General features: G+C 35.7%; 192 protein-coding genes, 16 tRNA genes, 3 rRNA genes and 5 pseudogenes (2 of these 216 running past the window's edge). 54 read left to right on the top strand and 162 right to left on the bottom strand.

The window, feature by feature from the left end; genetic code table 11:
- Positions 1 to 1151: the 5' portion of an NCS2 family permease gene (locus NSQ08_RS02055; protein WP_002029772.1), read on the bottom strand. 142 nt of this gene lie to the left of the window's left edge; only the first 1151 of its 1293 coding nucleotides appear in the window; the start codon lies at positions 1149 to 1151; its stop codon lies off the left edge, out of view.
- Between the two features lie 265 nt (positions 1152 to 1416).
- Here NSQ08_RS02055 and NSQ08_RS02050 point away from each other — a divergent pair, with 265 nt between their 5' ends.
- Together NSQ08_RS02050 and NSQ08_RS02045 are read left to right on the top strand one after the other, a co-directional pair.
- Positions 1417 to 2808, top strand: coding sequence for an amino acid permease (locus tag NSQ08_RS02050; RefSeq protein WP_078176737.1), 1392 nt, complete (start codon positions 1417 to 1419; stop codon positions 2806 to 2808).
- A gap of 173 nt (positions 2809 to 2981) precedes the next feature.
- Positions 2982 to 4529 (top strand): DNA-binding protein, encoded by a 1548-nt coding sequence (locus NSQ08_RS02045; protein ID WP_340770966.1) that lies wholly within the window; start codon positions 2982 to 2984, stop codon positions 4527 to 4529.
- Between the two features lie 40 nt (positions 4530 to 4569).
- Here NSQ08_RS02045 and NSQ08_RS02040 read toward each other — a convergent pair whose 3' ends face one another.
- Both NSQ08_RS02040 and brnQ1 read right to left on the bottom strand, forming a co-directional pair.
- Positions 4570 to 6291, bottom strand: a complete 1722-nt coding sequence (locus NSQ08_RS02040; protein WP_340770962.1) for a DUF2339 domain-containing protein — start codon at positions 6289 to 6291, stop codon at positions 4570 to 4572.
- 133 nt (positions 6292 to 6424) lie between these two features.
- Positions 6425 to 7726 (bottom strand): branched-chain amino acid transport system II carrier protein BrnQ1, encoded by a 1302-nt coding sequence (gene brnQ1, locus NSQ08_RS02035; protein WP_445685348.1) that lies wholly within the window; start codon positions 7724 to 7726, stop codon positions 6425 to 6427.
- Positions 7727 to 7979: 253 nt separating this feature from the next.
- Here brnQ1 and NSQ08_RS02030 point away from each other — a divergent pair, with 253 nt between their 5' ends.
- On the top strand, positions 7980 to 9365 hold the full coding sequence (locus tag NSQ08_RS02030) for a peptide MFS transporter (RefSeq protein ID WP_002029777.1): 1386 nt from the start codon (positions 7980 to 7982) through the stop codon (positions 9363 to 9365).
- Between the two features lie 30 nt (positions 9366 to 9395).
- Here the strand turns inward: NSQ08_RS02030 and NSQ08_RS02025 are convergent, their stop codons facing one another.
- From NSQ08_RS02025 to NSQ08_RS02005, 5 genes are all read right to left on the bottom strand, one after another.
- A complete protein-coding gene (locus tag NSQ08_RS02025) occupies positions 9396 to 10517 on the bottom strand; it encodes a YHYH domain-containing protein (RefSeq protein WP_012260322.1) in 1122 nt (373 codons plus the stop codon).
- 145 nt (positions 10518 to 10662) lie between these two features.
- Entirely contained in the window at positions 10663 to 11295 is a 633-nt protein-coding gene (locus tag NSQ08_RS02020; protein WP_002029779.1) for a class A sortase, read from the bottom strand.
- Between the two features lie 116 nt (positions 11296 to 11411).
- Positions 11412 to 11885: a DUF2178 domain-containing protein gene (locus tag NSQ08_RS02015; RefSeq protein ID WP_002134421.1), complete on the bottom strand. Its 474-nt coding sequence runs from the start codon at positions 11883 to 11885 to the stop codon at positions 11412 to 11414.
- Positions 11878 to 12105 carry a helix-turn-helix transcriptional regulator gene (locus NSQ08_RS02010; RefSeq protein WP_078185072.1) on the bottom strand — a complete coding sequence of 76 codons (228 nt, stop codon included), beginning with the start codon at positions 12103 to 12105 and terminating at the stop codon, positions 11878 to 11880. The genes NSQ08_RS02015 and NSQ08_RS02010 overlap by 8 nt, the downstream gene beginning before the upstream one ends.
- Positions 12106 to 12208: 103 nt before the next feature.
- On the bottom strand, positions 12209 to 13498 hold the full coding sequence (locus NSQ08_RS02005; protein ID WP_340770941.1) for a 3D domain-containing protein: 1290 nt from the start codon (positions 13496 to 13498) through the stop codon (positions 12209 to 12211).
- A gap of 661 nt (positions 13499 to 14159) precedes the next feature.
- Here NSQ08_RS02005 and NSQ08_RS29865 point away from each other — a divergent pair.
- Together NSQ08_RS29865 and NSQ08_RS01995 are read left to right on the top strand one after the other, a co-directional pair.
- A pseudogene (locus NSQ08_RS29865) lies at positions 14160 to 14663 on the top strand (methyl-accepting chemotaxis protein); the annotation flags it as partial.
- A 132-nt stretch (positions 14664 to 14795) separates the two neighbouring features.
- Complete coding sequence (locus tag NSQ08_RS01995) at positions 14796 to 15608, top strand: undecaprenyl-diphosphate phosphatase (protein WP_002010553.1); 813 nt, start codon at positions 14796 to 14798, stop codon at positions 15606 to 15608.
- A gap of 148 nt (positions 15609 to 15756) precedes the next feature.
- On the opposite strand, the gene NSQ08_RS01990 is transcribed toward NSQ08_RS01995, so the two are convergent.
- Complete coding sequence (locus NSQ08_RS01990; protein ID WP_340770932.1) at positions 15757 to 15960, bottom strand: hypothetical protein; 204 nt, start codon at positions 15958 to 15960, stop codon at positions 15757 to 15759.
- 171 nt (positions 15961 to 16131) lie between these two features.
- On the opposite strand from NSQ08_RS01990, the gene NSQ08_RS01985 reads away from it, so the two are divergent.
- Positions 16132 to 17286, top strand: a complete 1155-nt coding sequence (locus NSQ08_RS01985) for a VanZ family protein (protein WP_012260320.1) — start codon at positions 16132 to 16134, stop codon at positions 17284 to 17286.
- A 4-nt stretch (positions 17287 to 17290) separates the two neighbouring features.
- On the opposite strand, the gene NSQ08_RS01980 is transcribed toward NSQ08_RS01985, so the two are convergent.
- The 6 genes from NSQ08_RS01980 to bdhA form a co-directional block, all read right to left on the bottom strand.
- The gene (locus NSQ08_RS01980; protein ID WP_033708787.1) at positions 17291 to 18604 is read right to left on the bottom strand and encodes a D-arabinono-1,4-lactone oxidase; all 1314 of its coding nucleotides are present in this window, start codon (positions 18602 to 18604) and stop codon (positions 17291 to 17293) included.
- On the bottom strand, positions 18592 to 19764 hold the full coding sequence (locus NSQ08_RS01975; protein WP_002029787.1) for an amino acid deaminase/aldolase: 1173 nt from the start codon (positions 19762 to 19764) through the stop codon (positions 18592 to 18594). The genes NSQ08_RS01980 and NSQ08_RS01975 overlap by 13 nt, the downstream gene beginning before the upstream one ends.
- 113 nt (positions 19765 to 19877) lie before the next feature.
- Positions 19878 to 20879 (bottom strand): sphingomyelin phosphodiesterase, encoded by a 1002-nt coding sequence (sph, locus tag NSQ08_RS01970; RefSeq protein ID WP_012260317.1) that lies wholly within the window; start codon positions 20877 to 20879, stop codon positions 19878 to 19880.
- Between the two features lie 76 nt (positions 20880 to 20955).
- A complete protein-coding gene (gene cerA, locus NSQ08_RS01965; protein WP_002029789.1) occupies positions 20956 to 21807 on the bottom strand; it encodes a phospholipase CerA in 852 nt (283 codons plus the stop codon).
- Positions 21808 to 22071: 264 nt separating this feature from the next.
- A complete protein-coding gene (locus tag NSQ08_RS01960) occupies positions 22072 to 22416 on the bottom strand; it encodes a potassium channel family protein (RefSeq protein WP_000948238.1) in 345 nt (114 codons plus the stop codon).
- Between the two features lie 118 nt (positions 22417 to 22534).
- Entirely contained in the window at positions 22535 to 23587 is a 1053-nt protein-coding gene (gene bdhA / locus NSQ08_RS01955) for a (R,R)-butanediol dehydrogenase (protein ID WP_340770918.1), read from the bottom strand.
- A gap of 226 nt (positions 23588 to 23813) precedes the next feature.
- Between bdhA and NSQ08_RS01950 the strand changes: the two genes are divergently transcribed.
- Complete coding sequence (locus tag NSQ08_RS01950) at positions 23814 to 24968, top strand: MFS transporter (protein WP_002140391.1); 1155 nt, start codon at positions 23814 to 23816, stop codon at positions 24966 to 24968.
- A 17-nt stretch (positions 24969 to 24985) separates the two neighbouring features.
- Here NSQ08_RS01950 and NSQ08_RS01945 read toward each other — a convergent pair whose 3' ends face one another.
- The 12 genes from NSQ08_RS01945 to NSQ08_RS01890 all read right to left on the bottom strand — a co-directional run bounded on the left by NSQ08_RS01945 (position 24986) and on the right by NSQ08_RS01890 (position 37314).
- The gene (locus NSQ08_RS01945; protein WP_012260316.1) at positions 24986 to 25315 is read right to left on the bottom strand and encodes a hypothetical protein; all 330 of its coding nucleotides are present in this window, start codon (positions 25313 to 25315) and stop codon (positions 24986 to 24988) included.
- Between the two features lie 49 nt (positions 25316 to 25364).
- Positions 25365 to 25706: a hypothetical protein gene (locus NSQ08_RS01940; protein WP_002029794.1), complete on the bottom strand. Its 342-nt coding sequence runs from the start codon at positions 25704 to 25706 to the stop codon at positions 25365 to 25367.
- A gap of 322 nt (positions 25707 to 26028) precedes the next feature.
- Positions 26029 to 28419, bottom strand: a complete 2391-nt coding sequence (inhA2, locus tag NSQ08_RS01935) for a M6 family metalloprotease immune inhibitor InhA2 (RefSeq protein ID WP_012260315.1) — start codon at positions 28417 to 28419, stop codon at positions 26029 to 26031.
- Between the two features lie 298 nt (positions 28420 to 28717).
- Positions 28718 to 29365 (bottom strand): fructose-6-phosphate aldolase, encoded by a 648-nt coding sequence (gene fsa / locus NSQ08_RS01930; protein WP_000667669.1) that lies wholly within the window; start codon positions 29363 to 29365, stop codon positions 28718 to 28720.
- Positions 29366 to 29403: 38 nt separating this feature from the next.
- Positions 29404 to 30327 carry a ribose ABC transporter substrate-binding protein RbsB gene (rbsB, locus tag NSQ08_RS01925; RefSeq protein WP_340770903.1) on the bottom strand — a complete coding sequence of 308 codons (924 nt, stop codon included), beginning with the start codon at positions 30325 to 30327 and terminating at the stop codon, positions 29404 to 29406.
- 14 nt (positions 30328 to 30341) lie between these two features.
- Positions 30342 to 31277, bottom strand: coding sequence for an ABC transporter permease subunit (locus NSQ08_RS01920; protein WP_340770900.1), 936 nt, complete (start codon positions 31275 to 31277; stop codon positions 30342 to 30344).
- A 3-nt stretch (positions 31278 to 31280) separates the two neighbouring features.
- Positions 31281 to 32765, bottom strand: coding sequence for a ribose ABC transporter ATP-binding protein RbsA (rbsA, locus tag NSQ08_RS01915; protein ID WP_002029800.1), 1485 nt, complete (start codon positions 32763 to 32765; stop codon positions 31281 to 31283).
- A gap of 18 nt (positions 32766 to 32783) precedes the next feature.
- On the bottom strand, positions 32784 to 33179 hold the full coding sequence (gene rbsD, locus NSQ08_RS01910; protein WP_002125248.1) for a D-ribose pyranase: 396 nt from the start codon (positions 33177 to 33179) through the stop codon (positions 32784 to 32786).
- Positions 33176 to 34072, bottom strand: a complete 897-nt coding sequence (gene rbsK, locus NSQ08_RS01905) for a ribokinase (protein ID WP_002140386.1) — start codon at positions 34070 to 34072, stop codon at positions 33176 to 33178. The genes rbsD and rbsK overlap by 4 nt, the downstream gene beginning before the upstream one ends.
- Positions 34073 to 34085: 13 nt before the next feature.
- Complete coding sequence (rbsR, locus tag NSQ08_RS01900; protein WP_002029805.1) at positions 34086 to 35057, bottom strand: ribose operon transcriptional repressor RbsR; 972 nt, start codon at positions 35055 to 35057, stop codon at positions 34086 to 34088.
- A gap of 138 nt (positions 35058 to 35195) precedes the next feature.
- On the bottom strand, positions 35196 to 36809 hold the full coding sequence (locus NSQ08_RS01895) for an MDR family MFS transporter (protein ID WP_002029806.1): 1614 nt from the start codon (positions 36807 to 36809) through the stop codon (positions 35196 to 35198).
- A gap of 19 nt (positions 36810 to 36828) precedes the next feature.
- Positions 36829 to 37314, bottom strand: a complete 486-nt coding sequence (locus NSQ08_RS01890) for a MarR family winged helix-turn-helix transcriptional regulator (protein WP_002090933.1) — start codon at positions 37312 to 37314, stop codon at positions 36829 to 36831.
- Between the two features lie 271 nt (positions 37315 to 37585).
- Here NSQ08_RS01890 and glpT point away from each other — a divergent pair, with 271 nt between their 5' ends.
- The 6 genes from glpT to opp4A all read left to right on the top strand — a co-directional run bounded on the left by glpT (position 37586) and on the right by opp4A (position 44833).
- Positions 37586 to 38935: a glycerol-3-phosphate transporter gene (gene glpT, locus NSQ08_RS01885; RefSeq protein ID WP_002029809.1), complete on the top strand. Its 1350-nt coding sequence runs from the start codon at positions 37586 to 37588 to the stop codon at positions 38933 to 38935.
- Between the two features lie 274 nt (positions 38936 to 39209).
- Positions 39210 to 40229, top strand: coding sequence for an ABC transporter ATP-binding protein (locus NSQ08_RS01880; protein WP_002029810.1), 1020 nt, complete (start codon positions 39210 to 39212; stop codon positions 40227 to 40229).
- Positions 40216 to 41142 carry an ABC transporter ATP-binding protein gene (locus tag NSQ08_RS01875; RefSeq protein WP_033708790.1) on the top strand — a complete coding sequence of 309 codons (927 nt, stop codon included), beginning with the start codon at positions 40216 to 40218 and terminating at the stop codon, positions 41140 to 41142. The genes NSQ08_RS01880 and NSQ08_RS01875 overlap by 14 nt, the downstream gene beginning before the upstream one ends.
- 14 nt (positions 41143 to 41156) lie before the next feature.
- Positions 41157 to 42122: an oligopeptide ABC transporter permease gene (gene opp4B / locus NSQ08_RS01870; RefSeq protein ID WP_033655978.1), complete on the top strand. Its 966-nt coding sequence runs from the start codon at positions 41157 to 41159 to the stop codon at positions 42120 to 42122.
- Between the two features lie 17 nt (positions 42123 to 42139).
- Positions 42140 to 43045, top strand: a complete 906-nt coding sequence (locus NSQ08_RS01865) for an ABC transporter permease (protein ID WP_078176720.1) — start codon at positions 42140 to 42142, stop codon at positions 43043 to 43045.
- Positions 43046 to 43057: 12 nt separating this feature from the next.
- On the top strand, positions 43058 to 44833 hold the full coding sequence (gene opp4A / locus NSQ08_RS01860) for an oligopeptide ABC transporter substrate-binding protein (protein WP_033708792.1): 1776 nt from the start codon (positions 43058 to 43060) through the stop codon (positions 44831 to 44833).
- A gap of 100 nt (positions 44834 to 44933) precedes the next feature.
- On the opposite strand, the gene NSQ08_RS01855 is transcribed toward opp4A, so the two are convergent.
- From NSQ08_RS01855 to NSQ08_RS01840, 4 genes are all read right to left on the bottom strand, one after another.
- A complete protein-coding gene (locus tag NSQ08_RS01855) occupies positions 44934 to 45059 on the bottom strand; it encodes a DUF4027 family protein (protein WP_002029815.1) in 126 nt (41 codons plus the stop codon).
- Between the two features lie 316 nt (positions 45060 to 45375).
- Positions 45376 to 45798, bottom strand: coding sequence for a universal stress protein (locus NSQ08_RS01850; protein ID WP_002010593.1), 423 nt, complete (start codon positions 45796 to 45798; stop codon positions 45376 to 45378).
- Between the two features lie 65 nt (positions 45799 to 45863).
- Positions 45864 to 47315: a SulP family inorganic anion transporter gene (locus NSQ08_RS01845; RefSeq protein ID WP_002188312.1), complete on the bottom strand. Its 1452-nt coding sequence runs from the start codon at positions 47313 to 47315 to the stop codon at positions 45864 to 45866.
- Between the two features lie 156 nt (positions 47316 to 47471).
- Entirely contained in the window at positions 47472 to 48719 is a 1248-nt protein-coding gene (locus tag NSQ08_RS01840) for a cell wall-binding repeat-containing protein (RefSeq protein WP_033708793.1), read from the bottom strand.
- 174 nt (positions 48720 to 48893) lie between these two features.
- On the opposite strand from NSQ08_RS01840, the gene NSQ08_RS01835 reads away from it, so the two are divergent.
- Both NSQ08_RS01835 and NSQ08_RS01830 read left to right on the top strand, forming a co-directional pair.
- A complete protein-coding gene (locus NSQ08_RS01835; protein WP_002029819.1) occupies positions 48894 to 49571 on the top strand; it encodes a response regulator transcription factor in 678 nt (225 codons plus the stop codon).
- Positions 49572 to 49582: 11 nt separating this feature from the next.
- Positions 49583 to 50953 carry a sensor histidine kinase gene (locus tag NSQ08_RS01830; RefSeq protein ID WP_002167094.1) on the top strand — a complete coding sequence of 457 codons (1371 nt, stop codon included), beginning with the start codon at positions 49583 to 49585 and terminating at the stop codon, positions 50951 to 50953.
- Positions 50954 to 50991: 38 nt separating this feature from the next.
- On the opposite strand, the gene NSQ08_RS01825 is transcribed toward NSQ08_RS01830, so the two are convergent.
- The gene (locus NSQ08_RS01825; RefSeq protein ID WP_002029821.1) at positions 50992 to 51516 is read right to left on the bottom strand and encodes a dihydrofolate reductase family protein; all 525 of its coding nucleotides are present in this window, start codon (positions 51514 to 51516) and stop codon (positions 50992 to 50994) included.
- A 65-nt stretch (positions 51517 to 51581) separates the two neighbouring features.
- Here NSQ08_RS01825 and NSQ08_RS01820 point away from each other — a divergent pair, with 65 nt between their 5' ends.
- A complete protein-coding gene (locus NSQ08_RS01820) occupies positions 51582 to 52577 on the top strand; it encodes a helix-turn-helix transcriptional regulator (RefSeq protein ID WP_240380826.1) in 996 nt (331 codons plus the stop codon).
- A 41-nt stretch (positions 52578 to 52618) separates the two neighbouring features.
- Here the strand turns inward: NSQ08_RS01820 and NSQ08_RS01815 are convergent, their stop codons facing one another.
- From NSQ08_RS01815 to NSQ08_RS01735, 17 genes and pseudogenes are all read right to left on the bottom strand, one after another.
- A complete protein-coding gene (locus NSQ08_RS01815; protein WP_002140371.1) occupies positions 52619 to 54043 on the bottom strand; it encodes a DUF4367 domain-containing protein in 1425 nt (474 codons plus the stop codon).
- On the bottom strand, positions 54009 to 54566 hold the full coding sequence (locus NSQ08_RS01810) for an RNA polymerase sigma factor (protein ID WP_002140369.1): 558 nt from the start codon (positions 54564 to 54566) through the stop codon (positions 54009 to 54011). The genes NSQ08_RS01815 and NSQ08_RS01810 overlap by 35 nt, the downstream gene beginning before the upstream one ends.
- Positions 54567 to 54745: 179 nt before the next feature.
- Positions 54746 to 54931 (bottom strand): annotated as a pseudogene (locus NSQ08_RS01805) (HIT family protein); the annotation flags it as partial.
- A gap of 153 nt (positions 54932 to 55084) precedes the next feature.
- A pseudogene (locus NSQ08_RS01800) lies at positions 55085 to 55333 on the bottom strand (HIT family protein); the annotation flags it as partial.
- 62 nt (positions 55334 to 55395) lie between these two features.
- Positions 55396 to 55773: an OsmC family protein gene (locus tag NSQ08_RS01795; protein WP_033708782.1), complete on the bottom strand. Its 378-nt coding sequence runs from the start codon at positions 55771 to 55773 to the stop codon at positions 55396 to 55398.
- Positions 55757 to 57175, bottom strand: coding sequence for an amino acid permease (locus NSQ08_RS01790; protein WP_002029755.1), 1419 nt, complete (start codon positions 57173 to 57175; stop codon positions 55757 to 55759). The genes NSQ08_RS01795 and NSQ08_RS01790 overlap by 17 nt, the downstream gene beginning before the upstream one ends.
- Before the next feature lie 204 nt (positions 57176 to 57379).
- On the bottom strand, positions 57380 to 58024 hold the full coding sequence (locus NSQ08_RS01785) for an amino acid ABC transporter permease (protein WP_002029756.1): 645 nt from the start codon (positions 58022 to 58024) through the stop codon (positions 57380 to 57382).
- Positions 58025 to 58681, bottom strand: coding sequence for an amino acid ABC transporter permease (locus NSQ08_RS01780; protein ID WP_002029758.1), 657 nt, complete (start codon positions 58679 to 58681; stop codon positions 58025 to 58027).
- Positions 58682 to 58768: 87 nt separating this feature from the next.
- Complete coding sequence (glnH, locus tag NSQ08_RS01775) at positions 58769 to 59599, bottom strand: glutamine ABC transporter substrate-binding protein GlnH (protein ID WP_002029759.1); 831 nt, start codon at positions 59597 to 59599, stop codon at positions 58769 to 58771.
- Positions 59600 to 59611: 12 nt separating this feature from the next.
- The gene (locus tag NSQ08_RS01770) at positions 59612 to 60466 is read right to left on the bottom strand and encodes an amino acid ABC transporter ATP-binding protein (protein WP_306302663.1); all 855 of its coding nucleotides are present in this window, start codon (positions 60464 to 60466) and stop codon (positions 59612 to 59614) included.
- Between the two features lie 10 nt (positions 60467 to 60476).
- The gene (locus NSQ08_RS01765; protein ID WP_002029764.1) at positions 60477 to 61937 is read right to left on the bottom strand and encodes an alanine/glycine:cation symporter family protein; all 1461 of its coding nucleotides are present in this window, start codon (positions 61935 to 61937) and stop codon (positions 60477 to 60479) included.
- Between the two features lie 159 nt (positions 61938 to 62096).
- Positions 62097 to 63068, bottom strand: a complete 972-nt coding sequence (locus NSQ08_RS01760) for a phosphotransferase enzyme family protein (RefSeq protein ID WP_002029766.1) — start codon at positions 63066 to 63068, stop codon at positions 62097 to 62099.
- A gap of 23 nt (positions 63069 to 63091) precedes the next feature.
- A complete protein-coding gene (locus NSQ08_RS01755; RefSeq protein WP_340770836.1) occupies positions 63092 to 63778 on the bottom strand; it encodes a CPBP family intramembrane glutamic endopeptidase in 687 nt (228 codons plus the stop codon).
- Positions 63779 to 63978: 200 nt separating this feature from the next.
- Positions 63979 to 64578, bottom strand: a complete 600-nt coding sequence (locus NSQ08_RS01750) for a TasA family protein (protein WP_000023369.1) — start codon at positions 64576 to 64578, stop codon at positions 63979 to 63981.
- A gap of 258 nt (positions 64579 to 64836) precedes the next feature.
- Complete coding sequence (locus NSQ08_RS01745) at positions 64837 to 69078, bottom strand: S8 family serine peptidase (RefSeq protein ID WP_340770834.1); 4242 nt, start codon at positions 69076 to 69078, stop codon at positions 64837 to 64839.
- Between the two features lie 389 nt (positions 69079 to 69467).
- Complete coding sequence (locus tag NSQ08_RS01740) at positions 69468 to 70109, bottom strand: response regulator (RefSeq protein ID WP_002035350.1); 642 nt, start codon at positions 70107 to 70109, stop codon at positions 69468 to 69470.
- A 1-nt stretch (position 70110) separates the two neighbouring features.
- The gene (locus NSQ08_RS01735) at positions 70111 to 71943 is read right to left on the bottom strand and encodes a GAF domain-containing sensor histidine kinase (protein ID WP_340770827.1); all 1833 of its coding nucleotides are present in this window, start codon (positions 71941 to 71943) and stop codon (positions 70111 to 70113) included.
- A gap of 403 nt (positions 71944 to 72346) precedes the next feature.
- Here NSQ08_RS01735 and gerKA point away from each other — a divergent pair, with 403 nt between their 5' ends.
- The 3 genes from gerKA to NSQ08_RS01720 are packed head-to-tail and all read left to right on the top strand — an operon-like array spanning position 72347 to position 76041.
- Complete coding sequence (gene gerKA, locus NSQ08_RS01730; protein WP_002029749.1) at positions 72347 to 73849, top strand: spore germination protein GerKA; 1503 nt, start codon at positions 72347 to 72349, stop codon at positions 73847 to 73849.
- Entirely contained in the window at positions 73830 to 74936 is a 1107-nt protein-coding gene (locus tag NSQ08_RS01725) for a GerAB/ArcD/ProY family transporter (RefSeq protein WP_012260304.1), read from the top strand. The genes gerKA and NSQ08_RS01725 overlap by 20 nt, the downstream gene beginning before the upstream one ends.
- The gene (locus tag NSQ08_RS01720) at positions 74917 to 76041 is read left to right on the top strand and encodes a Ger(x)C family spore germination protein (protein ID WP_012260303.1); all 1125 of its coding nucleotides are present in this window, start codon (positions 74917 to 74919) and stop codon (positions 76039 to 76041) included. Before NSQ08_RS01725 ends, NSQ08_RS01720 begins: the two co-directional genes overlap by 20 nt.
- Positions 76042 to 76074: 33 nt before the next feature.
- Here NSQ08_RS01720 and treC read toward each other — a convergent pair whose 3' ends face one another.
- The 3 genes from treC to treR form a co-directional block, all read right to left on the bottom strand.
- Positions 76075 to 77736, bottom strand: coding sequence for an alpha,alpha-phosphotrehalase (treC, locus tag NSQ08_RS01715; RefSeq protein ID WP_340770817.1), 1662 nt, complete (start codon positions 77734 to 77736; stop codon positions 76075 to 76077).
- A gap of 13 nt (positions 77737 to 77749) precedes the next feature.
- Positions 77750 to 79177 (bottom strand): PTS system trehalose-specific EIIBC component, encoded by a 1428-nt coding sequence (gene treP / locus NSQ08_RS01710; protein ID WP_002010521.1) that lies wholly within the window; start codon positions 79175 to 79177, stop codon positions 77750 to 77752.
- Positions 79178 to 79472: 295 nt separating this feature from the next.
- Positions 79473 to 80183 carry a trehalose operon repressor gene (treR, locus tag NSQ08_RS01705; RefSeq protein WP_002029746.1) on the bottom strand — a complete coding sequence of 237 codons (711 nt, stop codon included), beginning with the start codon at positions 80181 to 80183 and terminating at the stop codon, positions 79473 to 79475.
- Between the two features lie 438 nt (positions 80184 to 80621).
- Between treR and NSQ08_RS01700 the strand changes: the two genes are divergently transcribed.
- A complete protein-coding gene (locus NSQ08_RS01700) occupies positions 80622 to 82019 on the top strand; it encodes an amino acid permease (protein WP_002010500.1) in 1398 nt (465 codons plus the stop codon).
- 31 nt (positions 82020 to 82050) lie between these two features.
- Here the strand turns inward: NSQ08_RS01700 and NSQ08_RS01695 are convergent, their stop codons facing one another.
- Both NSQ08_RS01695 and NSQ08_RS01690 read right to left on the bottom strand, forming a co-directional pair.
- On the bottom strand, positions 82051 to 83754 hold the full coding sequence (locus NSQ08_RS01695) for a putative bifunctional diguanylate cyclase/phosphodiesterase (protein WP_002010499.1): 1704 nt from the start codon (positions 83752 to 83754) through the stop codon (positions 82051 to 82053).
- Positions 83755 to 84579: 825 nt separating this feature from the next.
- The gene (locus NSQ08_RS01690; RefSeq protein WP_016101834.1) at positions 84580 to 84888 is read right to left on the bottom strand and encodes a hypothetical protein; all 309 of its coding nucleotides are present in this window, start codon (positions 84886 to 84888) and stop codon (positions 84580 to 84582) included.
- A 380-nt stretch (positions 84889 to 85268) separates the two neighbouring features.
- Between NSQ08_RS01690 and NSQ08_RS01685 the strand changes: the two genes are divergently transcribed.
- The 3 genes from NSQ08_RS01685 (at position 85269) to NSQ08_RS01675 (ending at position 89706) form a co-directional block, all read left to right on the top strand.
- Complete coding sequence (locus NSQ08_RS01685; protein WP_002010479.1) at positions 85269 to 86798, top strand: cardiolipin synthase; 1530 nt, start codon at positions 85269 to 85271, stop codon at positions 86796 to 86798.
- Positions 86799 to 86925: 127 nt separating this feature from the next.
- Positions 86926 to 87819, top strand: coding sequence for an ATP-binding protein (locus NSQ08_RS01680; RefSeq protein ID WP_000892986.1), 894 nt, complete (start codon positions 86926 to 86928; stop codon positions 87817 to 87819).
- Positions 87820 to 87822: 3 nt separating this feature from the next.
- Entirely contained in the window at positions 87823 to 89706 is a 1884-nt protein-coding gene (locus NSQ08_RS01675; protein ID WP_002029726.1) for a vWA domain-containing protein, read from the top strand.
- Between the two features lie 40 nt (positions 89707 to 89746).
- On the opposite strand, the gene NSQ08_RS01670 is transcribed toward NSQ08_RS01675, so the two are convergent.
- Genes NSQ08_RS01670 through NSQ08_RS01660 form a run of 3 tightly spaced genes read right to left on the bottom strand, consistent with a single transcriptional unit; the run spans position 89747 to position 92430 of the window.
- Complete coding sequence (locus NSQ08_RS01670) at positions 89747 to 90169, bottom strand: NUDIX hydrolase (RefSeq protein WP_002029727.1); 423 nt, start codon at positions 90167 to 90169, stop codon at positions 89747 to 89749.
- A 60-nt stretch (positions 90170 to 90229) separates the two neighbouring features.
- Entirely contained in the window at positions 90230 to 91195 is a 966-nt protein-coding gene (locus NSQ08_RS01665; RefSeq protein ID WP_033708778.1) for an L-threonine 3-dehydrogenase, read from the bottom strand.
- Positions 91196 to 91239: 44 nt separating this feature from the next.
- Positions 91240 to 92430, bottom strand: coding sequence for a glycine C-acetyltransferase (locus NSQ08_RS01660; RefSeq protein ID WP_000095918.1), 1191 nt, complete (start codon positions 92428 to 92430; stop codon positions 91240 to 91242).
- A gap of 212 nt (positions 92431 to 92642) precedes the next feature.
- Here NSQ08_RS01660 and NSQ08_RS01655 point away from each other — a divergent pair, with 212 nt between their 5' ends.
- Positions 92643 to 93374, top strand: coding sequence for a class I SAM-dependent methyltransferase (locus NSQ08_RS01655; protein WP_002029730.1), 732 nt, complete (start codon positions 92643 to 92645; stop codon positions 93372 to 93374).
- Positions 93375 to 93406: 32 nt separating this feature from the next.
- Here NSQ08_RS01655 and NSQ08_RS01650 read toward each other — a convergent pair whose 3' ends face one another.
- The 3 genes from NSQ08_RS01650 to NSQ08_RS01640 are packed head-to-tail and all read right to left on the bottom strand — an operon-like array spanning position 93407 to position 96300.
- Positions 93407 to 94228 carry an ABC transporter ATP-binding protein gene (locus tag NSQ08_RS01650; RefSeq protein ID WP_002188271.1) on the bottom strand — a complete coding sequence of 274 codons (822 nt, stop codon included), beginning with the start codon at positions 94226 to 94228 and terminating at the stop codon, positions 93407 to 93409.
- A gap of 12 nt (positions 94229 to 94240) precedes the next feature.
- Complete coding sequence (locus NSQ08_RS01645; RefSeq protein WP_002125167.1) at positions 94241 to 95299, bottom strand: FecCD family ABC transporter permease; 1059 nt, start codon at positions 95297 to 95299, stop codon at positions 94241 to 94243.
- Entirely contained in the window at positions 95296 to 96300 is a 1005-nt protein-coding gene (locus NSQ08_RS01640) for a FecCD family ABC transporter permease (protein WP_002029732.1), read from the bottom strand. The genes NSQ08_RS01645 and NSQ08_RS01640 overlap by 4 nt, the downstream gene beginning before the upstream one ends.
- A 172-nt stretch (positions 96301 to 96472) precedes the next feature.
- Between NSQ08_RS01640 and NSQ08_RS01635 the strand changes: the two genes are divergently transcribed.
- Positions 96473 to 97441, top strand: a complete 969-nt coding sequence (locus NSQ08_RS01635) for an ABC transporter substrate-binding protein (protein WP_002125165.1) — start codon at positions 96473 to 96475, stop codon at positions 97439 to 97441.
- A gap of 379 nt (positions 97442 to 97820) precedes the next feature.
- A complete protein-coding gene (locus tag NSQ08_RS01630; protein ID WP_002029737.1) occupies positions 97821 to 99170 on the top strand; it encodes a peptide MFS transporter in 1350 nt (449 codons plus the stop codon).
- Positions 99171 to 99212: 42 nt separating this feature from the next.
- Here NSQ08_RS01630 and NSQ08_RS01625 read toward each other — a convergent pair whose 3' ends face one another.
- Together NSQ08_RS01625 and NSQ08_RS01620 are read right to left on the bottom strand one after the other, a co-directional pair.
- Positions 99213 to 99392: an acid-soluble spore protein H gene (locus NSQ08_RS01625; protein WP_002010492.1), complete on the bottom strand. Its 180-nt coding sequence runs from the start codon at positions 99390 to 99392 to the stop codon at positions 99213 to 99215.
- 207 nt (positions 99393 to 99599) lie between these two features.
- The gene (locus tag NSQ08_RS01620; RefSeq protein WP_001075217.1) at positions 99600 to 99887 is read right to left on the bottom strand and encodes an ArsR/SmtB family transcription factor; all 288 of its coding nucleotides are present in this window, start codon (positions 99885 to 99887) and stop codon (positions 99600 to 99602) included.
- A gap of 387 nt (positions 99888 to 100274) precedes the next feature.
- On the opposite strand from NSQ08_RS01620, the gene NSQ08_RS01615 reads away from it, so the two are divergent.
- Both NSQ08_RS01615 and NSQ08_RS01610 read left to right on the top strand, forming a co-directional pair.
- Entirely contained in the window at positions 100275 to 100814 is a 540-nt protein-coding gene (locus NSQ08_RS01615) for a redoxin domain-containing protein (protein ID WP_309145079.1), read from the top strand.
- Positions 100815 to 101017: 203 nt separating this feature from the next.
- Complete coding sequence (locus NSQ08_RS01610; protein ID WP_340770786.1) at positions 101018 to 102637, top strand: lactate permease LctP family transporter; 1620 nt, start codon at positions 101018 to 101020, stop codon at positions 102635 to 102637.
- A 38-nt stretch (positions 102638 to 102675) separates the two neighbouring features.
- Here the strand turns inward: NSQ08_RS01610 and aspA are convergent, their stop codons facing one another.
- The 3 genes from aspA to gloA2 all read right to left on the bottom strand — a co-directional run bounded on the left by aspA (position 102676) and on the right by gloA2 (position 106083).
- Positions 102676 to 104109, bottom strand: a complete 1434-nt coding sequence (gene aspA / locus NSQ08_RS01605; protein ID WP_240380847.1) for an aspartate ammonia-lyase — start codon at positions 104107 to 104109, stop codon at positions 102676 to 102678.
- A gap of 181 nt (positions 104110 to 104290) precedes the next feature.
- On the bottom strand, positions 104291 to 105589 hold the full coding sequence (locus tag NSQ08_RS01600) for a hemolysin family protein (protein ID WP_016093357.1): 1299 nt from the start codon (positions 105587 to 105589) through the stop codon (positions 104291 to 104293).
- Positions 105590 to 105696: 107 nt separating this feature from the next.
- Complete coding sequence (gloA2, locus tag NSQ08_RS01595; protein ID WP_001017670.1) at positions 105697 to 106083, bottom strand: SMU1112c/YaeR family gloxylase I-like metalloprotein; 387 nt, start codon at positions 106081 to 106083, stop codon at positions 105697 to 105699.
- 91 nt (positions 106084 to 106174) lie between these two features.
- Here gloA2 and NSQ08_RS01590 point away from each other — a divergent pair, with 91 nt between their 5' ends.
- The 3 genes from NSQ08_RS01590 to NSQ08_RS01580 all read left to right on the top strand — a co-directional run bounded on the left by NSQ08_RS01590 (position 106175) and on the right by NSQ08_RS01580 (position 110198).
- Positions 106175 to 107353 (top strand): NupC/NupG family nucleoside CNT transporter, encoded by a 1179-nt coding sequence (locus NSQ08_RS01590; protein ID WP_088038426.1) that lies wholly within the window; start codon positions 106175 to 106177, stop codon positions 107351 to 107353.
- Between the two features lie 331 nt (positions 107354 to 107684).
- Positions 107685 to 108701, top strand: a complete 1017-nt coding sequence (locus NSQ08_RS01585; protein ID WP_002029713.1) for an LCP family glycopolymer transferase — start codon at positions 107685 to 107687, stop codon at positions 108699 to 108701.
- A 234-nt stretch (positions 108702 to 108935) separates the two neighbouring features.
- Positions 108936 to 110198 carry a VanW family protein gene (locus NSQ08_RS01580; protein WP_002010475.1) on the top strand — a complete coding sequence of 421 codons (1263 nt, stop codon included), beginning with the start codon at positions 108936 to 108938 and terminating at the stop codon, positions 110196 to 110198.
- A 54-nt stretch (positions 110199 to 110252) separates the two neighbouring features.
- Here NSQ08_RS01580 and NSQ08_RS01575 read toward each other — a convergent pair whose 3' ends face one another.
- Positions 110253 to 110525 (bottom strand): hypothetical protein, encoded by a 273-nt coding sequence (locus NSQ08_RS01575; protein ID WP_016101844.1) that lies wholly within the window; start codon positions 110523 to 110525, stop codon positions 110253 to 110255.
- 14 nt (positions 110526 to 110539) lie between these two features.
- Complete coding sequence (locus NSQ08_RS01570; RefSeq protein ID WP_002125157.1) at positions 110540 to 111058, bottom strand: RNase A-like domain-containing lipoprotein; 519 nt, start codon at positions 111056 to 111058, stop codon at positions 110540 to 110542.
- A gap of 398 nt (positions 111059 to 111456) precedes the next feature.
- Here NSQ08_RS01570 and NSQ08_RS01565 point away from each other — a divergent pair, with 398 nt between their 5' ends.
- Positions 111457 to 112005 (top strand): TVP38/TMEM64 family protein, encoded by a 549-nt coding sequence (locus tag NSQ08_RS01565; protein ID WP_002029716.1) that lies wholly within the window; start codon positions 111457 to 111459, stop codon positions 112003 to 112005.
- Positions 112006 to 112068: 63 nt separating this feature from the next.
- Here NSQ08_RS01565 and NSQ08_RS01560 read toward each other — a convergent pair whose 3' ends face one another.
- The 3 genes from NSQ08_RS01560 to NSQ08_RS01550 all read right to left on the bottom strand — a co-directional run bounded on the left by NSQ08_RS01560 (position 112069) and on the right by NSQ08_RS01550 (position 115342).
- Positions 112069 to 113769, bottom strand: a complete 1701-nt coding sequence (locus NSQ08_RS01560) for a M4 family metallopeptidase (protein ID WP_012260292.1) — start codon at positions 113767 to 113769, stop codon at positions 112069 to 112071.
- Positions 113770 to 113943: 174 nt separating this feature from the next.
- On the bottom strand, positions 113944 to 114069 hold the full coding sequence (locus NSQ08_RS01555; RefSeq protein ID WP_002029719.1) for an NprX family peptide pheromone: 126 nt from the start codon (positions 114067 to 114069) through the stop codon (positions 113944 to 113946).
- Between the two features lies 1 nt (position 114070).
- Positions 114071 to 115342, bottom strand: a complete 1272-nt coding sequence (locus NSQ08_RS01550) for a tetratricopeptide repeat protein (RefSeq protein WP_002029721.1) — start codon at positions 115340 to 115342, stop codon at positions 114071 to 114073.
- A 199-nt stretch (positions 115343 to 115541) separates the two neighbouring features.
- Between NSQ08_RS01550 and NSQ08_RS01545 the strand changes: the two genes are divergently transcribed.
- On the top strand, positions 115542 to 117005 hold the full coding sequence (locus NSQ08_RS01545; protein WP_002169184.1) for a nicotinate phosphoribosyltransferase: 1464 nt from the start codon (positions 115542 to 115544) through the stop codon (positions 117003 to 117005).
- A 224-nt stretch (positions 117006 to 117229) separates the two neighbouring features.
- Here NSQ08_RS01545 and NSQ08_RS01540 read toward each other — a convergent pair whose 3' ends face one another.
- The 8 genes from NSQ08_RS01540 to fdhF form a co-directional block, all read right to left on the bottom strand.
- Positions 117230 to 119590, bottom strand: coding sequence for a heavy metal translocating P-type ATPase (locus NSQ08_RS01540; RefSeq protein WP_340770753.1), 2361 nt, complete (start codon positions 119588 to 119590; stop codon positions 117230 to 117232).
- A gap of 20 nt (positions 119591 to 119610) precedes the next feature.
- Entirely contained in the window at positions 119611 to 119988 is a 378-nt protein-coding gene (locus NSQ08_RS01535) for an ArsR/SmtB family transcription factor (protein ID WP_002010461.1), read from the bottom strand.
- A 350-nt stretch (positions 119989 to 120338) separates the two neighbouring features.
- Positions 120339 to 120899: a class I SAM-dependent methyltransferase gene (locus NSQ08_RS01530; protein ID WP_038626977.1), complete on the bottom strand. Its 561-nt coding sequence runs from the start codon at positions 120897 to 120899 to the stop codon at positions 120339 to 120341.
- Positions 120900 to 121027: 128 nt separating this feature from the next.
- The gene (locus tag NSQ08_RS01525) at positions 121028 to 122443 is read right to left on the bottom strand and encodes an amino acid permease (RefSeq protein ID WP_002029712.1); all 1416 of its coding nucleotides are present in this window, start codon (positions 122441 to 122443) and stop codon (positions 121028 to 121030) included.
- A gap of 103 nt (positions 122444 to 122546) precedes the next feature.
- A complete protein-coding gene (gene ald, locus NSQ08_RS01520; protein ID WP_002010453.1) occupies positions 122547 to 123680 on the bottom strand; it encodes an alanine dehydrogenase in 1134 nt (377 codons plus the stop codon).
- Between the two features lie 370 nt (positions 123681 to 124050).
- Positions 124051 to 125922 (bottom strand): glycerophosphoryl diester phosphodiesterase membrane domain-containing protein, encoded by a 1872-nt coding sequence (locus NSQ08_RS01515; RefSeq protein WP_012260288.1) that lies wholly within the window; start codon positions 125920 to 125922, stop codon positions 124051 to 124053.
- Positions 125923 to 126076: 154 nt separating this feature from the next.
- The gene (locus NSQ08_RS01510; protein WP_002140332.1) at positions 126077 to 126559 is read right to left on the bottom strand and encodes a DUF1641 domain-containing protein; all 483 of its coding nucleotides are present in this window, start codon (positions 126557 to 126559) and stop codon (positions 126077 to 126079) included.
- A 12-nt stretch (positions 126560 to 126571) separates the two neighbouring features.
- Complete coding sequence (gene fdhF, locus NSQ08_RS01505; RefSeq protein WP_002029706.1) at positions 126572 to 129514, bottom strand: formate dehydrogenase subunit alpha; 2943 nt, start codon at positions 129512 to 129514, stop codon at positions 126572 to 126574.
- A 295-nt stretch (positions 129515 to 129809) separates the two neighbouring features.
- Between fdhF and fdhD the strand changes: the two genes are divergently transcribed.
- Together fdhD and NSQ08_RS01495 are read left to right on the top strand one after the other, a co-directional pair.
- Entirely contained in the window at positions 129810 to 130616 is an 807-nt protein-coding gene (fdhD, locus tag NSQ08_RS01500) for a formate dehydrogenase accessory sulfurtransferase FdhD (RefSeq protein WP_002125147.1), read from the top strand.
- Between the two features lie 501 nt (positions 130617 to 131117).
- Positions 131118 to 131624, top strand: a complete 507-nt coding sequence (locus NSQ08_RS01495) for a GNAT family N-acetyltransferase (RefSeq protein WP_002010444.1) — start codon at positions 131118 to 131120, stop codon at positions 131622 to 131624.
- A 362-nt stretch (positions 131625 to 131986) separates the two neighbouring features.
- On the opposite strand, the gene NSQ08_RS01490 is transcribed toward NSQ08_RS01495, so the two are convergent.
- Positions 131987 to 132109 carry a hypothetical protein gene (locus tag NSQ08_RS01490; protein WP_002029704.1) on the bottom strand — a complete coding sequence of 41 codons (123 nt, stop codon included), beginning with the start codon at positions 132107 to 132109 and terminating at the stop codon, positions 131987 to 131989.
- 333 nt (positions 132110 to 132442) lie between these two features.
- Here NSQ08_RS01490 and NSQ08_RS01485 point away from each other — a divergent pair, with 333 nt between their 5' ends.
- The 3 genes from NSQ08_RS01485 to NSQ08_RS01475 all read left to right on the top strand — a co-directional run bounded on the left by NSQ08_RS01485 (position 132443) and on the right by NSQ08_RS01475 (position 135314).
- Positions 132443 to 133114, top strand: a complete 672-nt coding sequence (locus NSQ08_RS01485; protein WP_002010439.1) for a response regulator transcription factor — start codon at positions 132443 to 132445, stop codon at positions 133112 to 133114.
- Positions 133115 to 133191: 77 nt separating this feature from the next.
- Positions 133192 to 134655 carry a sensor histidine kinase gene (locus NSQ08_RS01480; RefSeq protein WP_002188251.1) on the top strand — a complete coding sequence of 488 codons (1464 nt, stop codon included), beginning with the start codon at positions 133192 to 133194 and terminating at the stop codon, positions 134653 to 134655.
- Positions 134656 to 134801: 146 nt separating this feature from the next.
- Complete coding sequence (locus NSQ08_RS01475) at positions 134802 to 135314, top strand: GNAT family N-acetyltransferase (RefSeq protein ID WP_002029700.1); 513 nt, start codon at positions 134802 to 134804, stop codon at positions 135312 to 135314.
- 34 nt (positions 135315 to 135348) lie between these two features.
- On the opposite strand, the gene pdxR is transcribed toward NSQ08_RS01475, so the two are convergent.
- Entirely contained in the window at positions 135349 to 136749 is a 1401-nt protein-coding gene (pdxR, locus tag NSQ08_RS01470) for a MocR-like pyridoxine biosynthesis transcription factor PdxR (protein ID WP_340770724.1), read from the bottom strand.
- 120 nt (positions 136750 to 136869) lie between these two features.
- On the opposite strand from pdxR, the gene NSQ08_RS01465 reads away from it, so the two are divergent.
- Both NSQ08_RS01465 and NSQ08_RS01460 read left to right on the top strand, forming a co-directional pair.
- Complete coding sequence (locus tag NSQ08_RS01465; RefSeq protein ID WP_002140321.1) at positions 136870 to 137796, top strand: DMT family transporter; 927 nt, start codon at positions 136870 to 136872, stop codon at positions 137794 to 137796.
- 181 nt (positions 137797 to 137977) lie between these two features.
- Positions 137978 to 138502, top strand: coding sequence for a DUF4871 domain-containing protein (locus tag NSQ08_RS01460; RefSeq protein WP_002029695.1), 525 nt, complete (start codon positions 137978 to 137980; stop codon positions 138500 to 138502).
- Between the two features lie 286 nt (positions 138503 to 138788).
- On the opposite strand, the gene NSQ08_RS01455 is transcribed toward NSQ08_RS01460, so the two are convergent.
- The 20 genes and pseudogenes from NSQ08_RS01455 to NSQ08_RS01365 form a co-directional block, all read right to left on the bottom strand.
- Positions 138789 to 139991, bottom strand: a complete 1203-nt coding sequence (locus NSQ08_RS01455; protein WP_002029693.1) for an NAD(P)-dependent malic enzyme — start codon at positions 139989 to 139991, stop codon at positions 138789 to 138791.
- 59 nt (positions 139992 to 140050) lie between these two features.
- Positions 140051 to 141397 carry a 2-hydroxycarboxylate transporter family protein gene (locus NSQ08_RS01450; protein WP_340770716.1) on the bottom strand — a complete coding sequence of 449 codons (1347 nt, stop codon included), beginning with the start codon at positions 141395 to 141397 and terminating at the stop codon, positions 140051 to 140053.
- A gap of 122 nt (positions 141398 to 141519) precedes the next feature.
- Positions 141520 to 142227 carry a response regulator gene (locus NSQ08_RS01445; protein WP_033708776.1) on the bottom strand — a complete coding sequence of 236 codons (708 nt, stop codon included), beginning with the start codon at positions 142225 to 142227 and terminating at the stop codon, positions 141520 to 141522.
- A gap of 1 nt (position 142228) precedes the next feature.
- Positions 142229 to 143827 (bottom strand): sensor histidine kinase, encoded by a 1599-nt coding sequence (locus NSQ08_RS01440; RefSeq protein WP_002029689.1) that lies wholly within the window; start codon positions 143825 to 143827, stop codon positions 142229 to 142231.
- Between the two features lie 78 nt (positions 143828 to 143905).
- The gene (locus NSQ08_RS29860) at positions 143906 to 144853 is read right to left on the bottom strand and encodes a methyl-accepting chemotaxis protein (protein ID WP_445686580.1); all 948 of its coding nucleotides are present in this window, start codon (positions 144851 to 144853) and stop codon (positions 143906 to 143908) included.
- Positions 144845 to 145858, bottom strand: a pseudogene (locus tag NSQ08_RS29855) (HAMP domain-containing protein); the annotation flags it as partial. The gene NSQ08_RS29860 and the pseudogene NSQ08_RS29855, both read right to left, overlap by 9 nt.
- 323 nt (positions 145859 to 146181) lie before the next feature.
- Positions 146182 to 146910: a C39 family peptidase gene (locus tag NSQ08_RS01430; protein ID WP_002125127.1), complete on the bottom strand. Its 729-nt coding sequence runs from the start codon at positions 146908 to 146910 to the stop codon at positions 146182 to 146184.
- Between the two features lie 43 nt (positions 146911 to 146953).
- Complete coding sequence (locus NSQ08_RS01425) at positions 146954 to 147775, bottom strand: hypothetical protein (RefSeq protein ID WP_002140315.1); 822 nt, start codon at positions 147773 to 147775, stop codon at positions 146954 to 146956.
- A gap of 233 nt (positions 147776 to 148008) precedes the next feature.
- Positions 148009 to 149247: a sensor histidine kinase gene (locus NSQ08_RS01420; RefSeq protein WP_033708775.1), complete on the bottom strand. Its 1239-nt coding sequence runs from the start codon at positions 149245 to 149247 to the stop codon at positions 148009 to 148011.
- 11 nt (positions 149248 to 149258) lie between these two features.
- Positions 149259 to 149930 (bottom strand): response regulator transcription factor, encoded by a 672-nt coding sequence (locus tag NSQ08_RS01415; RefSeq protein ID WP_002091066.1) that lies wholly within the window; start codon positions 149928 to 149930, stop codon positions 149259 to 149261.
- A gap of 212 nt (positions 149931 to 150142) precedes the next feature.
- Positions 150143 to 150847, bottom strand: coding sequence for a metallophosphoesterase family protein (locus NSQ08_RS01410; protein WP_060750505.1), 705 nt, complete (start codon positions 150845 to 150847; stop codon positions 150143 to 150145).
- A gap of 407 nt (positions 150848 to 151254) precedes the next feature.
- Entirely contained in the window at positions 151255 to 152631 is a 1377-nt protein-coding gene (locus NSQ08_RS01405; protein WP_340770689.1) for an ABC transporter substrate-binding protein, read from the bottom strand.
- Positions 152632 to 152658: 27 nt separating this feature from the next.
- Positions 152659 to 153480 carry a carbohydrate ABC transporter permease gene (locus NSQ08_RS01400; protein WP_340770686.1) on the bottom strand — a complete coding sequence of 274 codons (822 nt, stop codon included), beginning with the start codon at positions 153478 to 153480 and terminating at the stop codon, positions 152659 to 152661.
- Positions 153477 to 154409, bottom strand: coding sequence for a carbohydrate ABC transporter permease (locus tag NSQ08_RS01395; protein WP_000573576.1), 933 nt, complete (start codon positions 154407 to 154409; stop codon positions 153477 to 153479). Before NSQ08_RS01395 ends, NSQ08_RS01400 begins: the two co-directional genes overlap by 4 nt.
- Positions 154409 to 155506, bottom strand: a complete 1098-nt coding sequence (locus tag NSQ08_RS01390) for an ABC transporter ATP-binding protein (protein WP_340770682.1) — start codon at positions 155504 to 155506, stop codon at positions 154409 to 154411. Before NSQ08_RS01390 ends, NSQ08_RS01395 begins: the two co-directional genes overlap by 1 nt.
- Entirely contained in the window at positions 155503 to 156069 is a 567-nt protein-coding gene (locus tag NSQ08_RS01385) for a glycerol-3-phosphate responsive antiterminator (protein WP_002010401.1), read from the bottom strand. Before NSQ08_RS01385 ends, NSQ08_RS01390 begins: the two co-directional genes overlap by 4 nt.
- Before the next feature lie 307 nt (positions 156070 to 156376).
- Positions 156377 to 157057: a GNAT family N-acetyltransferase gene (locus NSQ08_RS01380; RefSeq protein WP_340770675.1), complete on the bottom strand. Its 681-nt coding sequence runs from the start codon at positions 157055 to 157057 to the stop codon at positions 156377 to 156379.
- Positions 157058 to 157227: 170 nt separating this feature from the next.
- A complete protein-coding gene (locus NSQ08_RS01375) occupies positions 157228 to 158100 on the bottom strand; it encodes an ankyrin repeat domain-containing protein (protein WP_002029673.1) in 873 nt (290 codons plus the stop codon).
- A 289-nt stretch (positions 158101 to 158389) separates the two neighbouring features.
- The gene (locus NSQ08_RS01370) at positions 158390 to 158893 is read right to left on the bottom strand and encodes a nitrous oxide reductase accessory protein NosL (protein WP_002140312.1); all 504 of its coding nucleotides are present in this window, start codon (positions 158891 to 158893) and stop codon (positions 158390 to 158392) included.
- Between the two features lie 136 nt (positions 158894 to 159029).
- Complete coding sequence (locus tag NSQ08_RS01365; RefSeq protein WP_002029671.1) at positions 159030 to 159284, bottom strand: hypothetical protein; 255 nt, start codon at positions 159282 to 159284, stop codon at positions 159030 to 159032.
- Positions 159285 to 159539: 255 nt separating this feature from the next.
- On the opposite strand from NSQ08_RS01365, the gene NSQ08_RS01360 reads away from it, so the two are divergent.
- Entirely contained in the window at positions 159540 to 160844 is a 1305-nt protein-coding gene (locus NSQ08_RS01360) for a CitMHS family transporter (protein ID WP_002140311.1), read from the top strand.
- A gap of 69 nt (positions 160845 to 160913) precedes the next feature.
- On the opposite strand, the gene NSQ08_RS01355 is transcribed toward NSQ08_RS01360, so the two are convergent.
- From NSQ08_RS01355 to NSQ08_RS01270, 19 genes and pseudogenes are all read right to left on the bottom strand, one after another.
- Entirely contained in the window at positions 160914 to 161606 is a 693-nt protein-coding gene (locus NSQ08_RS01355) for a response regulator (RefSeq protein WP_215587227.1), read from the bottom strand.
- Positions 161606 to 163216, bottom strand: coding sequence for a sensor histidine kinase (locus NSQ08_RS01350; RefSeq protein ID WP_340770660.1), 1611 nt, complete (start codon positions 163214 to 163216; stop codon positions 161606 to 161608). The genes NSQ08_RS01355 and NSQ08_RS01350 overlap by 1 nt, the downstream gene beginning before the upstream one ends.
- A 308-nt stretch (positions 163217 to 163524) precedes the next feature.
- Complete coding sequence (locus tag NSQ08_RS29850; protein WP_370671442.1) at positions 163525 to 164343, bottom strand: methyl-accepting chemotaxis protein; 819 nt, start codon at positions 164341 to 164343, stop codon at positions 163525 to 163527.
- 120 nt (positions 164344 to 164463) lie between these two features.
- Positions 164464 to 165501: pseudogene (locus NSQ08_RS29845) on the bottom strand (HAMP domain-containing protein); the annotation flags it as partial.
- A gap of 262 nt (positions 165502 to 165763) precedes the next feature.
- Positions 165764 to 167338, bottom strand: coding sequence for a flotillin family protein (locus tag NSQ08_RS01340; protein ID WP_002029662.1), 1575 nt, complete (start codon positions 167336 to 167338; stop codon positions 165764 to 165766).
- A 12-nt stretch (positions 167339 to 167350) separates the two neighbouring features.
- On the bottom strand, positions 167351 to 167899 hold the full coding sequence (locus NSQ08_RS01335) for an NfeD family protein (RefSeq protein WP_002091085.1): 549 nt from the start codon (positions 167897 to 167899) through the stop codon (positions 167351 to 167353).
- 247 nt (positions 167900 to 168146) lie between these two features.
- Positions 168147 to 171044 (bottom strand): collagenase ColA, encoded by a 2898-nt coding sequence (colA, locus tag NSQ08_RS01330; protein WP_340770646.1) that lies wholly within the window; start codon positions 171042 to 171044, stop codon positions 168147 to 168149.
- A 302-nt stretch (positions 171045 to 171346) separates the two neighbouring features.
- Entirely contained in the window at positions 171347 to 174112 is a 2766-nt protein-coding gene (locus NSQ08_RS01325) for a leucine-rich repeat domain-containing protein (protein ID WP_340770643.1), read from the bottom strand.
- A gap of 128 nt (positions 174113 to 174240) precedes the next feature.
- Positions 174241 to 175416: a sporulation protein YhbH gene (yhbH, locus tag NSQ08_RS01320; protein ID WP_061689356.1), complete on the bottom strand. Its 1176-nt coding sequence runs from the start codon at positions 175414 to 175416 to the stop codon at positions 174241 to 174243.
- Positions 175417 to 175865: 449 nt separating this feature from the next.
- Positions 175866 to 177761 carry a PrkA family serine protein kinase gene (locus NSQ08_RS01315; RefSeq protein WP_002029658.1) on the bottom strand — a complete coding sequence of 632 codons (1896 nt, stop codon included), beginning with the start codon at positions 177759 to 177761 and terminating at the stop codon, positions 175866 to 175868.
- A gap of 403 nt (positions 177762 to 178164) precedes the next feature.
- Positions 178165 to 180234 carry a sensor domain-containing protein gene (locus tag NSQ08_RS01310; protein ID WP_002140299.1) on the bottom strand — a complete coding sequence of 690 codons (2070 nt, stop codon included), beginning with the start codon at positions 180232 to 180234 and terminating at the stop codon, positions 178165 to 178167.
- Between the two features lie 124 nt (positions 180235 to 180358).
- A complete protein-coding gene (trmL, locus tag NSQ08_RS01305) occupies positions 180359 to 180847 on the bottom strand; it encodes a tRNA (uridine(34)/cytosine(34)/5-carboxymethylaminomethyluridine(34)-2'-O)-methyltransferase TrmL (protein ID WP_002029656.1) in 489 nt (162 codons plus the stop codon).
- Positions 180848 to 180905: 58 nt separating this feature from the next.
- Positions 180906 to 181793, bottom strand: a complete 888-nt coding sequence (locus tag NSQ08_RS01300) for an amidase domain-containing protein (RefSeq protein WP_002029655.1) — start codon at positions 181791 to 181793, stop codon at positions 180906 to 180908.
- Positions 181794 to 181837: 44 nt separating this feature from the next.
- Positions 181838 to 182980 (bottom strand): tRNA epoxyqueuosine(34) reductase QueG, encoded by a 1143-nt coding sequence (queG, locus tag NSQ08_RS01295; protein WP_340770632.1) that lies wholly within the window; start codon positions 182978 to 182980, stop codon positions 181838 to 181840.
- A gap of 200 nt (positions 182981 to 183180) precedes the next feature.
- Positions 183181 to 183254: transfer RNA gene (locus tag NSQ08_RS01290), tRNA-Gly, on the bottom strand.
- 115 nt (positions 183255 to 183369) lie between these two features.
- Positions 183370 to 184023: a DsbA family protein gene (locus tag NSQ08_RS01285; protein WP_002091101.1), complete on the bottom strand. Its 654-nt coding sequence runs from the start codon at positions 184021 to 184023 to the stop codon at positions 183370 to 183372.
- Between the two features lie 186 nt (positions 184024 to 184209).
- A complete protein-coding gene (locus tag NSQ08_RS01280; RefSeq protein WP_002029649.1) occupies positions 184210 to 184986 on the bottom strand; it encodes a transglycosylase domain-containing protein in 777 nt (258 codons plus the stop codon).
- A gap of 529 nt (positions 184987 to 185515) precedes the next feature.
- Entirely contained in the window at positions 185516 to 185977 is a 462-nt protein-coding gene (locus NSQ08_RS01275; RefSeq protein WP_201038658.1) for an NUDIX hydrolase, read from the bottom strand.
- Between the two features lie 150 nt (positions 185978 to 186127).
- On the bottom strand, positions 186128 to 186847 hold the full coding sequence (locus NSQ08_RS01270) for a YebC/PmpR family DNA-binding transcriptional regulator (RefSeq protein ID WP_002113875.1): 720 nt from the start codon (positions 186845 to 186847) through the stop codon (positions 186128 to 186130).
- A gap of 660 nt (positions 186848 to 187507) precedes the next feature.
- On the opposite strand from NSQ08_RS01270, the gene NSQ08_RS01265 reads away from it, so the two are divergent.
- Entirely contained in the window at positions 187508 to 187828 is a 321-nt protein-coding gene (locus tag NSQ08_RS01265) for a DUF3884 family protein (RefSeq protein ID WP_002140297.1), read from the top strand.
- Between the two features lie 209 nt (positions 187829 to 188037).
- Here NSQ08_RS01265 and NSQ08_RS01260 read toward each other — a convergent pair.
- From NSQ08_RS01260 to NSQ08_RS01175, 18 genes are all read right to left on the bottom strand, one after another.
- Positions 188038 to 188119 (bottom strand) — tRNA-Leu (locus NSQ08_RS01260).
- Between the two features lie 9 nt (positions 188120 to 188128).
- Positions 188129 to 188199 (bottom strand) — tRNA-Cys (locus tag NSQ08_RS01255).
- 14 nt (positions 188200 to 188213) lie between these two features.
- Positions 188214 to 188288, bottom strand: a tRNA-Gly gene (locus NSQ08_RS01250).
- A gap of 5 nt (positions 188289 to 188293) precedes the next feature.
- Positions 188294 to 188368: transfer RNA gene (locus NSQ08_RS01245), tRNA-Gln, on the bottom strand.
- A 65-nt stretch (positions 188369 to 188433) separates the two neighbouring features.
- Positions 188434 to 188509, bottom strand: a tRNA-His gene (locus NSQ08_RS01240).
- 19 nt (positions 188510 to 188528) lie between these two features.
- A tRNA-Trp gene (locus NSQ08_RS01235) sits at positions 188529 to 188602 on the bottom strand.
- Between the two features lie 8 nt (positions 188603 to 188610).
- Positions 188611 to 188694: transfer RNA gene (locus tag NSQ08_RS01230), tRNA-Tyr, on the bottom strand.
- A 10-nt stretch (positions 188695 to 188704) separates the two neighbouring features.
- Positions 188705 to 188780 (bottom strand) — tRNA-Thr (locus NSQ08_RS01225).
- Between the two features lie 14 nt (positions 188781 to 188794).
- Positions 188795 to 188870 (bottom strand) — tRNA-Phe (locus NSQ08_RS01220).
- Positions 188871 to 188879: 9 nt separating this feature from the next.
- Positions 188880 to 188955, bottom strand: a tRNA-Asp gene (locus NSQ08_RS01215).
- 3 nt (positions 188956 to 188958) lie between these two features.
- Positions 188959 to 189035, bottom strand: a tRNA-Met gene (locus NSQ08_RS01210).
- A gap of 24 nt (positions 189036 to 189059) precedes the next feature.
- A tRNA-Val gene (locus NSQ08_RS01205) sits at positions 189060 to 189135 on the bottom strand.
- A 5-nt stretch (positions 189136 to 189140) separates the two neighbouring features.
- Positions 189141 to 189215 (bottom strand) — tRNA-Glu (locus NSQ08_RS01200).
- 19 nt (positions 189216 to 189234) lie between these two features.
- Positions 189235 to 189326, bottom strand: a tRNA-Ser gene (locus NSQ08_RS01195).
- Between the two features lie 2 nt (positions 189327 to 189328).
- A tRNA-Asn gene (locus tag NSQ08_RS01190) sits at positions 189329 to 189403 on the bottom strand.
- 8 nt (positions 189404 to 189411) lie between these two features.
- Positions 189412 to 189527, bottom strand: a 5S ribosomal RNA gene (rrf, locus tag NSQ08_RS01185).
- Between the two features lie 100 nt (positions 189528 to 189627).
- Positions 189628 to 192548 (bottom strand): 23S ribosomal RNA (locus NSQ08_RS01180).
- A gap of 146 nt (positions 192549 to 192694) precedes the next feature.
- Positions 192695 to 194246: ribosomal RNA gene (locus NSQ08_RS01175) — 16S ribosomal RNA — on the bottom strand.
- The 16S, 23S and 5S rRNA genes sit together here with 15 tRNA genes alongside, the layout of an rRNA operon.
- Positions 194247 to 194693: 447 nt before the next feature.
- Here NSQ08_RS01175 and NSQ08_RS01170 point away from each other — a divergent pair.
- Positions 194694 to 195050 (top strand): YgzB family protein, encoded by a 357-nt coding sequence (locus tag NSQ08_RS01170; RefSeq protein ID WP_002125074.1) that lies wholly within the window; start codon positions 194694 to 194696, stop codon positions 195048 to 195050.
- A gap of 201 nt (positions 195051 to 195251) precedes the next feature.
- On the opposite strand, the gene perR is transcribed toward NSQ08_RS01170, so the two are convergent.
- The 6 genes from perR to NSQ08_RS01140 form a co-directional block, all read right to left on the bottom strand.
- A complete protein-coding gene (perR, locus tag NSQ08_RS01165) occupies positions 195252 to 195680 on the bottom strand; it encodes a peroxide-responsive transcriptional repressor PerR (RefSeq protein ID WP_000237831.1) in 429 nt (142 codons plus the stop codon).
- Positions 195681 to 195981: 301 nt separating this feature from the next.
- On the bottom strand, positions 195982 to 196437 hold the full coding sequence (gene bcp / locus NSQ08_RS01160; protein ID WP_340770608.1) for a thioredoxin-dependent thiol peroxidase: 456 nt from the start codon (positions 196435 to 196437) through the stop codon (positions 195982 to 195984).
- Between the two features lie 44 nt (positions 196438 to 196481).
- Positions 196482 to 196886 carry a potassium channel family protein gene (locus tag NSQ08_RS01155; protein ID WP_002125072.1) on the bottom strand — a complete coding sequence of 135 codons (405 nt, stop codon included), beginning with the start codon at positions 196884 to 196886 and terminating at the stop codon, positions 196482 to 196484.
- Positions 196887 to 196958: 72 nt separating this feature from the next.
- Entirely contained in the window at positions 196959 to 197744 is a 786-nt protein-coding gene (locus tag NSQ08_RS01150; RefSeq protein ID WP_002125070.1) for an ABC transporter permease, read from the bottom strand.
- A gap of 4 nt (positions 197745 to 197748) precedes the next feature.
- Positions 197749 to 198540: an ABC transporter permease gene (locus NSQ08_RS01145; protein WP_002140292.1), complete on the bottom strand. Its 792-nt coding sequence runs from the start codon at positions 198538 to 198540 to the stop codon at positions 197749 to 197751.
- A complete protein-coding gene (locus NSQ08_RS01140; protein ID WP_002029644.1) occupies positions 198533 to 199546 on the bottom strand; it encodes an ABC transporter ATP-binding protein in 1014 nt (337 codons plus the stop codon). Before NSQ08_RS01140 ends, NSQ08_RS01145 begins: the two co-directional genes overlap by 8 nt.
- Before the next feature lie 127 nt (positions 199547 to 199673).
- Between NSQ08_RS01140 and hemL the strand changes: the two genes are divergently transcribed.
- From hemL to NSQ08_RS01125, 3 genes are all read left to right on the top strand, one after another.
- Positions 199674 to 200972: a glutamate-1-semialdehyde-2,1-aminomutase gene (gene hemL / locus NSQ08_RS01135; RefSeq protein ID WP_113710097.1), complete on the top strand. Its 1299-nt coding sequence runs from the start codon at positions 199674 to 199676 to the stop codon at positions 200970 to 200972.
- Positions 200973 to 201175: 203 nt separating this feature from the next.
- Positions 201176 to 205612, top strand: a complete 4437-nt coding sequence (locus tag NSQ08_RS01130; RefSeq protein WP_340770594.1) for a glutamate synthase-related protein — start codon at positions 201176 to 201178, stop codon at positions 205610 to 205612.
- 269 nt (positions 205613 to 205881) lie between these two features.
- Positions 205882 to 206970, top strand: a complete 1089-nt coding sequence (locus NSQ08_RS01125) for an aromatic acid exporter family protein (RefSeq protein WP_002063696.1) — start codon at positions 205882 to 205884, stop codon at positions 206968 to 206970.
- Positions 206971 to 206983: 13 nt separating this feature from the next.
- Here the strand turns inward: NSQ08_RS01125 and NSQ08_RS01120 are convergent, their stop codons facing one another.
- From NSQ08_RS01120 to NSQ08_RS01105, 4 genes are all read right to left on the bottom strand, one after another.
- A complete protein-coding gene (locus NSQ08_RS01120) occupies positions 206984 to 208744 on the bottom strand; it encodes an ABC transporter ATP-binding protein (protein WP_002191857.1) in 1761 nt (586 codons plus the stop codon).
- A 54-nt stretch (positions 208745 to 208798) separates the two neighbouring features.
- Positions 208799 to 209329, bottom strand: a complete 531-nt coding sequence (gene ntdP, locus NSQ08_RS01115) for a nucleoside tri-diphosphate phosphatase (protein WP_000506630.1) — start codon at positions 209327 to 209329, stop codon at positions 208799 to 208801.
- 319 nt (positions 209330 to 209648) lie between these two features.
- Positions 209649 to 209903: a YgaB family protein gene (locus tag NSQ08_RS01110; protein ID WP_002010338.1), complete on the bottom strand. Its 255-nt coding sequence runs from the start codon at positions 209901 to 209903 to the stop codon at positions 209649 to 209651.
- A 188-nt stretch (positions 209904 to 210091) separates the two neighbouring features.
- Positions 210092 to 210373, bottom strand: coding sequence for a gamma-type small acid-soluble spore protein (locus tag NSQ08_RS01105; protein ID WP_002125062.1), 282 nt, complete (start codon positions 210371 to 210373; stop codon positions 210092 to 210094).
- Positions 210374 to 210498: 125 nt separating this feature from the next.
- On the opposite strand from NSQ08_RS01105, the gene NSQ08_RS01100 reads away from it, so the two are divergent.
- Positions 210499 to 210675: a hypothetical protein gene (locus NSQ08_RS01100; RefSeq protein ID WP_002091123.1), complete on the top strand. Its 177-nt coding sequence runs from the start codon at positions 210499 to 210501 to the stop codon at positions 210673 to 210675.
- A gap of 240 nt (positions 210676 to 210915) precedes the next feature.
- On the opposite strand, the gene mutY is transcribed toward NSQ08_RS01100, so the two are convergent.
- Positions 210916 to 212013: an A/G-specific adenine glycosylase gene (gene mutY, locus NSQ08_RS01095; protein ID WP_002091125.1), complete on the bottom strand. Its 1098-nt coding sequence runs from the start codon at positions 212011 to 212013 to the stop codon at positions 210916 to 210918.
- A gap of 149 nt (positions 212014 to 212162) precedes the next feature.
- Between mutY and NSQ08_RS01090 the strand changes: the two genes are divergently transcribed.
- Positions 212163 to 213143, top strand: a complete 981-nt coding sequence (locus NSQ08_RS01090; protein WP_002029634.1) for a metal-dependent hydrolase — start codon at positions 212163 to 212165, stop codon at positions 213141 to 213143.
- Between the two features lie 24 nt (positions 213144 to 213167).
- Here NSQ08_RS01090 and NSQ08_RS01085 read toward each other — a convergent pair whose 3' ends face one another.
- Positions 213168 to 213434, bottom strand: coding sequence for a YfhJ family protein (locus tag NSQ08_RS01085; protein ID WP_002010328.1), 267 nt, complete (start codon positions 213432 to 213434; stop codon positions 213168 to 213170).
- 122 nt (positions 213435 to 213556) lie between these two features.
- Here NSQ08_RS01085 and NSQ08_RS01080 point away from each other — a divergent pair, with 122 nt between their 5' ends.
- Positions 213557 to 213715 carry a small, acid-soluble spore protein K gene (locus tag NSQ08_RS01080; RefSeq protein ID WP_002010326.1) on the top strand — a complete coding sequence of 53 codons (159 nt, stop codon included), beginning with the start codon at positions 213557 to 213559 and terminating at the stop codon, positions 213713 to 213715.
- 32 nt (positions 213716 to 213747) lie between these two features.
- The gene (locus NSQ08_RS01075) at positions 213748 to 213900 is read left to right on the top strand and encodes a YpzG family protein (RefSeq protein ID WP_002010325.1); all 153 of its coding nucleotides are present in this window, start codon (positions 213748 to 213750) and stop codon (positions 213898 to 213900) included.
- A 64-nt stretch (positions 213901 to 213964) separates the two neighbouring features.
- Here the strand turns inward: NSQ08_RS01075 and NSQ08_RS01070 are convergent, their stop codons facing one another.
- Positions 213965 to 214282, bottom strand: coding sequence for a YfhH family protein (locus tag NSQ08_RS01070; protein ID WP_002029631.1), 318 nt, complete (start codon positions 214280 to 214282; stop codon positions 213965 to 213967).
- Between the two features lie 9 nt (positions 214283 to 214291).
- Positions 214292 to 215104 carry a recombination regulator RecX gene (gene recX / locus NSQ08_RS01065; RefSeq protein ID WP_002029629.1) on the bottom strand — a complete coding sequence of 271 codons (813 nt, stop codon included), beginning with the start codon at positions 215102 to 215104 and terminating at the stop codon, positions 214292 to 214294.
- 81 nt (positions 215105 to 215185) lie between these two features.
- On the opposite strand from recX, the gene NSQ08_RS01060 reads away from it, so the two are divergent.
- The 4 genes from NSQ08_RS01060 to NSQ08_RS01045 all read left to right on the top strand — a co-directional run bounded on the left by NSQ08_RS01060 (position 215186) and on the right by NSQ08_RS01045 (position 218397).
- Positions 215186 to 216091 carry a TIGR01777 family oxidoreductase gene (locus tag NSQ08_RS01060; RefSeq protein ID WP_002140287.1) on the top strand — a complete coding sequence of 302 codons (906 nt, stop codon included), beginning with the start codon at positions 215186 to 215188 and terminating at the stop codon, positions 216089 to 216091.
- 147 nt (positions 216092 to 216238) lie between these two features.
- Positions 216239 to 217369 carry an amidohydrolase gene (locus NSQ08_RS01055; RefSeq protein ID WP_002010318.1) on the top strand — a complete coding sequence of 377 codons (1131 nt, stop codon included), beginning with the start codon at positions 216239 to 216241 and terminating at the stop codon, positions 217367 to 217369.
- Between the two features lie 240 nt (positions 217370 to 217609).
- The gene (locus tag NSQ08_RS01050; RefSeq protein ID WP_002091129.1) at positions 217610 to 218167 is read left to right on the top strand and encodes a GNAT family N-acetyltransferase; all 558 of its coding nucleotides are present in this window, start codon (positions 217610 to 217612) and stop codon (positions 218165 to 218167) included.
- A gap of 110 nt (positions 218168 to 218277) precedes the next feature.
- Entirely contained in the window at positions 218278 to 218397 is a 120-nt protein-coding gene (locus NSQ08_RS01045; protein ID WP_002029627.1) for a YfhE family protein, read from the top strand.
- A 450-nt stretch (positions 218398 to 218847) separates the two neighbouring features.
- Here NSQ08_RS01045 and NSQ08_RS01040 read toward each other — a convergent pair whose 3' ends face one another.
- The 11 genes from NSQ08_RS01040 to NSQ08_RS00990 all read right to left on the bottom strand — a co-directional run.
- A complete protein-coding gene (locus NSQ08_RS01040) occupies positions 218848 to 220014 on the bottom strand; it encodes a diglucosyl diacylglycerol synthase (RefSeq protein ID WP_340770554.1) in 1167 nt (388 codons plus the stop codon).
- Between the two features lie 411 nt (positions 220015 to 220425).
- Positions 220426 to 221166: a pyruvate formate-lyase-activating protein gene (gene pflA / locus NSQ08_RS01035; protein WP_340770552.1), complete on the bottom strand. Its 741-nt coding sequence runs from the start codon at positions 221164 to 221166 to the stop codon at positions 220426 to 220428.
- Positions 221167 to 221235: 69 nt separating this feature from the next.
- A complete protein-coding gene (gene pflB, locus NSQ08_RS01030) occupies positions 221236 to 223485 on the bottom strand; it encodes a formate C-acetyltransferase (protein WP_002029623.1) in 2250 nt (749 codons plus the stop codon).
- A gap of 152 nt (positions 223486 to 223637) precedes the next feature.
- On the bottom strand, positions 223638 to 223856 hold the full coding sequence (locus NSQ08_RS01025) for a hypothetical protein (protein WP_033708765.1): 219 nt from the start codon (positions 223854 to 223856) through the stop codon (positions 223638 to 223640).
- Entirely contained in the window at positions 223828 to 225372 is a 1545-nt protein-coding gene (locus NSQ08_RS01020) for a glycosyltransferase family 2 protein (protein WP_033708764.1), read from the bottom strand. Before NSQ08_RS01020 ends, NSQ08_RS01025 begins: the two co-directional genes overlap by 29 nt.
- Positions 225365 to 226330 carry an NAD-dependent epimerase/dehydratase family protein gene (locus tag NSQ08_RS01015; RefSeq protein WP_340770540.1) on the bottom strand — a complete coding sequence of 322 codons (966 nt, stop codon included), beginning with the start codon at positions 226328 to 226330 and terminating at the stop codon, positions 225365 to 225367. The genes NSQ08_RS01020 and NSQ08_RS01015 overlap by 8 nt, the downstream gene beginning before the upstream one ends.
- On the bottom strand, positions 226327 to 227571 hold the full coding sequence (locus NSQ08_RS01010) for a nucleotide sugar dehydrogenase (protein WP_340770538.1): 1245 nt from the start codon (positions 227569 to 227571) through the stop codon (positions 226327 to 226329). The genes NSQ08_RS01015 and NSQ08_RS01010 overlap by 4 nt, the downstream gene beginning before the upstream one ends.
- The gene (locus tag NSQ08_RS01005) at positions 227561 to 229108 is read right to left on the bottom strand and encodes a glycosyltransferase family 2 protein (protein ID WP_033713705.1); all 1548 of its coding nucleotides are present in this window, start codon (positions 229106 to 229108) and stop codon (positions 227561 to 227563) included. Before NSQ08_RS01005 ends, NSQ08_RS01010 begins: the two co-directional genes overlap by 11 nt.
- 13 nt (positions 229109 to 229121) lie before the next feature.
- Entirely contained in the window at positions 229122 to 229316 is a 195-nt protein-coding gene (locus tag NSQ08_RS01000) for a hypothetical protein (RefSeq protein WP_002029614.1), read from the bottom strand.
- Positions 229317 to 229332: 16 nt separating this feature from the next.
- Entirely contained in the window at positions 229333 to 229734 is a 402-nt protein-coding gene (locus NSQ08_RS00995) for a hypothetical protein (RefSeq protein WP_002125041.1), read from the bottom strand.
- Positions 229735 to 230074: 340 nt separating this feature from the next.
- Positions 230075 to 230686, bottom strand: the 3' end of a protein-coding gene (locus NSQ08_RS00990; protein ID WP_340770521.1) for a serine hydrolase domain-containing protein. 639 nt of this gene lie beyond the right edge of the window; only the last 612 of its 1251 coding nucleotides appear in the window; its start codon lies off the right edge, out of view; the stop codon is at positions 230075 to 230077.

Here is a 230686-nt window from a genome sequence, read left to right as displayed (position 1 = left end):
GGAATACCAACGAAAATTAAAAATGCTGGTAATGCATCTTCAAATTCATTCCAATTAATATCACGAATGCTTTGTGCCATTAAACTACCTACAATAATTAATGAAGGAGCTGTAATAGCAGCTACACTTGATAAAGACGCGATAACAGGGCTGAAAAATGCCGTTATAATCGTTAGACCAACAACTACAATACCTGTTAATCCAGTTTTACCACCTGCAGCAATACCAGCTGACGATTCAATCGTTGCTGCTGTTGGGCTTGTTCCGAAGATAGAACCTGTCGTTCCGCCAATCGCATCTGCAATAAACGCTTTGCCAAAACGTTTCTCTGTATTATCTGTAATTAAACCAGCTTGTTTAATTAAACCGAGTAATGCACCTGTCGTATCAAATAAAAGTACAAGTAAAAATGAAAATACAACACCATATAATCCATACTGAATTACATCTGAAAAAGCATTGATTGGATTTGAAACGATAATACCCTCTGGTAAATGAGGCATCGCTACAATTTTATCCTCAAACTTCAGTTGCCCCGTAAAGAAGGCGATAATTCCTGTCACAATCATACTAATAAATAATGCACCACTCACACGTAATACCATTAATACTGCCGCTAAAATTAAACCAATTAAAGTTAAAATAACGGCTGGAGAATGAAAATCACCAATCGTAACTAAGTTAGATGGATGATCCACGATAATTCCAGATAGACGTAATCCAATAAAAGCAATAAATAGTCCAATTCCACCTGCAATTGCATGTTTTAAACTGTCAGGAATTGCGATAATTAACTTTTGCCTAAATGAAGTGAAAGATAATAAAAGAAAAATGATACCTGTTACAAATACTGCTGAAAACGCAATGACATATGTAATCCCCTCTGCCTGTTGAACAACAGAGTAAGCAAAATATGCATTCATCCCCATAGCTGGAGCAATAACAATTGGATAGTTAGCTAAAAACGCCATACATAGCGTCCCAATAACTGTCGCAATAATAGTTGCCGTAAACGCTTGATCAAATGGTACACCTGCATCAGATAATATTTTCGGATTGATGACAAGAATATACGCAAATGTAAAAAAAGTTGTGATGCCCGCTAAAAGCTCTTGCTTCACAGAAGTATTATATTTTTGTAATTGAAACATGGCTATGTACCCTTCCTACACCTGAATTATTATCACACATTCTTTTCTTACTAGTATGTGAGAAAATATAATACTTAATCTTAACAATCAATAAAAAGAAGAGTCAATATATTCTCTAATAGTGAGAATTTTAAGTTTAAGTCTGACAAGTTCAGATGTAGTACAGTTCATTTTGATTATTTTTGTAGCATAACAGATAGAAATGTTTTATAATTTGAAATAGTTAAATATTTAGGTAGCTCATTCTACAAGGGGGATTCTTCTTATGCAGCACACAAACAAATCTGGAACTTTAAATCGAGGTTTAAAAGAACGACATATTACTTTAATGTCACTCGGTTCGGCTATTGGCGTTGGGCTATTTTTAGGATCTGCTTCTGCTATTAAACTAGCTGGTCCTTCCATCTTACTAGGTTATATGATCGCTGGACTCGTTATTTTTTTCATTATGCGAGCGCTCGGAGAAATGGCAATTGAACAACCGGTTGCCGGCTCTTTTAGTAAATATGCTAATGATTATATCGGCCCACTTGCTGGCTATATTACTGGTTGGAACTACTGGTTCTTATGGGTTGTTACTTGTATGGCTGAAATTACGGCGGCTGGAATTTACATGCAGTACTGGTTCCCAGATATCCCGCGCTGGACTTGGGCACTACTCGCTCTATTATTAATGAGCGCTTTCAACTTCTTATCAGTAAAAGTATTTGGAGAACTTGAGTTTTGGTTTGCTCTCATTAAAATTGTCACAATTATCTGTATGATAGTGATTGGCTTTGGTATTATTCTATTCGGATTTGGAAATGGCGGCGTTGCAACTGGTATTTCAAATCTTTGGGAACATGGGGGCTGGTTCCCAAATGGCTTCTCTGGATTATTGCTTTCCTTACAAATGGTATTATTCGCTTATTTAGGCGTTGAACTAATTGGTGTTACAGCTGGTGAAGCTCAAAACCCGAAGAAAACACTCGCAAAAGCTATCGATAACGTATTTTGGAGAATCCTAATCTTTTACGTCGGGGCATTATTCGTTATGATGGCAATTTATCCATGGAACGAACTTGGCGAGAAAGGAAGTCCATTCGTATTAACATTCCAACAAATCGGCATTGCAAAAGCAGCAGGTATTATTAACTTTGTTGTATTAACAGCTGCACTTTCTTCTTGTAACGGTGGTTTATTTAGTACAGGGCGTATGCTATTTACACTAGCACAACAAAAGAAAGCACCTGAACGATTTGGACGTTTAAATAAAAATGGCATTCCAAGTCAAGGTATTATAGCAACTGCGATTGTTTTACTCGTTGGCGTTATATTAAACTATCTCGTTCCTGCAAAAGTGTTTACATGGCTAACTAGTATTTCAACTTTCGGGGCAATTTGGACTTGGGGTATAATATTAGTCGCTCAAATTAAATTCCGTAAAGGATTATCAACTGAGAAAAAAGACAAGCTAACGTATAAAATGCCTTTACATCCATTAAGCTCTTACTTCTCACTTGGCTTCCTCGCACTTGTACTAGGTATTATGGCTTATTCAGAAGATACACGAATTGCATTAATCATTGGCCCAATTTGGCTTATCGGCTTAGCTATCGTGTATTACATGAAAGGGTTTCATAAGATCGATGAAACACCTAATTCAAAAATTAGTTAAACCTATGGTCTCTTCCTAATTTACTAGGGAGAGATTTTTTCATTATTCACACAAATATTTCTCAATCGAATTAACGTTATCTTTACACTATTTAATATTTTCTATCTTTATTTTTACAGAAAAATAAATTACATTATTAAAGCACATATATTTATTATTAGGGGGATTCTTCTATGAAGAATAAAAAATGGATTCAATTTTCTTTAGCAACAGCAATTACAATCAGTTTAGGAAGTGCTTATGTTCCATCTACTTATGCCGAAAGCTCTGTAGATCCAGCTCCTGAAATTGCTGCAAAAATTGTAAATCAAAACAATGGGAAGAAAGTATTATTCGATAATACGCACGGTCAAACTGCAGGGACAGCTGACTGGGTTATTGATGGCGGCTTTTCTGATTTCGGAAATGGCATTGCCCAAAACGGATATCATGTAAAAGAACTTCGTAAATCAGCACCTATTACATACGAAGATTTAAAAAACTACAATGTGTTTATCGTTCCAGAGGCAAATATTCCTTACAAAAAATCTGAACAAGACGCAATGTTACAATACGTAAAAAATGGCGGCAGTATTTTCTTCATTGCCGATCATTATAATGCAGATCGTAATAAAAACCGCTGGGACTCCTCAGAAGTGTTCAATGGATATAGACGCGGGGCATGGGATAATCCAGCAAAGGGAATGTCTAATGAAGAAACAACTTCACAAGCTATGCAAGGAGTAGAAAGCTCTGATTGGCTATCCGATAATTTCGGTATTCGCTTCCGTTACAATGCACTTGGTGATGTTTCAGCTAAAAATATTGTCTCACCTGCGCAATCATTCGGAATTACAACTGGCGTTTCATCTGTAGCAATGCATGCCGGCTCTACCCTTGCGATTACAAATCCAAAACTAGCGAAAGGCCTTGTATATCTTCCAGAAAATCCATCAAAATGGAATAACGCTGTTGATAGCGGCGTTTATAACGGTGGTGGCGTTGCCGAGGGGCCTTATGCTGCTATTTCGAAAGTTGGTCTTGGAAAAGCTGCCTTTATTGGTGATTCTTCTCCTGTTGAAGATGCTACGCCAAAATATGTTCGCGAAGACTCAGGTCAAACAAAGAAAACTTATGATGGTTATAAAGAAGAAAACGATGCTGTTCTATTAGAAAACATCGTGAATTGGTTAGCGAAACAAGAAACATTTACAAGCTTAGATCAAGTGAGTGGTTTACAGCTTGATGCCCCTACAGCTCTACAAACATTTGAACAACCAAGTTTATCAACAGAACCACAACCAGAACCTTGGAGCGCACCAACTCAAGGTTACCAGTGGTTCAATACAAATACTTTCAAACCAGGTTCATACGGCTATAACGGTGCAGTGACAACGAGTGATTACGTAATTACGCACCCTAGCATTCTACCAAACAATGAAGTGTTCCAAATGAAGATTCAAGTAAATAACTTATTACCAAATACAACATACAATAATTATTCTTTAGGTATCTTCACAACTGGCGGAACACAGGTGGCAAAAGTTCAAAATACAAATGGCACTTGGCCATCTTCTTTCGGATATAGCAGTACATTCTCTTTCATAACAAATAGCCAAGGATCTGCTGAAAAAATTGTGAACGTACAACTTAATCCAAATACAACTGGACAAGCAACACTTCGCCTAAGACAAAACACAACAGCTAAATATAATGAGGCTGTAACGATTGGTAAGAAGTAAAGTAAAAGAAAAGGCAATCCGTAAAGGGATTGCCTTTTTCTCACTTCTCTTCTTTTGAGAAAAACATTCTTGAAATAACGATACCTATACTACCTACGATTAAGAATAACACCGCTCTAATCATCATCGACACCTCTGGTAGGTCGAGAAGGAATAACTTCCCTACTGTTACTACTAATACGACTAATCCAGCATATAATATTTCGTTCATCTGTCTATAACGGCCAAACCAAACTGCAAATAAAGCATATACCATCCATAATAATGATACAGATACGCTAATTATACTTCCATCTGTAGAAAGAACTTCACCGATCCTAGTAATTGTAATAAATACAATAACCATTAACGAGTAGAGCGCTATAGAATAAACATATTTACCTAAACTCGCTAACACTTCTTTCGCTTGTCTCATGCAATAATAGAACGTTCCTATTAAAATAATATGAGCGACAAATCCTGCTGAAATGAACTCATCAAACGGGCTAAAAATCGTCTGTACCATTCCAATCGCATAAATCGTTGCACCTACATACAACTTAATATTTTGCTTTACTTTAATAGCAGTAACCATACCGAGGAAACCTTGTAACAATAATACGATCGCTGCATTCACCAAACTATACTCGTATAAAATCGCTAAACTAAATGATCCCATTGCAAAGCCAAATATTAGATTTGAAAATACAGAATGTTTATTCTTCCTATATTCAAGTACAAACATAACAGCATGCACAAATGCACTTATAACTAATCCCCACGTTGTAAATTCAGGAATTTGAGAAATGGCTAAAATAAAGAAAACTGCATTCGCACTAAATATCGCCAATCGTGCTTCTTGTATAAAACTTCTCTCCGAAAACATATGCCAGAATAATAGTAAATGAATTGCACCGTATACAACTGTTAACTGTACTTGCACATTCTCTACTAATATTGACATAACAACAAAGAAGACAAATAGGACAATTGCCGCAACAACATAAGAAATCATATACAAGTACTTATAAAGGTTTCTCAATGCATACCATAATAGGCTAATTGTTAATATCGTCTCATAACTAAAGAAAATATACGTATTAGGAGTCGTACTATTTAACAAGAAAGGAACAAAAAATGCTCCCACCGCCACGAAAATAGCGAGATATTCCGATCTATATCTTTTCGCTAAATAAATCCCTAAAATAACCCATACAATATTACAGATAAACGCAATACTTGCAGGAATAAACTCATATAAATAATGTGCCGCAAACGTTGTTAAAACAATTCCCGTAATACTTCCTCCAGCTAATACTAACCCTAACGCTTGCCGCTCTCTTTTAATTTGTATATCTCCTACGTAATACAAACCGGCAGATAGTACTATACCAAACACAACCCGTATCGCTGGTGTCAATAATCCGGCATCTACCCCTGCTTTGAATAACCAAATAACGCCAAGTAGCATAATACCGACAAATATGCGTGGTAACCACGTTTGACAAAACCTTATAATATTAAATGGTTCTGGTTTAAATGCAGATATATCTACTTGTTTCACCTCTGGCTCTTGCATGGACTTCCTCGTCTTAACTACATCTTCTTGTAACTTTTCATTACTTACCGCTTCAATATATTCTTTCTTTTCCTTATTAACATTTTGTTGAACTTTATCTACTTCTATTTTTCTTTGTTTCGCTTTCAATTCATAAAGTGCCTCTTGCATCGTTTCAATTGCCGTTTCGAGTGCTTCTATTTTCTTATTCAAATCCTCCTTCATACGCTCCCCCCTCATCATTCATGTAAAACCTATATATTACCAATTACCTTTATCATACTCTTAGTCTATTCATTTTCAATACTATTTTTCCAAAAAAGAAAGGTGTTTTCCGAAATAGGAAAACACCTCTTACTTATTTATTCTTATTTATAGCAATACTAACAATTACACCGAGGCAGACACCTACAAATGCCGGAACGATCCAACCTACACCTTCTGAATAAAACGGAAGCATTTTTAGTAGTGGTGTCCATTTATTCATCAGTACACTTTTGTTTAAAATATCAATCGCACTAAATACCGCTACGAGTCCAATCGTTACCGAATATACGTATACATACTTTCCAATATACTTATGGAATAACCCTAAAATAATAAGCGTTAGTGCAACTGGATAAATAAATCCAAGAATCGGTACCGATACTTTTAAAATTTGCGTTAATCCTAAATTAGCTAAAACCATACTAACAAAACTTAATATAAATGCCCAAACTTTATAAGATACTTTCGGAAATACACTTGTGAAAAATTGACTACAAGACGTAACAAGTCCGATGGAAACGCATAGACAAGCGACAGTAAAAATAAGACCTAATAAAACTAACCCACCTTGTCCGAATAATGTCGTCATAACTTGTGCTAACACTTTCGCACCGTTATCAAATGTACCCAATGAACCACTAATTGAGCCAACATATCCAAGAATGACATAAATAATAGATAATAAAAGCCCTGCTCCAATACCAGCAATACTCATATATTTCGCTAAACCTTTATCATCCGCTACACCCTTTGCACGCAGAGCATTTGCAATAACAATCCCAAATATTAAAGCTGCTAACGCATCCATCGTTAAATATCCATCTAAAAATCCTTGGAACATAGGAGCTTGTCCATAATTTCCTGCAGGCTCTTTCACACTGCCTACTGATGTAAACATACTTTTTATAAATATAATAGCAATCATACATAATAATAAAGGCGTTAACACCTTTCCAAACAAGCCCATTAATTTAGACGGTGATAAACTTAACCAGTAAACAATACTAAAAAAAATAGCCGTGTACAATAACAAAACTACGCTACCCGCTTCTGGGAACAACTGGCCTGGCCCCATTTCAAAAGCTAAACTTCCTGCACGTGGTATACCAAGACCTGGTCCAATAAATAAGTACACAATACACGGAAAAATAATTGCAAATGAAGAATGAACCCTGCCCGCTAACGTTTGAAAACTCCCTGCTTTCGCAATAGCGATAACACCTAATATAGGAAGCCCTGTTGCTGATATAATAAAACCTAACAATGCAATCCATACATGTTCTCCTGCTTCATATCCAAGGAAAGGTGGAAATATAAGATTTCCGGCCCCAAAGAACATAGAGAATAACATAAGACTAATAAGCAAAATTTCTTTTTTCTGTAACAATTTCATTTCTTTCTCCTTCTTCAATTTCACCTTACATGAAATCAATTCCACAAATAAAAAAATGCGGTAATCCGCTTCCTTACAAAGAAAACATAGTCCATAGTCTATCACAAAAGAAACACCCATTCTATAGCTATTTCCCTTTTCAAATTTCTTCTGAAAAATCAACCTTTATTGACTTATAATAGTTAATAAGGTAAAATATTAATCATACAATACTATTAACTTTGTTTTTTGCTTGTGTCAGGAGGAAAATATTATGGAATCAGCGATACAACTAGAAAGAGAACAACAAAGAAAAAAGAAACATCCTCCAGGTTTATACTTACTCTTCTTTACAGAAATGTGGGAAAGATTTAGTTACTATGGATTACGAGGATTATTAACATTATATTTAACAACAGCTTTAGTAAGTGGTGGTCTTGGGTTTAGTCCCGCTTGGGCACTCTCTATTTACGGATTTTATACTGGTGCTTGTTATTTCACACCATTGATCGGTGGATACTTAACGGACCGTTTTCTAGGCAAACGAAAAGCCATCACAATTGGTGGTATAACAATGGCAATCGGTAACCTTACACTATTCGCCTTGCAAAACCAAGTCGGTCTATACCTCGGATTAGCGCTTATTATTATCGGTAATGGATTCTTCAAACCGAATATCTCTACACTTGTTGGAGAATTATACGAAGAAAATGATCCAAAACGTGATAGTGCATTTACAATTTTCTATATGGGTATTAACGTCGGTTCATTTTTAGCTCCACTCGTTTGCGGGTTTTTATCAGAAAATTTATTCAAAACAACAATAGATGGCGTTGCTCATTTCGGATTCCGTTACGGTTTCTTAGCCGCTTCAATCGGAATGATCATTGGACAAATTTTATTTACAACACTATCAAATCGCTTCCTTGGTGATATCGGTAAAAAACCAACTCGCGATTTGCAAACGGATGCTGGACAACAAACAATAGGAAATACACCGTTAACAAAAAAAGAAAAACAACGTACAACAGTTATCGTCATTTTAACATGCTTTGTTGTCTTCTTCTGGGCTGGATTTGAACAAGCTGGTAGTTCGTTAACATTATATACAAACAAATTTGTAGACCGCTCTGTGTTCGGATGGGAAGTTCCAACATCTTGGTTCCAATCGGTCAATCCGTTATTTATTATTTTACTTGCACCAGCTATTTCAGCATTATGGGCGAAACTGGCAACTAGGAAAAATGGTGACATGAAAATCCCAACAAAAATGGGACTTGGTATGATCTTACTCGGTATCGGTTATATTGTTCTTGTTATCGCTACATTAAAAACAGGCAGTGACGAACATAACATTACAGAAAAAGCAAACTTACTATTTATCGTCTTTACGTATCTTTTCCATACGTTAGGTGAGCTATTCTTATCACCTGTCGGGCTATCAATGGTTAGTGCTCTCGCTCCAGTAAAACTAGCCTCTTTATTAATGGGCGTATGGTTAGCAAGCTCAGGTATTGCTAATATTTTAGGCGGACAGCTTGCAAGCTTCACAACTTCACTTGGATATGCTGAAGTATTCACAGTTATTGGCGCTGTGGCGATTGTTTTAGGTTGTGTTTTATTATCAATTTCTAAGAAATTAGTGAAATGGATGGATTAAAAAAAGATGAGGAAAATTCCTCATCTTTTTTTACGCTTTCTTTCCCTTTTCTATTGCTTGTTCATACAAGCCTTTATGTTCTTTATATTCACTTGGCACGAAACTCTTATAGAAGAACGAAAGCCAGCTGTCTCCTTTTTTATATCCTTCTTCTCGAATTTCCGCTGCCTTTTTATTTGATTTAAATCCTTCAGTAAACCATTTCTTTAATGTTTCATTCTTTTCATACTTAGCAGGAACTTTTAAGTCGTAGTTTTCAAATGCATATGTATATCCAGCTTTTTCCGCTGCCTTTTTAGCAGCCTTATATCCCTTTTCATACGCGGTTTCATATACTTTCACATATGTATCCTTTTCAGTATTTCCAGGTTTCTTTTCAGCTAATTCTTTACCAGCCTTTTCACCAAGTTCCGCTTGTTCTTTTTCAATCTTTTCGGTTCTCTCTTTATTACCTACTTGGAAACCTTCTGCAAAGTTCACCTTAAACTCAGGAGTAATTTGACTATCGTCCATTGCTTCTTGTGTTAACCCTTGCTCTTTACCTTTTTCAAAATGTGCTTTTTTCTGTTCTTCTAAAGACCATGCCGCAGCATACGCAGTTGTAAATGCTTGTTTATATGCGTCTGACTTTCCAGCTACATGTCCTTCTGCATTATTCTTTCCTGCTTTAAAATCTGTCTCTCCACTTTTTTGACCTTCAAGCTGCCCTTTTTCCATGTCAGCTTGACGCTGGGCTTCCTCTTGCTTACGTGCCTCTTCTGCTTTTCTTTGCTCTTCGGCTACACGTTGTCTCTCTTCTTCAGCTTTGCGTTGTTCTTCTGCAGCACGCTGTCTCTCTTCCTCTGCTTTACGCTGTGCTTCTGCAGCACGTTGTTTTTCAGCCTCAGCATTGCGCTGCGCTTCTGCTTGTCTTTCAGCTTCTACAGCACCATTATTATTTTGACTAGGCGCAGGGCTTGTTGTTCCGCCGCTAGAAGCTGGTTTATTGTGATAATGATATTCCCCGTACTGCAATCCCCATTTTTCACAATTTGTACGACACGTATGTCCACCATTAGCATCTGTACGTCCTGGATGTGCATAAGCAGAAATTGGCGCTACCAATAACGCTACACTTGTTGTTAAAAGAAGTCTTTTTACTTGCTGTTTCACTTTTGTTCCTCCCAAAATCTAGAATCATTACTTTATTATATAAAAATAGAAAAATATTTAAATACCAACTAAAATATTCTTTTATTTCTCAACATTGGATAAAAAAAGAAGGTTCACTCTTTAAAGAGTGAACCTTCTTTTTTCTTTATTTCTTAGCCTTTGTTCCTACTAAATCACCCGTAATAACAAAACGCTTAGAATTATCCTTAACAGATACACATGTAATAAGTGTTATCTCATCTTTCCCATGATCCTCTACAACTTCCCATTTATCAGGGGTCACTTCAGATACACCGGTAACAGTATACTCATACTCATTTGCATTGTCATACAAATAAATTTTATCGTTCTTCTTTAAAGTTGATACATCACTAAATAAAACACCTTTTTTTGACATATTATGCCCTGCAAGTGCATAATTCCCTTGTCCCATTACTTGATTTTCTCTTACAGTTGCCGCACCCGATAATAAATTCTTTTCAGTCGACGCTTTTAAAACAGGAAGTTCTAATGAGATGCCCGGAATTGAAATACGACCGATTACTTGTTTTTTATCTAACGATGCACTCGCTACTTCTGCCAAGTCTGGTTGATTAATTTTTGAAGCATCTACAAATTCTGTATCATGCTTTTCATATTCCATCTTTTGAACAGCTTGTACATTCGCTGTCTGCTTCTTCTCTGCATTATATCCATCATAAAATGGCTTTCCGATTAATACACCACCTACAACAAATAGAAGGATTGCTACTATACTATAAATTCTTTGCTTATTCATATACAATTCCTTTCCGTTACAAAATCTTACTCTATATAAAATGATAAGACAATATTGCTATATGTACAAGTGTAAGCTAAAAAAGAAACCTTCTTGCATCAGCAAGAAGGTTTTTTTTAGACTAATTTATTTCTGTACAGGGATACGTAAAAGACTGTCATTTGAATAAAAAGCATGAAAAATAAAATATATAATGGATATCCAGGAATATATAAATTAGCTACAGGAGAAAGTGTTAAAAATCCAATAGCAATAACTATTCCATACCAAAATGAAATAAATGTTGTCCGGCATGCCTTTTGTGTAATTGCTTTTTCCCGCTCGTCTTCTTGTGGAAATAATAACGGGTACATCCAATAAGAAAGAGCTTTATGTTTCTTCTTTTGAACTTTATAAAAAATCGTCGTTATAATAGCTACAATTGTTAACAATCCTAATGGCATCATGTTGATTGTTACTTCAAACGGTAATTTCTCAGTTTCAATAATATTTGCCAGCTCTATCCAAGCATAATAGAGCTCAATAAACGCCCAAAAAGCTATCACAAATCTCAGCACATTTAAGATATAAGAAACCCCAATTCTATTCATCCTCTTCCCCCTCCTTATTTAAAACAAATACATCTTCCATCTTTAACTCGAATACATCACAAATCGTCAATGCTAGTAATAATGAAGGAACGTAATCCCCTTTTTCAATTGCAGCGATCGTTTGTCTCGTCACCCCAACCTTTTCTGCTAATACACTTTGCGTAAAATTAAAGCGAGCTCTTAATTCCTTCACCTTATTGCAAATGGTCAAATTTACCACCTCTTACCATCATTGTATGCTGTCCTTAACAAAATGTAAACTCAACTTAACATTATTTTTACAAAAAAATCCAACTTTACGTTTTGTAAAGTTGGATTACGTTTTAGTTTAAAATTGTAACTTTAACATTTTTTCTGCCCCAATTACTAGACGAGGCTTTATCCGGCATTAAAACATCGATTTTGTGACCTTTAATCGCGCCACCAGTATCTGCTGCAATTGCAATTCCATAGCCTTCAACATTTACAGTAGATCCTAATGGAATAACAGATGGATCCACCGCAATTAATTTCATTCCTGGGTTTGCAGTTAAGTTATAAGGCTTACCACCCGGTCCCCATGCAGAATATACTTGTTGACCTGCTGCATAACCATTTTCAGATGGATCTGCTGTATAAGCTGTTGCGTGTACATACATTTCTTTTCCGCCAGCAGTTACTTTAGGCTGTTCAGGCTCTACTTTCGAACTATTATTAGCAACTGGTTCAGCTGGTTTATTAGCAACTGGTTCAGCTGGTTTATTAGCTTTTTCTTGCTTTTCAGCAAATTCCGCTTGCGCTTTCGCTAAAGCTTCTTGCTCAGCCTTTGCAGCTGCTTCAGCTTTTGCGCGCTCTTCTGCTGCAATTCTTGCTGCTTCTTGTTCACGAGCAATTGTTTCTTGTACTGCTTTCATATTTGCTTCAACTTTTGCTTTCTCTTCCGCTGCTAAATTAAGTTGGCTTGCAACCTGATTATATTTAGCTTGAACTGTTTGTAAGTTATCTTGACGTTTTTTCAAGTTATCTTGCAAATCAGCTTGTGCTTTTGCTAATTTTTGTTTATCTACTACTAAAGATGCTTCTTTTTCATCAATCTCTTTTTTATCTTCTTCAATTTGACGAAGATCTTGTTCTTGTAGACGTAAAATTTCTTTATCTGCTTCTAGAATAGTCGTAACTGCGTTCATACGTTGTATGAAATCTGCAAAGTTTTTTGATTCTACAACAACTTCTACTACTAAACTCGTATTTGAGCTATTTTGAACAGAAACCATACGTTTTTTCATAATATCCTTACGAGCAAGGACTTTATCTTCTAAAACGACAATTTCGTTCTTTTTTTGTTCAATCTGCTTATGTGTTTCATCGATTTTACGTTGAATAGCAGCTTGATCCTCTTTATTTTTTGCAATTGTATTATTTAAATTATGTAGTTCATTTTCGATACCTTGAATTTCTTTACTAACAGCTTGCTTCTCTTGCTCTTTCTTCTGCATATCTGCATCGTTTTGCTGCAATTGCTGTTGCATGTTGTTAAGTTTCTCGTCGTTTGACTCTGCTTTTACAGCGACTGTACTAGAAAGAACGATAATTCCTGCTAATACTAGACTACTGATTCGCTTAAAATAGTTCATAATCCGACTCCCTTCTTATACAGTTATACATGATTTATTTTACAGTTTGTTTACAGAACCATTAAATACAGTTTATTTTTCATGACAAAAAAAGAGAATTGTGAACAAAATGTAATAGATTCTTAAATATTTAACAATTCCTATATTTAAAAATTATAAAAGATGCTAAAATCCAAATATAGAGAAATTAAAAATCCTAAAGGCGGTTGAATTAAATAAAATGTTTACTCAAAAGAAATCACTCCAACATAAAATTGATCAACTAGAAACTCATATACATGAACTAGAAGCAGAATTAAAACAAAAAGATGTGGAAAAACAAGAAATTATATCTTCTATCCATAATCGTGTAAAAAGCGTTATGCAAGAGCACGAACTTGTAAATAGCCAACATCATACACTCCAAAACTTAATTCAACAATTGAACGCATGCTTTGAAAATGTTTCTACGCGTACTACACATTCCAACGAATTAAATAACGAAATGCTACAAAAAGAGCAAAACTTAATTCAATCTATTGAAGAAATTATCGATTGCTCTAATGAAGGAAAAGAATCCGTTCATCGCTTACTCATTGTAATTAATAGATTAGGTGAACAATCTCAACGTACTTCTAATAGTATGAATCATTTAAGCGAACGCTCTAAAGAAATTGAACAAATTGTAGAAGTGATTCAAAACATTGCAGCACAAACAAATTTACTAGCGTTGAATGCAAGTATTGAAGCTGCACGTGCTGGAGAACACGGTAAAGGATTTGCTGTTGTTGCTAATGAAGTAAGAAAACTAGCTGAAAGTACAGCTGAAAGTACAAAAAACATCGGTAACTTAACGAAAAAAATTCAAGAGGAAATTGAAAAAGCGTACGAAAATACAAAAGATAATTTACATTTAGTTGATGAAGGTGTAGAAATGAGCGCCGATACTAACGCTAGAATTGAAAATATTTTAATAATGATTCAAACATTACAAAGTGGCGCTACAAATGTTATTAAAGCTATCGAAAACCAAAAATCTTGTAATGATGATATATTACGAGAATTTGCAAATACACAGCAAATGTTCCAAAAATTAAATACTACTATTATGAATCATATTCATGATGCTGAAAAAGTCGATGTTCAATTATCAAAAAGTCTTCAAGAAACAGTAGCTTCTCATTAATAATAAAAATCCCTTATATCGCTATAAGGGATTTTTATTATATTTCGAATATTTATTTCTTCTCAATATTCATCCTCTCTTTTGCTATAATGGAAAAGTTGTTTCTTTCGACTAATAAACAAGGAGGTTATTATGGAACAATTTTACTACATTTTAAAATATTTAATTCTTGGTCTGTTCCAAGGGCTAACAGAGCCAATTCCGATTTCTTCAAGCGGTCACCTCGTTTTAGCACAGCATTTGCTAGGACTAAAAATAGAAGGGTTTAGCTTTGAGCTACTTGTTAATTCAGCTTCATTATTAGCTGTATTACTTATTTATAGAAATGATTTAATTCGTCTAACAAAGAATGGTCTATCTTATATATTCACAAGAGCAGAAGATGCAAAATCAGATTTCTTCTTTATTATTTACCTTGTTATTGCAACCATTCCAGCAGGTGTAATTGGAGTTTTATTTAAAGATTATATCGACCACTATTTAAAAGGTGTTAAAATGGTTGGGATTTCCCTTCTTATTACTGCTATCGGCCTTTGGATTATTCGAAACTTGCGTGGACGTAAAAATGATGGCGACCTTTCTATGAAAGATGCAATCATTATTGGTCTAGCACAAGCTTGCGCACTAATTCCTGGTATAAGCAGATCAGGTGCTACAATCGTGGCAGCAATGTTACTTGGTATGAAGCAAGAAACAGCTCTTCGCTTCTCATTCTTACTATACATTCCTGTTAGCTTAGGTGGTTTATTGTTAAGTATTACAGACATTGCAAACGATCCAAATTTAGATACATTATTTGTACCTTATATTGTTGCTTTCATCGCAACATTTGTCATGACATATATTTCATTAAAATGGTTTATGAACATTATGGCAAAAGGAAATTTAAAATACTTCTCTTTCTACTGTATTATCGTAGGTGTGCTAACTATCATTTTCTTATAAAATGAAACTTTAATCAGTGAGGGTTTTGTTCATCCCCCCTGCTGCCTAACTTCTTTGCTCCACCTGAATTTTGAGGTGGGAGTTTTACTGCCCACAAATAGCGTGATAAAAACCCACTTACTGCCCTCATACAGTAAGTGGGTTTTCCTTATGCATAAACTTTCTTTTCCTGACAATACAAGCGAATAACATGTGTATTTTTTTGAAATAAATCATGTGTTAAGCGAATAATAATAAAATTTCGTTTTGTATTATCATCTTGAACAAAAATCTGTTCCCCCTCTTGAAAACGCCATGTGCTTTCAAAAGTTGTAATATGATCCCCGCTTACCGAAAAAAGCTCATATTGCATATCATGTACCCTCTTTCAACTTGTATAATCATAATATCTTTATATTAAACTTATTATAACTTAATCTATTTTAAATTTGTAATTTTTTCTATTTCGAGCTATTTCAACTTTGTTTTACATTCTTTTAAGCGCTATAATGATAAACGAAATTTCATTGAAAGGAGCTTCATTTTGACTGCATATTTATTTCCAGTAAAAACAGCTTTTATTTTATTTCCTATTTTAGCAATGTTTCTATTAATTCCTTTTTTAATATTTAATTATCGAAAATACGGTTATTTAAATAAATGGCGCTCATTTATTTTATACTCATTATTACTTTACTTATTAAATGCCTATTTTCTTGTTATTTTGCCGTTACCACAAACGTATGATACTTGTAGCCTACAACCCGCTAATACACAGCATATGCAACTCTCACCATTTTATTTCATACAAGAGATTAGTAATCATACATCGGCAATTTTAACGAAACCTACTACTTATTTCTTGTTATTAAAAGAATCTGCATTTTTACAAGTTGCTTTTAACGTTCTATTAACCGTTCCATTCGGTATTTACTTACGTTATTATTTCCGACGTAGTTTCTTCCAAACAGTGTGCATTTCTTTTTGCCTTTCACTGTTCTTTGAATTAACACAAGTAACTGGATTATATGGTATTTATAATTGTGCATATCGCTTATTCGATATCGACGATCTGTTTTTAAACACACTAGGCGGCGTAATCGGTTTTATCATTGCACCAATATTTACGTACTTCCTGCCAAAAACAAGCGAATTAGATAGTCATATTGATTTGGAAACGAAACCAGTCGGATTCGTTCGTCGTCTCATCGCTATGCAAATTGATTGGATCTTCTTATCTATCGTTGTACCTTTCATTAAAAACAAAGGAAACTCACTATTTATTTCTAACATCCAATCTTATACAAATGTATACGAACTCCTTTTCATCGCATGTTCAATCTTAATTTACTTTATTATCATCCCATACTTTACAAATGGAAGAACAATAGGGAAAGCGTTGCTTCGTATTTACATTAAAGGACAAGCAGAGCGTATTACACTAAAAGAATTATTCATTCGTTACGGTATATTCTATTTCATTTTAGGTGGAATCAATTACATTCTTTCTAGTAGCTCTATTTTAAATCATACAGAGCCTTTAGTATTACTAGTTATACTGTTATTCCAATTTGTAATTAACGGGCTATTTATTATTCATGTTTTATTACATTTATTTAGTAGTGATAAATTACTATTTTACGAGCGTATTAGTCATACAAGAAATGCAATTACACTTAAAAAAGCTGACAAATACTAATTTGTCAGCTTTTTTTCATAATCGTAAATAACTTTTCTGTATAAGGGCTTAAAAATATTCCTGTTTCATCTAGTGACTTCCTCACTTTTAGAAACGAATGCAATTCTGGATATATATTTTGCAATTTTTCGTACGTTAACGTATGCATTTTCCCCCAATGTGGGCGCCCTTCATACTTTAGAAAAATTTTCTCCACTTCACCAAAATAAGCGGCATACTTCATACCTTTATACATATGAACAGCTATATACGCTGAATCTCTTCCATATGCTGGACTGAGCCATATATCATCACCTCTCACGTAGCGGCATTCAATCGGGAAGTGCACCTTATACTTTTTCTTTTCAATAAGATTTGAAATTTCTTCTACAACAGCCCTCATATACTTTGAAGGGACACTGTACTCCATTTCATAAAATGGAACTGTACGTGATGTAGCGAATACTTCATAGCTTGATCCAATTATTTTCGTGTTCGGTACAGCCTTAGCTGATAATCGGCTTACTCCTTTACTTATAGAAGGAAACCATTTACACCCTTTAGATAATAAAGAGAACATCCTATTTTCAAGTAACTCCACCTTTAGTTTATGCCATTTCAAATCACTTTCTTTACTCGTTGTTTCGTTTGTAAATTTCACTTGCACTTCATCTGAATAAGGAAAAACGAAAAATTCAAAATGACGATTCTTCTTATATTCTTCTAGTTTGTTCATTACAGTAGACAATGATTGTTTTTCACTTTCATAAACAAGCGAATACGCTGGGATAACCTTCAATTTTATCTTTACAATGATACCTAGCATTCCAAGTGACAACTGAAATGCTTTCCAATATTCGGCGTTCTCGGCTTCTGAACAAACTATACTCTCACCTGTTGATAAAACTGCCGTGATCTCTATAACTTGTGTTGATAAACTCCCAAATGTAACACCCGTCCCATGAGTCCCCGTACTAATCGCTCCTGCAATAGATTGTGAATCAATATCCCCTAAATTTTCTTGCGCATAACCTTTTTCCTGAAGTAACTTCCCTAAATCATGTAACTTTGTTCCCGCCCATACTTCGGCAACCATCTTCTCTGCATCAATATTCACAATGCCCTTCAATTCATCTAAAGAAACTAAAATTTCTTCCGTTTGCACAAGAGGTGTAAACGAATGACCTGAACCGACAACACGAATTTTCTTTCCTTTTTTTCGTGCAAGCCCCACAACTTCTACTACATCTTGTATACTTTTTGGATACATCGTATAATGCGGCGTTCCTTCTACATTCCCTGTCCAATTTCTCCATTTTTGTCCCTTTATAGAAAGCATTGTCCATCCCCCCGATATGTTGAATACTCTCCAACAATTTCCCCTTGTTTAATGCGATACAAAATAGGAAAACGCTCACATAACTCCCCAGCTTTACTATGGCGAAACAAGATAGAATCTCCTATATCCACTCGTTCCTCGCCGTTATAAAAAATTGGTGTTTGCACTTCACCAGCACCTTCTAAAGCTAATAGTTTTGCACCATGCGGCATCCAAACCTCAGGCTCTTTATCTTTACCAACTGCACCTGAGGCAATATATCCGCCACCTAGGCAAGTATAAATAAAAGGATCCGGTTTACGTACAACTGGTAAAGCAAATCCGGCAGCTGGCTGAAATTTTACTTCTTTATAATAGTCAAACAGTTTAGGAGAGTAAAAGGCGGATCCTACAGTAATCTCTGAAACTGAGTTATCTTGCTCAGTTGTTTTTATACTTCCTGTTCCTCCCCCATTTACAAATCTTAGTTCAATACCAAGGTTTTGTATTTCTTTTACGATACGTTCTCTTCTTTCTTTAACCTCTAACACTGATTTCTTCTTTAAATACGAAACAGCTTTACTTTTCATCCATTGATTCGGTATATGATCCCCCACCCCGGCAATTTGAGCTTCATATCCCATTACACCATCTAGTATTAAATATGATGAGCCCTTCACCTTTTCTACTATTTTCAAAGCGCTCTGCACATCTTTTACCGGGGATCTTTTTACACCAAAATGAAATTTCAAAAAACGACTACTCATATCAATATCCAAACAAACGCGAAAACACCCTTTAGACTTCTCAGCAATCTTTTCTAAATAAGTAATATGGTCTTCACAATCTACCATACAAGTTATAATGTGCCCTTGCTTTGTTAGCAAACTAATTTCATGTAAAGCTCTTTCATCATAAACAGGATATCCGAGCAATAAATCATTAAACCCTTGTTCAATTAAAAACAAAGCTTCTCTAGGAGAAAAACACATAATACCTTGAAACCGATTATTTGCAGCTAAAATCTTTTTCATAATTGGAACAGAGCGTAATGATTTACTCGCTATACGAATTTTCTTATCTCCACTTAACTCTATAATCGATTGAATATTCCTCTCTAAAGCCACTTCATCTAAAAATGCACACGGTAATGGAACTTCCTTAAAAATTCCTCTATCCACATTTTTCTCTCCTCTTCTATATATGTCTTATACATATTGGAAAGAAAAAATGATTTTCCTGTTTTCAAATAAAAAAAGTTTCTTCTTCACGAAGAAACTTTTTTAAGACTACTCTACTTCATAGAAATAGTCGCCTCTACTGGATAATGATCAGAATAATCATCATACGTATATTTTTTGAACCATGATGTAACAGACCACTTTGGAGATTTCACTTGTAATACGTTATTCTCTACGAATGATGGATTCGCATGATCTTTACTCGCAATAATATAATCTAAATGTTCAGCAGGTGCATCTGGATAATTGTATTTCGCAATACTGTTTGTCGTCGCATCCCAAGTTGCTGTATGTCCTGTATAAGATGGAACAGACGCATGTAATGTTTTAAACATCGATGCATACTCTGAATTGCTATTATTCTCAGCATTTATTTTATTTACATTCATATCACCACCAATTAACACATACTCGTTATTTGGTATATTTTTATTTTTAATAAACTCTTGAATTTCTTGTAGCTGTTTTGTACGTACAGATGCTGGCGAAGTATTTCCACACATACTATCTTCAGCTTGTAAATGAGTCCCAATCACATGTACAAAACGATCATTTTTCTTAACTTTTGTGTATACAAATCCTTTATTTGATAAGTTATCTGGTCCACAGCCTTTTTCGAATACATATTGAATCTTTTCAACAATTGGCCATTTACTCACAATCGCTACACCTCCATCTTCAGGAGTCGAAGATGAATAGTTTCCTAACGTCTTATCCCACTCGCTTCCACTACTACGACCTAATACTGCCGTTTGATTTGGATATTCTTTCTTCAAATTTCCTAATAAGCGATTTGAAGCACTATTATCAAACACTTCATTTAATATAACAACATCTTGATTCTTTATATAATCTGCTGCTCCAATTAAATCAGCACGCTCATTTTGTCCCCAGTTGGGATATAGGTTTGTTGATAGCATGTATACATTATGCGTCATAACTTTTAACGTATCATTTTGATTTGTGGACATTTCTGCTTGAACGGAAGATCCGCTATATAAAGCTGCTAGACCAATCCCAAAGCTTAGTACACCTTTTAGCAATTTACCTTTCACGTTTCATACCTCCATGTACTGTGTAGTGATAAAAAGGCCAAATACTCTATTCTGAGATTTGACCTTTTTCAAATATTTAACGATTTCCGTACGTATCAAACCAAAGCTGGATGTACCCAGCAGTAACACGTTGTGCATCCATTAATCGCGTACCTGTCATTGGTGTAACTTCAGCGCGCCATTTATCTGCATATTCTTGTGATACAGCTGCTTTCACGAACCAATCTTTCGTATTATCATTTACAATGCCAGAATAATCTTGTTTCGCAGCTACTGCCGCTCCATGAATCCAATCTTCTGGATTTGTACCTTTCCAGTTCCAATATCCATTTCCATCCGTTACTTTATAATTATCTTTTATCGTATCTACAAAGTTTTCATATTTAGAATGGAACCCTTGTGGATAAGAAAGATTTGTAAAGTTTGCCGCATGCATCGGTTGATTTACATCCCCTAAATAATGAAGAGATAACCCCAAATAGAAGAATGCTTGTTTCATATCTTTATTTTTGTATGACTCACCTGCTAATTTAAAATATTTAGCTCCAGTTTCCTTTGCCTGCTTTGCAAATGGAATATAAGTTTTTCCATTGTCAGGGTCATAGAAGTGTGAAGCAAATGTGCTATTATCATAATAAGGATTTTCATAGTCAGCAGCATAAATACCGTTCTCTAACTCCGTACGCCATTCATTTAATAGTGCAACCTGATCTTGTTTTACAAGTGTTGTATTACGAGACATAATATCCATTGCACGGTTTACAATCCATAAATGAGAGTTTACGCCTTCTTTATGCTTATCTTCAGCAGACCAGCGGTGAACTATATTTATTCTACTTCCCCCATCATTTTCATGAGCAAATGCAACACTTTGTAACGGAGCTACTAATGTAATAGCCGCTGCTAAAGCAAGTACTTTCTTTTTCATATAAAATCCTCCATTTTTTAATTGAATTATTGTAAACTTTTTGTTAGGATCCTATGATATCGTCTGGTTAACCTATGACTAGAATATCCCACCTTTCATGAAATTTCTATCAATAAATTAAAATATGCAAATGTTCATATCATTATAACTTTATACATAGTGAATATAATGAATGAATACACTTACATTGTAATAAAGTATTGTTAAGCTACTGCAAATGATTGTCTAAACTAATGTAAAAAAAGAGTAAAGCATCCACATGCTTTACTCTTTTTTTCTTTTCGATAATATACTTGGCAGCTGTACATTAACTGCCAACTTATGAATAAATCCAAACACTAATCCAATCCCGATAAATATGTATAAGATCGTAAATACCTTTCCGAAATCAGTTTGCGGACTAAAATTCCCATCACCGACAGTCGTCAACGTGACCACACTAAAATATAGGGCGTCAAGAGGACGTAATCCTTCAACTGTACTATAAAAAATCGTACCTGATGTTAATGTTAAAAATGTTAATACGAATAATACTTGAAATTCTTTATCTTTCCACGCTCGTAAACAAGCTTTTAGCATCCGTTTCAATGTCAACATAAATGAAAGCATTAGACTTCCCCTTCCAAACAAAATACCTGTAGTTAAAGGAAAGTCTATCACCTTTCTGTATAGAAAAAAAGTAGCCCTCTTCTATTTCTAGAAAAGGGCTACTTTTTACTATTCTCTATTATTTAGGTGAAACAAGAATTTTCACTTGTGTTTTATCTTTTACAAGTGCTTCAAATCCTTCTTCAACAACTTGATCTACTGTGATTTTTTTCGTAATTAATTTCTCTGCTTGAATTTGGCCAGAGCTAATTAATTTAATAACAGCTGGGAAGATATGACGGTATCCAAGAATACCAATAACTTCTTTTTCTTTTAGTACAAGATTGTTTGGCGTAATTGTCGCATCTTTTTCCCACACACTAACAATTACAGTTTGTCCTTCAAAGCTTGTACTTTCAATCGCTTGACGAAGTACTACTTCGACACCTGCTACTTCAAAGCTCACATTTACACCTAAACCATTTGTTAAGTTACGAATTTCTGCTAGTACATCTTGAGTTGCTGGATTTAATACGTAATCAGCACCTGCTAATTTAGCTAGCTCTTGACGTTCTTTAGAAAGTTCCACTGCGATAACAGGAGTTGCTCCTGCTGCTTTTGCTGCTTGGATTACAAGAAGCCCAATCGGACCACAACCAAATACCGCTACAGCTTCCCCCTCTTTTAATTTACTTTGACGTACTGCATGAACTGCTACTGCTGCTGGTTCTACAAGTGCACCTTGTTCATACGTCATTTCATCAGGAATATGGTGGACCATATCTTCTGGTACTACTGTATATTCAGAGAAACCGCCGCCTTCTCCGCCAAGACCGTGGAAAACAAGTTGTTCACAAACATTGTAATGTCCGTGTTTACAAGCTTCACATTTACCACAAGAATAAATTGGTTCTACAACGACGCGATCTCCCACTTTATGAGAAGTAACGCCTTCACCGATTTCAACTACCTCACCACTAAACTCATGACCTAAAATAACCGGTGCTTTTACGTGTGTTAATGGGTGCTCTTCTGTTGGAATAAAAATAGGTCCTGCTAAATATTCATGCAAGTCTGTTCCGCAGATACCACACCATTTAACTTTAATCTTAACTGCTCCTGGTCTTACAGTTGGTTCTGGTACTTCTTCTACTCGTACATCACGTTGATTATGCCAAAGTAGTGCTTTCATTTTATCCATCCCTCTCTACGTATATACTTAACCTGGTGAAGTTTACAAATCTATTATAATACTTCCATCCATATATTTCAAAAAAACAATCTCATTTCCACTAAATTTTAACAAATAACGTTCAATATTTTGTCACTTTGTACTTTTTTCCACATCTGTTAATGCTAATTTCATTGCGGTTGAAATTAGCATTATGCCATAATAGCATAGGAGAGGTGAATATCGCTTGAAATATTTTATTTACTTTATTGTTATCGTAGCGTTTTTAGATACATTTTCACAATTACCTATTATGAGTACTTTCGCTCAAAGTCTTGGAGGAACCCCTCTTGTTATCGGGCTAGTTATCGGTATGTACTCATTCGCTAATATGATCGGTAATATTATCGCTGGAGCCGCTGTCGATAAATTTGGTGCAAAAAAAATCCTTTATATAAGCATGGGAATTACGAGTTTCATAGTCTTGTTATACACCGTTGTTCAAAGTGGTGAACAACTATTAGTTGTGCGCTTTATGCACGGTTTTAGTGACGGATTTTTAATTCCTGCTGCCTTTACGTTTTTATCAAAGCAAACGAATTCAGCAAGGCAAGGTAAAGCAATGGCTCTATCTGGTGCCGCTGTTGGAACAGCTGCAATCGTAGGACCTGCTTTCAGCGGCATTATGAAAGCAACAGCTGGTATAGAGTGGGTGTTCATTACTATTTCTATTTTAATGGTCCTTGGTACAATCGTATCTCTATTCTTCTTACCAAATAACGTATCAAGAAAAGATACATCAAGAACACAAATGATGAACAAAGAAGATATGATTGAACTATTGAAATCAGAACCGTTATTACAAGCATATATTGGTGCTTTCACACTAATGTTTTCACAAGGGATTGTCACTTATATGTTACCAGTAAAAGTTGAGGCATTAGCACTTAAAGCATCTACAACAGGCATGATGTTAAGTGTATTCGGAATTACCGCTATCCTCTTCTTCTTACTGCCAACAAATCGCATTTACGATCGATTTAATCGTTCCAAACTAATGCTAATCGGGATTGCAGTAATGGCACTAGCGTTATCTTTACTCGGATTATTTGCAACAAAAGGCATGCTCTTTATCGTTATGATAATTTATGGAATTGGATTCGCTATCCTCTTCCCAGCAATTAATGCTTTACTTGTTGAAAATACAACAGATAGTAACCGAGGGAAAGCATTCGGATTGTTTTATGCATTCTTCTCGTTAGGAGTTGTTGCTGGCTCCTTTACAGTCGGAGCAATCGGAGCATCACCTAGCGCTAGCTTCGTTATCGGAACTGCATTCTTGTTAACATTTGCTGGAATGATTTTTGTAAGAAGCAAAGTAAAAAAGACAATGATGGGTTAATTCCATCATTGTCTTTTTTAAAATGCATATTGATATAACCCGTAATATAATGGCAGCGTTGGGATAATACCAATTAATTTGAATATAAAAGGTAGCGGGTCATCCTTCTCTTCATATAAACGTAAAACAAAAACTGCAGTTAAAGTCCAAATGATGCTAAATACGAAGATGCATTGCCAAACGATCGGCGTCAATATTTGTACATCAAAAACAAATCCAAATAGTCCTATCCATGTAATAATAGACACTACAAAATCAAACTTTTGAATCGGTGTTTGAAACATCCCTCTCACTAGCGAAGTAATAGCTAATATCGCTACAATTACCAAATAAATTTTCCACAACATAATGATAATCTCCTATTCAATTCAACTTTCAACTTTTAACTTTTAACTTTTAACTTTTAACTTTCAATAAACCATATTTAATGAATAATATGGCATTATATTTTTCATAGAAATAATACAACGGATAACAAAATAAGAAGAAAATAAGTACGGTTGGTACATTGTCTATAATAGAAAAATGTTTTACTAGCAATTCTTTAATACTCTCTCCAATAATAATAAACAGTGGGATAACACAGATTGCCGCTAATATTAAACATGGTGTTATCCTCATTTCTTTCAGCTTCACCTTACAATGCGGACACCTTAATGAAAAAGGATGTGGGATGTCGATAATATGTTGTGCAGTAATATTCTCTTCACATTGTGGACATGCAATTGTTTCTTTCATTTGTCCCCCTCCTTTCTACTCATCAAAAAAGAGTTCTATTAAATAGAACTCTTTTTATTGCCTAATATATATTACTTTTGCATATAACCAAGTAATACTGTAAATAAACTTACATATAAAAGCAATACTACATTCTTCCTTTAAAAAAGAAAGTCTATAAATACCGACGATACTTCGACAATTTCCTCGGAAATATTTCCTTTACCCACATAATTTGATACACTACATATGAACAGACAATTGTATTACATAAGCTAAAATAATAACTTAATGTACAAATTAAAAAGCACACTCTTCATATGAAGAATGTGCTTTTATGTTATTAACGTTTAATCCAAACAGCACCTGCAGACTTATCATCTGCCTGTCCAACAACTTGGAATTTAAGTCCAAGGTTTGGAACTTTTCTTCCCGCGTCTGCAATTTGTTTGTTACTATATACTTTTGAATCATCAAAAGTTGTAACACCTTGTAATCCAGAATAGTTAAACTGTCCACGTGTTAATGAATTTGCACTCCATGCGGGTGTTTGATCAAATGAAAAGGCAGCGTCTGCAATTTGCATGCCTGTATTACCATACGCTGGTTTCCCGTTTAAATTACCAACAAACGCTTCTGGATGAGAGTCTACAACACCAAGGAAGCCTTCACCTGGATGTACCCCAACCCAGTTATCTTTGAAACTATCATCTGCATACCAAACGACAAGACCAGTATTATACACCGGACCTTTTCCTGCTTTTAATCCATTATCTGACCCAGCATAGTTTCTCCACTCTAGATAATAATAATGGGGTTTCTGTTCTGTCCCATCAGAAACAACGAATCCATTTAACTTCATTTTAGACTGTCCTTCTGCGTCATCTGAAAATACTACTTGTCCATCAACTGTTACATTTACATTATCCATTGCGAAACCTTTATATGTTAAAGCTGGATCTGTAATATAGTCGAATTGTAGTTTAACTTTCTTCCCTTTAAATTGACTTAAATCGTATGATTTATCAATCCATTTTCCATCTGTTGTATCTTTATCTTCTTGGACTATGTTTTCTCCCAATCTATCAATTAATGTTTTCGTTCCATCTTCAGTTACAGCATGTACTTCGATGAAATCACACTCTGCTTCTAGTTCATAATTCGCTTTATAATCAAATTTCGCATTTGTTCCTTTTGTTAAATCAAAGAATGGTGTTTCTAATGTCGTATGCATATCATCTCCTCTTGTACTATAATATGCATGCTTTCCAAACTCCGGTTTAATTGTTTCAACACTTTTACCTGGTAAGTTAACACGTACAACGCCTGGACGATTGGATTTCGTAACACTTTGATCAATATATGTAGGAACGCCTACACCACTCTTAATTTTATCGTAATCTACTTCTAAAATTTTCGCCCAGTTTCCACCCATATTCTTTTGTAAGAAGTCTTTATTTTGTGGTGAAAAACTAGTTGGCTCTGTTCCTGCGATTTTTCCTGTCCAGCTACCTCCACTCATTAATGACCACGCTTCAACAGGTGAACCAGTTCCAGTATATTTCGTGTCATATTCATCCGGTAAGCCAAGGTCATGTCCAAATTCATGCGCAAATACACCTACTGCACCGTCTTCTGGTTCAATTGTGTAATCATGAGCCGCTACTTTTCCACCAAAGTAATCTACCTTTGATTTTGTACCTTCAATCGCTACTGGATCTGTTGCTAATTTTGAACGATGTGACCAAATCGCATCATCACCTAATTTACCGCCACCAGCTTCTTGACCAACACCAGCATGGATTACCATTAAATGATCAATTACACCGTCAGATTCATCTTGATTACCATCACCATTTGTATCATATCTGTCAAATTGATCAAATTGAGATAAATCTAATCCTTTATCCGCTGCAGCTTTTAATGCTTCTTTCACTAAATCACGCGCACCTTTTGGTCCTTTATTATCGTGACCGCTACTACCATCAGCACCATAATCAGCGGCTTTACCTGGAACAGTTAACCACTCTGTTACATATCCATCCGTCGTATAACTACCGCCAGACTGTTCTTCATAATATTGCTTAAATGTTTTTACTTTCGAACCATCAAATAATGTGTAAGGCTCATTACCAAATAACATTTTTTGATAATGTTCTCTACTAAAGTCTTTCGAATACATATAACCTGGTGTTTGCTCAATATTATTATGTTTATAATCACTAAATTCAACGAGTAACACTAACACTTTATCATTGCGGACAGGTCCACTATATGGAGCTTGTTTCGCCTTAGAAGTTGGAACTTTCCCATCTAATTGCTTTTTATTTGGCTCTGGCTTTTGCTCAGGGCTAACATTTTTTTCAGCTTTCTTTACTTTTTCCTTTTCTTCCATCTTCTTCTCTTTTACCTTTTTCACGAAATCAGATGCTTCTTGATTCGCATCGGGAAGAATTTCTTTATTCGCCTGATCCCCTTGTTTCTTTTCAATATATTGCTCTACGGCCTTTTTTGTCTCTTCTTTAGACGATGCTGGATTAATTGTTCCTCTTTCTTTCAGCGCTTCCGCTAAACGATCTTCTTGAATTAAGTTATGATCAATTGGCGTTGTAGACACACCTTCTTTTGCTGACGTTTCTGCATATGCTAACGGAGCACTCATTACAGCTGAGCATCCGATGAGTGTTGCGATCGTTAATGATGACAACACTTTAAATGGCGCTTTTTTTCTCATTTTAATCATCCCCTTGTATCAATCTTAAACTTCAGATAAAAATATGTAATCTATCCTCCCTTGTATAATAAAAGACATGATTCTATAAGAAATAAGCTTTCTGTTATAGAATCATGCCCTCCAGTTTTCTGGTCAGACCCTCTATCTTTTTATGTCGAAATGTGAAAAATAAAGAGTGATTTGTATATATTAAATAGCTTATATTAAAAATTTAAAAGACAATATGCACAATTGCATGAAAATTCTTTCAAACAAAAAAAGAACCCAAGTTAATTAAACTTGGGTTCTCCATTTCGTATTATTTCTCTTGTGTTTTTTCCCAATCAGCTAAGAATTTCTCAATTCCTTGATCTGTTAATGGGTGCTTCACTAATGAAGCGATTACGTTTGCTGGGATTGTTGCAATATGTGAACCGTTTAATGCTGCTTCTGTTACGTGAACACTATGACGTACAGATGCTGCAATGATTTCTGTTTCAATGCCGTGAATTGCAAAGATTTCTGCGATTTGGCGAATTAAGTCCATACCGTTATGACCGATATCATCTAGGCGACCTAAGAACGGTGAAACGTATGTCGCACCAGCGCGAGCTGCAAGTAATGCTTGCACTGCTGAGAATACTAATGTAACGTTTGTACGAATTCCTAAATCTGAGAATGCTTTTACTGCTTTTAAGCCTTCTGTTGTCATTGGAACTTTTACAACAACATTTGGAGCGATTTTTGCTAACTCTTTTCCTTCTTCAATCATTTTGTCAGCTTCTAAGCTAATTACTTCTGCGCTTACAGGTCCTTCAATAAAGCTGCAAATTTCACGAATACGCTCATGGAAATCTACGCCTTCTTTTGCTACAAGTGATGGGTTTGTCGTTACTCCAGCTACTACGCCTAATGCATTTGCCTCTTTAATTTCGTTAATGTTTGCTGTATCAATAAAAAATTTCATTTGTTATTCTTCCTTCCTAATTTTCATTTTATATTTATTTATTTTTTCTTAATAAGCTCTAATTCAATCGGAATAAATTTGTCCACTTTTTTACCTTGTGTTATCTCTTTTGCTGTTTCCATCGCCTTCTCTCCGATTAATTCCGGTTTTTGAGCGACTGTTGCTGCTATACGCCCATCTTTAACCGCTTTTACAGCATCATCCGTTGCATCAAATCCAACAACGACTACATCCGTTTTACCAGCAGATTTTAATGCCTCAATTGCGCCTAATGCCATTTCATCATTATGAGCAAATACCGCTTTAATATCGCTATTTGCTTGCAAAATATTTTCCATAACAGATAACCCTTTTGCACGATCGAAATCAGCTGCTTGTTTTGCTACTACTTTTAAAGACTTATCAGCTACGTTATGGAATCCTTTCCCACGCTCACGAGCAGCAGACGATCCAGGTATTCCTTCTAACTCAGCGACATTTGTTCCTTCACCAACTACTTCCCGAATGTAATCACTAGCCATTTGACCACCTTCTACATTGTTGGAAGCTATGTGAGAAACAACTTTACCTGAATTTGCAACTCGGTCTACTGTAATAACAGGAACATTGGCTGCATTGGCTGCACTTACCGCTGAAGCAACAGCATCTGAGTCGGTTGGATTAATAACAATTACATCGACACCTTTTTGAATTAAATCTTCAACATCGTTTGTTTGCTTCGCTGCATCATTTTGTGCATCAACAGCAATTAATTCAATGCCGCTATCTTTTGCTTTCTTTTCTGCACCTTTTTTCAACGTGACGAAAAATGGATTATTTAAAGTTGAAACAGAAAATCCAACTTTAATAGTTTTATTTCGACCTTTATCGCTAGAATCCTTTGCCCATTCTGGTGGTTCCATTGAACAACCAGCAGTAACTACCATGATGCATGCAACGAGTATCAGTAACCATTTTTTCATGAATTGCCCCTCCATTACGCTTCTTTTCGACGATCAATTAGTACAGCTAGTAAGATTACAAGTCCTTTTACAACTTGTTGGAAGAAAGAAGATACACCTAATAAATTTAAACCGTTATTTAGTACACCAATAATAAGCACACCGATGAATGTACCAACAATCCATCCTCTTCCACCTGAAAGACTCGTTCCTCCTAACACAACTGCAGCAATTGCATCCAATTCGTAAGAAGTACCAGCAGTCGGCTGTGCAGAATCTAACCTTGATGTTAAGACAATACCTGCAAGCGCTGCCAAAATTCCGGAAAGACCGTAAATCATTACTTTAATTCTCGTAACATTAATACCTGATAAAGCTGCCGTTTCTTCATTTCCACCAATCGCAAACGTACGGCGACCAAACGTTGTTTTCTTTAAAATAAAGTACAGTACTGCAAAAGCGATCATCATTGTAACGGCTGGCACAGGAATACCAAGGAAATAACCACGGCCAAACATTTGGAACATTAAATGATCACCAAGACCAGTGATCGGACGTCCGTCCATATAAACAAGCGTCAACCCGCGAAAAATAGTCATTGTTGCTAAAGTTGCAATAAACGGAGCTACTTTTCCCTTCGCAATAATGATACCGTTTACAATCCCCATTGCAAGACCTGCTAATAATCCAACTACCATTGCAAGGAACGGATCCATGCCACTTGCCATCATTCCGGCAACAAGTGCACTTGATAATGCTAAAATAGAACCTACCGATAAGTCAATACCCCCTGTTAAAATAACGAAGGTCATTCCAAATGCAATGAGTGCATTAATCGATACTTGGCGCAGTATATTAAATAAATTTGGAATTTCAATAAATGCTGGATTTAAAGCTGTAATTACTACGATAATTAATACTAATCCAATTAAAGAACCAAGTTGTTGTAATACATTCCCCTTCTTAGCCATATCTTACTCTCCCCCTGTAGCTAGTGCCATAATAGACTCTTGCGATGCCTGATCTTTCTCTAAAATACCACCGATTTTCCCTTCATGAATGACGAGAACTCGATCACTCATTCCTAAAACTTCTGGAAGCTCAGACGATACCATAATAACGGCATCTCCTTGCTCGGTAAGCTTATTCATAATAGAGTAAATTTCTTTTTTAGCCCCAACATCTACACCTCTCGTTGGTTCATCTAAAATGAGTAACTGCGGATGAATACCTAACCATTTTGCAATTACAATCTTTTGCTGATTTCCACCAGAAAGAGATTTTACAGCTTGCTCTCCGTTTGCTGCTTTCACATTAAGAAGCTTCATCATATCCTCAGTAAATTGCTGTTCTAAACCTTTATTAACAACGCTTCCCTTTGAAAGACTTTCTAAATTTGGTAAAGCTAAATTTTCACGAATCGAAAAATCTAACACAAGCCCTTCAGATTTTCTATCCTCTGTAATAAAGGCAATTCGTTGTCTAATCGCATCAATTGGACTATCAATTTTTACTTCTTGTCCATTCATGAAAATTTTTCCTGAATCGAGCGGTTCATATCCAAATATTGCTTTCATAATATCCGTGCGACCAGCTCCCATCAAGCCCGCAACACCAAGGATTTCACCTTTTCTAACTTGAAACGAAACATTTTCAAATTTCCCCTTTTTCGTTCCGTTTCGCATTTCAAAAATCACTTCGCCAATTTGACTATTTCGTTCTGGATAACGTTCACCAATACTGCGCCCCACCATCATGCTAACTACTTCATCAAATGATGTTTCTGGAATTAATCTCTTCCCTACATATTCTCCATCACGCAAAATCGTAATAGCATCACATATTGAAAAAATTTCTTCCATCCGGTGTGAAATATAAACGAATGAAACGCCCTCTTTACGTAATTTATTAATAACAATAAACAGCGTTTCAATTTCGCGATCTGTTAATGCTGCTGTAGGTTCATCCATAATAATAACGCTCGCCTTTGTCATTAATGCTTTAGCAATTTCAATAATTTGCTGTTGTCCAACTGATAATTCACCTGCTAGCATAGCACCTCTCACATGTAGGCCAAGATCTGCTAATTGTTGCTGGGCAATCGCATTCATTTGACGCGTACGTAAAATGCCCGTTTTCCCATACATTAACTCTTTTCCAAGAAACATATTTTCAGCTACCGTTAAATTCGGTAATATGTTCAACTCTTGATGGATAAATGCAATACCATACTCTTCAGCTTCTTTCGCATTTTTAAAAGTTCGTTCTTTCCCATCAATCATGACTGTTCCACTGTCTTTTTTATATACACCTGTTAAAATCTTCATGAGCGTCGATTTCCCCGCTCCATTTTCCCCCATCAATGCATGAACTTCTCCTGTTTCAATCATAAACTGTGCGTTTTTTAGAACAGGATTACCACTGAACGCTTTTGAAATGTTCTTCATTTCAATATGCATTCTCATCACATCCCTTTATTAAAAAATCACGCCTGCATGTAAAATAACATTCGCATAAGGCGTTGCTTCTCCTGTACGAATAATCGCCTTCGCTCTCTTTGTATGCTCTTTAAATTCCTTATGAGACACATATTCAAATGCTGGCTCTATTAATCGCATCTCAACTTCTTTATTTACCTCTGCATTATTTATAATAACTTCTTCTGCTAACATCACTTTTTCAATTGCCATATCATCAGCAACTACTTGTAATACGTCTAAAAAACTAGGTTTTCCGATTTCAACTGCTAAATCAATTCGTTTTACTCCATCAGGAATAGGTAACCCGCAATCAGCAATTACAATCGTATCTGTATGTCCAAGTGAAGCAAGGACCGCCGCAATTTCACTATTTAATACACCGTGTTTCTTCATCCGACAATCACCTGCACTTCACGTACTCTATCTCTTGTTGGCATACCGCCCTGTGCCCCAAGTTTCGTTACAGAAAGACCACCAGCAATGTTCGCAAAACGAATTGCTTTTTGAAGTATTTCTCCTTCAGAAAGTGCAACTGCTAGCGCGCCGTTAAATGTATCACCAGCTCCAGTCGTATCCACTACGTCTACAGCAATACTTGGAACTTGAACAACTTCCGTTCCGTTATGGAAACGAACACCGTTAGACCCTTCCGTCATCAATAGCTTATTTGGATATTTCGCAAGTAACTCTTCAATTGGTGATGTGAAATCATTTAATACGATGCGACATTCATGTTCATTCGGCGTAATATAAGTCGCTTTTTCTAAAATATCTTCTGATAAGATTTGTGCTGGAGCCGGATTCAACATAACTGGAATGTTATGCTCCTCACAAATAGCCAGAACGTATTTTACTGTTTCAAGCGGAATCTCTAGTTGAAGAACAACCATATCTGCTTTTACAAGAAGGTCTTTTGAACGATCTACAATCGACTCATTTACAAGAGCATTTGCTCCTTGTACGACAACAATACTGTTATCCTCTTCTGCTAAAACGATATGAGCGATTCCTGTCGTCCTATCTGTAACCGGTACCACATAGTCGATAAAAATGCGTTCGTTCTCCAAATTTTTTCTAACTACTGTTCCGTAATCATCATTTCCTACTGCACCAACCATCGCTACATTTGCTCCTAATCTAGCTGCAGCAACTGCTTGGTTGGCCCCTTTTCCTCCTGGTATCGTATGAAACGCTTCACCAATTACTGTTTCTCCTGCTTTCGGCCGTATTTTTGAAACAGCCACTAAGTCCATTGAAATGCTACCTACTACTGCAATATTTGGCATCTGTCTCATCTCCTTACTTCGTTGTATTTCGTTCTATAATTTCAATTGGTAAACGATAGTGTTTTTCTTCTAATGGATTTCCTTCCATCTGCTCTAACAACAATTCTGTTGCAATTTTCCCCATTTCATAAATTGGCTGTGCAACAGTCGTAATAGATGGATACATCATTTCAGTTAAAGAAATTCCATCGAATCCAATAATTTGTAAATCGTTTGGAATAGAAATTCCCTTTTGAAGTGCAGCCTTTACAATACCAATTGCAATTAAATCATTCCCAGCAACAATTCCATCAATATGCGGATATTCTTCTAATAATTCCACCGCTACCTGTTCACTATTAGCTGGATCGAATGTACTCTCTGCAATCATATAAGAAAGATTATTTTGCGTAATAACGTCTACAAAACCTTCAAAACGTTCATTAGCTGTGCTCACATCACGCGGTCCACGAATATGTGCAATATGTTTACACCCTTTGTCTATTAATAACTTTGTCGCCGCCTGGCTCCCTGCATAGTTATCTGCATATACAGTAGGAATGCGCTCATTAAACATACGGTCAATCGCAACAACTGGAATAGACAAATTCATGTAATTAACACTATTTTGTGGATTCGTTGCTACAATAAATCCGTCCACATTATTTTGTCTAAGCACATCAATGTATTGCTTCTCTTTTTCTAAATTTTCATCAGAGTTACAAAGTACAACTGTGTATCCTTGCTTATGTGCTACATCTTCTACAGCACGTGCAACTTCCGGAAAGAATGGATTCACGATATTTGGAACAACTAAGCCAATTAAACGAGACTTTTTATTATATAAAGAACGCGCTACTGTACTAGGCTTATAATCTAGCATTTCAATTGCTCGCTCTACTTTCTTTAATGTATCCTCATGGACATATCCATTTTTATTTAACACTCTGGAAACGGTCGCAACAGATACCCCTGCTAATTTTGCAACGTCTTTAATCGTACTCATTCTCTTTTCTCCTCATTTCATGTAACCGTTTACAGAAAATAATATAACGCATTTATAAAAATACGTCAATCATTTCTAACTAAAAAGCTTTTAAGGTTATACTCAAAAAAAGCATCGCCATAAGGCGATGCTTTTTTATTACGAATATGATACAGTTTTTTCCTTTTCTTCTACAGCAGGCTCTTCAGCATCTTTTTTACGATCAGACAGTTTAATTTTCTGTAAGAAAATCGTAAAGATAGCACCTACTACGATAAATACCAATCCTGTTAAGAATACAGTATGAAGTGAGTCCACTAAAGAGCTTTTCAAAATTGGTACGATGCTATTAGAAAATGCTTCTGGCATTTGTTTTAATGCCTCTGGACTAAATAGCATAGAATATAAACTTTGTGGATCTGTATGAATCATATCTTTAAATTTTGTTACCATTTGTCCCGCTTCTTTTGGGAATGTGTCTAATACAGGTACTAATTTATTTGTTAACGTTGTACCTGAAGTGTTATTCATAATTGATCCTAAAATTGTAATCCCAAAAGTTCCACCGATTTGACGGAAGAATTGACTTGATGATGTTACAACGCCAAGATCTTTTTTCGGGAAGCTTTCTTGTAATGCTAATGTTAATATCGGCATAACAAGACCCATTCCTAAACCGATAACCATCATATAAGAAGTAGCGGTAAGCTTAGTTGTATGCATATCCATCGTTGTTAATAGCCAGAAACCACCAGCCATAATAAGCATCCCTGTAATAATTTGTGGTTTCACACCAATTTTTAATACAAGCTGACCACCAATAATACTCATAACGATCATTGTAATCATCATCGGTGTCATAATCGTTCCTGATTCAGCAGCACTTACGCCTACAATTCCTTGCATAAAGAACGGTACGAACATAATTGCTCCAAACATTCCGATACTCATAAAGAAACCGATCGCATTCAGTAGTGTAAATGTGCGGTTTTTAAAGAAGTGCATCGGTAAAATTGGTTCTTCAGCCTTCGTTTCAACGATAATAAAGCTAACAATACCAATGGCAGCTAGTGCAAATAACCCGATAATTTGCCAAGATCCCCATGCATAATCTTTCCCGCCAAACGTTAACGCAAGTAATAAACTTACAACACCGAGAATCATCGTGAAGATTCCAGCGATATCAATTTTAATTGGTCCTGTTTGTTTATGTGCTTTTAATCCCATTGCAATAAAGATTGTCGCTAAAATACCAACTGGTAAGTTAATATAGAATACCCATCTCCAGTTCACTGCGTCTACAATCCAACCACCAACTTGTGGTCCAATTACAGAAGCAAGACCGTATAAAGCGCCAAAAATCCCTTGCCATTTAGCACGTTCTTTTCCCGTGAACATATCTCCGATAATAATCATAGCCATTGGCATCATAATACCGCCACCAAGACCTTGAATACCACGGAAAATAATTAATTCTGTCATACCGTTTGCCATACCACATAACGCTGAACCAACCATAAAAATAATTAATCCTGCTATATATACGTTACGACGCCCAAGTAAATCCGCTAATTTACCTGCAATCGGTACAACCGTTGTTGATGTTAACATGTAAGCTGTTGTTAACCATGTCATTAAACTTAATCCACCTAGTTCACCGACGATACGCGGCATTGCTGTACCAACGATTGTTCCGTCCAATGCAGCAAATAGCATTGCGATTACTAAACCGATTAACAACAACTTTCTATTCTGATTTTCTTGTTGTTCCATGTAATCTCCTCAATTCCTCTTAGTTTTTCTCTTTTTTCTCTTTTTTCTCTTTTTTCTCTTTTTTCTCTGGTTTCCCGCAAATAATTGTTTCTAGCTTTTCAAAGAGGCGTAACAAATCTTCCCTCTCTTGTAATTCTAAGTGTGAGAAGTACTTTGCAATATGCTCATTACGAGCCGCCATCGCTTCTTCTACTGTAGCTTTCCCCTTCTTCGTTAGCTCAATGACAACAACGCGGCGATCATTATCGTCGTGATAGCGCTCTACTAACCCATGATCAATTAAACGATCAGTCATTACTGTAATCGCACTCGGTTTCACGTACATTTTCTCCGCCAATTGTGTCGCTCTTGAAGCTCCGTAATGATCTAAAATCTTTAAAATATAAAACTGCGGTGGTGTAAGTCCTGATGCTTGCATTTGTTCTAATAGCTCTGTTTGCATTTTCTTTCCTATAGCGAATGTAAGAGCTTGAATCTTATCAATATGAGTCATATCATTTGGCATGTTATCCACCTCTTATTTAAGCAATAAAATATTTAACGTATTTAAATATTAATCCCACAAACAAAATACGTCAACAACTTTCTTTATAAAAACGTTTACATTTTTGTCACAAAGTTGTATAATTTTCGTCGAAGTTAATATTGACAGTCACGGAGAATCGGAGTATATGGCTATGAATCATAAAAAAGGGAACTTTTTTATATTTCATAGCCTTTTTGTATTCTCTCTGTCTTAAAACGCTTCCAATTAATTAGGGGAGGATTTTCATTTTATGTTTTTCACACAATTATTTAAACCTGCGCCCCACGCAGAACGCTTACCAGCTGATCGCACTGATAGCGAATACCGCAAATTGCGTTTGCAAGTATTCTTAGGCATCTTCATCGGTTATGCGGGTTACTACTTTGTTCGAAAAAACTTTTCACTCGCAATGCCATACTTAATCGAACAAGGCTTTAGTAAAGGGGAACTTGGGGTTATCCTTTCAGCAGTATCTATCGCTTACGGATTAAGTAAATTTCTTATGGGTATCGTATCCGATCGTTGTAATCCTCGCTACTTTTTAGCAGCTGGGCTATTTTTATCCGGTATCATTAATATTATTTTCGGCTCATTTTCTTTCATTACAACGAGCATTATACTTATGTTTGTACTTCAGTTTTTAAATGGATGGGTACAAGGTATGGGATGGCCTCCTTGTGGTCGTACGATGGTTCACTGGTTCTCCGTTAGTGAACGTGGTACAAAAATGTCTATTTGGAACGTCGCTCATAATGTCGGCGGCGCGCTTATGCCTTCTCTCGTTACATTAGGCTTATATTTCTTTGCAAATGACTGGAAAAGTATATTTTACTTCCCAGGTATTCTTTCAATTTTAGTGGGGATTTATGTATTAATTACGATGAGAGATACACCTCAATCTTGCGGATTACCTTCTATTGAAGAACATACTGGGGAATATCCATCAGATGAAAAAGTAGCGGACCGTGAACGCGAACTTTCGGTAAAGGAAATTTTATTTAAATACGTATTAAACAATAAGTTTTTATGGTACATCGCTATCGCTAACGTTTTTGTTTATTTCGTTCGTTACGGCGTTGTAGACTGGGCTCCTACTTATTTAGTTGAAGAAAAAAGCTTTACTCATAGTAGCTCACGTACAGCTTATGCTCTATATGAATGGGCCGGTATTCCAGGTACGCTTCTTTGCGGATGGATGAGTGATAAACTATTTAAAGGACGCCGTGCACCTGCTGGTATTTTATTTATGGTCGGTGTATTTATCGCAGTTCTTGTTTACTGGCTAAACCCTCCTGGTAATCCAATGGTTGATAGCATCGCACTTGTCGCAATTGGATTTTTAATTTACGGACCTGTTATGTTAATTGGCCTACACGCTCTTGACTTAGCACCAAAGAAAGCTGCTGGAACTGCCGCTGGGTTAACTGGGTTCTTCGGTTACCTAGGGGGAGCTACTTTTGCTAGCGCAGCTATGGGCTTTATTGTAGATGGATTCGGATGGGACGGCGGATTCATTTTGCTCCTTGCTTCTTGTGTGCTTGCAATGTTCTTCCTTGCTCTTACTTTAAATACAGGATCTACAAAACAAAAACAAGCTTAAACACTAATATTATACTTACAAAAAAAAGAGAGACAGTTCTTCCCAGAACGCCTCTCTTTTTTCTACATATAGTACTTTTTTATTACAAATAATTTATCAATCCAACCCATAATTGTGAGCGTTTTAAAAGGGTTTTTATCCTTATATTACTGCATCTCATCTCTATATAAAAAGATTTTTGAATATTTACTCTTGTCAAACATTGTCACTTTATATTAAAATAGCAACAACATACTAAATATTTAGTCTTTTCAGAAAAGATGGAGGGATAACCATGAAGAATCCACTTCTTCGCATTGAAAACTTACAGACTTCCTTTCGCATACAAGATCAATATCATGCAGCAGTTGATAACGTTTCGTTAACTGTCCATGAAAATGAAATTGTCGCGATAGTTGGTGAATCAGGTTGCGGAAAAAGTGCACTTGCCCTTTCTATTATGCGATTGCATAATGAAGCAAATACAAAATTACAAGGGCAGCTTAACTATAGAGATAAGGATTTACTAACTATGTCAGCCGCAGAGATGAATAAAGTACGCGGATCAAACATCGGTATGATTTTCCAGGAACCTCTTACAGCACTCGATCCTCTTATGACAGTTGGAAAACAAATCGAAGAAAACTTAGACTACCACACAAACCTTTCGAAAGCAGAAAAGAAAGAACGCACCTTAGAACTACTCCATCAAGTTGGTATTCCAAAACCAGAACTTACATATAAACAATACCCTCACGAATTATCTGGCGGAATGAGACAAAGAATTGTTATCGCGATTGCGATTGCTTGTAACCCAGCACTCATTATTGCGGATGAGCCAACAACGGCTCTTGACGTAACCATCCAAGCACAAATTTTAGACTTACTAAAATCTATTCAAGAACAAACGAAAATGGGCATCATTTTAATTACACATGATTTAAGCGTTGTTGCCGAAACAGCTGATCGTATTGTCGTTATGTATGCAGGACAAGTTGTAGAAACAGGAACAGTAGAAGAGATTTTTAATAACCCGCTTCACCCATATACTCGTTCTCTATTAAACTCCATTCCATCTGCGTATGGTGAAAAAGAAAAATTGCATGTAATTCAAGGCGTGGTTCCTTCGTTAGCGAAGCTTCCTCGCACTGGATGTCGATTCCAAGCCCGAATCCCTTGGGTTAGACCAGATCAACATGAGGAAAATCCTGTTTTACATGAAGTAAAACCAGACCATTGGGTACGTTGTACTTGCTATAAGCACTTCAACTTCCAACATAAGAAAGGAGATGACGTAACTCATGGCACTGCTTAAAGTAGAAGATTTAAAAGTACACTTTCCAATTAAAGGCGGTTTCTTCGGACGTACATTAGATTATGTACGAGCTGTCGATGGCGTAAGCTTTGAATTACAACCTGGTGAAACATATGGAATCGTTGGTGAATCAGGTAGCGGCAAATCAACAACTGGTAAAGCAATTATGCACTTAACGAAAGCTACAGGCGGTAACATTCATTTTAATAATAGAGATTTAACGAAATTAAGTCGCTCGGAGCTACGTGAACAACGAAAAGATATCCAAATGATTTTCCAAGATCCGTATTCATCATTAAATCCGAAGAAACGTGTTATCGATATTATTGCCGAACCACTTCGGAATTTTGAAAAGCTCTCACCCGATGAAGAGCGTCGAGCAGTTCAAGAATACCTTGATAAAGTTGGGTTAAATCCAGAGTCTATTTATAAATACCCACATGAATTTTCCGGTGGGCAGAGACAGCGAATTGGTATTGCACGCGCTCTTACATTAAAACCGAAGCTTATTATTGCTGATGAACCAGTATCTGCACTTGACGTGTCGGTACAAGCGCAAGTTTTAAACTTCTTACAAGATTTACAATCTGAACTTGGATTAACGTACCTATTCATAAGTCACGATTTAGGCGTAATTCGTCATATGTGTGATCGCATCGGTGTAATGTATCGAGGGCGCATTGTCGAAGAAGCAACTAGTGCAGAAATTTATAGTAATCCGCAACATATTTATACGAAGCGCCTAATATCTGCAATTCCTGATATTCGTCCTGAAAACAGAGAGAGACAGCGTAAGCTCCGTCAACAAGTAAGCTCTGAATACGAGAAATCATACGAAAATTATTTCAATGAAAACGGTCGGGCTTATGACTTAAAAGCAATCTCGCCAACGCACCGGGTGGCATTACCATAAGGGAGTGATAAAACATGTGGAAGTTTATATTACGGAGATTTTTAGTGATGATCCCGCAATTATTCGTGTTAAGTGTACTTGTCTTTCTACTAGCTAAGGCAATGCCAGGCGATGCCTTAACTGGCAAAGCAATGAATCCAAAAGCGGATCCAAAAGTGATTGAAGAACAGCGAGAAAAGCTTGGATTAAATGACCCAGTTACAACACAATATGTTCGCTGGATTAAAAATGCAGCCCAAGGTGACTTTGGTATTTCCTATGCACATAAAATGAAAGTAACCGATTTAATTGGAGAACGACTTGGAAACACAGTATCTTTAGCACTTGTCATTCTTATTCTTACTTATTTAATTGCAATACCACTCGGAGTTATAAGTGGGCGTTGGAATGATACCTGGGCTGATCGACTCATTACCCTTTACAACTATCTAGGTTTTGCTACACCACTATTTATATTTGCACTAGTTATGCTCTTCCTATTCGGATTTAAGTTTGCAATATTCCCAACCGGCGGTAGCGTAGATCCTCAAGTTGCAACAGGTACATTTGCTTACTATTTAAGCAAATTGAATCACATGCTACTACCAGCTTTATCCGGGGCATTAATCGCAACAGTTGGTACTGTTCAATATTTACGAAGCGAAATTATTGATACGAAACATAAAGATTTTGTTCGTACAGTAAGAGCAAAAGGTGTTCCAGAATCAAAAATCTATTCTAGACATATTTTACGAAATTCATTCTTACCAATTGCAGCCTTCTTAGGCTATGAAATTACAGGATTAGTTGGCGGTGCCATCTTTTTAGAAAGTATTTTTAGCTATCCAGGAATTGGACAACTATTTATACAATCTATCTCTCAACGTGATTTTAGTGTAATAACTACACTCGTTATGTTTACTGGATTTGCAACGTTACTTGGAACTCTCCTTTCAGATATTATTCTAAGCATCGTCGATCCACGTATTCGTATTGATTAAAGAAAGGAGATGACGTTATGTTAGCAAACCCTGAAAAACAAACTGAAGTTATTCATTACGAAAAAAGCCCTTCTGGTTTCTCTATTATGTGGCGAGAACTTCGTAAAGATAAATTAGCAATGTTTTCACTTATTTTCCTAGCAATCTTATTAGTAGCAGTCTACGCAACATCTTTTATTATGAAACAAGAAGATATTGTACGAGTTGATTTATTCGCTATTTATGCTCCTCCCTCTGCTGAACATTGGTTAGGAACAGATTACGGAGGACGCGACATTTTCGGCCAACTTATTATTGGTACACGTAACTCCTTTACAATTGGATTAGCAATTACTATTCTTTCTTGTTTAATTGGTCTTTCAATTGGATTAATTGCCGGGTATTTTGGAGGAGCTATTGATAATATCATTATGCGCATTATCGACTTTGTTATGGTTTTACCATTTTTAATGCTTGTAATTGTATTTATTACACTTGTTCCTACATTCAATATCTTTACTTTCATTTTAATTATGAGCGTGTTCTTATGGACAGGAAAGGCCAGATTAATTCGCTCAAAAGTATTAACTGAAAAAGAACTAGATTATGTCTCTGCATCTAAAACTTTAGGAACACCAAACTGGAAAATCATTCTTTTCCAAGTACTACCTAACTTAAGCTCAATTATCATTGTTAGTGTTACATTAAATCTTGCTGGAAACATCGGTATTGAATCTGGTCTAACTTTCTTAGGATTTGGTCTACCAGAAAGTACACCAAGCCTTGGTACACTTGTTAGTTATGCTAGAAATCCAGATGTATTACAAGAGAAATGGTGGATTTGGTTACCCGCATCAATCATGATTTTAGCATTGATGCTGTGTATAAATTTTATTGGTCAAGCGCTACGTCGTTCGGCCGACGCAAGACAAAGAAAAGGATAAGGGGTGGAAGAAATGACAAATAAGCCAAAATTTTTCAAAGTATTAAGTACACTTGCGGTTTCAACATTACTACTTTCAGCATGTGGGGGCAGTGGTGGTAGTGAAAAAACGAGCAGCACAAAAAAAGTAGATACAAATAAATTTAGTGCATCTGTTAAAAATGATAAAAAGGAAATTAAAGATGGTTCATTAACATATGGTCTTGTTTCTAACACACCATTTGAAGGACTTTTGAACTTCGCTGTATATGAAGGAGATCCTGATAACCAGGTCATTACAATTTTCGATGAATCTTTATTATCAAATGACGAAAACTGGGAATACACGAATGATGGTGCTGCTACATATGAAATTTCTAAAGATAAAAAGACAATTACACTTAAAATTAAAGATAATGTAAAATGGCATGATGGAAACCCTGTTACTGCTGAGGATTTAGAATACTCTTATCTAGTGATTGGTAACAAACAATATGCCGGTTCTCGCTATGACACTCAAATGCAAATGATTGAAGGTATGGAAGATTACCATAATGGAAAAGCCGAAAAAATTTCAGGTATAAAGGTAACGGATCCAAAAACAATTTCGATTACGTTTAAAGAACCGAATCCTTCAGTGAAAACTGGGCTTTGGACATACCCTCTTCATAAGAAATACTTAGGAGATGTACCAATCGATAAATTAGCAGAATCTGATAAAATCCGTAAAAACCCAATTGGTTTCGGACCTTTTAAAGTGAAGAAAATTACGCCAGGTGAAGCTGTTGAATTTGAACGTTTTGATGATTATTATGGCGGAAAACCAAAACTAAAAAGTATGGTTTTAAAAGTTGTTAACCCTTCCGTTGTTAACGCGTCCTTAAAAAATGGTGATATTGACATTGCTGAAGTAAGTGCAGATCAGTATCCAAATGTAAGTACATTAAAAAATGCACAATTAGTCGGTAAAACTGATTTATACTATAGCTATATCGGTTTTAAATTAGGCCATATGGATAAAGAAAAAGAAGAAGTAGTAATGGATAAGGAGAAATTTAAAGATGTTCGTGTACGTCAAGCAATGGCGTATGCTATCGATCGAAAAGAAATTGGTGAAAAATTATATCACGGCCTACGTTATCCGGCTAACTCACCAATCCCACCATCTCTACCAAAATATCATAACAATAAAGCTGGTGCCTATGATAAAGATATAGAGAAAGCTAAAAAATTATTAGATGAAGCTGGCTATAAAGATACGAACGGAGATGGATTCCGTGAAGATCCGAATGGTAAAGAATTTAAAGCTAATTTCTTATCAATGAGTGGTAGCGATGTAAGTGAACCACTTGCAAAATTCTTTATTCAATCTTGGAAAGACATCGGCCTAAAAGTAGAGCTTCTTGATGGTCGCTTACATGAATTTAACTCATTCTACGATATGATTAAAAAAGATGATCCAAAAGTTGATCTTTTCGCGGCAGCTTGGGGAACTGGATCTGACCCAGATCCTTCTGGTATTTGGGCTAAAGATGCAGCGTTCAATTACCCACGTTGGGCTACTGACAAAAACACAGAATTATTAAAACAAGGTATTTCTCCAGAAGCTGCTGATGAAAAGTACCGTAAAGATGTCTACGATAAATGGCAAAAATTAGTTCATGACGAAGTACCATTAATTCCACTTCATTATAAATTTGACTTAAAAGGTGTAAATAATCGCGTAAAAGATTATAAATATACACCAGAAGATCAATACAAGTGGGGTAAAGTTAGCGTAACAAGCGATAAAGCAGAAACAGAGAAATAAGAAAATAGCTCCTAGCACTAAGATACATGCTAGGAGCTATTTTTTATTTATAATACTTCTCTTGCTATTAATAACAACCAATTCCTTCCCTACTCTAAAATTAAAAGATTTGATGAACCATCTTTATTAAAATAGCTAACGTAACAGATGCAGTAAATCCGCCTAAACAAATTAAGCTTACCCCTTGGCTATATGATAAATTTTGCAATAATTTCATTACTTCCATCCTCCCTATCTCCCCTTTGATACTCTTATTTTACCAATGGGAAAAATTTCATAACATCGATTTTTCTGACAACAAACTTACAAATTTGTAAGTTAACGATTTCCCTTTAAACTTATATATCTAGTATGTCCGCACTCTCCCTCTTTATACGCAAAAAAAGACCTCAAATTATATCAAGGTCTTGCTTACACTACATAATATCTCACTCAACTTATTTTATCCTGCTATTCGCCGGGCAGTAAGACCCCCACCTCAAAATTCAGTGAAAGCAAAGAAGTTAGGTGGTGGATGAACAAAACCCCCACTGATTAAAGCTTCACTTTATAATCATAACCGGGCATTTCACACGCTTTGCTATTTTATGACTTACACTACCAAGCACCATCTCTTGCAGTGTATTTAGCCCTCTACTCCCAGCAATAATAAGATCTATATCTCCTGTATTTACATATTGAACAATCGTATCTCCTGGATCGCCATGTAGAATCGTAATTTTGTAGGAAATGTTCTCTTTCTTTAATAAACCCTCAATCTCTTTTAATTTATCTTTTCGACTAGCTGATATTGTTTCTAAATCCGTTTGTCCTTGTATAATATCTGACTTTGCCGTTCTATTATCTACTACGTACACAACTTCAACATGTGTTTCTTCGTTAAATTTCGCAATATATGTTGCATGCTCGGCTGCTCGAAGTGCATGTTCAGAACCATCGCATGCTAATAAAATTTGTTTGTACATATGCTGAATCCCCTTTTCGTTATCCTACCCGTATTATATAATAAAGCCCCCTAAAAAGGAGGCTTCTAACTAGCAATTCTCTTATTATAAGTAGCTAAATTCGCAACGAGCTTCGAGCTACGTTCATTTAACCCTGTGATCCTTACTTTCACACCGTTCTGTTCATATTTCATGATAACCTTATCAATTGCCGCTACTGCTGAATCATCCCATACGTGTGCGTTAGTAAAGTTCATCTCAATTTCTTTCACATTTTCATTGTATGAAAAAGCATTTATATACTCTGCCGTAGATGCGAAGAATAGTTGGCCGTGAATTTCGTATATTTTCTTATTTTCAATATACAAATGTTTCACGTGAATCTTTGCCATATTGAATGCAAATAAAACTGCACTAATTATCGTTCCGATAATTACACCTAATCCTAAATTATGTGTAATTAGGACAATCACAACTGTTACGATCATAACAAATGCGTTTCCTTTTGGTACTTTATGAATCGTCGCTACAGAGTTCCAATCAAACGTCCCAATCGAAACCATAATCATAACTGCAACTAAAGCTGCCATCGGAATATGAACAACGTAATCACCTAAAACAAATAGCAATACGATTAAAAAACCACCGGCTACAAACGTCGATAATCTCCCGCGACCACCTGATTTAATGTTAATAACAGATTGTCCAATCATTGCACATCCTGCCATTCCTCCGAAGAAACCAGCAACAACGTTCGCAATCCCTTGTCCACGTGCCTCTTTATGCTTATTACTTTCCGTATGTGTCATATCGTCTAAAACCGACGCCGTTAATAATGACTCTAGTAAACCTATAACCGCTAGCATAACTGAATACGGTAAAATAATTGCTAATGTCTCAAGTGTAAATGGAACATCAGGAATACTAAAGAACGGTAATTCTTTCGGTAAGCTTCCCATATCCCCTACTGTTTTCAACTGTAATCCGCTCATAAGTGCAATGCTTGTCACAATAATAATTGAAATAAGTGTAGACGGAACAGCCGTCGTAATACGTGGAAATAAATATATAATTGCAAGTCCTAATGCGACAAGTGCATACATTTGCCAAGTTGCATTTTTAAAATGCGGCAATTGCGCTGTAAAAACTAAAATTCCAAGTGAATTTAAAAAACCACTCATAACGGATTTAGGAACAAACTTCATAAATGAGCTCAGCTTGAACACTCCAAAAATAATTTGAACAATACCTGTTACTATTGTCACAGCAAATAAATATTGCAAACCATGATCCTTAACGAGCGTCACCATTAATAATGCCATCGCACCCGTTGCCGCCGAGATCATCCCTGGTCTTCCGCCGACAAACGAAATTGTAACCGCAATACAAAAAGCGGCGTATAACCCAACGGTCGGATCTACACCTGCAATAACAGAGAAAGCAATCGCTTCAGGAATTAACGCTAAAGCAACAACAATTCCTGACAGCACATCCCCTCTCATATTTGAGAACCATTCATTTTTTATAGTTTGAAACAAAGTAACACTCCTCCACTCTTTTATCATTTGATTTTCTCCATAAGAAAATCAAGGCCGACTGCACGAAGGCTATTATATAACGAGCAAAGGATGTTGTGCTATGTAAAAGTTTCCTAAAGAAAAGACGCTACCTTAGCAGCGTCTTTTCTCATTTCATTAATGTCCACCGTGACCTTGACCACTTTCCTGAACAATTTCTAACCTCTCATCCAATATACCTTGTGTTTCAAATGAAACATCACTACTACTTCCTAATAGGAAACCATGGTTATATGGTCCAAGTGTTGGATCATCTTTAAACTTCGGCTGAATAGTAGCAAGGAAGTCATAAACTGGTTGTGAAGCTTTTCCTTCCTCAAGCAAAACAACAGGGGCATGTTTACCCATATGTGAAAACGGTGCTCCCGCAATTGCTAAGTCTGGTGTTTTGCTTGAAACAAATGACAAACCGTGACCTGGTTTTGTGAATCCCCAGCCAAATTTCGTTTTTTCATCTTTAAATTTCGCAAATGCAACCGAATTTTCTGTTGGAGTCTCCCCACTAATACGCGTTACTTTCCCGTATTTACTTAACTCTTTTTCTACTTCTTTCGAAACGATTTTTTCTGGTCCTAACACATATATATTCGCTTTATCTTTTCTCGTCTTTAATGCCTCTATTGTCGCTTCTGGCACTTTATTTTTTTCAGTATATAGAAGAGGTTCTGGCATATGAGAAATCCAATTTACAGCTGGTGTTGTATATAAACGTCCTTCTTCTTCAGACGAACCGATAATAACGCTATTTGGATAATTTCCTGTTATATCGGCATATTCTTTATCAACATCTTTAGCAAATTTAGCTGGGTCCGTTTCTTTTATTTGCTTTACTTTATATTCTTTTAATTGCTCTAGGCTAGATGCCCCTATATCCCCCATCACCATAATTTGCGTTCCATCTTTCGTTCCGAGCGGATTTAATCGTTTTATTTCTTTTAACGTCATTTCGGGTACCTTTTCTTTTTCTATAAATAAAATCGGTCCGTTATTCGGGTGATGAATAAGATCCGCACTTGCAATACCTAATTGCCACTCGTTCACTGGCACTAAAATAATAGCGCCTGGCTGATTCTCTTTATGCGTTGCTGGCCATATCGTTTGCGAAGTTAATACTGCCATTTGCAGAGGATCATTTGTATTTAATCTCGTTACATTTTTTAAACTTGTCGTTAATAAATCATTCGATGCACCTTGATTCATTTCTTTCGGCGCAATTACCTCCTGATTCATTTTCATTTCCTTTTGCTCTGTTTTCTTCTCTTCTGTAGATTCATGATTTTTATGATCTGTACTCGTTTGTCCGCATGCCGCAAGACCGACTGCTGCAATTATTGTTATCCCCAAAATTCGGGTCATCTTTTTCACTATATCGCCTCCGTATTATTCGTTTTCGAGCCAATATTATTACCTAAAATGGAATTTCAACTTTACAATAACAAGCAATTCTGAAGAAATTATGCAGATGCATTATAATCTGCACCATTTCTTCATGATTTTGACTTACAATTTAAGTAATAACTACAAATGCGGAGGTACTCTATGATCGATATACTACTCGTAGATGATGAACCGAGAATGCTTGAATTATTAACGCTTTATCTTACTCCAATCGGATATAACTGCGTATGTGCAGTATCCGGAGAAGAAGCTATTTCACATATAGAAAATCGAAACTTCAAATTTGTTTTACTCGATATTATGATGCCAAAGATGGATGGGTGGGAAACTTGCAAAAGAATTCGATCATTTAGTAACGTTCCTATCATTATGGTAACTGCTCGTGATCAAACGGTAGATGTCGTTCAAGGGTTAAAACTTGGAGCAGATGATTACGTGACGAAACCCTTCCACGAAGAGGAGCTCTTCGCAAGAATTGAAGCTGTTTTACGCCGAACCAATCAACATGCACAAATCCAATATCACGGCATTTTATGGGATGAGGCCAAGCATTTCATTTCTGTCCATAATGAAGAACTTCTTCTCACCCCAATCGAATTCTCTTTACTCGGATTATTTTTACGTCATGTGAACTACGTATTAAGCCGTGATCAGCTCATTGAACGAATTTGGGGATTAAATACAAATACAGAAGATAGAACAGTCGATTCACATATTCGTAATTTACGTGATAAATTACGAAAAGTAAATTTCCCCATTGATCACCATTTAAAAACTGTTTACGGAGTAGGATATCGATGGATTGATATTGAAAACTAAGGAGCAAAACGATGAAGCGAATTTCTATTCAACTCGGATTTTATTTTCTAATTGTTACACTTTTAATCGAAAGTGTTCTATTTGTCTTGCTCTATTATAGCCTTGTAAACAATAGAGTGAATGAAGAAATGACCGCTTTATTAAAGCGTGGAAATAGTCACCGAGATGTCCTTGAAAAATATTTTGACAGGCAAACAATCTCCCATGTTGCTTTAATGGAATCCGAAGCTGAAACAACTGTTATTATTACAAATGCAAATAAGGAAATACTAGCTAAATCCAATGAAATAAATACTACTATAAAAAAACATATTGAAGGAATGCAAACACGAACAGATCATGATGGAGCAATTATAGAGAATCATTGGAAAACATCTAATTATATATGTACAGTTAGCCCAATTGTAGTGGCAGGAAAAACGGAAGGCTATGTATATATGTTTCTCGGGACGGAATCAATCGAAGAAATGGTTAACGGGCTCACACGGCAATTCATTATCGCTGGAGTCATTACTTTCCTATTAACAGCCATCACCATTTTTCTATTATCACGTTTGTTAACAAAACCATTGTTACACATGAAACAAGCGACTGAAAAAATGAGTAAGGGCGATTTATCCGTTTCATTAACAACTACTCGAAATGACGAAATTGGTGAACTAGCACAATCTATCCAAACTCTCGCAAATGATTTACATTACATGAAAACAGAGCGAAGTGAATTTCTAGCAAGTGTTGCTCACGAATTACGAACACCATTAACGTACGTAAGAGGTTATGCTGACATTGCATTAAAAGAAAACACACCCCCAGAGCAACGTTTACGATACTTATCCATTATAAAAGACGAGTCTGATTATATTACAAACTTAGTTCAAGATTTATTTTCACTCGCTCAAATGGAAAAGCATAACTTTTTCATTCAAGTACAGGAAGTGCATTTACACACCTTCCTTACTCGCATCACTGAAAAAATAAATGTGATGTACGGAGAAAAACAAATTAAAGTTGTTTTCACATGTCCTTCCTCACTCTTAGTAAAGCTAGATGAGCAACGCTTTGAACAAGTTATGGCTAACATTTTAAATAACGCGTATAGACATTCAAAAGAACATTCTCATATTAATATTTCTGTTACAGAAGAACATAAACATATTTCCATCAAAATTAAGGACAAGGGAGAAGGTATTCCGCCTGAAGACCTCCCTCACATTTTCGATCGCTTTTACCGTGTTGATAAAGCGCGCTCTAGAGCTACAGGAGGCACTGGTTTAGGGCTCTCCATCGTAAAAGAAATCGTAGAACTACACGGCGGGAATATTACTGTCACAAGTGAAATTGATCACGGATCTTGCTTTACAATTTCATTGCCATCTATATAGAAACACGACTATCATCAATAGTCGTGTTTTCTTATCCTTTAGGACTTTACTTTATAATATAAATTTACGAATTGCCCAAAACGTTTCGTATCCGTTAAAGTTAAATGAATTTCCGGGTTCTTTTCTTTAAATAACGGAACTCCAGAACCTAATATGTGAGGTGTAATCGTAACAACATATTCATCAATTAAATTATTCTTAAAGAACTCTCTCAGTAGACTCCCTCCACCGACCATCCATATTTTAGGTCCTTCCTGCTCTTTCAACCTTTTTGTAAACTCTAATACATCTTCATTTACAAACTCTACATGTTCGTTTGAACCTTTTTCTGAATTAGAAAAAACATAACATTTTTTATCTAGGTACGGGAATGTTTCCGTATGCTCTACCACATAATCGTACGTTCTCTTTCCCATAATTATCGTATCAATTGTTTCGTACATTTCTGTATAACCGTTGTCTCCCTCACCTTCTGTTTCCATTAACCACTCTAAATCATCATCTTCTTTCGCGATAAATCCATCTAAGCTCGCTGCAATAAATAAAACAATTTCACGTGACATATCTTTTCCTCCTTACAGCTTCTATTGATAAAATCATCTTATAAGCACTATACTAACCATAAAACATGACAACTTATGTCATGTTAAAAAAGAAAAAGGTGATATCCTTGTCAAAAGCAAAACGTTTACTAGACATTCTTATATTTGCTTCTGCAAAAAAAACATTTACAGCTCAAGAAATAGCTGATGAATTTAATATTTCCGTTCGTACGGTCCATAGATATATTTTAGATTTAAGTGATATGGGATTACCCATTTACGCTGAACAAGGTCGTAATGGAGGATATAAAGTATTAACAAGCAGCATGCTTCCCCCCATTTTATTTACCGAAGAAGAAGCGGTCTCCATCTTTTTTGCTTTCCAATCTTTAAGCTACTATCGTAACTTGCCTTTTAATACAGAAATCAATTCTGTTACTCATAAACTGTATAGCTCTCTACAAAATGATGCGAAAGCTAAAGTTGATAAAATACGTTCTTATATCGCTTTTTGGAATCCGAAGAGAACAATTGATACACCTCTATTAAACGAAGTGTTAACTGCTGCTATTGAAAATAAAAACTTACACTTTCAATACGAGTCTAAATCGGGGATTAAAACAAAACATGTTCATCCTATCGGTGTATATGCCCACGATGGTTTATGGTACTTGCCATCCTATGACTATAGTCGAAACAAAGTATTACTGTATCGCGTGGATCGTATTCTTTCCATATTATCGACCGAAGAAAATAAAGATAAGTTTATGAATTTAGAAGAATGGTTCGCCTCTAACTCTAACGTAATAAACATTCCTACTCAGTTACATGTTTTACTAACGACAGAAGGCGTGCGCCAATGTAAAAGCGTTCCTTACCTTGAAGAATTCGTGGTAGTAAACGAAGACGGGACAGGTTATATACATTCAACAATTGATAAAGGTGAAATTAACTTTATTACCCCTTTATTTTATAGACTTGGAAAAGATGCACGAGTTTTAGAACCGAAAGAATTAATAGATGGTTTACGTATACGTGCGAAAGAAATTTTACATATGTATGAAGACGAAAAAAGCTGCTAAATATAAGCAGCTTTTTAGTCTAGTTGTTCCTATTATGTTTACTATTGACGAATATCGAACCACCAACGATATTCCGCATTCATATTTTCAGTGCCCCCATTCCCCCTGTAATGGAAAGCATCAAGAAAGATTGAATCTAGTTTATCCTCATCTACAAAATAACCTAAATTAACCTTTACCGTTTGTCCTGGTGTAATACTACCAATATTATAAAAGCTTTTCCCGTCTCCGTGAGGTTCCAAGTAATCAACTTCGCCCGTCATAATACGCGTTGCGTCCATTCCCTCTTCTTTAGCGTAGTTCCATGCATTCCCTTCAAATTTAAGCTGTTTTATAGATGGATGCATATAGATTTCTTCTGTCACCTGTTTACCTATATTTTTCACTGTTGTTGTCAAGTAGACAAATTTAACATTAACTAATTTCGAATCTACTAATGTATCAATTGAATCTTTACCATTCCCTAATTTATATACATCCCGTCTGTACGATAGCAATTTTCCCGTCTGATCTAAAGCCTTCTTCTTGCTTAATATCCCTAAGCCAAGTTCATTAAAGTTCTCTTGTTTAAAATCTTTAATCGAATCAAAAACTTCAACTTTTTCTATCACATATTCAATTTGGCTGTTATCCATAGATATCGTTACTGGAACCTTTTGTCCTATGTGAAATAGTCGTTTACTATCTTTTTTCAAAGGAATCACCTTAGTTTTTTTAGGTTCATCCGCTTCACTAAAATACTTTTTATCATAATCTGTTATATGTGCTGCCTTTTCTTTTGACGTAGGCTCAAGTGAAATGTTCCCTAACACATCCATCATTTGTTCTTCATTTACATCTGATCCAATAAAACTTTCTAACATAATCCCTTCTTTCTCAAAAAAGAGAAAGACCTTCCTATCAAACATTACATTGTTGTTTCCAGTTTCTTTATGAACAATTACTGCTTTCCTGCCATTTATCTCTTTTTCTTCATAGCTTTTTGAATATAAAGTTTGAAAGTCCGCATTTCCCCCTACTCTCCAAAGAGCGAATGAAAATCCACCCATTGCGTCGTTATCTTTAAATGAATATTTCATAGCCGAGTCATCGATTGCTTCCATATTTTCTGGTAATTTACCAACCTTCAACTTATACCACTTATCAATATTTTTCGATTCCTTATTCGTTACTGAAACATTTACTTCGTAATTTTGTTTTTGAACAATCATATTATAGACTTTTACTGCACCAAAAACAGTTGTCGGCATACCAATCAATAAACAGGCCGCAGCGATTAACATACGATGTCTTTTACGCTTTGTCTGTGGTTGCTCGCCTTTCAGCTTCATTTCCTCCATAAACAATTTCTTTTTGTGCGTATATGTATGTGAAAATTCATGTTGTTCATCCAGTTTATCAAAATCATCTAAAGCAATTTTTTCAGCAAGATCATACATTTCTTTGGAGTTCTTTGAATTCGTCATTTTGTATACCTCCTATAATACTTTGTACTCGTTTTCGAGCGCGCTCAAATTGCTTGCGGACATTAGCCTCTGTTATCCCCATTACACTTGAAATTTCTTGATACGTTAAGTTATAGAAGACTTTGTACTTAAACACTTGTCTATTAGATTCATTTAGCTCTTTTAGCAATGTATCAATCTGAACCTCAGACATTATACGTTTTTCCCACTCTTCAATATTTTCATCTACCACCTCTGTTGATTCTCGTTGATATTCTTCTAAAAATGTTTCATGTCGTTTATTTTTCCGGTAGCTATCAATCGCTTTGTTTTTCGCAATCCTCAAAATATACCGTTTAAGCTCTTCAGTGTTCAAACTATGAAGCTTTTTCAAATTTTTATAAAGAGTAATAAACGTCTCTTGAACTGCATCTTCAGCCTGCTGAATATTATTTAAAATAGAATAAGCTACATAATAAATTTTTTGTTCATACAACTCGTATAGCTCTTCCATCTTTTCGTAATCTTTGTTTGTAACTTTCATATAATTCCTCCTCTCATTCTATATAACGAATGAGCGATATACTTTGTGACACTGCAGAATTCTTTAATAGAGAAAATTGAATAATAGAATAAAGAAAAGCCCAATTTCTCTATTTTAACTGAGAAATTGGGCTTTTTAATATTAGAATTTTCCTGACTGTCCCCTTAAGAAAACCCCTCTTACGCCTTTTCGCTATGTATTATTTTCTCTATTACTTCTTTTAATAAATTCTTTGTCTCTTCAAAGTTATGATTCTGCTGTTCTCCTGGCTGCACCGTATAAAACTCAGCAAACGAACGCTCTTTATATCTCGGTACAATATGCATGTGATAATGAGTTAACTCGTTAAAGATTCCACCATTTTGATAAAGTGAAACTTTAATCAGTGGGGGTTTTGTTCATCCCCCACTGATTATTAGTTGAACCAATCGGGCTTTTACGGGCAGTTGGATCCCCAACTAACTTCTTTGTTTTCACTGAATTTTGAGGTAGGGAATCTTACTGCCCGTTAATGCGGGGCAAATTGTAATTCCATCTGGTTTATACAGTAATTTAATAGCCTTTGAAATAAGCTTAGAAGCATCCATAATCGCTTTTGCTACACAATCATCTAATTCGTCCACTTCTACAACATGCTGCTTTGGAACGATTAAAGTATGCCCTGTATAGAAAGGCGCATGATCTAAAAAACAAGTTACATAATCATCTTCATACACTTTATATATAATTTCTTCTTCATTTGCTAATTTACAACCTAAACATTCCATCATTCTTCCCCCTCTGCCAAAAACATAAAAACGTGAGCGCCCTATTCTCACGTTTTTATGTTTCACTTTACTAATTCAATTGTTTCTGTAACTTTTATACTATCCTTTACAGATTGAACAATTGTGCAATTTTTCACCGCAAGTTGCAGTGCCTTGTCTAATTGTTCTTCTGTAATGTTTTGCGCTTTAATTTTATAGTGCAAATGAACACTTTCAACTGGTTTTGATAAAGCTTCACTTCTACCAATTTCAGTTTCAATTGTAAACGTATCGTATGTAATACGTTTCTTTTCTAAAATTGTTTGAAAGACAATTGCACTACATCCTGCGATAGAAGAAATGAGTAATTGTAACGGTGAATACCCATTTTCTTTTCCAATCGCTAATGGACCATACGATAAATCTGCCTCTATATCATCATGCTTAATTTTTATTTTCATACTTCGCTTCCATCTCCACTTTCATCGGCTTCTTCCGTTTCTTACTCATATAATAATATATATAGCAGAAAATGATAAATGGAATACCACAATATAACGCCATTCGTTGTTCTGGAATAAACGCTAGACTAATAACAACGATGCTATTTGTAATTAAAGCTAAAATTGGAACAAGCGGGTATAGTGGTGTTCTATACTTTAAGTCCTCTAATTTTCCTCCGCCTTTTAAATACTGACTTCTAAAGCGAAGTTGTGATAAAGCAATAATGATCCAACTTGAAACAGCCGATAAACCAGCTATAGATAATAAGTACATATATACTGTATCTTCTGCAAGGAAACTTGTTAATAAAGATAACGCCGCTACAGCAATCGTTACGACTAACGCTGTAATCGGAATACCACGTTTATTTACTTTCTTGAAAGAAGTTGGTGCCATTCCTTCATTTGCAAGTGACCATAGTATACGCGTTGCTGCATATAACCCTGAGTTCGCTACAGATAGAAGAGCTGTAATAATAACGAAGTTCATAATATCAGCTGCATATGGAATACCGATTTTATCAAATACAACTACGAATGGGCTTTCAATTATCCCTGCTTCTTTCCAAGAAATTAACCCTACTAAAATTGTCATTGTTAAAATGAAGAATAACATAATGCGCCATACTGTATTACGAATCGCACGTGGAATTGTTTTTTCAGGATTCTGACTCTCTCCTGCTGCAATCCCGATTAACTCTGTTCCTTGGAAGGAAAAGTTAACTGTAATCATCGTAAGAAGCACTGCAGCTAGTCCATTTGGGAATAGCCCACCATCACTTACAAAGTTAGAGAAAAGAGGCGCTGCTTCTTTTCCATCGTATGGTAAGAATCCTAGTAATGCGCTACCACCAAGTAGAATGAATGCAATAATTGTAACTACTTTAATACTAGAGAACCAAAACTCTAATTCAGCATAACTCTTCGCTGATATTGCATTTGAAGCATATAAAATAACTCCGAATACGAGACACCATACCCAAACATCAACATTCGGAAACCATCTTTTCATCATTAAACCGATCGATGTTAATTCTAATCCTACCGTTACTGCCCATCCAATCCAGTATAGCCAACCGATCATAAATCCAGTTCCTGGTCCAATAAACTTCGTCGCATACTTTTGGAAAGATCCTGAAACTGGCATTGCTACCGTTAGCTCTCCAAGACAAAGCATTGTTAAATACATAATAAATCCGCCCACTAAATATGAAAGGATGGCTCCCCCTGGTCCAGCCTGATTAATGGTGTAACCTGAACCTAGAAAAAAACCAGTTCCGATTACACCACCTAGTGCGATCATAAATAAATGTCTACTCTTCATCGTACGATGTAATTGCTCATTCGTTGTTTGCTGCATCTTAATCCTCCCCCTACAAGTACCCCTATCTCTTTTTAAAATTTTCTGATAATAAAAATATACACGAAAGCGATTACAATTTCTATATAAAATTAAAACTTTTCTGATAAAACAATATAAAAATTCAACTATTAAGAGCTCACGATACTAATTTGAGGCAAAAAAGGATTTATAAGGAAAAAACTCTTACATTTTTTGTAAGAGTTAACGTATTTCTAATCTTCTAGATAAAATTGATAAACCGTAGTTTACAACAAAATACATACAAGCTACTACTATAAACGTTGGAATCATATAATTTACATTCTGCCCGCTAATAATTTGAGCATTATGCATAAGCTCTGGCAGTGATATACCAACTGCTAATGATGTATCTTTCAGCAATGAAATAAACTGACTGACAAGCGGCGGGACCATTCTTCTTAATGCTTGTGGTAAAATGATATGCCACAGTGCTTGAACATACGTTAATCCTGAAGATCTTGCGGCCTCAATCTGTCCTTTTTCAATCGATAATAAACCACTTCGAACAATTTCAGATATCATTGCTGCTTCAAATATTGTTAAAGCAACAATTACAGCTGTTATAATCTCTAATTTCAAGCCTGCTTCTGGAAGCGCAAAATATGTGAAAAATATAATTAAAAGTAGTGGTAAGTTTCGAATCACTTCAACGATAATTCCTAATACTTGTGAGACGACAGGTATTTTCATGTAGCGCAATATCCCTATTACACTACCAATAATAAAGCTAAGTACAATTGCTACGAGCGCTACCTCTAACGTTATGAGTAATCCTTTTAATAAAAAGAGGATATGATCACCTGTTATCGCTCCTTTAAAATCCATTTATACCGCCTCCTTTGCCAAGCGTTTTTCTAAATAACGCACTAGCATACTTAGCGGTATTGTTAATACTAAATAAAACATCCCGACAAATATATATACATCAAACGTAACGAACGTCTTCGTTGAAATTAAGTCTCCTTGATACATTAAATCCGTTCCAGCAATAATTCCGAGTATTGAAGAGTTTTTTACTAAATTGAGAAATTGATTTCCTAGAGGAGGAATGACGATTTTCATCGCTTGAGGTAAGACGACATGATACATCGCTTGCGTATAAGTTAATCCTGAAGAACGTGCTGCTTCCATTTGACCTTTCGCGACTGATAAAATACCAGCACGAATTACTTCCGCAATAAAAGCCGCTGTATAAACTGTAAGCGCAACTGTCCCTGCTACAAAACCGTTGAAAGTAATTCCTATTACAGGCAAAGCAAAATAGAAAATGAATGCAATTAATACGAGTGGAATATTTCTAACAAACTCTACATAGGCAGAGCCAATCCAATTCAAAATACGAATAGGTGAAATTCGCATCACTGCCATAACAATTCCTAAAACAAAACTTCCTATTAGCGCAACTACACTAGACATAACCGTATATTTAAATCCTTCTAAATACATATCAATGTTATTCGTTAATATAGAAATATCAGGCACATATTCTCCCCTCTTTCTTTACAAGAAGAGGATGAGTACTCTCATCCTCTCACTCTTACTATTTATCACGAGAAATAAAGTTTCATTTTACTTCTCTTGTTTTTGACCAATCCATTTTTCATACAATTTATCGTATTCTCCATTCGCTTTCATATCTTTTAATAAACTATTAATCTCTTTCGTTAAATCGTCTGCACCTTTTTGTACTGCAATTCCATACGGTTCATCCGTGAAAATTTTCCCTACAACTTCATAATTAGAATCTTGTTTTGCCATTCCGTAAAGAATCGCATTATCTGTAGTTAAAACATCGCCTTTCCCTGCTTTTAACGCTGTAAATGCCTCACTGTAATTTTCAAATTCTAATACAGTCGATTCTGGTGATTTTTGACGAATATTATTTGTAGACGTTGAACCTTTTACCGCTAACACTTTCACACCCTTTTTCACATCATCAATACTTTTAATATCGCTTCCTTTTTTCACAAGTAACGATTGCCCTGCTTTAAAATATACATCTGAAAAATCTACTTCTTTTTTACGCTCTTCTGTAATTGTCATTGTCGCGATAATTGCATCAATATCACCATTTTTCAGTAGTGGAATACGCGTTTTAGACGTTACTTCTTTTAATTCTAATTTCTTTTCATCTCCAAGGATTTTTTTCGCAAGCGCCTTTGCGATATCAACATCAAACCCTTCTACCTGTCCTGTCGAAGGATTTTTCAAGCCAAATAAGTTCGTATCATTCTTCACCCCAACTACTAGTTTCCCGCGCTTTTTAATTTGCTCAACAGCCCCGTCTTGCTTCGTATTCGTTTCTTTCGCCTCATCTTTTTTACTTCCGCACCCGGCAACGACAAGTACGAATAAACATGAGAATACGATTAAGGTAAACAACTTTTTCATTTTAAGCATAAAATTCCTCCTTTAATGATTTAACACTCTTCTTAAAAATAGACGCGCTCTTTCCTGTTCAGGATTTGCAAAAAATTGTGTTGGTGTCGTATCTTCAATAATTTGACCATCATCCATAAATAAGATCCGATCTGCTACTTCTCGCGCAAATCCCATTTCATGCGTGACAACGACCATTGTCATTCCTTCTTTAGCTAGTGTTTTCATAACATCAAGTACTTCCCCAATCATCTCCGGATCAAGAGCAGAGGTAGGCTCATCGAATAGCATAATTTTCGGTTGCATCGCGAGCCCTCTAGCGATCGCTACCCTTTGCTGTTGACCTCCGGATAATTGATGAGGATATACACCTGCCTTCTCCGGGATTCCTACTTTCTCTAAATAAACCATCGCTGTTTTTTCTGCTTCTTCTTTTGAAGTTTTATTTACTTTAATTGGTGCTAGTGTAATATTTTGCAGAACTGTTTTATGTGGGTATAAGTAAAAATGCTGGAAGACCATACCAATATTTCGGCGTAATTCATTCATATCTGTTTTTTTATTGTGTACGTCTGTATTTTGTACGATTAACTCTCCATCAGTAATCGCCTCTAACTGATTTATACACCGAAGCAATGTACTTTTTCCTGATCCTGAAGGACCAACAACTACTACCACTTCACCTTTTTTCACTTGCATATTAATATTCTTCAAAACTTGGAAGTTACCATAATATTTATTTACATTACGAAACTCTATCACCATACTCCCCCCTCCCCTAAACAAAGCATGTACATTCTTTTTATATTCAAAAATAGGCAAAAAAATAACTTTCATCTTCATTTTGTCCATAAAAAAGAGCAAAGGGATCTCCCTTTGCTCCTTCATTTCTATTCTCTTAAGATACTTCTTCTTTCTTGTCTTTCCCGTATTCATGCTCCCAGAAATCAGCATTTTTAATTCCTAGTTTCTGCGGATCGAACACTGGATCTTTTCCTTCTTTTTTCTGCTTTTCATAATCCTTTAATGCGATCAATGCCGGTTTTTGTAATAATAGAATCGCAATAATGTTAACCCATGCCATAATTCCTACACCAATATCCCCTAAAGCCCATGCTGTTTCTGCTGTTTTTACACAACCGTAGAATACAACTCCTAAGAATACAAACTTTAGTACGATAGACATCCAAGGACGGTCTTTATCACGATTTAAGTAAGCTATATTCGTTTCTGCAATGTAGTAATAAGCCATAATTGTTGTAAATGCGAAGAATAGTAAAGAGATTGCTACGAAACCGTTTCCAAATCCAGGGAAAACAGATTCTACTGCTGCCTGTGTATAACCAGGACCTGGCTGTGCACCATTTAATTTATTGACGATAAAGTTTTTTCCGCTTGCATCAAATACGTTATACATGCCTGTAATAATCATCATAAATGCTGTTGCTGAACAAACAAATAATGTATCAATGTAAACGGAAAATGCTTGTACTAACCCTTGTTTAGCTGGATGCGATACTTCAGCAGCAGCTGCTGCATGGGCCCCAGTTCCTTGCCCTGCTTCGTTTGAATAAATACCACGTTTTACACCCCAAGAAATTGCTAAACCAATAATCCCGCCAAAAGCTGCTTCTAATGCAAATGCACTTTTTAAAATTAACATGAAAGCGTCTGGTAGTTTTTCGATATTCATACCTACAATTACACAAGCTACTAAAATATAGCCAAGCGCCATAAACGGTACTACAACTTGCGCTACGTTAACAATTCGCTTAACTCCACCAAAAATAATAAGTGCTAATGCCGCTACTAATACCGCCCCGGATACAGAAGTATTAATACCAAAAGCTGTTTCTAGACTTACAGCAATACTATTCGCTTGAACACCTGGAAGCAGCATTCCTGTTGCAAGAATTGTCGCTGCGACGAACACTAATGCGTACCATTTAACACCTAGTCCTTTTTCAATGTAATAAGCAGGACCACCGCGGAATTGCCCTTGATGCTTCGTCTTATATATTTGTGCAAGCGTCGATTCTACATATGCAGAACCAGCTCCTAGAAAGGCTACCGCCCACATCCAAAATACAGCGCCTGGACCACCAAAGGCAACAGCCGTTGCAACACCGGCAATATTTCCGGTTCCAACGCGCCCTGATAACGAAAGTGCTAACGCTTGGAACGAAGAAACACCCGCATCAGACTTTTCTCCCTTAAATGTAAGCTTCACCATTTCCCCTACATGTCTTACTTGTAAAAACCTTGTTCGAATGGAAAAATATAGACCTACTCCTAAACATAAATAGACAAGTGCTGGACTCCAAACAATATTATTTATCCAACTTACGATAGCTTCCAACTTTCCCCCTCCTCCTTTATAAAGAATATTCAGAATATATATAAAATTATAAGTGTATACCGAATCTATAACAATATTATTTTAATAAAGTAAACATATTTTTGTATAAAAAAACAAAGTATATATTTATTTTATATACTTTGTTCCCTTATATCTGTATTATATATTCACTATTGCCTCTTGCTTTATAATTCTTTCATACAACTCATCTGATAACTTTTGAAAATCCTTTGGCATATCTTTCCCTTTAAACTTCTTTTGAAGCGTACCGTATAAACCAATATCACGTAGACGCAAAAATAACGGTAACGATTCATACCAACTATCCGCCAGTCTGTGCTCATATTCATAACCTTTTCGTAACACTTGTAACTGTTTGCAAGCAAATTCTTTCCTCTCTTCTGTAGTCCACGGTGTAAAAAGAACAGAGTAATAAAGAACCATTGCCAAATCATGAATGAAGTAATTATAGGCAGCGTCATCAAAATCAAAGATTGTTAGCCCTTTTCCATCATAATGAAAATTACCTGGATGAATATCGCCATGCATAAGGCCAAACGTTTCTCTTTCAATTGGAAGAGCCTTTATTTCATCCATTAATACAGTGGCAATCCCTTTCACCTTCTCATCTTCTAATCCATTAACAATGCTACTTTCATCCTCTTCCCACGTATCACGGTAGTCTGTTTTAGGATAATCCATTGTAAGGCGGTGCAGTTGTCCAATCGCTTTTCCCCACGCTTCAAAGTAAGCATCTCCCCAATAAGGCGATTCTTCTCCTTTTACTTGCTCACCTTTTGCATATGTAAATAAAGACGCGAAAAAGAAAGTGCCATCTTCCGCTCCAATTTCTTCTACAAGATTTTGAGATATTGAATTAAGAGGTCCCGCCACTTTCGCCCCATGCTCCGCAACATACCGTAAAAAATCTAGTTCGGCCTCTACCTCTTTTTTAGAACGATGAGAAGAATGAGTTAAGCGTAATACGTAATCTTCATTATTTTTACCCTTCGCCTTAAAAATATAATTTTCAAAATCACCAAGTGGCTTTTCTTCCACCGTTACATGATATGCCTTTGCTGCTCTTGCTAAAATTTCATTCGTAAAAACACGTTCTACCGCTATTTCCATTTGTATCCCTCCTATATATCTTCTTAATTCGACATAAATGTAAGAAGTACTGCTATGAAATTAAATAGTGCGTGTGCAATCATAGCCGATAAAATAGAATTTGTTTTTTCATATAACCACGCGAATACTACACCGCTTAAAAAATTCACCGGTAATGTGTTATATGTTGGAATATGAACAACGGTAAATATTATTGAACTTATAATCACCCCGCCCCATATGCCATATCTATCACGAAAAAACGTATAAAAAACACCTCGATATAAAATTTCTTCATAGATTGGTGATATAACTGCTGCTCCAATTACCGCGATACAGAACGCATATATTGATTTATCATTTTGGATCGTCTCCGTTTTACTATTTTCAAAAGAAATCCCCAGTTTCTCCATTATCATTAATACACCAATACTAACTACAATCAAAGAAATAACCGCTACAAATGTCCACAATAAATCTTTCCATGAAAGCTTCCGAATTCCAATATCTTTCCACGACAGTTTATATCTTTTTATGCAAAAAAGATAAACTACAAACGTAAATATCACTGCCATTATAAGTCCCATTAATACTCCAGCATATAATGAGTTCCCTAGTATTTTTAAAGCATAATCAAAAAAAAGAGATTCAATCATTACTGGTACAATCAGAAATACGAAAACAAATAAATATAAAATTTCTTTCCATCCCCACATACATTTTAAAGTCATCTACACCATCCCCCTATATCCTATTTTCTTTAGTATAAAAGATGACGTAACGTAACTTTCAAGCTACTTTTTTTCAAATAATCTAAGCATAATTTTCTCACAAAATAAAAAAAGGTTGATTCACTCAATCAACCTTTACACTATTAAAAATTCTATTCTTCAATTCCTCATCAATTCATTCTCATATATAATATTTATCTTTATTTCTCTTCACCTTTTGTCTGCATTGAGTTGAAGGTCCAATTTAACTTCAATGAATCTCCTTGAAATACATTTTGCTCTTCATCGTTATCTACAAATGTGAACATTACGTAGAAAGTATCATCATCACCAGGAGCAAGTCCATTTCCTTCTCGGTCTACAACACCTTTTTGTACAAGATCAGGAATACTTCCGTTTTGCGTAGCTACCTTTAATTCAGATAATGTAGTAGACCAAATTGGAACCTCATTTTTATCCAAATTCCACAAGAAATCAACACGGATATGATCACCAAAATCAGCATTTCCATTATCTCCTTTAGCATCGATTACACTGTAATCTGTCAGAAGTTTCACATCCCCTATTGCTAAGGTTCCTTTGTTTACTAATTGAAAACCACGTTCCATTTCATCACCTGGTTTAATATTGTCGACATTAATAACAACTTCAGGATTAACACTCAAATCTAAAGTACCCGCTGCAAACGTGTTTTGTGATACTTCCTTATCACTAAAATACGCATATGTTCCCCCGCTAATTAAAGATAAGCCAAGCGCTGCAGTTACAACACCCATACCAAGTTTTTTCTTAATACTCATTTCACAAGTCCCCCTATTTTTAAAGTTTAAACTACAAACCTTATTTCCATCCCACAAACAATAATAATTAAGCAACTACCTTGTCCCACAACGAAAGCGAACTAACTTTAAACTAGTTACTTCATGTACCCAAGCGATTATTACCTTTAAAATAACCAGTAATGTTACCGTAAATCATTACCGGTTATTTGTTAGCCAATCTCATTTAATTTTATATTCATTGTCCTATTGCTTTATTTACTCTAGAAGTTTGTCCACTTATTTTTTTGGTTCTAAACCAATAGAGCGTAAGATTTTATCTAACGTCACTGGCCCTACATTTTCTTTCGGCTTCTGATTTTCTTTAGCATCTCGACCCTTTTTCAAGAAATTCTTCTCGATAAAACGAATATCTGTTTCATTTACAACACCATCTTGATTGACATCTCCATCTTTTGTAGCCACTTTTCCTTTTTCATATGAAAGAGCTGCTATTCTAGCATCTTGAATATCCACCATTTTATCGCCGTTTACATCACCTGCAAGGTTGTCATCCATATCGGCTCTAAAGTTTTGTCCCACTAATTCTCCATCTTGCATTTTCCCTATTTTTGTAGTTAATTTACTATTTAAATGACCCGGCATTTCTACGAAAATATCATATTCTTTATCGCTTACAGGAACACTATGAATTTCAAATTGCCCATTATCATTAATCGTTCCTGTATATTTCTTTCCATCCTTGCCAACTGCGTACACTTTTGCTCCTAGTTTTGTGTAATCATTCTTACCTAAATACCCCTCTTCATTCAAGAAAGCTTCCGGACCAATATATCCTGTAACTGTTGAATGTTTCGAAACAATAGCAAAAGACTTATCTTTAAACACAGGAATCTCAATGCCGTCTGATGCACCAGCTTTTGTATAAGAAAACTTATCCGCTCCAAATGCAATTAAATCATTAAAATATTCATCGCTAGTCATTTCGAATGTAACATCTAAAAATGGTGTATCTCCATCTAATCCTTTAAATTCTTTTCCTTCCAATGATGCGCCAACTTTCACCTTGTTTTCCCAAGATCCTTCTTCACTTATCTTCGGATCTTCTAATTTAAGGTTCAGTCCATGTTGTTTTACATATTCCGTAAGTGCTGGATTGGGTTTCACATCTGTAAATTTAAATAGCTGCTTGTAATAAGGAATTTCAAATGTACCTGACATAAGTTGTTTTACATTATTGAGATTTAAAGTTAACGTAATTTTTTCTCCTAATTTTATTTTATCTTTGTCATAACTTGGAACAGAGTATTCTGTCCCTTCTTTTACAAAGACGTAATCTTTATATCCAGTTGCCATATTCCCTGCAGTTGCGAGGTCATATCCAAATAATTTTAAATTTAACGGTTCATTTATTTCTTCTGGAAGTACTCCAAATTTAAAGTCACCATTGGCCTGAATTGTATTCAGCCAACCTGATGGAAAGGCCGAGTTCTGATAATATACAATTTGATTAGCTTTTTGGTCATACTGCAGGCCTTTTGCCTTTAATGCATCCACTGTAGAATCATAAACATTACCATGCACCCATAATGCCCGCTGGCCATCTTCTTCTTTGAACATAGAATCATTTACTTCATGAATACCAGGTTGTACATCCGTAAATTTCATTTCAGGTATGACATTATCAATGATAATGCTATCGCCTTTTGTATAAGATTTCCCTTCTTTATCATATCCAACGAAGTTCAATTCGTAATCTCCATCAGGCAACATAACAGGTTTATCCCCAATTGGATGGGCAGGATCTCCTGTGAACGGAAATACATATCCTCCCATACCAGAAAACATCATATATTCAACATTCGGTGTTAGACTACTTGCATTAAGTGTACCAACGATTCCTAATGCCTTTCCTGTTTTTCGATCCTTCACAACCGCATCAATAGTTTCAAGAGGGCTATTCAATTTAAATGCCAACGGCGAACTTGGTCTTTCCATAAATGGATGGAATTTTGATGCATCTGTTGCCATTGCGTCTCTCAGCAAATCTACAGACTCAATCCCTTTTTCTGTGAATTTAACTGCAAACGGTACTCGATATACTTCTTTTTCATTGTTTTTATTTGAAATATGAATATACCCCTCATACCTACCGAATTCTGCGTTTTCTGGAATGATAATTTCAGGGCTAATTTCCCCTGATGTACCAGAAGCCACTTTAATAGAATCTTGTACGTTCAGCTTCACACCATTCTTTACTGCATCCTGCACACCTACACTTGTTGGTGAAAACTCTACTTCTAATTTGAACTCTTTTCCATCTGTTTTACTGTTGTTCTTAATTAAGACTTTTCGACTATCTTTAATTGGTCCATTTCCTAATTGGTTTTTATACCCGAATGCAATTGAACCTGTTTTTTCTTCGATTTCTACTTCTTCATCATTTACAACGTTTGATGTTTTATCGATAACCTCGATAGATGCGTCTGCATGAACTGCACGATACGCATCAATTCGGCCTGATCCCACCTCAAATACAGAGCGCTCTTCTTTTAAGTCAACTGCAGTATTCATAAGCGCTTCTTTTACTTCAAACGGACTATAGTTTGGATGTTCTTGCAAAATGAGTGCTGCCACCCCCGCTGTATGAGGAGTTGCCATAGATGTACCTGACATACGTCCATACGCTACCGGATAATTTTCTCCATCCTTTGGATCGTTAATATATTCAGGAACAGTAGAGAAAATAGACACACCTGGCGCTACAATGTCCGGCTTAATATCATCTGTTTTAGTTGCAGGACCACGAGAGCTAAAATCGGCTAAATGATCTCCCTCTGTTTTTATATTACTAATTTCTCCAAACGCTAAAGACACATCTCCTTGTGCAGCTTTTACTTGTAATTTCTCACCATCTACTTTCGCTAAGCGGAACGATGGAATAGATGACGTACTTTCTCCAAGATAACTTGTGATTTCACCATCAACATTGTTATATACAATTACGGCCTTTGCACCTGCTTCTTTCGCATTCTTAATCTTTTCATCAAATGTAATCTCACCGCGTTGGATGAGCGCTAATTTTCCTTTTACGTCTTTCCCCTTAAAATCATCTAATTTCCCAAGTCCTGCATATACAACCGATAAGGATTGACCTTTTAAGTCTTCAAGCTTATCAGTAAAGCTCTTTCCAAGTAGCATCATCTTATCGACATGTAAATCACCTGCATCGGCAGAAAATGTCGGGATAGACATCGCAGCATCACTTGCTCCAACTGTAATTGGAAGTGCCGCCGCACTAGGTGATCCAATAGTACCTTCTCCAGGACCACTATTACCTGCCGCTACTACTGTAACAACACCAGCTAACATGGCATTGTTCACTGCCACAGAAGTTGGATATAAAGGATCATTAATAGCTGCACCTAATGATAAATTGATAACATCCATATCGTCTTTCACTGCTTTATCAATCGCAGCAAGAATACCGCTTGTTTGTCCACTTCCATATGGTCCTAATACACGATATGAATATAAATCTACATCTGGAGCGACTCCCTTAACCGCATAATCCACATTATTCTTTTTGTCTGCAGCAATTGTCCCAGCTACATGAGTGCCATGGGATGTATAATATGCACTTCCATCATAAATTTCAGGATATCCTCCAGAATTTTGCCAATCCTTATACGTTGTCTCCATTGGATCAGCATCATTATTAACAAAGTCCCATCCTTTTATTGAGTTCGGATCTATTTTGCTTGGATCTTCACCTTGCTTTGCACGATATCCTTTATATGCATCTTTCAAATCCGGGTGGTTGTAATCAATACCTGTGTCCAGTACACCTACCTTAATTCCTTTACCTGTTATTTTTTCATCATGCAGCTTGTCCACACCAATTTGCGGTACACTATCTGCCATTTTGGGTTCAGCAGCAGTCTTAGCTGTTTCTTTCGGCAAATCAATTTTGACCTCACTATCTTCCCATACGCGCTTAACAATACCAGTGCGAACTAAGTCTTCAATCATATTCGCAGGTAACGAAATCGCTACACCATTAAAAGCATTCTTATATTCTCTTGTTATTTTGGCAGATTTAAAATTCGTCCCTTTATCTTTATTCTTTTGAAGCTGTTCAAACTCTGATTTAAATTCTTTATGAGATGCTTCTACCTTTTGTTCCGCAGTTGAAAGAGCTATTTTTTTCCCTTTAGCTGCTTGTTTTAACATCTCGATTTTGCTAGGTGCTTGCTTAAACTCTACAATCACATTCACATTATCAGGACTTGCTGTATTGATGCCTGGTGAAATAACAAAACCTGGTTTTGTATTTAACGTTTTTAAGGCATTACGTTGTTCCTTTGTAAGACCTTTCAATATAGCGTTTGCATCATCAATCCCAGTTAAAGTAGTTGTATTTACCTCTTCTGCCAATACGTTATATGGAATTCCTTGAGACATTAACATACCAACAGTTAGCGTTCCAATAAGTATTTTTCCGAATTTCCCCTTCTTCATAGCGCATCTCCTTATTATTAAATTTATTTTTCTAAAATAAATCCTCTGAGCTCCTATTTAGCATTGGCAATTCTATCAACCTTGAATCTATTTAAAATAATCGAGAATCTCCAACACTACTACCGCCATCCCCACACTTCTAATCTTCTTTCTATAAAAGCCCCCATAAATTGTTTCCAACTACAATGATTTACAACATGAATTATTAGTAGCGTTAAGCAATAATTCTATTTTTATTATTTCACATTTTGATTTTTCTGAATATTGAACAAAAGGAGTAATTTTTTTCTAATGATTCTATGCCCAAATAGTACAAAAGAACTACCTTGCCCTTTATTCTTTGTAATATAGAATAAAGAAACACGATAGTTCTTTTAAACATCTCTTATTTAATCCAACGGAACCAATTGATTTCGAACAGCATAAATCACCGCTTGCGATCGACTTTTTACATTTAGTTTTTTAAAAATTTTATTGATGTGAATTTTAACTGTTTTATCACTAATATATAGAGCTTCAGCAATTTCTTTATTACTAAGTCCTTTTACTAATTCAAAAAGAATTTCCTTTTCACGTTCCGTCAGTTCATTTTCATTTGATTCTAATTTCATTTTTTGCTGATGATATGTAATTAATTTTTTAGTCATACGCGGATGAATAACTGAATCGCCTCGATATAACATTCGAATTGCTGCTATTACCTGCTCCGATGATGAATCCTTCAATAAATAACCATCAGCACCAGCCTGGAGTGCATCCATTAAATACTCATCATGTTCATACATTGTAAACACAAGCACTCGGCAATTTGGATAATTTTTTTTTACTAACTCTGTGGCTTCAATCCCATTTTTCCCTGGAAGATTAATATCCATCAAAATACAATCTGGTCTGCATTCTTCTACTTTTCCCAATACTCCGTCCCCAGAGCTAGCTTCTCCAACCACTTTCATATCAGATTCATCCTCTAGTATGCTCCGAATTGCGTCTCGTAAAAAAGCATGATCATCCACTACTAATATTTTAATCATTTTACGCACCCCTTGTTTGTGAATCTGGAATTAATAGTGTAATTTCTGTCCCTTTCCCTACAGAACTATCAATCTGTAAAGTAGCCCCTAATTGTTCAGCTTGTTCATTCATATGTAATATACCATAATGTGGCTCATTCTTCGTTTTAACCATAGACTCAAATAGTGAAAAGCCGACTCCATTATCCTTAACCCTTAAAAGCACGTGCTCACTTTGATAGCTAAGTAAAACATCAGTCTTTTCTGCTTGTGCATGTTTTACAATGTTTTGCAAACTCTCTTGTAATGTATCAAAAATAACTCTTTCTTTTGAAAAGCTGAGTGCACGTGCATGACCTCTTTCATGATATGTAATATCTAGTTCATATTCTTGTTTTAAAGATTTTATTTTACTTGCTATCGCCTGCTTAAGCCCTAATTGTTGTGTCGGATATGGTTTTAAAGCATAAATAGAATAACGAACTTCTCCTAGGCTTCTTCTTAAATCTTTTATACTTTTCTCTACTATTTGCTGCATATCTATTGGTTTATCACGGTATTTTTTCTGCGCGGATTCTAGTTGGTATATCACCCCGGCCAATGTTTGTGCAATACCATCGTGAATTTCGCGTGCGATTCTATTTCTTTCTTCTAAAATCATTCTTTTTTCCTGTTCAGAAATCAATATTCTTGTTTTAACTACGTTAGCTAATTGGTTAGAAAACGTAGCTAACGACTGTACATCTTCCGGAAAAAAACCCGCAGTTCTACTTTTCCCTGCAACAAACATTCCGACTAGTTCATCATTTACAATAAGAGGAAAATATACAAGCGAGCGTATGACGCTATCAAATATTTCATCTCCAGGAGCCGTACCAGTTTTCCAATCATGAAACACAAGATTTTTAGAGATTCCCTCAAACGCCTTGGATATTTCTGAATGATCAGAAATATCCAGACGAACTTTCCCATCTTTTAATAGAAGATTCCAGTTCCCATCATCTTTTGTCCATATTACATATGCTTGTATGCCAAAAAAGCCTTTAAGCGCTTGTTTAATATGTTTCAAGTTTCCTCCGGTTAGTCCACGACTAATTTCTGTCGTAATAAGAAACAGCTCATATAATCGTTCCTTCTCCATCCTTATCCGTACAGAAAAAGAACTAATAACTGAAATTGCTACAAGTGGAAAAAAGAAAAACAGTACTGTAATCTCGTTTATTTCCACACTATATGTACTAATTAATACATGCATCAGGGCCGCATAAGAGAAACCAAAAGTTTCGCAAAGAAATACCGTTACAGTTTTTGTATACCACTGATAGATTGAATATGGCTGCGGAAGAATTATCATTAACAAATCGTAAAAGCGGTTGTTGAAGAAGCCAAAAAACACGCAAAATAACAACAAAGATATTAAATTTTCATATAGAACTGACATATCTATCTTGTTAATTAATAAAGACATACATTTATTTGAAAACCATTTGGCCAAGATCAAACTAAGTGCATGCTGAGTACTATTAAATAACATTCTTTGTATCGGTGAACGACGATGCAGGTGAATAATTAGCGTTACGAGTACAATAGCAATAATAGTCATATGGATTCCAAACTGCCAACTCATAGCGTAAATTATCGGAAAGGTAAGCGAGCTAGTTCCTCTCCAAAATCGTACAGGAAAATACTCTGCAATCCCCATAAATATTAATAACAATATTAATATCGTTGGATAAGAAGGGATTTTAATATCAAGTAAAGATATGGTTATAGTAATCAAGCCAAGAAAAGAAATAAAATAAAGATAAGAACTAGCAATCTTTTCTCTCATAAAGATAGAATTTACATCCTTCAAAACAACCCCTTCTTTCTTTATAAAACTTCATTTTCTCTATTATCCAACAAAAAACCGGCACTGGCAAAATGGAAAAACCTCCACTAGCCAATCACCGGCTGTGTACTACACCTAAAAAGGCAAGACACAATATTAGTATAAATCGATTCTCATAAATTTCCTATTCATCAAACGATGTAATTATGCATACCGCTAGGCTTATCCTCTATAGTACAAAAGATATATATTAATATCGCTAATCTAATATACGCTTTCTTTCCATCCCCCTATATCCTATTTTCTTTAGTATAAAAGATGACGTAACGTAACTTTCAAGCTACTTTTTTAAAAAGAATATAAGCATAATTTTTTCATAAAAAGCAAAAATTAACAGTGATAATTCAATTCTAAAAGGGTGGGCCTTATGACAGAGCAAAGCAATAACCAACAAAAAAATAAAACGAAGCATATGTTTCCATCACTTTCGGAAAATGTTAATTACATTGAAAATAAGCTCTGCCATTCTGATGATATAAAAAAATTAGATGTTCCTTTTCAAAATGGAAAAGGAACAATCTTATATATCGAATCTTTAGCAGACCCAAATTTAATTCATCAATTAGCTCTTGAACCATTATTAACTCGATCTGATTTGTCTTTAGAAAAAGCTTTTTCTACATTGAATATGAAAAAAGAAACAAATTTAAATTATGGTGTGCAACTTTTATTACAAGGTAAATCTTTATATTTCCATGAGCATGTCGAGAGCTTTTGTATTTTTGAAACGGCTTTATCTTTAAAAAGAGATATAACAGAGCCTGATAATGAAGGGGTTGTACGTGGACCACATTCTGGTTTTGTTGAAGATTTAGTTACGAATTTAGCTTCCGTACGGAAACTAATTAAGAGTCCAAATTTAGTCGTTAAATATTTTATCCTTGGTGAAGAGATGCACACGAAAATAGCAATTGTTTATATGCAAAATATAGCTAATGACGATCTCGTTGCAGAAGTAAAAAGAAGATTAGAAATGATTAAGACAGACGCACTCATGCCACCAGGCTACATACAGGAATTTATAGAAGATACATCTTTCTCACCATTCCCGCAGCAATTAAATACAGAGCGCCCAGATAGAACCGCCGCTAATTTAATGGAGGGACGAGTCGCTATCTTATCTGATGGAGATCCAACAGCACTTATCGTTCCCGTCACATTATTTGCTTTTTATCAATCACCTGATGACTATAATAATCGCTGGATTGTCGGTTCTTTCGTGCGAATGATTCGCTTAGTAAGTTTTTTAATTGCCTTTCTCTTACCAGCTATATATATTGCAACCGTCGCTTTTCATCCTGATGTGTTGCCGCTCGAACTCGTTTATACAATTAAGGCTTCATTAGAGAAAGTACCGCTCCCTCCTATTTTTGAAGCTCTCTTAATGGAGTTGATTTTCGAATTATTACGAGAAGCCGGTATTCGTCTACCAAGCCGAGTTGGACAAACAATCGGTATTGTAGGTGGTTTAGTAATTGGTGATGCGATCGTAAAAGCCGGACTCGTTTCTTATACAATGATTATCGTTGTAGCTTTAACTGCAATCTCATCTTTTCTTGTTCCATCAAACGATATGAGTTCAGCAGTTCGGATTCTTCGTTTTCCATTAATGCTTCTTGCTGCCATATTCGGATATGTAGGAATATCATTCGGTCTAATTATAACTTTCGTTCATTTATGTCAGCTACATTCATTTCATACACCATATCTTTCTCCTGTTGCCCCGATGCGGATAAAAGATATGAAAGATTCTTTTGTAAGGCTACCAATTTGGTCATTTTGGGAACGGCCACATGATCCAAAACCGAAAAAAATGCAGCGCCAACATGTAACGAGAGAGGATGAGAACGGTGACAAACACGCAAAGTAAAATTTCACTTGCTCAATTTACCTTTTTCGTTATTCAATGCCAAATTGGAGTTGGTATCCTTTCTCTCCCAAACCGTCTTCACCCAATAGCGAAAGGTGGTGGGTGGATTTCCGCTCTCATCGCTGGGCTTGCGATTCAACTTATTATTTTACTTATGTGGCTTTTCTTAAAACGATTTCCTGATGCTGATATGTATGAAAGTGTTTGTATGCTATTTGGTAATAAGTTTGGAAAACTGTTAGGTTTTGCTTATGTTTTTTATTTTACCCTTATCGGTATGACCGTTATGTTAAATGCTTGTAATGTCATTAAAGTATGGATTTTGCAAGCAACTCCTTGGTACGCAATTCTCTTACTATTTACAATAACTTGTTGCTATATAGCCTATAACACATTTAAAGTTATTGTACGATTTTATGTCATGGCTTCTATTCTCATTTTTCCAATGGCCCTTTTAATTGCACTAGGACTCACGCGAGCTGATTTTTCTTATATTTTTCCACTTACAGAAGCCGGATGGTGGAATATTATTCAAGGATCAAAAGAAACAATTACAGCCATGTATGGTTTTGAAATTATTCTTATTGCTTTCCCAAAAGTAAATGGGAGTCCTGTGGCAAAACTAAAGGCAATTTCTATCGCTAACGGATTTGTAACTCTTTTTTATACTTTTACTGTTTGGATTTGCTTTATCGTATTTAGTCCGAAACAAGTTGAACTTATTCCAGAGCCAGTTGCTTACTTACTACGCTCCTTGCATATCGGGATTATAGACCGGACTGATTTACTATTCATACCAATATGGATGATAACAGTTGTGGCTTCTATTGCTAGTTATTATTGTGCTGCTTCAATCGGAATTGGACATATATTCAATCTTGCTAATCATAAAAAAGCTGTTCCAATCGTTGGTATTATTGCTTTTAGTGTAGCCTTATTTATAGATACACCCGAAGAATTAAAAGTAATTGCAACTTTCACTGATAAGTTCACCTATATTTTCATCGTTGTCCTCCCTCTTTTATTTCTACTTTATTCAGTAATAAGAAATAAGAAAGGAGAACAGTATGTTCAAAAAAAAAGTTAAATTACTTTTTATATTATGTACTAGTTCATTCCTTTCTGGCTGTTGGGATCAAGAACCATTAAGAGAAGCCAGATTAGCTTATAGTATTGGATATGATATTACGGAAGAGAATAAACTTCAGCAAACGATTGAACTCGTAAAAAGTTCAAGTGGAGAACAATCTTCATTTGAAAATGAAATACATTCGGCAACCGGACATAACATAAGGGACACAAGCGATGCACTGAAAAAAAATGTAACTGGTAATATTCGATATTTTAAATATGGTGTTCAATTATTAGGAACAAAAATTCAAAAAAAGGGTATACTTCCCTATTTAGATGTCAGCTTTCGAGACCCAACAAATCCAACTGCTTTAGTAAAACTTATTTCAGTAGAGGGTGACACATCCGAGATACTCGAAAAAAAGAAAATAGGGAATTTACTGATTGGAGATTTCCTAAAGAAAAAAGTGAAAAGCTTAGAAGATATGAGTGTATTTCCAAAAGAAACTCTAGAAACAGCTGCTACAAAAATGTTAGATCCGGGTAAAGATTTCACCCTCCCTTCTATAAAAATAAAAGGAAAAGAAGTTATTACAAACGGGTTAGCTTTATTTGATAAAGATAAATTAACTGGACATTTACCCTTGAAACAAGCTGTTTTATTCGTGTTATTAACCGAAAAAATGGGAACAAGTGCCCGTATAACTCAAAAACTTACTAGTGATGAATCAGAGACGACATCTGACTATTTAACAATGGAAGTAAGCAATCGGAAATTAAAACGAGACTTAAAAATAACAACAGATAAAAAAGGGCATGTTTATGCTCACATTAAGCTCCAACTAAAAGTGATAGTACTTGAGGCTCCAAGAGATAATATTTACAAAATGGAAGAAAGGAAAAAATTAAATGAAAAATTATCTAAACAACTCACAAAAGAAGCAAAACAAATAACGAAAAAGCTACAAAAAGCAAATTGTGATGCTTTCGGTATTGGTAGAAATCTTATCGCTTATCATCCAGAGTTATGGAAGAAAAAAAATTGGAATAAAGATTATGCAAAAGTGAAATTTAAGCCCGAAGTAGAAGTAAGTATTTTATATAGTGGTGTCTTAAAATAAAAAGATTGTATGCCACTCAGGCATACAATCTTTTTATTTCGTATATCGATATACAATTGACTCATACGGTCTTAAGCTAAGACTTGTAATATCCCTACCTGAATCTTTATAATTTGATAATAATACTTCTTGCCTCATTCCCTCTAATTGGACATGAACTGGTGCAGAATACACTATTTCTTCACCATAGAAGTTATTTATAACAAGTAATACTTCATTATTTACAGTACGTGTATACGCCCAAATGCTAGGATGATTTCCATCTAAAATAGCATATTTCCCTTCTGTAAGGACATCGTATTTTTTTCTAAGTTCAATTAGCTTTTTATAATGATAAAATACAGATTCTCTATCTTCTAATGCCTTCTCTACGTTTATTTCTTTAAAATTTTCAGCCACAGAAATCCAAGGTGTACTTGTTGTAAAACCACTGTTCACCTCTTCATTCCACTGCATCGGAGTACGGGAATTGTCACGAGATTTTTGTTTTAAAATCCCGATAATCTCTTTTTTTGATAATCCTTCTTCTAGCTTTATATCATATATATTTAACGATTCTACATCACGATATTGCTCGATGGACTCGAATTTAGGATTCGTCATACCGATTTCTTCACCTTGGTAAATGTAAGGCGTTCCTTGCAACATATGCATAGCTGTCGCTAACATTTTCGCAGATTCATTTCGGTACTTCTCATCATCACCAAACCGTGAAACGATACGAGGCTGGTCATGATTACACCAGAATAACGCATTCCATCCTCCGCCCTTTTGCATTTCAATTTGCCAATTAGACATAATTTCTTTTAATTTAATGAAATCAAAATCAGCTTTCGTCCACTTATCACCATTCGGATAATCTACTTTTAAATGATGGAAACTAAACGTCATGCTTAGTTCATTGCGCTCAGGATTCGAATATTTAATACAATTATCAATTGTCGTAGATGACATTTCTCCAACTGTAATTACATCTTTCCCTTCAAAAACATTTTGGCTCATCTCTTGTAAATATTCATGGACGCGTGGACCATCTGTGTAATATTTACGCCCATCACTTGTAGCAGTGGTGCCTTCATCACTTAAAAATCTTTGATCTTTTGAAATTAAGTTAATAACATCAAGGCGGAATCCTTTTACACCTTTCTCCAACCAAAAGCGCATCATATCGTACACTTCTTCACGAAGCTTTTCATTTTCCCAGTTTAAATCAGCTTGCGTCTCATCAAATAGATGTAAAAAATATTGCCCTGTTTTCTCATCATATTTCCAAGCAGATCCTCCAAATTTAGACTGCCAATTATTCTTTTCATCAAGCCAAATATAATAATTTCGATACGGACTATTCTTATCTTCTTTTGCTTCTTTAAACCACTTATGCTCCGTTGAACTATGATTTACAACGATATCAAGCATGATTTCAATGTCACGTACTTTCGCTTCTTTTAAAAGCTCTTCAAACTCTTCCATCGTCCCGTAAGATGGATCAATGCTGTAATAATCACTTACATCGTATCCATTGTCATTTTGTGGTGATCGGTATATCGGTGTTAACCAAATATAATCCACTCCAAGTTCCTTTAAATAATCTAATTTCTCTGTAACTCCCTTTATATCACCGGTTTCTTTATTATAGTAACTATTAAAGCTCTTCGGATAAATTTGATAGACTACACTTTTATGCCAATCTTTCATGCTTAATTTCCTCCTACTTCTGTTTTACTCGTTTCGCAAATAACCATGTTAATGTAAATGGAATTACTACTGCGATTATCATCCCTACAATAAACATCGGAATCGATTTCGGAATGATAGAAATAAATGCTGGCAATCCGCCAATTCCGATTGCTGGTGCTAATACACCATTTAATGTAATAAATATCGCTGCTATAGCAGACCCAATAATCGCTGCATAGAACGGGAATTTATTTCTTAAATTCACACCGAACATCGCTGGCTCTGTAATACCGAAGTACGCTGAGATTGCTGATGTTGATGCCATACTTTTATCATTTTGATTTTTAGAAATCCAGAACATCGCTAGTGCCGCACTACCTTGTGCAATGTTAGAAAGAGCAATCATCGGCCAAATAAATGTACCGCCGTGCTGTGCAATTAGCTGTAAATCAATTGCAATAAACATATGATGCATTCCTGTAATTACGAGCGGTGCATATAATGCTCCAAATAATACTGCTCCAAGTACTGGTACCGTTTCATATACGCCAACTAATCCAGCCGTTAATAAATCGCCAATATGACGTGTAACTGGACCGATAATTCCTAACGCTAACACACCCGTTACAACGATTGTTGTAATTGGTACAACTAATAATTGAATTGCGTTTGGCACATGTTTCTTTAAGAAGATTTCAACTTTACTTAATACGAATGCTGCTACTAAAATGGGTAAAATTTGACCTTGATACCCTACCTTTTCAATTTGGAATAGCCCTAAAATATCGAAGTACTCAATCTTTTGTCCCTCTAAACCAGTCGCTGCTTTTCCATAATCCCACGCGTTTAATAAGGCCGGATGCACAAGCATTAATCCCATAACAATCCCTAGTATTGGACTACCACCAAAGCGCTTCGTTGCTGACCAACCAACAAGTGCCGGTAAGAATACGAATGCTGTATTGGCCATCATATTAATTAAATCCCAAAGCCCACCTAAGTTCGGATATACTTCTAATAAATTTTTCCCATCAAAAAATAAGTCCTTTGCCCCTAACAGGTTATTAATCCCCATTAGTAAACCTGCCGTAATAATTGCTGGCAAAATCGGCATAAATACATCTGAAAATACTTTTACAAACTTTTGAACTGGATTTAATTTTTTATCCCCTGAACCTTTTACGTCAGCTACCGTCGATTCTTCCATACCTGCAAGCGTTATCAATTCAGCGTATACTCGATCGACATCACCTGGACCAATTACAATTTGAAATACCCCAGCGTTATGAAACGCTCCCTTTACTAATGAAACAGACTGTAATTTATCATTATCTATTTTATTTTCATCTTTTAAAGCGATACGTAGCCTCGTTACACAGTGCGCAGCTTGTTCAATATTGTCTTTCCCACCAATATACTGCAACACTTCTTTTGCTGTTTTACGATAGTCTTTCCCCATATTCCCGTCCCTCTTTTCTTTTTTTGATACCGTTTACACTTACATATTAACTCGTATATATAAGTTAGTCAACACTCGTATATATAAGTTGGTGATTTTTTTATAAAGTGAAACTTTAATCAGTGGGGGTTTTGTTCATCCCCCACTGATTATTAGCCTTCACCAATCGGGCATTTACAGGCAGTTGATCTCCCACCTAACTTCTTTGCTCCAGCTGAATTTTGAGGTGGGAGTTTTACTGCCCACAAATAGCGGGATAAATAAAGAGATGGAACGATTATTTCGCTCCATCTCTTTATTTTCTTCGCGCCACATCCGAAAAGTGAAAAATATCTAAACGGTGACGTGATTCCGTATATTCGAACTGACTCCCATCGTATAAATGAGTAAAGTTTTTTACAACGACAACATAGTCTGTTCCATTTAAATCCAAATACTTTCGGTCATCCTCTGTACATGGTTGCACTTCAATTACCCGCTGTGAATAGCTAATATGTAGCCCTAATTCTTTCTCAATGTATTTATAAATCGATGCAGTTGCAATTTCTCTCGTTAATCCTGGAATATATTCCGATACAAAATGGTTTATATCTAAAATTACTTTTTCTCCATCAATATTTCGTACACGTTTAATATGATTTATTTCCGTTTTTTCTTTCACGTTTAATAGCTTTGCTATATCTTGTGTCGCTTTCATTTTCTCTATTTCCACGACTTCTGTAATACAATGACGTCCTAAACGTTCATTTTCTTCTTGAAAACTTACAATACCACCAAAGTTAAATTCAATGTTTTTGCGCTTTAATACAAAAACACCTTTTCCGTGTATTTTTTGAACATATCCACGCTCTTGCAATAAATCTACAGCTTTTCTTACAGTACCCCTACTTGCCTCATACTGCTTCATTAATTCCGTTTCTGATGGGATTTTACATCCTTCTTTTAATTGTTTATTATCAATAGACTTGCTGATTTCTGTATAAATTTGTTCATACTTACTCATCATCTACAATAGCCCCTTGTCACCTTCTAGTTCTATATATATTATACCACGCTATACTCTTCTGCCAATCTCTCACTTATTTTCCAGTACAAGAAAACTATAGGTAAATATTTAGTCTCTAAAACGTATTTTTATAAATTTTTCTTTTCATTCAAAAAAACATGTAGTATACTAACTTCAAAATCAGAGGAGAAAGGGAGCAAGGAACTATGCTTACTTATACAACTGTAGTTACATTTGCACAAAAACATCATCATCATACTTAACCCTTGAAACCTAGCGGAAAAATTACGCGTAGGTACAAGGGTTATTCCCGTTGTACCTACGCTTTGGCAAAGAGCCATGTAGGTATTTTTTATCTACATGGCTCTTTTTTTATTGCCAAAAATGCTAGTAAAAAATGATGTTTAAGCAAAACTTACTACAAAGGAGTTAACAAAAATGGAAACGAAAAAATGGGGATTATGGATTTTAACAGCTTTTGTTATCGGGAATATGGTTGGCGGTGGCGTATTTATGCTCCCAGCAAATTTAGCACACGTATCAGGTCCAATGGGATCTACACTGGCATGGAGTATTACAGGACTTGGTGTATTTATGATTGCACTCGTATTTGGAAATTTAGCAATTCGTAAACCAGAATTAAAAGCAGGACCACAAAGTTACGCCCAAGCAATGTTTACTTCTCAAAAGACAGGTAAAGTTGCAGGATATAGTATGGCTTGGGGATACTGGGCTGCTAACTGGGCTGCTACAGCATCTGTAATTATTTCCTTTGCAGGATATTTATCAACATTCTTCCCAGTTTTACAAAGTAAGCAAATTCTCTTTTCAACAAACGGATTTTCATTAGAACTTGGAAAAGCTTTAACCTTCATAGTATGTAGTATGATGCTATGGGGAATTCAATATATTCTTTCTCAAAATATTGATAGAGCCGGAAATATGAACCTTCTGGCAACAATCGCTAAAATCATCGGATTTACAATGTTTATTGTAATCACATTATTCATTTTCAATGCCTCTAATTTCGGGGACGGTCAAACATTTATGAATGAAGCTGGACAACCTATTTCGTTGGGTGGACAAATAAATTCCGCTGCTATTGCAACACTTTGGGCGTTTATCGGTATTGAGTCAGCAGTTATGCTCTCTAACCGTGCAAAATCTCAGCACGATGTTAAGAAAGCTACGATTTTCGGATTAATCATCGCTCTTCTTATTTACATGGCAATTACTCTACTAACAATGGGCGCTCTTCCACAAGACGCTTTAAAAGAGTCTCAAAAACCATTAGTAGATGCATTAAATTTAGCAATTGGTACTAAAGGTGCTTATATAATGGCCTTACTTGCACTCGTATCTTTATTCGGCTCTACTGTAGGATGGATCGTTGTTAGCTCAGAAGTACCTTACCAGGCTGCTAAAAATGGCCTTTTCCCTAAGTTTTTCAGTAAAACAAATAAAAAAGGTAGTCCTTCAAAATCATTATTTATTACAAATGTGATGACGCAAATTTTCTTATTCTCAACGATTTCTGGTACTGTTTCAGAAGCATATAATTTCGCTATTGTTGTAGCGACATTAGCATATTTAATCCCGTACCTTGTTTCTACCTTGTATCAGTTAAAATTAGTTATTACGGGGGAAACGTATGATATAATGCCGGGATCTCGAATAAAAGATGGAATCATTACTGCATTAGCATTTTTATATTCTATATGGGTTATTAAAACGGGAACTGCTGATTTAAAAACATTCTTCTTAGGCATTGGTTTGTTTGTATTAGGTCTTATTCTTTATCCAGTTTTAATGAAAGATTCACAAAAAAAACAATAAAAAAGAGAAGCTTTTCGCTTCTCTTTTTTTATTAAAAATCAGTTAATAACTTTTCTTTTAGTTCCCCTATATCTAACGGTTTCGCATAATAAAAACCTTGTACAAAGTCGCAACTCATTGATTTTAATAAACTTTCTTGTTCTACCGTTTCTACCCCTTCAGCAACCACTAATAAATTTAAACTATGGGCGATTTCAATAACCGATTTTACAATCGTTCGCTCTGGTTGTGCATGATCATAATGAAACTCACGAATAAAATTACGATCAATTTTCACAATATCAAGTGGTAGTTGTTTTAAATAATATAATGAGGAATACCCTGTTCCGAAATCGTCTAAAGCGATTAAAATTCCCATACTTCTTAATTCTTGTAATGTAGCAATAATATAATCAAAATGACGTACAGCTATACTTTCTGTTATTTCTAATATTAAACGATTTGGCGGAAACCCTGTTCGCTTCAATATACTACGAACAGATAAAATAAATCGCTTTTGCATCAATTGTTGTATTGATAAATTAACAGATAACTTCAGTCCCTCTTGATAATCTGGTAAAGTTTTAAACAGTCGACATGACTTTTCTAGTACCCAGTCTCCTAGTTTTATAATAAGTCCACACTCTTCAGCTACAGGGATAAATTCACTTGGTGAAATAGGACCTTCTTCTGTCTTACATCGTACTAAAGCCTCAATACCAGTACATTTCTTTGTTTTCAAATCAATAATGGGTTGTAATGCCACTTTTAATTCTTCGTCACGAATCGCTTTTTGCAAAGCAAATTCTATTTTCATTCTACGGTTTATTTTCGCACGTAATTCATCTGTAAAGAAGCACGCCGCATTTCTTCCTTGCTCTTTCGCACTATACATGGCTAAATCCGAATTTTTTAATAACGTTTCAACGTCTTTTCCATCTTGCGGATAGGAACAAAGTCCTAGACTAGCTGAAATATATACTTCATGACCTTCAAGCATAAATGGCGCTTGAAAGCATGATAACACGGATGTCGCTAACTGCCTCATCTCATCATGTGTATGAGTTTTTGTTAACAGCACAAATTCGTCGCCACCAAGCCTAGCCAGAACATCTTTCTCTCCTAGCACATAATGCAACCGTGAAGCAACTTCGCTTAAAAGTAAATCTCCTATCATATGACCTAACGTATCATTCACTAATTTAAAACGATCTAAATCAAAGTAAATCATGCCAAACTCTATTTTCTCTGCAATCATCTTATTTACAGTCGTAATTAACTGTAAACGGTTCGGTAAACTTGTTAACGCATCATGATAAGCAAGTTCCCTATAACGACTTTCGCTTAATCGTAATCTTTGTTCTGCTTCTTTCCTACTACTTATATCATTTCGAATTGCAATAAATTGATAAGGTTCTCCCTTTTCATTTAAAAATGGAACAATTGTTGTTTTAACCCAATAATACGTACCATCTTTTGCTTGATTTCGAATTTCCCCTGTCCAGACTTTTCCACTCAAAATACGCTTCCATAGGATTTGAAAAAATGCTTTCGGATGATATCCGGAATTTAAAATACGGTGATCTTTTCCTATTAACTCTTCTCTTTTATATTTTGAGATTTTACAAAATTTATCATTCACATATGTAATAAGACCATTTCGGTCTGTAATAGCAACAATTGAAGACTCATCTAATGCTAATTTTAAATCTTGCAATGAAGAGTCATATAATGCATGACCTCTTTGTTCTAGCATGCGCACCTCTCCTTGCTTCCTATCTGACTAAAACACAACTCGTTTCTCTTCATAGAAATAGAGATATTTCATTTTCTAACAATACGCTTTTACATAAAATGAAACTTTAATCAGTGGGGGGGGATTGTCCATCCCCCACTGATTATTAGCCTTCACCAATCGGGCTTTTATCTCCCACCTAACTTCCTCACATTCACCGAATTTTGAGGTGGGAGTCTTACTGCCCGTTAATGCGGGATAAATCACAATTTTTTTCTAAATAGGCCGATTAAAATAACATAATATTATTTATAAAAAAAAGCAATATGGTGCTGTTTTAATTATAGTAGAAGCTTCTCATCTCTCTACTTATCTAAGCTTATTATACAGTATTCTCTTACATTCTTTGAATTTGTAAAGTGACAATTTCATCACTATTAGCCTCTGCTCCCTACTAATACGACCTCACACCTAACCTCTTTTATTTCATTAAATGTTAAGATGTAAATCTAACTGCCGATACATAATGAAATAGAGATTAATATACAAAATGCAACGATTCACGAATAATAATATAAAGTGAAACTTTAATCAGTGGGGGGTTTGTTCATCCCAACTGATCACCAATCGGGCTTTTACGGGTAGCAGGGCTTCCACCTAACTTCTTTGTTCCAGCTGAATTTTGAGGTGGGGGTTTTACTGCCCACAAATAGCGGGATAAAGCCAAAATTTGCATTTAACATATTGAATTATAATAACAAAATATTAACATATTTTCACCTTGTTTTTGGAAATATTTTATAAATAAATTATTAAACTAAAAAAGAGGATATCCTCTTTTTTAGTTTAATACTGATATGGTATTTGCTGATAACCCGGGTATGGCATTGGATATGGTGCTGGGTATGTTACTGGGTACGGTGCTGGATAGTAGCCTCCACCTGCCGCACCCGTTAATGCGCCAGCTGTAAGCCCACCTAACATGCCTCCAGCAAAACTTCCTGGGAAAAATCCTCCGCCCCACGAGCCGCCACCCCAGCCCCATCCACCACCGTGATGATGATGATCATAATGATTGTGTCCTCCATGGTGATTATGCCCTCCCCCACCATGATGATTACGATAATATCCTCCGTGATTTAGCATATAGTTCATTTTTCTTCCTCTCCTTTTCAATTTCCCTACTTTAATATGTGTTGTATGAATAGTAAGGATACTGTTAATAATCCGTATAGTATGGATAGCAATATCCGCCATAACCAAACGCAGGACTAAGTAAAGCCCCTTCTAGGAAAGAATCCTCCTCCTAAAAATGGAGAATGTACAAATCCACCAAATGGAAGATCGTACATTTTATTCATCCCCTTTTCTATATAAAAATGTAATAATATACTGTATGTAGGACAAATGCGGAAAGCATGGGGAAAATGTCTATATTTTGTAAAAAAAACAAAACACTTTATAATAAGAATGTCAGATTACACCTTTTATATAAGAAGTCTATATTTAAGAAAGATTTGAGGAATTTTATAGAAATGAAGAAACCTATCGTTCAATTATTATTAATATTTACAATCGTATCTATCGTTCTTTTTCTATTAAATACATCGGTTATTTCGTTATATACGTTTGTTGGTGCTCTATGGTCCATCACAATCGTAGGAATTTCATTCGTTATTTTTATCGAAAATAGATCACCCCAAAGTACCTTAGCGTGGTTTTTAGTATTAGCACTTCTTCCTGTTGTAGGTGTACTTTTATACTCTATTTTCGGGCGTAGCCGTTGGAGAAGAAAAAAACATCTTCATCGTTCAGAAGAACAAAGAAAGTTATTCCGCGAAATATTAGAAGGAAGACGACTAGAATTATCACTCACAGTCCCATTACATGAACGTTCTATACATTTAACAGAAGTCGTACAAAAATTCGGAGGCGGGCCTGCCGCAGATAGAACGACAACAAAACTTTTAACAAACGGTGATCAAACCTTTTCAGAAATTTTGAACGCAATCGAGAATGCAAAACATCACATACATATTCAATACTATATTTATAAATCTGATGAGATTGGTACAAAAGTACGAGATGCTTTAATACAAAAAGCAAAAGATGGTGTTATTGTACGCTTCCTTTATGATGGACTCGGAAGTAATACGTTAAGACGACGATTTTTACAACCTATGAAAAAAGCTGGAATTGAAATTGTCGAATTTGACCCTATTTTTTCAGCTTGGTTACTCGAGACCGTTAATTATCGTAATCACCGTAAAATCGTCATTGTAGATGGAGAAATTGGTTTTACCGGAGGGCTCAACGTCGGTGATGAATATCTTGGTCGCTCAAAAAAATTCCCTGTTTGGCGTGATAGTCATTTAAAAATAGAAGGAAAAGCATTGTATAAATTACAAGCCATCTTTCTAGAAGATTGGCTTTATGCGTCTAGTGGATTGAATACTTATTCTTGGGATCAATTTATGAATAGACACTACTTCCCAGGAAAAGAAATTCCGGATGCAGAAGGTGCGGTGCAAATTGTAGCAAGTGGACCAAGCTCAGATGATAAAAGTATTCGTAATACATTACTAGCTGTTATGGGCTCAGCCAAAAAATCTATTTGGATCGCTACACCATACTTTATTCCGGATCAAGAAACTTTAACATTATTACGCTTAAGTGCAATATCTGGCATAGATGTACGCATTTTATATCCTGGTAAGAGTGATAGTATTATTAGCGATCAAGCATCTCAATCCTATTTCACTCCACTTTTAAAAGCTGGTGCTTCTATTTACAGTTATAAAGATGGATTTATGCACGCAAAGATTGTACTCGTTGACGATAAAATTGCAACAATCGGAACAGCAAATATGGATGTACGTAGCTTTGAATTGAATTATGAAATTATTAGCGTACTATATGAATCAGAAACCGTTCATGATATTAAACGCGATTTTGAAGAAGACTTTAAACACTCCACTGAAATTAAATGGAACTCGTTCCAAAAAAGAAGTATCAAAAAACGAATATTAGAGTCCTTTATGCGACTCATTTCTCCTTTACTATAAGCAATCAATGTGATATTGATTGCTTTTTCTTTTATATTTCCCCCTTCTCCTTTTCTTTGCATACCATATTAAAACAAGTTATCATAAGATGTATTACTTTATGAAAATAATGTTAGGTGGGAAATACATGTTAGAACAATTTCATATACATTCTGATTTAAAACAGCAGCTTTCTACAATTCATGAAAAGAATAAACAAGAAGCTGGTGAAAATGCACATTTAATTGGCAAGAAAATATATAAAGCATCTGATAACAGCATTATTGAAGATGCCATTACAGCACTTTTACTTGGTAAAAACATTCTATTAAAAGGACCAACTGGTAGTGGTAAAACAGTACTAGCGGAAACTCTTTCTTCTTTATTCCAAAAACCAATGCATAGCATTAACTGTTCTGTCGACTTAGATGTAGAAGGTATTTTAGGATACAACACATTACAAACGAAAGACGGCGCATCTGAAGTTACGTTCGTTAACGGTCCTCTTATGAAGGCAATGAAAAACGGTCATTTCCTTTATATCGATGAAATCAATATGGCAAAACCTGAAACGTTACCACTTCTTCATGGTGCGTTAGATTACCGTAAAATGATTACAAACCCATTTACACAAGAAGTTGTATACGGTGATGACGAATATCGCGTAATTGCTGCGATTAACGAAGGTTATGTTGGGACAAGTGAACTAAACGAAGCGTTAAAAAACCGTTTCGTTATTATTGAAGTTCCTTACATTCAAGGTGATACATTAAAAGAACTATTACTATCTGAATCAAAATTAAATGATGTTGCAACAATTGAAAAGTTCGTTGCATTCGCAAGCGATCTTATGCCTTTAGCTCGTGATGGGCGCGTAAGTGAAGAAGCAGCTAGTATTCGTGGCATTATCGATGCATGTGATTTAGGTGTATATATTCCTGTTATGCGTGCAATTGAACGTAGTATTATCGCAAAATTAAACGATGAAACAGAACAAATGACTGTCCGTGAATTAGCAGAAAGTTATTTCTTTGAGGGATAATTCATGAGACAAATTTTTAGTGACAAAAAAATTGATGCGTCGCTGTTTCTACAAATGGAAAACTTAATGTATGCTCTTCTAAAAGAAGACGATGCCTATCTTGAGTATGGCTATAAAGCATACTACGACGAAATTGAAAAAAAGGTTGTCATTAGTCACTTTTGGGATGATCGAAAAGAAGAGGATACAGTAATCGGATTAAAAAGCGAAGTGTTCTTAAAGGCACTTGGTAATAAACATTACTCGGACATGACTTTAATTCGTTCTTATGCGATTGAGTTACAAGAATCGCCTCTAAAAAAGTTTTTAACACAATTATTTGTTCTATTAGAAGATTTACGTGTTGAGGAAATCGTCAAAAATTTACGTCCTGGCACAAAACATATTTTTAAACGCCGAAAAGAAATGTATCGCAATTACTTTGGCTCACAAAATGAAATAAATCGTGTTCGTAACTATCACGGTGATCGTCTATTTTGTCTATGCTATCTTTCATTAACGAGTGATAAATATGAAATGTTTAATAATGAATATTTCGAGCAAATTGAATCAATTTTGCATGAAACATTCCAAGCTCGTAATACGGAAGATATTATGTATATTGTTGAGAAAATTCGCTATCGTTTAGAAGGACTTCTTGAAAGTGATATGCTTAATAATTATTTCGGACATGCACCGCTTTATTTATCTGTGATTGCAGATGAGAAAGACAGTCGCGCTGAAAAATTAGCAAATGATGATACGCAGCTCCTAGATGACGATGATAACAAAAACAAAATGGATGAAAGCTTCTCGACATGGCACCGTGAAAATAAAAACAATGAAAACGAGAACTTTTTACGCTTTGATTTAGAAAGCGGAACAAAAACAAATATGATGGGTGATACTGCTCGTGAATCAGAAGATGGTGACCAAGCACTTGGTTCTGTACAAGGTACTTCCCAAAAAAGTACACAATCTAACTTTGATGGTGCTGATACAGAGGAAGCAAGAGCGTCTCATGCTTCTAGCCAAAACGACGGTGCATACGGCAAGTATAATGTGGGAGCTTCTCATACATTTAAAGAAGCTCGCAAATCGAATCCTGATGAGAAAAAAGATTACCAAGCTATCAAATCAGTCGTTAATAAAGATGTAAAAGAATTAAAGAAAATTATCGAAAAAACAATTGAAAACAAAACGAATGCAAACAGTGATAAATATTACGGAAGGCTTCGTAAGAAATTCCTTCGTATTTATACTGAAAAGCAGCCGCGTATGTTTTATAAAAAAGGACAAGAATCACAAGAGCTCGACGTTGCATTCCAACTATTAGTGGATTGCTCTGGTTCTATGTATAACAAAATGGAAGAAACGAAGAAGAGTGTGGTCCTATTCCATGAAGCTTTAAAATCTTTAAAAATTCCGCACGCTATTAGTGGATTTTGGGAAGATGCTTCTAGTGCTAAACCTGAAGATAAACCGAACGTTATCCATGAAGTTGTTACGTATAAAAACTCAACGTTACCAAACGTCGGTCCAGAAATTATGCAACTTCGCGAAGAAGAAGATAACCGCGACGGGTATATTATTCGTATCGTTTCCGAAAAGCTTGCGAAAAGACCAGAAAAACATAAATTCTTACTTGTCTTTACAGACGGTGAACCTTCTGCACTAGACTATCAACAAGACGGAATTTTAGATACGCACGAAGCAGTCAAACTTGCTCGTAAAAGTGGTATGGAAGTAATCGGAATCTTTATCGAAGAAGGCGAAGCGAAAGAAGCGACTTATCAACTAATGAAAAACATTTATAACCATCACTTCTTAGTTGCAAATCATGCTGAAGATTTACGCCTGAAGATTAAACCATTGTTGAAGAAACTATTACTGAAGACGATTGAATAGAAAAACAGGAGCCCCGAGGCTCCTGTTTTTCTTCGTTAACTTACTTTGTTTCTGGTTGAAACTTGTATGGAATGGAAACTTCTAATAATAATTCGAACCCTCCATCGTAGTATGGGAATCGCTCATTCGCAATTTTTCTATCTACCCACTCGATTGCGGAAATTTCTTCTTCATCTTCTGCACCAAGTTCACCTGTTACAACATTTGCTCGGAATGTAAAAAATAACGCATGATTCCCTAGTTCTTCAAAGAATTTTTCATTGATCGCAACAAGTCCACCTGCCGCAGCAGTTAAACCTGTCTCTTCTTTCACTTCTCTTACTAGTGCTTCCTCTAATATTTCACCTTTTTCAACAGCCCCGCCTGGCAATGACCAAACGTTTTGTTCTATATTATGTACCATTAATATTTTATCTTTTTCGCTATCGTGTATTAATGCATATACAACATCAACTCTTTGCATGTTGCTTTTCTCCCTTCCTAAAATAATTAAGAGCCAATTCCTAAGAATCGGCTCTTCTTATTAATTCATTACTAACTCAGATGCGAGCTTTTTTTTTAACTTAGCCAGCATATCAGTTGTCATTTTGTCTAAATCATATTCTGCTTTAAAGCCCCACTCTTTCATTGCTGCTGTTGCATCAATAGAGTTCGGCCAGCTATCAGCGATTGTTTGACGAGCTGGATCTACTGCGTAATCCATTGTAAAGTTCGGAATGTGTTTACGGATTGATGCTGCAATTTGCTCTGGTTCAAAGCTCATTGCTGTAATGTTAAACGCATTTCTATGAACTAGTTTATTTGGATCAGCTTCCATTAATGAGATGATTGCTTGTAAAGCATCTGGCATATACATCATGTCCATGTATGTTCCTTCTGCAATGTATGAGGTGTATGTACCTTTTTTAATCGCCTCATAATAAATTTCAACTGCATAGTCAGTTGTTCCGCCTCCTGGAGGAGCTACGTAAGAAATTAAGCCTGGGAAACGTACACCGCGCGTATCAACGCCAAACTTTTGATGATAATAATCACATAGTAATTCTCCTGCTACTTTGTTTACCCCATACATCGTAGTAGGACGCTGAATTGTATCTTGTGGTGTATTATCTTTTGGCGTTGATGGACCAAATGCACCGATAGAACTTGGCGTGAAAAACTTACAGTTTAATTCACGTGCTGCTTCTAATGCATTTACAAGTCCGCCCATATTTAAATTCCAAGCAAATAACGGATTTTTTTCTGCAGTTGCTGAAAGTAAAGCCGCTAAATGAATAATTGTATCTACTTCATTACGCTTTGCAATATCATGTAATTTTTGTCCATCCGTTACATCTAACGTTTCAAATGGACCAGACGTTACTACTTCACTGTCTGTTTCACGAATATCTGTTGCAATAACATTTGATGCGCCGTATACATCACGAAGTTTCATTACTAGTTCAGAACCAATTTGCCCTAAAGAACCGGTTACTAGAATTTTTTTCATTTTTCCCACTCCCCATTTGCAAGCTATTCAAAAGATGTCGTTACTTAAATGATACCCATTTCTTTCCCTACTTTTTCATACTTACGAATTGCTTCATCTAGCATTTCTTTCGTATGAGCTGCTGTAGGCATATTACGAACGCGTCCCATTCCTTTTGCTACGGTTGGGAATACGATAGATTTTGCGTATACGCCTTCTTCATTTAGACGTTTACTAAATTCTTGTGTTAATACTTCATCACCAATAATACAAGGCGTAATTGGTGTCTCACTTTCTCCAATATTAAATCCAAGTTCTTTTAACCCTTGTTTTAAATAGCGACCATTTTCCCATAAACGATCGTGTAACTCTGTGCTTTCCATTAGAATTTCAATTGATCTCATACAAGCAGCTGCATCAGCTGGTGTTAAAGCTGTTGAGAATAAGAATGGACGTGAACGCACTTTTAACCAATCGATTAAGTTTTGTTTCCCAGCTACATATCCACCAATTACCCCAATTGCTTTTGATAATGTACCAATTTGGAAATCAACTTTATCAGAAAGGCCGAAATGTTTTACAGTACCTGCACCTTTGCCAAGTACACCTGAACCGTGTGCATCATCTACATATGTCATTAAATCCAGCTCTTCTGCAATTTCAACAATCTCTGGTAATTTTGCAATATCTCCATCCATTGAGAAAACACCGTCTGTAATAACCATTAATTTATTATAAAGACCTGATTCTTTTGCCTCGATTGCTTTTTTGCGTAAATCTTCCATATCAGAATGCTTATAAACGATGATTTTCGCTCTTGATAGACGACTACCATCAATAATAGATGCATGGTTTAATTCATCTGAAAGAATCGCATCATTTTTATCCATAACAGCTGAAATCGCTGCCATATTACAGTTAAATCCTGATTGATAAGCAATTGCTGCTTCTGTATGTTTAAACTTTGCAATTGTTTCTTCTAATTTAATATGCAAATCTAAAGTACCGTTAATTGTACGAACAGCTCCTGCTCCAACGCCGTACTTATGAATTGCACCAATTGCTGCTTCTTGTAAGCGATTATCAGTCGCTAATCCAAGGTAGTTGTTTGAAGATAAGTTAATATATTCTTTTCCGCCAATTGTAATAATCGGCCCATTTGGACTTTCAAGCGGATCAATTACGTTATAAAGCCCCTTTGATTTTAAATCCTCTAAATTTTCTTCTAAAAAATTTGCAAGTGTTTTACTAGACATCGTGAAGCCTCCCATCGTTCATGTAAGCGGATTATTATCTTAATAGTTCTAATAATCCCTCTACTAGCTTAACACGTTTTCAGAATTTATTATAGAAAAATAGTTTAAAGAAACCGCTTACAATTTTAGATTATATATGATTCATTACAAGAAATCTATCATTTACTTTTCATATTTGATAGAATTAAAAAAATATTTAGGAGGCTTTTAAAATGGCATTTACTGAATCTGATGTATATAATAACGAATCGTTTTTAGAGCAATATATGCAGCGAAGATATCGAGAAAATAGTCCAAACGAATCCCTTGAAAAACCAGCATTCTTTCAGCTCATTGGCAATGTAACAGGAAAACAAATCCTCGATTTAGGTTGTGGTGATGCTAAATTCGGCGAAGAATTATTAGAACATGGATGCCACTCTTACACTGGTATTGAAGGCTCCGAGCTTATGTATGAAAAAGCTAAAAAACAACTAGAAAATAAAAATGGCACCGTTCATTTTTTAAACCTCAAAGACTACACATACCCTCCTTCTACTTTTGATTTAGTAACATCTAGACTCGCCTTACATTATATTGAACACCTTGATATCATTTTTCAAAATGTGTTTCAAACTTTAAAAACAAACGGAACCTTCACCTTTAGCGTTCAACATCCCGTTATTACCTCTTCATTTGAAAGCTTGCAAATGAGTGGTAAAAGAACTAGTTGGCTCGTCGATGATTATTTCGAAACAGGAAAACGAGTTGAGCCATGGATTGATCAAGAAGTTATTAAATATCACCGGACTACGGAAGAATATTTTACATTATTACAACAAGCCGGATTTACGATTACAAGCTTAAAAGAAGCTACACCAAATCGAAACTGTTTTCAAGATGAAGAAGAATATGAACGACGTTTACGTATTCCCCTTTTTCTATTATTTTCTTGCCGAAAATAAAAAAGACGATGAATCCTCATCGTCTTTTTTCGTTATCTCATCGCCTGAACAGCCTCTTTAAATACACGTCTTCCTCTTCCATGCGGGATACAGAGCGGTGTCCCAAATAACGGATCAGCGCTTATTTGACACTCCATACGGAATACATCCCGAACTAACTTCTGGTCAATAACTTCTTCTGGTTTACCTTGCGCATATATTTGTTTATCTTGAATAGCTACAATGTTGTCTGCATAACGACATGCCAAATTTAAATCGTGCAATACCATAACAATCGTTCTTTTCTCTGTTTCATTTAATTCGAATAATAAATCTAACACTTCAATTTGGTGCGTCATATCTAAATATGTAGTCGGCTCATCAAGCAAAATAATATCTGTATCTTGTGCAAGGGTCATTGCAATCCAAGCACGTTGACGTTGTCCACCTGAAAGGGCATGAACATCACGCTCAGCAAATTCTGTCATACCCGTTGCAGCAAGCGCTTTTTGTACCATTTCCTCATCTTTTTCGGACCATTGCTTCAGCCATGTTTGATATGGATAACGTCCTTGCTTTACAAGTTGTAATACCGTAAGTCCTTCCGGTGCTTGTGGCCCTTGCGGTAAAATCGCCATTTGACGAGCGATTTGCTTCGTTTGCATACTTTGAATTGCTTGATTATCTAACAAAATGTCACCGGTTGTTGGCTTTAATAATCTAGCTAGTGAACGTAATAAAGTTGATTTCCCACAACCGTTAGAACCGATGAAGATTGTAATTTCCCCTTTTGGAATTTCTAAATTCAGCTCATCAATAATAATCGTTTCACCATACGACAGCGTCAAGCGTTTCGTCTCCAATGCTTTTTGCATATTCATCTCCCTTTATGAATTCCGACTTTTATAAAGTAAATAAATAAAATAAGGTGCACCAATTGCTGATGTAAATACCCCTGCTGGAATTTCAAGTGGTGTGAAAACTGTACGCCCAATTAAATCTGCAGCGAGTACTAGAATTGCACCGATAATCGCCGCAACTGGGAGCAATGCACCGTAGAAAGAACCAACTAATCTTCGCGAAATATGAGGTGCCATTAAACCAACAAATCCAATTCCTCCTGCAAAGGCAACTGCCCCGCCAATTAAAGCTGTACTAAGTAACAACATAAATACACGCGACTTCGTTAAAGGAACACCAAGTCCCACTGCTATATCATCCCCTAGCTCTTGTGCATTTAAATGTCTCGCAGCGATAAATGATATTGTCGTTAAAATGAGAACCCACGGCGCAAGTACCATAACATTTTGCCACGAAGAGCCATAAACAGTACCTGTGATCCATACATTCGCTTGACTTGCTTGATAAATTGGTGCTAACAACATAAATAAAGTTGTTGCTGCTTTCGTTAATGCCCAAAATCCAACACCAATTAAAACAAGACTAATCGGTGATAATCCATCATTTTTCCAGGCAAATAAATATACAAAAAACGCTACAATTGTTGCCCCAGCAAAAGCTGCTAGCGGCATATAATGAATGCTTACTGTTAACGCATTGTTTTTATCACTAAATATAGCTAAAAAGAGTACAACTGCAACACTTGCCCCGCCCGTAATTCCGATGATATCAGGAGAAGCAAGTGGGTTTCGAACGAGCCCTTGTAAAATACAGCCCGCTACCGCAAGCGCAATTCCTACGAGGATAGCAATTAAAATACGCGGCATACGAAATTTATTTACAACCATATTTGACATCGCATCACCATTTCCGGTAATCGCTTGCCATACGTCATAAGGAGCAATTTTCATATCCCCCATACCTGCACTCGCAAAAAATAATCCTATTAAAACAACTAGTAAACTCAATAAGACGAGACAAGCTCGTTTATACATTAAAAACGAGAGCTCGCCTTTTCCAATACGAAACGGAATATACTTCTTCATTTGCTAAGCCCTCTCTTACGTGCAATATAAATAAAGAATGGGGCCCCGATAAATGCTGTCATAACCCCTACTGGTACTTCTTGTGGCATAATGACATATCTTGCTGCTATATCAGCCAAGATTAATAGTATTGCACCTAACAATCCGCTATAGGGTACTCTCCATCTGTGATCTACCCCAACAAGAGCTCTTGCGAAATGAGGAGTAACGATGCCAATAAATCCAATTGGACCAGCAACCGCAACTGAACCACCAGACAACAGTACAATAATAAGTAACACGAATGATTTCATTAAAATCGTTCGTTGTCCGAGCCCCTTTGCAACATCTTCCCCCATCATTAATGTATTTACTTTCCCTGCCATCATAAAAGATGCAATCCAGCCTATTAATAAATACGGGAATACTGATTGTAAAATCTCTAACTTTCTTCCTTGCACAGATCCGGCAAGCCAAAATAACACTTCTTCAAATGCTTTTTCATTTAATACAAGTAACCCTTGTGTTAATGATGAAAATAAAGCGCTTATCGCTACACCTGCTAATGTTAACTTAAGAGGCGTTGTCCCTTCTTTTCCTAAAGAACTAGAGGCAAATACAAGTACTGCTGCAACTGCCGCTCCTAAAAAGGCAATCCATGTGAAAGCTGATAATGATGTCACGGAAAAGAGTACAATTGCTACAACTATAAAAAACGCAGCGCCTGAATTTAATCCAATAAAATCTGGAGAAGCAAGCGGATTCTTTGTTAAAGTTTGCATTAAACAACCTGCAATGGCTAAACTAGCACCAACACTTGCTGCAATTAACGCCCTTGGTAGACGCACATTTTGAATAATAATATGCTCATTTGAACCATTAAAATGGAAAAAAGCATCTAAAGCTAATTTCCAGCTCGTATTTGTATATCCGAAAATAATGCTTCCCCAAATACAAATAACGACTGCAATGATTCCAACAAGTAATCCAATCCATTTTGCTTGATTTGTTTTTAATAACATGCAGCGTTTCCCCTTCAATGTATAATGATACGTTGTAAGTGTATTTCAACTTAATTCTCATTGTCAACGATAATGAGAACTATTTTCAGTAATATATATTGACAATCCAAAGATAAAGGCTTAACATCATGCTTGCTATTGAAAAATATTCTCAACATGTAGGGGGTACATAATGAATTTCATGCAAAAGAAATCGTTTACAGTATTTGTATTTTTACTAGCTTTTTCACTTCTTTTAAGTGCTTGTGGAAAATCAAATAACAAAGAAGAATCAACAAAAGAAGATAATAAAAAAGAAATGATTACGGTTGAGCACGCAATGGGTAAAACAGAAGTTCCTGCCAATCCAAAACGTGTAGTTATTTTAACTAATGAAGGAACTGAAGCTTTACTCGAATTAGGTGTAAAACCAGTTGGGGCTGTAAAGTCTTGGACGGGTGACCCATGGTATCCGCATATTAAGGATAAAATGAAAGATGTAAAAGTTGTTGGCGATGAAGGACAAGTTAACGTTGAAACTATCGCTTCTTTAAAACCAGACTTAATTATCGGTAACAAAATGCGCCACGAAAAAGTGTATGAGCAATTAAAAGCTATTGCACCTACTGTTTTCTCGGAAACATTACGTGGTGAATGGAAAGATAACTTCAAATTTTATGCAAAAGCTTTAAATAAGGAAAAAGAAGGTCAAAAAGTTTTAGCTGATTACGGAAAACGTATGGAAGATTTAAAAGGCAAACTTGGTGATACAGTAAATCAAGAAATTTCTATGGTACGCTTTATGCCTGGTGATGTTCGTATTTATCATGGCGATACATTCTCTGGTGTTATTTTAAAAGAACTTGGATTTAAACGTCCTGGAGATCAAAACAAAGATGATTTCGCAGAACGTAACGTATCTAAAGAGCGTATTTCGGCAATGGATGGCGATGTATTATTCTACTTCACATTCGATAAAGGCAATGAGAAAAAAGGTTCTGAACTAGAAAAAGAATATATAAACGACCCTCTCTTTAAAAACTTAAATGCAGTAAAGAACGGAAAAGCATACAAAGTTGACGACGTTATTTGGAATACAGCTGGCGGTGTAATGGCTGCTAACTTACTACTAGACGACATTGAAAAACGCTTTGTTAAATAATTTCATTGTAACCAGCTCCCTCTTTTATGGAGCTGGTTTTTTCATTTCACTGAAGTGTCACATTATTTCATTTTGTATTTTTATTCCCGATATGTTATATTATAAAAGTAAATATAGTATATTTTCTCTATATCAGAATAAATATTTTAATCTAAATTTTCTGATTTATCACTATTTTACTTTATTTTAGAATTCAATTACTACATTTGAAAACGCTTATTATCTTGTTTTCAGGGAAAAATATAATAACGGTTGAAGAAAAATAGATTTTTTCATAAATTTTCTTGCTATTTCCATATAATTCTATTGACTTCTAAATATTTTGTGAATTAAAATAATTACATAAATATCCGTTATACAGGATTAGGGGGAAACAAACATGGATGCAGCTTTAAAATTAGACAAAGCTGGAGAGCAACAATCACCAAAAAAACATCCACCAGGATTATATTTGTTGTTCTTTACAGAGGCATGGGAAAGATTTAGTTATTACGGAATGCGTGGCTTATTAGTTCTTTATTTAACAACGAGCTTAGTAAGTGGCGGTTTAGGCTTTGATAAAGCAGTTGCTGTACAGATTTACGGTATTTTCACAATGTTAGTATACTTCACACCTATTATTGGTGGTTGGCTAACTGACCATTTCATTACGAAACGACACGCCATTACCATCGGCGGTATCATTATGGCACTTGGTAACTTCGTACTATTTTCAATGAACACGAAAACTGGACTATTTTTAGGATTAGGATTATTAGTTATCGGTAACGGATTCTTCAAACCAAATATTTCGACTTTATTAGGTCAATTATATAGCAACAACGATTCTCGTCGTGATAGTGCCTTCACTATCTTCTATATGGGAATTAACTTAGGAGCTCTTATCGCTCCATTCATTTGCGGTTATTTCACAGATTATAGATACGGTTTCTTAACAGCTTGTATCGGTATGATCATTGGACAGATTGCATTTAACTTATTAGCACCTCGTTACTTAGGATCAGCTGGAACAACTGTTGTCGGTAAAAAATCTAAAGAACAAAATGCAAAACCTATTGAGAAAAAACCTTTAACAACACAAGAGAAAAAGCGTACAACTGCAATTTTAATTTTAACTTGTTTCGTTGTATTCTTCTGGGCAGGATTTGAACAAGCTGGTAGTTCTTTAACACTTTACACAGATAAGTTCGTGGATCGTACAATTGGTGGATTTACAATTCCAACACCTTGGTTCCAATCTGTAAACCCACTATTCATTATCTTACTAGCATTACCAGTTTCTGCATTATGGATTAAACTTTCAAAAACAAAAAATGGTGATTTAAAAATCCCTACAAAAATGGCTTTTGGTATGATTTTACTAGGAATCGGGTACTTAGTTTTAACTTTAGCCGTTCTAAAAACTGGTAGCGATGAAGGTAACATTACAATGAAAGCAAACTTACTATTCATTGTATTCACTTACATGTTCCACACAATCGGTGAATTATTCTTATCACCAATTGGATTATCTATGGTAAGTGCAATCGCACCTCTTAAATTAGCATCTTTATTAATGGGTGTATGGTTAGCTGGTACTGGCTTTGCAAACTTATTAGCAGGACAATTAGCTGCTTTCACTCAATCTTTAGGATATTTAGAAGTATTCGCAAGCATCGGTGTTATCGTAATCGTGCTAGGATTAGTACTTCTTATGTTCTCTAAGAAAATTGCACATATGATGGAATAGTAAATAAAAAAGACGCTTCTACAATTAGAAGCGTCTTTTCTATTACATCTCTTCTAAAGCCGTGACATCCACGTGAACGCTCTCTCCTGGGTTGGATACGTCATACACTTGAGCACTACCCTTCTGCTCATCACAACTCTCAATCCATACGGGGACTCCCTCGTATGTAACATCAATTCTACTTGAAGAAGATAATATCTGTTTCACACGTTTTACATCCATTATATTATTCCTCCTTTGGCTTACAACACTCCTTTCTATCTTTTCATATCCCTTCAGAATATATTCCGTCAATTTAGCACTTCAACCGATAGTTTGTTTCTTTCTAACGCGCTAATATATACGCTCTCAAATCTTCCTATTATTAGATCCTTTCCAAATAAAAAAAGACGTATATTTCACACGTCTTCTTTCCATAATATTCAAAAATTAAGAAAATAATGTTTTTACTACTTCACTTACTTTATCGTTATGAATTTGATAGTACACTTCTAACCCGCGTCTCTCAAAGCGTACTACTTTATTTTGTTTTAATTTCGTTAAATGCTGCGAAACAGTTGATTGCGGAATTTCTAATACCTCTTGTAATTGTGTTACATTACATGTTCCACGCTGCATCAGTTCCATTACTAAACGTAGACGCAATGGATGAGCTAATGCTCTTAACATCTGTACGTCTTCTTCTGAAATACGACAGTCAAATTGGTTTTGGTTCATAAAATTCCCCTCATTTTCATTTTTTATTTTCTCTTTATTTATTTATATATCTGTTCTTATATTTCCTGTTACGACATAACTTTATCAACCTATAATGCTGAGAAAATTTTCCGACTTTTATCAGCACACAGTTCAAGAAAAAATCCCACCTGATTTTGAATATTATACTATATGATACAATAAAAAAGCAAAACAAAGGGCTAGCAATACTTTGCTTACAAACGTTGTTTTATCAGGCTTTTTGTTATATTTTCACCTTACTGAAATGTACAGTAATGATATTGTAAAATATCGTCCATAATTGATAACCTATCGTAAAGTAATTTGACCATATTTAACCACTTTGTTACGATAAAAAGGAAATTTAAGTAAGGAGGATGATGTAATATTAAAAAATGGTTTATTTTTGCGTTAATTAGCATTGCGGTTGGCTGGACTATTATCAATCACTTCCTATTAGACAAAAAAGAAGATATAGCTTCAAAATCAAACATCCCCATTGGAACTGAAGTTGGCAATGCTGCACTCGATTTCCTTCTGGAAACAACCACTGGTCAAGAAGTTCGCCTTACAGACTATAAAGGAAAAAAAGTAATATTGAATTTTTGGGCAAGCTGGTGTGGTCCATGCAAAATAGAAATGCCTGATATGGAAAAGTTTTATCACGATACTAAAGATATGGGGATTGAAATTGTCGCTATAAATGCGACAGCTACTGAAAAAGACCCGAATAATGTAAAACAATTTCTTGAAGAAAACAAATATACCTTCCCCGTCCTATTAGATCAGAAAGGCCAGGCAAGTGCCGCATATCAAATCATCAGCATTCCAACATCTTTTGTCATCGATACAAACGGTGTCATTCAATATAAGCATGTAGGACCAATGACATATGAAAAAATGAAAGAATATGTAAATAATTTATAGAAGCGTAATCAAATCAATTTGATTACGCTTTTTGTCTACTTTATGAACAAAATGTTACTTTTAATACTATTATGGAATAATTATACTTTTTCACGTTGACAATAGTGTTGAAGGAGAATATACTAAGCATGTAAGTTGATTGTGAATAGTTTCACAAATAATGTGAATTTCTTCACATATAATAGATAGGAGTTGTCATTATTATGAGTACTTGGACACAAATTTATGACCCATTAAACAATATTTGGTTATCTGCACTAATCGCAGCACTCCCAATTTTTTGCTTCATTATTTGTTTAGTGGGATTCAAAATGAAAGGTTACATGGCTGGGCTTTATAGTGTGATCGTCGCTATTGTTCTTGCTATATTTGTTTATAAAATGCCCGCAACTGTAGCTGTAGCATCTGCCGGATTCGGTGTTTTATCTGGATTTTATCCAATTTGTACTATCGTTATCGCAGCTATCTTCCTTTACAAATTAACTGTTAAAACAGAACAATTCAATGTCATTCGTGATAGCATTTCAAGTATTACAAATGATCAGCGTTTACAAGTATTATTAATCGCTTATTCTTTCGGTGCTTTCTTAGAAGGTGCAGCTGGTTTCGGTGTTCCAGTTGCTATTACAGCTGCATTACTTGTAGGTATGGGCTTTAATCCATTAAAAGCAGCAGGTATTTGCTTAGTAGCTAATATCGCTGGTGGTGCTATGGGTGCTATGGGTATTCCAGTTACAGTACCTGCACAATTAACTGGGCTAGATGCATTAACTGTCGGTCGTCAAGCTGTTTACATTTTGCCATTCATTAGCATTGTTTTACCGTTCTTACTTGTTTCAATGGTAGATGGATTTAAAGGCATTAAAGAAACTTGGCAAGGTATTCTTGTAAGTGGTGTTTCTTTCGCAATTACTCAGTTCCTTGTGACTTACTTCTTAGGCGCTGAACTTACTAATATTTTCGCAGCAGTCGTAAGTATGGTCGCTCTTACATTATTCTTACGTGTTTGGCAACCAAAATCTTCTGCTAAAGAAGAAAAACAAGAAGAAAAAGAATCTCATACATTCAATCAAATTTTATATGCTTGGTCCCCATTCGTATTCTTAACTGCATTTGTAACAATCTTTAATTTAAAACCAATTAAAGCTTTATTTGCTCCGGATGGTCCATTGGCAAACTTAGTATTTAACATTCAATTCCCTGGTCTTCATAATGCGGTTATGAAAACTGCACCAATTACAAAGGCTGATACACCTTTCGCAGCGATTTTCAAACTAGATGTATTCTCTTCTACAACTACTGCAATTGTATTAGCAATCATCGTTTCACTTATCGTCTACCGTGTAAACGGCAAAATGATTAAAGAATTAATGATCGAAACAATAAAAGAACTAAAAGTTCCAGTATATACAATTTGTAGCGTTATCGCTTTAGCTTACGTAGAAAACTACTCTGGTATGTCATCTACACTTGGACTTGCATTCTCTTCTACAGGAAATGCATTCCCAGTTCTTTCTCCAATCTTAGGATGGATTGGCGTATTCATTACAGGTTCAGTCGTATCAAGTGGTTCATTATTCGCACCACTTCAAGCAGTAACTGCCGATCAGTTAAACATCGTACCATCTACTCTCGTTTCATTAAACGTAGTTGGTGGTACAATCGCAAAAATGGTTTCACCACAATCTGTAGCAGTTGCTTGTGCAGCAGTTGGACTAGTTGGTCAAGAATCTGCTCTATTTAAAATAGTAATGAAATATAGTTTAATCTTCTTAGCTATTATTAGCTTACTTCAACTTAACTCTGTATTTAATATCTTCTAAAAAAAAGCACCGATCCAAATGGATCGGTGCTTTTTACATTACATTTTTTTAGTCTTTAATAAAGAAGCACCAGCAATTTCAGGATGCGTCATTTCGTATGGATCCAAAATAATATCAAGCTCTTCTGCTGTAAGTACACCATGTTCTAAACATAGCTCCCTAACAGATTTTCCTGTCGCAATTGCTTCACGTGCAATGCGAGAAGCTGCTTCATAACCAATATGAGGATTCACTGCTGTAATAACTCCAACACTTTTTTCAACATATTGCTTAAGCAACTCTTCATTCGCTGTAATTCCCTTTATACAGTATTCACGGAATACACGGAAACCGTTATTCATAATACTGATGGATTGAATTAAATTAAATACTAATACCGGCTCCATTACATTTAACTCTAATTGTCCAGCTTCTGACGCTAAGCAAATTGTATGGTCATTTCCAATTACTTGGAAAGCAACTTGGTTAATTACTTCTGCCATAACTGGATTTACTTTACCCGGCATAATAGATGAACCTGGTTGACGAGCTGGTAATTGAATTTCCGCCAACCCAACACGTGGACCAGACGCCATAATACGAAGGTCATTTGCAATTTTAGACATATTCATCATACATACTTTTAGTGCTGCAGATACTTCTGTATATGCATCTGTGTTTTGCGTCGCATCAACTAAGTGCTCTGCACCAACAAGAGGGAAACCACTAAAAGTTCGTAAATGCTTCACAACTTGTTCTATATAAGTAGGGTTTGCATTTAATCCCGTACCGACAGCTGTCGCACCCATATTAACTTCGTATAAATGTTGACGAGACTGTTTAATTCTTTTTATATCACGCTCTAGCACTCTGCTATATGCTTCAAATTCTTGCCCAAGGCGAATTGGAACTGCATCTTGCAAATGCGTACGCCCCATTTTAATAACGTGATCAAACTCTTTTGCTTTATCATGAAAAGCAGAGTGAAGTTCTTCCATTGTAACAAGAAGTTCTTTCAGCATCATAAGAGTTGCTATATGAATCCCAGTTGGGAACGCATCATTTGTTGATTGAGCCATGTTCACATGAGTGTTTGGGCTAATTTTCGCATATTCACCTTTTTCGTATCCCATACGTTCCAAGGCTCTATTTGCAATTACTTCATTAGTATTCATATTAATTGAAGTACCTGCTCCGCCTTGAATCGGGTCTACGATAAATTGATCATGGAACTTTCCATCAACAATCTCTTGTGCCGCTTCTGCAATTTCTTGTCCGATATCTTTAGCTAAGTAACCTGTATCTATATTCGCAAGCGCTGCCGCTTTTTTTACAATTGCCATTGCCGTAATGAGTGACGGATGAATGCGGTATCCTGTAATAGGAAAGTTTTCTACGGCACGTAATGTTTGTACACCATAATAAGCTACACTCGGTACTTCCTTTTCACCTAAAAAATCTTTTTCTATACGTATATCCTTCGTTGCTATCATTTTTCATCACCTATACTTTTCATTCTAAATCCTTATCTAAAGAATTCGCCCTATAAAATACGAGTATCATTAAATGAATTCTTCAGTATCCACTTTCACTATATAGCACCTTTTTTGAAAGCGCAAACATTTATTTTTCTATATATACTTTTTATTAAAGTTTATATAATAGAAAATCCATTCATTCTTCTACTTTCTTTATTTCAACTCGCTTAATTTGATGCATATCCTTTTCAAGAACTTTAAAAGAAAAGCCGTGTTTTTCAATAATATCTCCTTCAGCAACGATTTGCTTTTGTACCATAATCCAGCCACCAATTGTATCTACATCATCAGCGATTAAGTGTATGCCAAATAAATCATTTACTTCACTAATAAGCACTTTTCCCTCTACGATTTTACACCCTTCACTTATATGCTCTATAGGCGGGTGTTCATCTTCATCGTATTCATCTCGGATTTCTCCAACAATTTCTTCTAAAATATCTTCTAGTGTAACGATCCCCGCTGTACCACCATATTCATCATATAATACAGCTAATGGAATTCGTTTTCTTTGCATTTGTAATAGCAAATCATGAATAGGGATATTTTCTAACACTTCAATAACTGGTCTTGTATATGGCGTAATCGAGCACCCCTCGTCTCGATTACCATCCATATAACGAATAAATAAATCCTTTACATTAACCATCCCAATAATTTCATCTTTATCTTCACCAAATACGGGATATCTCGTGTACTTTTCTTGTGCGATTATTTTAATATGTGTTTCAAATGGTTCGTCCTCATATAAACCTACAACTTCCGTACGAGGTACCATAATTTCCTTTGCGACTCTATTATCGAATTCAAAAATATTATTTACATATTTAAATTCCCTTTGATTAATCTCTCCACTCTCATAACTCTCAGATAAGATTAATCGTAATTCTTCCTCCGAATGAGCTACTTCATGCTCAGAAGCCGGATGTAATCCGAATAACCCTGTTACAAGCCTTGCAGAACCATTTAAAGCCCAAATAAACGGATACATTACTCGGTAAAAGTAAATAATTGGCTTCGATAATAATAAGCTAACTTGCTCTGCCCTTTGTATAGCGAGCGTCTTCGGAGCAAGTTCACCAATGACAACATGTAAAAACGTAATAACTGCAAAGGCAATAATAAATGAAACTGTACTTGCAATTGCAGGAGATAGGTGTAGTTTTAAAAACAACGGCTCGAGTATATGTTTTATAGTGGGCTCTCCTAACCACCCAAGCCCTAAAGCAGTAATTGTAATACCTAACTGACATGCTGATAAATACTCATCTAAATTCGAAGTTACTTTTTTAGCTGCCAATGCTCCTCGTCGTTTTTCACTAACGAGTTGATCAATACGACTGCTACGCACCTTAATAATTGCAAACTCAACAGCCACAAAAAATGCTGTTAACGCAATAAGGATGGCTACCATCAGTAATTTTAAAATATCCACATATGTCCTTTAGCTTTCTTAGCTAAAGTTACACCTCCTTTAAAAAAGAAGTTTCACTTTAGTTTCTTCATTTATTTGAAAGCAACCCTATATAAAATTCACCAATTTCAAGCCTCATACAATTCTAAAGGCAAGCCATCAGGATCTTGGAAAAAGACAAATTTTTTATCCGTAATTTCATCCATACGTATCGCTTCAGTCTCCACACCGCATTGTTTTAAATGGTTTACAGCTTCTTCTATATTTGTAACAGCAAATGCTAAATGTCTAAGTCCAGCTGCTTCTGGAAAACTTGGGCGCTCAGGTGGACTAGGAAATGAAAATAATTCAATTTGATACTCTTCCCCTACACATAAATCTAACTTATAAGAATCTCGTTCTTTTCTATATACTTCATTTATCGCTTTAAAACCTAATATCCGAGTATAAAAATCCTTTGACAGTTCATAATTCGAACAAATAATTGCAACGTGGTGCACTCTACATATATTCATGCTCTCTCTATTCCTTTCTTTACCAAAGATGCATATTCTCCCTTGAAATGAAAAACATATATAGCAGAATATCTCTTTTAGGGGGCTTACTATGAAATTTATTACTTTTTTCGTGGGACTTATCGTTGTTTTCTTCCTTGCTTATATTGCTAGCAACAATAAAAAACATATTAAATTTAAACCAATTTTCATCATGCTTATTATACAATTAATTTTAACCTATTTATTATTAAATACAGAAATTGGTCTCATACTTATTACGGTAATTTCTGGCCTGTTTACGAGGCTACTTGAGTATGCTGCCAGTGGTATAAACTTTGTATTTGGCGGTCTTGCAAATAAAGGGGAAATGCCATTTTTCCTTAACGTATTATTACCGATTGTCTTTATCTCCGTCTTAATTGGTATATTACAACATTTCAAAATACTACCATTCTTTATTCGTTGGATTGGTTTCTTTCTTAGTAAAATAAACGGTCTTGGGAAATTAGAATCTTACAACGCCATCGCTTCCGCTATTGTCGGCCAATCAGAAGTTTTTATTACGGTTAAAAAACAATTAGCCCAAATTCCAAAACATCGACTATATACACTTTGCGCCTCTGCTATGTCAACAGTATCTATGTCCATTGTCGGTGCCTATATGACAATGATTGAACCAAAATATGTAGTAACCGCACTCGTTCTCAATTTATTTAGTGGTTTTATTATCGTACTCATTATTAACCCTTACGACGTTAACGATGATGAAGACATTTTGGTAATAAAAGGGGAAAAACAAAGTTTCTTTGAAATGCTTGGAGAATACATTCTTGATGGTTTTCGTGTAGCAATTGTCGTCGGTGCTATGCTCATTGGATTCGTCGCATTAATGAGTTGCATTAATGACCTATTCCTCATTATATTCGGCATTACTTTCCAACAATTAATAGGCTATGTATTCGCCCCTATTGCATTTCTTATCGGCGTACCAAGTTCTGAGATTGTCACAGCTGGTAGCATTATGGCAACAAAGCTTGTAACAAATGAGTTTGTAGCAATGATGGATCTTAGCAAAATTTCCAGCACTCTCTCTATCCGTACAGTTGGTATTATTTCTGTCTTCCTCGTTTCTTTTGCCAACTTTTCTTCCATTGGAATTATTTCCGGTGCGGTAAAAGGGTTAAACGAAGAACAAGGAAATGTTGTTGCCCGCTTCGGCCTAAAATTACTATACGGCGCTACTCTTGTTAGTATTTTATCTGCGATTATTGTAAGTATTATGCTTTAATTAGGTAAAATTTTATCATTTTCTTATCCCTGTCTTTTGTATACAATAACGAATAGATGTCTTATAAAGTGAAACTTTAATCAGAGGGGGCTATCCCCCACTGATTATTAGTTGAACCAATCGGGCATTTACGGGCAGTTATCTCCCACCTAACTTCCTTGCATTCGCTGGACTTTGAGGTGGGAGTTTTACTGCCCGTTAATGCGGGATAAATAATCAATACATCTATTTTTTATACATGTACAATACCTTTTATTTAGCGTAAAATATTTTTTATGTGTTTTAATACGCTTCTAGATGTATACACTTTGATTGTTTTAAAGGAGAAAAAATGATGAAATCCGACATTAACAACGAAACTCGAGCCAAAAAAGGACGCTCAAAGAAAAAGCGCCTACTTTGGTTCATTCTTATTCCATTACTTATTGTAGCAATGGGAGCAGGAGGCTATTCCTTCCATATATACAGTAAAGCAAAATCCGTCTTAAGCAACGCTTATTCTGAACTCGGCCGAGGAGATAAATCCAGCAAACGTGAAAAAGCTGTTAAACCTATGACTGATAATATTTCTGTCCTGATCATGGGTGTTGATGAAAGTGATATCAGGGAAAAAGGTTACGGAAAAGCGACTCGTACAGATGCATTACTACTTGCAACAATTAATAAAAATGATAAATCTGTTAAACTAGTCAGCATTCCACGTGATTCACGCGTCTTCATTAAATCACGTGATAAATATGATAAAATTACACATGCACATGTATTTGGTGGTGTAGACAGCACAATTGATACAGTAGAAAAATTTTTAGATGTACCAGTTGATTACTATGTAAAATTTAATTTCAAATCCTTTATCAAGATTGTTGATTCTCTAGGTGGTATAACTGTCGACGTTCCAGTTGAGTTCACAGAACAAAATAGTAGCGACGAAGCAGATGCAATTCACCTAAAAAAAGGGCGTCAACATTTAAATGGAGAAGAAGCACTTGCACTAGCTAGAACTCGCCATATTGACAGTGATTATATGCGCGGTCAACGACAACAACTTGTTTTAGAAGCTATTGCTGAAAAAGCCCTATCTCTCAATTCCATTAATAAAATCGGAAGCCTATTAGATGCTGTCGATACAGACTTAAAAACAAATTTAACTTTTGATGATATGATGACTATTGCAAAAAATTCAATGGATTCAAATTTAAAAATGGATAAATTGCAAGTGGAAGGTACTGATAAATATATAGGTGGTATTTATTATTACGTTCCAAACGAAAAGAGTGTTAATGATATATCGACAACACTTCAAGAACATCTCGGTGTTACGAATAAAAATGAGCATAAAAAATTATAATAAAAAGGCTGCTAGATTTTTCTAAGCAGCCTTTTTATTATAATTTTCAACATATTTCTCATGCATATTGTGACAAAAAGAGACAATTATTACAGCAGTGTAACATTTTTTATGAAAACATTACACACGTAGTGAAAATAATAGTATACTAGGACGTACATAATGTTATTTTCATCATTTTTATACAAAAAATGTAATACATATATTTATACAAATTTTTCTGGGGGGAAATAAATGAAGCTAAGCAAAATACTGATCGGTTCCGCTATTGCTGGTGGCATATTACTTTGTGTTGGTGGTATTGGTGGATATCAATATGTATCCAAATTAAATAATCAACTAAATACAACTGCACTACCAAACACTACATTTGAAGGTATTTCTCTTGATGGAAAAAATAAAGCAGATATTCAAGCCCTTGTTAATCAAAAGATGAATGAATTAAATCAAAAATCTCTTAACTACGTATTCCAAAATGATAAGCAAAATTACACGTGGAAAGATTTAGGAGTAGATTATAAAGAGAAGGATATTGTCGACAATATCTTTAAAGAACAAGAAGGGAACGTAATGAATCGTTACAACATGCGTAAGCAAGCTGAAAACGGTGAAGTAAAACGTGACTATAAATTAACACCACAATTAAATACAACAACTTATGAAACCTTTATAAAGGATAAATATAATGAAACATTAAAGAATCCTGTCAACGCCGAATTAAGTGTTGAAGGCTCTACAGTAAATATTAGCCAAAGTCAAAATGGAGAAAAAATTGATAAAGGAAAATTAACCGATTTAACAAGCGCAGCTATTACTTCTGGCACACCCGATGTTGTATTACCAGTTACACTAATAAAACCTGAACGTTCTACAGAAGATATACAACAAATGGGGATTAAAGAAGTGATTGCTGAATACTCTACCCCAATGGCTGGCCGTAATGGAAATCAATCCTATAACGTAAATAAGTCAGCTAATACTTTAAGTGGAGTTATTGTAGCACCTGATGAAACGTTTAGTTTTAATGGCCGTGTTGGCGTAACTGATGCTGCACATGGTTATAAATCCGCAGCAGTATATTCACAAGGTAAAGTTATACAAAGTGCAGGCGGAGGCGTTTGCCAAGTAAGTAGTACTTTATACAGCGCAGCTTTAAGGGCAGATTTAGGAATTGTTTCTCGAAGCAATCATTCTATGCCCGTAAATTATTTACCACTTGGGCAGGATGCAGCAGTGGCAGATTATGGTCCGGATTTAAAATTTAAAAACAATACAGGTAAGCATATTTACATTCAAGCATTTTCAAATGGCGGTAGTATTACTACACGTATTTTCGGTACAAATACTGGTAAAAATGTTGAAGTTTCTTCTCAAGTAATTAGTAATACTGGTGATAAAATAACAGCGGTTACGTATAAAAAAGTAACACAAAACGGTGAAGTACTCTCAAATGGACAAATTTCAAAAAGCGTATATAAAAGTGCCCCAAAACAATGAGATAATATCAAACGGACAAATTTCAAAAAGCGTATACAAAAAGGCGTGATCTACTCACGCCTTTTTCTTTTGCAATAATAGTAAAAAAATCCCCAGATGATCTTTCGTTTCTTCTAAAGACCACACACGATTGCCTTGCTTCGCAGCTAATACGCACGCTTCTTCCCACGCGTTCTTTTTCTTCATATTTACTAATTCATCGCGTAATTTCAAAACAATCTCTTCGTCCTCTTGCTCTATAAACTCTTCCATCACGCTTACTATTTCATCCTCATGAATACTTAACGTACAGTACGATTTAAGAAAGTATTGTAATGTTGGATACATATATACTCCCCCCTTTATTTATCTGATGGATAAGAAGTAATAATCTTAAATCCTAGATTTCCTGATTTATCTCTCGCTAAAACAGTAACAGTCTTTACTAGTTTGTCTTTTACATTCATATTTTTCTTTATTACTGTTTTTCCAACTGGGAATGAATGAGTTGTATTCAATACAAGACGAGCCTCTTTAGAGTTTTTCAACCAATCCTGAATTTCTTTATCATGTTGTTTTAAACTATCTTTCACAGCCTTTGTCGCTGTTTCCTTATCATAGTATGTACTTGCCGCTGAAACTTTATCTGTCTTCAAACGATTCTTCAAATCCTCTTCTGATTTACCTACATGCCTTTCAATCGTATGACCATTTTTAGGTGGCCCTTCCATTTCATCTAAAATATTATCACTAATTTTTTCTACTGATGTAGAATGATCCTCTTTTGGTTTTTCTGTTTTTTGTTCTTTTCCTGCACATCCACTTAAAATCAGCATTAGTGCCAATAAACTACTCAAGAAAAGACTACTTAATCGTTTCATCGTATCACCTCTTCCATGATTATTATCGTAACTCCACTAAAAGTCAATTTCACAAAGAAAAAATGTATACAGTTTTAAAATCCTCATTCATTTTGCTATATTTTCCACCCCCCTTTCATCAAATCACTGTTTTTCGCCCTTTTTAAAATATACCCCCATGTTTTTATAATTATTTCCCAGATGAAAACACCAATCGAAATACTCCACAAACCCTTTAAATACAGGATTTATGGAGTGTTTTTAAACAAACTAAATATACCCATACTTTCATATACTCAATACCTATATGAGGTATACAAACCACTTTCTATCAACAGTTTCCTACATTATGTAAATTTGCACTTGCCTACACAATAGAAATATGGTGTAATGCAAAAAAAGATAAAGGATTTTAAACAATGGCTGAAACAATTCAAAACTTCTTAACAGACTATTATTCAATCGCAATTCCACTTAGTATCTTAATTAACATCATCATCAGTCTTTTAGGTTTTATCCCTAGTATTTTTTTGACCGCTATTAACATACAACTCTTCGGTGTAACAAACGGAACCATTATTTCGATCGCAGGTGAGGCATTAGGGGCTATTATCTCGTTTTATATTTATCGTATAGGCCTTCAGAAATTCACTCACAACAAAGTAAATAAGTATCCAAAGGTAGAACGCCTACTTTATGTAGAAGGTAGAGAGGCCTTTCTACTCGTTCTATCGTTTCGATTCATACCTTTCATCCCATCAAGTATCGTTACTTTATTTGCAGCTCTAGGCAAAATGTCATTACTCTCTTTCAGTATTGCCAGCACAATAGGGAAAATACCGGCTTTATTGATTGAAGTATATTCTGCATATCATGTCATTAACGGAACAAATGAAGCGAAATGGATTATTACAATCGCAGGTTGTGTTGGATTATTTTATTTGTGGAAAAAATGGAGAAAAAAATAAAGAAGGAGCCTATGCTCCTTCTTTATTTTTGAGGTATTTTATTAATAACTATCCCTTAAAGCCTTAGTTTACACCAACAGCACTAAATGATTGCTTAACTGCTGCTACTTCTGCAGAGCTAGCACCATATAAATCAGCTGCAGCTTGTACTGCACCAGCACGTGCTTGACTAAATGTAGTAGATTGCGTGAAATACTGTGTATTTGCACGGTAGTAAATCGCACCTAATTTATCTTTACCGATACCAGTTACAGTTACACCAGAATGCGTACCACCATTTGCTAATAAATAAGCTTGTTTGTTAATAATACCACTGTTTGTATGAACGCCACCGTTATCACTTGAACCAGTGTAACGCTTAGAATAATGGTCTGGGTCACCATATTTCGCTGGATCACTCATAGAACGAAGTGCATCTCCCGCCTTACTAGGTGTATAAATATCTTCACCAATCTCCCAATCTGGGTTACGGTTATCATAGAATTCTACTAAAGTACCAAAAATATCAGAAATTGCTTCATTTAACGCTCCTGATTCATTTTGATAAATTAAATCCGAGCTATTTTCCGTAACAGCATGTGTTAATTCATGGCCAATTACATCAATGCCACCAGATAATGAAGTGAATGTTACACCATCACCATCTCCGTATACCATTTGTGAGCCGTTCCAGAATGCATTATTATACTTACTTCCGTAATGAACTGTTGATTTTAATGGTGCTCCTGCATCATTAATAGAGTTTCTGTTAAATGTAGCTTTATAGTAATCATATGTTTTACCTGCATAGTAATGAGCATCTACTGCCGCTGCATCATACGCTGCATTGAAAACATTATCTGCATCTGCCCATAATGTTCCTGGTAATGTTGAGCGGTTTTTCGCATCATATGTGAAAATTGTTGCTCCGCGCGTATTATCTTGTAAATAGTAAGATGATCCAGATAACGTTGTATTAAGCGATTTCGTATCTCCTAATACACCTTTACCAGTTCCAACTTTATTCGTCCCTGTTACAGGCTTTACAACCGCTTTCGCTTCCTGTTTAGGAGCATCTTGCTTAACTGGTGACTTATCATCATTCGTTACATGATCAAGTTTATTATATTTATTTAACACTTTACCGCTTTCCGCTTCAATGAAATAGTAATAGTTTCCTGGATTTGGCTCTAAGAAGTTTAAATTCACAACGTATGCATATGTCGTTTCTTCACCATTTTGATATACATATAAATCCGCTTTTGGATCTACTTCGTATTTAGGTGTTACTCCTAAATCTTGTTGCGCAATTTCAATTGCTTTTGCGCCTTCAATCTTATTTTTGTTTTTTAACTTTTCCTTCTTGTCTAAATCAGGCGCAACTGTTCCAGACAATACTTTTAAAGAACCATCTTTACTTACGTGAGCTACTTGAGTAGACCCCCATACAGGTACTCCCTCGTAAACTTGTTGCATACGTACTACTGTTGAATCAGTTACAGCATCTTTTTTCACTTGTTTCACTTTGAAAGAATCTTGTGCACTCTTTTCCCCTAGCTTATAATCACCTTTTGCTGCGTTTAAGTAATCAAACACCACAGATTCCGCTTTCTTACCAGTCGCTCCAGTTAGATCACCAGAAATAAACTCAGGTGACTGTACCGTCTCATTGTACTTCTTAGTAGAGAGTACATTTTTAGAATCCGCAAATGCAGAGCCTGTCCCTCCGAACGTAGTAACTGCCATTCCTGCCGCTAACACTAACGCTAAACTCTTCTTTTTCATCTAACATTCCCCCTAATAAAAAATTTTTGAAAAAGAGTAGTTTCATATTATCATTATGTTTCCACTATTAATATACTAAAAATTCAATTAATTTCTTTCTCAAGTGTTGTAGAATTTTGAGGAACAAATATTGAAAAATAAAAACCCCCTTTCCGTTTGGAAAGGGGGTTTTTATTAAGAGTTTACCACTTCAACTACATTCTCTCCTTGACCATAGATATCCGATGTCCAAGCATACTGAGGTTCCAATACCACTAATACAGCTACCAAAGCCAAAGCACCAATAATTATTTTCTTCATATTATTTTCCTCCCTTTTCTTCCAATAAATTAATTGCTAATTTATAATAGTTATTACTTTCTCGAAACTCTAATAGTTCTTCATGATACGCTGCTAGTTCTAAATACACCATTTTTAATTCCTTTTTATTCTCTTCACTTCTATAAAATGGGATCGCCTCAACTTCTAAAAATTTTTTATAAACATCTTTAGTTTCAAAGTATTTATGCTTAAGCACTAAAAGTATATATAGCATACTTTTATACTTTTCATCCCTCTTCGCGACATCTACCCCTTTACTGATCCACTCTTTTGCTTCTTCAAATTCTTTTAATTCTATACACTGTAAAGCAATCTCATATACTGCATCAATATAATTTAAATCCTCTTCCTTCTTATACTTTAAGCATTGCAAATAATAATCTTTAGCCTTTGCATAATCTTTTAAGTTATAGTACAAAAATCCTAAGTTATTTAAAGCAATAGCTGTTATGCTTTCTTTATCAGCAAAAGAATTCGCCTCTCTCAAAATATTATTATAAATAGAAAGCGCTTCATCATATTGCCTTTTCTGTATGTAACTCAACGCAATAAGTAATTGACAATTTATTACATACCGAAACTTATATTCATTCTTAAATCCTTCCATTGCTACATTAGCAAAATGTAAAGTCATATGTTCAACTTCTAATTCATTGTAAACAAGAGCTAAATTAAAGTATATTCCATTTTCGTGATACCCTTGCTCCTTCGCCATTACTTCTGTTCGAGCCAAGTACTCCAATGCCGTCTTATATTTATGTTGTAAGAAATAATATAATCCCTTGCTATACGTATATAATAATTTCTGGAATGGTGAATACTTTTTATACATCTTCTTTAAGCTCTCTAACTCTTCTTCGACAGCAGGAAAATCCCTTTTCATAATTAAATAACGTGTATACAGCAGTTTATAATAATTTATAATTTCAAAATCCAACACATGCTTCATTTCACCTTGCAACTCTTCGTATATGCGCTCTACTTGTTGCTTGTCCAAATGAACTAATGCATTCAACCACTCGTCCAACTTCACTTTCACATCTTCTTCTACATCTCTCAAATCCGTCACAGCAATTTCTAGTCTTGTGCAGAGCAATTGTAGAATTTCTTCTGATGCTTCAATCTTTCCATTTTCGATCTTACTTAAGTATGAGACAGAACAAATGCCCTGACATAATTCTTCTTGTGTCATTTTTTGCTGTAGCCGTTTATAAAAAACTTGCTTGCCTATTTTTTCTAATGTTTGTTGCATTGTCCTCCTCCATTCTCATTACCCCCACTACTCTAATAATACATAAAATCTAGAGAAATATAAATTGATAAATGTAAATTTTCTAAAAAATATGCATTATTTCATTTTTTTCTCTCTTGACTTCAATCCCCTATTACTTCTTTGCTACGAAAGGGGAAAAATTGGTATACTATAACCAAATTACGGAGGTGTTTTCGCAATGAATCATTATAAAGACGATAGTTACGCCTTACATACAGATTTATATCAAATCAACATGGCTTATACATATTGGAAAGATGGTATTCATACTCGCCGTTCTGTTTTTGATCTATACTTTCGAAAGCTTCCATTCGAAAACGGCTATGCTGTTTTTGCTGGTCTTGAAAAAATTGTAGAGTACATAGAAAATTTCAGCTTTACCGAAAGTGACATCGCTTATTTAGCAGAGCTGCAATTTGAAGAAGACTTCCTTCATTATTTACAAAACATGAAATTTACTGGCACGATTCGTAGTATGCAAGAAGGCGAAGTTGTTTTTAATAACGAACCATTATTACGTGTTGATGCACCGCTTGGCGAGGCACAAATAATTGAAACCGCCCTCTTAAATATTGTAAATTACCAAACATTAATTGCTACAAAAGCTGCACGTATGAAGCACGCTGCAAATAATGATGAGCTTTTAGAGTTCGGTACAAGACGCGCTCATGAGTTTGATGCTGCCCTTTGGGGAACACGAGCTGCCTTTATTGGTGGTTTTTCATCTACAAGTAACGTTCGCGCAGGGAAACGATTTGGCATCCCTGTAGCTGGCACACATGCCCATTCTTTCGTTCAAGCATATCGCGATGAATATGTTGCATTTAAAAAATATGCTGAAACACATAAAAAATGTGTATTTCTTGTCGATACATACGACACATTAAAATCTGGTGTTCCAAATGCGATTCGTGTTGCAAAAGAGTTCGGGGATCGTATCGATTTTTATGGCATTCGCCTTGATAGTGGTGATATGGCATATTTATCAAAGGAGGCCAGAAAACAACTTGATGCAGCTGGATTTACAAACACAAAAATTATCGCTTCTAGCGATTTAGATGAATATACGATTATGCACTTGAAATCTCAAGGGGCAAAAATTGATGTATGGGGTGTTGGTACAAAGCTGATTACATCCTTTGAGCAGCCAGCATTAGGGGCTGTTTATAAACTAGTCGCTATTGAAGATACTGACGGAAAATTAAATGATACGATTAAGATTTCATCTAATCCTGAAAAAATTACAACCCCAGGACTTAAACGAGTTTATCGTATTATTAACCGTGTTAACGATCATGCAGAGGGCGATTATATTGCTTTAGAGTCAGAAGAACCCGGAAAAGAAGAGCGTTTAAAAATGTTTCATCCAGTTCATACATATATAAGTAAATTCGTAACAAGCTTTGAAGCACGCGAACTACATCAAGATATTTTCATTAACGGTAAAAGAGCGTATGAATTACCTAATATATTAGATATTCAAAAGTATAATGAACGCAGCCTCTCACTATTTTGGGAAGAGTATATGCGAACTTTAAACCCAGAAGAGTACCCTGTCGATTTAAGCCAAGAATGTTGGGATCATAAAATGAATTATATTCAAACTGTTCGAGAACAGGTTGAAAAAAATATACAAAAATAAAGTGAAGCTTTAATCAGTGGGGTTTTGTCCCTCCCCCACTTCTCCATTTTTCAATACTATATGGATATTTGTAAAAAATATATTAAAATAATAAGAAGAATATTATATTTTTGTAAATTTATATATTAAATTATTTAAAAACAAAATAATATTTGATATTATTTTCTTGAGTCAATTTCAACAAAATAACCAATAAAAAAGAGGACGCAATTGCGTCCTCTTTTTTATAAATCTTTTACTCGTAGTACACGCATTGCATTTAATACTGCAAGTAACGTCACACCAACATCTGAGAAGACTGCTTCCCACATTGTTGCAATACCAAAGGCGCCGAGTAATAACACTAACCCTTTTACCCCTAATGCAAATATAATATTTTGCCATACGATGCTACGTGTACGTTTTGCAATTTTTACTGCTGTCACAATTTTTGAAGGCTCATCAGTCATAATAACGATGTCAGCAGCTTCAATTGCTGCATCTGACCCTAAGCCTCCCATCGCAATACCAACGTCTGCCCTTGCTAGTACTGGCGTATCATTAATACCATCACCGACGAATGCAATCTTTTCTTTACCGCGTTTTGCTGCATCAATTTTTTCGATTTCTTCTACTTTTTGGTGTGGTAATAATTCGGCATGAACTTCATCTAAACCTAATTCTTTACCAACAGCTTCCCCGACTGATTTTGCATCACCAGTTAACATGACTGTCTTCTTAATACCTAGTTCTTTTAACTTTTGAATTGCTTGTTTTGAATCCTCTTTTACCTCATCAGAGATAACAATATAACCTGCATATTTACCATCTACAGCAACATGAACTAGTGTACCTACTGTATTTGGTTGCTTAAATGTAATGTTTTCTTTGCTCATTAATTTAGCATTACCTGCGAAAATTTCTTTTCCTTGTACTTTTACAACCGTACCATGACCAGAAATTTCACTATAGTCTTCAATAGCATTTTCATCGATTGATTTTCCATATGCATTTCGAATAGATTGTGCAATCGGATGATTTGAATATACTTCTGCAAATGCTGCATATTCTAATAGCTCTTCAGCTGTGATACCTTCACTAGGCTCCATCTTCGTAACTTTAAAGACACCTTTTGTTAATGTTCCTGTTTTATCAAAAACGATATATTTCACATCATTCAATGCTTCTAAATAGTTACTTCCTTTTACTAAAATACCACTTTTAGATGCCCCACCAATACCGCCAAAGAATCCAAGAGGAATCGATACAACGAGCGCACATGGACAAGAGATTACTAAGAACACTAAAGCTCTATAAATCCAATCGGAGAATGTAGCACCCTCTAAAATAAGTGGTGGAATAAATGCCATTATTGCTGCTGTTATAACTACAACAGGAGTATAATAACGTGCAAACTTTGTAATAAAGTTTTCTGTTGGCGCTTTTTTGCTACTTGCATTTTGTACTAAGTCTAAAATTTTCGATACAGTGGATTCACCGAACTCTTTTGTAACTTCGACAATTAATACACCATTTTGGTTTACAAAACCACTTAATACGTCATTACCAACTTCTACTTCCCTCGGTACAGACTCACCTGTTAACGCTGAAGTATCCATCATTGATGTTCCCTCAACTACTTTCCCGTCTAACGGTACTTTTTCACCTGGTTTTACGATAATATACTCACCAATTTGCACATCTTCTGGTGATACTTGTTTCGTTTCGTTTCCAACTTTCACATTCGCATAGTCAGGACGAATATCCATTAATGACGTAATTGATTTCCGAGAACGATTTACTGCAATACTTTGGAACAGTTCCCCTACTTGGTAAAATAGCATAACTGCTACCGCTTCTGGATATTGTTGAATCGCGAAAGCTCCTAAAGTTGCAATTGCCATTAAAAAGTTTTCATCGAACACTTGGCCGCGAGTTATGTTTCTTACCGCTCTCCAAACGATATCTCCACCTATTAATAAATAAGCAAGGACGAATAATGGAATTGTTATCATTTGCGGTAATCCGGCTAACGCAGCAATTCCTGTCAAAATTCCACCGACTACTAATCTTCCTATCATCTTTTTCACATTTCCATCACCATGATCATGGTCATGGTCGTGTCCTTTTTCCTCTTCACGAACAACTTTTACATCAGGCTCTAACTTTTGAACAACATTTTTTATATTTTGTACAGTCGATTCAAGTTCTCGTTTATTTGCAACTTCTACTCTTAATTTCTTTGATACGAAATCAACAGTCGCTTCTGAAACTGTTGGCATTTCTTTTACCTTATTTTCAATCTTCATTGCACAATTTGCACAGTCTAAGCCTTCTAATACAAATACTTCTTTTACTGATTTTGTTTTTTGCTCTTCTTGCACTTTAATATGTGGCTCTAATTTTGTAACAAGTTGCTTCGCTTCCGTAACAACTTGATTTTCTTTATTTTGCGGTGTTTCTAAAAGCATCGTTTTTGTTGCAAAGTTTACGGAACAAGATGTTACCCCTTCTATATTCCCAACACCTTTTTCAATTTTCATTGCACAATTTGCACAATCTAAACCTTCTAGCATAAGTTTCTTTTTCACTAATGCTTCTGCCATCGTTCTCCCTCCTCGCTTTTTTATTCTTCCTCGTTTACGTGTTCAAACGCTTGCTCGAAGATATGAATTACGTGTTGATCAGCTAATGAGTAATAAACTACCTTTCCTTCTTTACGGTTCTTTACAAGCTTTGCTTGCTTTAATACACGAAGCTGATGTGAGATTGAAGATTGCGTCATTCCTAATAAATAAGCTAAATCACAAACACACATTTCAGCTTCAAATAATGCATGTAATATTCTCGTACGTGTACGGTCACCTAATACTTTAAATAATTCTGCCACTTTGCTTAAACTTTCATCAGTCGGAATTGTTTGTTTTACTTGATCCACGATTTCCTCGTGAATTACCGTTTGAGAACATGCTTCCTGTTGCGTTTCTACTTTATTTTCAGCCATCACAGCTCACCTCTTTATTTGAACATATGAACAACTATTCATATGTCTTATACCTTTATTATATGAGCGTCCATTCATATGTGTCAATGAATTTCCATACATTTTTTTGAACATTTCGTTCACATTTCAAAATACACCTATAAATATTTTCAGCATCTATCATGATCTTCATACAAAAAGGATGCACGAAAACTACCGTGCATCCCTTCTTATTTATCCCGCATTAACGGGCAGTAAGACTCCCACCTCAAAATGCAGCTGGAACAAAGAAGTTAGGTGGGAGATTAACTGCCCGTAAAAGCCCGATTGGTGAGGGCTAATAATCAGTGGGGGATGAAGCCCCCCACTGATTAAAGTTTCACTTTATTAACTTTCACTGCATCCACAATTAACGAAGCGAATCCTAATTTACCCTCTTGATTTCTATGATCAAAACGTTTCGATCGATAAATAAATCCACCGTTCTCTTCCCAATCACTATAATGAAACTGGCCATTCTCATCACAGTATTCTAAAAGCTTTACTTGAAAACCTGCTGCTTCAAACATAGATATAATCGTTTTGTAGTTATGTACAATTTTATGGCTTGCAGCTGGATGATCTAACGGGCCAGGTCCTCCCACTTGCACACCACGCTGATACTCTTCATTTGGGAAAAATGCATCCGGCACTGCGCAGCGAATATATCCACTATCTTCTAAAAACTCATAACAAACTTTAGCTGCTTCTATACCTTCTTCATACGATAAATGCTCCCATACGTGCTCAGCCAAAATTACTGATAAAGAATTAGACGGAAATTTATTAATCCACGTTTCTCTTTTTAATAAATTTAATTCTTCTTCATTCGTATGTAACCAACCTGGATTATTGTTATATCCCTCTGCTCCAACGACAACTTTCGTCTCCATCTTTCCACCTCTTTTTTCATATTCCGACATAAAAAGTTCGACAAAGTAACATTGACCCCCTTTATTTCCCCAAAAGAAAAAACCTTGCGCGCTCCCTAGACACACAAGGCTTACTATGTTATATCCCTTTAATTAGCTTTTTCTAAACTATCTTGCGAACTTCCATCTTCTTTTAGATGACTGTGCTTTTTCGAATATACAAAGTATACAACTACTCCTATTGCCAACCAAACACCGAAGTATATCCATGTTTTTAACGGTAGATTTACCATTAAGAATAGACAGCATGCAACTGAAATAATCGGTAAGATTGGTACAAATGGTACCATAAATCCACGTTGTAATTTCGGATGCGTTTTACGAAGAATGATGACAGTTACACCAACCATCGCGAATGTTAATAACGCTCCAATATTCGCTAAATTTGACAATTCTTTTAAATCGATAAATCCAGCAATTAAAGCACTACCAATTCCTGTTAACCAAACTGAAAATGTTGGTGCTTCTGTCTTCTTGTTAATTTTCGCAAAAGATTTTGGCAATAAACCGTCACGGCTCATCGCGAAGAATACACGTGTCGTAGCGTAGATGTATGCGAAAATTACAGCCATAATACCAATTACAGCTCCAATAGCAATTACACCAGCCACTTTATCTTGTCCTACAACTTCTAGTACATAGGCCATCGCTTCAGGTACATCTAATTCCTTGTAAGAAACCATACCTGTCATAACGAGACAAACTACAACATAAATGATTGTACAAATGACTAATGAAGCAATAATACCAATCGGTAGATCACGTTGCGGATTTTTTACTTCTTCAGCAGAAGTTGCTAATGCATCAAATCCTAAGAAAGCGAAGAATACTGCTGCTCCTCCGGCAAAGACTCCACTTAAGCCGTACGGTGCAAATGGTATCCAGTTTTCTGGTTTCACGTAGAATACACCAACTGCAATGAATAAAACAACAATACCAATTTTAATTAATACCATTATGTTATTCACACGCTTACTTTCTTTTGTACCTCGTGATAATAACCAAGTTATCACCAACGTAATGATAACTGCGGGTAAGTTCACCATACCACCTTGCGATGGAATCGTTAACAATGCTTTAGGAATTTCAAGTCCCAATCCACTCACTAAATTATTGAAATAACCTGTCCATCCGCCAGCTACTGCGGCAGTCGTTACGACATATACGGATAGCAATGTCCATCCCATTAAATGGGCAACAAACTCACCAATTGTTGCATATGAATATGTGTACACACTACCTGAAACAGGAAGTGCAGATGCAACCTCTGCATAACATAAAGCTGCAAATCCACAAACAATTGCTGCAATCATAAATGAAAAAATAACTGCTGGACCAGCATCTCTTGCTGCTACTAATCCAGTTAATACTAGAACTCCTGTACCAATTATCGCACCAATCCCTAGCATTGTTAGGTCAAATGCCCCTAGCGTTTTCGTCAAAGTTTTACTTTTACTTTCCCCTAACAATTGCGTAACGGATTTCTTTTTAAATAGGTTGGCCACGATGAATGCCCCCTTTTACCAAGAAGAGCTAAGAGGTATTATCTCTTAGCTCTTATCATGTTGTTTTATATATTGTTCGATTTTGTTTTGTATAATGCTTCTATTAGCAAGATACTGTTTCTGCTTCTAATAATTCTTTAGCACCTTTGTACTCTACACCGTGAGCTTCTGCAACTGCTTCGAATGTTACATAGCCTTCTAATGTATTAATACCTTTTAATAATGCAGTGTTGCCTAGGCAAGCTTCTTTGTAGCCTTTGTTAGCAATTTGTACTGCATATGGTACTGTTACGTTTGTTAATGCAAGAGTTGATGTACGTGGAACCGCACCTGGCATGTTTGCAACTGCATAGTGAACAACGCCGTGTTTTTCATAAGTTGGGTTATCATGAGTTGTAATACGGTCAGTTGTTTCGAAAATACCACCTTGGTCAATCGCGATATCTACAACAACAGAACCTTGTTCCATTGATTTAATCATTTCTTCTGTTACAAGTTTTGGCGCTTTTGCACCTGGGATTAATACTGCACCGATTACAAGATCAGACTCTTTTACAGCTTCTGCAATATTGTAAGGATTAGACATTAAAGTTTTTACTTGGTTTCCGAAAATGTCATCTAATTGACGAAGACGTTCTGCACTTAAGTCGATGATTGTTACATCCGCACCTAGTCCAACTGCAATTTTAGCAGCATTTGTACCAGCTTGTCCACCACCGATAATTGTTACTTTACCACGTTTAACTCCTGGAACACCTGCAAGTAAGATACCTTTACCGCCTTTGTTTTTCTCAAGGAATTGCGCACCGATTTGTGCAGCCATACGACCAGCTACTTCACTCATAGGTGCAAGTAATGGTAATGAACGGTTTTCTAATTGTACTGTTTCATATGCGATAGCAACAACTTTCTTCTCGATTAACGCTTTTGTTAATTCTGGTTCTGGAGCTAAGTGTAAGTATGTGAATAAGATTAAACCTTCGCTGAAGTGTTTGTATTCGCTTTCAACTGGTTCCTTAACTTTCATAACCATTTCCATGTTCCAAGCTTCTTCAGCTGTATCAACAATTTTTGCTCCCGCTTCAACATACTGAGCATCTGTGAAACCAGATCCTACACCTGCATCCTTTTGAATGAATACTTCGTGATTGTTACGAACTAAATGTACAACACCTGCTGGTGTCATTGCCACACGGTTTTCGTTGTTTTTAATTTCTGCTGGTACCCCAATACGCATAATGAAATGCCCCCTTATAATTAACAGAAAAAAGGAATTCTTTTTTCTTTTTGTAATAATTAATAACTTATGTCCTTATTCTAGCATAACTTAAAAATTATGAAAACGCTAACATACCATTTTTTAAAAGTTTATATATTTAGAATAGTGTAAATATACGAAACGTTGATTCTATTGGGTTATTTGTACCATCTCATTATCTATCACTCTATTTACATTATATCCATTCAAAACGCATAGTAATTATTTATTATTTGACAATAATGTAACAATGCAAAAAAACTAAGTAGTTACGTATACATATACACTTATTACTTTGTACAATACTTTAGAAATATATTCTTTCCATAAAAAAAACAGCTACTAGCATTTAGCCAGCAGCTGGATAACTTATAAATAACTTTGAAAATAGATCTTCTGTCGTCTCACTAATTTTATCAAACATATCACTTTCACGATCTTCTTGCTCTTTTAACATCTTAATTGTTTCACGTGCGTCTTCAGGATAATCGGTAATGATACCATCCACGTTTAACTTATAATATGCCTTTAAACTTTCCATATCATTTACTGTCCATACGTAAATTGGCTTGTTTAGCTTCCTTGCTTCTTTTACTAATTTCTTATTTAACATGTATTCTTCTGCTACATAAAAATCAGCCTTCACATTCTTTAAGTTAGCTCTACTCGCATACAGTATGTATCCTACTTTTATATTTGGATTTGCACGTTTAAACTCTTTAATAAGCGGATAGTGTAACGTTTGAATGACACATTGCTTCTCAAATTCATTATCTTTAATCGCTTTTAATACTTTGTTTACGAAATCTTTTTCGCCACCATGAAGCTTCACTTCAATATTAAGTTTGATTTTTCCTTTTGCCAGCTTAATGATCTCATCAAGTGTACTTATTTGTCCTGAAAACCCATCTTGACTAAGGGTAAGCTGTCTTAACTCCTCCATCGTTAAATCTGACACGTGAACATTAGCATTCGCAAGACGTTTTAGCTTCAAATCATGTATAACTGCTAGTTCACCGTCTTTTGTTTGCAGTACATCAATTTCAGCGTAGTCTGCTTTGGCATCAATAGCCCCCTGCAGAGCTTCTTTCGTATTCTCTACACCTTTTGAAATATAACCACGATGAGCCATAATAATTGGTTCTTTATATGAATTTGAAATAAACGTTACAATGAAGGCAACGACCATTCCGGCAGTAATAATTCCTACAATATATACACCAATAAATTTCCAACGATGTTTTTGGAAGAAACATTTATCTGCTTTTGTTTTCGAATAATCTAATCCTTCTTCTAATAAAACATCTTCAACCGGAACCTTTTGTAAATACAATCGTGTTATTGCCATAATATAAAATGGTGTCACGATAAAACTAAATAAATACAATGTACTCGTTAAAAATACAGACATTGTTGATTCTGCTAATAATGCAAATGTTCCCTGTGGATTTGTAAATTCATACATGCCCCATAGACACAATAAATACATTCCAAAAAATACACCGTACACAATCCCTATTGAAATAAAAAATCCTACTAAAAAGAATAGTACTTTAAAAAAACTTTCTTTTACTAACATTGCACTTTTACGTGCTGCTGTGCGAAACGGCTTTTGCTCTAAAACAACAATAGGTAGAACAAAAATCCAGCGAAGGTTCAAATACGCAACTACAGCAAAGAACGTGTAATAACCAACTTGTCCCATCGTTGTCTTAAACAGTTCTCCTGTAATAAAGTTAGGAATTTGAATTTGCGGAATTAATGCCGTTTCATATCCAAGATTTAAAAGAGGTAACAATACGACAGCATATAAAATAAATCCTGGTAAGCAATATGTGAAAAGAGTAGGTAAATACGTTACGGTTTTATATAAAATCGGACGTAATTTCACCTTTTGTCTTTTATGAGCGAAGTACGAAATGATAATAAGCACCGCAAATTCCGTAAAGATAAGAAACAGTGCTAACAATGATAAAATTACGATTGCCAAAATGCCGTATGGTGTCTTTAAAAACGCTAATAATTCATCATTCGTCGCATTTGCATAACCACCAAAATACAATAACTTATTAAAAATGATCCCAAATAGCGGGACAAATACAATCGCTGCTAATAATTTATAAGCAAGTTGAAAGGTTAATACATTCCAAAAAGCAAATCTAACTGTTTGAAAGGAATGTCCCATTACCCCTGGTATAGATAGTCTTTTACGGTGTTGCATATATTCCTCCACATTCTAAAACGATATTTGAGATGGATTCCATATTTCCATTTCCAATCCATCTTTTTAATAATAATATATTCCGCTTAACATGAACACTCTTATACATACAATGAAAAAGTGATGGCTACTTGCCATCACTTTTTCATTTACTCTATTTTTTCTCTAACCCTTGACCAAATGCTTTCAAGAAGCTAAAACCGAATGTAATTGCTCTATTGATATCTGGATCTTTTAACACTTTAAAGAAATCCATCACTTTTGTTTTTTTACCACTATTTAATTCCTCTGTTGCAAATTGTAATCCAGTGACTAAACTAGATGTTATTTGTTTCGTTATTTCTGGGTCCACTGAAGATAATGCCTCTCCTGCCCCCATCATATTGTTTAATGCGTTTTTTACTGGTTCACGATTCAATTGTTCAACAGCTATTTTGGAAACATCTTCTTTTGCAGCAAGTAAACTAATTGCTGCATCTAAAATTCCTGCTTTTTGCAACTGCGCTAATAGCTGCATCGTCTCTTCTACTGCTTCTCTATTCTCAGCTAGATCATTTAACAACTCATCTGTTACTTGCTGTTTTTTTTCTTCTTCTGTTACAATCTTCTTTTTAATTAAAGTAATCTCTTTTGCCATTATCTCCGCCCCCTAATTCTGGTCCACAAGTGATACGTATTGTTTTCTTTGCCACTTTCGCTCGATTTCAACACCATTTTGCGGATGACGTTTTTTATCTCTCGGGTTTGAAGATGGTAACGGACGATTTCCTTTTTCACGTAATACGCGCAGTTTCACCATTGTTTGTTTATAAGCTGGTGTACACGTATAAATGTCTGTTGCTGTTCCTGTTAAAATATTGATTGCCTCTTCATTTACTGTCGCATGCATCGGCAAATACAACTCATTTCCAGTTACACGATCTGTAACAAGCGCTTGTACTTTGATTTTTCCAAATGGTGATGCTAACTCTACAAGACCACCATCTTTCACATTGCGTTCTTTAGCAAGTTCAGGTGAAATTTCAACAAATACTTCAGACACTTTAGATAAAATACCAGCCGACTTATTCGTCATATTCCCTTCATGGAAATGCTCTAGCATACGGCCATTATTTAATAGTAAATCATACTCATCTGGTGCTATAACTGGCGGAACCCATTCATCTAGTGATAAACGTGCTAGTTTGTCTGGGAAGTTAAATCCATCTACATATAATAATGGTGTATCACTACCATCATGGCTACCCCAACATAAACTATTCCAGCCTTCTAGACGGTCGTACGTCGCTTGAGAGTATAACGGTGCAAGCGATGCAATTTCGTCCATAATTTCACTTGGACTTCCATAATTCCAGTCTCCGCCCAGTGCACGAGCTACTTTTTGTAAAATCCACCAATCTGGTTTTGAATCACCAAGCGGTTTCAATACTTCGTATAATCTTTGAATACGGCGCTCTGTATTCGTAAACGTTCCTTCTTTTTCTAAGCTTGGTGCTGCTGGTAAAATAACATCGGCGAAACGAGCTGTTTTCGATAAGAACATATCTTGAACAACAAGGAAGTCTAAATTCGCTAAAATATGTTGTACATGGTTGGCATTTGAATCTACTAAAGCCATTTCTTCTCCCATAACATACATACCACGCAGTTTTCCTTCTTCGGCCGCAAGTAACATTGCGATATTATTTAATCCCGGTTCTTTCGGAATCGTAGTACCGTATGCTTTTTCAAATTTCGCACGATGCACATCATCTGAAACAGCTTGGTAACCCGGAAGCCAGTTCGGTAATGTCGCCATATCACAAGCACCTTGTACGTTATTATGCCCGCGTAACGGATACGCACCGGCACCAGGACGACGGTAGTTACCTGTAACGAGAAGTAAATTTGAAATTGCTGCTGACGTTGTACTTCCTCCTGTATTTTGAGTTACCCCCATTCCCCAAAGTACACAAGTACCATCTGCTTCATATACCATACGAGCCATTTCTTTTAACTGAGCTTTAGAAATCCCTGTAATTCCCTCAGTATAATCAAGCGTATATTTTTCTAGCATTTTGCTATATTCATCAAAATTCTTTACATTTTCAGCTATGAACTTTTTATCGTGCCAATCTTGATCGATAATGTATTTCGTTATCCCAGCAAGCCATACATAATCCGTCCCTTGACTCGGGTGAACAAATATATCAGCACGCTCCGCCATTTCATGTTTACGAAGGTCTGCGACAATTAGTTTTTGTTCATGTAATTTATGAGCACGCTTCACTCTAGTTGCAAGTACAGGATGTCCTTCTGTTGGATTTGCCCCAACAATAATAACAAGACCTGCCTCAGCAATATCTTTCACTGTTCCAGCATCTCCGCCCATACCGACAGTTTTAAATAAACCGTCTGTTGCTGGAGATTGGCAATAACGGGAACAGTTATCTACATTATTTGTTCCATATATTTGACGAGCTAGTTTTTGCATAAGATAGTTTTCTTCATTTGTTACTTTCGAAGAAGAAATAAACCCAAACGCATCGCTACCATACTCTGATTTAATATGTTGCATATTGGATGCAACAACTTCAAGAGCCTCTTCCCATGAAGCCTCAACAAACATATCCCCTTGGCGAATTAACGGCTTTGTAATACGCTCTTCACTGTTCACAAAGTCCCATCCGAATTTTCCTTTTACACATGTGGAAATACCATTAACCGGTGCATCTGAAACAGGTTGCACTTTTAAAATTTGACGATCTTTCGTCCATACTTCAAATGAACAACCTACACCACAAAATGTACAAACTGTTTTTGTCTTATTAATTTTCGTCTTACGCATCGCGGACTCTACTTCTGAAACTGCTAAAATACTGCTATATCCAGGCTCTACATCTTTTACAAAATCAATCATTGGATTAAGCACATCTGGTTTTAAACCAGTCATAAATCCAGCTTCTCCTAGCATCGTTTTTTCCATTAATGCATTACAAGGACAAACTGTTACACATTGCCCACAGCTAACACAAGACGAGTCATTTATACTCACACCATTGTCCCAAATAACACGTGGACGGTCTAAACTCCAATCAATCGATAAAGTTTCATTTACTTGTAAATTTTGGCATACTTCTACACACTGCCCACAAGCAATACATTGATTTGGATCGTATCGATAGAATGGATGCGATGTATCCACTTCGCATGCACTTACTTTCGGTTCATATGGATATTTCTGTTCTTCAATCTCCATCATATGTACTGTATTATGGACTTTACAGTTACCATTATTGTTATCACATACTGTACAATACAATAAATGATTCTCTAATATTCGATCCATCGCTTCAGTTTGTGCTTCCTTTGCACGTTCCGATTGCCTCTCAATATGCATGCCATCTTCCAACTTCGTCGAACAGGCACGTAATAAACTTCCATTCACTTCTACAATACATGTATCACAAGTTTGAATAGGATCTACCTCTGGTACATGACAAATTTGAGGATGTTCTAAATTACTTTCGTTAAACAATTGGAGTATCGTCTTTTCACCTGATACGAAAAATTCTTTACCATCAACGGTTACACGGGCTGTCTGTTCTGTCATAGTTTCCCCTCTCCTTACAACTAACTGTACAACACAATTATGAATCCGTTTTCATAATTGTGTTGTACATATTTTTGAAGCGCCCTGTTGAAATACTTTCCTTTGGAAGTCGATTCTAGATGTTATAAGGTATAACTACGAAAGCTTGAAAATGTCGCTATTCTACAAATCTATTATATCGTACATATACAATAATAACCAAAATAATCTGCCATCTTCTTGTTAGTAGATGCTTTTGTTTTTTCGATGTTTTATGATAAATATGGAGAAAAATACATATAAAGGGGAATTTAATATGGGGCCTATTCAAGAAACATATACAATTGTACGTTATCAATCTGGTACATTTTCAAAACAAACCGATGAGGTTGTTACGGAATCTCCCATTACAATTAAATTAAATAGCGAAGAATACGTAACAGTTGTATGCACTCCTAATTACATTGAAGATATGGTAACCGGTTTTTTAATTTCTGAAGGAATTATTTCTTCTTATAAAGATATTGAAGAATTATGGATCCAAAAAGAAAACGGAATTGTCCATGTAAAATCATCAAAAATTAATCCGCTCTATCAAACTTTATATAATAAACGGTACGTAACTTCTTGTTGCGGGAAAAGTAGACAAGGTTTTGTTTTCGTCAACGATGCAGCAAAAGCAAAAAAGTTACATGATATACATATAACTATTACTCCGGAAGAATGTTTTCACCTAATGACTTCCTTACAACAATCTTCAACTACATTTCGCCAAACGGGTGGTGTGCATAATACCGCTTTATGTGATCGAAATAACATTCTTTTATCAAGAATGGATATCGGAAGACATAATGCGCTAGATAAAATATACGGTCATTGTTTACGAAACAATATCTCTGTTCAAGGGAAAATCATTGCGTTTAGCGGACGCATCTCATCTGAAATTTTGTTAAAGGTTTCAAAAATAGGTTGCGAAATTGTTCTATCTAAATCAGCTCCAACTAAACTAGCTCTGCAACTCGCCCACGATTTAGGTATTACCGTAGTAGGATTTATTCGAAATGGATCTTGCAATATTTATACACATCCAGAACGAATCGATGGCTACAAAATAAACGATTGAATACGTAAAAGAAAGTGAAAATTTAATCAGTGGAGGTTTTTTCCCTCCTCACTGATTATTAGCCCAACCAATCGGGCTTTTACGGGCAATCCGACTCCCACGAATATTTGGATAAAAATGACTCCTTTACAAAGCGGGAATTTTAGTTATAAAAATGTAACATATTAAAACCTTGAATAGTTAATAAAGTTAATATATAATTTCATTACATAAAGTGAAACTATAATCAGTGGGAGGTGTTCATCCCCCACTGATTATTAGCCTTCACCAATCGGGCTTTTACGGGCAGCAGGGCTCCCACCTAACTTCTTTGCTCCAGCCGAATTTTGAGGTAGGAGTTTTACTGCCCACAAATAGCGGGATAAATAAAATGAAAACATAGTAGCATAATCTTTTCATTCTTTTACAAATTAAGAAAGAATAGTCACAGAATACATTTAACTAAACTTAATCTTACAAAGTTAATGAATTAAATTTGAATCAATCTAGGAGGTTACAACTATGGAAATTCGCTTATTAACAACAGAGGATGCAGAAATTTATTTGAAAGTGTGTATGGAAGGTTTAATGAAAAACCCTGAGGCTTTTAGCTCTTCTTATGAAGATGTTCTTAAACAGGAAAACCCTGTCGCTGCTATGGCAAAGCGATTAAGCAATCCGGATAAGTATACTCTAGGTGTCTTCAAAGATAATGATTTAATCGGTATTGCTACTCTAGAAACAAAGCCATTTATTAAGCAAGAGCATAAGGCAAAAATCGGCTCAGTTTTTGTTTCTCCAAAAGCGCGTGGCCTCGGTGCAGGACGAGCTTTAATTAAAGCGATTATTGAAAATGCCGATAAATTACATGTAGAACAGCTTATGCTTGATGTTGTCGCTGATAACACTGCTGCAAAAAAATTATATGAGTCCCTCGGCTTCCAAACTTACGGTGTGCAAGAACGGTCCTTAAAACATAATGGCCAATATTGGGACGAAGAGCATATGGTTTTATTCTTAAATAATTAACATTTTAATATAATTTTTCAAAAGCATCTTCTTATTAATTAAGATGCTTTTTTCATTACAACAATGTAATCTTCATGTCACCTTTATCGATCGTTCCAATCCTTTCCATTCGTTATACTAAAAATATAAAGTGAAACTTCACTCAGCGAGGAGGATCCGTCTCCCGCTAATTATTAAATGAACGTATAGCATGCAATTGATATGTAGAGGAGAATGTAACATGAAACAAAAAAAACAAGCTATCTTTTTAATATTTGCTACAGCAATTGTAACTTCTGGACTGGCAATTCTACCCTGGTTTATTATATAGAACACATTAAAAAAGCTTATTGCTTCTTAAGAAGCAATAAGCTTTTTTTCTATTATAAAATCCCGAAAAATTTATTTACACAACTTATCATAATAAGCATAGATACCGCAACACACATTACAATCGCATTACGATCTTGCTTTTCTTTTTGTAAACGTTCTACTTTTTTACTCATGTGTACAATCCCCTTTATATTAAAAAAAGTGTGAGATAGGAAATTTTTCTTATCCGATGCGAGGTGAATACGAAAACCCTCTCTATCTCACATACACAATAGAATGGAATTGTCATTTTATAAATAAAATGACATGACGTTATGTCGCAACATAGGGTATTTGTGTCGCTACGTTTTCTATTATAAAAAATAGTTGTGCAAAACTAGTGCATTTTTTATGTCAATTGCCCTGATTGAAAAAATCAGCCCTCCATTCAATCACATAAAAAGAGTTTTTTATTATTTTCATGTAAACTATACAAGTAGAATGAATAGTTTGGGGTGCACAAGATTATGGTGAAAATTTTATTAGTAGACGATGAAGAACGTATGTTGAGATTGTTAGATCTGTTCTTAAGCCCTCGTGGCTATTTTTGTATGAAAGCTACTTCTGGCCTTGAAGCGCTAGAATTAATCGAACAAAAGGACTTCGATATTATTTTATTAGATGTTATGATGCCGAATATGGATGGGTGGGATACTTGCTATCAAATCCGTCAAATTTCCAACGTTCCAATTATTATGCTAACAGCTCGCAACCAAAATTATGATATGGTCAAAGGTCTGACTATGGGAGCAGATGACTACATTACAAAACCATTCGATGAGCATGTATTAGTCGCGCGAATCGAGGCTATATTACGCCGTACGAAGAAAGATGGCTTTGTTAGCTTCAATGGTATTGAGTGGGATAAAACGAAACATACTGTTACAGTTTATGGTGAAAGAATCTCACTAACTCCTATTGAATTCTCGTTACTTGGACTCTTTTTACAAAATACAAACCGTGCTTACAGCCGTGATGATTTAATTGAAAAAATTTGGGGCTATCAAACAGACATCGAATACAGAACTATCGATTCACATATTCGTAATATCCGTGATAAATTACGCAAAAAAGAATTTCCAGTTGAAGATTACTTAGAAACCGTCTATAAAGTCGGATATAAATGGAAAAGTGAATAATTACTTTAATCAGTGGGGATGGATAAAACCCCACTGATTAAAGTTTCACTCTATATGAAATAAGGTATGGTGAGAAAATGAGCAAACTTTCCCTTAAAGTTGGGACATACTTTTTAATATTAGCTTTATGTATTGAAACAATTGCCTTCGTATCTTTTTATAAGAACCTTTCAAACATACGCATTGAAGAGGAAACTCTTGCTCTTTTAGAGAAAGGAAATCGCTATAGTAAAATGATTAAAAACCGCGCGAAGTGGGGTGCATATTCTAAAGAAAGGCAACTCACAGAAAGCGCTGAACACAGTAAACGACCTAAACGTGCTGTGTACCCCGAGTTTGATATCAACACTGAGGCTGAACACTTAGTTGAATCAGAATTAATTGCTAACTCTGATATAGCTATCATTATAACAGACAATAACGGCAAAATTATTTCTACCTCAGAACCCGTAACGAAAGAAATGCAAAAACAACTTACTTGTAAAACTGAGACTATCCCAGAAGGTGGATTAATCGTTGAAAAAAACTGGAAAAAATCAAAATTCATCTCAACAGTAAGCCCGCTGGAAATTCAAGGATTTCAAGGTAAGTTATATATGTTATTAAAGACATCTTTCTTAGAAAATATGTTACTTAAACTCATGAATCAATTTCTTATCATTAGTGTTTTGACAATTATTTTAACTACTATTTCTGTCTTTGTTTTTTCTCGTGTTATTACAGAACCGCTTATAAAAATGAAGCGGGCGACAGAAAAAATGTCAAAATTAAATAAGCCGATTCAATTAGGAATTAAACGAAATGATGAACTTGGAAGCTTAGCAAAAACGATTGAAGATTTATCTAGTGAACTTACGTATATGAAAAAAGAACGAAACGAATTTCTCGCTAGTGTAGCGCATGAATTACTAACTCCATTAACCTATATGAAAGGTTATGCAAAGGTAGCAAAAAGAGATTCTCTAACGAAAGAAGAACGTGAAGAATACTTACAAATCATTGAAGACGAAACGGATAGTGTAACCGATCTCGTACAAGATTTATTTATGCTTGTACAATTAGAGCAACACCAGTTTGTTATAAAAAAACAAAAAGTAATTCTTAAACCATTTTTAGAACGAATGGTTGAAAAAACAAAAACAACATTAACAAACAAACAAATGCAACTCCATGTACATTGCAAAGATGATTTAGAAGTTTGCATAGACGAAAGACGTATGGAACAAGTTATGTTAAATTTATTACACAATGCTTATCAACATTCACCAGAAAACACTTCTATAATAATACGTGTACTAACCAGTGCGAATACTTTTACAATAAGTGTACAAGATGAAGGTGAAGGTATTCCAAAAGAAGATATCCCACATGTTTTTGATCGCTTTTACCGTGTCGATAAATCCAGAACACGAGCTACAGGTGGAAAAGGTATCGGACTGGCTGTTGCAAAAGAAATTGTAGAACTTCATAATGGTTCTATTGAAGTTAAAAGCGAATTAGAAGTCGGAACAGAATTTATAATTGAATTGCCATTTGTATAATATATGCGTGAAATCACCAGTAGTAGTCAACACTACTGGTGCTATTTTATTTATAAAACCAACTATTATAAGCTAAGCTTTTGAAATTATTCTTATTTCAATATAAAATATAGGTATAACTGTCAAAGATTTGGAGGGTGATACAATTGGATATCCATGTATTAACAAAAGACGAAGCAGAAATTTACTTAGAACTTCGAGTAGAAGGATTAAAACAAAATCCGGAAGCTTTCAGCTCTTCTTATGAAGATATTATTAATAAAGAGTGTGCTATTGAATATAAAGCCCAAAAATTAGCACAAGATGAGAACTATACACTAGGTGCATTTAAAGATGGCACTTTAATCGGAGTTGCAACACTGGAAACGAAACCATATGTAAAACAAGAACATAAAGCAAAAATCGGTTCAGTATACGTGTCTCCAAAAGCACGCGGACTTGGAGCGGGAAAAGCACTTATTAAAGAATGTCTTGAGCTTGCTAAATCTTTAGAAGTAGAGCAAGTTATGCTTGATGTTGTTGTCGGAAACGATGGTGCAAAAAAACTTTATGAGTCATTAGGCTTTAAAACATTTGGCGTGCAAGAACGTTCATTAAAATATAACGGACAATATTGGGATGAAGAGCATATGGTTCTTTTCCTAGATGAAGAAAAATAATAAAAAAACATCCTCCATTTATGAGGATGTTTTTTTACTTTCCTGTAAACCATGCTGTATATAATAATTGAATGGCCTCTTCAATTTCTTCCTCTAATAAAGTCGCAAATCCAAGCAATACTGTACTTTTGGGAGAAGTCCCTTCCTTATAATATATCGAAGCAGGATACACTTTAATACTCCTTTCAGCTGCAGCTTCCATTAATTCTTTCTCTTCCATCCCATTATGCACTTTTAATAAAATATGTAGGCCGGAATCTTCCCCTATTACTTCAATGCGATTAGAAAAATATTTTTCTAATACCGAAACAAGACGGTCTCTCTTCTTTCGGTACACAACACGCATTTTATGAATATGTTTTTCCCAATGCCCGTCATTTAAAAATTTCCTAATGATCTCTTGATCCATTCTTGAAACGCTTTGTGTGTAAAATAAATATTGTTGTTGATACTTTTTAATCAATTTCTTTGGTAACACCATATAGCTCATCCGTAATGATGGCAACAATGCTTTAGATAGCGTCCCCATATAAATAACTTTCCCGTCTGTATCTAACCCTTGCAGTGCCGGTATAGGTTTTCCCGAATAACGAAATTCACTATCGTAATCATCTTCAACAATATACCTACCTTCTTCTTTCTTCGCCCATTGTAAAAGCTGCATCCTTCTCGTGATAGGCATAATCATCCCATATGGAAACTGATGAGAAGGTGTAACAAACACAATATTAGCTGAACTATTTTCTAACTCTGAAATACAAATACCATCTTTATCTAAAGATAACATTTGAACATTTTGTTCACCCTGTTCAAAAACAACCATCTTTCGGTGGTAGCCTGGATTTTCAACTGCATAACCACTTCCTTTTAACAATTGAAATAACAACTTCACTAATATTTGCGTACCAGCTCCGATTACAATTTGACTAGCCGAACATCGCACACCTCTAGATTCATACAAATAGCTCGCGATTGCTTCTCGTAAACTTACCTCCCCTTGCGGATGTCCAATAAAAAGTAAATCTTTATTTTCAAATTGCCATACCTCGTTCGTAATTTTTCGATATACATGAAACGGAAAAGTGCTAGTATCCACACCCGTTTGAGTGAAGTCAAATTTATACACCTGCTCTTGAAAAGGTACTTCCTCTATTACCTCTTCGCTACCTTCCGCATGAATCATTTGCTCGATTTCACATACAAAATAACCTTTTCTAGAAATCGACTCAATATATCCTTCGGCAAGAAGTTGCTCATAAGCCGCCTCTACTGTATTTTTACTTACTTGTAAATATGTTGCTAGCTTCCTCTTAGCCGGTAATTTCGTAAAAGATAGAATCGTTCCATCTTTAATTTCTTTTTTTATATACTCATACAACTGCACATACAATGCCTTCTTACTATTCATATTTAAATTAGGCGTTAATTCTAACATAATATCTGACCCCTTAATAAAACTAAAATCTGATACTTTTTACAGTACCAGATTTTATATATAATTCCTTTTATCATGTCACACATAAAAAATCAAATACTAAAGAGGAGATGCATGATCATGAACAAAAGTAGACGTATCGGACTCATTATGATTATTACAGGAGCCACATTATGGGGATTATCTGGACCGATGATTCAATGGCTATTTCAACATACGAACGTATCATCAATTGATTTTTTAACAATTCGCTTGTTGCTTGCAGGAGTATTTATTTTGTCTTTCTTACTAATAAAGAAACAAAACATATTTCAAATTTGGAGACACCCTAGACATTCTATACAGCTTATTATTTTCTCTATTCTTGGCATGCTTGGTGCGCAGTACGCTTTTATCGAAACAGTTCATATTAGTAATGCCGTAACGGCAACGCTATTTCAATTTCTAGGCCCTGTTCTTATTACCATTTACGTTGCGTTTGAGCAAAAGAAATTCCCTGCTTCTATGCAAATACTCGCAATTATAACTGCTCTAACAGGGACATACTTTATTATTACAAACGGTTCAATTGAAAATATTGTTTTATCTAAAGCAGCTATTACTTTCGGTCTATTAACAGCGATTGGTTTTGCGTTTTATACCCTTCATCCGGCTTCCCTTATTAAAGAATGCGGAACAACTATAGTAATTGGCTGGGGGATGTTAATTGGAGGGATTGCACTGCTTATTTGTAATCGTTCTTTTGGGTGGAATCAGATTTCGCAGACTTTCACACTTCAAACTTTTTCTATGCTTATTCTTATCATTATAAGTGGCACTCTTTCTTTCCTTCTTTATATCGGGAGTCTTAAATATTTAGCAGCAACAGAAACAAGTATTTTATCTAGCATTGAACCACTTGTAGCTGCCATCGTTTCAATCGCTTGGCTTAATGAATCTTTTGGAGCATATCAATTATTAGGCGGAGTATGTATCGTCCTTTCTGTTATTTTCTTAACAATGCCTCAAAAAGAGAGAGAACCAACCTTTTCAACTGAACAAATATAAAGTGAAACTTTAATCAGTGAGGGGTTCCATCCCCCACTGATTATTAGCCCTCACCAATTGGGATAGAAAATGTCAAAAGAGGTCGTACAAAACTTACGACCTCTTTTTATGATTTAAAGGAATTGTCTCGTCTTCTAGCAAATACAATTACACTAACAATAAAAATTAGGAGTGTGGCACCATGAAAAAAATCGGAACTATGCTACTTTTCTCCTTCCTCATTACTGGCTGCGCGCAATCGCAACCCGATTCAACAGCACCTAAAAAAGAAGTAATAGAAACGTCATCCTCTCAAATTAACGCACCTTCCTTTTTTCACCTTAGTGTCTTAAAAGATGTAAATTGGGAAGAAGCACCATCATTCGTAGAAGGAAAAATACCGTTAAAAGGCATTGAAAGAAAAATTGCAATGGCTGATAGCTCTATTATCGCAAATGAGCAAAATGAAATAATGTGGTTCTTCCTGGATCCTGAAATGCCAACTGGAAAACTATCTATTATCGCGTTAAAACAAGGAACTACAACTCCAACACCAGTACTCTTTCAAAAAGAAACCTCCAAACAAACTTGGACTACTTCAAATACAGTCGATACAACCGTAAAGGAACTCCCTCTCGTAATGTCACTACCTTCATCTGGATTATGGGTATTAAACATATATGTGAATGAAAGATATTATGATCAATTTGTAATCAATGCCGAATAAAGTGACAAAACTGAAACACTTCCTTACAACAATGTAATTTCTACGTCACGTACTTCGATAGGTGGATTATCTCTCTTCTCTTATACTTAAAGTAAGAAATGACGCGAGGAGAGATGAAAAAAATGATAGAAGTGATCGTAGCAGTAACTGAGGTTTTAATAAATGGTAAACAAGTTGCAATGGAGTTAAATAAATAATGAAAGGGGCTTGAATAAATTTACACTTCTTCATTATTTTGATTTCTTATCTCAAAAAAAGCAGTGCCTTTTTAAGGCGCTGCTTTTGACTATTTATAACTTGGCATTTTCGTAATCTGTGCCACACCTGAATCAATGGCTGCTTTCGCTACTACTTCTGCAACACTTGGAACAACTCTTTTATCTAATGGATTTGGAATTACATAATTCGCATTACGCTCTTCGTCCGTAATTATATTAGCGATCCCATATGCTGCTGCTAATTTCATCTCTTCTGTAATATCAGTCGCGCGTACGTCTAATGCACCACGGAATATACCAGGGAACGCTAATACATTATTTACTTGATTTGAATAATCAGAACGACCAGTTCCAACTACAGCAGCTCCAGCTTCTAATGCATCTTCTGGGAATATTTCTGGAATTGGATTCGCCATTGCAAACACAATCGCTTTCTCATTCATCGTCTGTACAAGTTCTTTCGTTAATACGTTAGGCGCCGATACACCAATGAAAATATCAGCCTGATGAATTGCTTCCTTTAATGTTCCACGTACGTATTCTCGATTTGTCTTCTTTGAAACTTCGATTTGTGCTCCATTCATCCATGTTTCACCTTCACAAACAATACCTTCTAAGCTAACTAACGTAATGTGCTTTGCACCAGCTTTTAATAACAATTTTCCAATTGCAATTCCTGCCGAGCCCGCACCGTTAATAACAATTTTCACATCATTCATTTGTTTACTTACAACTTTTAGTGCATTAATAACAGCTGCTAAAACGACAATAGCCGTCCCATGCTGATCATCATGAAATACAGGAATATTCGTTTCTTCTTTTAATCGTCTTTCAATTTCAAAGCAACGTGGTGCTGCAATATCTTCTAAATTAATTCCTGCAAATGTAGGCTCTAGATTTTTCACAAGGGTAACGATTTCATCCACATCAGTCGTACCTAAACATAGCGGGAAAGCATCTACATTCGCAAAATTCTTAAATAAAATACTTTTCCCTTCCATAACAGGCATAGCTGCTTTCGGTCCAATGTTCCCTAAACCAAGTACTGCAGTTCCATCTGAAACAACTGCAACCATATTACCACGTGCTGTATAGTCATAGGCTGTTTCCTCATCTGCCGCAATTGCTTTACAAGACTCTGCTACCCCCGGTGTATAAGTCAAACTTAAATCGTCCGCTGTATTCACTTCTACTTTACTTGTAATTTCAATTTTCCCTACTAATTCTTTATGCAATAACAATGATCTTTCATTAATTTGTTTTTCTAACATACTTATAATCTCCCCTTAATTTGACAAGCTAGCTATATGAATATAGCTAGCTTGTTTGATCATGAAAACATTTTTAATAAAATTGTCGCTGTTACGACCATTGCTGCCCCGCCTAAACGCGTTGAAATTTGTGCGAACGGCATTAATTCCATACGATTTGAAGCTGATAAAATAGCAACATCTCCAGTTCCACCTAAACCACTATGACATCCAGTTACAATCGCTGATTCAACTGGATACATTTTCATCACTTTCCCTACAAGAAAACCTGACGCTACCATTGTAAGAACAACCGATGCGCATACAACAACATATCCTACCGAAAGAACTGCTGCTACGTCTTTTAAAGGAATATATAGCAATCCTAAACCGACCATTAATGGCCATGTTAAATTCTTTGAAATGAATTTATATAAATGGAATGCTCCTTGCTCCATTTTTGCTGGCATTAGATTAAAGTACTTCACAATTGCCGCTGAAAAAATCATAATGATTGCTCCTGGAATACCGATAAACTTAGAAGCGAATCCTCCGAAAATAAAGAATGTACATGCAATCAATAATCCTGCTCCCATTAATGAGAAATCAATTGGTTTTTCTGTATTTTGCTCCTTTAATAAATCTGCTTGATTGTCTGTTTTTACTAATACACCATTCCCACTAAGCTCCGGTTTCTTCTCACCTAAACGCTTCATATACCCTGCACTCACGATTGCAAACATATTTCCAATAATAGCTGCCGGAATAAGCTGTGATACAAATGTTGCTGATGATTCATTTAAAATATCACTATAAGCTAGCGACAATGGTAAAATCCCTTCTCCGATACCACCACTCACAATTGGTACGATGATAAAGAAGAATGTCTGCTTCATTTCAAATCCAAATAGTGAACCGACTAATAAGCCTACTGCTACAGAAGCTAACGTCCCTACTACTAAAGGAATAAACATACGAACGAAACCTTGTACTAATACTTTACGGTTCATTCCTAAAATACTTCCAACTACTAAACAAGAAATATATAAATATAAAAAGTTCGATTTTTTCATTAACATGGTCGCAGCTTCCATTGAAGCTGGATTCATCCAGTTAAAAAATACAAGTAACGATGGAATAAATAATGAGAGAATTGCTGGACCACCGATATTTTTTAATATTGGAATTCTCATCCCAATGTCACCTAAGAAAATACCCATGATCATAATAACTGCAAAACCACCAATCATATCTGCTGTTAATTTATTATATACAGATGCTCCATAAATAATAGCAGCCAATACTACATATAACGGTAAAGGTATAACACCGATTTTAACGTTCATAATTTTAGAAGCGAAAGATTCACTTTTCAATTCATTGCCTTCAGAAAATGATACCGCTTCCACATTCTTTTGAATTCCCATATGGCACCCCCTTGTTTTCTTAATAACAATATTAAAACGCTTTCAATAGTAAAAATAGTTTTTGTAAGTTTTGTAACTACTTTTGTAATTAAAAAAAGTATAAGCGACCTATAATAAGTCGCTTATACGTAAAAGTCTATTTTATTTTGGTCAATACACCTTAATTTACTCACCGGTCTTCCCACATTTTGATACACCATTTCATTCTCTAATACTCCGATTTCAGTCAAAAACATTACATACTTTCGAATAGAAACTCTCGAAACCCCTACTAATTGTGCCATTTCATCAGTTGTAAATGCTTGTCCATTAAGTGATTCGATTTTCTTCCAAATGAGTTGCAATGTTTGCTTTGTTAATCCTTTCGGAAGCTCTTTATAGTCAAAGGACTCTCTTTTTTCTTTTTGTAAAATTAACGAATCTAATTCCGATTGACTAATTTTTTGTTGTTCTTTCATGAAAGTAAATTTTTCTCGATACACCGTTAATGCTTCCTTAAAGCGTTCAAATGTAAATGGTTTAATTAGATAGTCTACAACTCCATATTGTAATGCTTTTTTAATACTTCCCATATCATGTACAGCTGAAATCATCATAATATCAATTTCTTTTTCTTGATTTCGAATATACATTAAAAGCTCAAATCCAGTCTCCTCAGGCATAAAAATATCAAGTAATATGAAGTCTACTCGTGACCTCTCTATCACTTCTATCGCTTCTTTAACTGAGTTAACTGCATGGACAAGTTCAAACCCTCCCACTTGCTCTAAATAATGCTTATTTAACATCGCAACCATCGGATCATCTTCTACAATCAAAACTTTGATCATCTTATCTCTCATCCCTACTTTTAGGTATTTCAATCGTTATTGTCGTTCCGGTTCCTAACGATGAATGAACATAAATTTCCCCATCTATTCGCTGTATGCTTTCCTTTACAAGATGCAAACCATACCCCCGATTATCACCCTTTGTAGAATAACCTTTTATAAATAATGCATCAATTTTATCTTCTTGTATGCCTTTCCCCGTATCTTGTACTGTAATTATTAATGTATCCCCATATTGTATTCCAACTTCAACCTGCTTCTTCTCACAATTCGTCACTGCGTCTAATGCATTATTAATTAAATTTCCGACAATGGTAATCAGTTCATGAATGATACGTTCATCATATATTTCTGGTAAGTAAGAATCCTCTTTTATAACTAACTTTATATTTTTCTCTCTAGCATAACTAAGTTTACCTAGTAAAAATCCAGCAAATACTGGGCTTTGAATTTTTTTCATAATCCCGCCAATTTCATATTGATGCTCTGATACCATACTACTTACATATTTCTGCAATTCTTCATACTGTTTCATATGTGTTAGCCCTAATACGACATGCATTTTATTCATAAATTCATGAGATTGTGCCCGTAACGCTTCCGCATATAGCCTAATACCAGTTAGTTCTTCTGCTAATTTTCTAATTTCTGTTTTATCACGAAATGTTGCGATCGCGCCAACTATTTCTCCTTTTACATATAAAGGAACACGATTTGTGACAATCGTAATTCCGTAAATATTTTGTTCTTCGTTTAATTGTACCTCGCCTGTTTGCAACACTTCTTTTATACGTGAATTTGGCATATACAACTCAACATCTTTACCAATAAAATCTTCTTCCAGTCCACTTTTTTTAAATAGCCGTTTCGCTTCATTATTAATTAACGTTACTCTCGCCTCTTTATCTACAGCAATAATGCCTTCTTTTACAGATTGTAACATCGTATTTCTTTCTTCAAGAATTTTCGCTATCCTGTGCGGCTCAAGACCGAATAAACTTTTCTTTATATGTCTAGCTAGCAATATTGCTCCTATAAGTCCGACTAGTACTCCAACTCCGACACCGATATAAATAATATGTCTACTTTCCTTAACTCTCTCTTTTACATTATCTGCCGAGATACCAACGGCCACCGCGCCAAGTTGTTCACCTGTTTCAGAAAATATAGGTACAAACACTCGCATTGAAATACCTAAAGTTCCTTCTGCTAGCGATACATGTTCCTTTCCTTTCAATGCAGGCCCTTCATCTCCCCCAATAAAATGATGACCTATTTTTTGAGGATCTGGATGTGATTTTCTTATTCCATTCATGTCCATAACTACAATAAATTGAACACCTGTGTTTTTTAATATTCTATTTGTATACGTTTGAATTGCAGAAGTACCTGCTTTCCCAATCAAACCATCAATTACAATCGAATCATTCGCCACAATATGTGCAATTGTTTTCGCTTTCTCTGCCTGGCTATCCTCCGTTGTCCGCTCTACATTATGACTAATTAATATATCTGTAACAAGTAAAGAAAAAATTACAACTGTACAAACTAACAATGTAATCGTTTTCCATAAATTCCATAGTCTTTTTCTTTTTTTCATCCCGTTAATGACTCCCCTAATTACTGAATATAAAAATAAGTAAGGTGATATTATTTTCACCTTACTTATTTGCTGTTATTATACTTTAAATTTACTAGTCATTGCTTGTAGTTCTTCGGCCATCTCAGCTAAGTTTTGCGAAGCCGAACTAATTTCTTCCATCGAATTTACTTGTTCTTCTGTTGAAGCTGCAACACTTTGCATACTAGCTGTATTTTCTTCTGCAGCCGCTGCAATTTCATCAATAGCGTTTGTCACTTCATTTGCATCTCCAGCGATTCTCTTCGTTGTTTCTACCATTTGATTAACTTGAGAAACAATATGAGTAGTAGAACTTAAAATTTCTGTAAAACTTACTTTCGTTTTTGTTACAACATCTAAGCCTTGTTGAACTTCCCCACTCACATTACCCATTGCCTTAACAGTATGTTCAATATCAGCCTTAATTTCTGCAATTAAATTTGCAATCTCTCCAGATGATTCTCCTGATTGCTCTGCTAATTTTCTAACTTCATCAGCTACAATAGCAAATCCTCTTCCCTGCTCACCTGCTCTTGCCGCTTCAATAGCTGCATTTAAAGCTAATAAGTTCGTTTGAGTAGCAATGTTTTGAATTGCTTCAGAAATAGCTCCTACCTGCTTTGATTTCTCATCAAGAAGTTTAATAATAGCATCTGACTCGGATACCGATTTAGAAATAGACTGCATTTGTTTTGCGGTTTGTTCAACTAAATCTTCTCCCTCTTCAGCTCTTTCTCGCGCATGTAATGAGGAAATAGAAATTGACTCTGCGCTTCCAGTTACATCTTGAATTGCTGTATTTACTTGTTGTAATGTAGCCGCACCTTCTTCAACACCTTGACTTTGTGATTCAGCCCCACCTGATACTTGTTCTATTGCAATTGTAATTTGATCTGTCGCATCATTTGCTTGCTGTACGCTCGCTGTTAACTCTTCAGCCGATGCAGCGACATGTTCTGCTGAAAAACTAATTTGAGTAATCACATCTTGTAAAGAGGCAGACATTTCATTAAATGAATTCCCTAATTTCCCTATATCATCCTTGGAATGGATTGTAATTTTCTCTGTCAAATCTCCCTTACTAATTTTATGTGCCGAGTCAGCTATTTTTCTTAATGGTCTTGTAATAGACTTTGTAATGAAATAAATTAATACACTACCAAATACAATAGCGATAGCAATGACAATCAAAGTCTTATAAAACACTGGATTCGCAGCTTGGGTAATTTCTTCGTCGAACATAACTCCAACTACTTTCCATCCTGTTTTCTCATTTGTTGCAAAGATTAAATTCTTTTTATCACCTTGTTCTGTATAAGACACATTTCCTTGTTTTTCTTCATAAATTGGTTTAATCCACGGATCAGTAACTTTTGCACCTGGTTTTCTAGATGGATGACTAACAATTTGCTTATTTTGATCTAGAATAACTGCATAACCTTTTTCACCAATGTTAATCATTTTGGAAATTTTTAAGATGTTATCTAAATTTAAGTTAATTCCTATAACACCTTTACCATCTTTTACTTCTTTAGCAATTGTCACTACCATATTTTTAGTAGATGCTGATTGATATGGTGCAGTAACAATTACCTTTCCTTTATTTTCATGCGCTTCTTTATACCAAGATCTATCTGTTGGGTTATAGCCATCAGACATTTGAATAAATGGTTCTCTTATAAACTTCCCCGTCTGCGTTCCAATATAAATACCTTCTACTTCTGGATGAAGCTTTATATATTGTGCTAACTTCGTTCTTACTATTTCTTCTTGTCCGTTTGGATATGTATCCTCTGTTAAAATGTCTGCAAAGTACGCCGCATCAACAAATTTCTCTTCTATATTTTGAGAAATAACAGTATTTAAAACTGAAATATTTTCCTTTGCTTTACCTGTAATTTGTTGTTCAAAATTTGTTTTGGCAGTTTGATATGAAACACCACCGATAATAAGTCCTGGTATAGTTAAAATAATAAAAAATGAAATGATTAATTTTTTATTGATACTCATACATTTAACCCAGTTAAATATTTTTTGCATAATAATCCTCCTTTATGTAATAGAACACTTGTGTAATTTTATACAATCAACATGTATAAAACAATATATAATGATAACATGTAATTTTTTCGTCAATTATGCATTTTTACATATCCACTTCTCCTAAACATTTTAATCCTAAAAAACAAGAGAACTTTAGCATATATAATAAGCTAAAGTTCTCTTGTTTTTTAACAGCTTCTCTTCAAAAAAATCTGCAAAACTTCTCTTACAATTCCTTAAATCTTTATCCTTCACCTTATAGTTATATAGTTCATGCTCTTCTTCCTAATTTATTTGGAGTTATTTACATAGCTAATTGCCTGACTCCCCATCTGCACCCATGCCTGTTCAAATTTTCCTCTTGGCACTTTTACATCTAAGCTATCATCGAGGGGATCTCGAATATATACAGATTCCTTATCGTACCCAACAAGTACAACACAATGTTCATTATACGTAATAGAAACATCCCCACTATTTGTTTCCCATGTAGTAAATTCATCTTCATCTAAAGGAGCATATGTTGCATTCGTAATCATGACTACCGGGTGCCCTGCTTTTACACTCTTATAAATTTCTTCTATACTCTTCCCTGTTAAGTCCACAGCTTTATTCGGTAAATATTTTTTTGCTAATTGAAAAAGTGGTCCGTGATATACACCGTATCCGGATTCAGAAAAGGTATAAATATTCCCTACAAATCCTTCATTCGGATTCCCACGTACACCATCTTCCATAAAATTAACTTTTTTTATTTCATTTGCTAATTTCATCTTATCTACAGAAACACCTGCGTATTGTAACATCATCGCTAAACTTGTTACTTCGCAGCCTCTATCTAACTCTGGTAATTGCTGAATTAAAGGCACATTTGATAACATGACTTTTTCATCGTTATTACTAAACTCTATTCGTTTTTGACTTTGTACACTTGAAAATAGTAACCCCTTTACTTTCTCCACATACTTTGTAATTCCATTTGTATATGCACCCCATACCCCTATACATAGTAAGGCCATACATATATACCACTTCCATTTTCGTATCACTCTCACGCCCTTTTTAATTCGTTAAATACGAATAAAACGCATTAGCATCTGTTTGAACCATAGGAACAAACTTAAGCTCTTTTCCCTTTTCAGGTTGTTCAAGATTTATCTTCTCCGCTAAATCTTGAATCTTCAAATTCGTTCTATCCATACCTAGCTCATCTGCTATTTCTATTACCTTTTGCTCATTTATTTCTCTTAATACTTGATATATATCTTTGCCATATAAATCAATATGATATTTTTTTGCTTCTTCCTGTACTTTTTGTTCGTACACTTCCCCTGCTAACTCTTCCATCTCTTTTCCTTGTTGAGCAATACCTAGCTTTTCTGCTTCTTCTCTAACTTTCGTTCCGTAGATTTCTTCCTCAATCTCTTCTATTTCTTTTCCTTCAGTTGAAACACCAAGCTTTTCTGCTTCATTATTAATTTTAATCTTATTAATTTGATCAATTAAACTTACAATCGACGTATTCTCTATAGATATTCCTAGTTTCAACGCTTCTTTCCTCACTTTTGTTTCATAAATTTCTTCTGAAAGAATTCCAACATCTTTTCCTTCTGCCGAGATACCTAATTGATTAGCTTCTCTTCCTACTTCCGTCTCATGAATTTCTTTTTCTAACGTAATTTGTTCTTTCCCATCCGTTTCAATGCCTAACTTTTCCGCTTTTTCTTCCGTATGCATTGCATGTATTTTCCCATCATTTAATTGTTCTTTACTACGCTGCGTGTAATCTGTCTTTCCTTTTGTCATTCCAGAAGGGGAGGCACCCCCTAATATACTTAAACTCATTACTCCAATAGTGAATACCGTCATCATTTTCTTTTTCAAGACTTCTTCCTCCCTCTCACGCTTTCTTTTTCCAGCTTTCCCATAATTTTTTTTATACTATACATAAACTTCATCTCTGTTAGAAATAACCTTATGATTTATCCAGTTCATTCAAAAAAACCTTACATCTTTTCTTTCCATCACAAGTTTCCATTATGTAATACATGCTACAAGTTATTCCTTAACTTTCCCTTAAAAAAGACGACCTTGTAAAAACAAGGTCGTCTTCTCACTTATAATCTTTGATTTTTTGGGAAAATCACTTCAAAACAAGTTCCTTCTCCCCATTTGCTCTCTACCGATATTTTTCCATAATGCTTTTCTACAATCCAATTAGCGATTGAAAGACCTAACCCAGCTCCTTCTGACATACTTCTTGCTTTGTCTCCTTGATAAAAACGATCAAATAAATTTGGAATATCTTCTTCTTTAACTCCTATCCCATTATCTTTCACCCGTATACAAATTGAATTACTCGTTTGTGTGCAATCAATTTGAATATGCCCATCTTCATTCGTATACTTCATCGCATTATCTAACAATATGACCATCATTTGATGGATTCTCTCTCTATCACCCATAAACGTTATATCACGTTCTACTTTTAATATCATCGCTTTTTCTTGATAAGAGGCAATTTCTTTATATGGATTTATAATTTCTTCTAACAACTTATCCAGTTCAAATGTTTTCTTATCCATCTCAATTTGATTAGAATCCGAACGTGCTAACAACAATAAATTGCTAACGAGTTTCGATAGCCGCCTACATTCTTTTGAAATTGTAGAGATATCCACGGCTTTTTCTTCTATCGTAGCGGATGGCGACTGGAATAATACATCCGTTTTTGATTGAATAACTGCAAGCGGTGTTCTTAATTCATGTGATGCATCGGAAACGAATTGCTGCTGTTTCTCCCATGAATTTTGAATAGGTATGAGTGCCCTGCCAGCTAGGAAAAAACCGATACCTATTGCACATAGACTGCCTATGCTACAACCTATTATGAGAATTAAAAATAAAGTATTTAGCATCTCTTCTTCAGCTGTTGTATCACGTACAATTTGAACTATTTTTCCATCTTCTTGAAACGCAAACGTTCTAAAATATCGTCCTTGCACTTCAATATCTTGCAAATCCCCTACCTTTTTTGGAGAAAACTTTTCCAAATCCCCTTCAAAGTTAGAGCGAAATTTATGGTTATCGCCTTCTATCTCCACTATTTTTCCATTCCAAGTTATTATAGTTATCCGTGGGTCTCGAATTTTGATATTCTCTATACGTTTTCTTGGTGGTGGCATTTTAACATCAAATTTTTCTCTATACTGAGTTATCATTTTTATAGATTGATCCACTTCATTATAAGTACGCTTGTATGTGTACGAATAAATAATACTACCTAATACACCTATTAATAGGATAAATACTAACGAATTCAATATAGTTAGACGAATACGTGTCTTTTGAAACATGCTTCCCTTTCTCATTGTTCTTTTAATATATATCCAATACCACGAACGGTTTGAATATCTTTCTGATAACCGAATGGTTCTAATTTTTTACGTAAATGATGTACATACACTTCTACAATTGCTACTGTCGTATCAGAATCAAATCCCCAAACACGATCAAAAATTTGTTCACGCATTAAAATCTTCCCGCTATTTTGAATGAGATACTCTAGTAGCTCATATTGTTTTAATGTCAGCTTAATACCTTGTCCATCTACTTGAATGTCTTTATCTTTTCCGAACAATTCAATCCCTTTATAGCGAATGGTCTGCTGTGTTGTTAAACTACCACTTCTGCGTAGTAATGCACGAATTCTCGCTTTTAATTCAGGGGCCTGAAACGGTTTAACAATATAATCATCTCCACCAAAGTCCAATCCTTTCACTCGATCTTCTAAAGAATCTCTCGCTGTCAAAAACAGGACTGGCGTTTCAATCTTTTCATCACGTATTTTTTGAATCACTTCAAATCCGTCCATTTCTGGCATCATCACATCAAGCAAAATTGCATCATAAATGTTTTGCAGCGCCAAAAACAAGCCGTCTTCCCCATTCATTGCCGTATCCACTTCAAATTCATCACGTAAAATTTGTACGATAGACTCTAATAACGAGGCATTATCTTCTACTACAAGTAAGCGCATATTCTCACCTTCCACAATCTATTTCAACTCTCTTTATTATTGCATCTCTTCTCTTCATAACGAAATAATGTAATCATATTATGTAATTTCATTTTCAACTATTTCCTTCTAAAGTTTTGCTCGATATAAAATTTTGAACCTTTATTATAAAGGCTCTTTCTTAAATTTTGCTTAATAAAAAATTGAAAGAAATAAGATTACCCTTATCTCTTTCAATTTTTTACTACATACACCTTTTTACTCGGCAATTCTAAACAATTTAACTGACCACCATAAACCGCACCGCCATCAATTCCAATAATACGATTACTACCAAAATACACTCCGCAATTCTCACTACCATGAAGCGTTTTTGTTTCCGTATGGCCAAATACAACAACCTTTTCGCCGCTATATCCATTATGAAATTCATTACGGATCCACATTAACGTATATGGTTCAGATTCAGAAACTCGGTTCATCGGCTCAACACCAGCATGTACAAAGATATACTCTTCTGTTTCAATGTAATGATCTAATTCTTGAATAAACGTTACATGTTCCTCTAATATATGAGATTGTAAAATCGGTTTTTGGAAGTTTTCCTCATTAACCGCAATGTCTTCTTCTACAAATCCATAGCTATATAACGTTTTATCTCCACCATTCCTTTTTACCCAATGGTTCCATGAACGTTCCTCATCAGTCGTTAACGCCTTAATCATCATATCTTCATGATTGCCCTTTAGAACGAGGGCTCCCGCTTCTTTTAACTCTTTTACCTTTTCAATTACTGCACGCGCATTTGGACCACGATCTACATAATCCCCCAACAAAATTAGTTGATCCTGTTTTGCATCGTAGTGAGCTTCTTCCAATAATTGTTCGAACTTTTCTATTTCTCCATGAATATCACTAATAACAAGAATTCTTTTCATATTATCCCCTTCTTTCTAAACCATTCTCTTTCTAATTATAATTCAAAACGACAGAAACTTCTGAATCACATTTATTACAAACTAAAACTATTATCCTTACAACAATGTAAGTCTCTTGTCATCCAATTCGATGGTTGCAATTACTGCATTTCCTTATACTAAAAGTAAGAAATGAAACAAAAAACAAGGAGAGATGAGATATGAAAAAAGTGATGGAAGTTGTAGTAGCGGTGGCAGAGGTTTTTGTAAATGGGAAACAAGTTGCAATGGAGTTAAACAAATAATGAAAAAGACAAAATTCATTCTAGACCCTTTACTCATATAAACGAGATAAGACTTCATCATTTCTTTGATCCCTTATCTCCCAATAAAGAAAGCCGCATCCTGAAAAAGGATGCGGCGTTCTCTTATTTTTGACTCGTACGAGCTGAAATACTAATTGCTCTATCTGTTGCTTTTGCAGCTTCATCTAAAGCTCCTTTACTATTCTTTCCGTCATACATTGCTTCTAATGCTTTTACAACTGCATCTCTTGATTCTGGGAATACACTAATTAATGCCCCTTGAGTTGCTGGAGATTGCTTCGTTGCTTGTAATTGCTCTACCGTTACTTTTAACTGCGGATACTTTTCATACTGCTCTTTTACTAACGGCTCATTATATGCATCTGGATTAATTGAGAAATATCCTGTTGCAGTATGCCATTTTGCTTGTACATCTGGCTTCGTTAAATATTTCATAAAGTCCCAAGCACCTTGCTGCGTTTCTTCTGAAACCATATTCGTCATCCATAATGATGCACCGCCAATAACAACACCATTTTGTTTCGAATCTTCTGGATACGGAATATACGAAACGCCTACATTAAACTTAGATGCATCAATTAAATCACGAACACCAGCTGAAGAATCTAAATACATAGCAACTTGTCCAGACTGGAACGCAGCACGAATATCATCCCAACTTGCTCCATACTTTCCAAGTGCACCAGCTTTATTTAATTCATCTAACATCCCAAATACTTTTTGACCTTCTTTTCCGTTAAATACCGCTTTCTTTGCAGCATCTTTACGGCCGTTTTCGTTGTCTACATATAAAGCACCTTGTGTCGCTAACAACTCTTCAAAGAACCAACCATAATTCAGCATTGAAAATCCATACTGCTTTACATTTCCGCCTTCTTTAATCGTTAACTTTTTCGCCGCTTCTTTTAACTCATCATATGTTTGCGGAGCTTTCTCTGGATCTAATCCAGCCTTCGCGAAAGCATCCTTATTATAAATTAATACTGGTGTAGATGAATTAAACGGCATAGAATACATTTTTTCATCAACTGAATAATAGTTCGTAATTGCTTTTTCTAATTTTGATGTATCGTACTTATCTTTTTTAATCCAGCTATCGATAGGCGTAATCTTTTTGCTATCAATCATATACTTCGTTGTAATTTCACTCGATTGAACAAGAGCTGGCGCTTCTTTCGTTGCAGACATCGTTTTAAATTTCGTTAAAGACTCTTCGTATGTTCCTTGGAACTCTGCCTTTATCTCGTATTTATTCTGCGACTTATTATAGTCTGCAACAAGCCCATCTAGTACACCTTGTGTTTTTCCACCCATTGCATGCCAGAAACGAATTACAGTTTTATCACCATTCTTTTCAACTGGAGCTACTTTTGCCTGTGCTTCAGGTTTCCCCTCTGTTTTACTATTTGAACAAGCTGCGCCGGTTAATGCCATTGTGGCTGCCATTAAAAGAGCAGCACTTTTTTTCAATAAACTCATCTCAATCCCACCTTTTCCTATGTATGCTTATTTAATTGCACCTTTTGTTAATCCTTTTTGTAATTGCTTTTGCCCTAAAAATAGTAAAATCAACGTTGGAATGACGATAACCGTAACACCGGCCATTACACTGCCCCAATCAGTTGCAACTTCTTGAGATTGAAGCTGCTTTACACCAATTTGAACCGTTCTTACTTTTTCATCAGTGGTTACTAAGAGCGGCCACAAATACATATTCCACGTTGTTAAAAAGCTATATACTCCAAGCGTAATAAAACTCGTTTTACAATACGGAATTACAACACTGAATAAAAACCTTACATTTCCAATCCCTTCAATAAAAGCAGCTTCTTTCAGTTCATTCGGAAGTGTCATAAAATGTTGACGTAGTAAGAAAATACCGAAAGCTGTTGCAAAAAATGGCACCGTTATCCCAGCAAAACTATTAATCCATCCGAAGTTTTGAATCGTTAAAAAGTTCGGTACCATCGTTGCTTCCCACGGAATAAGCATTGTTGAAATAAACAAGAAGAAAATTAAGTTTCTGCCTTTAAACTGAAGAAAAACAAAAGCATAAGCTGCTAAACTGGATACGATAAGTTGTCCAAGCATAACAACTGTCGATACAATTAAACTGTTATATAAGTATGTAAAAAGAGGTACTTTTTGAAAAATATTAATGAAATTATCAAAAGTAAATTGAGTTGGAAATAACCTTCTCATTTGAATATCGTCTGGTGTCATAAAGCTTATTAAAAACGCATACAGTACAGGAAAAAACACCATTACTGCACTAATAATGAGCAGCATGTATAATAGGAAATTTTGTTTCCACTGTTTAACGATCATTTATAATGCACCTTTCTCTCAGCAAACTTAAATTGAATCAATGTAGCAATAAAAATGAAAATAAATAATACCATCGCTTGTGCACTTGCTGTTCCAAATTGATGATTCACAAATGCCTCTTTATAAATCGAGTACACAATTAAATTCGTTGCATCATTCGGTCCACCGTGCGTTAAAATATCAATTTGTCCAAAGCTTTGGAATGCACTAATTAACGTTACTGTCACGATAAAAAATAAAGTTGGTGATAGCATCGGTAATGTAACGCGGCGAAGCTTATATAAATAACTAGCACCATCTATAGATGCACTCTCATATAAAGACGTATCAATATTTTGTAAACCACCTAATATAACTAAAAATGCAAATCCTGTATTCACCCAAACCGTTGTAACCGATACAGAAAACAGTGCCCATTCTGGACTCGTTAACCATGCGATTGCAGGAAGATTCATAGAGGCTAATATATTATTAAATAACCCTACACTTGGATGAAATAAAAATAGCCAAATCACTGCACTAGCAGCTACTGATATTCCCATCGTTGAAGAAAACAGTACTCGGAATAACCCGATCCCTCTTACTTTTTCATTTGCAATTAATGCAAGAAATAAGGCGAATACAATGCTAGTAGGAACTGTATATAAAACAAATAATAAAGTTGACTTTATACTTTTGTAGAAAGCAGGATCCGAAAATAAATATTGATAATTTTCTAAGCCAACGAAAAGATTAGCTTCTCCGTGTATATCTGTTAAATAAAAGCTATAGTAGATCGTCCTAAACAATGGATAGAAAAGAAAAATTGAAAATAACAAAATAGATGGCGCCAAAAACAATAATCCTATTCTTAAATCTTTCGTTCTGCCCCATAAACTCTTCTTTTTTGACACTGTTGTTTGAACTGGTAACTTACCTACTTCAATCATTATTTCGCCACCACTTTCAACTCTTCTTCAGCCACCACTTTTAATCGTTCATTCGTATTTTGGTGAAAGAAGCATAGTTTTTCTTGCGAGAATAATAATTTTACTTTGTCACCTTTGTTCAGGAGTAACTGTCCGATGACTTTCGCACCCCAAGTTGTTCCATTTACCGCAAAGTTTAATATAGATTCATTCCCTAATACTTCTACAGATTGCAGCGTCACTTCTTGTCCTTCCTCAGACAGTGCAATATGCTCAGGACGCATACCTATTCGAATAGTTCCTTCTGGTAATTGCTTTAGCTGTCCAATAGATAATGGGATTTGCAATTGCCCTATATGTAATATGCCTTTTTCTTTATCCACTTCCCCATCATTTATATTCATAGAAGGAGAACCTATAAAACTTGCAACAAATTCGTTTGCTGGTTCGTTATATATATCAAGCGGTGTTCCAACTTGTTGTATACTTCCTTTATTTAAAACCATAATACGATCTCCCATAGTCATTGCTTCTATTTGATCGTGAGTAACGTAAATCATCGTAATTCCTAATCGTTGCTGAATTTCTCTAATTTCAATCCTCATCTGTGCACGTAATTTCGCATCTAAATTCGAAAGTGGTTCATCCATTAAACAAATCGGTGCTTGACTGACGATGGCCCTAGCAAGTGCAACACGCTGTCTTTGCCCGCCTGATAATTGGCCCGGTTTCATTTTCACATACTCTTTCAGTCCTACCATTTCAATAGCTTCCATTAATCGCTTTTGTCGCTCTTCTTTTTGTACCTTCCTTACCTTAAGTCCAAATAAAATATTTTCTTCTACAGTTAGGTGTGGATATAATGCATAATTTTGAAATACCATTGATAGATTACGGTCTTTCGGCTCTAAATCATTTGCAACATGTTCATTAATAATTAAATCTCCCGAAGAAATTTCTTCTAAACCAGCCAGCATTCGTAATAATGTACTTTTTCCACATCCTGAAGGTCCAACTAAAACAAAAAATTCTCCTCTTTTGATATGAACTGATACGTCTTTAACTGCTGTCTCTTCCGCATTTTTATATACCTTTGAAACATTTTTCAATTCAATCACAAGGTTGCACTCCTTTTTTCTTCTTGTATCCACACTTCATAATGACTCGTTGAAATTGCACTTGCTCCTGCACGAATTGCGATTTCTGCATCCTCTCGCGTTTGAATCAGCCCACCTGCAATAATAGGGAATTTTATTTCCTCCGCTAGCTGTTTAATAATAGAAGGCATAATGCCAGGCATAATCTCTACTGCATTCGGTTTAGTCGTTTTACAATTTTCAATTGATTTTGTAAGAGATAAAGTATCAACAATAAAAATGCGTTGAATCGTTTTCAATCCAATTTTATTGGCATTTCGAATTGTCGATCCCTTTGTCGAAATAATACCTTGTGCTCCGATAACATCTTGAATATATAAAAGTGCTTCCTCTGTGTTCGTATTTAAGCCTTGTATAAAATCACAATGAAGAAATACATCGTGTCCATGTTTCTGTAGTTCATATACACGCTCTGGTAACTCCAGCATTGAACCAGTCATAAGAAAAACTGTTTTCGGTAATTTTTTGTATGTTTTGTACCCTTTCCAATCCTTTATCATCGCAATATAAGGTTCTTTAAACATTTATTCCACCTAGCTTTTCTATTTTTATCCAAACTAAAAACACCTACTTACATAGAACACCTTTCTCCTTATTTGAACTCTAGGGAATAGAGCACACTTAAGAAAGCGGCACGTTATATGTAAGCGGGTGTTCTCAAATGTTCTCTACCCTAGTTATTTTGTTACCTTTACTATATTACGCATTTATTAAGTCAGTTTTGATAAATTGTTAATTAGATGTTAATCGAATGTTAATATTCACCATATTACTTTTACAATAATCTAGATATACGAATAAACCCCAACAGAACACAACAATGTTTAAAATTCAATCAATGTGTAAATTCATTCCATAGTTAATGAGTTTTAGTTTTCTCGCCACTGCTTGCGAAGCAAAGTTATCCCAAGAAGTACTATAAAACGGAATGCGCTTTTCCTCTTGTATTGATAGTGCCCAGGCTGTAACGACATCAGCACCATATCCATTCCCTTGAAACTCCACTAAAGTTTCTACACTTGCCTCAGCAGCTACGGGCGTACTTCTGGCACTGCAACATATAGAAACTACCTTTTCATTTTTTACAATTGCAAAATAAGGTCGCCTCCATTCCATCTGTTCTATTAGATTAGAAAATTTTTCTCGCAAAAGCTCTTTATTCTTCTCTGTTATTTGTATTGTTCTAGTTGGCTTATGTAAATTATTAGGGAACATGAAAGCAGGACCCACCCAAATATTCTCCACCGTTCTCTCTTCATTTAATACTTTAATGATCTTTGCTATCTCAATGTGATTTGAGCATTCTCGAATTAATTTCTCAATCTTACTTATCATTTCACCATGCAGTTTATAATGATACCTCGTTATATTCCCTTCACGAGTTCTGCTAAGAAAAAAACGTGGTGCTTTCAGATTTCCATTTTCATTTACACACTTTATTCTTCCTACTTGATTATGAACAAATAAAACTTCTGCCTGAATTGCTATTAACTCAAGTTCTGAAAATCGCATTTATACCCTCCTTAATTACTATTTGTAGCCTTCTCGATATAGCATCCATCCATTTTTTCAAAACAAAAATCCCATTTAAATACACATTACTGAATCCATCATACTAAAATGACTTCTTCATTCTGTCTATCTAAATGGGATTATCTCGTGCTTTTTATTTCTTCAGCTTGTTATTCTGCCAGTTGTGGTTGCGGCTGTACTACTTCATTCGCTCCAGCTATCCTCAACATATTCGCAATATCTTTAAAACCTCTTTTTTCAGCATATTGCAGCGGCGTAATATTTTCCTTATTGGCCATATTTACATCTGCCCCGTGGTCAATAAGCATTTGAATTACTTTCTTATGACTTTCACTACCATTTCCTAATACAATTGCTTCTAATAAAGCTGTTCCACCACGTTCATTCTTATAATTCACATCAATATCTGTATGCTCTAATAATTCTTTAACAACCTCTACATGGCCACGCTCAGATGCAGAAATAAGTGCTGTTCCACCTGACTTAGTCGTTTCCTTCGTATTAACTCCTGCATTAATTAATACTTTTACAATATCCGTATATCCTTCTCTACTTGCATAAAGAAATGGATTACTTTGTTTTTCGTCTTGAATTTCAATATCAGCACCCGCATCAATTAATGCTTTAACTGTCTCTACATGATTTTGATACGTCGCTGCAAGGACAGGCGTTTCTCCGTTGTCACCTTCTACATTGATATTCGCTCCATCTTGGATCAGCTTCATAGCTGTTTCTGTGTCTCCAAGCGTCGCAGAAAGTAGCAACTGTTTGTCCATTAAATTTATACTTTTTTCTTCTTTAGATTCTTCCTGTTCTTTATGCTTTTCTTTTTTCTTTTCGTTTTTCACATGAACCGGTTTTGATTCTGGCTCCTCTTGCTTATCGCAAGCCACTACCGTCATTAAAAGTCCTAATAACATACATAATAAAATTTTTTGTTTTCTCACAACTACAGCTCCTATGAAAGATAATGTTTTCTTAACCATTCCTCCATCACATACAATAACTCTTCTTGAGTACATTTATCCATAAGCCCTTTAGATTCCTTCTTTAATCGGATTATCTTAAACTTATACTATGTTTCTCAACCTATTGGAATGATACGCCTGATGGCCTCATCATTAACATTATGAAGCAATTAGTTTAGCACGTTTTTACCGCATTTGTATATATTTCTAAAAAGTACATAAATGATTGCTTTAGGTTACTATATTCCATTGTAACCGTTCTTCTAAAATTTTTACACCTTTTCTATATTTGCACCTGAGTAATAATAGAAAAAGACAACTATATAGTTGTCTTTTTCTATTATTAATGATGCCCACCGTGATTCCCTGTTTTCGGTTTCCCCATCATCTCTTTATTCATTTCCCATTTATGCTCTGATAGCTCTTTATACGAAAGAACTTTCCCCTTATAGTTAGATACAAAACTCTCTGCATCTTTTTTATTTTTAAATGAAATGACATTATAAGCCATCGGTGTCGTTATTGTTTTATCATATACGTAAGTAGCATCTTCTAACGAAACCCAATCTTTCGAATCATAATCTCGAACAAATTTTTCTTTCGTCTTTTCACCTGAATTGATCTCCATCCATTTATACATACAACCGATATCATCAAACTTTAACGCTTTTCCACTTTCTAAAATGATTTCTGTTGCAAATTGATTATCCATTACCCCGATTTGGCAAATATCACATTTATCATGTTTCTCATTAATTGCCACAGCTTTTATTTCCTGTTTTCCACATCCTACTGCCATAAAGATGAAACATACACATATAACAAGTACGACATATTTTACCCTCATTAATATTCCTCCCTAAAAACCGTATACTCCACGAAAAGAATAGCAGAAGGTTGTGTGAGATTTGTGAAAAAACAATGTTTTTTTTGTAATATATGGAACAAAAAAGAGATGTGCAGTTACTTCTACACATCCCTCATCATTCACAACCAGTAATTAATAAATCATCTTCCAGCTTAACTAATAATGTATCCGTATCAATTTCCTGTCCAACTTCTACATTTACTAATCTTATATTTCCACTGATCCCTATCCCGATTTTCTCAAGCTCACCATCATTTTTTCGGATCATCATTAATTTCTCCCATTCATATACGTAAGAGGATTCATTAATAAAAATCTCCTCTACTTTTCCTTTACATGAACTATAAATCTCTTCTATTCTTGTTTCCATTCAAAATCTACTCCCTACTTCACGCGCTTCTCGTTTTCACCTTATTCTACCATTCTTGTACGAAGGTATTTATCTTTTTAAAAATTCAAAATTACCTCATGAACAAAATGATCAAAATAAAGATTATGTTTCTAATGATGTTATTTCTTTAATTATTTACCATTCGAATTGAACCTTTTATTATAAATAAAAAACCTTTTATCTGAATTTTCTTTTTATATTGAAAGCGCAATCATTTTTTGAGGGGGAGATTACATGGTAGCATTACTTGGATTTGCAATGGTATTCGTCTTTATGTTTTTGATTATGACTAAACGTATGTCAGCCTTAGTAGCATTAATATTAGTTCCAATTATTTTCGCATTAATTGGTGGCTTTTATGCCAATATGGGCCCGATGATGTTAGAAGGAATTCAAAAGCTAGCACCTACTGGTATTATGCTTATGTTCGCCATTTTATATTTCGGAATTATGATTGATAGCGGTTTATTCGATCCTGTTATTAGTAAAATTTTAAAATTTGTAAAAGGTGATCCTTTAAAAATTGTTGTTGGTACAGCTATTCTTACTATTATCGTTTCATTAGATGGTGACGGAACAACAACATATATGATTACAGTTTCCGCAATGTATCCACTATATAAACGTCTTGGAATGAATCCACTTATATTAGCTGGGGTTGTTATGTTAGGGGCAGGTGTTACAAATCTTACACCTTGGGGTGGACCAACTGCTCGGGTTATGAGTGCTCTTGGACTTGATGCATCAGAGCTCTTCACACCACTTATACCAGGAATGATTGCTGGTGCAATTTGGGTAGTTTTCGTTGCCTACTATCTTGGAAAAAAAGAAAGAAAACGTTTAGGAATTATGGATGTCCAATATTTAAAACACATGCAAACAATGGATGAGCAAGCTGCGACAGTCGAAGCTGCCGTGCATAAACGCCCGAAACTGCTATGGATTAACTTTTTATTAACTGCTTCCCTCCTCGTTTGTCTCATACTAGAGATTATGCCGTTACCTGTTTTATTTACAGTCGCTTTTGCTATTGCTGTTATGATTAACTATCCAAACTTAGAACAGCAAAAAGAGCGTATTGCGTCTCACGCTGGAAACGTATTAGCGGTTGTTTCTCTCGTCTTTGCTGCTGGAATTTTCACAGGTATTCTATCTGGAACAAAAATGGTAGATGCAATGGCTCAAAGTGTTGTTACTCTTATACCAGATGCACTTGGCCCCCAACTTCCAATTATTACAGCTTTACTAAGTATGCCGTTCACATTTTTCATGTCTAATGATGCCTTTTACTTCGGTGTATTACCTATTTTAACGAAAGCTGCTGCCGCTTACGGAATTAGTGCAGCAGAAATGGGACGTGCTTCGTTACTCGGTCAACCTGTTCACTTACTGAGTCCCCTCGTGGCTTCCACTTATTTATTAGTCGGAATGGCCAAGGTTGATTTTGGTGAACACCAACGATTCACTTTACTTTGGGCTGTTGGAACGACAATGGTTATGTTGATTACTGGAATTGTAATTGGAATTATTCCAATATAAGATGAAACTGGAAAAAACAGTAGAGGAAATGTAGTAATCCTCTACTGTTTTTATTGTTGTAAAAATCCCCTATGAAGAAACGCGGAAATACCTTCTTTCTGGCCTTCCCACACTTCCATATATAAGCTCCGCATGCACTTTCTTTCCAGAGATCAAATACTCTAAATAGCGCCTAGCAGTTGATCGGCTTACACCTACCATTGAACTTAGTATCTCTGCAGTAATTCCCTCTTCATTAATAGTTAGCATATGCTTTTTTATTTTTGCTAACGTTAAAGGGTCGATTCCTTTTGGCGCATATTCTATTTGATTTGCCTGCACCCCTCTTTGGGACCATAGATGTTCAATCTGTTCTGAAGATAATTGAATATTTTTCTTTAACTTCGTAATCTTCTTTTGATAACTTTCTAAACTTGTTTTAAACCGATCAAATGTAAGTGGCTTTACAATATAATCTGTTACTCCGCCTCGTAAAGCATGCCACACTACATCCGTCTCTGATGCGGCTGTAATCATAATAATATCTGTATCATGCAAATTATGCCTAATATATGTGACGAGTTCAGTCCCTTGCATGTCAGGTAAATATACATCTAATAAAACGAGTTGTGGCTTTACAAACTCTAACCATTCTTTCGCCTGTTCCCCAGTCGTTGCTGTTCCAATTACTTTAAACCCTTCAATTTTTTCAGTAAAACGACGATGAATTTCCGCAATCCGAATATCATCTTCTACAATCAATACTTCAATCCCCTCATTCATTACAATTCGCCTCTCTCTTTCGGTAATGCAATGATAAATAAAGCACCACCTAAATCCCCTTTTTCAATCGCAATACTTCCATTTAAGTCTTCCACTAACTCTTTCACTTTCGCTAATCCATATCCACGTTTTTCGCCCACTTTCGTCGAAAAACCTTTATAGAATATACTTGTAATTATTTCATCATGAACACCTTGTCCTGAATCTTCTACTTCAATTAATATTTCTTCCCCAATGTCTGTTACAAACATTCTTACTTTCTTATCATGATCTTGATTTCTTTCAATTGCTTCAAATGCATTCGTAATCAAATTCCCTAAAATAGAAACAACGTAATTACTCTCAATATGCGGACTTAACTCTTCTAAACTACTTTCCCGATCTAACATAAAATCAATCTTCAACTCTCGCGCCCTATTATAAAATCCAATTAAAATCCCACCTAACCATGGATTTTGAATTCGTTTCATAATAAATTGAACGAACTCTTGATATACTGCTGTTTCCTTATGAATAAGCTCTAAAGCATCTTCATACGACTCTAATTGGATAAGACCCGAAAGCGTATACAATAAATTGTTATATTCATGCGTTTGTGCCCGCAGTGCCTCTGTATATTGCCGTGTTTGAGATAATTCCGCTGTTAATTGATCCATCTCAGATTTCAAGCGCAAGCTGGATACTACACCAGTTACTTTATGATTAACTTTAATAGGTAGACGATTAGCAATAACATCCTGCCCCTTTATATTTAATTGGCGATCAAATTGTTCTTCTCCGGTTTGAAGTACATCCAGTATCGATGAATTAGGAATAACATCTAAAATAAATTTCCCTATTATATTTTGTTGTTTATCTAAAGAAAGGATATCGTATGCCGCTTGATTTACTAAACTAACCATACCATTTTTATCGATTACTACAATTCCTTCACGTACAGATTGAATAACTGTACTATGCTCCTCGTATAAAGATGAAATTTCTTCTGGCTCCATTCCAAACATCATCCGCTTAATACTTTTAGCTAAATATACAGAGCCAATTATCCCAATTAACAGACCTGTTATTGTAATCCAGAACACACGCTTTCCATACACTTCTATCGCTCCATGAATATCATCCATGGAAAAACCAACAGATACTACACCAATAATTTCATTATCCTGATTACGAATTGGGACTTTTCCGCGTAGTGAAGGTCCTAATGATCCCGTTGCTTTCGAAACATAAGATTCCCCTTCTAATAGAACCCCTTCATTATCTCCGCCAACCATTCTCTCTCCTATTTTATCTCGCTTAGGATGCGCATAACGAATACCATCTTTATTTCCAACTACAATAAAATCAGCATCTGTTTCGATTCGAATTTTTTCTGCAATTGGCTGAATAATAGAAGCTGGATTTTCTTTTTGAAAAGCTTCCCCGATTTCAGGTATAGCAGCAACTGTTTTCGCAACATACAGCGCTCTTTTTCCGATTTGGTCTTCTACTGTTTCAGATAATATGTAGTAAAATAAATAACTCGTTAACAGCAGTACAACAAGAATAAGTGTACTAATAGTTAATGTAATTCTCGGTTGCAGTTTCAATTTCTTCAATTTCAAAATCATTCCCCTAACATGGCTAAAGATAGAATTTAAAGAAAATACAGTTTTTTTAATTATCACCTTTTATCATAACACGGTTACTATATATTTCTTTATCTTTATCTTCATAAAGTGAAACTTTAATCAGTGGGGGTTTTGTTCATCCCTCACTGATTATTAGCCTTCACCAATCGGGCATCTACGGGCCGCCCGACTCCCACCTAACTTCTTTGCTCCAGCCGAATTATGAGGTGGGAGTTTTACTGCCCACAAATAGCGGGATAAAAAAAGAAACGAAGTAAAATTACTACCTCGTTTCTTAATGCTTGTTATTACACTTTAAATTTACCAATCATCTCTTGTAATTCTTCAGCCATTCGCGATAAGTGAACTGCTGCTGAATTTATTTCTTCTACTGAAGCTACTTGTTCTTCAGAGGAGCCAGCAATATTTTGAACGCTTGCGGCATTTTCTTCAATCGTTGCTGCAATTTCATTAATAGATGCACTTACTTGTTTTGTATCTATCGTCATTCGCTTCGCTACATCTACCATACTATCAATTTGTACAACTGTATCATTTGTAGATTTCAATATTTCTACAAAGCTTTGCTTCGCCTCATTTGCAACTACAAGCCCTGATTGTACCTCTGTCCCAACTTGATTCATAGAACTTACAGTTTCTTTTATATCAAATTGTATCTCTTTCACTAACTTTCCAATTTCCGTAGAAGACTGTCCCGATTGTTCCGCTAGTTTACGTACTTCATCTGCTACAATTGCAAAACCTCTTCCTTGCTCTCCAGCTCTTGCAGCCTCAATTGCAGCATTTAATGCTAATAAGTTTGTCTGCTGTGCAATATGTTGAATCACTTCTAGAATAGCTCCAATTTGCTTCGACTTATCATCTAATAAAGAAATGACTTCGTCTGACTGTGACACAGACTCATGAATTAATTGCATTTGATTCACAGTTTGTTCAACTAACTTTCCACCATCTTCAGCTTTTTGCTTCGTATACATAGAGGCTGTGGATACTAATGAAGAGCTATCCGCAACACGCTGAATTCCTTCTGTAACTTCTTCTAACAGAGTCGCTCCTTCTTCAACTTCCCGCGTTTGTATTTCTGCCCCACTCGATACTTGTTCCATCGCCCTTGTAATTTGTTCCGTCGCTTCACTTGCTTGCTTCATACTAGCCGTTAATTCTTCCGAAGAAGCTGCTACATGACCAGCTGAAGTATTAATATTTGAAATTACATCATGTAATGATGCCGCCATCTCATTAAAACTTTCACCTAACTGTCCAATTTCATCCCTCGAACGAACAGCAATTGATTCCGTTAAGTCACCTTCGCTAATTTTCCTCGCTGATATAACAAGTTGCTTTAACGGTTTAATAATAGAAGCGATTATGAAGTAAATTATAATTCCACCAATTATTAACGAGATACCAATAACAGTTAATGTTTTATAGAAAATAGGTTCAGCCGCTTCAATTATTTCTTTTGAAGGCATAATTCCTGCTATTTTCCATCCAGTTTGCTTATTTGTTTTAAAGGTAATATTACGATCCTCACCATCTAATGAGAATTTAAAATCACCTATTTCCTGCTTGTACAGCTCTTTTTCAAGTTTCTCTTCTACCTTCTCCCCCGGCTTTAACGCTGGATGTGCTACTACATTTTTATCTTGATCAAAAATTGCAACATACCCTTCTTTACCGATATTAACCATTTTTGAAGTATTTACAATATCATTAATAATTAAATCAATACCGAGAACGCCACTTTTATCTTCATTTTGTTTTGCTATTGTAACAACAATATTTCCTGTCGTTTTTGATTTATATGGAGCTGTGATAATTACTTCACCACTTTTTTTCACTGCCTCTTTATACCAATCTCTTTCTGTAGGATTATACCCTTCTGGCATTTGAAGTACCGGTGATTGAATAAATTGTCCATTACTAGATCCAGTATAGATTGCTTCCATTTCTGGATGTAATTTATTATATTCTTCTAATTTATTTTGCACGTTTTGAAGCTGATCTGCTTGATAGCTCGCTCCAGTGAATAATTTTGTAAAATATGCTGCGTCTACTTTCTTACTATCTAACTCTTTATTAATTACATTATTTAAAACCTTCACGTTATCTTTTGCTGATTGCAAAATTGTTTCATTAAAATTTGTCTTCGCCTGCTGATAAGACGTCCAACCAATTACAATACTTGGTGCAATTAAAATAATAATAAATGATACAAGTAACTTTGTTTTTAAGCTTCTACTCCTTAATTTTCCTTGAAACATATTCCTACCCCTCCATACCGTTTTAAATGCAATTATTTTACATTTAATCTCTTTATACAAATTATACGATTTAAATGTATTGATGAGAGCCTCTTTCTCTTTTCCCTCATCTTTCTCTACATTTAAAGTATTGTTACATACCTTTTTCATTCTATAGAATTTAAATAATTAAAACAATATATAAAAATGTACATTATTCGAAATATTACATTTCACGAAAGAACCTCTAGTATCCCATTTACTAGAGGTTCTTTTCATCTTGCTATTCTTTATCTTTGTTTATTTCTTTCTTCTCATCTTCTACTACTGATACTACAGGTTTATCATTTGATAGTTGTTGCACGGCACCTTTTCCAGCGAATCCTTCTAGTAATTCTTTTAAATCAATACCAGAAGAAGCTTTTAACGTTTCTTGCATTGTTGCCATTAAATCAGTCGCATAGCCTGCAACCTTCCCGGCACCGCTATTCTTACCACCACCGCCTGTATCAACGACTGTAATTTTATCAATGTTGCTAAGCGGACTCGCAATTTCTTTCGCATAACTCGGAAGCATTTTAAGAACCATATCCATAATCGCGGCTTGTCCATATAATTCAAATGCTTCTGCAATTTTTTGTTTCGCTTCTGCTTCTGCTAAACCTTTTAACCTAATAACATCTGCTTCCGCTGTACCTTGCGCTTTTTGTACTTCCGCTTTCGCTTGACCTTGCGCTTTTTCAATTTCTGCTTTTGCTAAACCTTCTACACGTACTTCTTCTGCACGTGCTCTTGCTTCTGCTTCAATTTTATATTGATCCGCATCTGCTTTTTTCATTTGTTTTACTTTTTCCGCTTCGGCTGATTGTTCAACAGCATAGCGATCTGCATCTGCCTTTTTCTTTACTTCTGCATCGTATTGCTTTTCACGACGCGCAATCTCTTTTTCTTCTAACTCAATTTGCTTTTCACGCTCAATGATTTTAACTCGCATTTGCTCTTCTGTAACACCTTGTTGCGCTTTCGCTTGTTGTAATTCATAAGAAAGATCTGCATCTGCGCGAGCTTGTTCTTGGTCTCTCTTATAAGATTGTACTTTTAATTCCTTATGCTTTTCAGCTTCAGCAATTTGTGCATCACGTTGATATTCTGCTTCTTTTGCTTCTTTCTCAGCACGAGCTTTTTCAATTCGCGCTTCTTTTTCACGCTCTGCATTTGCAACTGTTGCATCACGCTTAACCATTGCAATTTGCGGCTGACCAAGTGCATCTAAGTAGCCGTTTTTATCCATTATTTCTTTAATTGTAAAGGAAACGATGCGAAGTCCCATCTTCTTCAAATCAGTAGAAGCCACTTCATGCACCTTTTGTGCGAATTGCTCTCTATTACTATAAGCATCTTCTACGGTCATGGAAGATAAAATAGCACGTAGATGCCCTTCTAAAACTTCTTTTGCTTCTACTTTTAACTCTTCCGTTTCTTTTCCTAAATATTGTTCAGCTGCTGTAGAAACTTCTTCAATTGTCGATCCTACTTTAATAATAGAAACACCGTTTACTGTAATTGGTACACCTTGTTTCGTATACGTATCACGTGTTCCAACTTCTAATTTGTAGTTTAATAAGCTAAGAAGTTCTGCTCGTTGCATAATTGGAACAACGAAAGTACCGCCACCGCGGATAATCTTAATCTTCTTTCCATCATCAGTGATAACAACATTCTTTCCACCACCAAGCCAGTTCCCTGTTACAATTAATGCTTCATCTGGACCAACTGTACGATACTTCGTAATGAATACTAAAATGAGTAGAAGTAAAATTGCGAGTAAAACTCCACCGATAATTAATGGAATCGTCATGTAAATTCCCCCTTATAATTTTGGTTTCTTTAAAGAATAAGCGATGTTTTGTACAAGCAAAACACCATCTTGAACTCCTTCAATAATGACCTCGGTTCCTTGTGAAATATCTTTTTTCCCAATTGTTTTCGCTGGTATTGCATTACTTCCAAATTGGGATGAGATTAATACTTCTCCAAATCCTTCTTTCGGAATCGATATAATTACTTCTCCTTTTCGTCCAATAAATTCATCCATGCGGTGCATTGTATTTTGCTCTGCCTCTGCAATCGGTTTTAAAATTAATATTTTCATTATGAAAACACCGATAAAGGATATAGCAAATGAGCCACCAAAAATAATAATGCTATTAAAGGAAAATAAATATTCTCCTATATAACTAAATCCACATAACATTGCAAAAAAACTAAGTAATAAAGTTACAACGGATACAGATCCGCCCCCAAAACTAAATATTGATTCAAATATATCTCCAAAGAAAATATAAATAACAGTGAGTATAGTAGCAATAATAAATCCATATAAATAAATTGTTTCAAGCGGATAACCAAACAACACCATTTCTTATCCCCCTTTCTTAAACAATCCCTTTTTTTGTTATATGTATGCCCCACCTCTTTCAAAGATTATCGTTCTTAATTTTCAGTTATTTATCCTTTAAAGAAAAGCCTGTAAGACAGGCCTCTAAAAAAGAACAGGAGAAACCTATTGTGACAGGCTCCTCCTAGTAAATAACCGATATATTGTATATCTATATAATATACTATTTTCCACAAAAAGTAAAGTTAAACATACATTGGAAAAGCACTTATTTTACTGATAATGCGTACGATCCATCGCCATTATCATATTTATATACATACAAGTAATACTTACCTGGTTTTGCATTAAATTTTGCTTCTATATGATTTCCATTAGCTTGACCATAAGCTGCGTAATTTTGCATATCTGATTCATGGTGAAGTACCCATGTCATCCCGATTCCATACTCATTTAAAACAGAAATATCGATATCTTTCGCTGATGCGACATTAAATGTATAAACATCGGTATGATCCCCACCGATAAGGCTACCTTTTATAGTAGTGTTTAACCCAATACGATTTGCTTCCTCTGAACGATTATTTGGTTCAGATTCTGTTAAACTCCCATCTTTAATCGTAACAGTTGTTTCATTTCTGCTCTCTTTACCTTTATCATCTTTTACTCTTAACGCTACTTTATAAGTTCCTTCTCTTTCATATGCATGTACTGGATTAACTTCTGTACTTGTACTTCCATCCCCGAAGTCCCATAAATAAGAAACGATTTTTCCATCTTCATCGTTTGACCCATCACTTTTGAATTGAATTCCTTCTTTTACAAGCCCGTTATAAGGTCCGTTTACATTAACCGTCGGAGCTTTATTTTCTCCGTCATCTTTTGCGATACCGTGGAAGACTACATCATATTCAAATTGATTAGAGCTATTCACACGGTAATTGACGAAATATGCTGTAACCGTTTTGTAGCCACTCCATTCTTTTTGCGTCAATTGTTCTAAAGCCTCATTTACTCTTTTACTCATTGCTTTCCAGTCTTCTGACTCACCTTTTGTTACACTACCTGTAAACGTGCCTTCTAATGTAAATGTATTAAAGAATTGAGATGTATGCTTTGTCATTTTTGTATCTTTCATAGACAACGTTTCACTAATTTCTTTCTTCACTTCTGTTAGTGCTTTTGATGCATGTTCAGCTAAATAATCATCTGCTACTTCCGGCACATTGTACTTATCTTGATTATCAATTAACTGCTGCATATACTCTTGATACTCTTTATTTAACTTAGAATCTTTACTTAAAGTCTCACGATACGTATCATAATTTCCCACATCATTCGCACGAATTAAATCTTGAATTTTATCAAACGTTTCAAATTGATGAGTATATAAGTAAGACTGCAATGCGAACGAGTAGTTATAGAAATCCCAAGAACCATATTTAGCAAATAGTGTACGCTCTGCTGTATAACGGCTTGCAGGATCAGATGATAATCCACTAATGATGCTCTTTCTTGGTACAACGTTATTTGTACGAGTAGATCCTGCGAAAAATTCTGCATTCCCTTCTTGGAACCAAGTTAATCTTTCATTTTGATACATATCTCCTCTTCCAAATAAACCGGGAACTTCATATCTCCCTTGAAGATAATGAGTAAACTCATGACGGAATAACTCTTCTAAACTATAAATACTTTGCTCTGGCGTACGCTCATATGTAAAGAATGTCCCTGTCTCTTCAATATAAATTCCACCGTTGTTTGTTTCATATCCATACAATTGTCTATTTAACTGGTATTCGTCTGGAGTATTATAGATTACTATCGTTAATACGTCGTCTGCATTACCTTGTTCTAAAGCTTTGTCATTTCCGATCACACGGTGATATTGCGCTTTTACTTCCTTCGCAGCCCAATATAATCTCTTGATTTTTTCTTCTGACACTTTATCCCCAGTTTTAAATACAATAGATCCATCATCGAATGTATACGTTTTTGGTAAGTATTGCTCTTTTCCTTCTTTACGTATCTTCTCTAAATCTACCGTATTCCCGCTATAATCTTTCCCATTATAGTTTGTTGTAATTTGTTCTACTGCAACAAAATACGGCTCACTTAAACGCGGGTACATATGCATTGCCTGTGTAACAACCTCTAATCCTTTATTTGGATTACTATGAAACTTACCTAAACGACTAGCAAAATAAATTCCATTATTAACGAGCCATTTATTTTCTGGCGTTACTTCATTTAGAAGAGCAATACGATTTATTTCATTAATAAACCCATCTACTTTTCCATACCACATCGTTTCATTCGCTTCTTTACGAGCCTCATTTAAGTAAGACTGTATATCATAATCAATGCCTTGCATCATATCGTATACAGCTTGTCCTTTCATACGATCGTCTACATATGCATTAAAATTATCATTATATTGTTTTAAAATATTCGATGCGTATTGCACCGTTTCAACATCACTTGATGCATTACTAATTAATTTTCCGTATGCAGATACGACTGTATCTTGCTCATTTGTTCCAAGCTTAAAGTTGGGATTTTTCGCAATAGCTTTTAACGCTGGTAAACATTTGTCCTGGAAGCTTCTTTCATTTAAGTCGCTTAATTCATTATTATAAAATGCAAGATAAAAAGCTGAACGTAACACTTCAGTAAACGTTTGAATTCCTTTTGAATCATCTTTCGTAAATGTACTACCTCTATGAGCTAATTCGTCTATAATTACTTGCATTTTTCCGTTATCTTTATAAAAGGCTTTTGCATCTTCATTAAACTGGAATAAGTCTGTAATTTGGTGCCACTTAATACTGCCTAACGTTTCAATTAATTCTTGATCATTCATTTTGTTTAAATCAGCCATTGAATAGCTTTCTTTAGCTTGCTTTACTGCCGAGTTCTTCGTAATAGATGCTGGTCGCTGTGAAAAATCTCCTACTTTTAAACGTTCTTGAAATGATAATGTTTCCTCGGCTTTAGAAGCGTGTCCGATCTCATCTACTGGTTTTTCAATTCCAACTGGTTTCGAATGCAATACATTATACGGTACCTTTTCTTCTGCTGATACATTCGTTTGAATTGCTCCGAGCGATAGCGCCATTGTACTAATACTAAGCAACACTTTATTGATCTTTGATTGCTTGTTCATATTATTGCCCCCTATTTATATATTCCATTCAAGAAATTAACATATTATCTGGATGAAATGATATAAAATGCAATATTTCATATTATTTCTTCATACATTTTGAACATATAGTGAACGAAAGGGACTTACAGTTTCCACTACAGTTGCTCCATTATTTAAGCAATCGAAACATCCTCGTATTAATATCCTTCCCCTATTCAAAAAGCCCTTATCATAAGCATATTTCAACATGAAATTGCTATAATAAGGGCTTCTCAAAAACTTATATAATCATTTTATATAATAATAAGATAAAACGTTATTTATTTCTTAAATAATCTCTTTCTAAATACAAACATACTTAATGCTGAAAGAACAAGTGCTAATCCAGAAAGTAAGGTCGGTGTGTTAGCTTGACCACCAGTTGCTGCTAAAGACTTCTGATTTTCCTCTTGCTTATTAGCATGTTGTTTATTTGAATCTTTTTCTTTCGCACTCTCTTGTCCTACCACTTTTACTGGACCAACTTGATTATTCCCTTTCGGCTCTTGATCCAATCCAGTTGCTGATTCTTTTACCTGTTCTTTTGTACCTGCAACTTCTTTCGCCGGTTCTTTCACTTCTTCTTTTGTACCTGCAACTTCTTTCGCCGGCTCTTTTACTTCTTCTTTTGTTTCTTCAATTTCTTTTACCGGCTCTTTTACTTCTTCTTTTGTTTCTTCAACTTCTTTTATCGGCTCTTTTACTTCTTCTTTTATTTCTTCAACTTCTTTTGTTGGTTCTGTCACTTCTTCTTTTTCAACTATATTCTGGATAACTGTTCCGTTAAAGCTTATACTAGTTTCATCCGAATCTAAATCAAATTTATATACCTTTTCACCTGGAGTACTCCATTTCATTACTCCGTTATTAAACGTTCCACCCTCACTTGTTAGTTTAATATTCTCAATAGTTTCTCCTTCTAAGTCATATACCGGAACTTGAATTTCTTCATTTACTTTCGCTTCATTTAAAATGATTTTTTGTCTTCCGGCATCAATTGAAAACCATTGACCTAATTGTATTAACGGCCTTACATCACGAATCTCATTTCCAGCTAATTTTAAACTGAGTAGGTCTAACATTGAACCAAGAACTGATACATCTTTAATATGATTATCCGCAAGGTTTAACCACTGTAAATTTTCCAGTGAAGATAACGGCGTTATATCTTCAATTTTATTATGAGATACATTCACGTCTTTCAATTGTTTCAAGTTTGAAATGAACTCAATATTTTTCAACCCTACTCCTTCTAAAGTGAGGTTTTCTAAGTTCGTCATGTATTCTAAACCAGTTAGATCTTTTATCTCTTTTCCTTTTTCTTTAAGTATCTCTAATGTTTTAATCTGTAATAAATCTTCTTTTGTTATAGGGGCATTTAGATTCTCTCTACCAAAATTCTTTTTATTAATATGTTGTTGTAAATTTTTATCAAGAATTACATTTTTATTTTCTGTTTGTTTTTCAACTATACTTTGTATAACCGTCCCATTAAATCTTATTTTACTTTCAGCAGAATTCGTATCTAGTTTAAATTCATATATTTTTTCTCCAGGACTATTCCATTTTATAAACCCGTTATTCAGCGTAGCCCCCTCACTTTTCAATTTAATATTTTGAAGTGGCTCTCCTTTAAAATTGTATACTGGAATTTTTATTTCTTCATCTACGCTTGCTTCATCTAAAAAGATTTTTTGTCTTTGAATATCTATTGAAGTTCGCTTACCCAATTCCTCAACAGACTTTATGTCAGAAATTTCATTCGCTCCAAGATTTATCTCATGTAAATTTGTTAAATTACTCAGTGGCGATATATCAGAGATATAATTCTCTTCTAAATTCAATACTTGTATTTTTACTAATTTAGATAATGATGATATATCTTTTATTTCACTATCAGCAATTTCTAGTTCAATAAGATTACTCATTTTACTAATAGGCTCAACATCACTAATTTTATTATTTCCTATCCATAATAGATTCACATTCTTTAACTTCTCAATACCCGAAAGATTACTAATTTGATTATTTGCTAAGTATACTTCTTCTAACGATAACACTGTAAATAATGGTGTAAGATCCTTTATATTATTACCAATTAAATCTAATATTTTAATCTTTTTCATTTGACTTAACGGTGTAAGATCTGCAATTTTGTTATCTCTTAAAAAGAGCATGTCAAGATTCTCTAGCTTAGAAACGGGTTGAATGCTTTCAATTGGATTAGAGGATAAATCTAAATATTTCAAATGTCTCAATCCCGAGATAACAGATATGTCTGTTACATTAGACTCTCTTAATGTCAACTTCTCTAAGTTTGTCATATATTCTAAACCAGCTATTTCATTTATCCCCTCACCTGAGTATATGGATAATGTTTTAATTTGTAATAAATCTTCCTTCGTTATAGGTTCATTTATATTTTTTCTCTCTAAATTATTTTTATTAATATGCTGTTGTAATTTCTTATCAACTATTACATTTGCACTTTCATCTTGTTGATCCACTTTATCCTCTTTATTTTCCTTTTGTTCTTCTGAAACATTGTTTTCTAGATTTAACGCATTTACTTCAAACTGCACCTGGTACTTATTATCATAGGCCATTGTCGGAATATAAATATGCATTTGCATATTATATCTTTTTCCTAATTCTCCAACTTCAAATTGAATAACCTTCGTCCCATTTTTCTTTTTATCCTCTGATATGACTTTTACATCATGGAATACACCAGGAGTATCAATATCCTCTGTTTTCAAGTATTCGAAGAAATCACTATCACTTAACGTTGCCGTTACAATTTTCTTCCCATTCTCAATAGTTAATTTAGGATCTTTTATATAAACAGCTGCCATAGACTCTTCATTCGTTTTATCTTTATACGCTTTAATAACAGCATCATATGTACCATCTTCTAAAGCATGTCCAGTTTTGTTCGCCTCAATTGCTACAGCTGCTAAAGCAGGCGTTGAATACGTAGCAAATGGAAGCGATAACGCCGCAGCGATAATCATCGCATTTATATGTTTTCTTTTAGTTTTTTTCAACTTTACATCTCCTCCAAAATATATAAATCGAAATGTAATCATTTCTCGAATAAATGATAATGATTTTCATTATCATTGTCAACTAAAAAAATAAAAAGTTTACAAAAAAATAACCCCTTTACAAGGGGTTATGCCATTTTTTCTCCTGATTCTTCTTTAAAAAAGCTCTTCATCGCATGAAATACATCTGCTTTTTGCTTTAAAATATAATATCTGAAATTCTCGTCTTTAATATTTTTATATGCTGACATAAGCGTACTGTGGCGGTTGTACTGATTCACTTCCCCATACCCAAACATATTACACTTCTTCATCAACTCTTCCACAAGCTTTACGCATCTAGCATTATCCGAAGTTAAATTATCACCGTCTGAAAAATGGAATGGATAAATATTATAACGGTCTGGTGAATATTTATTATCGATTAACTCAAGTGCTTTTTTGTATACGGAAGAACAGATCGTTCCGCCACTTTCCCCTTTTGAGAAAAACTCTTCTTCTGTGACGACCTTCGCTTCCGTATGGTGAGCAATAAACTCAATGTCTACGGTTTCATACTTTGTGCGTAAAAATCTTGTCATCCAGAAAAAGAAGCTACGTGCCATATACTTCTCCCATATCCCCATCGATCCACTCGTATCCATCATCGCTAATACAACAGCTTTTGAATCTGGCTTTAACACTTCATTCCAAGTACGGAACTTTAAATCTTCTTGGTGAATTGGATGGAAAGATGCTTTACCACGCATTGCATTTCGTTTATATGCAGATATCATCGTCCGTTTCTTATCAATATTTCCCCATAATCCTGTTTTTCTAATATCATTAAATTCAATATGTTCAATCCGGTTTTCATCTATTTCTTTTCTCTTTAAATTAGGCAGCTCTAACTCTTTGAAAAACGCTTGCTCCAATTCTAAAATTGAGACTTCTGCTTCATAATAATCTTCTCCAGCTGCATCTCCTGCCCCTTGCCCTTTTCCTGGTCCCTTCTGCTTTTGACCACCTGATCCATCTCTTGCAACAACATCACCAACTTTGCTGTCACCGTTTCCTTGCCCAACGTGTTTGTTTTTATCATAATTGTATCTAATCTTATATTCATCTAAAGAACGAATCGGTATTTTCACAACATCCTTGCCATTAGACATAACTATACTTTCTTCTGTTACAAGGTCTGGTAAATTATTTTTGATTGCCTCCTGCACTTTTTCTTGATGGCGTTGTTGGTCGTCATATCCTTTGCGATGGAGGGACCAGTTTTCCTGTGAAATCGTGTAATTTGGTTGGTTTTCTTCGCTCATTCCTTTCCCTCCTTACTGTAATTGTCTTCCCCTATGAACAGCAATCTATAATTTTGTTTTCTAGTGTGCGTAACTAGAATATTTGAAAAATAACTGTTCATCGAAAATCATCCCATAAACATATATAGCGTTTTTCATACAATACTCCGAGCATCCTAAACAAAATTTTGCCACTCACATAATAAGAAAGAAACATTCAGCCGTTGATAAGAAAGAAACACAATGCATTGTTGCACACATTTTCGTTTTGCAACATATTGTATTGTGTTGGCTTTTTTGTATGAATGGTTGGTTACTCTATCATATGCATATTGTAAAAATAATTGACAAGAAATTCATAAAATCGCATCTTAATTTATTATATTCGGACAAGCTATGACATTTTTTACAAATATCAATAGATAACAAAACGCCGCCCCAAGAATAAGAGACAGCGTTTTGTTATCAAACTATCGATTTAACAAACTACCTACATATCGTAACAATTCATTCGCAGATGAAGAATTATAGCCATGCTCATCAATTAAGCGTGCAACAACATCATTGATTTTCTTAAGCTGATTTTCGTCTGGTGTTTTCGTTGATGTTGTAATTTTCACTATATCTTTTAAATCGGCAAATAGTTTTTTCTGAATCGCTTCACGAAGACGTTCGTGTGAATTATAATCAAAGCGTTTTCCTTTACGTGCATAAGCAGAAATGCGAATTAAAATTTCTTCACGGAATGCCTTTTTAGCATTTTCTGAAATTCCAATTTGCTCTTCAATCGAACGCATAAGTTTTTCATCTGGGCTCATTTCTTCACCAGTTAACGGATCACGTAATTTTGATTTATTGCAGTATGCTTCGACGTTATCTAAGTAATTATCCATAAGTGTCTTAGCTGATTCTTCGTATGAATAAACAAATGCTTTTTGTACTTCTTTCTTAGCAATTTCATCGTATTCTTTTCTCGCTAATGAGATGAAATTCATATAGCGCTCTCGGTCCTCACTACTAATTGACGGGTGCTGATCCAATCCGTCTTTTAACGATCTCAGTACATCTAGTGCATTAATAGATGGTACCTCTTTTCGAATAATTGTAGAAGAAATTCGGTTAATGACATAACGAGGGTCAATCCCCTTCATACCTTCATCTTGATATTCGCGTTGCAGTTCCTCTACATCAATCGTATTATATCCTTCTACCGTTTCTCCATCATATAAACGCATCTTTTTAATTAAATCAATATCTGGACGCTTCGGATCTTTTAAACGAGTTAAAATAGTGAACATTGCTGCAACGCGAAGTGTATGCGGTGCAATATGAACATTGGACACATCACTTTCACGAATCATTTTTTCATAAATATGTTCTTCTTCACTAACCCGTAAATTATATGGAACCGGCATTACAATAATTCGTGAATGCAATGCTTCATTTTTCTTATTTGCTATGAAGGAACGATACTCTGTTTCATTTGTATGCGCTACAATTAATTCATCTGCTGAAATAAGCGCAAATCTTCCTGCTTTAAAATTCCCTTCTTGTGTAAGCGATAGTAAATGCCATAAAAATTTCTCATCACATTTTAACATCTCTTGGAATTCCATCATGCCGCGGTTCGCCTTATTTAATTCTCCATCAAATCGATATGCACGAGGATCTGATTCCGAACCGTATTCTGCAATTGTAGAAAAGTCTAGACTACCTGTTAAATCGGCAATATCTTGTGATTTTGGATCGGAAGGACTAAATGTACCAATTCCTGTACGGCGATCTTCAGAGAAGAAAATACGCTCTACAACTACATCCTCAATTCTTGACCCATATTCTTGCTCTAGACGCATAACATTTAATGGTGATAAATTCCCTTCAATCCTTACTCCATATTCATCAAAGAAATCATTCCGTAAATGTTGCGGAATTAAATGAAGTGGATCTTCATGCATTGGGCATCCTTTTATTGCAAAAATCGCTCCACGATCTGTTCGTGAATATGTTTCTAATCCTCGTTTCAACATCGTAACTAATGTTGATTTCCCCCCACTAACAGGCCCCATTAATAACAAAATACGTTTCCTAACATCTAATCGTTTTGCAGATGGATGAAAATATTCTTCCACAAGGCGTTCTAAAGCATCCTCTAATCCAAATAGCTGATTACTAAAGAAGTTATATTTTCTTCTACCATCAACTTCTTCAATTCCAGCATCTTTTATCATATTGTAAATGCGAGAGTGTGCTGTTTGAGCCACCCATGGTCTTTCTTTCACAAGCTCCAAATACTCCGCAAACGTACCTTCCCATTGTAAACGTTCTTCTGCTTCCCGATATTGTTCAATTTTCTTTAGAATATCCATTATAGCTCCTCCCCCATCTCCTTGTTCAATCGGATTATTATAAAAGGTATGCTAGGATGTCCTTAAACATTCTTTAAATCAAAACGAAATATATAATAGCGCGATAAAATTCTCTCCAAAATTCAAAGAAAATTCTGTATAATAAAGGTATTAAAGTTTTCACGCTGCTATTCATTGTAAATAAATTCTTTTCTTCTGGGAACCTTACATACATTTCGATTCACAAATAGGATTCGTAAACCGAAAAAGTAAGGGGGAAATTAGTATGAAGTTATTATTAATTTTAGGTGTATCACTCACATTTCTTACAGCTATTTTCACATCTGGTTATAACGATAAGCCAGGTACACAAAAAAAATGATGTGCTTTTCAGCACATCACTTTTTTTCTTGTTTTTTATACACTATTTAAAATAAATATTTTCCACATCGTATATCGATAAAGGGCGATTATAAAAATAACCTTGTACGATTTTTACATTCTTTTCCTTTAAGAACTGTATTTGTTCTGCCTTTTCTACTCCTTCTGCAATTACATTTAACCCTAGAGTATGTGCTAAATGAATAATTGCAGCCGTAATATTCGTATCTCTTTCATCTTTATATATACCTTCCATAAAAGAACGATCAATTTTTAACGTATCAATCGGATATGTTTTTAAATAACTTAAAGATGAATATCCCGTTCCAAAGTCATCTAAATGAATCTTTAAATTTTGTTCTTTTAACTGCAATAACACTCTTTTTGATACATCTTTATGTATAAGAGCCCCTTCTGTAACTTCTATTGCTAATAAATGAGGGGGAACGTTGTACTTATTTAAAGCACGTGTAATCATCTCTATTAATGTAATAGAACGAAAATGTCTAGCTGAAATATTAACTGCGATTGGTACAACCTCATATCCTTTATTTAACCATTCACGTATCTGTTCACAAACTTGATGTACTACCCATTCATCAAGTTTAATAATAAACCCTGTTCTTTCAGCAAGTGGGATAAATTGATTTGGCGAGACAAAACCTAGCTCCTTATTCTCCCACCTTATTAAGGCTTCCATACTGGCCATCTTTCCCGTTTCAATATTAATTTGAGGTTGATAATAGAGGGAAAATTCATTTTTCTCTATAGCACGATGTAACTGATTTTCTATTATAAACCTTTGTTCACGTTCACAATCTAATCCACTACAATAAAAATGATAATACCCTTTTCCTTTTTCCTTTGCTTTTTCCAAAGCTGCGTCGACTCTTTGGAAAAGCATTTTTTCATCCATTCCATCTTCTGGGGCCATTACAATCCCAATTGATGCACTCAAATAAACATCCTCTTCTTCTATTACAAAATGCCCACTAATTTTCTTTAATATTGTTTGTGCAACTTCCTCTACGTATTCTCTCGTTATATTTTCTATTAACATAACAAATTGATCATCATGTTCTCTAAATAAATGCATATCTTCTATTTTTAGGTCTCGTAAGCATTCAGTAACTTTTTTTAAGACTTGATCCCCTTCTTTATGACCAAATGTATCATTAATAAGGTGAAATTCATCCAAATCTATAAAAACCAATGCGAATTCTTTATTCTCAGCTAAAAATTCATTTAGCTTATTTGTACATGATATTCTATTCATTAACCCCGTTAACTGATCAAAGTAAGCCAAATATTCTGTTTTCATCTCATTTAATACTTGCCTCGTAACATCCCTCGTAACAATGTACACCCCGACGATTTCACTATTCACAATAATGGGGATTGTCCTCACGGAAATATAAAGTTCATATCCTTCTTTATGAATATATTTCTTTGCAACAATTTGTTTTGCTCTTCCCTGTAAAGCATTTTTAAATATAATTTGAAAAGTTTTTTCATATTCTTTATTTATAAACTGAAAAATAAATTGGTCCTTTAACTCTTCATATCGATACCCAAAAATTTCATAAGTCGCTGGATTTGCATATGTAATTCTTCCAATAGAATCTACAGATATAATGGAATCATTATTATATTCTAGTAATGACTTAAATAACATTTGTTTTTCTTCTATTTCCACTTTTTTCTTAACCTGTGCTGTAATATCTCTAGTAATACAAATAATAAACTGACATGTTCCATTTACATCGCATACTGGATTAAGTGAAGATTCATAATGTATATCACCAGTTGGCAAACTAATTACATCACAAAATGTAATTGCTCTCGCTTCTCTCATTACTTTTGCATAGTGTCCTTGCAATAACCTTGCCGTATCTTCTGGTAATACTTCTGCAAAAGTTTTCCCATAACATTCTTTCCCTAGCCTGGCGTGATTCATTCCTATTTTATTCACATAAATATATTTAAAAGTTTCATCATCAATAACTTTCACAATAAACACTAAATCTTGAATAGCATGTAACAATCCCTGTCTTACTAAATCCATATCTATCATACTTAAAAAGGTATTTTGATTATTATATTGTTCCTTCATATTTATCTCAACCCGTCTTATCTATTTTTATTCATATATCTCATTCTATATGAATATGTACCTTTTTTAAAATGTATGATTACATATTTTTTTAAAAAATAAAAAAGTCGCCAAATGGCGACTTTTAATACACGATTTCTAAATCTAATCCTGGATAATTTTGTTGACGGAACGCTTCATAAATTAAAATTGCTGCTGTATTAGATAAATTTAATGAACGTACTTTATCCGTCATTGGAATACGTAAACAATGATCGAAGTTTTCTTCAATTACATTAGCTGGTAATCCATTTGTTTCTCTTCCAAATACGAAATAGTAATCCTTCTCACGTTTGCTATAATTAAATGCTGTATGAGCTTTCTCGCCATACTTTGTTAAATAAAAGAATTCACCATCTTTATTTTTCTCATAAAATTCTTCGATTGAATCATAATACGTAACTTTTACGTGCTGCCAATAATCTAATCCTGCACGCTTTAACATTTTGTCATCCGTTGAAAATCCAAGCGGTCTAATCAAATGTAATTCTGTTCCAGTTGCTGCACAAGTACGTGCAATATTTCCTGTATTTGCTGGAATTTCTGGTTGATATAAAACAACATGTACTCCCACGCGATATTCACCTCTATTTTTTATCTACTACGTATTATACCACTTGAACGAAAAATCTCTACCCATTAATAATATGAAAGAATTTATATTTCATTTGTGGTGTATATTTACTAGAATCTTCATAGTTCCAATAACGCCTGCGGCTATTCGCTGAATGTGCATTTACAAGCGGCATACCATCTGCGTCTTTTGCTACTACAATTGTCGTATGATTCCACCTACCATCATCCTCAAAATCATACGCAATTACATCGCCAAGAATAAGGTCTTCTGGCCTTTCTACTGCTTCTGCTCGAAGTCCTGTTGTAGCACCTGACAAATACCAATAAAAAGAGTGTGCTACAGCCCAGCTCCAACTCCACTGGTTTCCCCTTTGCCACCACCCTTTACGAATGTTAGGATGTCCATTCATTGGTACTTCTCCAGTATGCAGACATTGTGAAATGAAATTTGTACAATTATCCGGAAAATTACGGTATGCAGAATTGCGATCATCCCACCAACGCTCTGCATATTTCACTGCCTCTAAACGATTATATTGATATGAACCGTATTTTTCTTTCGTGACTTCCCGTTCTAACGTTTCACCTATTCCTATTTCTTCTGACACTTCGAGAGCATAATCATCTATTATACAACTATTTTTTAAACAAACTCGTCGTTTTAATTGTTCCTCTTCGATATAAAATAATTCTTTATGCTTAATTAAATATTTCAAGTGTATTTGATAATCAATTTCTTGATGCTCATTACTATTTAATTGTCTAACGAAAGAAATATCTGCAGTTGCTTTCACTATATGTGCACTACGCTTTTGAAACAATTGTTTCTTTCTCTGTACCATTTGTAACAAATCTACTGCAATACCATCTACATCTGTTCGTTTCTCTGTTATATATGCTAAAAACTGTTGCACTTGCTTTTCAATATTCGCTTTTACAACCATTTCGTCTCCCTCCCATATTACAATATGAAAAAGGGAGATATTATCTACTCTTTTTTCTGTGCTAACAATTCAAGTCCACGATTCATTTCATGAAGAACCTCTTCATCTTTCTCACGTTCCATCGCTTTTTCAATCGCTTCTCCTACTCCATCTCCACCAATTTTCCCAAGTGCCCATGCTGCTGTTCCCCGAAGGACTGGTCTTGGATCATCTTTCATAACACCGATTAAATCAGGAATTGCTGCTGTTTCTTTAAAATGCGCAAGTGCTAAAATAGCATTTCGTTGCAATGGTTTTTTACCTCTCCATGAACCAGACATAATTCCATACTTCTCTTTAAAATCACGATTACTAATTGTTAAAAGTGGTGTTAATAACGGTTTAACTAACTCAGGGTCAGGCTCCATTTCAGAATGGTTATGAAAATCCATTCCTTTATTTTTCGGACAAACAGTCTGACACGTATCACATCCATATATACGGTTTCCTATTTTATCGCGATATTCTTCAGGCAGAAACCCTTTTGTCTGTGTTAAAAATGCAATACATTTCTTCGAGTCCAACTGCCCGCCTTGTACTAAAGCACCTGTAGGACAAATATCAATACATTTCGTACAACTTCCACATTGATCTTCTATTGGCCGATCAGGAGGGAATGGAACATTCGTAATCATTTCTCCTAAGTATACATACGAACCAAATTCCGGCGTAATAATAGCGCAGTTCTTACCACTCCATCCAATACCGGCACGCTCTGAAACAGCTCGATCACTTAGCTCCCCTGTATCAACCATTGATTTCACTTCTATATCCGGCAGCTTTTCGATTAAATACGCCTCTAACTTTTGCAAACGATCTCGTAGAACAAGGTGATAATCTTGGCCCCAAGAAGCACGGCAAAAAATCCCACGTCGTTCCCCTCGTTTACTTAATGGTGCATTTTTTAATTTTGAAGGGTATGCTAAAGCAATCGCAATAATTGATCTCGCACCAGGTAACAATAGCTGTGGATTCGTTCTCTTCTCTATATCAGGCTCTTCGAATCCAGACTGATAATTCAATTGTTGTTGCTGGATTAGGCGCTGCTTTAATTCCTCAAATGGTGAAGCACTGGCAAAACCTATTTTATCTATACCAATCGTTTTACTATACGCAATTACATCTTGCTTTAATTGTTCAAAGTCCATTTTCAATCGCCTCCACCGATGAATCCATCCCTTATGTAACGACTATACTGGTTATCAATTCACTTTTGGAATAATATTCTTCACTTCTATTTTCGCATACAATTATGATTTTCAAACATTAAAAAACGCAATGCTTCGTTTATCTTAGAAACGAAACACTGCGTTGATCACAATTTATTAGAAAAACATTAAATAAAATTTGGAGCGGGTGAAGAGAATCGAACTCTCGACCAGAGCTTGGAAGGCTCTTGTTTTACCACTAAACTACACCCGCAAATATGAAAAAAATATAAGATATTGAAATAACTTATGTAAAGTAGTATAGCATGTAAAAAAAATCGAAGCAAGAAATTTATCGAAAAAAGTCGAAAAAGTGATGAGATACCTCATCACTTTTTCAATTCTTTATCAATCGCCTTCTTCATACTATCGAAATCAGGGTTTGCAAGATTCCCATTTATATATACTGAAGGAGCACCTTGAACTTTTAATTTTTGAGCACGATCTGAATCTTTACGTACTTTGTCTTTCATTTCTTTACTGTGTAAATCTTTTTTAAACTGTTCTACATTAATTTTCGGAAGCTTTTCTTTCACAATATTAAGAAGTAATTCTTCTGTAATCCATTCTTCCGTATCTTTCTTTTGATTTTGATAAATCTCATCATAGAAAATCCAGAATGAATCTTGATCTTGTTTATAAATTGCTTCACCGGCAGCTGCACCTAAATCAGAGTCTTTTCCGATAAACGGGAAGTTAATAAAATATAACTGCACTTTACCTTTATCAATATACTCTTCTTTTAATCGTGGTAATACTGTTACATCCCAAGTACGACAAGCTGGACATTTAAAGTCTCCAAATTCAACTACCTTAACTGGAGCATCATCTTTTCCTAAAGATTGTTGCGTAGAATAAGCAAACATCTCATTCCCTTTATCTTTCTTGTCATTTATGATGCTATACACAATCGTCCCGATTACAATCAATACTGCGATAGAAAAAACTATACCAAGAGCCATGAGTTTGTTTGATGATTTCATATACATTCCTCTTTAATTTCATATTCTGTATACATCATTGTACACAATACACATAATATCAATACTTACATAGGTCACGCAATGAACACGCTCACATAAATTACAAAAATACAACGTTTGTGACAATATTGTGTCGCCTTTTGTCACAAATTATTAAAAAAAGAAGTTCCTATGTAGGAACTTCTTTTAACTTACTGCTTTTTCACGGGCATTTTTTAACATGGATTGCTCTGTTTTTATATCATGGCGAATTACTAATTTCTCACTAACTGCTTGCACATATTCATCATGATTTATATACCCTTCTTTCTCCATTAGCCTTAAAACTACATTCCGTCTCTCAACTGCTTTATCATAATTTTGTGCAGGTGAGTAATAAGCCGGTGCTTTTACTATAGCAGCCATCATTGCACTTTCAGCCAGTGTTAATTGATCCACTTTTTTACCGAAGTAAAGGTTTGCTGCTTTTTCAATCCCCCATGCGCCTTCTCCGTAGTAAATATTACTTACATACAATTTTAATATCTCATCCTTTGTGAATGTACGTTCAATCTTTTTCGTATAAAAAATTTCTTTCCACTTACGGGAAAATGTACGTTCATTAGATAAGAAAGCATTTTTAGATAACTGCTGTGTAATCGTGCTTCCTCCTTGCACAACACCACCAGCTTTTATATTCTCAATAGACGCCCTGATAATCGCTATATAGTCTAAACCGTTATGATGATAAAATCTTTTATCTTCCGTCGCAATAAATGCGTGTGTTAATGATTCTGGCACCTCTAAATTAGCAGGTACATGCAATTTACTAATATCACTTCGCTCAATCATTACATTTCCAACGAATAATAATGCAAAACTTAACAATAATAATAATATAATGGCTTTATAAAGAAATTTAGTTAATGGATTTAATGCAACTTTTTGATGATAGTTCACTCTAGATAATACTCGTTCTTTCATCTCGAACACCTCTTTTCCACACAGCATATAACTCTTAATTTAAGAATACCTTGTTATAAAAGAATATCCCATCGATTTCTCTTACACCTACCTTACAACATTGTAAGGTGTAAAAATGTATTGTATCACAGTCCCTTTTTATCTACTATTCATATGAAATATTGAATATACATTTATTTATCACACTATTTATAGGAAGTAGGACTCTCCTTAATTTCACTTTATTCTTTTATTATATCAGTTTATACATTTATACTTTTAAACATCTAGCAATCTAATTATATACGATATATCACCATTATACAGAACGAACGTTCTGTAAATCAATACTAGCTTTCGGATTATCTCGCTATTTGTGTGCAGTAAGAATTCTCCCTCAAAACTTGGCTAAAGCTAGGAAATTAGGTGGTATTCCTGCTTCCTCCGCCAATTATTAGCCTACACTTTATTATTGTGACCTTTTTCTGAAACAGTATACATAAAGAAAAGGTTAGCAATTTGAGCTGTCCTCAAATAACTAACCTTTTCTTTACAACCTTCCTATAAGATTATATGGCTGAACTTCCCATGTTTCGTATGGAATAAAATGCATTGCTTTCATCGCATCAAGTGTCCTTGATTTCATATGAGGACGCGTTATATACTCATCAATGTTCTCTTCGTTTAAAGCAACAAATTTAGCCTCTTGTATTTCTTCAGATTGAATTTTTATTTCACCACTAACATATGCTACTTTAAAAACAACAGCTACAATATGCATAGAAGCATTATAATAAATCCCTGTAACTCCGATAGGCTTCACAGTTAATCCTGTTTCCTCCATTATTTCTCTGCAAACAGCTCGATCGAGCGCTTCCCCTTCTTCTACCTGTCCTCCAGGCATTTCCCACGTATCTGCTCGCCAGTGCACTTTCGTTAAAAGCACCTCATTCTTTTCATTTGTTAAATAACCTGCTACGGCAACAATATGCTTTGGTGTTTTATGCTCCACAGAAATACCTCCTAGAAATATGATTATTTAAAATACAAACCTATAACCATATTCCCTAGCAGCTACAAAATACCTTTAATACTTTACCACCTTAATTAACTCCATAAAAAAAGACCCTATCCGTTAAAGGAAAGGGTCTTCTGTCTTATATTATTCCCCTAAGTCTACGTTGTGGTAAACTTGCTGTACATCTTCTAAATCTTCTAATGCATCAACCATTTTTTCAAATTGTACTTGAGCATCTTCAGGAAGTTCCACATCACTTTGTGCAAGCATTGTTAATTCTGCAACTGTAAATTCTTCAACACCAGCACCTTTAAGTGCAGATTGTACTGAATGGAACTGATCAGGTTCAGCATAAACGATAACAGAATCTTCTTCTTCTAGAATGTCACGTGCATCTACATCTGCTTCCATTAAGATTTCAAGAACTTCATCTGATGTTTTACCTTCAAGACCGATAACAGCTGTCGCATCAAACATGTAAGCGACAGAACCGTTTACACCCATGTTACCACTGTTTTTGCTAAATGCAGCTCGTACATCTGCTGCAGTACGGTTTACGTTATTTGTCAGTGTATCTACAATTACCATAGATCCGTTTGGTCCAAAGCCTTCATAACGAAGCTCGTCATAGTTTTCTTCTGAACCGCCTTTTGCCTTTTCAATCGCACGGTCAATAATTGTTCTTGGCACGTTGTATGTTTTCGCACGTTCTAATACAACTCTTAACGTTTGGTTTGATTCTGGATCTGGCTCGCCTTGTTTTGCTGCCACATAAATTTCACGTCCAAATTTCGCGTATATACGGCTTGTATTTGCATCTTTTGATGCTTTTTTTTCTTTAATATTGTTCCATTTACGGCCCATACTTTCCACTCTCTTTCCCATTTTAAATCTACATAAAAATATTAATATGAAATATAATGTGTATTCAACACATTTTTAAAAGAAATATAAAAAGTTCATTTTTGATTCATATTACAGACATAATATAAATCACTATCATTTTGTTCTTTCGACAAGTTATATTATACATGAATTCCTAAGTTTATTACGAATTTTAGAATCACATAGCATAATTTAACAAAAAAAACCTAACATTTCTGTTAGGGTCTTTTTAGGTGACATTTATATAGAGTGCTACCCTTAAAATCCTTTATTTTAAAGCATTTTAAAAATTTTGAGCTTCTTTAAACATGATAAATTAAAATGAAACGGAGCCAAAATGGAATCATATTAAATAACTGACACCTTTTATTTTCATTTCTCTCCCTTGATTAAATTTATCATATTTCATTTATTACTGTGATGATTTATTTTATTATTTCTCGCTAAACAATAAGAAACAGGGCAAAGCTGCCATGTCCTTTTAAAGATTTGTTATGTAGTATGTTATGAACTATTCATTATCAAACTAAAGTTATTCCTTTTCATTCCTCTACTAATCCCATAATATTTCCTTAATTACTTTCTATTGCTGTATAATTAAAATAGGAAAAAATTTGAAGAAAAGATAGGGGGAGAATTATGACACATTCAAATGAGAAAAAATCACATGGTTTTAAAGGAATAGGAGAGAAGTTAAACCCAACTATCTATCAAGTGAGATTCATAAAATTGGATGGTCCAATTCACTTTGATTCGTTCCCTAAATTAAAGGAATTAGGGGACTGGTTGAGTACTTCAACGCAAATATGGTCGTGTCACTCAACTATGTACAAGTACAACAGAGAAGAGTTTGAAAAGAAGTTTTTCGAAATTACGAAATTACCAGCTGATAATGTGGTAATTTCAACTGGTGGTATCGGATTTAACTTCATGTCACCAGGGTGGAGAGATTCTCTCTAGAGTGCTCGAAAAAATTCTTGTATATGTAATATTCTACTGAAATTTTATCCTTTTAATACTTCATAGTTTCTTCCAACTGTATCTAAAGTTCGTCACTTACTCACCGCACACTACCCCAACGCACTATTAGTGCTTATTTTGTAGTGTGAAGAAAACACAAAAAAACTCTACACAATTAGTGTAGAGCCTTGATGTTACGCCGTTCATGATACCGATGGTCGGGGTCGAACCGACACTCCCGAAGGAACACGATTTTGAGTCGTGCGCGTCTGCCAATTCCGCCACATCGGCATAAAAGAAAGGCGGCAACCGGATTTGAACCGGTGGTAAAGGTTTTGCAGACCTCTGCCTTACCACTTGGCTATGCCGCCATATGAAGTTAAAATGGAGCGGAAGACGGGATTCGAACCCGCGACCCCAACCTTGGCAAGGTTGTATTCTACCACTGAACTACTTCCGCAAAAATGGCTGGGCTAGCTGGATTCGAACCAGCGCATGACGGAGTCAAAGTCCGTTGCCTTACCGCTTGGCTATAGCCCACCGAAGTTTTACTTAATTATATGTAAGTATCCATTAATTTATTTGTAATTTTTAAAAAATAAAAATGGGGCGACTGATGGGAATTGAACCCACGAATGCCGGAGCCACAATCCGGTGCGTTAACCACTTCGCCACAACCGCCATGTTGTGTTTATATATTTGGCAGGGGCAGTAGGAATTGAACCCACACTGGAGGTTTTGGAGACCTCAGTTCTACCTTTAAACTATGCCCCTATGTAAAATGGTGGAGGGGGGCAGATTCGAACTGCCGAACCCGAAGGAGCGGATTTACAGTCCGCCGCGTTTAGCCACTTCGCTACCCCTCCGAAACTTACATGGTGCCGGCTAGAGGACTTGAACCCCCAACCTACTGATTACAAGTCAGTTGCTCTACCAATTGAGCTAAGCCGGCATATTTTATTAAAATGGTGGCTCGGGACGGAATCGAACCGCCGACACGAGGATTTTCAGTCCTCTGCTCTACCGACTGAGCTACCGAGCCTTATTAAAATGGCGGTCCCGACCGGGGTCGAACCGGCGATCTCCTGCGTGACAGGCAGGCATGTTAACCACTACACCACGGGACCATTTGGTTGCGGGGACAGGATTTGAACCTGCGACCTTCGGGTTATGAGCCCGACGAGCTACCGTACTGCTCCACCCCGCGACAATATTATTCATATAATTTATATGGTGGAGGATGACGGGATCGAACCGCCGACCCCCTGCTTGTAAGGCAGGTGCTCTCCCAGCTGAGCTAATCCTCCAAAAGTGGTGACCCGTACGGGATTCGAACCCGTGTTACCGCCGTGAAAGGGCGGTGTCTTAACCACTTGACCAACGGGCCAAATATTATAAATTCCTTATGGCGGAGAGCAAGGGATTCGAACCCTTGATACGCTTGTGACGTATACACGATTTCCAATCGTGCTCCTTCGGCCAACTCGGACAGCTCTCCAATGGCTCCGCAGGTAGGAATCGAACCTACGACCGATCGGTTAACAGCCGATAGCTCTACCGCTGAGCTACTGCGGAATAATATTGCCTGGCAACGTCCTACTCTCACAGGGACAAGGTCCCAACTACCATCGGCGCTAGAGAGCTTAACTTCCGTGTTCGGTATGGGAACGGGTGTGACCTCTCTGCCATCATTACCAGACATTATTCTTTTGAGACAATCATTATTATAACTTATTCACTCTGAAAGTCAATAAGTTTTTTATATTCTCTCAAAACTAGATAACGTTGCTTCATATTATATGGTTAAGTCCTCGATCTATTAGTATTCGTCAGCTCCACATGTCACCATGCTTCCACCTCGAACCTATCAACCTGATCATCTTTCAGGGATCTTACTAGCTTACGCTATGGGAAATCTCATCTTGAGGGGGCTTCATGCTTAGATGCTTTCAGCACTTATCCCTTCCGCACATAGCTACCCAGCTATGCCCTTGGCAGAACAACTGGTACACCAGCGGTGCGTCCATCCCGGTCCTCTCGTACTAAGGACAGCTCCTCTCAAATTTCCTGCGCCCACGACGGATAGGGACCGAACTGTCTCACGACGTTCTGAACCCAGCTCGCGTACCGCTTTAATGGGCGAACAGCCCAACCCTTGGGACCGACTACAGCCCCAGGATGCGATGAGCCGACATCGAGGTGCCAAACCTCCCCGTCGATGTGGACTCTTGGGGGAGATAAGCCTGTTATCCCCGGGGTAGCTTTTATCCGTTGAGCGATGGCCCTTCCATGCGGAACCACCGGATCACTAAGCCCGACTTTCGTCCCTGCTCGACTTGTAGGTCTCGCAGTCAAGCTCCCTTATGCCTTTGCACTCTACGAATGATTTCCAACCATTCTGAGGGAACCTTTGGGCGCCTCCGTTACACTTTAGGAGGCGACCGCCCCAGTCAAACTGCCCACCTGACACTGTCTCCCGGGTCGATGAGACCCGTAGGTTAGAATTTCAATACAGTCAGGGCGGTATCCCACCAGCGCCTCCACCGAAGCTAGCGCTCCGGTTTCAATGGCTCCCGCCTATCCTGTACAAACTGTACCAAAATTCAATATCAGGCTACAGTAAAGCTCCACGGGGTCTTTCCGTCCTGTCGCGGGTAACCTGCATCTTCACAGGTACTATAATTTCACCGAGTCTCTGGTTGAGACAGTGCCCAAATCGTTACACCTTTCGTGCGGGTCGGAACTTACCCGACAAGGAATTTCGCTACCTTAGGACCGTTATAGTTACGGCCGCCGTTTACTGGGGCTTCAGTTCAGAGCTTCGCTTACGCTAACCCCTCTCCTTAACCTTCCAGCACCGGGCAGGTGTCAGCCCCTATACTTCGCCTTACGGCTTCGCAGAGACCTGTGTTTTTGCTAAACAGTCGCTTGGGCCTATTCACTGCGGCTTTCCGTTAAGAAAGCACCCCTTCTCCCGAAGTTACGGGGTCATTTTGCCGAGTTCCTTAACCAGAGTTCTCTCGCACACCTTAGGATTCTCTCCTCGCCTACCTGTGTCGGTTTGCGGTACAGGCACCTTTTATCTCGCTAGAAGCTTTTCTTGGCAGCGGGGAATCAAAGACTTCGCTCCATAAGGAGCTTCCCCATCACAGCTCAGCCTTCACGATAAGCGGATTTGCCTACTTATCAGCCTAACTGCTTGGACGTGCACAACCAATCGCACGCTTCTTCTATCCTTCTGCGTCCCTCCATTGCTCAAACGATAAAGAGGTGGTACAGGAATATCAACCTGTTGTCCATCGCCTACGCCTGTCGGCCTCGGCTTAGGTCCTGACTAACCCTGAGCGGACGAGCCTTCCTCAGGAAACCTTAGGCATTCGGTGGACGGGATTCTCACCCGTCTTTCGCTACTCATACCGGCATTCTCACTTCTAAGCGCTCCACCAGTCCTTCCGGTCTGACTTCACTGCACTTAGAACGCTCCCCTACCACTGATACCATTGGTATCAATTCGCAGCTTCGGTGGTGTATTTAGCCCCGGTACATTTTCGGCGCAGAGTCACTCGACTAGTGAGCTATTACGCACTCTTTAAATGGTGGCTGCTTCTGAGCCAACATCCTAGTTGTCTAAGCAACTCCACATCCTTTTCCACTTAATACACACTTTGGGACCTTAGCTGGCGATCTGGGCTGTTTCCCTCTTGACTACGGATCTTATCACTCGCAGTCTGACTCCTAAGGATAAGTCATTGGCATTCGGAGTTTGACTGAATTCGGTAATCCGATGAGGACCCCTAGTTCAATCAGTGCTCTACCTCCAAGACTCTTACACTTAAGGCTAGCCCTAAAGCTATTTCGGGGAGAACCAGCTATCTCCAGGTTCGATTGGAATTTCTCCGCTACCCACACCTCATCCCCGCACTTTTCAACGTGCGTGGGTTCGGGCCTCCATTCAGTGTTACCTGAACTTCACCCTGGACATGGGTAGATCACCTGGTTTCGGGTCTACGACCACGTACTAAACGCCCTATTCAGACTCGCTTTCGCTGCGGCTCCGCCTCTTCAGCTTAACCTCGCACGGGATCGTAACTCGCCGGTTCATTCTACAAAAGGCACGCCATCACCCATTAACGGGCTCTGACTATTTGTAGGCACACGGTTTCAGGATCTCTTTCACTCCCCTTCCGGGGTGCTTTTCACCTTTCCCTCACGGTACTGGTTCACTATCGATCACTAGGGAGTATTTAGCCTTGGGAGATGGTCCTCCCAGATTCCGACGGAATTTCACGTGTTCCGCCGTACTCAGGATACATTCAAGAGAGAACGAAGTTTCGACTACGGGGTTATTACCCTCTGTGACGGACCTTTCCAGGTCGCTTCGTCTACCTCGTTCCTTTGTAACTCCGTATAGAATGTCCTACAACCCCAAGAGGCAAGCCTCTTGGTTTGGGCTAGATTCCGTTTCGCTCGCCGCTACTCAGGAAATCGCATTTGCTTTCTCTTCCTCCAGGTACTTAGATGTTTCAGTTCCCTGGGTCTGTCTTCCATACCCTATGTATTCAGGTAAGGATACCATACCATTACGTATAGTGGGTTTCCCCATTCGGAAATCTTCGGATCAAAGCTTACTTACAGCTCCCCGAAGCATATCGGCGTTAGTCCCGTCCTTCATCGACTCCTAGTGTCAAGGCATCCACCGTGCGCCCTTTCTAACTTAACCAAACTAAAATTAAAAAAACATGAGCTACACTGTTATCTAGTTTTCAAAGAACATACATTTAAACTTGAGAGATAGTTCTCTCAAAACTGAACGAAACAAAACAAGTCAACGTTTATTGATGAACTGCGTTCATCAATTCTCCATAGAAAGGAGGTGATCCAGCCGCACCTTCCGATACGGCTACCTTGTTACGACTTCACCCCAATCATCTGTCCCACCTTAGGCGGCTGGCTCCATAAAGGTTACCCCACCGACTTCGGGTGTTACAAACTCTCGTGGTGTGACGGGCGGTGTGTACAAGGCCCGGGAACGTATTCACCGCGGCATGCTGATCCGCGATTACTAGCGATTCCAGCTTCATGTAGGCGAGTTGCAGCCTACAATCCGAACTGAGAACGGTTTTATGAGATTAGCTCCACCTCGCGGTCTTGCAGCTCTTTGTACCGTCCATTGTAGCACGTGTGTAGCCCAGGTCATAAGGGGCATGATGATTTGACGTCATCCCCACCTTCCTCCGGTTTGTCACCGGCAGTCACCTTAGAGTGCCCAACTTAATGATGGCAACTAAGATCAAGGGTTGCGCTCGTTGCGGGACTTAACCCAACATCTCACGACACGAGCTGACGACAACCATGCACCACCTGTCACTCTGCTCCCGAAGGAGAAGCTCTATCTCTAGAGTTTTCAGAGGATGTCAAGACCTGGTAAGGTTCTTCGCGTTGCTTCGAATTAAACCACATGCTCCACCGCTTGTGCGGGCCCCCGTCAATTCCTTTGAGTTTCAGCCTTGCGGCCGTACTCCCCAGGCGGAGTGCTTAATGCGTTAACTTCAGCACTAAAGGGCGGAAACCCTCTAACACTTAGCACTCATCGTTTACGGCGTGGACTACCAGGGTATCTAATCCTGTTTGCTCCCCACGCTTTCGCGCCTCAGTGTCAGTTACAGACCAGAAAGTCGCCTTCGCCACTGGTGTTCCTCCATATCTCTACGCATTTCACCGCTACACATGGAATTCCACTTTCCTCTTCTGCACTCAAGTCTCCCAGTTTCCAATGACCCTCCACGGTTGAGCCGTGGGCTTTCACATCAGACTTAAGAAACCACCTGCGCGCGCTTTACGCCCAATAATTCCGGATAACGCTTGCCACCTACGTATTACCGCGGCTGCTGGCACGTAGTTAGCCGTGGCTTTCTGGTTAGGTACCGTCAAGGTGCCAGCTTATTCAACTAGCACTTGTTCTTCCCTAACAACAGAGTTTTACGACCCGAAAGCCTTCATCACTCACGCGGCGTTGCTCCGTCAGACTTTCGTCCATTGCGGAAGATTCCCTACTGCTGCCTCCCGTAGGAGTCTGGGCCGTGTCTCAGTCCCAGTGTGGCCGATCACCCTCTCAGGTCGGCTACGCATCGTCGCCTTGGTGAGCCGTTACCTCACCAACTAGCTAATGCGACGCGGGTCCATCCATAAGTGACAGCCGAAGCCGCCTTTCAATTTCGAACTATGCAGTTCAAAATATTATCCGGTATTAGCCCCGGTTTCCCGGAGTTATCCCAGTCTTATGGGTAGGTTACCCACGTGTTACTCACCCGTCCGCCGCTAACTTCATAAGAGCAAGCTCTTAATCCATTCGCTCGACTTGCATGTATTAGGCACGCCGCCAGCGTTCATCCTGAGCCAGGATCAAACTCTCCAATAAAGTTAGTTTGTCTAGCATCTAAAAATAAAAATTGACGTTCACGTTGTTTGTTTCGTTCAGTTTTCAAAGAACTACTTCGCCGCTCAATTGCGACTTCCTTATGTTAACATCTTCGTTTTTCGATGTCAACTAAGTTTTTCAAATTTCTTTTTTGTCGTTTACTGCGTTTCCGCATCAGCGACGTTTATTAATATATCACGCAGTATATATAGGGTCAATACTTTTTCCGAAAAAATTTCACATCCCGTTAAAAAACTAAATTAACTATAGAAAAAAATTACTACTCCTCTTTTATAGACATGCTCCTTCCACCTAATCTCTTTCTGTATTGCATCTTAAAAGAAAACACTACTGTTCTTTAATAAGTGATAAATTTAATCATCACCTTCGTTTTCGTAAAATATTCTAAATTGTGTGTTATATTATTCCTATAGGAGTGTGGTGGGAATGGGTATTAAATATTCGAACAAAATTAATAAAATCCGAACCTTTGCATTGAGTTTAGTATTTATCGGCCTCTTCATTGCATACTTAGGTGTCTTTTTTCGCGAAAACATCATCATTATGACAACCTTTATGATGGTTGGTTTTTTAGCTGTCATCGCTAGCACTGTTGTTTACTTTTGGATTGGTATGTTATCTACAAAAACGATACAAATTATTTGTCCAAGCTGCGATAAACCAACAAAAATGCTCGGTCGTGTCGACGCATGTATGCATTGCAATCAACCTTTAACACTTGATCGAAATCTAGAAGGAAAAGAATTTGATGAGAAATATAATAAGAAGAGTTATAAATCATAGGTATATGGAGCTTACAAAACTAAAGAAGTTTCATCTCATTAAAAAGGTGATTTCTTAACTAAGAAATCACCTCTTGTATTTGTTCTTATTAAATTTGATTCTTCACTTAACATTTTAAATCCTCATGAGTCTAACACGATTCCCATATATAATAAAGAAAGAGGTCGACGTATAGCCGTCAACCTCTTTCTTTATTATATATTACGCCTTATGACACTCTGGACAAACGCCATAAATTTCTAAGCGATGACTATTAATAACGAAGCCTGTCGTTTTTGCAGCTTCCTCTTCAAGCTGTTCCAATCCTCCATAAGGAAAATCAACAATCTTACCACATTTTTCGCAAATCACATGATAATGTTGACTTGTAACATAATCAAATCTACTTGAAGCATCCCCATAAGTTAATTCCTTTACAAGTCCAACTTCTTTAAACACACGTAAGTTATTATAGACAGTTGCAACACTCATATTTGGAAACTTACCTTCTAATGCTTTATAAATGTCATCCGCTGTTGGGTGCGTCATAGATTCCACAAGGTACTCTAAAATAGCATGACGCTGTGGAGTAATGCGTACACCCGTATTTTTTAGCATTTCTAGCGCTTCTTTTAATTCTTCTTTGACCACCGTCATGCACCCCGATTCTATACGGATTATTATTTTATAATTCTTATAAAGAGTGTACTCTTTTTCTTATAAATCGTCAATATTTCTACTATAAGTATGTGGTTTATTTTCGTATATAGCCTTATTCTTATGTATCTTCCCCCATTCCCTATACATTTACATAGAAAAAAGTGCGACATAATCGCACTTGGAATACTATCATCTGAGGAGGTATGCCCTACACTTTCACTTTATGTATCGCAAGAAAATATGTATAGACGCATGCCTTACATATGTATTTTTTCTCCTCATTAATATAGATTTATTTTATATAAGAAAGAACATCCTCAATATGCCCTTTCACTTTCACTTTAAGCCACTCATTTACAAGCTCACCGTCTTTATTAATAAGGAATGTAGAACGCTCAATTCCCATGTACTCTTTTCCAAAGTTCTTTTTCAACTTCCAAACATCGTACAATTCTGCTACTTTATGATCTTCGTCTACTAAAAGTACAAATGGAAGCTCATGCTTCTCAATGAATTTCATATGTCTATTTGCTGAATCTGGACTTACACCAAGTATAACCGTATCCTTCTCTTGAAATAATCCATATGCATCACGAAAATCACATGCTTCAGTTGTACATCCCGGAGTCATATCTTTCGGATAAAAATATAGGACTACATTTTTACCGCGAAAGTCAGCTAAGCGAATTTGTTCTCCGTTACTTCCTTCTAATGTAAATTCTGGTGCCATTTCTCCTACTGTAATCATTGTTATCACTCCTTCTCTTTTCTTTTACTATATCAAATGCGACCTTATTTTTCATTGTCTATTACAGATCTCATCACAAAGGCAAACGGTAATGTATATCCAATTAGCGCTTCTCCAATTGCAATCCATCTTCCGATTCCAATCGGAGCTATATCACCATATCCAACGGACAATAAAGTAACCGCGCTAAAATATAAACATATTTCAACGAGCTGAAAGGAATGAGCACTTAGCCTATCCCCATCTTCTTTCAAAACTGCAAAACCCATTTCCTCTAGCACAACATAACTTAATCCAAACGCAATCAGTACCGTTGTATAAATCAAAAACAACGTAGCTAAATTGTACAGCGAAAAGAAACGATTGGAATTTGAATATGAACTCCATAATAATTGGACACTTCTCAAAATAGCGATTGCTGCAATTAATAGAATAAATCCCCATAACATGTCCTCCACCTCGTTTTATATGTATGAGGACTGTAGCTGATTTATCCCTTAGAAACGAACAAGCTTCTATAATTAATTTCCTGCACCACGATATCGTTTAACCCCTTGATTCCAGAGGGTAATTGCAATAGTAAAACAGATAACACCAACAATTGGAGTTGCGAAAGCATAGCTATTCCACTCTGTTTTTCTTAAAAAGTATGCTGCTGGATATACCCCAACAAATGCAAACGGTAAAACAAACGTTAAAACAAAGCGAATAACACGGTTATAAATATCAACAGGGTAGCGTCCATAATTCCCTATGTTATACATAAGCGGCATAATGGAACTTTTCGCATCCGACCAAAAGCCAAAACTTGCAAGCGTAACGAATATCCCGCCGTACACAAGTGCTCCTCCCCCTACCATGAGTAGGAATAAGAAGAAATCATACCAGTAAAAAGATAATTGCAGCTCCATTGCTGCATAACCCATCACAATAATCCCCGTAATAGCTCCAATTAAAGATTCAAGTTCCATTCTTTCTAATATAATTTGAAATAAACTATGAATCGGTCTCGTTAATATACGGTCCATTTCTCCTTTAATAATGTAACGATCATTAAAGTCCCATATATTAAAGAAAGCTGAAAAAATGGCAAACGGTACTAAAAAGAACCCATAAATAAAGATTACTTCTTCTCGGCTCCACCCTTTTAGTGCTTGGGTATGCCCAAACACAACGAGAATGAAGATTAAATTAACAGCTTGTAGTGATAAATCTGAAAGTAATCCGACGATAAAATCGCCACGATACTCCAATTTTGTTTTTATATATTGACTTGCATATTGCAAAAATAATTTTATATATATCATCTCGTCATCCCCCTTGTACGATTAGACGTTTTCTCGCCGTTTTCCACATCAGTACAATTGGAATAATAAGTATAATTGCCCAAATCACTTGAAATAATAAAGCTTCATATAACTTATTTCCTTGTATACCTTCAGAGAAAATCATACTCGGAATATAACTAATTGCTTGAAACGGTAAAAACACCATTGCTTTTTGGGCCCATAACGGATAAAAACTAATCGGTAATAATAAACCAGAAAATAAATCGATAACAACACGTTTCGCATACATAATTCCACTATTATTAAATAAGAAGAATGTAAGCATTCCTGTCATTAAATTTATTTGTGTATTAATGATAAAACTAAATATTAAAGATAAGAAGAAATATAACCACGTTTGAAAATTTGTTGTAATTTGTAATGAAAATAATAACGTAACAATAACCATACCCGGAATTGAAAAGAAAGCAAAACGAAATATCCCTTCTCCAAGCCCTTGCATAACTTTCATACCTAAATAGTTATATGGACGAATTAGCTCTACCGCCACACGTCCTTCTTGAATTTCCATCGCAATTTCTCTATCTATATTATTGAAATAAAAAGCGCGTGCCATCCATGCGATCGCAATATACGTAGTCATTTGCGAAATAGATAAACTTTCAATATTCTCTTTCCCGCTATAAATTGCTTGCCATAAAAAATAATACGCACCAATGTTAATCGTATAAATTAAAATCCCGCTGTAATAATTTGTACGATAAGCAAGCATCATTAAAAAGCGAATCCGAATCATTTCAATATACTTACCCATGCATAATACCTTCTTCATAAATGTTACGAATAATTTCCTCTGTAGACACTTCGTTAATTTTCAAATCTTTAATTTGAAAGGCTTGTACTACTTTAGAAATCAACATAGAAATGATAACTTCTTCATTCGGTATTTTTGCAACCCATGCGTTTTCTTCTTTCGTTTTTGACCAAACAACATGACTATCCGGCATAACCATTGATAACTCCTGGTATGAAACTGGGGCAACAAACTGAAAATGTATTTCCTTCTCTACTCCCCACTGCGTACGAAGATTATCTAAAGATCCGTCATACATAATATTCCCTTCATCAAGCATGATGACGCGTTCACATAAAGCTTCAATATCAGTAATATCATGTGTCGTTAATAAAATTGTTGTTTTATAACGTTCATTCATCTCTTTTAAGAATTCTCGTATTTTCAATTTCACAAGAACATCTAGTCCAATTGTTGGCTCATCTAAAAATAATAACGGCGGATTATGAATTAACGCCGCTGCCAATTCACAACGCATTCTTTGACCAAGAGATAATTTCCGTACCGGTTTATCTAATAAAGGACCGATATCTAACGTTTCAATAACATGTTCCATATGTTCCTTATACTGAGCGTCTGATACACCGTACACTTTCTTCAATAAACGAAATGATTCTTGTACAGCAATATCCCACCAAAGCTGGGAACGCTGACCAAACACAACGCCGATTGTTCTTACAAATTCTTCTCTCTGTTTGTGTGGATTCATTCCATTCACTGTAATTTGTCCTGATGTCGGAGTCAAAATCCCTGTAAGCATTTTAATCGTCGTTGATTTACCAGCACCATTCTCACCAATATAACCAACCATTTCACCTTGCTTTACAGTAAAAGAAACATCATTTACTGCTGGTACTATTTTATAATTACGATTTAATAAATCGCGAAATGCACCCTTTAATCCCGGACGACTTGAATAAGCTGTAAACTCTTTACGTAACCCTTGTACCTCAATTACCGATTTCATAATCGGACCCCCTTCCTAAATGTCACAACGAATAGTTTACCCAACTGCTCCTTCTATCACAAACAATACGTCTTTTCAAAAAACATGTTAGAATAATACATAGATTTTTGTAAGGAGATGAATTGTAGTGAATTTCACAAAATCAGAAGCGTTACATAAAGAAGCTTTAGAACATATCGTTGGTGGTGTTAATAGTCCTTCCCGTTCTTTTAAAGCAGTTGGAGGCGGTTCTCCTGTTGCAATGGAACGCGGAAAAGGTGCTTATTTCTGGGATGTAGATGGAAATAAATATATCGATTATTTAGCAGCGTATGGCCCTATTATTACTGGACATGCTCACCCACACGTGACAGAAGCAATTAAAACAGCGGCTGAAAACGGCGTACTATACGGTACTCCAACAGCATTAGAAGTAAAATTCGCAAAAATGTTAAAAGAAGCAATGCCCGCTTTAGATAAAGTTCGCTTCGTGAACTCTGGTACAGAATCCGTTATGACAACCATTCGTGTTGCCCGTGCTTACACTGGCCGCACAAAAATTATGAAATTCGCTGGTTGTTACCACGGTCATTCCGATTTAGTACTTGTAGCAGCTGGCTCTGGTCCTTCTACTCTTGGAATTCCTGATTCAGCGGGTGTGCCACAAAGTATCGCTCAAGAAGTTATTACTGTTCCATTTAATAATGTAGAAACTTTAAAAGAAGCGTTAGATAAATGGGGACATGAAGTAGCAGCTATCCTTGTAGAGCCAATCGTTGGAAACTTCGGTATTGTTGAGCCAAAACCTGGCTTCCTTGAAAAAGTTAATGAACTTGTTCACGAAGCTGGTGCACTAGTAATTTATGATGAAGTTATTACTGCTTTCCGCTTTATGTATGGCGGCGCTCAAGACTTACTTGGCGTAACCCCAGATTTAACAGCACTTGGTAAAGTTATCGGCGGCGGACTTCCAATTGGTGCTTACGGTGGTAAGAAAGAAATTATGGAACAAGTTGCACCGCTCGGCCCTGCATACCAAGCTGGTACAATGGCTGGGAACCCTGCTTCTATGGCATCAGGGATTGCCTGTCTAGAAGTACTTCAACAAAAAGGCGTATACGAGAAATTAGATGCACTTGGCGCAATGCTTGAAAAAGGAATTTTAGATCAAGCTACAAAACATAACATCGATATTACAGTAAACCGTCTAAAGGGTGCATTAACTGTATACTTCACAACAAATACAATTGAAGATTACGATGCAGCCAAAAATACAGATGGTGAAATGTTCGGTAGATTCTTCAAGCTGATGCTTCAAGAAGGTATTAATTTAGCACCTTCTAAATATGAAGCATGGTTCTTAACGACAGAACATACAAAAGAAGATATTGAATATACAATTGAAGCTGTTGGCAGAGCATTTTCTACCCTAGCGAACAATAAATAATCTCTTTATTACAAAAGGAAAAAAGAAAGCCCATCTTTCTTTTTTCCTTTTTTCTATTTCATAAATCCCTCATTAATAGTATAATTATTCATAATTATCTGTTTTATATTCTTTTATATCCTTACTATCCATGTATACAAGGCAGTTCACGCCTCAAATAGTAAGATTATTCAAAATTCATTTTCCAGAGGGGGGATTGACGGATGCTCAACAAAAAAAATAAATGGACACCGTCTTTATTTCGAAATTATAAAAATGCAGAACACGATGCGTGTGGAATCGTTTCCGTTATGGAAAAACGAAGAATTCCTACAAAAGAAAACATCGATCTTTGTATACAATCGCTAGTCAAAATGAATCATAGAGCTGGTTTCATTAATGGCGAAGGAGATGGTATCGGAATTCATATCGACATGCCAAAAGCACTTTGGAATGAAAAACTGAAAAGTAGCGGATATAATCCAACGATTGTGGATCATCCCCACTTTATCGTTGGACATTTTTTTCTAAACAAAAAAGAAAACATTGCTGAGTTAAAAGATTACATTCGTACGCAACTAAACAATGAAAGCTTTACAATTGTTCTCGAAAATGATGATGTAATAAACTCAGATGCACTCGGTCCTCTTGGTAAACAAGAAGAACCTTTATTTTGGCAAATTGCCCTTATCGCCGAAAGTGAAGTTGAAAATATTGAACAAACATTATTTTCTGTAACAATAAAAATCGAAGAAAATGAATCAATTCATGTTGCCTCATTAAGTCATGAACATGTTGTATATAAAGTTCTCGGTGCTGGCGATACACTCGTTGCTTATTACAATGATTTACAACACCCACTTATCGCTTCAACTATGACACTAGGACATAATCGCTATTCTACTAATACGTTATCTAATTTTTTTCGTGTACAACCATTTAGCATTCTCGGACATAATGGCGAAATTAACACGATTGCAAAATTACGCGATCAAGCTGAAATGATTAATGTACCACTTACTGCCGGGGGCAGTGATTCCCAAGATTTAAACCGCACCTTAGAAACCCTTCTCGTTCAGTATAACTACAGTTTATTTGAAGCAATGGATATATTATTTCCACCAATTATTAATGAAATAAAACTTTACGAAACAAACTTACAAAACTTATACACTTATATACGTGAGGCTTGGGGGCATTTCGCACAAGGTCCAGCTGGTATTATTTCACGTTATAAAGATGAAGCTGTTTTCAGTGTCGATTCCCTTGGATTACGCCCAGTTTGGAAAGTAGAGACAGAGAGCTCCTATATTTTCTCTTCTGAACCTGGCGTTGTATCACCAACTGAATATGTAGCAGAGCCGAAACCACTCGCTCCTGGAGAAAAAGTTGGATTAAAATGGAATCAACAAGATGAGCTGGTTCTCTATGAATACGACAATTATCAAATTGAAGTATATAACCGTTTTAAGAAACGAATCGATGTTACCAATTATCATGTAAACTTATCTATCCCTGAAACGAAAGAAGCTGAGGGATTATGTGATTCGGTTCAAGTTGAAATGAATCAATACGTCGCTTTCGGCTGGGATCGAGAACATATTCAGCTCCTTGAACAAATGGCGACAAAAGGCGTCGAACCAATTCGGTCACTTGGGCATGACTCACCACTTGCCGCACTTGATACAGATAGACGAAATATTGCTGATTTCATTAAGGAAAGTGTAGCCGTTGTTACAAATCCAGCAATCGATCGCGATCGCGAAGTTGAACACTTCTCCACACGTACTGTACTCGGAGAGCGTCCGGGTTTATTAGATAACTCTAAACAACCATTTGTAATCGAGATGCTTTCACCCATTATTTTAGAAGGGAATTTAGCTCAATCTATCGCGGCAGACTTACACACGATTACGTACGAACAACTTATACAGCTATTCATTACTCATAGCTCTGTCTCTACAATTTCTGTTACATTTAGTCCATCAGAAACTCTACAAATCGCATTAAATCGAATTAGTTCCGAAGCGATAGCAGCCGTTAAAAATGGTGCTTCCCTACTATTATTAGATGACGCTAAATCTCATCAAAATGAACTGTTATGGATTGACCCACATTTAGTTACTGCTAAAGTACATCAAGCATTAACTGAAAATAAATTACGCCGGAAATGCTCTCTCGTTATACGTTCCGGTGCCCTTCGCTCCTTACACGATATCGTCACGCTATACGGATTAGGGGCAGATAGTATTAATCCATATTTATTGTTCGCAACGGTAAATGATGAAACAAAAGTACCAATTACTAATTTGTATACCGCACTTAATAAAGGACTAGAGAAAGTAATTTCAACGATTGGAATTCATGAATTACGCGGTTACGGTCGCCTCTTCTCCTCTATTGGATTACATGAGGAAATCACAAATATATTACAAATTACAAACTTCTGCGGTTCAAATAATTTAGCTTTTTCACTTGAATCACTTGCTGAAGATGCAAAAATTCGAGCTGAGGATTTTAACAATCCAAAAGTTAGAATGCGAAAATCATTTCATATATTCCCGCGGATTTGGAAAGCAATTGGTGATGTTGCAAAAGGAAACTCTTATGATGATTACCGCGACAAGTTAAGTGAATTAGAAGAAAACACTCCCATCGCAATCAGGCACCTTGTTCAAACAAAACAAGCACAGCATGTAGTTCCGACTGAAGAAGTGTCCATCGGCATTCACAATCATGATTTACCATTTATTATTAGTTCCATGTCATTTGGTTCTCAAAATGAAATTGCCTTTCGCGCGTATGCAGAAGCTGCCGATCAGCTAAATATGATTAGTTTGAACGGTGAAGGCGGCGAAATTAAAGATATGATTGGTAAGTACCCACATACACGCGGACAACAAGTTGCATCTGGCCGATTTGGAGTAAACGCTGAACTACTAAATTCATCAAATTTAATTGAAATTAAAATAGGTCAAGGAGCAAAGCCTGGTGAAGGTGGACATTTGCCTGGCTCAAAAGTGACTGCCAAAATTGCGGAAGCACGTAATGCTACAATTGGTTCGGATTTAATTTCACCTTCTAACAACCATGATATTTATTCAATTGAAGACTTGGCTCAAATGATTACAGAAATTAAAACGGCTAATCATCTTGCAAAAGTAGCTGTAAAAGTTCCTGTCGTTCCTAACATCGGAACAATTGCTGTCGGTATCGCAAAAGCTGGCGCTGACTTTATTAACATTAGTGGATTTGATGGCGGAACAGGTGCTGCGCGTATTCACGCATTGCAACATGTTGGTCTTCCTGTAGAGATTGGTGTTAAAGCTGCTCACAATGCGTTACTAGAAGCAAATATGAGACATAAAGTAGAGATTTGGGCAGATGGCGGTATTCGAAGTGTAAATGACGCCTTAAAAATCATGCTCCTCGGAGCAAACCGGATCGGATTTGGCACATTATCAATGATTGCAATTGGCTGTACAACTTGCCGTGGTTGTCATCTTGATACGTGCCACGTCGGAATTGCAACACAAATTGAATCTGAAGCTCAAGCGAAAGAACATGGACTGCGCCGTTTCGTTCCACGTGAATTAGAAAGCGCAGTTACAGGGCTATTAAGCCTATTCACTACTTTCGGTACAGAATTGAAACGTTTAACAGGGCAGCTTGGTTACACAAACTTACAAGATATTATCGGACGATCGGATTTATTAGAACAAACTCGAGGCAAGGACTTATTAGACTTACGTAATTTAATACAAACGATAGAAGATTCATCTGTGAAAATAACGGCATCTGTACAAGAAAAACAATTTGAAACAACAAATTCTCTCCAGTCAAAAGAATTAGTAAGCGTCGGCGTAGAGCAACGCGTAATGGGCGGTCTAGAATCCTGTTATCGTATTCGTAGCAAATTATATGAAAACACTCATCTTGAACCACTTACATTAAAGTATACAAACGGATCTGTTCCCGGAAACGGATTAGGCGCGTACAATAGCGAGAACTTATTTATACACGTAAATGGTGGCGCGCAAGATGGAATTGGAAAAACTTCATTTGGCGGTGGCATTTATATAACGAAAGCAAAAGGAACAGATGGAACATATTATAACGGTTCTGTCGGAAAAGGATTTGGATACGGTGCTCAAAAAGGTGCATTATACGTGCAAGGTAACGCTGATGCTCGTGCTGGCATTCGCCTTTCTGGAGCAGATATGATAATTGGAGGCAGAATTACAAAACCACTCCGCGAAAAAGAACAAGGAAATATCGGAGTATATTCTAATATAAAAGGATTTGCTTTTGAATATATGACAAATGGTCGCGCTCTTGTTTTAGGAGATCCTGGTCCATGGATTTGTGCCGGCATGACTGGTGGTGTTGTTTATTTACATCATGAGCCAAACTTAGGTTTAACAGAGCACGCTTTAAAAAGAAGAATTGCTAAAGGTGCAAATGTAACATTGCAGCCAATTAGTAAAAATGGTTTGCAAGATGTGAATGAATTATTATTAGACTACATTCGTGTATTAAATGAGCACGAACAATATGAAGAAGTTGCTTTGTTAACACCATTATTAGATGATATCCAGCTTCACTTCTATGAAATTATCCCGAAAAAAGAACAGGCGGATCCATCTATTTCAACTGAATGATATGTACAATATTTATTTTCATAAAAAAATTGACGAAGCGAGCATCGCATAGTAATCTAGAATAACAATTTGAAACCTGCTGAAATTCAGCAGGTTTTTTTATTAAAGAATAGATGTTTAAAGAGAATTTGGAGAAATTATAAATTGATTGTAATTTATTTATTAAACTTTTTAACGTCACTAAAATATCACTTGCTAACATATTGTAATGAATGTATAGTATCATGTTGTACATTCATTATGACAAGAGAAAGGATATCAATAAGGGTATGAAACTTGGTGCTCGCATTTTAAAAACGGGTATTGCCATTACATTAGCTTTATTTGCTTGTATTTTACTTCAATTACCGAGTCCTGTATTTGCGGGAATCTCAGCTATCTTTGCTGTTCAACCGTCTGTATACCGCTCGTATTTAACTGCTCTTGAGCAAATTCAAGCAAACGTAATTGGTGCTGTATTCGCTATCGTATTTGCTACTGCTTTTGGACATAATCCTTTTATTATTGGATTAACGTGTATATTAGTAATTGCTCTTACTTTACAATTACGCTTAGAAAAAACAATATCACTCGCTTTAGTAACAGTTATCGCCATTATGGAGTATCAAGGCGAAGATTTCTTTAATTTTGCCTTACTTCGATTCGCGACGATTATGATTGGAATTATTGCGGCTTCGCTTGTAAATTTAGTATTTATGCCGCCAAAATATGAAACAAAACTTTACCATCGCATCGTTGATAATACAGAGGAAATTGTTAAATGGATTCGTATGAACAGTAGGCAAGCTTCTGATTTTACAACGCTAAAAACCGATATTGATCGCATGAAAGAAAAAATGATTAAACTAAATCATTACTATTTGCTGTATAAAGAAGAAAGAAGCTATACGAAAAAAATACAATTCGCGAAAATTCGTAAGCTCGTTTTATTCAGACAAATGTTAGCGACAACAAGCCGCGCTTTAAGCACGTTAAAATCATTACATCGCACCGAAAATGAACTGCGCTATATGCCAGAAGAGTTTCAGGAATCTATTCAAAACGAACTTGATTCATTAACGCATTATCACGAACAAGTGTTATTAAAATTTATTGGTAAAGCAAAGAAACAACAATCCGTTGAGATGCTTGATGAAGTTGAAACCGGTAAACAAGAATTGATTGATATCTTTATGGATTATCAAAATAAAGACGATGAGGAAGCATATAAAATATGGTTACACCTTTTCCCTCTTATTTCTTCAATTATTAACTACAGTGAGGAAGTAGAGCATTTAGATTTACTTGTGGATAGCTTCTACACATACCATAAACCAGAAAGCGAACTCCAAATCGAAGATAAAAAAGAAGACGAATAAAAAACAGCTCCTTTTACGCTAAAGGAGCTGTTTCTGTTATATGCTGAAGTTGATATAGATTGTAATAAAATCCCCTCTTTTTCATTAACTCTTCATGAGAACCCTTTTCTTTTATTACACCATCTTCAACATAAATAATTGTATCAACATGCGTAATCGTCGCTAATCGATGTGCAATAATAATTGTTGTCCGATCTGCAGCTAACGTTTGCAGTGCCTCTTGAATATATCGTTCATTTTCTAAATCTAAAGCGGAAGTTGCTTCATCTAATATAAGTAAAGACGGATTCTTTAGAAAAACCCGTGCGATTGCTACACGCTGTCTTTGTCCACCAGATAATTTCACACCACGTTCCCCAACGACAGTATCATAGCCCTCTGGCAACTCTGTAATAAAATTATGAATTTGTGCAGCTTTGGCAGCTGAAATCACTTCCGCCTCTGTAGCTTTCGGATTGCCATATAAAATATTAGCCCCGATTGTATCGCTAAATAATAAATTATCTTGTAGCACAATTCCAATATGACTACGTAAATTTCTCATATTATACTTTCTTACATCTACCCCGTCTATATAAACTGCACCTTCAGAAACATCGTAAAAACGCGGAATTAAACTAGCAAGAGATGACTTTCCTCCTCCACTTGCCCCTACAAGCGCAACCTTCTCTCCCGGGCGCATAGTTAATGACAGATTATGCAATATTTCTTTTTCATCCGCATTATAACGAAAAGAAACATTATCAAATATAACTTCCCCATCTAGCCTTTTCGTTTGCACCGCATTTGGCACATTAACAATATCGTATTTTTCATCCAACAATTCAAACACTCGATCCATCGAGGCGAAAGACTGTGTTAATGTTGTAGATGAATTAACAAGGCGACGAAGCGGACTATATAAACTATCCATATATCCAACAAAAGCAACCATCGTACCCAGTGTTAACGACCCTTGAATTACCTCATATGCCGCAAAACCAATAACAAGTAACGGCCCTAAATCCGTTAACGTATTCACTACCGAAAACGTTCTCGCCGTCCAACTCGTATGAGTTAGTGCTTTCGTTAAAAATTCATTATTTCTCTTTTCAAACTGTCCTCTTTCATACTCTTCTAATGCAAAACTACGTGTCACTTGCATCCCTTGAATACGTTCATGTAAATACCCTTGCATAGTTGCTAACGCTTGCGAGCGCTCTTTCGTCAATTTTCGAAGGCGCCCGAAAAAATATTTCACTGCAACTACATAAATAGGTAAGATTAATAAAGCAACAAAGGTTAATTTTATATTCATAGAAAACATAACGATAATGGCAATAACAATTGTTGCAGTATCTAACCAGACATTCATAAGACCAGTAATTACAAAGTCCTTCGTTTGTTCTACATCATGGATTACACGTGAAATAAGCTCCCCTGTTTTTGTGTTCGAATAATAACGTAAGCTCAATTTTTGCAAGTGCCCAAAAATGTATTTTCGTAAATCGTATAGTATTGTATTGGCAATGCGCTGCGCGAAATATTGACGATAATATTCTATCGGCGGTCTTACTACTGCAAAAATAAAAAAAGCAATCCCAATTGCGGTTATTAATTGAGACGTTTTTTCTTGAAGCGATCCCGTGCCTTGAATAACATCATCAATAATATACTTTAATAACCATGGCATAATAAGCGGGATACCGAACTTCACAAGACCAATAATAATTGTAATAGCAATAAGCCATCGATATGGTTTAACAAATTGTAAATATCTTTTTATACCTTGCACATAATCCCCCCTCTAATAGGACAAACCTGCCGGGAAATTCCCTGCAGGTTTGTTTTAATTTCTGTACATTAAATATCTTTCGTACCACATATCTACGAAATCCGGTGCGAATGGACCTTTTCTTTGATGAATCCACTGTGTTAAATGTGCTACATTTCGTTTTAAAATTGTATCAATAACAGGTGGATACTGCATGATTTGACTATGCTTTTCATACTCATCTTCATCCAAAAGTGTATATGTCATATCTGGATACACTTTAATGTCTAAGTCGTAATCAATATACTTTAATGCTTCAGAGTCATATGCAAAAGGAGAACTTAAATTACAATAATAATATACTCCTTCTTCTCTCAGCATTCCAATTACATTAAACCAATAATTAGCATGGAAGTAACAAATCGCAGGTTCGCGAGTAACCCATGTTCGACCATCTGATTCCGTAACTACTGTACGATCATTTGCTCCGATCACAAGGCTCTGCGTCCCTTTTAAAATTGTTGTCTCTTCCCACATTCTATGAATGGAGCCATTATGTTTATAACTATGTATTTGTACCTTTTCTCCTTCTTTGGGAAATCCCATATATGCTCCCTTCTTTCAACCGCAAATGCTTTTCTTAAGTTGTCTTAACTACCCCTTGAACTGCATTCACTTTTTTTCTATTATAACTTTTTTGTCAAAATTTTAAAACTAAAGCGATAGGACACTTGTTTTCATGAGGAATATAATGAAGTTTGTATTATTGAATACCACATCACTAACCCTTTTAACGAAGGAACATTTCCTATGAATTAGCAATACGTATTTTAGAAGATTAAACGAAGATATAACAAAAAGAAAAGCCCCCTCACCTCTGTTTAAGAAAGGACTTCTCACCTAAAATCAACAACATATCTCACCCTTAATTTGAAATTATTTTTTCGGTTTCAAAAGATTGAATCACATTATTCGTTTGCTGTTCAAATTTTTCATGCAAAAGTTTTAATGCTATTTCTGTTCTGTATATTTCTTGACGGATAAAATGCAATTCTTTTTTATCGCACGTATCCCTTCCACTCATTTCAATTTGCTGATACTTCTCTAAATGTGATTGTAACTTTAAAAGCTCATCCATCGTTTCCAACTGCTCTCCTACCAACTTATCAAAATCGTTCATCACTTACCCCCTTTTTGATTCATTCGCCAGTTATAATTCCTATTACATATTTTCTAATCGTGAACTTCTTTCTCCTTTGACTATATTTGTTGACTTATTAGAAGTTATGTCGTTCCCTTTATTTTCATTACAGTGACACGCACACAAAGAAAACACTTCTCTCGAATTGGAGAAGTGTTTTTCTTTCATTACTCGTTTGAACTAGAAGATTGTGATTGTTTTGCAGCTGATTGTGCATTTTGTTTTTTCACTGCATGCACATCTGTTTCAGTTGCAAACTCTGTACCATAACTAGCATTTGCACTTTGAGCAGCAGAAGCTTGTGCTTTCTGTGCCTCTGATTGTGCGTTCGCTTGTTTTACTGCTTGTACATTCGTTTCAGTTGCAAACTCTGTACCATAGCTAGCATTTGTACTTTGAATGCTAGCACCAGAAGTTGCCTTATTATAACCTTGTTGTTTTTTACTCATCTTTCTCACCTCCACAATCAATAATGTAACCAATTCACTTAGAAGTTATCCCTAATTTTCTTTTTAAAAATTCACGTATATATCTCTTATCACTCATTCAAACTACATATGATGGAGGTGGGAATATGTATACTGGACGTGATATGACTGAGCTAACTATGATTTCCAAAAATGAATGGAAAGAGGATGAATTAGCTTATTTTCATCATTCATTTCAGCAAATTATGCCTTATCTAAATGTAGAGGGACAAACGATTTATAAAGAAGTTGTGAAAGAAATCGAGTCACGGGGCGGATTATAAACGCGTGGATTTTCAACCTCAAAATACAAATTTATTTTCAATATAAAAAAACGTGTTCCAAAGTTCTGGAACACGTTTTTTATTATTTATCCCGCTATTTGCCGGGCAGTAAGACCCCACCTCAAAATGCAGCGAAAGCAAAGAAGTTAGGTTGGGGTCGGGCTGCCCATAAAAGCCCGATTGGTGAGGGCTAATAATCAGTGGGGGATGAAGAAAACCCCCACTGATTAAAGTTTCACTTTACTGCATTGTAATTTTCTCAACACACTTTTCGTAAATTGTACGATGTGATTTCGAGAAAGGTAACTGTTCAAACGCTTCTTTCGATACAAACTTTAATGTATCCGTTTCGACAATATTACCTGTTACTTTTCCGTAAAATATGAAGATATCCCAAGTACGATGTGTAAAAGTATGTTGTACATTCATCGCGTATTCATCAATAGAAACAGAGAGATCAAAGCTCTCCTTCATATAATCCGTAAGCTGTTGTTTTTGATTACGAATACCTTCACTTAGTTCAATATTCGGGAACTCCCACATATTAGCCAGTAATCCCGTACTTGGGCGTTTATTAATTACGTAACGGCCATCTTCAGTTTGAAGTACTCCCGCAACGAGCGGTACCATTGTAGGTGCTTTCGCTTTACTCTTCACTGGTAGTTCTTTTTGAACACCTTCAGCATACCCTCTGCAATGTTCACGTACAGGACAAAGTAAACAAGATGGATTTTTCGGTATACAAATTAATGCCCCTAATTCCATCAAACCTTGGTTAAAATAAGATGGATTTTCTATAGAAATAATTTCACGCACAATCTCTTCAAAAACTTTTCTCGTTTTCGGTTTTGCAATATCATCCCACACTGATAAAATACGAGATAATACGCGCATAACATTTCCATCAACCGCTGGCTCTGGTATGCCATATGCAATACTTAAAATGGCACCTTTTGTATATGGTCCCACTCCTTTTAATTTTTCAATTTTCTTTACATCGCTCGGTACTGTCCCGCCGTATACTTCTTTTACCTCTTTTACTGCAGCATGTAAATTTCGTGCTCTAGAATAATAACCTAAGCCTTCCCATGCTTTTAATACTTCTTCATCATCGGCAGTTGCTAGCGCTTCAAGCGTAGGAAACTTCCCCATAAAATTTGCGTAATATGGTTTTACAGCCTCTACCCTTGTTTGCTGTAACATAATTTCTGAAACCCAAACACGGTATGGATCTTTATTTTTTCGCCACGGTAAATCACGTTGTTCTTTTTCAAACCAACCAATTAAATCATTTTGAAACTGTTCTATGTTAAACTCATTTAATATTTCAAGTGTCAAACTTGATCCCCCTCATTTTTTTGCATATACGTACTATTATAAAGATTTTAGGAAAAAATTTAAGTAAGATGACATAGGAAATAGAAGGCAAAGGACTTGAGGTATCGAATAAAAAGAGTTACATTAATAAAAAACGGAGGTGGATTTCTATGGACACAGCCACTCACCTTGTTATGGGCGTTACTCTAGGCAGTTTGGCAACATTAGATCCAGCTATAGCACAAAGTGATATTGGGCCACAAGCAGTGATGCTTGCAACAATTGCCGGTTCCAATATTCCTGACATCGATACAGTTTTAAAATTGCGTAATAACGCTAAATATATAAGAAATCATCGCGGGATTACTCATTCCATCCCTGCAGTGATCCTTTGGTCACTCCTTATAAGTGGCATCTCTTTCGCCTTCTTTTCAGACGCTCCCTATCTGCATCTACTACTTTGGTCATTTATTGCCGTCTTTCTTCATGTCTTTGTGGATATTTTCAATGCCTATGGTACACAGGCATTAAGGCCCTTCACAAAAAAATGGGTAGCGCTCGGCATAATTAATACGTTTGATACTGTCATTTTCTTTATCCATATACTTGCTATCGCCTGTATGCTTGTCGGAGCACATAAAGGCTATACTGCTTTAGCAGCGTATATATTAATGTTTGTTTACTATATCGGCCGCATTATGATGCATCGAAATATTAAAAGTGTAGTATACAAACGTTTCAAAAATGTAGAGAAAGTAATTATTTCTCCTTCTTACAAATTTTATCATTATCATTTAGCCGTCGTTACAACTGAACATTACTACGTCGCAAGATGGCACCGCGGTAACATCCTTGTATACGATAAATTCGATCGCGTACTGTTCCCGAATACCGCCATTATGCAAGCCGCTGTGCGAGATGAAAATATATCTGCTTTCTTATCTTTCTCGCCTGTATATCGCTGGGATATTTTCGATTATGATAACTATTATGAAGTTCGATTTATTGATTTGCGGTATCGAAGTAAAGATTATTATCCATTCGTCGCAATCGTTCAGCTCGATCAAAATTTAAATATTATTAGTTCATATACAGGATGGATTTTCAGCGAAGAGAAACTTCGAAAGAAACTGGAATTGCTTCCACATTAAAAAAAGCGACCTACGTCGCTTTTTTTAATGTTTCAAATGATCTTCTTGATTGATTAAATGGCTATACTTCGGATTATTTGTACGCATTTCATGAAGGCGCCCTCCATGATTATTAACCCATGTTCGTACCACTTGTTCAGTCATTTCCTCACCTTGGTAACGACCTGATTTAGCATAAGTTGTTCGGAAGTCTTCCCACAATAATTCAACCCATGCACGAGCTTGTGCGTAAGAAAGGTTGTCATTTTTATCTAATAATTCTTTCGTTAATGTTTCATAAATATCATTCATGTTCTATTCTCCTTTTACCTATTTATTCCCTTAATTTCTAAAGGATAGTTTCTTCTATTTTGCACATTCTATAAGTGATACTTCTTAAAGGGGTATCGACTGATAGTGAGGGGGCGTTCTTAATGGGTAGACAAGCCGAATTTTGGTCTGAGTCAAAAAACAACAGCAAAATCGACGGTCAACCGAAAGCGAAATCACGCTTCGCTTCGAAACGACCTAACGGCACAATTAACACGCACCCACAAGAGCGTATGCGTGCTGCAAATCAGCAGGAAGAGTAGTACAAATTAAATTCCTACACGAGGTGATAAAGATGAGCTACCGTGACCATTTAGATCGTCGTTCTGAATTATTTAACCATACGTGGACTCGTCCAAAACATGCGAAAGCGCAAGTTAATGGACAGACGCAACAAACCCAGTCTCTCATTATACTGGCAAACGAATGTAAAAAACGCCAATTTTAGAATCTCCTATCTCCTTTAACGCCTACCAAAGATGAAAACCAGAGAGATATTCACTCTCTGGTTTTTATTTTTCCTGCAGCAAGGAAATTGGTATTCCAATCTCTTCATTATCATTTTGCTTATATCCCCAAGCAAATACCCCATTGAAATACGTAATTTTAAATACCACACCAGGTTCTTCTACTAATTCATATGTCTCACCAATATGGAATTTATTTATATCTATCATATAAGCACGAGCCATAGCCATTTTTCTCATTAATACATCGAATTCATTTACAATTCCAAGTTGCTCAGCCTTTACTGCTTGCTCCTTCAAAACCCCAATTTCTTCCCTTAACTCATGTGGTGTCATTTCACTGTAGCGTTTTGGCGTACCCATCTTATTTCCTCATCCCTCTTCACGTTTCATTTGTAAAAATATATCTATCTCATCAATAGAGAATCCTTTTCGATATAACGCTTGCTTCACCTTATTTTCGAATGTCCAACCATCATACTTCTTATATTTCTCATAATATTTATTCCCATGATAGTGTAACGCTTCTTGTTGCTGTTCGTCATCTTTTTCGTCTTTCAATTCTTCCAAGCAAATTTGAATCACATCTCTAGAATATCCTTTACGAACAAGCATTTCATCTAACTTTAGCTTCATTTGTAAAAATGAATGCTTTTGATAAGATTTTTTCTTCTTTTCTATAAGAAACAAAGCATTCTCCATTTGCTTCTCCTTTGGATACTCTTGTAAACTATGTGTAATGATTAAATCCTGAACACCTTTACTTAATAGCCCTCTCCTAATAACAGTTGGACCTTTTTGATTCACATTACTTTGCGTTCGCACGTATGAAATAGCGTACTCTTTATCATTAATATATCGATCATGTAATAATTTCGAAACGACTTCAGAGATGATGGCCTGTCCCACTTCTTTTTTTCGTAAGAAATCTTCTATTTCTTGTTTTGTTCTCATTTGATAGGATAAATAGGAAATCGCTTGTAAATATGCTTTTTGTACCTCTTCATTGTACAAAATATTCCCTAACGCTACTTCATCAATTTCTAAGCCTTTTTGTAACCCATGTTTCATTAAGATTGATTGATTCACACTAAACCCGTACTCTTCGCCTTGACCTTTATCAATATAAATATTAAATCGTTCTTTCGATCGTTTTTGCACTTCTATTTTTGTAATGACAGTCATACTCTCACCTCTCTATTATTTTAACATAGTCAAGGAACGTTTTTTCTTTTCAAGAATATATATAATGAGGAGGAAATAATTGTGAAAATCGCAATTTCTGGTGGCTCTGGCTTTATAGGCAAATCCCTTTCTAGTTTTTTTATTCAAAAGGGATTTACTGTTTACATTCTTACTCGAAAAAAAATTGCTGAAACTTCACACACTAACCTTCAATACGTACAGTGGACACCGGATTTACAGACCTTCCCTCTCTCCTCTATTGATGTAGTTATTAATCTAGCTGGAGAATCTATTAATAGTAGATGGACAAAAAAACAAAAAGAATCAATTTTAAACAGTAGAATTCAAACAACAAAAGGACTCATTAAACAATTACAAACCCTTGAAACAAAGCCACACACATTTATTAATGCAAGTGCCATTGGATACTATGGGACATCTGAAACCGAATCTTTTACAGAACAGCAAGAGACTCCAGGAGATGACTTTTTAGCAAACACAGTATATTTGTGGGAGCAAGAAGCATCTAAAGCCCGCTCCATTGGAATAAGAACTGTCTACACAAGATTTGGAGTCGTATTGGGCGCAGATGGAGGAGCTCTTCCAAAAATGCTACTTCCCTATCAATTATATATCGGCGGTACACTTGGATCTGGAAACCAATGGTTATCATGGATTCATATAGACGATGTCGTTCGCATGATTGATTTCATCATTCACAAAAAAGAAATTGACGGACCTTTTAATATTACAGCGCCAACGCCAATACGGATGAAAGAGTTCGGTGAAATTATTGCCACTATAACTAGGCGACCTCATTGGCTACCTGTTCCTTCATTTGTACTTCGCGCTTTACTCGGTGAGATGAGTATACTTGTATTAGAAGGGCAACATGTATTACCCAATAAAGCTATTAAACATGGATATCAATACACATTTCCAACAGTTAACCATGCATTACAAAATATCCTCTTGCATACAATGTAGTACTTTTAAAATACAGTTTTACGGGTAGTCTATCTCCTCCAAGACTTCTTACTTTTTAAACACCGGAGCATTACTACACGAAAAACCTTTCAGTTACTTTGTCTAAACCTATTCTACACATTACAAGGTGACGGAAATGAGGTCTCTATGAAAATATTGCTCAAACAAGCCATTGTATATCCTATTACATCCCAAAAGTTTCAAGGAGATGTACTCGTTATAGGAGAACGCATTGCCGCGGTCAAACCTCATATTGATACTACTCAGGATATGACCGTTATAGATGCACGAGCTCTTCATCTCTTGCCTGGATTTATTGATGTTCATACTCACCTTGGCCTCTACGATGAAGGTACTGGTTGGGCTGGTAATGATGCAAATGAAACATCCGAAGTTTCAACACCACATATCCGTTCTTTAGACGGGATTCATCCTTTTGATATTGCATTTCAAGACGCTGTACAAAATGGTGTTACGACTGTTCACGTGATGCCCGGAAGCCAAAACATTATCGGCGGTACTACTTGCGTAATAAAAACTGCTGGAACTTGTATTGATCATATGATTATTCAGGAACCTGCTGGTTTAAAAATTGCCTTTGGAGAAAACCCTAAAAAGTTCCATAGCAACGGCACAAAAGAATCAATAACACGTATGGGAATTATGGGGTTACTTCGTGAATCATTCTATGACGCACAACACTACGGGCATGAAGCTGATTTTCGAATGCTACCTATTTTAAAAGCACTCCGCCGAGAAATACCGGTACGTATCCACGCTCACCGCGCAGATGATATCACTTCAGCTTTACGCTTTGCGACAGAATTCAATCTTGATTTACGTATTGAACATTGTACAGAAGGACACTTTATTGTTGAAGAGCTTTCGAAACACAATCTAAAAGTTTCAGTTGGACCTACTCTTACGCGACGTTCGAAAATTGAATTAAAAAACAAAACGTGGGATACTTATCATATTTTATCGAAAAATGGAGTAGAAGTTTCTATTACAACCGACCACCCTTATACACCAATTCAATATTTAAATGTTTGCGCTGCCATTGCAGTAAGAGAAGGATTAGATGAGAAAACAGCGTTGGAAGGAATCACTATTTTCCCAGCTCGAAATTTACGTTTGGAGGATAGAATTGGAAGCATTGATGTTGGAAAAGATGCTGACCTCGTGTTATGGACACATCATCCTTTCCATTATTTAGCCAAGCCTGTACTCACTATGATTGACGGAAAAATAATTTACAAAAAAAATAAAAAAAACTAGTTTATTTTTTTGACTAGATACAGTATTATACGATTATAAACTGAATGAAACCATAATCAATTTGTGTCGTGATTATCATTTTCAAATTGATGAATGGGGAAGGCAAATGGTGCGCCACCAGCGTTAGAAACTGGTTCTAGTGGGTTCGATTCCCACCCCGAAATTTTTTAAAGATTGATATAAAAATTTCGAGGGTGGGTGCTTTTTCGTCATGCTACCCTCGTGTGAGGAGGAGTTAGTGTGTTGAAAAAACGCGACTTACACGACAGCCACGTTCTATACGAATTAATGGTGGATCCTGCTGTCTTCCCTTTTGTGCGTCAAAAGGCCTATTCTTATGAAGAATATTTATTTTTAACGAAACAAACAATCGAAGCCGAAGAGCGTGGAGAATTAATCTCACGCACAATTTTAGATGAATGGGGTAACCCCATCGGCACAATTACTTTATTTGATGTGCAAGAAAAAGCTGGATTCCTCGGAACTTGGCTTGGCAAACCATATCATGGTAAAGGATATAATAAATTGGCGAAAGATTCATTTTTTAGCGAACTTTTCTATGAATTAGATATTGAAACGATTTTTATGCGTATTCGTAAAATAAATATTCGGTCTATTAAAGCTGCCGAAAAACTACAATATGTAAATCTAGCAAACGAAACAAGAAAAGCCGTTTATGATGAAATTAACGCGCATGAAGAAGTATATAATTTATATGAAATTCCAAAAGATCAGTATACACTTGCAACAATGCGAGATACAACATTCCAAGAAGCACACCAATTAAAAGAAGCGTAATCTAAAAATTCAGAAATGATAATTAATCATTACTAGTTTGACATATATGTATATCACCCCATGTCTTTGGAAACGATAGATAGTGACTTTAGGACACGAGGTGATTTGTAATGGATAAAAGGAAACGTGATAAAGCAAAAAACACATTATCTAGTACACAAGAAGTTCTCTATCAGCGAGAATTTCGAAAAGCAGATCGTGCAGCGGGCTATCGCTCAAAAAGTATTTAAAGTGAAACTGAATAATTAGAAGGTTTCCCCCCTAATTATTCAGTTTCATTACATAAGATTTTCCAATGAATTAGTAAAAAAGGTTCCTTATTTATAAGGAACCTTTTTTGTGGACAACCTTATCCACAAAAAACGTAGAATTGTGCATAAATTACAAAAGTATTTTACGAATTCATTTATTTAAATGAATTCGTAACGTGAGAATTGTGGATAATTTTCTAAAAATTGTGGATTATGTGGATATAGCTGTTAATATTCCGATTTTACTGTCTAATGAAGGCGTAATCCCTTGTGGATAAAGTGAAACTTTAATCAGTGGGAGTTTTGTTTATCCCCACTGATTATTAGCCCTCACCAATCGGGCTTTTGCGGGATAAGTTAATAATTCACGTTTATTTTTTTACAACAATAAAAAAAACCCTCTTTAAATGCTTAAAAGAGGGTTTCATATTAAGTAAAAGATTCGGCAAGAACTGGTGATTTAATAGGTATATGATTCGGCTCTGCATGATTTTCTGCCAAAATTGTATCCACAATATGACCAGCTGGCTCAGGACGATAAATACTTTTCATTGCTTCTTTCATCTGAAGAAGCTTCATATCATCTTGTAATAACGCCTCTGTTTTTGCAAAAACTTCACTATCATCACGAATTACAACTGCAGCCCCTTTTTTTTCAAAATACAACGCATTTTCATTCTCTTGTCCTGGGACAGGTTTATATAAAATGACAGGTACTTGTAATGCTGCTGCTTCGCTTAATGTAATACCACCTGGCTTCGTAATCATACAAGAAGTAACACGGAACAATTCATCAATGTTTTCAACATAACCAAATACTTTTAAAGCATCAGAACTTTGTTCCTGTAGTTCCATTAAATCTTGCTTTAAAGCTTCGTTTTTCCCACAAACGACAACTACTTGTAAGTTTGGTACTGACATAAATGACTGGCATAGCTCTTTTACACTCCCTAGCACACCATGAGCACCTGCTACAATTAGTAACATCTTTTTATCCTTACATAACTGATATTTATTATATATAATTGCTGGATTTATCTTTAGCTCAAAACTGCTACGAATCGGAATCCCTGTTTCAACAATTTGTTCTGCAGATACACCGATATCAACCATCACTTTTTTCACATGATCGGTTGCTACAAAATAACGATCTACTTCTCGATGGATCCATATTTTATGCACGCAAAAATCCGTTAATACGTTATAAACAGGAATAGAAATACCTATTTGCTTTTTCAATTCTGGTACAGCGATGATTGGAAAGGTATTAATAACAATATCCGGTTTCTCCACCTGTAATAGCGTCTTCAAACGCTTTCTCCCAAAATTCGCATACCAAGATGCTATTTTTTTATCATAAATTTTCTCTACACCATAATAAAACAAACGATATAATTCTTTTCCTACCGTATAGCTTTTTAAATATAAATATTTTGTAATATCGGTTATAACTGGATGTGATTCTCCAAACAAGTCGCATACAATTACATCTTCGATTCCTTTTTGGCGAAATGTTTGTTCTAATGTTTTTGCCACTTGCACATGACCGTTACCGTAATGTGCAGTTAATATTAAAACCTTGGGGTTTTTTATCAAACAAATCCACTCCTAGCTTTTTGTTTCTCCATATTGCATATACGACAATAGGAAAAACATTTTCCTTAAAAACTACATACTCGGATTCTAATACTTTCCTGTTAGCTATGTATCTGTCGTGGATATGCAAAGCATATAAGATTGACCCCTTAATCCTATCTGTGCTCATATCTTTACATTATACTTTCCTATAAGAGCTTTCGCAATAACTTACAAATGTTCTATATTCCATAATACTCACTCTTTTACTTCTTAATTCTTTTTACTATTTTGATTTCCCTTTACAATTATGTAAATTTCTCCGCTTATTCTTTACAAAAATATGGGTATTCCCTTTTCAGTATACTCTTTTCTAAATATATACTCTAGATTTTATTATGAAGAAACAAAAAGCCTAACCAAATGTTTAGGTTAGACTGCTTGTAAAATATGTTTTGCATGTTCAACATTTTCTTCTGTCGGTGGATTCACATCCGCAAGTGGATACTTATGTCCAAGTGCCTCCCATTTATAAACACCGAGCTTATGATATGGCAGCACTTCCACTTTCTTAACATTAGATAGACTTTGAATAAAGTTTGATAATTTTTGCAAATCCTCTTCACCATCGGTAACACCGGGAACACCGGGAACCAATACATGTCTTACCCAAATTGGTTTCTTTATATCCGATAAATAACGAGCAAATTGTAAAATGTGTTCATTTGGTTTCCCTGTTAATTTACGATGTTTCTTTGAATCAATATGCTTCAAATCCAATAAAACTAAATCTGTATACTCCATTAAAATATCTAGCTTATTTTGGAATTCTGGTTCTTCAGAATAACAACCGCCAGAAGAATCGATTGTTGTATGGATACCAGCTTCTTTGCACTTTTTAAACAACTGGGTTAAGAAGTCTAGCTGTAATAGTGGCTCTCCACCGCTAACTGTTATACCGCCTCCAGAAGCTTCAATAAATGGAAGGTAACATGTCACATCCTGCATCACTTCTTCAACTGTTATTTCTTTACCTTTACCGATTTCCCATGTATCAGCATTATGACAATATTGACAACGTAATAAACACCCTTGTGTAAATATGACATAACGAATCCCTGGGCCATCAACAGTACCACAAGACTCTACAGAATGTATTCTTCCTTTTACCATGTTACTTCCTCCTTTATTGAAACAGCCTCCCTCCGCTATATATTAAAAGCAGAGGGACACTTTTTTCACTTACATGCTTTCATGCATTGTACGGTTTATTACATCAATTTGTTGTTCACGAGTTAATTTAATAAAGTTAACAGCGTAACCAGATACACGAATTGTTAATTGTGGATATTTTTCAGGATGCTCCATTGCATCCATTAATGTTTCACGGTTAAATACGTTAATATTTAAGTGGTGTCCTTCTTTTATTGCATATCCATCAAGCATAGATACTAAGTTGCGTACTTGTACATCATCTTCTTTACCAAGTGCTTTTGGAATAATAGAGAATGTATTTGAAATACCATCTTGTGCATCTTCATATGGTAATTTAGCTACAGATAATAATGATGCTAATGCACCTTTTGTATCACGGCCATGCATTGGGTTTGCGCCCGGTGCAAATGGTTCTCCAGTACGACGTCCATCTGGAGTGTTACCAGTTTTCTTACCGTATACAACGTTAGATGTGATTGTTAAGATTGACATTGTATGAACAGAATTACGGTATGTTTTATGTTTGCGAATCTTGTTCATAAATGTTTTCACAAGATTTACTGCGATTTCATCTACACGATCATCATTGTTACCGTATTTAGGGAAATCTCCCTCAATTTCGAAATCAACTGCAATACCATTTTCATCACGAATTGGTTTTACTTGTGCATATTTAATTGCACTTAAAGAGTCTGCTACTACAGATAATCCAGCGATACCTGTTGCCATTGTACGAAGAACATTTGTATCGTGAAGTGCCATTTCAATACGTTCATAGCTATATTTATCGTGCATATAGTGAATTACATTTAATGTATTTAAGTATAGACCAGCTAACCATTCCATTGTCATATCGAATTTACGCATAACTTCTTCATAATCTAATACTTCAGAAGTAATTGGTGCGTATTCAGGACCAACTTGTGCTTTTGACTTTTCATCTTTACCACCGTTAACCGCATATAGTAATGCTTTCGCTAAGTTTGCACGTGCTCCGAAGAACTGCATTTGTTTACCAATTCTCATTGCTGATACACAACAAGCAATACCGTAGTCATCACCGTAGTCAGCACGCATAATGTCATCATTTTCGTATTGAATTGCTGATGTTTTAATAGACATTTTTGCACAGTAGTTTTTAAAGTTCTCTGGTAATTGTTTAGACCAAAGAACTGTTAAGTTTGGTTCTGGTGCTGGTCCTAAATTATCTAATGTATGCAAGAAACGGAATGAGTTTTTTGTTACTAACGGACGACCGTCTAACGCCATACCACCGATAGATTCAGTTACCCAAGTTGGGTCTCCAGAGAATAGTTCATTATAATCAGGTGTTCTTGCAAATTTCACAAGACGTAATTTCATAATGAAATGGTCAACAATTTCTTGTGCTTTTTCTTCTGTTAAAGTACCATTTGCTAAATCTCTTTCAATGTAAACATCTAAGAATGTAGAGGTACGTCCAAGGCTCATTGCTGCCCCGTTTTGCTCTTTAATTGCTGCAAGATAAGCAAAGTATAACCATTGGAAGGCCTCTTGTGCATTTGTAGCTGGCTTAGAAATATCGAATCCATGAGAAGCAGCCATCTGTTTTAACTCTTGAAGTGCACGCATTTGCTCAGATAATTCTTCACGTAAACGCATTGTATCTTCGCTCATTACACCGCCAGTTAAATTATAATCCGCTTTTTTCGCTTCAATTAAATGATCTATACCATATAGCGCTACGCGGCGATAGTCACCGATAATACGTCCACGTCCATACGCATCTGGAAGACCAGTAATAACACCTGATTTACGAGCCGCTTTCATTTCTGGTGTGTATGCATCAAATACACCTTGATTATGAGTTTTACGCCAGTCTCTGAAAATCTTGCTAAGTTCTTTATCCATTTCATATCCATACGCTTCACAAGCTTGTTCTGCCATACGAATACCACCATATGGTTGTAAAGAACGTTTAAATGGTTTATCAGTTTGGAAACCGACCACTTTTTCAATATCTTTATTTAAATATCCTGGTTCATGTGATGTAATAGAAGAAACAATTTTTGTATCCATATCAAGAACGCCACCGTTTTCACGTTCCTTTGTTGTTAAATCCATTACTTGATCCCAAAGTTGTTTCGTTGCTTCAGTTGCTTCCGCTAAGAAAGAGTCTTCCCCCTCGTAAACGTTTACATTATTTAAAATGAAATCGCGAACATCAATCTCTGCTTTCCATTTTTCACCTTTAAAGTTTTCCCACGCACTTTTTACATTTTCTAATACTTGAGTCATCCTAATCTCCTCCATTTTTGATTAGTACAGGACTACGTTTTTTTATATAACAGCTTACACACTTAGAATACTACTTTTTTTCGGAAGTGGACGAAATAGTTGTGACATGTTTGTGAAACGTTGAGCAAACCACTACATACATAGTGTTAACCTCACATAAAACTCTTTAGAATTAACCCTTTCTTTAATTGTATTTTTTTGGTATTCTTATATACGAGTCCTATTTTGTAATATAAGAACGATACCCATTGTAGAGCTGTAATACTCTTATCTCCTAATCTGTTATAGTTTTTATAACAGAGCAAAAAAGTGTACATACGTTGTACACTTTTTTTGTTACCACTATAAAACATCTCTTTGTCTATTTCCATCGTAAAATCCACCACGACTGTTTGTTAATGCAATTAATTGCTCTAATCCTTCTATATGATCACCAATAATTCGAAGGACAGCTGGAGGATGACCTATTTTTGCGAAATGTTCACTGGGACGAATACGGTTCATCTTATCAACATCGACACGACTTACACAAGCGATTTCAAAACCTGAAAGTACAGCTTTCACTTGTGCTACACAAGGTGACAATAATGATTTATACCCTATTTCCTTCAAACAAGTACGACTAAACGCATTAGGTACAGCAATAAGAGAGCCTACTCCTAAATCTTTTCTATCACAAGCTAAATTTAATGCATATTTAAATGCTGTTACAAGATGAAGTGGTACTCTCAAATCTAAATAATGATTTAAATCATTTAATGCGACATCCGTTCCATCTGCAATAGCTTTTGCAAAGGGATATAGCTCACTAGCTGGAATAACAAAATCACCGTCTATAAATAAAACAATTTCTCCTTTTGCAAAATAAGTTCCAAGCGAACGCCCCACATCGTTTCCAAGTGCTTCTTTATACACAATTGTTGTTGCTCCCTTGTCTTTTGCAATTGTTGCCGTTTTATCGGACGAACCATTTACAACAACGATGATTTCAAAAGGTTCAATTTTGCGAAGCTCTTCTATAACGTTTCCAATTGTTTTCTCTTCATTTTGCACAGGAATAATTACCGATAATTGCTCTCCTTTATACAAATTAGATGTAACGCCCCATCCTTGATAAAAATCTTCAAAATTTAGAGTATGATAGACACTCTCTCTTTTCCTATTTCCATCATAATATCCTCCGCGCCCATCGCTGCCTAATATCCGCTCTGCTACAGCTTCTATATGATCACCTATCATTCGTTTTTCAGATTGAGAAAGATCCGTGCCATATGCAGCATGCTCGAATGGACGAAATTTATTTGGCGTAATAACGTCAATTGCACAATGACGACTAATTCTCCATTTACTTTGTGCTAGGCGTAGATGAGCCACAATAGGATTAACAAAACATTCGTCTCCAATACTTTGCACAACTTCCTTCGTCAGCGCATGAGGTACAGATAATAAAGAATCAATTTTTAATTCTTCACGCTCTAACATTGCATTTAATATTTGGCGCCATACTGTCACGGAGTGCGGTTTTTGTTTCTTTAAAAATAATGCGTCCAAATTATTTAAAACGATGTCCGCCTGATCATGTAAAATCGGATTAAGGAATAATTGTAATTTTGAAGTTTGAATAGCAAAATCTCCATCTACAAACAGTAATACATCACCTATCGCATGTTTTGCACCAACTGCGCGTCCAACGTCGTTACCAAGTGACTCTTTATGCTGGATTACTGTACATCCTAAGCTCTCAGCAATCGCTTCTGTACCATCATTACAACCATTTGCTACTACAATAATCTCTACTGGATTCAATGGTTTTACCGATTGAACCACATCTGAAATCGTATCCACTTCATTACATACGGGAATAATAACTGATAACGACTTAGCCATTGTTTTCTTCACGAAACCATTTAATAGTTTCTTTCAATCCTTGTTCCCACGTTACTTTCGCTTGAAACTGAACGAGTTCTCTTAATTTCGTTACGTCTGGTCTTCTATTTGGAATCTCTTCAAATCCATGTGGATATACTTCCTCAAATGGAACGTGCACAATTTTGGAAATAGACTTCGTTAATTTTTTTATATCTTCCGCTACTATCTTTATATTTTTTTCATTCTCAGAACCTATATTAATAATTTCACCATTTACCTTCTCATCCATTGCACGAATTGTTGCCTCGACCGCATCACTTACATACGTAAAGCAGCGTGTCTGCTTTCCATCTCCATACACGAGAATATCGTCACCTTGCAAAGCCGCACGAATAAATCGTGGAATTACTCCTGCGTACGGACCATCTTTCGCTCTTGGACCATAAATATTAAAATAACGAACAATCGTTACAGGTAAACCTTCTAATGCGTACCCTAAACATAATGTTTCCTCTAACGTTTTACAAATTGCATAACTCCAACGTATTTTGGAAGTTGCACCGTATAAACGATCTCCTTCTTCAGAGAATGGCGGCTCTCCCTTTCCATATACTTCAGAAGTAGATGCAAATACTACTTTCTTCTTCCCTTTTAACGCTGCTTGTAAAATATTTCTCGTTCCATCGAAATTTGTTTCAATAAGCTCTACACTTTTTTCCATTGTAGTTTTGACTCCCAAAATTGCAGCTAAATGAAACACCACATCATGTTGATTCACTAATTCATAAATTGAATTTTTATCTAAAACGCTTATTGGAATAACCCGGAGCTCTTTCATTAACTCATTATGATATTTATTTTTTTCTTTATAGAAGTTATCCACAATAGTAACTTCATAACCTCTTTTCACCAACTCTTCAGCTAAATGCGAACCAATAAATCCTGCTCCACCTGTAATTAAACATTTTTCACTCATACACTCACCTTCTTTACGATTCCACGTGTATCTATTAATCGCTCAATCCCTTTAAAAAGATTCCAATCGATGCTAGAGTGATCCGTTACAATTAAAATACAATTTGCTTGTTTAATTCTTTGTTCATCTAATGGAACAGATTGATATAGTGTATCTCCAATTTTCGCTGTAGAAATATACGGATCATGATATTCTATCTTGTATCCTTCTTTTATTAATAATTGAATAATTGGCAACGCCGGTGATTCTCTCAAATCATTCACATCTTTCTTATATGCAATCCCTACTATTAAAACCGTTGCGGGTGATTGCACCACACCTTTTACTTTCCCGATTATTTTCGCTGGCATTTCTTCATTAATTACATGTGCTGCCTCAATTAATTGACTAATTGCTCCAGCCTTTCTTATTCTCCATTGAAAATATAAAGGATCTACCGGAATACAGTGTCCTCCTATTCCTGGTCCTGGCCAATACGGAGTAAATCCAAACGGTTTTGTAGATGCCGCTTCAAGCACCTCATAAAAATTAATATCCAAACTTTCACAAAGTATATTTAACTCATTTACTAATGAAATATTAACTAAGCGCTGAATATTTTCAAATAGCTTACACATCTCGGCCACTTTCGGAGAGCTAACTGGAACGACTACATCAAATATAGTGCTATACAAATCCTGTACTTTTTGTTTACACTGCTCGGTTTGTCCACTAATAACTTTTGGAATTGTTTCAACTGAATACTGGCTATTCGCTGGATCAATTCGCTCTGGAGAATACCCAATATAATAATCTTCTCCTACCTTTTTACCTGTTTGAGAAATAATCGGAATGATAACTTCCTCCAGTGTACCTGGATATGTGGAGCTTTCAAAAATGAAGGTTTGTCCTTCTTGAAGGTGTTGTTGTATATAATGGGAGGCTGAAACGAGTGCACTTAAATCGGGTTCTTTATTCTCATTAATTGGCGTTGGCACAGTCACAATAACATACTCACTATTTTGGAACTCCGCAACACCTTTATCTGGTGTATTTACTATTAATTTTCTCTCGTTCAATAAATTTTGTAATACGTTAGAAGAAACATCAGGAATATAACTTTCTCCTTTAATTATTGATTCTATCTTCCTAGTATCTTTATCTAATCCAAGTACAGCATGTCCTCTTTCTGCAAAAAGGACCGCTAAAGGAAGGCCAACATATCCTAATCCAATAATGGTTACTTTACTACTAGCATTCATCTATATTCTCTTCTTCCCTTCTCAATTGTAGTATTATATCTCTATCCCTTTCTCCGTCTGTAAAACTCCCGCGCCCATTCGTATGTTGTAATAAATAAGCAATCGCCTCAAGCTGATCACCGAAAATACGATCGAATGCAGGAATTCTTCCATTTACAAACCCATGTTGCTCTGGACGTACTCGATTTGTTTTTATAACATCTACAAATTCCACTGCTGTAATAGAGCATTCTTCTAAAATAGCTTTCATTTGAGCTAATGGTGGAATGATAAGAGAATCATATCCAATTTTCTCTATTACCTTTTTATGCATAGCATGTGGCACTGCCGTTAATGAGTTGTTCCATAAATCTGGTCGTTTCGCTACCAAATTCACGAAATATTTCCCCATACTAATTGGATCTGCCGGGTGAAACATATCTAACAAACATTGCAAATCATTTAACGCCACATCATTTCCGTCTTCAATAGCATGCAAAAATGGAATTAGCTTTTTTGCCGGAATAGCAAAATCACCATCAACAAATAAACAAATATCTGCCGTAGCATGCATAGCCCCTATCGCTCGTGCTACATTATGTCCAAGTGCCTTCGCGAATTCAACTACAATAACATTCTCTAGCTTTGCTTGTTTAATTGTCTCGGCATCTGCTCCATTCGCAACAACTATAATTTCATCTACACCTGCCTTTTTCACTTCCTGTATGACAGATCTTATAGTCATTTTTTCTTCTGATACGGGTATAATAGCACTGTATTTCGCTTTTTCCTTTTGTAATAAAACTGGTTTATACTTCCCTATAAACTCTCTATCCCTGTTTCCCTCCGAAAAACCGCCACGTTTACCATATGTTTCGATTACGTATTGCAAAGCACACAAATGATCACCCATAATACGACTAGTCGCCTTCGGATAAGGAGAACCAGGTGATGTACCCGTATGCACAGGACGAACCTTATTCGTGTGAATTACATCGACCGAAGCCATATCGGCAATATCTACTCCTCTAGACATCGCCATCGCTTGAAATAGTGCTGGATCTGCTAAATTCCACCACCCAAGATTCTCAATAACATCCCGATTCATCGCATGTGGAATTGCGATTAAAGAACCAACAACAAGCTCTTTTTTATTCAAATAACGATTCAACATGAATTTTCCAACTGTCGTATAGTGTGGTCTCATCTTTAAATAAACAGACCATGTTAAATTATTCACAACAATTTGATGCCCTTGCTGAACTCCTTTCACGAAACGTTGTAGCTCTTTACTCTCAATAACGATGTCACCATCTAAAAACAATACAATTTCACCTTTTGCTTCTCTAGCTCCAATTGCCCTTCCTACATCATTACCAAGAGAATGTTTATAATAAATTACATGGCAACTATGCTGTAATGCGACTTCATTCGTTCCATCTGTCGATCCATTATCTACTACAATAATTTCATATGGCTTCAGCTTCTCCACTTCTACTAAAACTTGTGATAAAGTACTTGCTTCATTATGCGCTGGAATAACAACTGATATTCTCATACTTGTATCACTCTTACCCTTCCAAGCGAACATAAGCAATAATAGGAATACGCACAAGTACATCTTCAGGTGGTCCATAAGAAGGAGATGTACGAACACTTACTGCCCCGTCCGTAACAGATAAAAGAATACCTGCAACAATTTCAACAGCTGTCACAACTTGCACTAATTCACCAACATGGTTACGCAATTCATCAGTAAATAACATATATAAGTCTCCTTTCTTACACTTCTTTCATTGATATAATACTTGTAAATGGTAATAAAACTTCAGTTCCTATTCCTTCTTGCAGCGTTAAGAAATCGTCACCAACTGCTACAATAACACCTATTAACTGTCCAACTGTCACAGTAATTTCTACGTTTTTACCTAAATATTGCTTTGCAATTTCCTTAAAAGGTGATGTATTGCATTCTTTTAAAATGTTACAAATAATAGATTGAAATTGACTTGATTCTATAAACTCTTCCGTAGCTTGCTTAGAATTTCTTTGAATAAATCTCGCAAAGTTTTGTGAAAATAAAAGTCGTTCCACAGCAGGCAGTAACTTGTCATCTAAAAAATAGCCTAATTGTCTATTAAACAGTCTGGATAATTTATGCCAATATTTTCTGAACAGACACATATGCTTCTCCTCCTATTATTTTTAAAGTATAAAAATTTACATCCATACATCTTAATTTATACAAAGCAGACTTTTTTTGTGATAGGTAAGGCATACATTTTCTAAAAGAAATAATTGTTTCAGGGCATAAAAAAAGATAGATAGTTTCCCATCTGTCTTTATATATATATTAATTTTCAATTGTTACAATGGCAGCTACGCCGTAATACACAAAATTCGTTTCGCATTGCGTGCATGATGCTTATGTATACTCATAAACCTCCCATTTTCCATTTATTTCATCATCGAACCGCACATATATTTCCTCAATACAAAAAAGACTATCCAAAAGGATAGCCTCTTACACTTCAATATTCCGCAACATCGTATAAATGTCGTTATTCACTTTACCAAATGATTTAATGTTATTTTGAATGTTAGATAATAAAACCACATATACACTACCATTTTTACTAAAACCATTTAAGCAATTCCAACCTGGCATTACACCGTGATTTGAATAGCTTCCTGGATCTACATACCAGCCAAATCCGTAATCCTTTTTCACAGCTGTAAACATTTGATCATAACTCTCTTTTGAAATTAATTTTCCTGAAAAGAGTGCTTCATTAAATAAATATAAATCATGCGCGCTCGTATATATATCACCACAACCATATAGTTGTGACATGCTCGGAATATTAGGTGTTGTCATATTGTTATTCACTATTTTATAACCCGTTGATGGGAATCTTGTTTGTTCCAACGCTGTACCGAAACCAGATTGTTTCATACCCGCAGTCGCAAAAATATGTTGTTTTATATATTCTTCGAGCGACTGTCCACTTACCTTCTCAGCAATGTAAGCAAGTATAGAGTAGTTCGAATCGGAATACTTCCATTTCTCTCCTGGACTCCCGATACGCTTTTGATTTCCTATCCGCTTTATCAGTTCTTCACGAGAAATATCCTC

It is taken from the genome of Bacillus sp. FSL E2-8887 (assembly GCF_038007205.1).
GTDB lineage: Bacteria > Bacillota > Bacilli > Bacillales > Bacillaceae_G > Bacillus_A > Bacillus_A mycoides.
Note: the sequence above shows the minus strand (reverse complement) of the source record. Positions and strands in the feature narration are given on the sequence as shown.

Coding starts and splice junctions, on each gene's coding strand:
- NSQ08_RS01815 (WP_002140371.1), bottom strand. CDS start 54,043: ATGACGAATTCAAAGAACTCCAAAGAAATGTATGATCTTGCTGAAAAA.
- NSQ08_RS01750 (WP_000023369.1), bottom strand. CDS start 64,578: ATGAGTATTAAGAAAAAACTTGGTATGGGTGTTGTAACTGCAGCGCTT.
- NSQ08_RS01110 (WP_002010338.1), bottom strand. CDS start 209,903: ATGAACGATTTTGATAAGTTGGTAGGAGAGCAGTTGGAAACGATGGAT.
- NSQ08_RS01080 (WP_002010326.1), top strand. CDS start 213,557: ATGGGTAGACAAGCCGAATTTTGGTCTGAGTCAAAAAACAACAGCAAA.
- NSQ08_RS01155 (WP_002125072.1), bottom strand. CDS start 196,886: ATGTTATGGGGATTTATTCTATTAATTGCAGCAATCGCTATTTTGAGA.
- NSQ08_RS01655 (WP_002029730.1), top strand. CDS start 92,643: ATGGCATTTACTGAATCTGATGTATATAATAACGAATCGTTTTTAGAG.
- NSQ08_RS01675 (WP_002029726.1), top strand. CDS start 87,823: ATGAGACAAATTTTTAGTGACAAAAAAATTGATGCGTCGCTGTTTCTA.
- rbsA (WP_002029800.1), bottom strand. CDS start 32,765: ATGCATATTGAAATGAAGAACATTTCAAAAGCGTTCAGTGGTAATCCT.
- NSQ08_RS02005 (WP_340770941.1), bottom strand. CDS start 13,498: ATGAACTATTTTAAGCGAATCAGTAGTCTAGTATTAGCAGGAATTATC.
- NSQ08_RS01315 (WP_002029658.1), bottom strand. CDS start 177,761: ATGGATATTCTAAAGAAAATTGAACAATATCGGGAAGCAGAAGAACGT.
- NSQ08_RS01360 (WP_002140311.1), top strand. CDS start 159,540: ATGGTAGCATTACTTGGATTTGCAATGGTATTCGTCTTTATGTTTTTG.
- NSQ08_RS01785 (WP_002029756.1), bottom strand. CDS start 58,024: ATGGATTTTAAAGGAGCGATAACAGGTGATCATATCCTCTTTTTATTA.
- NSQ08_RS01280 (WP_002029649.1), bottom strand. CDS start 184,986: ATGAAAGAACGAGTATTATCTAGAGTGAACTATCATCAAAAAGTTGCA.
- NSQ08_RS01005 (WP_033713705.1), bottom strand. CDS start 229,108: ATGAGAATATCAGTTGTTATTCCAGCGCATAATGAAGCAAGTACTTTA.
- NSQ08_RS01130 (WP_340770594.1), top strand. CDS start 201,176: ATGCTCAACAAAAAAAATAAATGGACACCGTCTTTATTTCGAAATTAT.
- NSQ08_RS01650 (WP_002188271.1), bottom strand. CDS start 94,228: ATGCAAAAAGCATTGGAGACGAAACGCTTGACGCTGTCGTATGGTGAA.
- NSQ08_RS00995 (WP_002125041.1), bottom strand. CDS start 229,734: ATGTGTCTGTTCAGAAAATATTGGCATAAATTATCCAGACTGTTTAAT.
- NSQ08_RS01445 (WP_033708776.1), bottom strand. CDS start 142,227: ATGATCAAAGTTTTGATTGTAGAAGATGATCCGATGGTTGCGATGTTA.
- NSQ08_RS01400 (WP_340770686.1), bottom strand. CDS start 153,480: ATGATCGTTAAACAGTGGAAACAAAATTTCCTATTATACATGCTGCTC.
- fdhF (WP_002029706.1), bottom strand. CDS start 129,514: ATGACAGAACAGACAGCCCGTGTAACCGTTGATGGTAAAGAATTTTTC.
- recX (WP_002029629.1), bottom strand. CDS start 215,104: ATGACTGTCATTACAAAAATAGAAGTGCAAAAACGATCGAAAGAACGA.
- NSQ08_RS01580 (WP_002010475.1), top strand. CDS start 108,936: ATGAAGCTAAGCAAAATACTGATCGGTTCCGCTATTGCTGGTGGCATA.
- ntdP (WP_000506630.1), bottom strand. CDS start 209,329: ATGGGATTTCCCAAAGAAGGAGAAAAGGTACAAATACATAGTTATAAA.
- NSQ08_RS01395 (WP_000573576.1), bottom strand. CDS start 154,409: ATGATTGAAGTAGGTAAGTTACCAGTTCAAACAACAGTGTCAAAAAAG.
- NSQ08_RS01380 (WP_340770675.1), bottom strand. CDS start 157,057: ATGCGATTTTCAGAACTTGAGTTAATAGCAATTCAGGCAGAAGTTTTA.
- NSQ08_RS01510 (WP_002140332.1), bottom strand. CDS start 126,559: ATGGCAAAAGAGATTACTTTAATTAAAAAGAAGATTGTAACAGAAGAA.
- NSQ08_RS01545 (WP_002169184.1), top strand. CDS start 115,542: ATGAATCATTATAAAGACGATAGTTACGCCTTACATACAGATTTATAT.
- NSQ08_RS01335 (WP_002091085.1), bottom strand. CDS start 167,899: ATGGTGTTGTTTGGTTATCCGCTTGAAACAATTTATTTATATGGATTT.
- NSQ08_RS01460 (WP_002029695.1), top strand. CDS start 137,978: ATGAAAAAAATCGGAACTATGCTACTTTTCTCCTTCCTCATTACTGGC.
- NSQ08_RS01420 (WP_033708775.1), bottom strand. CDS start 149,247: ATGTTTCAAAAGACACGTATTCGTCTAACTATATTGAATTCGTTAGTA.
- NSQ08_RS01670 (WP_002029727.1), bottom strand. CDS start 90,169: ATGCAAAGAGTTGATGTTGTATATGCATTAATACACGATAGCGAAAAA.
- NSQ08_RS01045 (WP_002029627.1), top strand. CDS start 218,278: ATGGATAAAAGGAAACGTGATAAAGCAAAAAACACATTATCTAGTACA.
- NSQ08_RS01405 (WP_340770689.1), bottom strand. CDS start 152,631: ATGAGTTTATTGAAAAAAAGTGCTGCTCTTTTAATGGCAGCCACAATG.
- pflB (WP_002029623.1), bottom strand. CDS start 223,485: ATGACTCAAGTATTAGAAAATGTAAAAAGTGCGTGGGAAAACTTTAAA.
- NSQ08_RS01125 (WP_002063696.1), top strand. CDS start 205,882: ATGAAACTTGGTGCTCGCATTTTAAAAACGGGTATTGCCATTACATTA.
- NSQ08_RS01530 (WP_038626977.1), bottom strand. CDS start 120,899: ATGGAGACGAAAGTTGTCGTTGGAGCAGAGGGATATAACAATAATCCA.
- NSQ08_RS01105 (WP_002125062.1), bottom strand. CDS start 210,373: ATGAGTAAAAAACAACAAGGTTATAATAAGGCAACTTCTGGTGCTAGC.
- NSQ08_RS01480 (WP_002188251.1), top strand. CDS start 133,192: ATGAGCAAACTTTCCCTTAAAGTTGGGACATACTTTTTAATATTAGCT.
- NSQ08_RS01645 (WP_002125167.1), bottom strand. CDS start 95,299: ATGAAGAAGTATATTCCGTTTCGTATTGGAAAAGGCGAGCTCTCGTTT.
- NSQ08_RS01560 (WP_012260292.1), bottom strand. CDS start 113,769: ATGAAAAAGAAGAGTTTAGCGTTAGTGTTAGCGGCAGGAATGGCAGTT.
- NSQ08_RS01610 (WP_340770786.1), top strand. CDS start 101,018: ATGAGTACTTGGACACAAATTTATGACCCATTAAACAATATTTGGTTA.
- NSQ08_RS02050 (WP_078176737.1), top strand. CDS start 1,417: ATGCAGCACACAAACAAATCTGGAACTTTAAATCGAGGTTTAAAAGAA.
- NSQ08_RS01485 (WP_002010439.1), top strand. CDS start 132,443: ATGGTGAAAATTTTATTAGTAGACGATGAAGAACGTATGTTGAGATTG.
- NSQ08_RS02045 (WP_340770966.1), top strand. CDS start 2,982: ATGAAGAATAAAAAATGGATTCAATTTTCTTTAGCAACAGCAATTACA.
- rbsB (WP_340770903.1), bottom strand. CDS start 30,327: ATGAAAAAATGGTTACTGATACTCGTTGCATGCATCATGGTAGTTACT.
- NSQ08_RS01415 (WP_002091066.1), bottom strand. CDS start 149,930: ATGCGCTTACTTGTAGTAGAAGATAATGCCTCGTTATTAGAGTCTATC.
- NSQ08_RS01465 (WP_002140321.1), top strand. CDS start 136,870: ATGAACAAAAGTAGACGTATCGGACTCATTATGATTATTACAGGAGCC.
- queG (WP_340770632.1), bottom strand. CDS start 182,980: ATGGACTTTGAACAATTAAAGCAAGATGTAATTGCGTATAGTAAAACG.
- NSQ08_RS01375 (WP_002029673.1), bottom strand. CDS start 158,100: ATGTACTCAAGAAGAGTTATTGTATGTGATGGAGGAATGGTTAAGAAA.
- NSQ08_RS01410 (WP_060750505.1), bottom strand. CDS start 150,847: ATGAAAAGAATTCTTGTTATTAGTGATATTCATGGAGAAATAGAAAAG.
- NSQ08_RS01265 (WP_002140297.1), top strand. CDS start 187,508: ATGACACATTCAAATGAGAAAAAATCACATGGTTTTAAAGGAATAGGA.
- NSQ08_RS01515 (WP_012260288.1), bottom strand. CDS start 125,922: ATGCAACACCGTAAAAGACTATCTATACCAGGGGTAATGGGACATTCC.
- NSQ08_RS01055 (WP_002010318.1), top strand. CDS start 216,239: ATGAAAATATTGCTCAAACAAGCCATTGTATATCCTATTACATCCCAA.
- NSQ08_RS01720 (WP_012260303.1), top strand. CDS start 74,917: ATGTTCAAAAAAAAAGTTAAATTACTTTTTATATTATGTACTAGTTCA.
- NSQ08_RS01570 (WP_002125157.1), bottom strand. CDS start 111,058: ATGAAACGATTAAGTAGTCTTTTCTTGAGTAGTTTATTGGCACTAATG.
- NSQ08_RS01790 (WP_002029755.1), bottom strand. CDS start 57,175: ATGCAGCAAACAACGAATGAGCAATTACATCGTACGATGAAGAGTAGA.
- NSQ08_RS01310 (WP_002140299.1), bottom strand. CDS start 180,234: ATGAAGGAACAATATAATAATCAAAATACCTTTTTAAGTATGATAGAT.
- NSQ08_RS01895 (WP_002029806.1), bottom strand. CDS start 36,809: ATGGAACAACAAGAAAATCAGAATAGAAAGTTGTTGTTAATCGGTTTA.
- opp4B (WP_033655978.1), top strand. CDS start 41,157: ATGTGGAAGTTTATATTACGGAGATTTTTAGTGATGATCCCGCAATTA.
- NSQ08_RS01355 (WP_215587227.1), bottom strand. CDS start 161,606: ATGAATGAGGGGATTGAAGTATTGATTGTAGAAGATGATATTCGGATT.
- NSQ08_RS01850 (WP_002010593.1), bottom strand. CDS start 45,798: ATGTACAAACAAATTTTATTAGCATGCGATGGTTCTGAACATGCACTT.
- pflA (WP_340770552.1), bottom strand. CDS start 221,166: ATGGTAAAAGGAAGAATACATTCTGTAGAGTCTTGTGGTACTGTTGAT.
- NSQ08_RS02040 (WP_340770962.1), bottom strand. CDS start 6,291: ATGAAGGAGGATTTGAATAAGAAAATAGAAGCACTCGAAACGGCAATT.
- NSQ08_RS01635 (WP_002125165.1), top strand. CDS start 96,473: ATGAATTTCATGCAAAAGAAATCGTTTACAGTATTTGTATTTTTACTA.
- fsa (WP_000667669.1), bottom strand. CDS start 29,365: ATGAAATTTTTTATTGATACAGCAAACATTAACGAAATTAAAGAGGCA.
- NSQ08_RS01550 (WP_002029721.1), bottom strand. CDS start 115,342: ATGCAACAAACATTAGAAAAAATAGGCAAGCAAGTTTTTTATAAACGG.
- NSQ08_RS01495 (WP_002010444.1), top strand. CDS start 131,118: ATGGAAATTCGCTTATTAACAACAGAGGATGCAGAAATTTATTTGAAA.
- NSQ08_RS01680 (WP_000892986.1), top strand. CDS start 86,926: ATGTTAGAACAATTTCATATACATTCTGATTTAAAACAGCAGCTTTCT.
- bdhA (WP_340770918.1), bottom strand. CDS start 23,587: ATGAAAGCACTACTTTGGCATAATCAACGTGATGTACGAGTAGAAGAA.
- NSQ08_RS01690 (WP_016101834.1), bottom strand. CDS start 84,888: ATGAACTATATGCTAAATCACGGAGGATATTATCGTAATCATCATGGT.
- NSQ08_RS01660 (WP_000095918.1), bottom strand. CDS start 92,430: ATGTCTAGTAAAACACTTGCAAATTTTTTAGAAGAAAATTTAGAGGAT.
- NSQ08_RS01020 (WP_033708764.1), bottom strand. CDS start 225,372: ATGGCTAAGTCGTTATCAGTTATTATTCCCGTATGTAATGAAGTGGAT.
- NSQ08_RS01990 (WP_340770932.1), bottom strand. CDS start 15,960: ATGCAATATGAGCTTTTTTCGGTAAGCGGGGATCATATTACAACTTTT.
- NSQ08_RS01285 (WP_002091101.1), bottom strand. CDS start 184,023: ATGAAATCATCAAACAAACTCATGGCTCTTGGTATAGTTTTTTCTATC.
- NSQ08_RS01640 (WP_002029732.1), bottom strand. CDS start 96,300: ATGTTATTAAAAACAAATCAAGCAAAATGGATTGGATTACTTGTTGGA.
- NSQ08_RS01365 (WP_002029671.1), bottom strand. CDS start 159,284: ATGGAAACAAGAATAGAAGAGATTTATAGTTCATGTAAAGGAAAAGTA.
- NSQ08_RS01820 (WP_240380826.1), top strand. CDS start 51,582: ATGACAACTTATGTCATGTTAAAAAAGAAAAAGGTGATATCCTTGTCA.
- NSQ08_RS01590 (WP_088038426.1), top strand. CDS start 106,175: ATGAAATTTATTACTTTTTTCGTGGGACTTATCGTTGTTTTCTTCCTT.
- NSQ08_RS01620 (WP_001075217.1), bottom strand. CDS start 99,887: ATGAACCAAAACCAATTTGACTGTCGTATTTCAGAAGAAGACGTACAG.
- NSQ08_RS01875 (WP_033708790.1), top strand. CDS start 40,216: ATGGCACTGCTTAAAGTAGAAGATTTAAAAGTACACTTTCCAATTAAA.
- NSQ08_RS01540 (WP_340770753.1), bottom strand. CDS start 119,590: ATGGCAGAAGCATTAGTGAAAAAGAAACTTATGCTAGAAGGTTTAGAT.
- aspA (WP_240380847.1), bottom strand. CDS start 104,109: ATGATAGCAACGAAGGATATACGTATAGAAAAAGATTTTTTAGGTGAA.
- NSQ08_RS01430 (WP_002125127.1), bottom strand. CDS start 146,910: ATGGCCTTACTATGTATAGGGGTATGGGGTGCATATACAAATGGAATT.
- NSQ08_RS01770 (WP_306302663.1), bottom strand. CDS start 60,466: ATGAAGGAGCAAAGGGAGATCCCTTTGCTCTTTTTTATGGACAAAATG.
- NSQ08_RS01700 (WP_002010500.1), top strand. CDS start 80,622: ATGGAAACGAAAAAATGGGGATTATGGATTTTAACAGCTTTTGTTATC.
- NSQ08_RS01565 (WP_002029716.1), top strand. CDS start 111,457: ATGGCTGAAACAATTCAAAACTTCTTAACAGACTATTATTCAATCGCA.
- colA (WP_340770646.1), bottom strand. CDS start 171,044: ATGAACAAGCAATCAAAGATCAATAAAGTGTTGCTTAGTATTAGTACA.
- NSQ08_RS01075 (WP_002010325.1), top strand. CDS start 213,748: ATGAGCTACCGTGACCATTTAGATCGTCGTTCTGAATTATTTAACCAT.
- NSQ08_RS01625 (WP_002010492.1), bottom strand. CDS start 99,392: ATGGATGTAAAACGTGTGAAACAGATATTATCTTCTTCAAGTAGAATT.
- glpT (WP_002029809.1), top strand. CDS start 37,586: ATGTTTTTCACACAATTATTTAAACCTGCGCCCCACGCAGAACGCTTA.
- NSQ08_RS01575 (WP_016101844.1), bottom strand. CDS start 110,525: ATGTATCCAACATTACAATACTTTCTTAAATCGTACTGTACGTTAAGT.
- NSQ08_RS01880 (WP_002029810.1), top strand. CDS start 39,210: ATGAAGAATCCACTTCTTCGCATTGAAAACTTACAGACTTCCTTTCGC.
- inhA2 (WP_012260315.1), bottom strand. CDS start 28,419: ATGAGAAAAAAAGCGCCATTTAAAGTGTTGTCATCATTAACGATCGCA.
- ald (WP_002010453.1), bottom strand. CDS start 123,680: ATGCGTATTGGGGTACCAGCAGAAATTAAAAACAACGAAAACCGTGTG.
- gloA2 (WP_001017670.1), bottom strand. CDS start 106,083: ATGAATATATGTAGAGTGCACCACGTTGCAATTATTTGTTCGAATTAT.
- NSQ08_RS01760 (WP_002029766.1), bottom strand. CDS start 63,068: ATGGAAATAGCGGTAGAACGTGTTTTTACGAATGAAATTTTAGCAAGA.
- opp4A (WP_033708792.1), top strand. CDS start 43,058: ATGACAAATAAGCCAAAATTTTTCAAAGTATTAAGTACACTTGCGGTT.
- NSQ08_RS01795 (WP_033708782.1), bottom strand. CDS start 55,773: ATGAAAATAAAAATTAAGCATGATGATATAGAGGCAGATTTATCGTAT.
- NSQ08_RS01995 (WP_002010553.1), top strand. CDS start 14,796: ATGGAACAATTTTACTACATTTTAAAATATTTAATTCTTGGTCTGTTC.
- NSQ08_RS01455 (WP_002029693.1), bottom strand. CDS start 139,991: ATGTTAGAAAAACAAATTAATGAAAGATCATTGTTATTGCATAAAGAA.
- NSQ08_RS01085 (WP_002010328.1), bottom strand. CDS start 213,434: ATGAATGATATTTATGAAACATTAACGAAAGAATTATTAGATAAAAAT.
- cerA (WP_002029789.1), bottom strand. CDS start 21,807: ATGAAAAAGAAAGTACTTGCTTTAGCAGCGGCTATTACATTAGTAGCT.
- NSQ08_RS01920 (WP_340770900.1), bottom strand. CDS start 31,277: ATGGCTAAGAAGGGGAATGTATTACAACAACTTGGTTCTTTAATTGGA.
- NSQ08_RS01015 (WP_340770540.1), bottom strand. CDS start 226,330: ATGAGTGAAAAATGTTTAATTACAGGTGGAGCAGGATTTATTGGTTCG.
- NSQ08_RS01740 (WP_002035350.1), bottom strand. CDS start 70,109: ATGATTAAAATATTAGTAGTGGATGATCATGCTTTTTTACGAGACGCA.
- NSQ08_RS01835 (WP_002029819.1), top strand. CDS start 48,894: ATGATCGATATACTACTCGTAGATGATGAACCGAGAATGCTTGAATTA.
- glnH (WP_002029759.1), bottom strand. CDS start 59,599: ATGCTTAAAATGAAAAAGTTGTTTACCTTAATCGTATTCTCATGTTTA.
- yhbH (WP_061689356.1), bottom strand. CDS start 175,416: ATGAGCGAAGAAAACCAACCAAATTACACGATTTCACAGGAAAACTGG.
- NSQ08_RS01665 (WP_033708778.1), bottom strand. CDS start 91,195: ATGAAAAAAATTCTAGTAACCGGTTCTTTAGGGCAAATTGGTTCTGAA.
- treP (WP_002010521.1), bottom strand. CDS start 79,177: ATGGGGAAAGACTATCGTAAAACAGCAAAAGAAGTGTTGCAGTATATT.
- NSQ08_RS01340 (WP_002029662.1), bottom strand. CDS start 167,338: ATGACGATTCCATTAATTATCGGTGGAGTTTTACTCGCAATTTTACTT.
- NSQ08_RS02030 (WP_002029777.1), top strand. CDS start 7,980: ATGGAATCAGCGATACAACTAGAAAGAGAACAACAAAGAAAAAAGAAA.
- NSQ08_RS01270 (WP_002113875.1), bottom strand. CDS start 186,847: ATGGGCCGTAAATGGAACAATATTAAAGAAAAAAAAGCATCAAAAGAT.
- NSQ08_RS01070 (WP_002029631.1), bottom strand. CDS start 214,282: ATGGGTACGCCAAAACGCTACAGTGAAATGACACCACATGAGTTAAGG.
- NSQ08_RS01100 (WP_002091123.1), top strand. CDS start 210,499: ATGTATACTGGACGTGATATGACTGAGCTAACTATGATTTCCAAAAAT.
- NSQ08_RS01685 (WP_002010479.1), top strand. CDS start 85,269: ATGAAGAAACCTATCGTTCAATTATTATTAATATTTACAATCGTATCT.
- NSQ08_RS01385 (WP_002010401.1), bottom strand. CDS start 156,069: ATGTTTAAAGAACCTTATATTGCGATGATAAAGGATTGGAAAGGGTAC.
- fdhD (WP_002125147.1), top strand. CDS start 129,810: ATGGGGCCTATTCAAGAAACATATACAATTGTACGTTATCAATCTGGT.
- NSQ08_RS01555 (WP_002029719.1), bottom strand. CDS start 114,069: ATGAAGAAAATAATTATTGGTGCTTTGGCTTTGGTAGCTGTATTAGTG.
- NSQ08_RS29860 (WP_445686580.1), bottom strand. CDS start 144,853: ATGTCTGCCTCTTTACAAGATGTGATTACTCAAATTAGTTTTTCAGCA.
- NSQ08_RS01585 (WP_002029713.1), top strand. CDS start 107,685: ATGATGAAATCCGACATTAACAACGAAACTCGAGCCAAAAAAGGACGC.
- NSQ08_RS01535 (WP_002010461.1), bottom strand. CDS start 119,988: ATGGCTGAAAATAAAGTAGAAACGCAACAGGAAGCATGTTCTCAAACG.
- NSQ08_RS29850 (WP_370671442.1), bottom strand. CDS start 164,343: ATGGAACAAGTATCGAGTGGGGCAGAAATACAAACGCGGGAAGTTGAA.
- NSQ08_RS01440 (WP_002029689.1), bottom strand. CDS start 143,827: ATGAAAAAAAGAAAAAGACTATGGAATTTATGGAAAACGATTACATTG.
- NSQ08_RS01940 (WP_002029794.1), bottom strand. CDS start 25,706: ATGAAAGAAACAATTGCATGTCCACAATGTGAAGAGAATATTACTGCA.
- gerKA (WP_002029749.1), top strand. CDS start 72,347: ATGACAGAGCAAAGCAATAACCAACAAAAAAATAAAACGAAGCATATG.
- NSQ08_RS02020 (WP_002029779.1), bottom strand. CDS start 11,295: ATGAATAAGCAAAGAATTTATAGTATAGTAGCAATCCTTCTATTTGTT.
- NSQ08_RS01755 (WP_340770836.1), bottom strand. CDS start 63,778: ATGACTTTAAAATGTATGTGGGGATGGAAAGAAATTTTATATTTATTT.
- NSQ08_RS01450 (WP_340770716.1), bottom strand. CDS start 141,397: ATGGGAATTCAAAAGAATGTGGAAGCGGTATCATTTTCTGAAGGCAAT.
- bcp (WP_340770608.1), bottom strand. CDS start 196,437: ATGATTACAGTAGGAGAAATGGCACCAGAATTTACATTAGAAGGAAGT.
- NSQ08_RS01145 (WP_002140292.1), bottom strand. CDS start 198,540: ATGGGTAAGTATATTGAAATGATTCGGATTCGCTTTTTAATGATGCTT.
- NSQ08_RS01825 (WP_002029821.1), bottom strand. CDS start 51,516: ATGTCACGTGAAATTGTTTTATTTATTGCAGCGAGCTTAGATGGATTT.
- rbsR (WP_002029805.1), bottom strand. CDS start 35,057: ATGAGTACGATTAAAGACGTTGCAAAATTAGCAGGGGTATCTGTTGCG.
- NSQ08_RS01010 (WP_340770538.1), bottom strand. CDS start 227,571: ATGAATGCTAGTAGTAAAGTAACCATTATTGGATTAGGATATGTTGGC.
- NSQ08_RS01945 (WP_012260316.1), bottom strand. CDS start 25,315: ATGTTGTGGAAAATTTATTTGGTAATTGTAGCGATATTAGCTATTACT.
- NSQ08_RS01140 (WP_002029644.1), bottom strand. CDS start 199,546: ATGAAATCGGTAATTGAGGTACAAGGGTTACGTAAAGAGTTTACAGCT.
- NSQ08_RS01000 (WP_002029614.1), bottom strand. CDS start 229,316: ATGTTATTTACTGATGAATTGCGTAACCATGTTGGTGAATTAGTGCAA.
- rbsD (WP_002125248.1), bottom strand. CDS start 33,179: ATGAAGAAACACGGTGTATTAAATAGTGAAATTGCGGCGGTCCTTGCT.
- NSQ08_RS01630 (WP_002029737.1), top strand. CDS start 97,821: ATGGATGCAGCTTTAAAATTAGACAAAGCTGGAGAGCAACAATCACCA.
- NSQ08_RS01350 (WP_340770660.1), bottom strand. CDS start 163,216: ATGATTTTGAAATTGAAGAAATTGAAACTGCAACCGAGAATTACATTA.
- treC (WP_340770817.1), bottom strand. CDS start 77,736: ATGAAAGATTGGCATAAAAGTGTAGTCTATCAAATTTATCCGAAGAGC.
- NSQ08_RS01490 (WP_002029704.1), bottom strand. CDS start 132,109: ATGAGTAAAAAAGTAGAACGTTTACAAAAAGAAAAGCAAGATCGTAAT.
- NSQ08_RS01980 (WP_033708787.1), bottom strand. CDS start 18,604: ATGCTTTCTATAAAGGGACAAAAATGGAGAAATTGGACAGGGAATGTA.
- NSQ08_RS01865 (WP_078176720.1), top strand. CDS start 42,140: ATGTTAGCAAACCCTGAAAAACAAACTGAAGTTATTCATTACGAAAAA.
- pdxR (WP_340770724.1), bottom strand. CDS start 136,749: ATGTTAGAATTAACGCCTAATTTAAATATGAATAGTAAGAAGGCATTG.
- NSQ08_RS01810 (WP_002140369.1), bottom strand. CDS start 54,566: ATGAAAGTTACAAACAAAGATTACGAAAAGATGGAAGAGCTATACGAG.
- NSQ08_RS01150 (WP_002125070.1), bottom strand. CDS start 197,744: ATGATATATATAAAATTATTTTTGCAATATGCAAGTCAATATATAAAA.
- NSQ08_RS01090 (WP_002029634.1), top strand. CDS start 212,163: ATGGACACAGCCACTCACCTTGTTATGGGCGTTACTCTAGGCAGTTTG.
- NSQ08_RS01830 (WP_002167094.1), top strand. CDS start 49,583: ATGAAGCGAATTTCTATTCAACTCGGATTTTATTTTCTAATTGTTACA.
- NSQ08_RS01695 (WP_002010499.1), bottom strand. CDS start 83,754: ATGCTAGAACAAAGAGGTCATGCATTATATGACTCTTCATTGCAAGAT.
- treR (WP_002029746.1), bottom strand. CDS start 80,183: ATGATGAGTAAGTATGAACAAATTTATACAGAAATCAGCAAGTCTATT.
- NSQ08_RS01370 (WP_002140312.1), bottom strand. CDS start 158,893: ATGAGGGTAAAATATGTCGTACTTGTTATATGTGTATGTTTCATCTTT.
- rbsK (WP_002140386.1), bottom strand. CDS start 34,072: ATGCCAAATATTGCAGTAGTAGGTAGCATTTCAATGGACTTAGTGGCT.
- NSQ08_RS01745 (WP_340770834.1), bottom strand. CDS start 69,078: ATGAAGAAGGGGAAATTCGGAAAAATACTTATTGGAACGCTAACTGTT.
- NSQ08_RS01170 (WP_002125074.1), top strand. CDS start 194,694: ATGGGTATTAAATATTCGAACAAAATTAATAAAATCCGAACCTTTGCA.
- NSQ08_RS01960 (WP_000948238.1), bottom strand. CDS start 22,416: ATGCTTTCATTTATGTTGACATTGAAACGGATGCTAAAAGCTTGTTTA.
- NSQ08_RS01300 (WP_002029655.1), bottom strand. CDS start 181,793: ATGGTTGTAAAAGCGAATATTGAAAAGCAAGTGCAACAGTTTTTAGCA.
- NSQ08_RS02015 (WP_002134421.1), bottom strand. CDS start 11,885: ATGAATAGAATTGGGGTTTCTTATATCTTAAATGTGCTGAGATTTGTG.
- NSQ08_RS01025 (WP_033708765.1), bottom strand. CDS start 223,856: ATGGAAATAGACAAAGAGATGTTTTATAGTGGTAACAAAAAAAGTGTA.
- NSQ08_RS01890 (WP_002090933.1), bottom strand. CDS start 37,314: ATGCCAAATGATATGACTCATATTGATAAGATTCAAGCTCTTACATTC.
- brnQ1 (WP_445685348.1), bottom strand. CDS start 7,726: ATGAAATTGTTACAGAAAAAAGAAATTTTGCTTATTAGTCTTATGTTA.
- NSQ08_RS01855 (WP_002029815.1), bottom strand. CDS start 45,059: ATGGAAGTAATGAAATTATTGCAAAATTTATCATATAGCCAAGGGGTA.